This is a genomic window from Serratia sp. YWN4 (assembly GCF_055790845.1).
In genome coordinates this window covers 4,829,860-5,060,545 of sequence record NZ_CM147696.1, presented here as the reverse complement: position 1 = coordinate 5,060,545, position 230,686 = coordinate 4,829,860, and the positions used below count along the sequence as shown (strand labels likewise).

Genomic DNA, 230,686 nt, shown 5'->3' with positions numbered 1-230,686 from the left:
ATGCTTATCAGCCCCCCGAGATTACGTAATCAGAACAGCGGTGAAAGCGATGCTGACTGGGTTGAACGGATGATCCCGATCGATGTCCAGCGTAACTTTCCGATTAATGCCAGCCAAGCCTGGCATGGTGGTGTTCACCTGATGCACAGCGATATTGGCAGTAATGTGGAGTATATCCGCGCCATTGCGGACGGTACGGTCATTTCCCTGCGTCAACCCGACCAAAAGAAACGGGATATAGCGCCCCTGAACTACAACGGGAGCACCGATTGTGGCTACGTGTTGCTAAAACACGAAACTGAAATTGGCAGTGGTGAGCGGGGTAAAGTCCAATATTATTCACTGTATATGCACATGGGAAGCATCAAAAGTGAGGTGAAACAGGGGAGCGCTGTTGCTCGTAAAGATCCTCTGGGCCAGGTAGGGCATATTGATGGTCAGAACGGCATCCATTTCCAAATATTCTGTGATGATGACAATCTGGAGAAGCTAGTAGGGCGTAAAACGACAGAACTGGATACCGGCAAGGATGGTCGCACCGATATTGTCTATGGTGATATGCATTTTTATCTGCCCACAGGCACCAAGTTTTACCCGACGATACCGGCGAATGACGGGGTAACGCCGACAGAAAGTACCGAACCGCTGTATGTCACCATGCGCTTTGAGAGAGGCAGCTGTAGCATGATTACCCGGCGCAAAGTGGCTCAGAACGCCACCTATGTGACAGTGGGTGAGGCATTAGTCGATGTGGAAGGGGAGGAGTATGAACATAACCTTTGTAGCCATGCAGAAAAACTATACCCGGATAGCCCCAGTGCTGGTTACGACCTGTTGCGTTTTGGGCGGGTAATTAATACCGAATATGAAACTCTGGTACCTGCCAATGCCCCTCTGTGGCGCACGGTAAACTATCCAGGTGGGAGAGGTGTCGTCAATCTGGCCGACAGTAAGATCACCAAATTCAGCGACGGCGATTTTCCCCACTGGACCGGTTGGATACTGATTGACGATGATGCGGATGACAACAGCCAGTGGAACTCACCCACACTCTTTGCCCTCAATGGGCAAGACTTAAGTCGGACGATTTGCAATTTTCCGCTGGAATGGGATGAAGCAACGGCGGAGGATCGTTATAGCTGGTTAAAATCACCGACAGAGGCGATTTCACTGTCTAACCATCAGACGGACCTTTTGGGGAAAGACCGTGTAGGTAACAAACAAGAAACTTCATACACACAAACCGAATTGCAAACGTTTGATCAGCCAGCACCATCAGCCTATGAACTAGCCGGTGAAACGATCTCATTGGCAGACAAAGATTGGGATGAGTTGATGGCGCATATCAAGGCGCTATGTTTTGACACTACAGCACTCGGTCTGCCTTCCGGGCGCGTATGGCACTTTGAGCCTCGGCAGTTTATTACTCACTTTAGGAAATGTTTATGGCAGGATGCTGCAGTGATAGCTCGAGTGATTAAAGGGGATGCGCTGAATATTCCGCAAGAGCTGATGGGATTGGCAACAAAATATCAACCCGCACTGAACAAAGTCATGTTGAAATATATCATCAATACGTATGTTCGACAGGCCCACTTTTTTGGGCAGGGTGCGGTTGAATCAGGTTATTTAAGAACAATGCAGGAAACTAGTACAAGGCAGATAATTTTACCGGATGGTAGACAGAGGGGGAATGGTCCTCAACCACTATCAAAAATGAATGAGGCAGACCTGGGACATTGGTATGGAGAGTTACCTGCAGAACAGGATAACTATTTTTCTGGTGATAAATACACCAATGCAGGCGGATTTATAGCTCATTCTTATAGTTGGATCCTTGGTAACTGTGGCGACATTGATGCACAGAAATTTAGAGGCCGTGGTTTTAAAATGTTAACAGGGCGATCTAACTATGCACCTTATTGGGTTTATCGTGGTTGGTTGGCAAAAAGTAGTTTTGATCAGAACTGGTGGGATGATCGTATGTATAGAGAAAGGCGTGTCGCACAAATGAGAAAAAGGCCAGCAGTAATTGAGCAGCCACAAAAAGTAACGGAAAATGAGTATAATTGTGTTGATACGGGAGGATATTTTATTCGTAGTATAAAACCGGGGACTGTGAAAGCTATGGATAAAGATAGAGGGTATATTTCTCCAACACCGCAGAATAGAGTTGATGAAGCAGAAGTGGTGAGGCTAGTTACGAAGGAAATTAATGGTGGGAATATTGGATTGGATAAAAGGAAATTAAGTACAGCTTTTGCTAAGAAGGTTATTTTATGATTAAAAATATTATTTCTTTACTGTCTATGTTTTGTTTTTTTATTGGCTATGCTCATGCGGATGATCTGAGTGAGTATAAAAAAGTAACGCTTGATGGGGAAACTATCTATCTTGACCAAACAGACTTGTCAGTTGTGAAAATAGAAAATAATAAAAAAGAACCTGCTGCGAATTGTAAAATAGCCAACTTTATACCAGATGATGCTAGGCAAGGTGTAGGAATGTTAATTTTAACGAGCGATAAGAAAGCTATTATTTTTTATTCATCATCACGTTATATGATGCTTGATGAACTGAGAAAGTGTAAAGGTGGGAGCGTGGAGTTATATAAAAGTCCAGATCCAAACAGATACACATTAGTAGATATTAATTTCAAACGTAAACTCTATCTATCACTTTTAGATAGTGATGTTAATATTTATCAGGCTATTATTGCTCACTTTGATAGTGATAAGAATCTGATCAAGGCTCCTGGTTTTGCAGGTTTTGATGATAACCTGGATGCACGAGGTTTTCCTCTTCCATTTCATGGGCAATCTGTTATATCCCTTGATGGGAAATATGTTGCACCCGTTGGTACGGATGGACAATGCTTTAAAGTTAATATGCCAGATTATGGGGAGGACTTCCCTGGTGTATGGGATATTGATAAGAGAAAGAAAGTTACGTTTAAACCAGTGATGAGTGATTCCGGGCGACTGGTAAATCAAGACGAAATGGATAAAAAATGCGATGACTTATTTAAAGGTAAAGCCACCCTTAAAGAGTTGGGAGGCGAGTTGAAGTAGATATTAATGTCGTTTGCTGATTTTTCGTGTAGGCGGAGTTAATGCAAACTTTTCATATGAGGAAAATTGTTGACCTTAACAGTATTGTTGGTAAGTGTGCGGAGGGGAGTGATTAAATGAGGTGTTTTTTAGTATTACTTTCCGTTTTTTTTATTGATTACACTTATGCAAGTCAAAGCTATAAGGATGTACTTTTCAAAAGTGCTACATTAAGTATTCCTACGAAATGGAAGGCTAAGGTAGAGAGTAATTGTTTGAATATTAATGATCCGAGTACGCATGGCGCAGGGGATTTTACAGTATGTAAGTACACATCAAGGACAGACAGTTATTACTTCTTCAAAAATGAAGAGGATAAATGGGAAGCTATGACTGAAGGTGTTCCTGTTTTAGCAGATGTAAATATTATTTCAAAATTTACTGGCTTGAGTGCAATAGTCGCATGTAGATATAAAGATGAAGCAGGATATCATGTGGATCAATGTTTTCAAGCAGAAATTATTTTACCAAAAAAATCAGGATTTGCTTTTATGGGTAAAGGTGATCCACATGCATTTGATGTTTACAAGAAAATATATTCATCATTCAAATTGAAAAGTATTGATTAAAATTATTCTTTTGGCATTGTGATAATACTCGTGAAAGTTAGGTGCTATTCCATTGTGGCGACTTGGGGGGGAGATGAAAAGGATAAAAATGGAGGTTGTAGTCAAGGAAATGACAGTGTTATTAGCTGGTTTGGTTTTTATCTTCTCAATAATTAACCCATGTTATTCATATCAACCCAAGCTGGATATTTCTATTTTAGAATTAAATAAGTTAAAGATAAAAGAAAATAAGACAGAAGGTATTTATAAATTCAATGTGTCAATCAATGGTTATGAAGTCAATTGTTCTGGAGAAAAAATGGTGCTGTGGGGGTATCCATTAAAATTCAATGATCAGAGTCCTGCTGATAATGGTTATGTTATATTTGATCTGAAAGATAAGAAAACAATAAAAAAAGGTCTAATGAGCCATGGGATCTTTGGTGCTGTATTTTTGTCTGATAATTCCAGAGTATTACTTGAAACAGGTTTTGGATATATTGTAAACATCAAGTCTGGGCGTGAAGAGGGATTTGATAATAATACACTAGAGAAATTAGCTAGCATTTCAGAAAACTGTCAAAAGCCAAAAAGTTGGAAGTATAATAAATTTCCTGAATAATTTTGTGTGTTTTTAATGAAAAGGCTTCTATATGCGTGTTTTTGTACTCTTTGCTCTGGGATTACTCGCCACAGGATCGTCATATGCCGCACCATTAAAAGGTTTTTTCTTTAGTCATAAAGACTGGGAAGTAGCCTGCGACAATACGGGTACCTGTCGGGCAGCGGGTTATGGTGAAGGAAATGAAGAAAAGGTCAGTGTTTTACTGACGCGTCATGCGGGATCCAATGACAATGTGGAAGTAGAAGTTGCTTTTAATCAGCAAGCTGTGGGAGACCCTCCTAGAAAAAACGTGAAATTATTTATTAATGACAAGTCGGAAGGGATATTAAAGGAAAAGCCAGGAGGGTATTTTTTACTCAATTATGAGCAGAGAAAGTCTATCATTACTGCATTGCGTCAGAGTGATAAAATTGAATTCTTAGCCAATGAAGAACGCGTAGAGCTCTCAACGGCAGGTTCGGATGCCGTTTTTTTGAAAATGGATGAGTTTCAAAAACGTATCGGAACACTCAGCGCATTGCTGCACCCTGGAAAGAATAACAATGATCATGTTTTACCCTCCATTCCAAAACCTGTAATCATTACCCGGCCAGTTATTGCCTCTCCAGAAATTAATCCATTATCTCCAGCGCAATTACAAAAAATAGGGCGTTGGATACAACCAACACCAGAAATGTACTGTGGGGAGCTTGATGAGGGGTATGAAAGGGTTTACGACATCATCCCGGTAGATAAAAACTATTCATTAATAAGAACAGAGTGCTTTGACGTCTCCCGTTTCGCAATGTGGTTGATTGATAATGATTTCAAATCACGCCCACAGTTTATCACCCGTGATGTTGGAGAGTATAAGGAAGGTAAGCTCTGGGAGTTCAGTGGGCCGATACAAACCTGGGTCTGGGATGGCAGGCACTTTGTTCTGAGTGACCAATACTATGATACCGTTGGGCTTGGGTCTGGCCTGTCCATCGGTGGAGTTTGGCACCTCCCAACTTTTGTCAGCAAGGTCCGCACTCAAGAAGAAGTCGAGCGTGACAACGCCGCGCTGAAAAAATTTTATAACGCCGTTATGAAAGAGAAAATGGCAAACCCAGAACTACCGGCTTTAGGCAAGATTACTGAACAGTTCCCGTTAAAAAAGCCAATGGCGAGTTTTGAGATTTCGGATGAGGAAAACGCTCAGTTACCAGCAACCAAACCCTCTGCCGATATGACAGACGACGAGTGGCAGGCGTTTTTGCACTCAAATATTTCCACTTATACGGAAACTGGCACGGTAAACTTTCAGCTGGTTGATCTCGATAATGACGGTAAACGTGATTTAATTGTTGACGCCTATGTGGGGGGGACCGGCTTATTCAGTTTTACAGGTGTTCTCAAACGCGGTGATACCGAGTTTTACTCCACCAATAACGATCTTGATGACAATGAATCCAGTCTATCAGGAGAGCTATTTTCAGAAAATGGACGTGGTGCCAATCAGTGGAGTCAGTGGATTGAAATCAACGGTCAGGTCTACGCACTTTGGTTTAACGGCATGTTCGGTGAAGATAATCTTTATCTGATACGCCCGTTTAACAACGCTGACAAAACGGCTGTGGTTACCCTTCGCTACCATTATCAATTAGATTCAATTGGCTCTCAGGAAGAAGGGCAGCCGCTCACACCTGCGCTGAGTAATAAAGACCGAAAGGATCTGTTGAAATCGCTTGAAAAAATGCAAAGAAACTTGTTTAAAGAGCAACCCATGGGGCAGATTAATCCCCCCATCTGTCCAGTCCCACCAGGAACATCGCCTGAAGAGGCCAAACGCTATAGCATGGGTTATTATCTTCATTATTCTTATGAATTTGTTGCGAAAATTCCCGTCTGGCTCGATGGTCACTGTTATATAGGAACTGTTGCCAGCAATTTTGGACATTACAATCATGGTGTTTATGGGGAGATTATTCTTTTGTCCCCAGAAAAGGATGAAGAGTCTATCGGCGGCTATACAGTTACTGGGTTAAGGAAGGTGACGTCGGTGACTAGTGGCTATAAAGAACGTGAAGGTGATAACGGGGTACCCTAATTTGATACTGTGGGGCAGCCGCGAACGTTAACATTACTCTTTGATAACTAACGTGATCTGAAAAAATAAGATAGTATCAGTAAGTGCTGTTTTTTCATGTTAATCCTCAACGTGATAGGGAAGTAAGGCGATGAAAGTAATTTAGCGCGTTCGCCATTCTCTTGATTAAGGTGTAGAACAATGATTATCAGTCCTCCGAGATTACGTAACCAGAACAGCGGTGAAAGCGATGCTGACTGGGTTGAACGAATGATCCCGATCGATCCCCAGCGCGATTTTCCGATTAACGCCCATCAGGCCTGGCACGGAGGTGTTCACCTGATGCACAGCGATATCGGCAGCAATGTGGAATATATCCGCGCGATTGCGGACGGCACGGTCATTTCCCTGCGCCAACCAGACCAGAAAAAACGGGATATACCGCCCCTGAATTACAACGGAGGTACCGACTTTGGCTATGTATTGATAAAGCACGAAACCGAAATCGGTAGTGGTGAACGGGGTAAAGTCCAATATTATTCATTGTATATGCATATGGGTAGCATCAAAAGTGAGGTGAAACAGGGTGCCAAGGTTTATCGCAAAGACCCTCTTGGCCAGGTAGGACAGATTGATGGCAAAAACGGCATTCACTTTCAGATATTTTGTGACGATGCCAATCGGGAAAAACTGGTAGGGCGTGAAACGGCAGAACTGGATATAAGCAAGAATGGCCGTACCGATATTGTCTATGGCGATATGCATTTTTACCTGCCAGCCGATACCAAGTTTTACCCGACGAGACCAGCGAATAACGGGGTAACGCCGAGTGAAAGAGAGATTTATACAAGCACTGAACCCTTGTACGTCACCATGCATTTTGAGAAAGGCAGTTGCAGAATGGCCACGCGTCAGAAAGCGAAGGCACCGAAAAGCGGCTATACGGAAGTGGGGGGAGGTACTAGTTGATGTGGATTATGAAGAGTATGAGTACAACATTTACGCACAGGCCAAAATATTGTATCCACAAAGCCCTGGAGCCGGTTACGCATTACTGCGTTTTGGGCGGGTGATTAATACCGAACATGAAACTCTGGTACCCGCTAACGCGCCTTTATGGCGCACGGTAAACTATCCGGGTGGGAGAGGTGTTGTCAATCTGGCCGATAGTAAGATCACCAAATTCAGTGATGGTGATTTTCCTCATTGGATGGGGTGGCGCGTGGTTGACGATGATGTTGATAACAACAGCCAATGTAATTCCCTGAGTATTCTGTGCCGGACGGATAATGAATTGAGCCGGACGATTTGCCATTTCCCCTTGGAATGGAACGTCGCGACGGCAGAAGCACGTTATTACTGGTTAAAACCAATGAGTAGCTCTGCCCTCCAAAAATCCTATGATATCTTGTGTACAAGGTCAGAAGGGGTGCCTGCACTCCTCGCTGATGCCTATTTCAAGATGACCGCCGAGCAGGTTAATGAAGCGGAAATGATAGCGCATATCAAGGCACTATGCTTTGACACCGAGGGGCTGGGTTTACCTGCCGGGCGAGTCTGGCATTTTGAGCCACGAGAGTTTATCGCACATTTCAGGAAATGCTTATGGTTGAGCAAGGCTGAATTTAAACAGACTATCCCTAATTATGCCATGAGAAAGCACAATGGAAGTATTCTTTGGGAGGATGTGAGAATTAACGAAAGTGCTAATTCCGTTTTTTCTCGTCACTATCCACAACTGAATATTACTATGCGGAAGTATTGTATTAATACGCCGCTGCGAATGGCGTGTTTTTTAGGGAATGCACTTCAGGAAACTCAGTGGATGGGGAAAACAGAGGAGGGCTATGTATATCAACGAAGAAATGAACGAACCAGACAATTGGAATATTATAATATCTGGTATTATCCTTGGTATGGGCGTGGTTTTTTACAATTGACCAACCCGATAAACTATTTCTCCTATTTTACTTTCCGTGGGCGTCAGTATTCACAAATTGTACGCAATGCACTTGTTGCTGCTTATAATCGCTTAGCAGCGGGAAATGAAGCGCTTAGACGAGATGATACAACATTATACGATGTAAATCACCGCGATTTAACTGCAGAAGTCATTGGTTGGCGTGATGAATTGCAATCTGGTGTGTTTGAGCCCGCTGACAGTGCCGGGTTTTATTGGTGTCAATCTGGAATGGCAAAATATGCGGATAAAAATCACGTTCTGGAGCGACAGGTTATTGCAACAGATCGTGGGAATAATATTTATTACCGAAGCCCAGCCTTCTGGCAAGCGAGTGCTACGGTTAATCTACCTAGTCGAGTCGATAGGGAAGACTATAGTGGTTTGAATGGATTTGATGCCCGTTGTTGTGCCTATGGTAACGCTATTGCGATATTGACCGAGATGAAATTCCCGGATGCGGATAACCATTTTACCTCCGAAAAACCGGAGTCCAATCAGTTAAGGAGAAGTTAATGAGAATGATCTTTTTTTCTTTGATTATATCCGCTTTTTCAGTCAATGCTACTATCACTCCTGAAGTAGTATTACCATCTACATTTGATGCATCCAAATTTACAGTGAAAATTATTGGAGAGAATTCGCCTTTTTTTTACAGGCAAGAAACTGATCAATGCAATAATGTAAAGTTTAATGATTATTATTTTGTTAACCCAGGCAAGGTAAATCTCCCAGGTTATAAAGGGGATGAACCAGTAAGCATTCCTGTTAGTGAGTGGTTTTGCTTGTTTGACAATAATGTTTATGATGAAGGGTATGATACAGGGGTTCTTCCTGAAAAGGTTGCTTTTAACAAAAGTGAAGGGTTGTGGGAAATAGTGAAAAGCAAAGGTGTTACTGATAAAAGAAAATTTGCCAACTATAAACCATTAAAGCTTTATAATGTAGTATCAAATAACTCAAAGGGTTTCTTTGTAATTAATGAAAATGTAAGCGAGTATGATAAGTCAAGATTTGATGATGTTAATATAAAAGGGAAGTTTAGATTCTGCATGATTCATGATGGTTCTGCTTTGTGTGGCGATGGTAGTCTAATCAGAAATATTGATGGTAAAGAGGTGGATTTCACTCCTTACCTACTAAAATCGCTGGAAAGCATGGAGATTGCAGTAAAAGAATAAAGATGTCTGTTACTCGAAAAAAACTATCGGCCAGCAGAATATCCCAACGAATGAAAGGGTTCATTTTATTACTCGTGTTCGTGTGTTGGTTGGCCAGTAAAATTGTCAATCAATGCAAGAGAAAGTGATAAAGAATATAATCTGGTCTTTTTAAATTATATGTCTATAAATGTTGTTTTTACAGTCAGATATTAAATGGTTCTCTTGCATGATTAAATTTTTCAGTTTGATACTTCTTTTAATTACTTTCTTCGCAAATGCTCAGGAGTCATACTCATCAATTGACTCTATGATTAGTCATTTTTATCAAAAAAGCGATATGACAGAGTATCCGTGGGACAGGAAAAAAAGTAATGGTGATGTTATAAATTATACACTGTGTCATAATGAGCTTTTTAACTCAAAGCGCCAGCAGTTTATTATTGTTATGTGCCCAAATATGTGGCAGGCAGAAACTGAAAATAGACCAGCCCCTACAGATATTTATATAGTTGAAAATACAGGGAAAGAGTATATTTTAATCGTGGCGGAACAGAATGTTGAGGCTGATTTCTCGGAGTTGATTGATATCGGGAATGGTAAAAGAGCAATTCATTTATCCAGCGATGAAAGGAATCCGAATGAGGAGTATTCGCAGAGTTACAGTAACCTTTCTATTATTTCTGGCAACAAATTAAGACGAATAATTGAGTGGAAATCATTTTTGGATAATACAGAGTTTGTAGATCCCAATAATCCTACCACGCGTGCTGACTCCGTAATGGTTGAGAACAAAATAACAAGAGTGGACAATAGTAATAAATATGTAGACTACTATCCGTTAACGATAACTTCCGTTGGATGGAAAGGTGAGAAAAAAATCAATAAAAAGTATCGTATAAATTATTCATCTAAAGAAAAGAGGTATCTAGTTCCTGCTGAGTTAAATAAAGGGTTTTAAGAAAAGCCTCAATAACCCTACTTTTTTAACTTATCACATGAATAATCTGCATGGTTAGGTTTTATCCTTGTGTCAAGGTGGCAATTACTTTAACATTTTGTGTTTTTTAATGAAAATGCTAATGCGGAAACTTTTTGTGTCAAAAGTAAAAGAGCTCTGATGATCCAAGGAAATAATACACTGACTCAGTATGGTATGCCTTTAACCATTAATGGTTGCAGTGTGAACTGGGTAGTGGCTATTTGATTGATGTTAATACAGGTGGGATTGATAGTGGATATCAAAATATTGACTTGGATAATGAGGCACTTTTTGAAAAGTCTAAAAAGGATGAGAGTTGGTCATTTAATCGATACCCTTAATTTATACCCACTATCACATGCCAAGAGTAGTTAATTTTTTGCTTTTATCGGTAGCACCGATTATGCCATCCATGCAAAATAGTTTCATTTGGAAGATAAAGCTGTCTTTGCAACTAAATCTCCATCGAGAGTCACTGACAGCCTTCTGATTCAAAAGTAAATATAGATAAAGTTAACCAAAGCTAGGCTGTGTCCCTCAATTACATATTCGTCGTAAAAACAGCCGAATACAGCCCAGTTGAACCATCGACAGGTAGTTCCTCGCCGTCTTTTCATAACGTGTCGCTATGCGGCGGTTTTCTTTCAGCAAACCAAAGCTTCTTTCTACAACATTGCGCCTACGATAAATCTCTTTATCAAATCGGGTTCGTCCATCTGTACTGGCCTTCTCATTCGACTTATGCGGAATAACGACCTTGATACCACTCCGCTTTAAGTCACTACGTAATGCCTTGTTTGAATAGGCTTTATCAGCGAGAACGGCCTTGCCTCGACGCTTCATAAAACCATTTTTTCTTAGAACGCCGATGCCATCTAATAACCGTAGCGCAAACTGACTTTCATGAGCTTGACCCGCACTCAGCACGATATTTAAAGGGAGCCCGTTTCCGTCTGTTGCCAGATGGATTTTGGTGCCATAACCGCCTCGTGAGCGACCCAGGCCATGATCACTGGCGATATCGGGATGTTTTTTTGGGCACCGGCAGCACAACGCATTGCACGAATATTGCTACCATCCAGAGAGATAGCCGACCAGTCGAGCAGCTTATGCTCATCAAGAATGGACAGTAACTTATTGAATATAGAGTTAATGATGCCTTTTTTTGCCCACCGGTTGAAACGGTTGTAGACGGTTTTCCATGACCCATAGCGTTCGGGTAAATCACGCCAGGGAGCCCCAGAGCACAGCACCCAAAACATGCCATTGATGACTTTACGGTGTTCACTATAGGGATGCCCAGGGCGCTGAGAGCGTTCTGGAGGTAATAATGGCAGGATGAGTGCCCATGCAGCATCAGGAAGATCGTAGCGAGCCATAGCGATAACTGTTTGAAAATTAGGTGATCAGTATACCATTTTTAATTGAGGGACACAGCCTAGGATAGTATCTGACAGGGCTATTTTTCATGTTAATTCTCAACGTGATAGGGAAGTAAGACGATGAAAGGAATTATTCGTATCGGTGATAAAACCACCCACGGCGGTGCCGTCAAAGCGGGATCGTCCACCATGACGTTCGGCGGCATCGGCGTTGCCCGTCTGGGGGATCCGGTCTCGTGCCCCGCTCACGGGAAGACCGTGATCAGCGAGGGGCATGCCACGTTCTGCGATAACGGGATCCCGGTGGCCTTTCATGGCCATCGCTGTGCCTGCGGATGTACGTTGATCTCTTCCCTGACCCAGGCCACAGCGAGTTAATCATTATGCCCGTCAGATTGGATCGTCTGCCCGGATTGGCCCCGCGTCCGGTGTCTCCCCGTTGGTGGCGCTGGCTGGGTGTGTTCCCCTGTTTCCTGCTGGTCGGGGTGGTGGTAACGGTGTTATGGGGCGGAGAGTCACTCGCCCGTCAACCGCTGCTGTTCTGGTCACTGGCGTTGGGGATCCCCGCTCTGGGCTGGGGCCTGTTGGCGGCGGGGCGCTGGCTGGTGTATATCGGCCAGCATCTGTTGGCCGATGGCTGGGATGCGCAGCGTTGGCAGGTGTTGCTACAGCAGACCCGACAGGGCCGCCGCTCGTTGCAGGTGTTGGGGGCGGTATTGCACACGGCACACCGCAATGAACAAGATTCGGATATGCAGCTTTCGTCCCTGATGCACAATGAAAGCGCCTTGCTATCACAACCCTCCTGGCAAGGTCAGGCGGCAGTGCGGCATAGCCAGTTGTCGCAGTTTGAGGGTGAGTCATCGGAAGCGCTAACACAACGTCTGCTATTTTCCGTATTCATGAAGCTTGCTGAAACGTTAGCCCCTCTGGACGAAACCGTTCCTCTAAAGCTGATTGTCGAATCGAGTACCGCGTTATCTGACGAGGCATTGCAGCAGGTATGGCAAACCGCCTGGGACGATGCGGGTATTACCCACCCAATGAGCCGGATTGATGGTGTGGGATTGTCAGGGGTGGATGACTGGCTGGACAACCATATTCATGAAGCAGCGCTGTTGGTTGTGGTGGCGCTGCAGATCCATCCCCAGCAACCTGAGATGACTGCCGAATCGACCGTCGGGCTGATTTTCGGCAACCGCTTGACCCAGACCGCACTCTCCCCGCTGGCGTATCTGCACCGCCCGGAGTTCGCCTCCGAGGCCCGGCTGGAATACGCCACCCGTCAGGCGTTGGACTGGGTGCCGATGTCTCCCGAATCAATCAGCCATGTGTGGCTTTCTGGCCTGCGCGATGAGAATACGGCCTTGCTCAGCACGGTGATGGAAACGGTGGCGTTTTCGGTGACGCGTGAGCAGGGAATTTACGATCTGGGGGCCTCGTTGGGGCAGCCCGGCTGTGTAACCCCCTGGCTGGCCATTGCTGCGGCCACACAGGCTGCTCAGTTGACACAGAAACCCCAGTTTATCTTCAGTGGAGTATCAGCGCCTGAGACTGGCGTATGGAGTACCGTGATTTCCCCCCCTTTATCCCCGCAGGAGATAACGCAGTGACGCGTACCTGGACCCGTTCTTACTTCTGGCCACTGGCCGTGGTTGTACTACTGATTACCGCCGTCCTGAGCTGGTTGCTCCGGCGCGAGCCGGGCCTGCTGGGCCTTACCCCTGGCGGTGATGCCCACCGTTACTGGCAATGGGGCGTGCCTGGCGTCGCGTGTCTCGTCCTGATGCTGATGGGCGTCTATTACGCAGTGGTTCGCCGCGCCGGTCGCCAGGCCTATGAAGTACAGCGACACGCCCTGAAAGGGGACGACCATAAGGATATCCCTGACGCGGTGCCGGTGTCTGAAGCGTCCACGGCGTTTGACGGGATGCGCCGGCACCTGCGCCAACGCCAGGGCTTTTTCTGGCGGCGCAAGACCCGCATTCTGCTGGTCGTAGGGGAACTCGAACAGGTTGAGGCACTGGTGCCGGGCCTGACCACGCAACATTGGCTGGAAGGGCGTCATACCCTGTTGCTGTGGGGAGGACGCCCACAGGACGAACTGGCGGAGCCATTGCACCGAATATTGCGCACGTTGCGTCGCCGTCGTCCGCTGGACGGGATTGTCTGGGCACTGACTGAAGCACAAAGCCAGAAGTCTACCGCCCTGGACAACGCCTGGCGTCAGTTCCAGCAACAGGGCCAGCGCTGGCACTGGCAGGCTCCGCTGTACCTGTGGCAGGTGGTTGACAGTGACTGGCCACAGTGGGAACGGCCGACCCAGTCGGTGGGCTGTCTGTTGCCCTCACGCTGCACGCCAGAGCAGATGGCCGGGCATCTGCAGACCCTGGTGACCCCGTTGCGCCGTGAGGGGATCGCACAGATGCGGGAAAACATCACACATGATTATCTGTTGCGCCTGTCCCAGACCCTGGTGCAACGGGGAATTGACCACTGGTCACGGGCTTTGACCCCGTTATTGCGTGACTTCTCCCCGGCGTTGGCGTTGCGTGGCCTGATGTTCAGCCTGCCGGTGGCTAAAACCGAAGACGGCTCGCCACATGGCTGGTTACCCGACCCGGTCTGGCAGGGCGTTCTTGAGGATAACCGCGCCCGGGGCCGTCGTGTCGGGTTCTCCTGGGAACAGAGTGCGTATGCTGGTCTGCTGGGGCTGATGTTGTTGTGGGGGGCGGGCAGTCTGCTGTCGTTCTTGACCAACCGTCAGCAAATGGTGACCGCGCAGGCGCAACTGGCGGCCATTCAACAGCAGGCGGCCCCGGATGAGCAATTACTGGCGTTGCGGCAGGTACAGACGGAACTGGAGCGTCTGCAATTTCGTGTTGAATACGGCACCCCCTGGTATCAGCGTTTTGGGTTGAGCCAGAACGAGGCATTGCTGAATGCCCTGTGGCCGCATTTTACGCAGGCCAACAACCGGTTGATCCGTGATGGGGCGGCGGCCAAATTGCACCAACAACTCAGCAAGCTGGCCGCGCTGCCGCCTGAAACCCAGGAGCGTATCGCGCTGGGGCCTAAGGGGTATGATCAACTCAAGGCCTACCTGATGATGGCGCGGCCGGAGAAAGTCGAGACCGAGTTCCTGCTCCGCGTGCTGGCCGAGAACGACACCGCCCGCACGGGCGTGTCGCCGGGCGTCTGGCAGGCCGTGGCCCCGGATTTATGGGGCTTTTATGCCCGCAATCTGGCTACCCATCCCGAGTGGCATATCAAGCCGGATGCGGCCCTGGTGGCCCAGGTGCGGCAATTGTTGCTCCGGCAGATGGGGCGGCGTAATGCCGATGGCGCGTTATATCAGAAAATGTTGCAGTCGGTGGCCAACAACTATGCCGATCTGACGTTGGCTCAGATGGTCGGGGATACCGATGCCCAGGCGCTGTTTACCACTCAGGAAGTGGTGCCGGGGATGTTTACCCGTCAGGCCTGGGAAGGACAGGTGCAAAAAGCCATTGAGACGGCCGCGACCGCACGGCGCGAAGAGATTGACTGGGTGCTGAGTGACAGCCAGCATCCGGTGTCTGACGATGTGTCGCCAGAAGCCCTGAAGGCCCGGTTGACCGAGCGCTATTTCAGTGATTTCAGCAATGCCTGGCTCAACTTCCTCAACAGTCTGCGGCTGAACAAGGCCGCCAACCTGTCTGACGTGACCGACCAACTCACCCTGATGGGCGATGTACGGCAGTCCCCATTGATTGCGCTGATGAATACCCTGGCTTACCAGGGGCAGACCGGCGCGCGCAGCGAGGCGCTGTCGGATTCGCTGGTGAAGTCCGCACAGAACCTGCTGCATAAGGACAAACGACCGGCGATTGACCAGGGCAGTGAGGGGCCGACCGGCCCACTGGATGGCACCTTCGGTCCACTACTGACCCTGATGGGCAAAGGCAATACCACCGGGGTGATGACCGCCGACAGCTCACTCAGTCTGCAAACCTTCCTGACCCGCCTGACTCGGGTACGTCTCAAGCTGCAGCAGGTGGCGAACGCCAACGATCCGCAGGAAATGACCCAGATACTGGCGCAGACGGTGTTTGAGGGTAAGAGCGTCGATCTGACTGATACCCAGGAGTACGGCAGCCTGATCGCCGCCAGTCTGGGATCGGAATGGCGCAACTTTGGCCAGACCCTGTTTGTGCAACCGTTGAACCAGGCCTGGCAGACCGTCCTGCAACCGTCTGCTGCCAGCCTGAACAGCCAGTGGCAGGCCTCGATCGTCACCAGTTGGCGTGCGGCCTTTGACGGGCGCTACCCGTTTGCCGCGACGCGCAGCGATGCCTCGTTGCCGATGCTGGGGCAGTTTATCCGGGCGGATTCGGGGCGGATCGACCAGTTCCTGACCCGCCAGTTGGGGGGCGTGCTGCACAAGGAAGGTAACCTGTGGGTGCCGGACAAGGTGAACAGCCAAGGATTGCGTTTCAATCCGGCGTTCCTGCAAGCGGTCAATCAGCTGAGTCAGTTGGCCGATATTCTGTATACCGATGGCGGCATGGGGATCCGTTTTGAACTGATGGGCAAGCCGGTGCGTGACGTGGTGGAAACCACCTTCAATCTGGATGGACAGAAGTTGCGTTACTTCAACCAGATGGAAAGCTGGCAGAGTTTTAACTGGCCGGGGGCCACAGATAAGCCGGGGGTGATGTTGACCTGGACCAGCGTCAACGGCGGGGCCAATTTGTTTGCCGATGAACAGGGTAACTGGGGGCTGATCCGTCTGCTGGAAAAGGCCGCCATCACGCCGCTGGATGACGGTGACACCCGTTATCGTCTGATCCTGAACACCCCGGACGGGACGCCACTGACCTGGAATATGCGCACCGAACTGGGGCGCGGCCCGCTGGCGTTGCTGAAACTGCGTGGCTTTACCCTGCCAACGCAGATTTTTGATGTCCAGGCCGAAGCCGCGCCGCAGTCTGGGGCTGACACAGTGGATAACCCGATCGAGGAGTAACCCGGAATGAAGACCCTGCATCTGGCTCAACGGGCATTTTATTCCATTGCCGACCCGAATCCGGCGGTGTTCAAAACGCTGGACAGTTGGCGTAAGCCCGACCCGTCACAACCCTGGTGTTTTATGAGTTTTGCACAGTGCAATGGCTGGTTGAACGACTACCTGCAGCGGCATCCGATCCCCGACACCGGTATGCTGTCGAAAGCCTCCCTGAAGCGTGATCAGCCACATGTGGCGTTTATGACGATTGCTGCCTGGCGCACCGGGAAATCCATTGTGCGTTGTGATGGCGATCTGTGGGATGCGCTGCAGAAGACCGGGTTGAGCGAGGATCTGCCCGGTTCGCTGCTGTGCCGTTTGCCGTTCTGGGGGTTGTATCTGGAACTCCCGGCGGAAAGCGTGCCGTTACCGCTGTTTGAAGGGGATGGGCTGTTTGCTGACGGGGTGTTTATTACCCTGACAGACCCTGCCAGTGAAGATTGGACGGCGGAACTGCTGGCCATGGTGGTCTCGGCCACCCCGTCGCCCCGAACTGGCGAGATCCCGATGGCCACAGTGGTGCTGCCTCTGTCTGATCCGCTGGGGCCATTATTGGCCGAGGTACCAGAAGGAACGACCCGCGCCTTTTGGCAGGCTATTCTGCCGCTGCTGTTTTATCTCTGTTCGGAGGGGGCTGACTGGGGGGACCGCCAAGCTCCGCTGCGGCCTGAACCCAAGCAGGTCCGGCGGCAGGGTCCGCGTTTTTTTGCCCCACCCAATCCCGAAATCCTGGCCGTAGGCCCACGGGTCGGGGCGGCTCTGCGTCAGTTGGGGGTCTGGTCGACGTCGTCGACGGCGGCGTCTGCCGGTCACACCGGACGCAAGGTGCGGCCACATATTCGTCGGGCGCACTGGCATGGTTTTTGGCGGGGGCCGAAACAGGCCGACGCCGAGCGTCAGTACAGTGTCAAATGGGTGGCTCCGGTGGTGGTGAACGCCCAGGATGACGAGGCCTTGCAGGCCGTGGTGCGCTACCTTAAATAGCCGCTGCGTCTGCTGAGTGGACGGGTGACGCTGGATCCGCTACGGGCAGCGGTGTTGTGTGGAGAAATGGACCCTAATCAGGGATGGAGTGCGATACGGTGATGACTGAAATTGTCGATACAATCATAACTGCTGTTGTCAGTGGCTTGCTTACCACCGGGCTCAAGTGGTTTAGGGAAAAACGTAAAAGTCGTTTTGACCGCACTGACAGTGACACACGTCTTCGGGTGTTCAACGAGATGGCGTTGCTACAAAAAAAGAAGCCCATGACGGATTTTGACCGGCTCAAATTTAAAGCCCTGTGCGAGCAGATTGGGCTCTGTTATCCGCTTTCAGTCTGCCAGGCCTTGTTATCGTTTATTTCGCGAGAGGATTTGGCGATCTCGGATCCCCGGCTTAAGGCTTTCTTGGGTTATACCCATATCCTGAAGATCACCTCACAAGAGGTGTTGCTCAGTCAAACCACCTTTATACGGCAGTGGGTGACATGGGTAGTCTGTTTTATCATTCTCGCCGGAGCAACCTGGTTGGGAGGGACGTTGACATGGTCAGAAATCACGGTGCCGACAGGGGATAAAAAACAGCAGGTTATCGCGTTGGCTTTCTTTGCATTCTATCTTTGGATGGGAGGTTGGGGTGCCTATCTTTGTGCGAAAAATATCAGTGACCTCCATCATGTCCGCGCATTTTTGGCTGATTTCTCGCCTTATCTGCAGGAAAGCTGTCGAACACGTTCCCTTGAAAGTCCCTTACCGGACGCCCTGTCTGTCAACATCACTCTGCGAGCGCGTGACATCATGCCAACATTGGCCATCGCCACCGGCGTATTATTATTGAGGCGTTTATGGAAGATTTAACCCTGCGCTATTTCGAGGCCGAAATGCGCTACCTGCGTGAAGCCGGTAAAGAGTTCGCCCAGGCCCACCCGGATCGGGCGGCGATGCTGAACCTGGACAAGGTGGGGGCCAGTGACCCCTATGTCGAACGCCTGTTTGAGGGTTTTGCTTTCCTGATGGGGCGGCTGCGGGAAAAGCTGGATGATGATTTGCCCGAGCTGACCGAAGGGCTGGTCAGCCTGCTGTGGCCGCATTACCTGCGCACCATTCCCTCGTTGTCGATTATAGAACTGACGCCCGATCGGCAACAGATGAAACACAGTGAAAACCTCGGGCGCGGGTTTGAGGTGATGTCACAACCGGTGGGCGCGCACCAGACCCGCTGCCGCTATACCACTACCCAGGAGATGACGCTGACACCGCTCAGCGTGGCCTCGGCAGGCATGGCTACCGAGCCTGACGGGCGATCGGTCATTCGGCTGCGGTTTGCCTGCGGGGCGTTGACTGACTGGAGCCAGACGGATTTAAGCCGTCTGCCGCTGTACCTGAATGCTGATGCGCCGGTGGCCTGCGCACTGCACCGGGCGTTCACGCTGCAGGCGCAGACGCTGTACCTGCGGCTCCCCGGGCAAACCGATCGCCAGCGCCTGGACGGGCACTTCTCTCCATTGGGGTTTGGCGAGCAGGACGGGCTGTGGCCAAAAGGAGAGAGCGCGTTCAGTGGTTATCAACTGCTACTGGAGTATTTTACCTTCCGCGAGAAGTTCATGTTTGTGGCCCTCAACGGGCTGGCGTCATCGGCATTCCCTCAGGGCATGCCCTGGTTTGAAGTGGATGTGGTGCTGGACACCCTGTGGCCCCATGATTTGCCGTTCAATACCGACAATATCCGTCTGCACTGTGTGCCGGTGATCAATCTGTTCCAGTTGGAGGCCGACCCGTTGACGCTTTCGCCGCTGGAGAGCGATTACCTGCTGCGCCCAATGCGCCTGCAGGACGGGCATACCGAAATCTATTCGGTCAACAGCGTGACCTCGTCCAAACATACCGGGCATCAGCATTACGTCCCGTTCAGCAGTTTCCGCCATAAGGGCGGCATGTTGCGTTCCGAGGCCCCGGAGCGTTATTTCCATACCCGCGTCAAACGCGGTGTGAACGGATTGCACGATACCTGGCTGATCCTCGGGGGCGAGGCGTTTGACAGCGACAAACTCGGTACCGATGAAAGCCTGTCGCTGACGCTGACGGGCACCAACGGCCAACTGCCGCGCACCGCGTTGCAGAGTACCCTGCTCGATACGGTGGTGCCGTTCGCCCAGAGCGGCCTGAAGGTACGCAATCTGTGCCAGCCGACTATGCCCTGTTATCCCCCGAATCGTGACCGTTTCCACTGGCGGATATTGAGTCATCTGGGGTCGAACTTCCTGCCGATGATGGACAATGCCGAGGTGTTGCGCGGCACGCTGGCGCTGTACGACTGGACGGAGAATGAGATGAACCGTCGCCGTCTGGCGGCGATTGTCGATGTCAAACACCATCTGATACAGCGCTTTGAAAGAGGCTTCCTGCTGCGGGGTGTGGACATTGAAGTTACCCTCGACAGCAACGGCTTTGCCGGCGAAGGGGACATCAGCTTGTTTGGCGAGATGCTCAGCCGCTTCTTTGCGCTGTACGCCGATATTCATTTGTTTAACCAGCTTACGCTGATACTGCAACCGTCAGGGACCTGTCTGCGATGGAAAGAGAACCACAGTCAGCGCATACCCGGCTGAAAAACAGCGGGTTTGTTGAAGCCCTGGCCGGGCGGATGTCGTATGCCAATGTCTACCGATTCTGCCAGTTACTGGAGCAGGCGCTGCCGGACAACCCGCCGCTGGGCAGTACCGCCCACCCGGCGGATGATCCGGTGCGCTTTCGGCCGCACCCCGGCATGGGGTTCCCGGTCAGTGAACTGAAGGCACTGGAAACCGATCCGGATCATCCCGAACGGCCGGCCACCGTGCGTACCACCTTTCTCGGCTTGTACGGGGTGGATTCCCCGTTACCGACGTCGTATCTGGATGACATTGCCCAGCGTCGGGAAGGACATGAAGCGATTGAGGCGTTCCTCGATATCTTCAACCACCGGATTTTCACCCAGTTCTATCGTATCTGGCGTAAATACTCCTACCCGGCCACCTTTGTGTCGGGCGGGACTGACGCCACCTCACAATGCCTGCTGGGGCTGATTGGTCTGGGTATTCCCGGTACCGCCAACCATATTGCCACCCCGGTGTCCCGTTTCCTGGCGCTGCTTGGGGTGATGCGTCTGCCGACCCGCACGGCGGAAGGGGTGGTGGCGCTGGTCAAGCTGCTTGCCCCGAACACCGTGGCGACGGTGACACCGCACTGCCCGCAAAAAATCCGACTGGCCCAGCCGGCCAGCCTGTCGAAAATCCCCTCGGTGAGTCTGTCTCAGGGGGCGGTATTGGGCGACACCGGGATTGATGTCAACAGCCAGTTATTACTGTTGCTGAGTACCGAGGACACGGCAGAAGCCCAAGGTTGGTTGCCGGGCGGGCAGTTACACCAGGATTTGCTGGTGCTGCTGCGGGTGTATCTGGGGTGGCGTTGCAATGCCCGATTGCAGCTGCGACTGCCGACCCACAGTTTACCGGCTCCGGTGCTGGGTGAACCTCGGGTACTGCTGGGGTTGACCGGTATACTGGGCGTCGGGATGTCGCCGCCCCCGGCTGCACTGCCGGACAGCATCACGGTCAGTCTGGGCCGTTATCAGGGATTACACCTCAATACCAAAAACAGGGAGAGTCAGTATGTCAATTACCGCTTTTAAGTCACCTCTTGCCCTTGTCGTGGCCGTTGCGCTGCTGAGTGGCTGTGGTCTGACACAAAGCGTGGTGGAGGGGACCAAGTCGGCCACCAAATCAGTTTTCTACAAGCAGATCACCACCCTGAGACTGGATTTTACCGGGCGTGCGGCGTTGAACCGGGACGACGAGGATATGACGGCGTTATCGGTGCCGACAATGGTACGGGTCTACCAGTTGCGTGACAGCAAAGCGCTGGAGAAGGCCACCTATCAGGGCGTGCTGAACGAGGGCGATGCCCTGCTGCAGGCTGACCTGCTGGCCTGGCGTGAGGTGGTGGTAAAACCGGGGGACGGAGCGACGCTGGACATGACGCTGGATAAAGACGCGAAATTTGTGGCGGTGGTCGGGATGTTCAGGATGCCGGACACGGCAAAGAACACCTGGCGGCTGGTGATCCCCCGTGAACAACTGGAGCCCGATCGTGCCCGGGTGATAGAGCTGGGTGATAACACCCTCAAACTGCAACCGCTGAAGGAGTAAGGGATGCGCAGTCGGACATTGTCGCTGTATGAGACGTTGATGCAACACGTTAGCGGTGAACTGCACCTGCAGCAGGTCAGTGAACCTGACCAGGTTATTTTATCGGTGCTGGACAATGTGCGACGCATTCTGAACAGCCGGGCGGGCACGCTCAGCCACTTGCCGGATTATGGCCTGCCAGACATGAGTGACATTTTGCAAGGGATGCCCGGCTCGGCCCACAGTCTGATGGTCACGCTTTCCCAGACGTTGCTGACGTATGAACCGCGTCTGACCGGTGTAGCGGTCACCCTGTTGCCCGAAATCCTGCCTGGGCAGTTGGAGTATCATCTGGACGTGGAGTTGGAAGGTGTGGGTGTGGTGACGTTCGGCACCACGCTGACACAGGAAGGCAAAGTACTGATCCGTCATCTTAAACACCCACAGGCGCTTGCACGCTTATCGGATTAACGCCGGGTCAAGGAGCAACAGAAGGCCAACGGATGAATGAACCGCGAAAGAAAGGCAGGAATCACCGCACCGGATGGACGTTGACTGACCTGCAGTTTGTTGAAACCCATTATGGCTCCATGCCCACGGCTGAGATTGCCCGGCAACTTGGCCGTACCGCCGTGGCCATCCGTTTGGCCGCCCATTCGCTTGGCTGTACTCAACGTCATTCAGTTCTTTGGACTGAAAAGGAGAAGATGATCATCCGAACGCAGTATGCGACCGGAGCAGGGATAACCCATGTCAGCCAGTTGTTGCCGGGGAGAACGCGAGACACCATCTATACCATGGCCAAGAGCTTGGGAGTCAAGGTCACCAGCAGCCGAAGCTGGCAGGCAGAGGAGTTCGACATTTTGAAACGGTTTTATCCCCATCTAGGGGTTAAGGTTGCCGAAAAACTGCCGGGTAGAACCCCAGGTGCTGTTAAGCTGAAAGCAAAGAAGTTGGGGGTGAAGTTCTGTGGGGGAAGCGATGAGGGAATAGCGCCGATGATCTGGAGTGAGAAGGAAAAAAAACGGCTGGAGAAACATCTGGATTTGCCCTCTTCCGCGTTGGTGAAATTATTTCCTGGCCGTAGCCTGGGTTCGGTCAAGCGAGCCAAAGAGAAGGCTAAGAAACGCCGAGAGTGATTTAAATGCTTTGCGATAGAGCGAGATCTGGTGCCCCAGAAGAAAAATCCGTTTAACGGCAAACTGGTGCGGGAAGGGAAAAAGAGGAAAAAGACCATTGAGAATACGCAAATCAATCGAACCTTGTCACATTTGATGGTGTTATGCGAGGAGGAGGCTGCCGGCAAAATGCCCTTGCTGGGGCGGCCGAATACTTTGCTGCCTTGCTGGTTCTGGATGGCCGTCGTGCAATTGCTGGATACCACGGGGATACGGCAAAACCAGTTGCTGCATATCCGTCTTATGGATGTGGATCTGGACAGGGGGATGTAAAAACCACAATGAACATCGGGTTCCCATCATTGAAGAACTGCGGCCATGGATGGTACGAGTGATAGAAGAGAGCCTGCAGCGTCATGCGTTGCCGGATGCGCAGTTGTTCAATGTTGGGCGGTTTGTTCCCCGGTTACGTAAAAAATACCCGGAGAGGATGACGGAGGTGCCGTTACGATCATTTTTCCGTCGTTTGTCAAAGCTGATGAATTTTACCGCGTCCCCACACTGTTTTCGGCACACGGTGGCGACGAACCTGATGAAGTCTCCGGATCGCAATATCAAGCATGTGCAGAATTTGCTGGGGCATTCGAGCCTGCAATCGACGATGGAATACATTGAGGATGACACGGCGTTTCTGGGGGATGTAATGCAGGAGGAGATACAGCGACGAAGAAGCAAGAAGCCAAGATGATGATCAGTAAAGAATTGACATCATAAATAAATTTGGTAACACTCGGACGCAAAAAAGCCGAGCTCTGCGCTAACAGACTCAGCCTTTGACTAAAACCTTATGTTCAACTGCAAAAAAATTAGACTCAGGAAAAACAGTGAACGGTTCAGTTCTGTCTTTTTACACAGTCCCTAATTGCTTCTTAAGCGCAAAACCAGAAACTTTGCAAAGTGAAAAAGTGGTGCCCGGACTCGGAATCGAACCAAGGACACGGGGATTTTCAATCCCCTGCTCTACCGACTGAGCTATCCGGGCAACGGGGCGCATTAAACCGTATTGGCCGTGCGGCGTCAACGGCTTTGTGGCAAAAAATATGAAAACAGCGTCAACTGCTGGCTTTTCAGTCAAAGCGCGCAGAACTCGGCCTTTGTGACCAAGATCGGAGCGCGCTATTTTCTCAACTCAGCGCCCCGAACTTGCGGCACTGGGCGATTTTCAAGATATCCTCGGCCAACCGCTTGGCAACGGAAACATCCTGTAATTGCCGTTTTATCAGCAGTTTGCTCAAGCAGCCTTCTTGCACCAGTTCCATTTGCTGCGCCACTGCATCCGCATCGTCGGCTTCCATTTCGCGCAATAGGTTACGGGTGAAATCCAGCGAGGCTTGTTTCTGCTGTTCCGCCAGTTGATGGATCGGATGGTCGGCAGCCGGGAAGAAACTGCAGGCAGCAATAAACAGGCAGCCAGGGTAGCGATCATTGCTTACATGTTCGGCCAGCACATCATAACGTGCCACCAGCTTTTGCTGTGGGCTCAGGGTTTCATCAAGCAGCAACTGGCGGCGCCAGGTATCAATCTGTTGGCCGTGATAGCGCAGGCAGTCATACAGCAACGCTTCACGATCCGGCCAGAACGGTTTCATGGCGCTAAGCTGCGCACCTAACTTTTCTGCCAGCATTTCCAAGGTGGTGGTCGCCAGGCCCTGCTTTTCCAACAGCTCCAGGGCGGTATCTAGAACCTGCTCACGTTGCATTTGTGCTCCCTCCAAAAATGGTTCTCAACTCACTCTATCCGTCGTCTTTACGACAGCGTGAAAGCGATTACGGTTAGCGCACTGTTTGCTGCAAGTGTGCGCTGAACGCCGATGCATCCATAAACCCGGTCACGCGGGCGGCCGGTAGTTCCTCACCGGCCTGGTTAAAAAACAGGATGGTGGGCAGGCCAAGCACCTGCAAATGTTTGAGTAATGCCACCTGCTCGGCATTATTGGCGGTCACGTCGGCCTGCAATAACAAAGTATTAGCCAATTGCGCCTGCACTGCCGGATCGCTGAAGGTATATTTTTCAAACTCTTTGCAGGCAACGCACCAGTCTGCATACAGATCCAGCATAACCGGTTTTCCCTGTGCCTGCCGTAGCGCCAGGTTAAGCTGCTCAATATTATTAATACGGGTAAAGTTCAGGTGTGGCTGATTGGCCTGCTGTGATGATGCAGATGTGCCAAAGGCCCAATCCTGCAACGGACGGGCGGCGATCACCAGTGCGACCAATAGCACTAACTGCATGATGCGCGCCCAACCGCGGGATGATTTCAGGCTCAGCACGAACGCCCAGCCAAAGAATGCTACGCCGAGCAGGCTCCACAGCCGCAAGCCCCAAACATCACCGATCACCCGTTCCAGCAGGAACACCGGCAGTGCCAGGATCACAAAGCCAAAGGCTTCTTTAACGTATTGCATCCATGGGCCGTTGCGTGGCAACAGGCGGTTACCAAACAGCGTCACGAGCACCAGCGGAATGCCCATTCCCACGGCATAAAGATACAGGGTGCCGCCACCGGCCCACATATTACCGCTCTGGGCGATATACAGCAGGATGGCGCTGAGTGGTGCGGTGGTGCAGGGAGAGCAGATCAGCCCTGCCAATGCGCCCATCGCGAACACGCCCGCCAGCGATCCGCCTTGTTGGGTATTACTCCAGTTTGCCAACCGCGTTTGCAGAGAAGAGGGCAGTTGCAGCGAATAGCAGCCAAACATGGAGAAAGCCAGGGCGACAAACAGCAGCGATAGTCCGATCAGCACATAAGGGTGTTGCAGCGCGGCTTGAAACTGCAACCCGGCGGCGGCAACCACCAGGCCGAGCAAGGTGTAGGTCAGCGCCATCCCTTGCACATACACCACCGCCAACACCAAAATGCGCCCGCTGCTGTGCGGCCGTTCACGGCCGAGAATAATGGCGGAAATCAGCGGGTACATCGGTAATACGCAAGGGGTGAAAGCAATGCCGATACCCAGCAGCAAAGCCCACAGCGGTGAGAACGGTCGGCTGGCCTGTTCGATCTCGGTCGGTGTGGGTGCCTGAGTAGCCGCCACCACCGCATCCAGCGGAATAACGCGGGTTTCCGGTGGATAACAGAAACCGGCCTCGGCACAGCCCTGATAAGTCACGCTCAGGCTGCCGTTGGCGTCTGCCTGCAACAGCGGAATGTTCAGCGTCAGTTGCTGTTTGAAAATCGCCGTCTCGCCAAAGAACTCGTCTTTGTGGCCCAGCCCGGCGGGCAGTTCAAACTTGCCGAGCGTTGCCTGCTGCGCAACCAGTTTGATTTGCTGACGATACAGGTAATAACCCGGCCGGATCTGCCAGTTCAGGGTCAACTGGTTACCTTGCTGTTTAAAATCGAAGGTGAATGCCTGATCGACAGGCACGAACGGCTTACCGCCGCTTTGGCCAAACAGCGAGGCCTGCACCGTTTGCGGCAGGAAAAACAGGCTGCAAAGCAGCAATATCAGTTTAATGAGGCGTTGATCCATGACAGGTAATCTTTATCTCCAGCCATCACCGGCAGCACCAACAACTCGGGGGTTTGATACGGGTGATGTTGTTTCAGGTAGGCGAGCAGGGCTTGCTGATGTTGGCGATCGCTTTTGAACAGCATCTGTACTTCATATTCCTGCTCCAGTTTCCCTTCCCAGTAATATAGCGAGGATGCGCCGGGCAGCATGGTGGCGCAGGCCGCCAGTTTTTCTCCCAGTACGCGTGCCGCCAGGTCTTGCGCGGTCGCTTCATCGGGTGTGGTACAGAGTATGACGATAGCTTCGCAATCGGACATTTTCAGCCCCTCTCAACCAGATTATCAACAGGGCACTATACCCTGAAGCCAGGTTGGCTAGAAGGCGAGTTTATCACCGATGGGGAAATGAGACGGGAAAAGCGGGGCCGTAGCCCCGCCTGAGGATTACAGAATAACGCTGCCAATCAGGAAGCCGAACACCACCGCGAACACCACGCCCATGGTGCCGGGAATGAAGAACGGGTGGTTAAACACAAAGCGCCCGATGCGCGTGGTGCCGGTATCGTCCATCTGTACTGCCGCCACCAGCGTTGGGTAGGTTGGCAGAATGAACAGGCCGGAAACGGCGGCAAAGGAAGCGATGGCGGTCAGCGGGGTGACGTTCAGCGCCAGCGCCATCGGCATCAGCGCCTTGGCGGTAGCAGCCTGAGAGTACAGCAGCGCAGAACAGAAGAAGAAGATCACCGCCAGCAGCCAAGGGTGCGATTGGATTACGGTGCCCGCAGTCTCTTTGATCCAGTCAAGGTTGGCCTGCACGAAGGTATCACCCAACCAGGCAACGCCCAGAATACAGATACAGGCGCTCATCCCGGCTTTAAACGTGCTGGAGTTCAACACCAGATCGGTGTCGACGCGGCACAGAATGGTGGTCAGGGTAGCCACGCTCAGCATGATGATCAGAATGGCGTTGGTGGTGTTCATCAGCGGTGTGGCTACCAGGCCCATGCTTGGGCTGTTGATGATGGCGTAAGCCACCACGCACAGTACGCCAGCCAGGAACAGCAGTACCGACATTTTTGCCCGCGGTTTGATCTCCAGAACCTGATCACCACGCAGGGTCACCAAGCCTTCTTCAAAGCGTTTTTGATAGATCGGGTCGTCAGACAGTTTGGAGTCAAACAGCAAGGTGACCAGCAGCGACATCAGCAATACGGCAAGGAAGGTGGAGGGGATCACCACCATCAGCATGTGCAGATAGCTCACGCCGTGGCCTTCCATCACTGAAGACATATACACCACGGCCGCAGAGATAGGCGAGGCGGTAATGGCAATCTGCGCAGAAACCACGGCGGTAGACAGCGGGCGGCAAGGCTTGATGCCCTGTTCTTTGGCCACTTCGGCAATCACCGGCAGCGCAGAGAGGGAGATATTACCGGTACCGGCGAAGATGGTCAGAAAATAGGTGACGATCGGTGCCAGAATGGTGATGTATTTTGGGTTCTTGCGCAGCAGCTTTTCGGTTTGCTGCACCAGATAATCCATCCCACCGGCAACCTGCATCGCGGCGATCGCGGCAATCACCGCCATAATGATAGAAATAACGTCGAAAGGAATACTGCCGGGTTTGACGCCAATCATCGCCAGCACCAGCACCCCAAGACCCCCGGCAAAGCCAATCCCGATGCCGCCTAACCTGGCACCCAGGAAGATGGCAAGCAGAACGATCACTAACTCCACTGCTAACATAGTGTTTACCCCTTAAAATGAAGATTTATGAAGACTAAAAGTTAATAAGTTGTGGAAGCCAGAAAGAAAAAAGGCACGCTATCCAAAGGATGAGCGTGCCTTTCAGGCTACCGGATGTGTCTATTATTGTTCGTTTTCATCTGTATAACGTTTCGCTTTATAGGCCGGGTGCATCAGGTTCTCCACAGAGAAAATGTCATCCAGCTCAGCTTCGGTCAGCAACCCGCGCTCCAGCACCACTTCACGCACGCTCTTACCGGTTTCGGCACAAATCTTACCGACAATGTCACCATTATGGTGGCCAATGAATGGGTTCAGATAGGTCACGATACCGATAGAGTTGAACACGTAGTGCTCACACACTTCTTTATTCGCGGTAATACCGTTAATGCATTTTTCCAGCAGGTTGTAGCAGGCGTTGGTCAGAATGTGGATTGACTCAAACATTGCCTGACCAATCACCGGTTCCATCACGTTCAACTGCAACTGACCCGCTTCGGCTGCCATGGTAACGCAGATATCGTTGCCAATCACCTTAAAGCAAACCTGGTTCACCACTTCCGGGATCACCGGATTCACTTTGGCTGGCATGATGGAAGAGCCAGCCTGCAGTTCCGGCAGGTTGATTTCATTCAGGCCAGAGCGCGGGCCGGAAGAGAGCAGGCGCAGGTCGTTACAGATCTTGGAAAGTTTTACCGCCAGGCGCTTCAGCGCACTGTGTACCATCACGTAAGCACCGCAGTCAGAGGTGGCTTCGATCAGATCTTCGGCCGGAACCACCGCCAGGCTACTGACTTCCGCCAGCTTCTGCACGGCCAATTGCTGGTAACCTTCCGGGGTGTTGAGCGCAGTACCGATCGCCGTAGCACCTAAGTTGACTTCCAGCAGCAGTTCCGCCGTGCGGTGCAGGTTGCGGGTTTCTTCATTCAACAGCACGCTGAACGCGCGGAATTCCTGGCCCAAGGTCATCGGAACCGCATCTTGCAACTGGGTACGACCCATTTTCAGGATGGTTTCGAACTCTTTGGATTTGCGGTCAAAGCCTTCGCGCAGTTGGTTGATGGCGTCGATCAGTTTCTGGTTGGATGCATAGACCGCGATACGGAAGCCAGTCGGGTAGGCATCGTTGGTCGACTGGCATTTGTTGAGATGATCGTTCGGGTTGAGGTATTGATATTCACCCTTCTGGTGGCCCATCAGCTCCAAGCCGATATTCGCCAACACTTCGTTGGTGTTCATGTTCAGCGAGGTGCCCGCACCGCCCTGAAACACATCCACCGGGAATTGGTCCATGCATTTGCCTTTGTCCAACACTTCATCACAGGCCTGGATGATGGTATCGGCAATCTTGCGCGGAATGGTTTTTAGCTCTTTATTGGCCAGTGCCGCGGCTTTTTTTACCATGACCATGCCGCGAACAAACTCAGGAACGTCACTGATTTTACTGTTGCTGATATAGAAGTTTTCAATCGCACGCAGAGTATGAATACCATAGTAGGCTTCTGCGGGTACTTCACGTGTTCCTAACAGGTCTTCTTCGATACGAATGTTGTTTGACATGAGAACCTTCTCTATGTTGCTGCCGAATTAATTATTTGCTTAATAACGGAGTTATGTTGCCGAGAGCTTCAAGTGCGGAAGTATTGACCGCATCGATTGTTACTACCCAGATCATATGCTGTTTCGTAATAAATGAATGAACGCAGATCACTATCTGGTGTTTCAGAAAACTAGAGCTTTTGAGTTCTGTGATCTGTTTCACGCTTAATGAGTTTAGTAATAAAAAATTTGTCAGGTTGAAATAACCGCAGGAAGCCCCCATTCTAAAAGGGTTAGCCTGCTACGGGCTCCATTTTTCGCGTATGCACCACCGGGTGGGTATGCTGACTCTACTGATAGGAGAATACGGTGCGCTGGTTACCGTTACTGTTGATATTTCTGCTGGCTTACATCGAAATATCGTTATTTATCAAAGTTTCCGCCGTGCTTGGCGTGGCGACGACCCTGTTGCTGGTGGTATTTACCTCCTGCGTAGGGGTTTCTCTGGTACGCAATCAGGGCATGAAAACCTTTATGCAGTTGCAGCAAAAGCTGGCGGCGGGTGAAAGCCCGGCGGCAGAGATGGTGAAAAGTGTTTCTCTGGTGCTGGCGGGGTTCTTGCTGCTGGTGCCGGGGTTTTTCACCGATTTCCTCGGCTTGCTGCTGTTGCTGCCGCCAGTGCAGAAATCCCTGACGCTGAAACTGATGCCGCATCTTTCCGTTTATCGCCCGGCAGGCTGGGGCCAGAGCGGCGGTGCTGCCAATGGCAATACCTTCGACGGCGAGTTCCAGCGCAAGGACGACGAGCGCTACACGCTGGATCACCAGCCGGACGAGCGTGACAAACCCAACGATCGCTGATGGATCCCCCAAACGCGGCCACCTTGGCCGCGTTTTTGCTAGCAGTGCCAGCAATTTCCTCCCTCAAAAAGAAAATTTTTTTGATCTTGCCCCTTGAAGAGGGATGGAACGCCCCCATTTCAAATCCCACGGAGCCGGTATCAATAATCCGGTGAACAACCCTAAATCTGATAGAGACCTTCTTACAGGAGAGCGTTCAATGAGTATTCGTCCATTGCATGACCGCGTTATCGTCAAGCGCAAAGAAGTTGAATCAAAATCTGCTGGCGGCATCGTTCTGACTGGCTCTGCAGCGGGTAAATCCACTCGTGGTGAAGTGGTAGCCGTCGGTAAAGGACGTGTTCTGGAAAGCGGCAGCATTCAGCCGCTGGATGTGAAAGTAGGCGACATCGTAATTTTCAACGACGGTTACGGCGTGAAAGCAGAGAAGATCGACAATGAAGAAGTGTTGATCATGTCCGAAAGCGACATTCTGGCAATTGTGGAAGCGAAATAACGCTTTATATCTTTCTGAACTGAACGAGTTGAAGGGAAATACCAATGGCAGCTAAAGACGTAAAATTTGGCAATGATGCTCGCGTGAAGATGCTCCGCGGTGTGAATGTTCTTGCTGATGCAGTAAAAGTGACCCTGGGCCCGAAAGGCCGCAACGTAGTGCTGGATAAATCCTTCGGCGCTCCTTCCATCACCAAAGATGGCGTATCTGTTGCTCGTGAAATCGAACTGGAAGACAAGTTCGAAAACATGGGTGCACAAATGGTGAAAGAAGTTGCCTCTAAAGCGAACGACGCTGCGGGCGACGGTACCACCACTGCCACCGTACTGGCACAATCCATCATCACCGAAGGCCTGAAAGCTGTGGCTGCCGGTATGAACCCAATGGATCTGAAGCGCGGTATCGATAAAGCGGTTATCGCCGCAGTGGAAGAACTGAAAAAACTGTCTGTGCCTTGCTCTGATTCTAAAGCGATCGCTCAGGTAGGCACCATCTCTGCAAACTCCGACGAAACCGTGGGTAAACTGATTGCAGAAGCCATGGAAAAAGTGGGTAAAGAAGGCGTTATCACCGTTGAAGAAGGCACCGGTCTGCAAGACGAGCTGGACGTAGTGGAAGGTATGCAGTTCGATCGCGGCTACCTGTCTCCTTACTTCATCAACAAGCCAGAAACCGGTTCTATCGAACTGGAAAGCCCGTTCATCCTGCTGGCTGATAAAAAAATCTCCAACATTCGCGAAATGCTGCCCGTGCTGGAAGCGGTTGCTAAAGCCGGTAAACCATTGCTGATCATCGCTGAAGATGTTGAAGGCGAAGCGCTGGCGACTCTGGTGGTTAACACCATGCGTGGCATCGTGAAAGTGGCTGCGGTTAAAGCACCGGGCTTCGGCGATCGCCGTAAAGCCATGCTGCAAGACATCGCCACTCTGACTGCCGGTACCGTGATCTCTGAAGAGATCGGTCTGGAGCTGGAAAAAGCCACCCTGGAAGATCTGGGCCAGGCAAAACGCATCGTGATCAACAAAGACACCACCATCATCATCGATGGCGTGGGCGACGAGAAAACCATTCAGGGCCGCGTGACTCAGATCCGTCAGCAGATCGAAGAAGCGACCTCTGATTACGATCGTGAAAAACTGCAAGAGCGTGTTGCTAAACTGGCTGGCGGCGTTGCCGTTATCAAAGTTGGCGCAGCTACTGAAGTTGAAATGAAAGAGAAGAAAGCCCGCGTTGAAGATGCCCTGCACGCGACCCGTGCTGCGGTTGAAGAAGGTGTGGTTGCCGGTGGTGGCGTCGCGCTGATCCGCGTAGCGGGTAAAATCGCTAACCTGAAAGGCGACAACGAAGATCAGAACGTGGGTATCAAAGTTGCCCTGCGTGCGATGGAATCTCCACTGCGTCAGATCGTGATCAACGCCGGTGAAGAAGCCTCTGTGATCGCCAACAACGTGAAAGCGGGCGAAGGCAGCTACGGCTACAACGCTTACACCGAAGAATACGGCGACATGATCGCGATGGGTATCCTGGATCCAACCAAAGTGACCCGTTCTGCTTTGCAGTACGCGGCCTCTGTGGCTGGCCTGATGATCACCACCGAGTGCATGATTACCGATCTGCCGAAAGATGATAAAGGCGACATGGGCGCTGCCGGTATGGGCGGCATGGGTGGCATGGGCGGCATGATGTAATCCTCCCCCACACTTCCGTGTGCTAGAAAACCCCGGCCAGTAATATGGCTGGGGTTTTTTTATCCTTCAAATCGCCAGTAACCCTAATAATGTCAGTGACTATCAGTTTATTTTCTCTTCGGCATAAACACTTTCTCCAGCAGACCGATATTAACCATATCGATGAAAGGGCGGTCGCTTGTTGCGCTTGATGTTAATGGAGAGGATGCATGCTGAAAAATATGAAAATAGCCACCTGGCTGATACTGATCCTGGCGTTATTGGGGCTGATGCCGATGGGAACCAGTACCATCGCTTTCTACTTTATCAACCAGAATGGCCAGAATATCCGTACCATGGGAACGCTGTCAGAAGAAGAGGCCGCTCTTAACCGCAGCTGGAAGGCGTTGTTGCAGACGCAGACGCTGATCGACAACCTGGCGTTCGAACTGATGATGAACGCCGATCGGGCTGATATCCAACAGGGGCTGGCAGATGCGCGTAATGAGTTAGGTACTGCCGATCGCGCCTTCGATTTGTACTGGACCATTCCGGGGCTGACCTTGACCAACCCAGAGCTGGGTGAGGCGATGAAAAAAGCCTATCTGGGGCAGCAAACCATGTTAAAGCGTGAAATCGCGCTGGTGGAAACCACGCCGGTGGCTGCACTACTCGGTGAGTTACACCAGTTAGCCGCAGAGAAACGCCAGGCGCGGCAAAATCTGGACAGCCAGTTCGCCGACTACATGGCTGCTACCCAGGCCAATCATCGCGCTGCACTCAGCAGTGCGCAGCAAAACCAGCAGTTGTTCATCCGTTTACTGGCAGGCACGCTGGTGGCGATTACCGGGTTATTCCTGTGGGTTCATCGCGGTTTTCGTCACCGCTTGGTGCTGCCGCTCCAGCAGATATCTGAACATCTGCAAAAGATCGGCAGTGGCGATCTGCGTGAGGTGATCGAAGTAAAAAACAGCAATGAAATCGGGCAACTGTTTGCCAGCCTGCAAAGAATGCAGCGCGAGTTGACGGAAACCGTTCAACAGGTACGTGATGGTGTCGAATCCATCAATCTGGGAACGCAGGAGATCGCAGCGGGTAATACCGATCTTTCCAGCCGTACCGAACAGCAGGCCAGTGCGTTGACCGAAACCGCCGCCAGCATGGAGCAGATCACGGCGACGGTGCAGCAGAACGCGGATAACGCCAATCAGGCCTCTGGCATGATTAACCAGACCGCCAATATTGCCCGCGAAGGGGGCGAAATCATGGGCAGCGTGGTCAGCAAAATGCAGGTGATCAGCAACAGCGCGCAGAAAGTGGGCGACATCATCAATGTGATTGATAGCATCGCTTTCCAGACCAATATTCTGGCGTTGAATGCTGCGGTGGAAGCGGCACGCGCTGGTGAACAGGGGCGTGGTTTTGCCGTGGTAGCGGGTGAAGTGCGCAATCTGGCACAGCGCTGTGCCTTATCGGCGAAGGAGATCAGCACTCTGGTGATGGGGGTCGCCAATGATGTCGCCGAGGGCGTGCAACTGGTTGAAAAAGCGGGTAATACCATGGCAGATATTGTCAGTTCGGTGGATAAGGCCACGGTCATCATGGAAAATATCACCTGCGCTTCTGAAGAGCAAAGTAAAGGGGTGGTGCAGGTTGGCGTGGCTATCACCCAGATGGATCAGGTGACTCAGCAGAATGCGGCGCTGGTGGAGCAAGTGGCGACGACGGCGGCCAATGTGGAAGAGCAGGCGGTAGCGGTATTCCAACTGCTGGAGACTCGGTTGCAGGCCACGCCAACGCGTATAGCCGGAAAAGAGGCGCTGGAAGCCGATTGGGTCTGATTTTTAATGTAAAGCGGGTTTTGATTTTGCGAGCGCTGCCGCACTGTATTGGATGATATTTTTGCAGACCGAGCTGATTTAGCGTGTAAACTGGATCCTCATCGGCTGTCGCTTAAAGCGTTGACCAGGCATGAGTGGCAACGATGTTTAAGAGATATACCCAGCGTTGGGTATAGAGCCACCCTTCTGATAAGCTTTTGCTCATTATCAACATCATATGGGGAACAAGATGCGGATTAAAGCCTTACTGGGTCTATCAGCGGCGTTGCTGCTGGCAGGTTGCAGCAGCTCCAATGAACTGACCGCCGCAGGTCAGCAAATCAAATTCACCGACACCAAACCGCCAGCAGAATGCCAGTTGATGGGCGAAGTGACTGGCTCGCAGAGCAACTGGCTCTCGGGTACCGGTGGTGAAGGCAGTTCTCTGCGTGGCGCAGCCAACGATCTGCGTAACAAGGCAGCGGAAATGGGCGGCAACGTGATTTACGGTGCGAACAGCCCAAGCCAGAACCTGCTTTCGAGTTTTGCACCGCTCGACAGCAAAATGATTGGCCAAGTGTATAAGTGCCCATAATGCGGGTGGGGTGCCGTGCATAAGATTGAGAGGAGTGCCTAGGCATTCCTCTTTTTGATCAGCTTTGCACCAGGCGCAGGTCCAACGGCGTTTTGCTTGGCTCCCCGCCAACTTCACGCGCCAGGCGTGGCACCAGATAGCCAGAAACTTGGCTCAGCAGACCTTTCATAATCACGCGCGCTTCGTCGTCGCTGACCATAAAATGGGCGGCTCCCTGAACCCTGTCCAGTACGTGAAGATAGTAGGGCAAGATCCCGGCATCAAACAGCGCATTACTCAGGGTGGCCAGCGTGTCGGCATGGTCGTTGATGCCGCGCAGCAGCACGCTCTGGTTCAGCAGGGTAACGCCCGCGCTGCGGAGTTGTGCCATGCTGGCGCGCAGCTCCTGGTCGATCTCGTTGGCATGGTTGATATGCGTCACCATCAGCACCTGTAGGCGCGACGCCGACAGCCGTTGGCACAGCTCGGCAGTAATGCGCGCAGGGATCACCACGGGCAAGCGGGTATGAATGCGCAGGCGTTTCAGGTGTGGAATGGCTTCCAGCTCAGCGATCAGCCAGCTCAGTTCGTGATCTTTAGCCATCAGCGGATCGCCACCGGAGAAAATGATTTCATCCAGTTCCGGATGCAGGCGAATATACTCCAGCGCCTGGCGCCAGTTCGCTTTGTTCCCCTGATTATCCTGGTACGGGAAATGGCGGCGAAAGCAGTAGCGGCAATTGACCGCACAGCCGCCTTTTACCAGCAGCAGGGCGCGGTTGCGATACTTGTGCAGCAGGCCCGGCACCACGCTGCGCTGTTCATCCAGCGGATCGGTGGTGAAGCCAGGGGCCGTGATAAACTCTTCGCGAGCGGTCAACACTTGCAGCAGTAGCGGGTCATTGGCATCGCCGGGCCGCATGCGTGCGGCAAAGGCGCGCGGCACCCGCAGGGCAAACAGGCGGCGGGCATCGCGCCCCTGCGGCAGTTCCGGGTGCGTATTCAGTGATAAAAGATGCAGCAATTCATCGGGATCGGTAATAACATCGGCGAGTTGATGCAACCAATCTTCTCTATCCGCCGTGTTTTGGGTTACAATGTGTGCCATTTTTTGGCTAAGCTACCAGTTAAATAAATATTCAGAGGGCCGTTATGGCGACTTATTCTAGCAACGATTTCCGTCCGGGTCTTAAAATCATGTTCGAGGGCGAGCCTTACGCTATCGAATCCAGCGAGTTTGTAAAACCCGGTAAAGGCCAGGCTTTTGCTCGCGTAAAAATGCGCCGTCTGCTGACCGGCAGCCGCGTTGAGAAGACCTTTAAATCTACTGACTCCTGTGAAGGCGCAGACGTTGTAGATACTAACATGAACTATCTGTACAACGACGGTGAGTTCTTCCACTTCATGCACCCTGAGACTTTCGAGCAGCATCAGGTTGAAGAAAAAACCGTATCCGATGTGGCGAAATGGCTGCAGGATAATGCGGAATGTATCGTTACCCTGTGGGATGGTCGCCCGATCGCCGTGCAGCCGCCAAACTTCATCGAAGCAGAAGTGACTGATACCGATCCAGGCCTGAAAGGCGATACCGCAGGTACCGGCGGCAAGCCAGCGACCCTGAGCACCGGCGCGGTCGTTAAAGTGCCATTGTTCGTGCAGATTGGCGAAGTGATCAAAGTTGACACCCGCTCTGGCGAATACGTTTCACGCGTAAAATAATTCGTTGTTTAGAGAAGCCACAGGCTGTGGCTTCTCTGCCTTTCCCCTGTTACCTGTTTGCACCTTTTTCGATAAACCCATCATCGCCTTCAGGTGTGATGTCGGTTATTATTTATGCCTTCACTCGGCCAGGCGGGACGACCCACCTGCGCATCTGTTGCCTGGGGACGACCCCATCTGTTCTGGAGCCTGTTCATGGCGTGGATCATTTTGCTTTTTGCTGGCCTGCTTGAGGTCGTCTGGGCGATTGGCCTGAAATATACTCACGGTTTTACCCGTCTTACCCCTAGCCTGATTACTATCGCGGCCATGGTGGTCAGCATGGTACTGCTGGCTCATGCGATGAAAACGCTGCCCGCCGGCACCGCTTATGCGGTGTGGACCGGCATTGGGGCGGTTGGGGCAGCGGTAATGGGCATGGTGTTGCTCGGCGAATCGACCAATATCATGCGCATTCTCAGCCTATGTTTGATCGTCGCCGGTATTTTAGGGCTGAAATTCAGCAGTCATTGAGCGGTTTGTTGCTTTACCCAAACCAGGGCCGAGGTATCAAAACCGTAGCCTTTGGCGACCTGCACTAACCTGTCGCGCGTGGCGGCGTCCAGCGTTGGCGTGCGTGACAGGATCCACAGATAGTCGCGGTTCGGGCCAGCAACCAGCGCATAGCGGTATTCAGGATCCAGATCGACCACGTTATAGCCGCCATAGAACGGGCCGAAAAATGATACTTTCAGCGAGGCAACCTGTGGCGAGCCGATAAAATAGGCTTTCCCTTCGCTCTCCTGCCATTGCTGCTTTTGCGCATTAAATCCCCGGTTAACCACTTTCAGGCCGCCGCCTTCGCGCGGGCTGTAATTGGCCGTCACCTGTTCCAGGCCGCGTTCAAAGCGGTGATCCAGCCGGGCGATTTCATACCAGGTACCGAGGTAGCGTTGGCTGTCGAAGTTGTCCACTATCTTGATGTCTTTCGGTGGGGCCACGCTGCAAGCAACGGAAATTACGGCAGATAACATCACGCCAAGTTTTGACCAAAAACGCATGGGTAACACCTGTTTATCAATAGAAGATAAACGAGGTATACCATAGGCAGGGGATGGCGGCCAACGGAGGCTGGCCGCCAGGAGTTTTACAGGGTGACAACGCCGATAAGCGTGACGACGCTCAGGATCGCCGCCAGGCCATAGAACACCCATTTACCAGCCGGTACATGGATTTTCAGATCGTGCATGGCATGGTGGATACGGTGCAGCCCGCACCACAGCGGCAGAATAATCATCAGCAGCAGGAACAGGCGGCCGATCCAGCTTTGGCAAAACGCCAGCACGCGCTCATAGCCCAGCGCTTCACCGGGGAACAGGCCAAGGGGCAGCATAATGCCGACCAGCAGCACGATAGCGGGTGCGACGATCGCCCCCCACATGCCGCCTGCGCCAAATAATCCCCAGAAAACCGGCTCATCAGAGCGTTTAGGTGCAAGATTAGTCATGTTTCCTCCGGGTTAGATTAAGGCTACGGCGAGAATGATCAGGGTAACGACAATCGTCACGCCCCACAGTGCCTTAACGATCGGCTCTGGCCCCATTTTTTCGCTGTTTACCACGATATTGGCGGCTTTCGGCGCCAGATCGAACCAGGTTTTGGTATGCAGCGCGGCAGCCAGCAGGGTGATGATGTTAATCAGCAGCACCAGCGGGTTTTGCAGGAAGCCGACAAAACCGGCCCAGCTCTCAGGGCCGCCTTTCAGTGCAAAAACGCCATAGATCAGCACGATGCTGAACCAGGTGGCGGGCACCGATGTGCCTTCACGCAGCATGTAGAAACGGTAAAAACCGAGCTTTTGCCACCAGGTTGATGTCATGGTACGCACATAAGGCTTACGTTGTGTGGTCATTGCTGTCTCCTCTCCCTTATTGCGGTTTCAGCATTGCGATCATGAAGTCTTTGGCACTTTCCACCTTGCCCTGCTGGATCGCAGCGGCCGGGTCGACGTGTTTCGGGCAGACTTCAGAGCAGTAGCCAACAAACGTACAGGTCCAGACACCGTTCTGGCCGTTGAGCTGCGGCATACGCTGTTTCTTGCCGTGATCGCGGGTATCCAGGTTGTAACGGTGTGCCAGCGTGATCGCCGCCGGGCCGATAAATTCCGGGTTGAGGCCGAACTGTGGGCAAGCGGCATAGCACAGGCCACAGTTGATGCAGCCGGAGAACTGATGGTATTTCGCCATCTGTGCCGGGGTTTGCAGGCTCGGGCCATCTTCCAGTTTACGTTCGTTACCGATGATGTAAGGCTTAATCGCTTCCAGGCTTTCGATAAAGTGGGTCATGTCGACCACCAGATCGCGCTCGATCGGGAAGTTGCCCAGCGCTTCAACCTTCATGCCTGCGGTGTATTCACGCAGGAAGGTTTTACAGGCCAGCTTCGGCACGCTGTTGACCATCATGCCGCATGAACCGCAGATGGCCATACGGCACGACCAGCGGTAGGACAGATCGGGTGCCAGGTTATCTTTGATATAACCCAAGGCATCCAGCAGCGAAGTCTGCTCATCGTAAGGCACGCTGTAGGTCTCGAAATGCGGCTCAGCGTCGCGTTCCGGGTTGTAGCGCATCACTTCGATTTTCAGGGTTTTCATCTCAGCCATTCGCCTGCTCCTTATCCTTTTTCTCCTGTGCATCGGCTTCTGCGCCGTAAACACGTTTGGCCGGTGGCAGCTTGGTGATTTTCACGTCGCTATACTCCAGGCGAGGCGCACCCTGCGGGTTGTGGAACGCCAGCGTATGTTTCAGGAAGTTCACGTCGTCACGCTCGGTGCAACCTTCGTCTAAGCGTTGGTGCGCGCCGCGCGATTCTTTGCGGTTGAAAGCGGAGTGCGCCATACATTCGGCAACGTCCAGTCCGTGACCCAGTTCAATGGTGTACAGCAGATCGGTGTTGAACACGTTGGTGGTGTCGGTGATTTTGACGCGCTTGAAGCGCTCTTTCAGCTCAGCCAGCTTATCGATGGTTTTCTGCATCAGCTCTGGCGTACGGTAGATACCGCAGCCTTCTTCCATCGACAGGCCCATCTCGTCGCGGATCTTCGCCCAATTCTCGTTGCCTTCCTGCTTCATCAGGTTGCTGAGGCGGGTTTCCACGTCACGGCCCTGTGCATCCAGTGCGCTGCCGTTAGTCGGGCCACTTTCCAGCGCGCGGCGCGCGGCGTGTTCACCAGCCACACGGCCGAAGACCACCAGTTCTGCCAGCGAGTTGGAACCCAAACGGTTCGCGCCGTGCAGGCCGACGGACGAACATTCACCCACCGCAAACAGCCCTTTAATGCGGGTTTCGCAGTTCTGATCGGTTTCGATACCGCCCATGGTGTAGTGCGCGGTTGGGCGTACCGGGATGGGATCTTTGACCGGGTCGACGCCCACGTAGGCTTTGGACAGTTCGCAGATAAACGGCAGGCGTTCCAGCAGCTTCTTCTCGCCCAAGTGGCGCAGATCCAGATACACCACGTCACCGCGCGGCGTAGGAACCGTACGGCCAGCACGCCATTCATGCCAGAAAGCCTGTGACACTTTGTCACGCGGGCCCAGTTCCATATATTTGTTTCTCGGCTCGCCCAGCGGGGTTTCCGGGCCCATGCCGTAATCTTGCAGATAACGGTAACCGTCTTTGTTGACCAGAATACCGCCTTCGCCGCGGCAGCCTTCGGTCATCAGGATGCCAGAGCCCGGCAGGCCGGTGGGGTGATACTGCACAAACTCCATGTCGCGCAACGGTACGCCGTGGTGGAATGCCATCCCCATCCCATCGCCGGTCACAATGCCGCCGTTGGTGTTATAACGGTAAACGCGGCCTGCACCGCCGGTTGCCATAATCACCGCGTTGGCGCGGATCTGCACGCGGGTGCCTTCCATCATGTTCATCGCGATCAGGCCACGTGCCTGACCATCGTCCACCAGAACGTCCAGCACAAAGTGCTCGTCGAAACGCTGGATCTGCGGATATTTCAGCGAGGTCTGGAACAGGGTGTGCAGCATATGGAAGCCGGTTTTATCGGCAGCAAACCAGGTGCGTTCGATCTTCATGCCGCCAAAGCGGCGCACGTTAACGGAACCGTCCGGTTTGCGGCTCCACGGGCAGCCCCATAGCTCGAGCTGGGCCATTTCACGCGGGCAACTGTGGACGAAGTGATCGACCACGTCCTGCTCGCACAGCCAGTCGCCACCGGCAACGGTGTCTTGGAAGTGATAGTCGTAGCTGTCGTGAGCCTGAGTGACGGCGGCGGAGCCCCCTTCGGCGGCCACCGTATGGCTGCGCATCGGGTAAACTTTAGATATCAGCGCGATTTTGAGTTGGGGATTGGCTTCCGCGGCGGCGATTGCTGCCCGTAAACCGGCTCCCCCTGCGCCAATAATGGCTAGGTCGGCGTTAAAGGTTTGCACTGCATTCCTCCAGTAGTCTTGTTAAAACGACAAAATGAAAATATCTATACTTAATATTTATAAAGCTCTCGGGTGAGCCGGTTATTTGACTGAACACTAAGGATAGATAACTCCTAGCGAATATAGGGGTATTACTATACCTAAAGTTAAGTAGTAGAAATTTGATGTGATCGATTGTTTTGCCTTTTAACTGCTGGGCGAGAGGCATTCCTGTAAAAATAAGGGGTTGGCAGCCCTTTGACTCTTATTTACCTCATTAGCGGTGGTTTATATGGCGACTCTATTTTTTATGATTTTAAAAGACGAAGCACGGCGGTGAAGAATTTGTTTGCATAGCGGTCTGCGAGTAGACTGCATCCCCTGTTTGATTTCGGAGTAATGATCATGAGCGAAACGGCAAGCTGGCAACCAAGTGCTCCCATCGGCAATTTGTTGAAACGCGCCGCGATCCTGGCTGAGATCCGGCGTTTCTTTGCCGATCGTGGCGTGTTGGAGGTGGAAACACCGGCGATGAGTCAGGCGACGGTCACCGACATTCACCTGTTCCCGTTCCAGACGCGTTTCGTCGGCCCAGGGGCAGCAGATGGCTTGACGCTGTACATGATGACCAGCCCGGAATACCACATGAAGCGCCTGCTGGCGGCCGGTAGCGGCCCGATTTACCAATTAGGGCGCAGCTTCCGCAATGAAGAGGCCGGGCGGCATCACAATCCTGAATTTACCATGCTGGAATGGTATCGGCTGCATTACGACATGTACCGCCTGATGAATGAGGTGGACGATCTGTTGCAGCAGGTGCTGGATTGCGACAGCGCCGAAACCCTGTCCTACCAGCAGGCGTTTTTACGCCATTTGGATCTCGATCCGCTGTCTGCGGAAAAACCGCAGCTACGTGAAGCGGCAGCCAAGCTCGATCTGAGCAATATTGCTGATACCGAAGAAGATCGCGATACCCTTTTGCAACTGCTGTTTAGCGTGGGCGTCGAGCCGCATATCGGCCGTGACAAGCCTGCGTTTGTTTACCATTTCCCGGCTTCTCAGGCTTCACTGGCGGAAATCAGCACGGAAGATCACCGGGTGGCGGAGCGTTTTGAGGTCTATTACAAAGGCATTGAGCTGGCGAACGGCTTCCGTGAACTGACCGACGGCAACGAGCAGCGCCAGCGTTTTGAACAGGATAACCGTAAACGCGCAGCGCGTGGTTTGCCGCAGCAGCCGATTGATAACAACCTGCTGGATGCGTTGCAGCATGGGATGCCGGAGTGTGCCGGGGTCGCGCTGGGGGTTGATCGTCTGGTGATGCTGGCGCTGGGGGCTGAAAGCCTGAGTGACGTGATCGCATTCCCGGTTGATCGGGCTTAAGCGTTTTGTAAGACAAAAAGGGTTTGGCACTGGCCAAACCCTTTTGCATTTATAACCCGCCCGACTCGCGGCGATTGTTTGGCGTAGCGGTGGAAGGGGCTGTGCGGCTGTTATTGGTCAGACGCGACAGCGTTTCGCTGCGTACCTGGAACGGTGGATACGGCAGAGTAATGCCATGTTCGCGGTAACCGGCCAGAATCAACTGGTGGATCTCATGGCGCAGTGGCATACGGTGGCCCATTTCGGCGGCGTAAATGCGCAGTTCGAAGATCTGAATCCCTTGCTGTAGATCGACCAGATACACTTCCGGCGTCGGAGTATCCAGCACTAGCGCGCAGCGCTCGGCCGCGTTGGTCAGGATCCGGGTCACTTCTTCACTGTTGGCTTCTGCCGGTGCCGGTACGGTGAGCACCACGCGGGTCAGCGTATCCGACAACGACCAGTTGATAAACTGCTCGGTGATAAATGCCTTGTTAGGCACGATGATCTCTTTGCGATCCCAATCCGAAATAGTGGTGGCGCGGGTATTGATCTTGGTGACGCTACCGGTGAGGTTGCGGATCGTCACCGTATCGCCGATGCGGATCGGCTTCTCAAACAGAATGATCAGGCCAGAGATAAAGTTGGAGAAGATCTCCTGCATCCCGAAGCCCAACCCCACGCTGAGTGCGGTCACTACCCATTGCAGCTTCGACCATTCAATGCCGATCCAGGAAAAACTGAGGATCGCGCCAAACAGCAGCAACAGATATTTGGTAATGGTAGTAATGGCATAGCCGGTGCCCGGCGTCAGATCCAGATGCTGTAACACTGCCAATTCCAGCAGCGCGGGCAGGTTACGCACCAACTGCATGGTGACGATCAACACCAGAATGGCGATCAGCAGCGCACCCATGGTGATCGGCTGGGCGGTATCAACCCCGTTCACCGTTGAGGTGACATCCCACAGCGTAATGTTTTCCAGGAAACCGAAGGCGGAATGGATCTCGGACCACAGGAAGATCACCGAAACCAGCGCGATCATCGTCAGGATCGAACGAACCAGCCGCAGAGACTGCGCGCTGATCACATCAAGATCGATCTCGGTATCATCCACCTCCATCGATCCTTCAGTGCTATTGGGGGTATGCGAGGTTTCTTCTTCGCCCTTGGCGCGCTGGGCCAGAATATCCGCGCGGCGCTGTTTGGCACGGTCAAAGGCAATGCGGCGGCGCTGAATTAGCATCCAGCGGCGGATAATGTGGTACACCACCAACAGCAGGAACCAGATGGCGACCGAAGTTTCCAGCCGGGCCAGCAGTTTCTGCGAGGTGGTCAGGTAACCGACGGTGGACGCCAGTGCGGCAACCAGCGGGGCGGACAGCAGTAGGCCCCACAGCGCGGTATTGACCAGATTCTCGCCGGAGCCGTTTTTATCGAGATACAGCGGGATACCGGCGCGTTTCAGGCTGTTGGTAACCAGGCTCAGTGCCAGGCACAGCAGGATGAAACACAGGCGGCCAAGGGTATTGGAAAACTCGCGATCGTCGAGATTATCGAAGGTGATCAGCGCCATAATCAGCGGCACGATCAGCCAGATCGACATTGTGTAATAGCGCATGGCGCGCGAAACCTGCTGCGCAGGCCAGCGGAAATGTACAATGAACAGCCCCTGCGGGTGGGCAAAGGCGGCGCTGATCATGCAGATCCACAGCACCGGCAGCGTGGCGGTGACGCCATCACCGATCGCTACGGCTACCGGATACGGCCAGGCGTTTTGCAAACCAAAACCTAATGCGGCCCACAAAACCGGCAGGGGTAATGCCACCAGGATCGACCAGAAGACGGTGCGCAACGTCAGGTAGAATTCATCCTGTGTCACCTTGCCAACCCGGCTACTGGCCCGCGCCAGAAAGGCATGGTAATGCTTGCGCGAACTGATGCTGAAGATCACCAGCAGCAGCGCGCCGAAGATTGGCACCAGTGTTTCGCGGCTGGTGACCATCATCATGAAGGCACCGCTGAGCTGCGTCAGGGTATCCAGTGACAGCATGCGCGTCAGGTCATGCGCAACGGTCAGCGGATAAGACAGGGTGACCGGGTTAACGTCTGGCACCCAGAATAAATAGCGGTGAGCGGCCTCGCGGATTTCGTTCAGTGCGTCGACCAACTGGGTATTGGCGACTTTCAGCTTGGTCAACTCGAGGATTTGGGTATCACAGCCGGAAAGCAACGAGTTGAGCAGTTCACGCTGGGTACGTATTTGCGCATCGACAATGCGCTGCTGGGCGCTGGTCAGCGCGGAGCCGTCATCCTGTTTAAGCTCTTTGGCCTGCTGCGGCAGCTTTTCCAACTGGCTTTCGAAACGCAGACGCTGCACGCGTAGCTCGGCCATCACGTTGTCCAACTGCTGCGGCTTTGGCATTTCTGGCAGCGTAGCGACCTGTGCCCGCAGGGTTTCCCCCAGAGCGGAAGAGGTTCCCAACCATTGTGCCTGCTCGATAATGGTGCTCAGCGCTTGACGCACCTGTAGAGTTTGCGCGGCAGCCAGGCGTTGCTGAGAGGAGATCAGATCCATCTGCTGCGCCTGTTGGTTCAGTGCAGTAGAAAGCTCGCGGTTGATCTGCAATTGCTGGTTGATGCTTTTTGGCAGATCGCCGTTCTGTTCCGCCAACTGTTCGGTTTTTTCCAACGCTCGTTCGGCTTCGCGCTGGCGTTGGCTGTTCAGGTTGTTACGCAGTATCTGTAACTGGGCATCGGTCTTATCATGGCGCGTTTTGTACACTTCAGCGCGCATCCGCGCCAGTTCTTGCCGATTGTTGGCCGAAAGCTGTGCCAGTTCCAACTCATCCACTTTGGCTTTGCGTGCCGCCGATTCGGCCTGGAGCTGCGCCAACTGTGCCAGCATCAAGGGCGAAGTCTGGTTATTACTTTGTGCTTGCAGACGACGCTGCACTTCCGTCAGCGCACGCCGGGCTTCGGTCTGCTGCTGCGGTAACTGGCTGAGGGAATCACTGATTTCGCGTGAACGATCCTGCTCCTGTTGCAGCAGGCGCGCCTGTTCCAGCAGTTGACTACTGGTTTGCAGGATCAGTTGTTCTAACTCGCTGGTTGGCAGATTGTCGCCATTTGGCAGAACCTTGCTTTCCTCAAGAGCCAACTGACGGCGCAAGTCCTGGGTCATTTTCGGGAAACCGTCTATGACCTTCTGATATTGTTCGGAATTATTCTTCGACTGTTTGCGTTCAGCGAGCCAGTTAAGAGCGCTTTGCAGCGCCTCAACCGTTTCCGCCTGATTGGGGGCGTTTTTGTTGCTCTCAGCCTGTTTCAGATCCTGTAGGAGCTGTGATTCATTGGGAATGGTGGCGGCCAGGGCCGGTTGAATCAGTAATAAACTGAGCAATAACGAGATAATCAGGCGCACAGCGTCAATTCCTTCAAATTTACGGTGCGGCAGCGTCTGGCGCGGCGGCGATTTCAGCAAAGGCCGTACCCATACGGGTCACGACGCCATTGTTCAACTGCGGGGCGAATTGTACGCTGCCCGGCGTGAACAGGTTGATCACCGTAGAACCGAGTTTGAAGCGGCCCATTTCTTCGCCTTTTACCAGCGAAATGGTGCCCTCCTGGCCTGCGGCCGGGTAGGTCCAGCGTTTGATAATGCCTTCGCGCGGCGGCGTGACGGTGCCTGCCCAAACGGTTTCGATGCTGCCAACGATAGTGGCTCCGACCAGGATCTGCACCATTGGGCCGACGGCGGTATCAAACAGGCAAATAACGCGCTCATTACGGGCAAACAGGTTCGGCACATTAGCGGCGGTCAGCGGGTTAACTGAGAACAGATCGCCCGGTACATAGATCATTTCGCGCAGTACGCCGTCGCACGGCATATGCACACGATGGTAGTCGCTCGGGGCCAGATAGGTGGTGGCAAACAGGCCGTTGCGGAACTGCTCTGCCAGCAGATAGTTGCCTGCCAGCAGCGCTTCCAGGCTGTAATGATGGCCTTTGGCCTGGAAAATCAGATCGTCCTGGATGGGGCCGAGCTGGCTGATGGCACCATCGGCGGGTAAAGCCAGCACATGAGGTTCAGCGACGATTGGGCGTGCGCCTTCGCGCAACGGGCGCACGAAAAATTCGTTGAACGTTGTATAGGAGGCCAGATCCGGATTCTGCGCTTCCTGCATATTCACGCGGTAATAGCGGGCAAAAGCTTTGATCACCCATTGGGTCAACCAACCGGCCTGTTTTTCGGCACCCCAGCCAGCGAGACGGGTCAGCGCCAGTTTCGGCAGCCAATACTGTAGTTTAATTTTTATGCTATTCAGCACATTAACCTCTTGAATGAGTATCCCCTTGGTTTTCAAGCAGCAGCGCCGCTGGCTGCAACGTGAAATCCATTGGGTAAAAGGGCGCGCATTTTAACGGCGGTGAGGCCGCTGTAACGCCTGTTTTAGTTGGCTCAGATCTCCGCTTCTGGGAAGTTTTTACGGGTTTTCACCTGCGCCATGCTTTCCAGAATGCGATGGTAGTTAGCGAAACGTTCTTTCGCTATAGCACCGCTTTCCACCGCTGCGCGAATCGCACAGCCGGGATCGGTATCGTGGCGGCAGTCGCGGAACTTGCAACCGCCCAGGTAGTCACGAAATTCGACATACGCACGAGTAATTTGTTCCGGCTCCAAGTGCCACAGGCCGAATTCACGCACGCCTGGGGAGTCGATCACGTCGCCGCCATGCTGGAAGTGATACAGCCGCGCTGCCGTGGTGGTATGTTGCCCGAGGCCGGAGACGCCGGAAACATCATTTACCAGAATTTGCTTTTCTGTTGCAGGCAACAGGGCGTTCAACAGGCTGGATTTCCCGACGCCGGACTGCCCGGCAAAGATGCTGATGCGGTCTACCAGTGCCTGTTCAAAGGCTTCCATCCCTTCACGAGTCTGGCTGGAGACTTCCAGAACGCGGTAACCAACGCGGCGGTAGATTTCCATCATGCCATCGACCCGTTTGCGAGCTTCGGCGTCCAGCAGATCGATCTTGTTGAGCACGATCAACGGCTCGACTTCCAGCGTTTCACAGGCCACCAGATAGCGATCGATCATGTTGAGTGAAAGTTCAGGCAAGATCGCCGATACGATCACGATCTGATCGATATTGGCAGCGATCGGCTTCACGCCATCGTAGAAATCAGGGCGGTTCAGCACCGAAGTCCGCTCATGTACCGCTTCGACGATACCTTTGACGCCTTCATGGGCACCTACGCCAGGGCGCCAGACCACACGATCGCCGGTCACCAGCGAACGCAGGGTGCGGCGAATGTTGCAACGATGCTGGCTGCCATCTACGGCTTCAACGTCGGCATGCATGCCGAAGCGGCTGATGACGATCCCATCTTGCGGTTCGCCCAGTTGGGAATCATCCAGCTCCGGCTTATTGTCAGTGCGCTTAAGGCGGCGCTGATGGTTCGCCTGCACGCGGCGTTGTTGACCTTTGGACAGTTTGTTCTTAGTCACTGCGCCTCACTTGAATCGAATCGGCTTTTATCGCTCGGGACGAGCAAAAAGGCTATGATACACGCTATTTTATATTAAATAACCGTTGTTAGCCGCCACTGGCCGCGGGTTTGCCCGCGCTTGGTTTATCTTTCGGCTTTTACGCAGGAAATATCATGACAGGAAACGAAAATAACCTGATTTGGATCGATCTGGAGATGACCGGGCTGGATCCTGAACGCGATCGGATTATTGAGATCGCAACGCTGGTGACTGACGCCAATCTGAATATCCTCGCCGAAGGGCCGGTGATCGCCGTGCACCAGTCTGATGAACAGCTTGCGCTGATGGACGATTGGAACGTGCGTACCCACACCGGCAGCGGGTTGGTGGCGCGGGTCAAAGCCAGTAAGTTTGATGCTCGTGCTGCCGAACTGGCCACCATTGCGTTCTTGCAGGAGTGGGTGCCAGCAGGCAAATCGCCTATCTGCGGCAACAGCGTTGGCCAGGATCGCCGTTTTCTGTTCCGCTATATGCCGCTGCTGGAAGCTTACTTCCATTATCGTTATCTTGATGTCAGCACGTTAAAAGAGCTGGCGCGCCGCTGGAAGCCGGAAATTCTGCCGGGTTTCAAGAAGCAGGGTACCCATCAGGCGCTGGACGATATCCGTGAATCGGTCGCGGAGTTGGCCTATTACCGTGAGCATTTTATTCAGCTTTAAATCGTTGGTATGGCCTCTGAGCGCCGTTCTGGCGCTTAATTCGCCACTTTGGCGTTTAAAACAGCAATCAAATAAAATTCCCGTTTTTTTGCTTTCAGGGGCTTGCGGCAGAAAGGATTTCTCGTATAATGCGCACCCCGTACCGATGAAGAATTTCGTTCAGTTCAGCCATCGATACGCCGGGCGGGAATAGCTCAGTTGGTAGAGCACGACCTTGCCAAGGTCGGGGTCGCGAGTTCGAGTCTCGTTTCCCGCTCCAAATTCAACAATGCTGCTGATGCGGCATGATGAATAAAAAACGGTAAAAGTAGTACCCATGCGACGCGGGAATAGCTCAGTTGGTAGAGCACGACCTTGCCAAGGTCGGGGTCGCGAGTTCGAGTCTCGTTTCCCGCTCCAAAAATTTCAAAGGCCATGCTGTTATTGGTTGGCCGGATGCCAAAAGCATCTCAATGCGGGAATAGCTCAGTTGGTAGAGCACGACCTTGCCAAGGTCGGGGTCGCGAGTTCGAGTCTCGTTTCCCGCTCCAATTTTCTCTCCAGATAAAATCCAGTTCCACGCCGCTCCCGGCGCGGTTTCTCAACAGTTATTCATCTTCTGACGCAATGTTGTGAACAGAGTTATCCACAATTTGTGTACATAATATCTGCGGTGCAAAAAATCAACGTCACACAAACGAAATATTTATCTTATTGATAAATTTAACTATTTATTTCTTATAAAACGTTATCCCGATCACTTGCTCTTTTTGTTGCGGTTGAAAGACAACGTGTTTTTATTTTTATGCACAAATCCACAGGGTGACTCTGGGTGGCGGAATGATAGATTTTACGCATCCCTCGGTAATCCTTTTTCTACTGCACGAATCAAACGTTTTTTCTGCGGGCTTTGCACTTCCACCCCCAACGCTTCACGCCGTGCAAGCTGCTGTGCCAACGCCCAGACGATATGTTCATCCAGCATCGCGTCTTCACCTTGGCGGGCACGCAGTGCGATAACGATCTGATCCTGATAAGGGGCGTTGCCAAGGGCGACGGCGATATTGCGCAGCCAGCGCAAGTGGCCAATGCGCCGAATAGCGGAACCTTCGGTGATACGCAGAAACCTCTCTTCGCTCCAGCCGAACAGATCGAGCAGTTGCGGCGCGTGTAGCACAGCGCGCGGGCTGAAATCGTCTTCATCGGTTAACTGTGAAAAACGATTCCATGGGCAGATCAACTGGCAATCATCGCAGCCATAGATACGGTTGCCCATCAGAGAGCGGAACTCTTCTGGAATAGCCCCTTCCAGTTCGATAGTCAGGTAAGAAATACAGCGCCGGGCATCGACGGTATAGGGCGCAACAATAGCGCCAGTCGGGCAGGTAGTGATGCAGGCTACGCAGCGGCCGCACTGCTCTTCTTGCGGTTGATCGACCGGCAACGGTAAATCGATCAGCAATTCACCCAGGAAGAACCAGGAACCGGCTTCGCGATTAAGAATAAGTGAGTGTTTACCAACCCAGCCGATCCCGGCTTTAGATGCCAACGCACGTTCCATCACCGGTGCCGAATCAACAAATGGCCGGAAATTCAGTTCACCACAATAAGCCTGAATCTGTTCGCCGAGCTTTTTTAACCGTTGGCGCAATAGCTTGTGATAATCACGGCCCAGCGCGTAACGGCTGACATAACCGAGCTGGGTATTTTGCAGCGTGCTGGCAAAGGCGGCCTTGGCGGGCAGATAGTTCATTCGTACGCTGATCACGCGTAACGTGCCGGGCAACAGCTCATGCGGCCGCGCGCGCAGCATGCCGTGGCGCGCCATCCAGGCCATTTCACCGTGATACTGTTTGTCCAGCCACGCCTGCAACTTCGGTTCTTCCGCACTCAGATCGGTATCACAGATGCCAACCTGCTGGAATCCTAGCGATTGCCCCCATTGCTTGATATGTTGGGCGAGTTGATGGAGATCGAGAGGGTGTGTCATGACGAGCCATAGTGAGAAACCATACAGCGATAGTTTACCACACTCGGTCTGGTCTGCGGATTGGATCCGCCAGGCGGAATCCGTTGCTGCGGCTGCGCTCGGTATTTCTCTCTACCAGTTGATGCTGCGTGCTGGTTCTGCCGCCTATGCGCTGGCGCGTGACCATTATCCCACCAGCAGCCACTGGCTGGTGCTGTGTGGCCATGGCAACAACGGCGGTGATGGTTATGTGGTTGCCCGTCTGGCGGTGGCCGATGGTGTTAAAGTGACGCTCATTGCCTGCGAAGGCTCGCGCCCATTGCCGCCGGAGGCTGCTAGCGCACGGCAAGCCTGGCTGGAAAGCGGCGGTGAAATCCTGCCTGCCAACAGCCGTTGGCCGGAAGAGTGCGATCTGATTATCGATGGCCTGCTTGGCACCGGGCTAGGTGCTGCGCCTCGCGCCCCGTATGATGCGCTGATTGAAGCCGCTAACCGTGCCAATGCGCCGGTTATTGCGTTGGATATCCCTTCTGGCCTGCTGGCCGAAAGCGGTGCCACACCGGGGGCCGTCATTCGTGCCGCCCATACCTTGACTTTCATCGCCCTTAAACCGGGTTTGCTCACCGGGCAAGCGCGTGATTGGGTTGGGCAACTTCATCACAGTACGCTAGGGTTGAGCGACTGGCTGGCAAAGCAACCGCCACAGATTCAGCGGATTACCGCTAAAGATCTCGGGCAGTGGCTGAAGCCGCGTCGGCCATGTTCCCACAAAGGCGATCATGGCCGTTTGTTGCTGATTGGCGGCGATCACGGTTTTGGTGGTGCCATACGTATGGCGGCAGAAGCGGCGCTGCGTAGCGGTGCCGGTTTGGTGCGAGTGCTTACTCACATTGAGCATGTCGGGCCGCTGTTGACCGCGTGCCCGGAACTGATGGTGCAACGCCTGAGTGACGATGTACTGCAACAGGCGCTCGAATGGGCCGATGTGGTGGTGATCGGCCCAGGGCTTGGCCAGAGTGATTGGGGCAAGAATGCGTTGAAACTGCTGCAAACCAGTGATAAACCGGCGCTATGGGATGCGGATGCGCTTAACTTACTGGCATTACATCCTGAGAAGCGTCAGAATCGTGTGATTACCCCCCATCCTGGCGAAGCGGCACGCTTATTGAATTGCCATACCGCAGATATTGAGAGTGACCGCTTACTTGCGGTGCGCAAGCTGGTGGCGCAATACGGTGGGGTGGCGGTGTTGAAAGGAGCCGGTACGCTGATTGCCGGGCAGCAGGGTGAAATGGCGATCGCCGACGTCGGTAACGCCGGCATGGCGTCTGGCGGCATGGGAGATGTGCTGTCGGGCATTATCGGTGGTTTGCTGGCACAAAAACTCCCGTTGTATGATGCTGCCTGCGCGGGCTGTGTGGTACACGGTGCCGCCGCAGATGGCGTGGCAGAAAAGCAAGGAACAAGAGGATTGTTGGCAACCGATCTGCTGCCGATAATCCCCCATTACGTTAATCCTGAGTTGGCAAAATAGATATTATCGAATGAAAGAACTCGTTTTACCTCTGCCGGATGAGGCAGCGACTGTCGCATTGGGCACCGCTTTGGCTAAGGCCTGCGATCGTGCCAGCGTTATTTATCTTTATGGTGATTTGGGTGCCGGTAAAACCACCTTCAGCCGCGGTTTTCTACAGGCGCTGGGCCATCAGGGCAACGTGAAAAGCCCGACTTACACGCTGGTCGAGCCTTATGCGTTGCAGCCACTGGCGGTATATCACTTTGATCTGTATCGGTTAGCCGATCCAGAAGAACTCGAATTTATGGGCATCCGCGACTATTTTGCGCAGGATGCCATTTGCCTGGTGGAATGGCCGCAGCAGGGGACCGGTGTGTTGCCCGATCCCGATCTGGAACTGCATCTCAGTTACCATGATGAAGGCCGACAGGCACAGATTCAGGCGGTTTCCGCCTATGGCGCCGAACTTTTAGACCGTATTGACGGGCAACAGGGATGACGCTTTCATGATGTATGTGTTGAAAAGATTCACCGTTATCGCCCTGCTCGCGCTGCTGGGGCCGTTTGGCGCACAGGCAGCCTCGTCGTTATCCGATATCAACGTCACTAACGCCCAGCGTGAAGCTACGGTATCGGTGAGCTTCACCGGCCCACCGGACTATGCGTTTTCCACGGTACGTGGGCCGGATCGCGTCGTTCTGGACGTGAAGCAAAGCGGCAAAGTGGGCGGCCTGCCGCTGAACTTCAGCGGTCATAATCTGGTGAAGAGCATTCGTTCCAGTACACCGAAAGATGCCCAAAGCGTGCGGTTGGTGTTTGATTTGACCCAACGAGCAAAAACCCGTGCGGTGACGCGCCAGAACGGCAGCACCTATACCGTGGTATTCACCATTACCGCCGAAGGCAATCCGAACGTCAGTAGCGTGCGTAAAGCACCGGTAGCCAGCGAGCCAGTGCGTAAAACGCCGGTGGCACCGATCGGTTCCAGCCCGTTTAACAATCAATCAGCCGCAGTATCCGGTACCGCGACGGAAATTACGCCGCGCAGCAGCCGGGTTTCTACCGGTTCCGGCGATCGGGTCGTGGTGGCAATTGATGCCGGGCACGGTGGGCAGGATCCTGGGGCCATCGGGCCAAACGGCCTGAAAGAGAAGAACGTGACCATTGCGATTGCGCATCGTCTGCGAGCCTTGCTGGATGCCGATCCAATGTTCAAACCGGTGCTGACGCGCAGCGGCGATTATTTTATTTCGGTGATGGGTCGCTCCGATGTGGCGCGTAAACAGGGCGCTAACGTGCTGGTTTCGATTCATGCGGATGCTGCGCCTAACCGCAGTGCCAATGGCGCTTCGGTGTGGGTGCTGTCTAACCGCCGCGCTAACAGCGAGATGGCCGGTTGGCTGGAACAACACGAGAAACAGTCCGAATTGCTGGGTGGCGCGGGCGATCTGCTGGCCAACAGCCAGGCCGATCCTTATCTGAGCCAGGCGGTGCTGGATCTGCAGTTTGGTCATTCGCAACGCGTTGGCTACGACGTGGCGGTGAAGGTATTGCAGCAGTTACAGCGCGTCGGTTCACTGCACAAACGCCGTCCGGAACACGCCAGCCTGGGAGTGCTGCGTTCACCGGATATTCCATCGCTGCTGGTGGAAACCGGGTTTATCAGTAATAGCACGGAGGAGCGACTGCTGGGCAGTAGCGCGTATCAGGATAAAATTGCACAGGCGATCCACAATGGCTTGCGCAGTTATTTCCTGGCGCATCCGCTACAAGCCGACCCAAAGGTCGAAAACCGTCCTCTGCAGGTCGCAGCGGCGGTTAACTCCACGGTAAAAGATTTGCGGCAACCGGAGCCGGTTGTCGGTAACCAACGCAGCGCCAGTCGCGGTAAAACGCAGGTCCACGTGGTGAAACCGGCGGAAACGCTTTCCGGCATTGCCGACAGTTACGGCACCAGCATGGCAGCGCTGCGCACGCTCAACAACCTGAAGAAAGACGGGGTCTGGGTGGGGCAGCGCTTGAAGGTGCCAGCGGGGGCCAATGCAGCGGCTCCGGCCAAAGCTAAAGCGAACAAACCGACCAGGCACAAAGTGACGCGCGGTGATACCTTGTCATCCATTGCTGCGCGTTATGGTGTCAGCGTCAGCGAACTGAAAAGTGTGAATAAATTAAAGTCGGACGTCGCGCCGCTCGATCGGAACTTGATCATTCCGTAGGCTTGATACCATAAAACAGAGGGATTCGCATGCCTATCCAGGTGTTACCGCCACAGCTTGCCAACCAGATTGCCGCCGGAGAAGTGGTCGAGCGGCCTGCGTCGGTAGTGAAGGAGCTGGTAGAAAACAGCCTGGATGCGGGCGCGACGCGGATTGATATTGATATCGAGCGCGGTGGTGCCAAGCTGATCCGCATTCGCGATAACGGCTGTGGGATTGGCAAAGCCGATCTCGCCCTGGCGCTGGCCCGTCATGCCACCAGTAAAATCAGCACTCTCGACGATTTGGAAGCGATTGTCAGCCTGGGCTTTCGCGGCGAAGCGCTGGCCAGTATCAGCTCGGTTTCACGTCTGACGCTCACCTCCCGTACTGAAGAACAGAATGAGGCTTGGCAGGCCTATGCTGAAGGGCGCGAGCAGGCCGTGACGGTCAAACCCGCCGCCCATCCGGTAGGCAGCACGGTGGAAGTGCTCGATCTGTTTTACAACACTCCGGCGCGGCGCAAATTCATGCGCACGGAAAAAACCGAATTCGGCCATATTGATGAAGTGGTGCGGCGCATTGCGCTGGCGCGTTTCGATGTGGCAATCAACCTGAATCACAACGGCAAGCTGATGCGCCAGTATCGCGCAGCCAAAGAGGAGAGCCAGCATGAGCGCCGCTTGGCCAGTATCTGCGGCCCGGCCTTTTTGCAGCATGCGCTGACAATCTCCTGGCAGCATGGCGATCTCACCATTCGCGGTTGGGTGGCCGATCCTGAAGGCGCACGCCAACTGGGCGAAATGCAATATTGCTACGTCAACAGCCGGATGATGCGCGATCGCCTGATCAATCACGCCATCCGCCAGGCGTATCAGGATCAGTTGAAAGACGATCAGCAACCGGCCTATGTGCTTTATCTGGAAGTGGATCCGCATCAGGTGGATGTGAACGTCCATCCGGCAAAACACGAGGTGCGTTTCCATCAGGCGCGGCTGGTGCATGATTTTATCTATCAGGCGGTTACCACCGTGTTGCAGCAGGCCGGTAACGTGCCATTGCCGCTGGCAGAACAGCAAAGTGCGCAGGAGGTTCCCGCGTGGCAGCCGGAAAACCGCGTCTCGGCCGGTGGTAACCATTTTTCACAACCCGCTCCGCAGCGTGAACAGCAGTCTGCCACCCCTTCCGTTGCCCGCGAGCGTGCGCCCGTACAGCCTTATCAAGCCGGGCCCGGTTACCAGAGGCGTGAAGGTGAGCTGTACGGCAAGCTGTTGCAGGCCGCAACGGCCACGGAAACAGCGCCGGAGGTGGCCAAGCAGCCTCTGTTCCCACCCGTTAAAGCCGAACAGGAAGCACCACTAGCCGGTAGCCAGTACGGTTTTGGCCGCGTGTTGATGATTTACCCTCCAAGCTATGCACTGGTTGAACAACGCCAGCAATTGGCGTTACTCAATCTGACCATTGCCGAACGTTGGTTGCGTCAGGCACAGCTTTGCCCGCCGGAAGAGGGGTTACGGCCACAGCCGCTGCTGATCCCAATCAAACTGACGCTGAATAAAGATGAAGCAGCGGCCTGTGTGCAGCATCAGGCTTTGTTGGTGAAAATGGGGTTGGAACTGCAATCCGATCATGGGCGTGTGACCTTGCGCGCAGTTCCTTTACCGTTACGGCAACAAAATTTACAAAAACTGATCCCTGAGCTGTTAGGCTATCTGGCCGAACATCAAGAGATGTCGCCAACCGTGCTGGCCACCTGGATTGCCCGCCATTTAGGCAGTGAGCATGAACAGTGGAACAGCTCGCAAGCGATACAATTGTTGACCGACGTTGAACGACTTTGCCCGCAGTTGGTCAAATCCCCACCTGCCGGTTTTTTACAACCTGTTGATTTACAGGCTGCACTGGCAGCCCTTAAGCATGACTGAAACTGAAATGACACATCGCCCTCCGGCCATTTTTATCATGGGGCCGACGGCCTCGGGCAAGACCGCGCTGGCTATGGCGCTGCGCGAGCGCTTGCCGGTGGAACTGATCAGCGTGGACTCTGCGCTGGTTTACCGTGGTATGGATATCGGCACCGCCAAGCCGACGGCGGAAGAGCTGGCGCAGGCACCGCATCGGTTGATCGATATTCGTGACCCTGCCGAAGCCTACTCTGCTGCGGATTTTCGCGCTGATGCGCTGAAAGAGATGACTGAAATCACCGCTGCCGGGCGTATCCCGTTGCTGGTGGGCGGCACCATGCTCTATTTCAAGGCGCTGTTGGAAGGATTATCGCCGCTGCCGTCTGCCGATCCGGCGGTGCGTGAGCGTATTGAACAGCAGGCTTTGGAACAGGGCTGGGAAGCATTGCACCGCCAGTTGCAGCAGATTGATCCGGTTGCCGCTTTGCGAATTCATCCTAATGATCCGCAGAGACTTTCCAGAGCACTGGAAGTTTTTTTTATTTCGGGTAAAACTTTAACGGAACTGACAAAAATTTCGGGTGAATCGTTGCCTTATCATGTTCACCAATTTGCGATAGCGCCAGTCAGCCGTGAGTTGTTACATCAACGCATTGCGCTGCGTTTCGAGCAAATGTTGGCGGCAGGTTTTGAGACGGAAGCGCGTGCACTTTTTGCACGGGGTGATTTGCATACGGATTTGCCTTCCATTCGCTGTGTCGGTTATCGCCAGATGTGGTCATATTTATCTGGTGAAATTAGTTACGATGAAATGGTTTTTCGAGGTGTTTGCGCAACACGTCAGTTGGCCAAGCGCCAAATGACCTGGTTACGGGGTTGGGAGTCGGTTCATTGGTTGGACAGTGAAAAGCCGGGAGAGGCTTTGGACTCGGTAATTCAGGTTGTTAGTGCATAGGTTGAGTGATTGTGTACAATTGATGAGTTTTCAGCGCGCAAATTTTTTACGTCGTTTATTTTAGAGCCGATAGGTTCTTAGTTACAAACAACAAGCAAATAAGGAAAAGATAGAATGGCTAAGGGGCAATCTTTGCAAGATCCGTTCCTGAACGCATTGCGTCGTGAACGTGTTCCGGTTTCTATTTATTTGGTGAATGGTATTAAGCTGCAAGGCCAGATTGAGTCTTTTGACCAGTTTGTCATCCTGTTGAAGAACACGGTGAGCCAGATGGTTTATAAGCACGCTATCTCTACCGTTGTCCCGTCACGCCCGGTATCGCACCATAGCAACACTCCGAGCAGCGGCACCAGTAATTATCACCATGGTAACAACCCGTCTGCGCCGCAACCGCCGCAGCAGGAAAGCGATGACGCTGAATAAGGCGCGTTGCGAGTCAACCATGACGGGGTGCATAGGCAGCAAAGTGCTGTTTATGTCCCCCAAACTCGCGGTTTTCATCCGTTTGAGAGGTTGCACGCTTGTTTGACCGTTATGAAGCCGGTGAGCAGGCCGTACTGGTTCATATCTATTTCTCGCAAGACAAAGATACAGAAGATCTCAGTGAATTCGAATCGCTGGTCTCTTCTGCGGGCGTCGAGGCTTTGCAAGTGGTGACTGGTAGCCGCAAAGCACCTCATCCCAAATACTTTGTCGGTGAAGGAAAGGCCGAAGAAATTGCAGATGCGGTGAAAGCCAGTGGCGCGTCTGTTGTCCTGTTTGATCATTCCCTTTCCCCAGCGCAGGAGAGAAATCTCGAACGCCTGTGTGAATGTCGCGTGATCGATCGCACCGGGTTGATTTTAGATATCTTTGCCCAGCGTGCCCGTACCCATGAAGGTAAGCTGCAGGTTGAGCTGGCGCAGTTGCGTCATATCGCCACTCGTCTGGTTCGTGGTTGGACGCACCTTGAACGCCAGAAAGGCGGGATTGGCCTGCGCGGCCCGGGGGAAACCCAGCTAGAAACCGACCGTCGTTTGCTGCGCGATCGCATCAGCCTGATTCTCAAGCGCCTTGAGCGGGTTGCGAAGCAGCGCGATCAGGGGCGGCGAGCGCGTACCCGTGCCGATGTGCCAACCGTATCGCTGGTGGGTTACACCAACGCCGGTAAATCTACCCTGTTTAACCGAATAACATCTGCCGACGTTTATGTGGCAGATCAGCTATTTGCCACCTTGGATCCTACCCTGCGGCGTATTGACGTAGCGGACGTGGGCGATACCGTGTTGGCGGATACCGTAGGCTTTATCCGGCACTTGCCGCACGATCTTGTTGCCGCTTTTAAAGCGACGTTGCAGGAGACGCGCCAGGCTTCTCTGTTGTTACATGTGATCGACGCTGCGGATACCCGGGTGGACGAAAACATTGAAGCGGTGAATACCGTACTGGCAGAGATTGAGTCGGATGAAATACCTACACTGTTAGTGATGAACAAAATAGATATGCTGGATGATTTCGTCCCGCGTATCGATCGCAACGATGAAAACTTACCGATCCGCGTGTGGCTGTCCGCCGCCAGCGGTGAAGGGATCCCGTTGCTATTTCAGGCGTTGACGGAGCGCCTCTCGGGGGAAATCGCACATTACGAACTGCGTTTACCGCCAGAGGCAGGCCGTCTTCGTAGCCGTTTTTATCAGCTTCAGGCAATCGAGAAAGAGTGGAACGAAGAGGACGGCAGTATCGGTGTGGTGGTACGTATGCCGATCGTGGAGTGGCGTCGCCTCTGTAAGCAGGAACAGGACCTGATTAACTTTATCGTATGATCATATACTGTTACATTTGAGTGCTCATTCAATAACAGAGTGGGTTAAGTGTTAGCCTGAAGTACCCAATCACAGAATAATGGAGCTAAAACATGGCGTGGAATCAGCCCGGTAATAACGGACAGGACCGCGACCCGTGGGGGAGCAGCAATAATAATGGCGGCAACTCTGGCGGTAACAACAAAGGCGGTCGCGAGCAAGGGCCACCTGATTTGGATGACATCTTCCGCAAACTGAGCAAGAAATTGAGCAGCTTGGGCGGGGGCAAAGGCTCCAACAGCAATAACAGCGGTGGCACCGGTTCAACCGGGCCGAACTTCAGTGGCCGTATTATCGGTATTGCTGCGGTTGCGGTGGTGGTGATCTGGGCCGCAAGCGGTTTCTATACCATCAAAGAAGCTGAGCGCGGCGTGGTGACACGTTTCGGGAAATTCAGCCATCTGGTGCAGCCGGGCCTGAACTGGAAACCGACCTTCATTGACGAAGTGCGTCCGGTTAACGTGGAGTCGGTGCGTGAACTGGCAGCATCCGGCGTGATGCTGACTTCCGATGAGAACGTGGTGCGCGTAGAGATGAACGTGCAGTACCGCGTCACCGATCCGGCGGCCTATCTGTTCAGCGTGACCGATGCCAACGACAGCCTGAGACAGGCGACCGACAGTGCGCTGCGCGGCGTTATCGGTAAATACACCATGGATAAAATCCTGACCGAAGGCCGTACTATCGTGCGTAGCGATACCCAGCGTGTACTGGAAGAAACCATTCGTCCGTACAAAATGGGTATCACCCTGCTGGACGTCAACTTCCAGGCAGCACGTCCGCCGGAAGAGGTGAAGGCCGCGTTTGATGATGCGATTGCCGCACGTGAGAACGAGCAGCAATACATTCGTGAAGCAGAAGCTTATGCCAACGAAGTTCAGCCGCGTGCCAACGGTCAGGCACAACGTCTGTTAGAAGACGCCAGAGCTTATGAAGCCCGTACGGTTCTTGAAGCTCAGGGTGAAGTGGCGCGCTTTGCCAAACTGTTGCCGGAATACAAATCTGCCCCGGAACTGACCCGTGAGCGTCTGTATATCGAAACCATGGAGAAAGTCCTGAGCCATACCCGCAAGGTGCTGGTGAATGACAAAGGCAATAACAATCTGATGGTGTTACCACTGGATCAGATGTTGCGTGGCCAAACCGGTAAAGCGGCGACCGAAGGCAGTAAAGATACCAGCCTGATTCGTCTCAACCCTGCTCCTTCTACCAGCACAACGGCAGATGCGGGCACCAATAGCACCAGCGGTAGTTCGATGATGGACCAGCGCCGGGCAAATACGCAGCGTAGCGACAACACTCGCGTAGGGAGAGAATAATCAATGCGTAAGTCTTTCATAGTTATCGTCGCTGTAGTGTTGGTAGCCCTCTATACCTCACTGTTTGTAGTACAGGAAGGCGAGCGCGGTATCGTGCTGCGTTTCGGCAAAGTACTGCGCGACAACGAAAACAAACCGCGGGTTTATGCGCCGGGTCTGCACTTTAAGATCCCGTTTGTTGAAACCGTGAAAAGGCTGGATGCGCGCATCCAGACCATGGATAACCAGGCCGATCGCTTTGTCACCAGCGAGAAGAAAGACCTGATCGTCGACTCTTACCTGAAATGGCGTATCAGTGATTTCAGCCGCTACTACCTGGCAACCGGTGGTGGTGATGTTTCTCAGGCCGAAGTGCTGCTGAAACGTAAGTTCAGTGACCGTTTGCGTTCTGAGATTGGTCGTTTGGACGTGCGTGATATCGTTACCGATTCACGTGGTCGCCTGATGGCCGACGTGCGTGACGCGCTGAACACCGGTACCGTTGGTGACGGTGAAGAAGCCGTCACCACGGAAGCGGATGACGCTATTGCTTCTGCCGCAGCGCGTGTTGAGCGGGAAACCACCGGCAAGCAGCCAGCGGTTAACCCGAACAGCATGGCGGCTCTGGGGATCGAAGTGGTTGACGTGCGGATCAAGCAGATCAACCTGCCAGCCGAAGTCTCTGATGCGATCTTCCAGCGTATGCGTGCAGAGCGTGAAGCGGTAGCCCGTCGTCACCGTTCACAAGGTCAGGAAGAAGCTGAGAAGCTGCGTGCCACCGCCGACTACGAAGTGACCCGTACGATCGCGGAGGCCGAGCGTCAGGCGCGTATCACTCGCGGTGCCGGTGATGCAGAAGCGGCCAGACTGTTTGCCAATGCGTTCAGTCAGGATCCGGATTTCTATGCGTTCATCCGTAGCCTGCGTGCTTATGAAACCAGCTTTGGCCCTGGCAACCAGGACGTCTTGGTGCTGAGCCCAGACAGCGATTTCTTCCGCTACATGAAGTCGCCAGAAGCTACGCGCAACAGATAATGCCAGCATAGTGATATCAGGGGCCCGTCAATCGCGGGCCCTTCTTATTGGGGGAGATATGAACTCGACGATCTGGCTGGCGCTTGGGCTGGTTTTGGTATTGGAAGGGCTGGGGCCGATGCTGTTTCCACAGGCTTGGCGCAGGATGATCTTGGCGATGACGCAATTACCGGATTCAACATTACGGCGTTTTGGCGGTGGAATAGTGGTTGCGGGCTGCGTGATCTACTACATGTTGCGTAGCCGCATGGGGGTTTAAAGTTTAGCCGAAAAAGTATGCAATCGTATGCTAAAAGTGCTGAAACTCAGGAATTACGATGGTAGAATCCATTTTTAAGCAACCGGTGATTTTGAAAATGGGTAAGAACGTCGTCGTACTGGGCACCCAATGGGGTGACGAAGGTAAGGGCAAGGTCGTAGACCTGCTGACTGAACGGGCTCAATATGTTGTGCGCTACCAAGGTGGCCATAACGCTGGCCACACTCTGGTTATTAACGGTGAAAAAACCGTTCTTCATTTAATTCCCTCAGGTATCTTGCGTGAAAACGTCACCAGCATCATCGGCAACGGTGTGGTTCTGGCCCCAGATGCGTTGATGAAGGAAATGGGTGAACTCGAAGCGCGCGGCATCCCGGTACGCGAACGTCTGTTACTGTCTGAAGCCTGCCCGCTGATCCTGCCTTATCACGTTGCGTTGGATAACGCGCGTGAGAAAGCGCGTGGCGCGAAGGCGATCGGCACCACCGGCCGCGGTATCGGCCCGGCTTATGAAGATAAAGTGGCTCGCCGCGGCCTGCGCGTGGGTGACCTGTTCGACAAAGAAACTTTCGCTGTGAAGCTGAAAGACATCATCGATTACCACAACTTCCAACTGGTTAACTACTACAAAGTAGACGCTGTCGATTACCAGAAAACGCTGGACGATGTGCTGGCGGTTGCCGACATCCTGACCGCGATGGTGGTTGATGTTTCCGAACTGCTGGACGGTGCGCGCAAGCGTGGCGACCTGATCATGTTCGAAGGCGCGCAGGGCACCTTGCTGGATATCGATCACGGTACCTATCCGTATGTGACTTCTTCCAACACCACCGCTGGCGGCGTAGCGACCGGTTCTGGCATTGGCCCGCGTTATGTGGACTATGTGCTGGGCATCGTGAAAGCCTACTCCACTCGCGTGGGCGCAGGTCCATTCCCAACCGAACTGTTTGATGACATCGGTGAGTTCCTGTGCAAGCAGGGCAACGAGTTTGGTGCTACTACGGGCCGTCGTCGTCGTACTGGCTGGCTGGATGCGGTAGCGGTGCGTCGTGCTGTGCAGATCAACTCCTTGTCCGGCTTCTGCCTGACCAAGCTGGACGTGCTGGACGGCCTGAAAGAAGTGAAAATCTGTGTAGGTTATCGTATGCCGGATGGCCGCGAAATGACCACCACGCCGTTGGCAGCAGAAGGTTGGGAAGGTATTGAGCCAATCTACGAAACCCTGCCGGGCTGGAGCGAAACCACCTTTGGTGTGAAAGAGCACAGCAAACTGCCACAGGCGGCGCTGAGCTACATCAAGCGTATCGAAGAACTAACCGGTGTACCGGTAGATATTATCTCGACCGGCCCGGACCGTAGCGAAACCATGATTCTGCGCGATCCATTCGACGCGTAAATCTGTACAAGCAAACCGGGCCTAGTCTCGGTTTGTTTTTCTCATTTGTTCTCCCCGATTACGGTTTCACATCAAAAAATCCTTTCATTATGCTAGTTGAGAGCCTTCTCAGCGCTAAATAATTAGCTGCGAACTCTCTGGCTGGTTTATTATCCAAGAGAGTCATCCAAAATCAGTCAAGTAACCTGATACCCAGAGGTAGACGTGCAGTTAACAAGTTTTACTGATTATGGCCTGCGGGCATTGATCTACCTGGCGTCATTGCCAGCGGACAAAATGACCAGCATCTCGGAAGTGACGGAGGTGTACGGCGTCTCACGCAACCATATGGTAAAAATCATCAACCAGCTGAGCCGCGAAGGCTTTGTCATGGCTGTGCGTGGCAAAAATGGCGGGATCAGGTTGGGCAAACCGGCTGAAACCATCCGCCTTGGCGATGTGGTGCGCGCCTTGGAGCCGATTTCGCTGGTTAACTGTAGCCGCGAATTTTGCCATATCACCTCAGCCTGCCGCCTGAAGCAGGTGCTCCACCAGAGCGTACAAAATTTCCTTGAAGAGTTGGATAAACATACTTTGGCCGATATGGTCGAGGACAACCCGCCGCTCTACAAGCTTTTGCTTGTTGAATAAAGCGTCGCTGAGAACACAAGGTTCAGCGACATCCTGCTGATGACAACGGAGGAACCTCAATGTCACAAGATCCATTCCTGGAACGAGAAGCAGAAAAATACGAATCCCCGATCCCTAGCCGTGAATTTATCCTGGCCCATTTGGCGAAACGTGAAACGCCGGCCAGCCGCGAAGAGTTGGGTAACGAACTGAATTTATCCGGTGAAGAACAATTGGAAGCGTTGCGTCGTCGCCTGCGTGCGATGGAGCGTGACGGGCAGTTAGTGTTTACTCGCCGCCAGTGCTATGCGCTGCCGGAGCGCCTGGATCTGCTGCGCGGCACCGTGATTGGGCACCGCGACGGCTACGGCTTCCTGCGTATTGATGGCCGTAAAGACGATCTCTATCTTTCCGCCGAACAGATGAAAATGGCCATTCACGGCGACGTGGTGCTGGCGCAACCTTTGGGTGAAGATCGCAAAGGTCGCCGCGAAGCGCGTATTGTGCGCGTGCTGGTGCCAAAAACCAGCCAGATTGTTGGCCGCTACTTTACCGATGCCGGTACCGGCTTTGTGGTGCCGGACGATAGCCGCCTGAGCTTTGATATTCTGATCCCGGCCGATTCGGTCAGCGGCGCGCGCATGGGCTATATGGTGGTGGTCGAACTGACCCAACGCCCGACGCGCCGTACCAAAGCGGTCGGCAAGATTGTCGAGATCCTCGGTGACAAGATGGGCACCAGCATGGCGGTGGATATCGCATTGCGTACCCATGAGATCCCGCATACCTGGCCACCACAGGTGGAAAAACAGGTGGCCGATCTTAGCGAGCAAGTGCCAGAGGCGGCCAAAAAAGGGCGTGTCGACCTGCGCCATCTGCCGCTGGTGACCATCGACGGCGAAGATGCCCGTGACTTCGATGATGCCGTGTTCTGTGAGAAAAAACGCGGCGGTGGCTGGCGCCTGTGGGTGGCGATTGCCGACGTCAGCTATTACGTGCGTCCGCGCACCGCATTGGATGATGAAGCCCGCAGCCGTGGCACCTCGGTCTATTTCCCGTCTGAAGTGGTCCCGATGCTGCCGGAAGTGCTGTCCAACGGCCTGTGCTCGCTCAACCCGCAGGTCGATCGCCTGTGTATGGTGTGTGAGATGACCATTTCCGCTCAAGGTAAACTGTCCTCGCACAAATTCTACGAAGCGGTGATGAGTTCCCATGCGCGTTTAACCTACACCAAAGTCTGGCATATTTTGCAGGGCGATCAGGATCTGCGTGAGCAGTATCATCCGCTGGTTAAACACCTACAGGAACTGCATGCCCTGTATAAAGTGCTGGATCAGGCGCGCGCCGAGCGTGGCGGTATTGCCTTCGAAACCGAAGAAGCCAAGTTTATCTTCAACGCCGAGCGGCGCATTGAGCGCGTGGAGCCTACGGTACGTAACGACGCACACAAGCTGATCGAAGAATGCATGATCATGGCGAACATCGCCGCCGCGCGGTTTGTGGAGAAGAACGGCGAACCGGCGCTGTTCCGTGTACACGATCGCCCAAGTGACGATCATATCTCTGCGCTACGCAGCGTATTGAGTGAGCTGGGCCTGACGCTGGGCGGTGGTTTGAAGCCGCAGCCGAAAGACTATGCCACCCTGATGGATGAAGTGGCGGATCGTCCGGATCGCGAAATGCTGCAAACCATGTTGCTGCGCTCGATGAAACAGGCGATCTACGATCCAGAAAACCGCGGCCACTTTGGCCTGGCGCTGGCGTCTTATGGCCACTTTACGTCGCCGATCCGCCGTTATCCGGATCTGTCCTTGCACCGTGCCATCAAGTACCTGCTGGCTAAAGAGCATGGTGAGCAGAAAGAGCGCTGGACGCCGACCGGCGGCTGGCACAGCGATTTTGAAGAGATGCTGCAACTGGGTGCTCACTGTTCGATGACCGAGCGCCGTGCGGATGAAGCCACCCGCAACGTGGCCGATTGGCTGAAGTGTGACTTCATGCAGGATCACGTCGGTGAAGTGTTCAGCGGGATTATTGCCAGCGTCACCGGCTTCGGCTTCTTTGTTCGCTTGAACGATCTGTTTATCGATGGCTTGGTGCACGTATCGACGCTGGATAACGATTACTATCGCTACGATAATATCGGCCAGCGCCTGATTGGTGAATCCTCGGGCATGGTTTATCGCCTGGGTGACACGGTAGAGATCCGCGTTGATGCGGTGCATATGGACGAGCGCAAGATCGACTTCGCGCTGGTTTCCAGCACTCGTAAACCGCGCGGTGAAGGCAAAACCGAGCGCGAGCGCGCCAAGAGCGGTGGGCAGCGTACCTTGCGTGATGGCGCCGGTGCAGGTCGTGCCCAGGCGAAGCCAAAGCGCCGTGGTGGCAAGTCACCGGCCAACTTTGAGCCGGACAGCGCCTTCCGCAAAGAAGGGGCCAAACCTGCCGACAAGGTGAAGAAAGACCAAAAGGCGAAAGCCAAAAAACCGTCTGACAAAACCAAAAAGATAGCGGCAGCGACCAAAGCCAAACGCGCCAGCAAAAGCAAAGGTGCTGCACAGGGTTAACCGGCAGCACGTTATTATCCTCGGCCGGTTTTCCCCCGGCCGCACAGTTAAAAGAGCATTATGAGCGAAATTATTTACGGCATTCACGCCGTCCAAGCCCTGTTAGAGCGTGATCCGCAACGCTTCCTGGAAGTGTTTATCCTCAAAGGGCGTGACGATCGCCGTTTGCAACCGCTGATTGCTGAATTGGAAGCCACCGGCATTGTGATCCAGGTGGCTAACCGCCAATGGCTGGATGAAAAGGCGGAAGGCGCGGTCCATCAGGGGATTATCGCCCGGGTGCGTGAAGGGCGCAAGTATCAGGAGAATGACTTGCCGGGCCTGCTGGACAGCATCGAAACGCCATTCCTGTTGGTGCTGGACGGCGTGACCGATCCGCACAACCTCGGTGCCTGCCTGCGCAGCGCCGATGCGGCCGGGGTGCATGCGGTGATCGTACCGCGCGATCGTTCCGCACAACTGAATGCCACGGCGAAGAAAGTGGCCTGCGGTGCGGCTGAAAACGTGCCGTTGATCAGCGTCACTAATCTGGCGCGTACCCTGCGTCTGCTGCAAGAGATGAATATCTGGGTAGTAGGTACCGCAGGGGAAGCCGACCATACGCTGTATCAAAGTAAAATGACCGGCCCGATGGCGCTGGTGATGGGGGCCGAAGGCGAAGGTATGCGTCGCTTGACCCGTGAACACTGCGATGAACTGATCAGCATCCCGATGGCGGGCACGGTTTCCTCGCTCAACGTTTCGGTGGCTACTGGTATTTGCCTGTTTGAAGCGGTACGTCAGCGTAGCTGATAACGCTTTTCAGGGGCGGGGATTCTCCGCCTCTATCTCCAATCTTCCATCTTGTGATCCCGTCTCCGGCAGAAATCCCCTCAACGACCATAATGACCTTGATGTGTTAATCAGGGAGCCAAAACATGGTCTGGAATACGCATACGGTTTTTAACCAGCCCAAGCCCTTGGGCAACAGCAACCTTTTCCTTTCCGATACGCCATTGCGTGAAGCGGTGCAGCGTGAACAAGCCAACTGGGATCTTGAGGTGTTGGCCTCTCTTGGCCAGCAGCTAGGCACACAGGAGTCGCTGGAACTGGGGCGGCTGGCTAATGCCAATCCGCCGGAGCTGCTGCGCTATGATGCCAGCGGGCAACGTCTGGACGATGTGCGTTTTCACCCCGCTTGGCACATCCTGATGCAAGGGCTGGTGGCTAATCGGGTACATAATCTGCCGTGGCAAGAAGATGCTCGCCTGGGTTCTTTTGTTGCTCGTGCCGCGCGTTTTGTGCTGCATGCGCAGGTTGAAGCCGGAACGCTTTGCCCGATCACCATGACTTTTGGCGCTATTCCGCTGTTGCAACGTTCACTGCCGTCGGTCTTTCAACCTTGGCTAACCCCGCTGCTTTCCGATCGTTATGACGCCCACTTGCTGCCGGGGGCGCAAAAACGCGGTTTACTGATTGGCATGGGGATGACTGAAAAACAGGGAGGATCGGACGTTCTGAGCAACACCACTAGCGCAGTGCCGCTTGGCGGGCGTGGTAATGGCGAAGCCTATCGGTTGGTCGGCCACAAATGGTTCTTTTCGGTACCGCAAAGCGACGCGCATCTGGTGCTGGCACAAACGGAAGGAGGGCTGTCGTGCTTCTTCCTGCCACGCATTCTGCCGGATGGCACGCGCAATACGGTGCGGCTGGAAAGATTGAAAGACAAGCTGGGCAACCGTTCCAATGCCAGTAGCGAAGTAGAATTTCAGGACGCCACCGCCTGGCTGCTGGGGGATGAAGGCGACGGCGTGCGGCACATCCTTAAAATGGGCGGAATGACGCGTTTTGACTGTGCGCTCGGCAGCCACGGCCTGATGCGGCGTGGATTGTCGGTAGCGCTATATCATGCGCTACAGCGGCAGGTATTCGGCAAAACGCTGATTGAACAACCGTTAATGCGCCAGGTGTTGGCGCGCATGGCGTTACGCCTTGAGGGGCACACGGCGTTACTGTTCCGCTTGGCCCGAGCCTGGGAAAACCGGAACAACGAAGGCGAGGCGATTTACAGTCGCCTGCTGACGCCAGCCGCCAAATACAGCCTCTGTCGCCAAGGTGCGCCGTTTATCGCCGAGGCGATGGAGGTGCTGGGGGGTATCGGCTATTGCGAAGAAAACGAATTGCCACGGTTGTATCGTGAAATGCCGGTGAACAGCATTTGGGAGGGTTCTGGCAACATCATGTGCCTGGATGTGTTGCGCAGCCTGCATAAACTGCCGGGGGCACTGGAGGTGTTGCAGCACGAGCTTTCCACCGTGCGTGGGCAAAATTGCCTGTTCGATCGCGCCTGGCGGCAGTGGCAGCAGCGTATGCGCCAGCCGCGGGAAGAAATGGGGCGTTTACTGACCCAGCAACTGTTCGACTTATGCTGCGCCGCGCAGTTGTTGCAGCATGGCAGCCCACCGGTTGCTGCGGCCTGGTGCCATTTAACGCTGGGTCATCGTGGAGAAAGCCTGTTGCCGGATGCCGTGTGCGACACGTTGCTCAGCCGGGCAATGGGGGCATAAAGAGTTAATGATAAAGAATCGCCTGTGAGTACCATTGACCAGGCACGATGATATCGCTGCTCATGATGATCAGGTAATAACGTGCGCCGCTGGCATTGGCTTTGCGCTGGATCTCAGCTTCCACGTCCATTGGGCTGCCGCGCACCTGCGCGCTGATGGTTGCCATCTTTTCCAGCCCAGTGGCTTGCATCCGGGTAATTTGCTGCGCTTGCACGCTGGGCGTTGGCGGCGGTTTGGGCGTGGTTTGAGACAGGCTACAGCCTGAGAGCAGGCCGATCAGCAGCACGGCGATCGCAGTGTGGGGAAGATTCATGGCAGGCCTCGGAAAATCCTCTTCAGTTATTCAGTGTAACGCAATCATCTGTTATACCCTTTATTCTTCAAGCAATCATTGCTGGCTGTGAGCAAGGGGGAACGTATGGTAGAGATGCATGATGAACGCGCAGGGAATATTGCGGTGATCCACGCGGTGCCAGCGGGGCAGTATGAGAAACCGTTACCGACGGTTTTTTTCTATCACGGTTATACCTCCTCGAAAGAAGTGTATGCCTATTTTGCTTATGCGCTGGCAAAAGCCGGGTTCCGTGCGGTACTGCCGGACTGCGAAATGCACGGTGAGCGCTTTGACGGCAACGAAGCGCGGCGGTTGGCGCATTTTTGGGAGATCCTGAAAAGTAACGTTGACGAACTGCCCGCGCTAAAGACGCATTTTGAGCAACGTGGGTTGATCGCGGGGCAGCGCGTCGGCGTGGGTGGCGCTTCGATGGGCGGTATGACCACGCTGGGCGCGTTCACTCGTTATCCTTGGATCAAGGCTGCCGCCAGCCTGATGGGTTCCGGCTATTTCTCTTCACTGGCCCAGACGCTGTATCCCCCGTTGGATGATCAAGGCCAGCCGCTGGACGAAGCCACCTTCGCGGCCCGCATTGCGCCGCTGGCCGATTACGAAGTAGAGCATCATTGGGATAATATCGCCGAGCGGCCGCTGCTGCTCTGGCACGGCGAAGCGGATGATGTGGTGCCCGCAGCGGAAAGTGAACGCTTGGCCAGTGAACTGTGCCAGCGCGGGCTGAGCCAGCCGTTAACCTATCTCACCGAAGCGGGCGTTCGGCATCGTATTACGCCCGGCGCGCTGGCTGCCACGGTCGCCTTTTTCCAACGCTCGCTGTAAACCCGCCCCCGCAATTGGGGGCAATATGGCTTTTTCCAAGGGTATTTGCCAGAAGGCCACAATAAATCCCACTCTATCCTTGAGTTTCCCACCCTGCGCCAGTATGATTACGCGTCATTTTTCAGCCGCACACATACACACGTTCCTTGCTTCCATGGGCCGCGGTTGACCCTGACAGGAGGCTGAATAATCCGTAAGGAGCAATTCGATGCGTCATTACGAAATCGTTTTTATGGTCCATCCTGACCAAAGCGAACAGGTTCCGGGCATGATCGAGCGTTACAGTGCTACCATCACTAACGCGCAAGGTCAGATTCACCGTCTGGAAGACTGGGGCCGCCGTCAGCTGGCTTATCCGATCAACAAACTGCACAAAGCTCACTACGTTCTGCTGAACGTTGAAGCTCCGCAGGAAGCGATCGATGAGCTGGAAACTAACTTCCGCTTCAACGACGCCGTTATCCGCAGCATGGTTATGCGCGTTAAGCACGCGGTAACCGAAGCATCTCCAATGGTGAAAGCGAAAGACGAACGCCGTGGCGATCGCCGCGATGATTTCGCTAGCGAAACCGCTGATGATGATGCTGGGGATTCTGAAGAGTAATTGCCGCCGTGACGGCTAATCGTCTGGTGTTGTCTGGCACAGTGTGCAAGACGCCGGTGCGAAGAGTGAGTCCTTCCGGAATACCTCATTGCCAGTTTGTGCTTGAGCATCGCTCAGCGCAGGTAGAGGCCGGATTTAGCAGACAAGCCTGGTGCAGAATGCCCGTGGTTGTCAGCGGACAACAGTCACAAGCTTTAACTCAAAGATTAACGGTCGGCAGTCAGGTTACCGTGCAAGGCTTCGTTAGCTGCCATCAAGGGCGCAACGGGCTGAACAAATTGGTCCTGCATGCCGAGCAGATTGAATTGATAGATTCTGGAGACTAGCCAAATGGCACGTTATTTCCGTCGTCGCAAGTTCTGCCGTTTCACCGCGGAAGGCGTTCAAGAGATTGACTATAAAGACATCGCTACGCTGAAAAACTACATCACTGAAAGTGGTAAAATTGTCCCGAGCCGTATTACCGGTACTCGTGCAAAATATCAGCGCCAGCTGGCCCGTGCTATCAAGCGCGCGCGCTACCTGTCTTTGTTGCCGTACACTGATCGTCATCAGTAATCGGCCACTGTCCATTAACGACTTTGAGAGGATAAGGTAATGCAAGTTATTCTGCTTGATAAAGTAGCAAACCTGGGCAGCCTGGGTGATCAAGTTAGCGTTAAAGCGGGCTATGCCCGTAACTTCCTGGTACCACAGGGCAAAGCTGTTCCTGCTACCAAGAAAAACGTAGAGTTCTTCGAAGCACGCCGTGCTGAACTGGAAGCCAAACTGGCTGACGTTCTGGCTGCTGCCGAAGCTCGCGCAACCAAGATCAACGAACTGGGTTCAGTCACCATCGCGTCTAAATCAGGCGACGAAGGTAAACTGTTCGGCTCTATCGGCACCCGCGACATCGCTGACGCAGTCACTGCGGCAGGCGTTGAAGTTGCCAAGAGCGAAGTTCGTCTGCCGAACGGCGTTCTGCGTACCACTGGTGAGCACGAAGTGCACTTCCAGGTACACAGCGACGTGTTCGCACAGCTGAATGTAGTGGTGGTTGCAGAAGCTTAATCGCGACTGCCAGCCAAGTTAAAACGCCAGCCTTGTGCTGGCGTTTTGCTTTTCTGCGCCCGGTGAAACGCGCTACTCTGTGGCTATCTGTTGGTAGGGGAAGCGCGAAATGGCAGAAATCAACTTACAGCGAGTTTATGATTTTAGCGCTCCGGCACCGGAGCATTGTTACCTGATCGATCGGCTGTGGCCGCGCGGCGTCAGTAAGGAAAGGTTGCAGGGCGTGGAGTGGCTGAAACAGGTGGCACCGGATAATGCATTACGCCAGTGGTTTCACCAGCATACCGACCAGTGGGATGAGTTTGAGCAACGCTACCGTCAGCAACTGGCGGAAAACGACGCCTGGCAGCCGCTGGTGGCGTTATTGCGGCAAGGCGAATCGCTGACATTGCTGTATGGCAGCAAGGATACACAGCACAACCAGGGCGTTGTACTGCGTGATTTCCTGTTGGAGCAGATTAACGGTTAGCGAAGACGGCGGTAGCTGCCATCGGCCTGACGGCGGAACAGGGCTTCGCTGTTATCGGCCGCAGTGACGGACAGCGCGATAATCACGCCGTTGGCACCACGTTCGATACGCACTTCCTGCCCGGCTTTGAGAGTGCTGAGCGGCTTGTCGCTGCCTTCAACCTGCGCCATGGCAAACACGTCACTCACCGGCAGGCTGTTGTCGCGGAACAGCTGCGCCAGGGTTTGGCCTGCCTGGATCTGATAGCGCTGCCAGTTGTCATTTGCGGGCTGTGCCGTCGTGTGCTGCGGATTATTGCCCATCAGTTCCGCCTGCAACGGTATGCTGTTTTCCTGCTGAGTGACCGGGAACTGGCGCGAGCCGTTATCGTCGGAATAGGGCCATAGCAAGGAGAGCAGCAGAATGGTGCCAAAAACGATCACCCAGCGGCGGTGAAAATAGGGCAGTGGCTCCATCCAGTGAAAACTGTCCGGCAGATGCCATACCTTCAGCCACAAGGCTTTGATCTGCTGCCCCTTGCCGTTTGGCGCTGATGGCGGCAAATCCGCCTCTTCTGACGTTTCCGGAAGCTCTGTCTTTGGTGCCGTGCCGGGTTTCAGGCGCTGGCTCAGATTCAGCCAGGTGCGCAGCAGCGGCTGGTAGACTCGGGTGGTTTTCCTTCTCCTGGGCGCGATTCTGCCCATGATGACCTCTCTTCAACTGCGTAAAAATGCCACTGTAAAAAATGGTTTACTGACAACGCCAGTATACCCTTCAAAGCGATTGATATAATAGCCCGCTAATGGTTTGCAGTGGAGGGTTGCTAAGGGGTAGACAACCTTGAATGTTAATAGAAAGTGATTGTTTCTTTTTCTACGACAAAAGTCATCATTCTCTACACAAGATTTTACCCGGCTTGGCGGCGCTGTTATGCTGCGCTTTCGACTTTTTAGAGACTAAAGGAAAAATCCCAATGACAACCCCTTCTTTTGATAGCGTTGAAGCGCAAGCAAGTTACGGGATTGGTTTACAGGTCGGCCAGCAACTGCAAGAGTCCGGTCTGGAAGGTTTACAACCGGAAGCGTTGCTGGCGGGTTTGAGTGATGCGTTGGAAGGGAATGCCCCGGCGGTTCCGGTTGATGTGGTGCATCGTGCGCTGCGTGAGATCCACGAACGTGCGGATGCGGTACGCCGCGATCGCCAGCAGGCGATGGCCGTTGAAGGCCAACAGTTCCTGGAAGATAACGCTAAGCGTGATGATGTGACGTTAACCGAGTCTGGCCTGCAGTTCTCCGTGCTGGAACAGGGTAATGGCCCGATCCCATCCCGCCAGGACCGCGTGCGTGTGCATTACACCGGCCGCCTGATTAACGGCGACGTGTTTGACAGCTCCGTTGAGCGCGGCCAGCCAGCGGAATTCCCGGTTAGCGGCGTGATCCCAGGCTGGATCGAAGCGCTGACTCTGATGCCGGTCGGCTCCAAATGGCAGTTGTATATTCCACACGATCTGGCCTACGGCGAGCGTGGCGCGGGTGCTTCCATCCCGCCATTCAGCGCGTTGGTGTTTGAAGTCGAGTTGCTGGAAATCCTGTAACCGGTGACAGCGGTCGTGGTGAACGACCGCTGTGTTTTTCGATCAATGTTCTGGATCAGAAAGTGACATTCATTGAGAGCCAGTAATTGCGCCCGGCGATCACGTTCCCGGCGGTTGATTGGCTGCTGGTGAAGTAATCCCCGGCGGTCGTGCTACTCCCGTTGACTTCATAGGTGTGCGTGGCGGTAAAGTCTTTATCCAACAGGTTATTCACCGAGCCATTTAACGTGATGTCTTTTGATACCTTGTAAGAGCCGCCCAGGTTAAACACGGTGTAAGACTTGAAGTTAGATCCCAGATTGTCATAGACGACTCTATCCAGAGCGGAAAGATTATCGTAATTGGCGGTGAATCTGGCCATTTCTCCACGATACTCCGCCTTGATCCAGGAAGAGAACTGATCGTTGATCGCCCAGTTCAACTTGGCATTGGCCATATGCTCCGGCGTATTGGTTAATTTCGCTCCCCGATTATCCCCATCTCTTTGCTCACTGTCGGTGTAGGTGTAATTCATATTCAGTGACCAATTGTCCGACCACAGCGGGATTGTGGTGGCTAACTCCACCCCTTGAGTAATGGCTTTACCGATATTCTGATAGCTGGAGGTTAGGTCATTGATTTCGTAAGAGCTGATCTTGTTTTCATAAATGTTATGGAACAACGTGGCGTTCGCTTTGAAGCCGGTATAGTTATCGTAATAGGCTCCTAGCTCGTAGTTGGTGCTCTCTTCCGGTTTCAGGTTCGAGTTACCAAGAATAACAATGGTGCCCTGTCCACTGACCCCACTGACGCCGTCATGCAACTGAGCCAGGCTTGGGGTTTTATACCCGGTACTCACGCCCCCTTTGAAGGTCCAGTCGTCAAGAGCGTTCCATACCAGATAGGCTCTGGGGCTGACGTGGCTGCCAAAGGCATCGTGATATTCATAGCGTGCGCCGTAGGTCAGTGCCAGAGAGTCGATCAGCCGCCATTCGTCTTCACCGAATAATGCCCAGGAGTCCTGTTCGAATTTCTCGCCGGTGGTTGCCAGAACGACGCCATCTTTCATCGTGGCATTGATATATTGTGCGCCAGTGGTTAATAAGTGGCTCTCTCCCACCGGGGCAACCAGTTTGCTATCCAGAATGAGATTGGTATTTTCCAACAGACGTTTATCACCCACCAGATTGGAGCCTTTTTCGACCACTGATGAGTTAATCAACCGGCCTTTGGTTTCGGTCTGGTTATAGCTCAGGCTGGAGGTCCATTTGCCGAAATCCAGCTGATTGTCACTCCCGAGCGTTGCTTTGCGGCGCTCATAGCGGATGGTATCGTCATAACCCCCACGAGCACCGTCCCCCAAGGTGCCTAATTGGCCTTCGCTATTGTCGTATTTTTGGTTGGCCAACTCACCGTCTAACCAGAGGGCGTTTTTTTCATTAAGCTGCCAGGTGAACTTGCTGCCCAAACTATAGTTGTCTGATTTTACCGGGTTAGGGCCGCGGCTGCTCAACTCGGTTCCTGAGGTTGATGAGGTGACGTGTGACGCTTCTCGCCGGAAGATACTGCCGCGCAGCGCTAAGCCAAGCTGGTCTTCAATCAGTGCTCCGCTGGAATAGAAGGTAAATTTGCTGCTGTCACCATAATCGGTATCTTCTTGAAATGTGTGGTCAAGGCTGGCCGCACTGGACCACTCTTTCGCCGTTTTTTTGGTAATAATATTGACGACACCGCCCATGGCATCTGAACCATACAGGGTGGACATCGGGCCGCGTATTATTTCGATACGTTCAATCGAAGACAGCGGGGGCATAAAGCTGGTGTTCATCGTGCTGAAACCGTTGGGGGTGACATCGGCAGTGCCGTTCTGGCGGATACCATCGACCAGAATCAGCGTATAGCTACTGGGCATGCCACGGATACTGATATCAAGCCCGCCGGTTTTCCCGGTCCCGCTGCGTACGTCAACGCCTTCTACGTCGGATAAAGCCTCCGCCAAGTCATTGAATTTACGCTGACTGAGCGCTTGTTGGCTAATGACGGTGATACTGGCGGCGGCTTCAGTGATTTTCTGTTCATATCCTGATGCGGTGACGACGATCTCGTCTGTTTCGGCAGATAACACAGGGTGAGCAGCCGAAGCGGCTACAAACACGCCTAAAGAATAAAAAGCCCTTTTTTTATTTTTAAACATACTTGATTCCATGATTGTCGATGAGCGGATTTTCAGGGTGTGATGCTGGTTGATGGCCGCATTGTAACGAATCATTTTTTAATGTAAATAATTATCATTAAGATACTCATTCTTAATTATGCGTTTGTGATAGCAGTCTCTCCGGCGTGAATAGAGGGTTTACCGTGCTTTATTTGTGCCGTGGATGAGCGGTTTTTCATTGCTTGGGTAAGCGCAGTGCGAAGAGAATACGGGAACGTGGCAAAGAGGGGGCGCGGGTGGCACGCCCCACCAGAGGTTACTTCGCTTGGAGATCCAACTGATACAGAGCAAACCCATTGCTGTCTGTGCCAACGGCTTTCATGGGATATTGCGCATGCTGTTTAATAAAGACATTCGCCTTGTCACTGGGTGAAGTTTCAAAGCGGACATCCAGCGGTTGCGCGCTGCGCAATGTTGCCAAATGCCAGTTATTATCCGCCTGTGGCTGCACTGCGCCGTGTTTCTGGGTTTCTGCACTGATATAAGCCGCCAGTATTGAGCGGTTTTCATCCGGTGAAGCAAAGGCGATGTGCTGCTCGCCGGTCCCGGCAAACTTACCGCCGTAGGCGCGATAGTTGTTGGTCGCTACCAGGAAAGTCGCCTGCGGATCGATCGGCTTGCCGTTGAAGGTCAGTTGCTTGATGCGTTCCGCTTTATCATTAATCAGCACACATTCACCGTCGTAGCGCGCCGGTTGGCTGACGTCGATCTGATAATTCACACCGTCGATGACATCGAAATTATACGTGCGAAATCCATCCCAGTTGATCAGCGCCTGCGGCTTACTGCTATTAAGGTCGATCTGGTTGAACTGCCCGGCGGAACATTCCAGCCACTCTTTGACCTGTTTCCCGCTGGCTTTCACCACCGCTAAGGTATTCGGGTAGAGATAAAGATCGGCGGCGTTGCGGAAAGTCAGTTGGCCTTTTTCCACTTCGACAAAGCTGGCAGGATCGTTTTTGCGGCCACCGACTTTAAACGGCGCAGCAGCGGAGAGCACCGGCAGATCGGCCAGATCCGGATCGCCCTGAATGTAGTGTTCGACGTAGGCTTTTTGCGCATTATTGACGATCTGCACTGTCGGATCGTCCTGTACCAGTGCCAGATAGCTGTACATATTGCCATCGGATTTGCCGATCGGTTTGCTGACAAATTCGCGCGTTGCCTTATGATCCTGCTGCAAGACTTTCACTAAACTGGCATCTTCTGCCACCAGCGATTTTTTGTTTTCTTTATCGTAGATCGGCCGTGCTTCTGCTTGGGCGGCGGTCACTTTCCAACGGCCGCTGTCGTTGTTCAGTTGCAGATCCACCACGCCAAGGTGGTCGCCCCACTGGCCCGGCATCACCGCTGGCACGCCGTTCAGCAGACCTTTATCAAGGTCTGCGCCTTGAATCTTGGCGAAATCTTGGCTCGGGAATACCGCATGGGCATGGCCAAACATGATGGCGTCGATACCCGGTACCTGACTGAGGTAGTACACCGAGTTTTCTGCTAGCGCTTTGTACGGCTCGCTAGAAAGGCCGGAGTGGGGAATGGCGACCACCAGATCGGCCCCTTGCTGACGCATCTCAGGCACATAACGTTTGGCGGTTTCGGTGATGTCGTTGACGGTAACCTTACCGTGCAGATTCACTTTATCCCAGCTTAAGATTTGTGGCGGCACAAAGCCGATATAGCCGATACGCAAGGTATGGGCTTTGCCATCACGATCTTTGACTGGCGTATCGACAATGATGTAAGGGGTGAACAGTGGCTTTTGCGTGGTTGCATCAATGACGTTGGCGTTGACGTACGGGAATTTAGCGCCGGCGAGGGCATTTTTCAGGTAATCGAGGCCGTAATTGAATTCGTGGTTGCCGATATTGCCCACCACGTAATCCAGCGTGTTCATGGCTTTATAAACCGGATGAATATCGCCGGGTTTTAATCCATTGGCCGCCATGTAATCGGCTAGCGGACTGCCTTGAATCAGATCGCCGTTATCTACCAATACGCTGTTGGTAACCTGCTGACGTGCCTGTTGGATCAGACTGGCGGTGCGCACCAGGCCAAATTTATCGGTTGGTTTGTCCTTGTAATAGTCGAAGTCCATCATATTGCTGTGCAGGTCGCTGGTTTCCAGCACGCGCAGATCCACCGTTGCGGCCTGGGCTGAGGCGCACACCAGCAGAGCAAGGGCGGATAATCTCAGTGGACGTTTTATCATTGGTTGTCTCCATTCCATTAATATTCGAGAGGTATCGCAAAGGGATATGTAATTATCATTGGGCATATCACCAAACTGTGAAGTTTGGCAGAAAATTGCCGAATGTAACGCAGTGAAGTGCAAAGTTGTGATGAACAAGACTTGAGGAAATACCGCGAGTTAAGAGCCTATCCCATTAGGGCTATTTCACTTGCCATTTTGGCCCTGGGCAGTGCTCGAAATCCTCACGTACTGCGTGTACGCTCCGGTTTCTGCGCGCTGTCCGTGTCCAAACTGGCTGTGCCAATTACGCCTACTGGAATAGGCTCTAAGCGGTTGAGATGGCTATTCCACGGAAAAAAAACTAGGCTGCTAGCTGTAGCAAGGGGAAATTTCCCGAGAAACCGAGTTTCAGAGGTGAATGATGTTAGAGCAAATTTGCCAGTTGTCCCGCGAAGCGGGGGCGGCGATTATGGCGGTGTATAACGGTGAACAACCGCTTGATGTGGCACAAAAAAAAGATGACTCCCCGGTTACCGCTGCCGATCTGGCTGCGCATCATATTATCCAACGGGGCTTGGCCGCGCTAACGCCGGGCATACCGCTGCTGTCGGAAGAAGATCCACCCGCCTGGGAAGTGCGCCGTAACTGGACGCGCTACTGGCTGGTCGATCCCCTCGACGGCACCAAAGAGTTTTTACATCGTAACGGCGAATTCACGGTCAATATTGCCCTGATCGAAGAGGGTGAAGCGGTGATGGGCGTGGTTTATGCGCCAGCAATAGATGTTTTGTATCTGGCCGAACGCGGTAAAGCCTGGAAAGAAGAGGGGGGGCAACGCCGTGCGATCTGCGTCAGCAATGCTCATCCGCCTTTGGTGGTGGTCAGCCGTTCGCATAGCGACGATGAATTGAAGGATTACCTGAATCAGTTAGGTGAACATCAAACGGTGAGTGTGGGCTCTTCGCTGAAGTTTTGTCTGGTGGCGGAAGGGAAAGCGCAGCTTTATCCGCGCTTTGGGCCAACCAATATCTGGGATACTGCCGCAGGGCACGCGGTCGCGGTGGCCGCCGGGGCGAAAATCCACGACTGGCAGGGCAAACCACTGCGGTATGCACCGCGTGAATCTTTTCTTAATCCCGGTTTTCGGGTTTCGCTGTTCTAGCAGAGTCCCGCCAATGTTTATGGCGGGACGACACACCGACCCGCTATTTCAGCAACTGGTGCAGCATCGTCATCACCTGCTGTACCTCTTGCGGCGTTAATGCACCATCTTTGGCAAACTGGATCTTGCCTTCTTGGTCCAGTACCACAATCGCGGAACCTTTCGGTTGCAGATCCCAGGCTTTTTTGACGTTGCCATTGCTGTCGACGATAAACTGCGACCAAGGGAAGGTTTTCTTGCTGTCTTCAATGCTGTTGCGCACAAACATGGCGGTGCCGATGATGGCATCGTCAGTATTGACGATCGTCGTGGTCTGGTAACGATCGTGCGGTAGCTTGGCAGCCTTAATGGCCTCAATCAGCGGATCGTTCAGATCCTTGGCGGAGGTGCGGCCAGCAATATGCTGGACGACACGCACTTTTCCGCTCAGCTGCGCGCTATTCCAGCTTTTATAGCTAAACTTATCATTATCGTAATTCAACTCTCCTTTATCGCTGATGCCGATAGGGGCGACGCGCTGTTGGAGTTGGAAGTTGTGTGCCGAGGCCAGCATTGGGGCCAACAGCAGCGCTATCATCAGCAGGCTACTCTTTTTCATGCATTCTCCTGAAAGGGGAAATTATTATTAAATGATACGCAGGTGCCTAAAGCATAGGTGGTCATCAGAGGTCTGTCCTGTTAGCCGGATCGCAGTTTTCCCTTCTGGCTCCTTTCATGCGTTTTTTGAAGGGTTATACTGATAAATTCAAAAATAATTCTATACAATTCTGTCAAAAAGTGTAAATACAGTGCAGAAAACCAGGCGGAGTTGAACAAAATAGTCTTTACTCAATCTACTAGATAGTAAGACAAGTTGCGTTCCGAATTTCGAGGCTGCCGCTTTGGTGGCCCGCTGAGCGCATTGCTCCAATGGGAGGAGAGTAAAACAATGAGAATCTTCCAGCGTTATAATCCACTGAAGGTGGCGAAGTATGTCAAAACCCTGTTCCGAGGGCGGTTGTACATCAAAGATGTAGGGGCATTCGAATTCGACAAAGGCAAAATTCTGATACCGAAGGTGCGCGACAAACGCCATTTCAGCGTGATGTCAGAGGTCAACCGTCAGGTGTTGCTGTTGCAAGCCGAAATGGGTTGATTAAAAATCTCCAAACAATTGCGGCCCCAAACGGGGCCGCTGATGTTTCTGGATCCAGGCGTTTATGCCTGAGGGGATTCATCCGGGGTTTTTGGCAATAGGCTGGTCGGTTTGTCACTCAGGCGCGTAACCAGCAACTGGTCAATCTTGTAGCTATCAATATCCACTACTTCAAACTTGTAGCCAGCATACTTGACGAAATCGGTGCGTTTCGGGATTTTACGCAGCATATACATCATAAACCCGCCGATGGTTTCATAGTTACCGGCCTGCGGGAACTCATCAATGTGCAGCACGCGCATCACATCTTCGATCGGCGTACCGCCTTCAATCAGCCAGGAGCTTTCGTCACGCGCCACAATCTGCTCTTCCTGCCCTTGGCCCACCAGATCGCCCATCAGCGTGGTCATCACATCGTTCAGGGTGATGATCCCCACCACCAGCGCATATTCGTTGAGGATCACCGCAAAGTCTTCCCCCGCAGTTTTAAAGCTTTCCAGCGCTTCTGACAGGGTTAAGGTATCGGGCACGATCAACGCCGAGCGGATCTGCACGCCGCTGCTCAGCACCAGGCTCTGGTTGCCCAGCACGCGGTTCAACAGGTCTTTGGAGTCGACATAGCCGACCACCTGATCGATGTTGCCATCGCAGACCAGGAATTTGGAGTGTGGGTGGGTGGAAATCTTCTCTTTGATACTGTCTTCGCTTTCGCGCAGATCGAAGTAGATCACGCTTTCACGGGAGGTCATCGACGAAGGCACCGTGCGTGATTCCAGTTCGAACACGTTTTCAATCAGCTCATGTTCCTGCTTGCGCAACACCCCGGCCAGCGCACCGGCCTCCACCACCGCGTAAATGTCGTCGGAGGTGATGTCGTCCTTACGCACCATCGGCAGTTTGAACAGGCGGAAGATCAGGTTAGCCATACCGTTGAAGAACCACACAAGTGGCCGGCAGATCATGATCGAGAAACGCATCGGGTTGATGATCCGGACGGCAACCGTCTCTGGTGCAATCATACCGATGCGCTTCGGGGTCAAATCCGCGAACAGGATGAACATACTGGTCACCAGCACAAACGAACACATGAAGCTGATTTGCTCCGACAGTTCAGGCGACAGGAAACGATCGAATAACACTTTAAAAGAGGGGGAGAAAGCCGCATCACCGACGATACCGCCCAGAATGGCCACAGCGTTGAGGCCGATTTGTACCACGGTAAAGAACAGGCCCGGTGTTTCTTGCAGTTTAAGCACTCTGGCGGCATTGACGTTACCTTCGTCAGCCATCAGTTTCAGTTTGATCTTGCGTGACGCAGCCAGAGAAATTTCCGAAAGCGAGAAAAATGCACTCACCGCAATCAGAAAAAGAATCAGTAAAATACTGTTTAACATAGTCTATCCATTGGTGCCGACGGGATGGCGGCGCTCTTTCGGAGGGGGTATATATTGTGAAAAAACTAATGATAACAACCAGAAGGGAAGCTATCAGGCTGCAAACGCAGCCTGCATAGTATAGCAGTTGCCCTGTAAGGGCCGCCAGCGGTTAAAAATTTACCGCTGGTCAACGGGTTACCCCTGCGGCGGCAGGCAAACCCCGATCCCGCCCAGGCCGCAATAGCCACCAGGGTTTTTGTGCAGATACTGTTGGTGATCGTCCTCGGCGTAATAGAATGGCCGCGCGGCAGCGATTTCGGTGGTGATGGTGCGTTTATCATGCGCCTCATTCATCGCCTGCTGGAAGCGTTGCAGGCTGTGTTGCGCTTCTGCCTGCTGCTCGGGAGATAAAAAATAGATAGCAGAACGATACTGTGTGCCAATATCCCCGCCCTGACGCATCCCCTGTGCCGGATCGTGGTTTTCCCAGAATATCTGTAGCAGATGTTGATAGCGGGTGACTTGCGGATCAAACACCACGCGCACCACTTCGGCATGGCCGGTCTGGCCGCTGCACACTTCGCGATAGGTCGGGTTTGGCGTATATCCCCCGCTGTAACCGGCGGCGGTGCTGTAAACCCCCGGCTGTTGCCAGTACAGGCGCTCGACACCCCAGAAGCAGCCCATGCCGAAGATCGCCACTTCCATCCCTTCAGGTATCACCGTCATGGAATGGCCGGTCACCTCGTTGAGGGTTGCCACCGGCATGGGCGTGGTACGGCCAGGCAACGCGTTTGCCTGATCGATAGTTTGAGACTTATCAAAGAATTGCACCAGGGTTTACTCCTGTAGTTGCAGTAAGAATTGACCTAATAGAGGCGTGTGTCGGTTGTAACTGGCAACTTCTTTGCCCACAATAAGTCTTATGTTGTGTTTATGTATAAGCTTAACGCAGTATTTTGAGCGCAAAAAGCCAAGAATGCGTCTTGTTTTCGGTAACAGAAGATGCCGGGCTCCAGAGCAAAGGTATTGGCAGGAAATAAAATAAACTAAGGAGAACCAGTGCCACGATACCCGGTCCTTTGCGTTTTATGTGCGTTGCTTGTTGCGCCATCGGTGTTTGCGGCGAATCTGCGGCTACAGGTTCAAGGCCTGAGTGGGGATTTGGAAAGAAACGTCCGGGCGCGTCTTTCAGGGATCACGCCGGAAGAGGTGAGCGCCGAAGGGCGTTTTCGCGCACGAGTGGATGCTGCTATTCGTCAGGGCTTACGGCCGCTGGGATATTATGAGCCCACGATTGAGTTCACGCTGGACGATCGCCCAACGCTTTCGCGCCCGGTGCTGTATGCCAAGGTCAACCCCGGCGAGCCGGTGCGGATTGCCGGGGTGAATATCAATCTGGAAGGCGGTGCGCGAACCGATGAAGACTATCTCACGCTGGTCAAAAGCCGCCGCCCGACCCAGGGTGAAATCCTTAATCACGGCGAATATGACGGCTTTAAAAACGCACTGACCGGGCTGGCGCTGCGCAAAGGATACTTCGACGCCAACATGGCCAAGAGCCAGCTTGGGGTTGCGCAGGAGCTGCACAAGGCTTTCTGGGACATCGACTTCGACAGTGGCGATCGTTACCACTTTGGCAAGGTGAGGTTTCAGGGATCGCAAATCCGCGAAGACTATCTGCAAAATCTGGTGCCCTTTCATCAGGGAGACTATTACGACTCGAACGAGCTTGCCGAACTGAACCGTCGTTTATCCGCCACTAACTGGTTTAACTCCGTGGTGGTGTCTCCTGATTTTCACGATGCCAAAGAGAACAAGATTTTGCCGCTAGATGCGCTGGTTACGCCACGCAACAGCAATATCATGGAGTTGGGCGGCGGTTTTTCTACCGATATCGGCCCGCGAGTGAGAGGGACCTGGCGTAAACCCTGGCTGAACGATCGCGGCCAGAGCCTGACCACCAGTGCCAGTATTTCGGCACCGGAGCAACAGCTGGATTTAACCTATCGTATTCCCTTGATGAGAAGCCCGCTGGAACAGTATTACCTGTTGCAGGGCGGCTTTAAACGCACCGATCTGAATGATACCAAGTCTGACAGTACCAAAATGGTGGTTTCACGTAACTGGGATCTCTCCAGCGGCTGGCAGCGAGCGTTAACGATGAGCTGGCGTTTGGACCACTTTACCCAAGGTTTGGTCACCGACACCACCATGCTGCTTTACCCTGGCGCTACCGTTAACCGCACGCGTTCACGCGGTGGCCTGATGCCGGTCTGGGGGGACAGCCAACGTTATTCTATCGATGTTTCCGACACCACCTGGGGTTCTGACGCCGATTTTGCGCTGTTGCAGGCACAGAACGTCTGGATCCGCACCCTGGCGGAGAAACACCGGTTTGTGGCTCGTGGCCAGGTGGGGTGGATTGAAACTAACAACTTCGACAGAATACCGCCGGACCTGCGCTTTTTCGCCGGTGGCGATCGCAGCATTCGTGGCTATAAGTTCAGGGGCGTTTCCCCGCGTGACGACAGTGGCAAACTGACCGGTGCCTCTAAAATGCTGACCGGTTCGTTGGAATATCAATACAACATGACCGGCCGCTGGTGGGGAGCGATGTTTGTCGACTCGGGGGAGGCGGTGAACGATATCAGACAGCGGGATATCAAAACCGGCGCGGGCGTTGGCGTGCGCTGGCAGTCACCGGTGGGGCCGGTGAAGTTGGATATCGCCGCACCGATTGGGGATCAAGAAACCCACGGCGTACAGTTTTATATCGGCTTGGGGCCTGAACTATGAGCCTGGTGAAAAAGATTTGTCTGGGGTTCCTGATCCTGTTGCTTCTGTTGGTAGGGACGGTGGCGTTTCTGCTGGGTACCACCACCGGCTTGCATATGGTGATCAATGGCGCAGTACGCTGGGTTCCGGGGCTGGAAATTGCGGCCATCAGCGGTGGCTGGCGCGATTTGACGCTGAAAGGCGTGAAATACCAGATGCCAGGCGTTGCGGTTAACGCCGGGCAGTTCCATCTGTCGCTCGATCTCTCCTGCCTTAAACACAGCTCATTGTGTATCAATGCGTTGACTGCGCAAGATGTGGATGTGGTGGTGAAAACCGCCGAAATGCCGCCATCCGCTCCGGTAACGGAAACCCGCGAGCCGCTCACCAACCTCAGCACGCCGTACCCGATAGCATTACGTCTGTTGGCCTTGAATAACGTTAAGGTCAGCGTGGACGATACCGCTATTTCGCTCGGGGAGTTCCGCACTGGCGCTCAGTGGCAGCAGCGTGCATTAACGTTGCAACCTACCTCAATTCGCGCTTTGTTGATCGCGTTGCCAAAAACGCCGGTACTTGCTGCTGATGCGGTGGCGAAGAAGGCGGCGGAAGCAACAGCAGCAGAAAAACCGTTAGCGGAAACGTTGCAAGCCTTGTTCAGCAAACCGCTGTTGCCGGAATTGCCGGAAATCCACCTGCCGCTCGATCTCACCGTCCAACAAATCAGCGGTGAGCAGTTGCGTTTGACTGGCGATAACGACGTTTCGATCACCAGCCTGTTGCTGCAACTCAGCACTCAGGATCAGCATATTCAGCTCGACAGCTTTGTCGTGAAATCGCCACAGGGTTCGCTTTCAGCCAAAGGCCAGGCGACGCTGATCGGCAATTGGCCAGTAGAAATGACAGTCAACAGTGCGCTGAACCTCGATCCGCTGAAAGGCGAAAAGGTGAAGCTGAACATCGGCGGTGCGCTGCGCGAAGAACTGAAACTGGCGCTTAATCTTTCTGGCCCGGTGAGTGCGCAACTTGATGTGCAAACCCAACTGGCACAAGCCGGGTTGCCGCTGGCTTTGACGCTGCAAAGCAAGCGGTTGAAATGGCCGTTGACCGGCGAGGCACAGTATCAGGTCAACGATCTGCGTCTGCGCCTCAACGGCAAAGCCGCCGATTATGCGCTATCGACCCGCGCCAATTTCCAGGGCCAGGATCTGCCACCGGCGGCCATCACGCTGGACGGTAAAGGCAATCTGGCACAGTTCCGGCTCGAACGCCTGCGCGTGGCGGCGCTGCAAGGTAATACCGATCTCACCGCGCTGGTGGACTGGAGCAAGGCAATAAGCTGGACCTCTCAACTGACGCTCAGCGGTATCAACACCGCCAAACAATGGCCGGAGTGGCCAGCACGGCTGGACGGCAAAATCACCACCCGTGGCAGCCTGCACGGCGGCAGTTGGCAACTTCAGGTGCCGGTATTGCAGCTTGATGGCAATGTGAAGCAAAACAAAGTCTCGGCTCGTGGCACGCTCAGCGGTAATGCGGCCGGGCAGTGGCGCATCCCTGGTATCGAACTGGCGCTGGGGCGCAATACACTCAGCGCCAAAGGCCAACTCGATGAGAAAAACTGGAATCTGGATGCCAATATTGATGCACCGCGTCTGGATGGGGCCCTGCCAGGGCTGGGGGGAACCGTAAGAGGCCAGATCAGGCTACGTGGCAACCTACAGGCACCGCAGTTGCTGGCGGATCTGACGGCGCTTGGCCTGCAATGGCAGGCGTTGCACATCAACCGGGTGAAAGTGGATGGCGATGTGCGTTCTGCTGAGCAGATCCAGGGGCAGTTGACCGTGCGGGTGGAACAGCTTAAGCAGGATGCATTACAGGTTAATCTGCTGACGCTGGATGCGCGCGGCAGCGAGCGCCAACACCGGCTGCAACTGAATGTTGAGGGTAAGCCGGTTTCCGGGCAACTTCAGCTTACCGGTAGTTTTGATCGCCAACAGCAGCGCTGGCGCGGCGATCTCAACAATACCCGCTTCGATACGCCGGTAGGTGAATGGCGTTTGACCCGCTCCATCGCGCTGGATTACCTGAATACGCAGCAGAGAATCAGCGTTGGGCCGCACTGCTGGCAGAACCCCAATGCCGAACTGTGCGTGCCGAGAACCATCGAAGCCGGAGCCAGCGGCCAGGCCAGCGTGGTGCTCAACCGTTTTGATCTGGCGATGATTAAACCATTCCTGGGGCCGGACACCGCGATGAGCGGCGTATTCAGCGGCCGGGCGGATGTCAGTTGGCAACCGGGCGGTGTGTTACCACAGGCGCGAGTCTCGCTGGTGGGCAACAGCGTGAAAGTGGTGCAGCAGATGCAGGGTAGCGCGCTGCCGATTGCGTTTGAAACGCTCAATCTCAACGCGGGGATGAACAATGGCCGCATGCAGGCTGACTGGCTGATCAAGCTGGTCAACAATGGGCAGTTCAACGGCAACATTCAGATCGCCGATCCGCAGGTGCGCCGTAATATCAGCGGTAATGTGAATATCACCAATATCTCGATGGATTTGCTTAAGCCGATGTTGACGCAGGGCGAAAAAGCCTCGGGGATGCTGAATGCCAATTTGCAGTTGGGCGGCAGCGCGCAGAGACCGTTGGTATTTGGCCGTCTGGCACTGGATAAGGCGATGATCACCGGCCACTGGATGCCGTTTGATATGACCGAAGGCCGCCTGGCGGTGAATTTCAACGGGATGACCTCAACGCTGGAAGGGCTGCTCAGCACCACCCATGGGCAACTGAATCTGGCGGGTGATGCTGACTGGCATGATATCAATGCCTGGCGTGCGCGCATCGCGGCTAAAGGCAATCAGCTACGGGTCACAATACCGCCAATGGTGCGTATTGACGTTTCACCGGATCTGGTGTTTGAAGCCACGCCGCAGCTGTTCGCACTTAACGGTTCGGTTGATATTCCCTGGGCGCGCATTACGGTGCAGGAACTGCCGGAAAGTGCGGTAGGTGTCTCCCGTGATGAAGTGATGCTCAATAACCAGTTGGAACCGATTAAACCGGCTACGGCGGGGATCCCGATCAACAGTAATTTGATGGTGCGTATCGGTAACGACGTGCGGTTGGATGCGTTCGGCCTGAAGGCCGTGCTGCGTGGCAACCTGCGGGTGGTGCAGGATCAGAATGGCCTGGGGCTGAATGGGCATATTGATATCCCATCGGGGCGCTTCCACGCTTACGGGCAGGATCTGATCGTGCGTAAAGGCCAGTTGCTGTTCTCTGGCCCACCCGATCAGCCGTTGTTGAATATCGAAGCGGTGCGTAACCCAGATGCTACCCAAGATGGCGTCACCGCCGGGGTGCGAGTGACCGGGATGGCGGATGCGCCAAGACTTGAGGTGTTCTCGGATCCGACGTTATCGCAGCAAGAAGCGCTGTCTTACCTGTTGCGCGGCCAGGGTTTGGGGGCGACCGGTGCTGATGGCAATGCCATGACCTCAATGTTAATTGGCATGGGGGTTGCACAAAGTGGTCAACTTGTGGGTAAAATCGGCGAGGCGTTTGGCGTAAGTAATCTGGCCCTTGATACTGAGGGAGTTGGCGACAGCTCTCAGGTAGTGGTGAGCGGCTATGTCCTCCCTGGCTTACAAGTAAAATATGGGGTGGGAATATTCGACTCGCTGGCCACGCTGACGTTGCGATACCGCCTGATGCCTAGGCTGTATCTGGAAGCGGTGTCTGGCATTGACCAAGCACTGGATGTGCTCTATCAGTTTGAGTTTTAAGCTATGCGAATCATTGTTTACGGCAGTTTACGACGCAAGCAGGGGAACAGCCATTGGATGACTAACGCCCAATGGTTGGGCGATCATGAGCTTGATGGTTATCAGATTTATAATCTGGGCCATTACCCGGCTGCAATCCCTGGAGAGGGCACGGTACATTGCGAAGTGTATCGTATTAACTCATCGATTCTGGCAGAGCTGGACGAATTGAAAAGTAATACCAGGGACTATAAGCGCGAACTGATTCAGACACCTTATGGAAGTGCGTGGATCTACCTGTATAAGCACAGCGTAGAGGGTTTTCCGCGGATCGAGTGTGGTGACTGGCTGAAGCGCCTAGACTAAAAAGCAATAAAAAACGCCGCTCAATGAGCGGCGTTCTTCATCTGAACGGGCGAGAATTACTTCTTGGCGCGTTCGAAAGAGGCAACGATTTCAGCTTTAGCGGCGGCAGCATCTGCCCAGCCGTCTACTTTCACCCATTTGCCTTTTTCCAGATCTTTGTAGTGCTCAAAGAAGTGGGTGATCTGTGCTTTCAGCAGTTCTGGCAGATCGTTCACGTCTTTCACGTGATCGTATTCTTTGGTCAGTTTGCTGTGCGGTACGGCAACCAGCTTCGCATCTTCACCGGCTTCGTCAGTCATCTTCAGCACGCCAACCGGACGGCAGCGGATCACTGAGCCAGGTTGCAGCGGATACGGCGTTGGCACCAGCACGTCAACCGGGTCGCCGTCCAGGGACAGGGTATGGTTGATGTAACCGTAGTTGCACGGATAGAACATCGCAGTGGACATGAAGCGGTCAACGAACAGCGCGCCGGTCTCTTTGTCGATTTCATATTTGATTGGATCGGCGTTAGCCGGGATTTCGATAACTACGTAGATGTCTTCCGGCAGGTCTTTGCCAGCAGGGACCAGATTCAAGCTCATGTCGGTTTCCTTTAATCAAACCAGAAATGGAGTGGCAGTATTATAGCGGACTCTTTTACGATTTCCTGCCCTTTTCATCATGTACTCAAGCGCTAACGACAAAGGGCGCGGATGCGCCCTTTGTTATGTAGATATCGTTGCTGGCTTATTCGTCTGGGAACTCGGCGATAAAGCACTCGGCTTGTTCTACCATCGATTTAGTCCCGACGAAGAACGGGGCACGCTGGTGCAGCTTTTCTGGCACGATATCCAGAATGCGTCTTTTACCGTCGCTGGCTTTGCCACCGGCCTGTTCGGCCAGGAGCGCCATCGGGTTGCATTCATACAACAGGCGCAGCTTGCCTTGCGGGTGGCTGGCGGTGCTTGGATAAATGTAGATACCGCCTTTCAGCAGGTTGCGGTGGAAGTCGGCAACCAGTGAACCGATATAACGTGAGGTGTAGGGGCGCTGCGTCGCTTCATCCTGCTCTTGGCAGTATTTGATGTATTTCTTCACCCCGAGCGGGAACTTGATGTAGTTACCTTCGTTGATGGAATACATGCAGGCTTTTTCCGGGTAGCGCACTTTCTCGTGAGAGAGGCAGAACACCCCCAGAGACGGATCGTAAGTGAAAGCATGCACGCCATAACCGGTGGTGTACACCAGCATGGTGGATGAGCCGTACACCACGTAACCGGCAGCAACCTGAGCGTTGCCAGGTTGCAGGAAATCTTCTTCGGTAACAGGAGTACCGATCGGGGTGATACGGCGATAGATCGAGAAAATCGTCCCGACTGAGACGTTGACATCAATGTTGGACGATCCGTCCAACGGATCCATCAGCACCACATACTTGCCATTTTCAGCCCGCTCGCCGTCGAATATGACGATCTCGTCTTCTTCTTCAGAAGCGATACCCGCGACTTCACCGCGTGCTTTCAGTGCTGCTTTCAGTTTTTCGTTGGCGAACAGGTCCAGTTTCATCTGAACTTCGCCTTGGACGTTGGAAATGCCGCTGGTCCCCAGAATATCAACCAAACCGGCCTTGTTGATATCACGGTGGATGATTTTGGCGCCCAGTTTAATTGCAGAAAGTAGTGCAGTCAGCTCGCCGGTGGCGTGAGAGAAGTCGTGCTGTTTCTCGACGATAAATTCGCCTAACGTTTTCATGACACAATCCCTGAATCTACGGATGGATAGCGGTTTGTTAACAAGCCGCCAACGTTTATCGTCAGCCAGTGTAGCCCAAAGCATTACGCCATTCATAGGCAAATCCATTTCTTCCAGGCGATTCTGAGCGTTAGAATAAGCACTAAATCGATGCACTCAAATGAGAAACCTAATGCGCATACATATTCTTGGGATCTGCGGCACCTTTATGGGTGGGTTGGCAATGCTGGCGCGTTCGCTTGGACATGAGGTTAGTGGCTCCGATGCCAACGTTTACCCTCCAATGAGCACGCTGCTGGAAAATCAGGGGATCGGTCTGATCCAGGGTTACGATCCGGCACAGCTGGATCCCGTTCCGGATCTGGTAATTATCGGCAATGCGATGACTCGCGGAAATCCTTGTGTGGAAACGGTGTTGGAACGCGGTATTCCTTACGTTTCTGGCCCGCAGTGGCTGCATGACCAGGTGCTGCGCGATCGTTGGGTGTTAGCGGTGGCCGGTACGCACGGTAAAACCACCACCGCCGGGATGGCGACCTGGATCCTGGAGGCCTGTGGCTATCAGCCGGGTTTTGTGATTGGCGGCGTGCCGGGTAACTTCGAGGTTTCTGCCCGTCTCGGCGGCAGCCCGTTCTTCGTCATCGAAGCTGATGAATACGATTGTGCCTTCTTCGACAAGCGCTCCAAGTTTGTGCATTACAGCCCGCGTACGCTGATCATGAACAACCTGGAGTTCGATCATGCAGACATTTTTGACGATCTGAAAGCGATCCAGAAGCAGTTCCACCATCTGGTGCGCCTGGTGCCAGGGAAGGGCAAAATCATCTTGCCGGACAATGACGCGCATCTGAAACAGGTGATGGCGATGGGATGCTGGAGTGAGCAGGAGTTGGTCGGCGATGAAGGGGCTTGGCGTGCGCACAAGCTGACCCCGGATGCCAGCCATTACGAGGTTTTCCTCAATGGCGATAAGGTTGGCGAGGTTAACTGGGCGCTGGTGGGTGAACATAATATGCACAATGGTCTGATGGCGATTGCGGCAACCCGTCACGTTGGCGTGCAACCCGCCGATGCCTGCCGCGCGTTGGGTGATTTCATCAATGCTCGCCGTCGCCTGGAACTGCGTGGCGAAGCCAACGGCGTGACGGTCTATGATGATTTTGCGCATCATCCTACCGCTATTCTTGCCACGCTGGCCGCGCTGCGTGGCAAAGTGGGGGGCACCGCGCGTATTCTGGCGGTATTGGAGCCCCGTTCCAACACCATGAAGATGGGGATCAGCAAAAACGATCTGGCCCCTTCGCTGGGCCGCGCTGATGAAGTGTTCCTATTCCAGCCGCATCACATTCCCTGGCAGGTCGCCGAAGTGGCTGACGCCTGTGTGCAAACGGCGCATTGGAGTGCCGATCTCGAGACATTAGTGGAGATGATCGTCAAAACGGCGCAGCCGGGTGACCATATTCTGGTGATGAGCAACGGCGGATTTGGCGGTATTCATGACAAACTGCTGGCGGCGTTGGCTACAAAGGCCGAACCGAAAGAAGCCTACTGAAGCGTTTTCCCCTCATTTATCAAGTCATGGCCGCGAAAGCGGCCTTTTTTACACAGATAAAAAAGCCCTCGCGAGCGAGGGCAATAGGGTTCGTCGAATAGGACGACGAGGTTTTCTAGGAAATGGGCATTTATCTCAGAACTCGGCAGTGGCAGTGACGAGGGGTGTTCAGCAAATGCGCTCTCTTAGTGATTACTTGTAAATTTCAGCAGTGGCGTGGAAGTTGCCTTCGTTGCGAGCTTCGATCACACGATACGCTGTTGCCCCTTTGGCATCGGCTTTGGCAGACAGTGCCTGACGGATATCTGAAGGGGCTGCACCGACGCCGCTGACGGTGATGGTACCTGTGGATTGCAGTTTTTCAGCTTGCGATGCATCGATGGATTGTGCTGCAAAAGAGCCAAAAGAAAGCATAGAGAGAAGGCTGATTGCTGCAACGGTAGTTTTAATTTTCATGATTTATCCTCTTAGTGTTCTTTTATCAGTTCCAATGAACTGTGATTTACGTCACGAAAATGAGTATACATCTAGTAACTACAAAAATTAATAGTCAGCTAACAATTTCTAGTGAAACTTTATTCGGTCATCATTCTTTTTAAGAACCTAATGGAATAAAAAGCGATGATTAAATGAGCTGTTGATGTTAAATTTATGTAATTTCAACAGGCTAAGTGCTTTTGACTAAAAGTGCGAAATATCACAGATACTACTGATTGCTCACACAGGAATGTCATTGAAATGTGCTGCAAGTCGGTAAATAAGCAGCTTTAAACTTGGTGAGGGATGTTGGGGTGAGAGTGCTATGGCAAGAAAGCGTTAACAAAATAGGGCTGATTGCCCTATTTTGTTAACGGAATGCATCACAGTTCCTGTTCGAACAGCGTGAGAATGGCTTCAAACAGTTGGCGCGCGGTAAATGTGCTGGCTGGGGTGACGAAGATCGTATCATCACCGGCGATAGTGCCGAGGATCCCTTCGGATTTACCCAGGGAATCCAGCAAGCGCGCAATTAACTGTGCGGCGCCTGGGCTGGTATGGATCACCACGATGGCATCATTGTGATCGACATCCAGCACCAGATTCTTCAGCGGGCTGGTGGTGGTGGGTACACCGAGTTCCGCCGGAAGGCAATACACCATCTCCATTTTGGCATTGCGTGTGCGCACCGCGCCGAACTTGGTCAGCATGCGAGACACTTTGGATTGGTTAATGTTTTCGAAGCCTTCTTCTTGCAGCGCCAAAACGATCTCGCCTTGAGAACTGAATTTTTCTTCTTTCAATAACGCCTTGAACGCTTTGATCAGATCTTCCTGCTTTGCGGGATTACGCATTTTGCACCGTGGAATGTTGATAATGGATGCCATTATTATGCATATAAATGAATTTTTATGCAATCTTGGCGTGCCAAGAGCAAATAGTAACGTGCGGAAAATAAGGAAGGGCCGGGATTTTAACAAAATCCGTATCTCATGAATATGCCCTTTTGGCGTGGGAAACGAGTCAGCTCCCCGGTAAAGAAAATGTTATTAAAATGATGTTGTTCTGATGTTATGTAAGGGTGTAATGTAACGGCCGGTTAACTCGCCCGTGAAGAACCTCGCACTATTTTCGATTAGTGTGCGCTATGCCCTTAATGCGTAAGCTATTTAATCTAAAATGATCGCGACATCGGCCATTTTATTGCGCCAGCTCTAAAACCGACTGTTAATAGGTTGTTTTTAAAGGTGTAATAAATTAAGGGCCGAGGCCAAAGAATTCACGGCGCTTTTATATTTAAGATAATAAAGGAGTATAGGATGAAAGTTGCAGTTCTCGGTGCTGCTGGCGGTATCGGCCAGGCCCTCGCCCTTCTACTCAAAACCCAGCTTCCTTCAGGTTCTGAACTCACCCTCTACGACATTGCCCCTGTTACCCCAGGCGTTGCCGTTGACTTAAGCCACATCCCAACCGCAGTTAAAATCAAAGGCTTCAGTGGTGAAGATGCGACTCCTGCGCTGCACGGTGCCGATGTGGTGCTGATTTCTGCCGGTGTTGCTCGTAAGCCTGGTATGGATCGTTCAGATTTGTTTAATGTGAACGCCGGTATCGTGCGTAACCTGATCGAGCAAGTGGCTAAAACCTGCCCGAAAGCCTGCATCGGTATCATCACCAACCCGGTGAATACCACGGTGGCGATTGCCGCAGAAGTGCTGAAGAAAGCCGGTGTTTACGACAAAAATAAACTGTTTGGCGTTACCTCGCTGGATATTATCCGCTCCAACACCTTTGTGGCTGAGCTGAAAGGTAAAAAGCCGGAAGAGCTGGAAGTGCCGGTCATCGGTGGTCACTCTGGCGTTACCATTCTGCCACTGCTGTCGCAGATCCCAGGCGTGAACTTTACCGCGCAGGAAGTGGCTGATCTGACCAAGCGTATCCAGAATGCGGGTACCGAAGTGGTTGAGGCTAAAGCCGGTGGCGGTTCAGCGACCCTGTCTATGGGCCAGGCGGCGGCACGTTTCGGCCTGTCTCTGGTGCGTGCGCTGAGCGGTGAGAAAGGCGTGGTGGAATGTGCCTATGTTGAAGGTGACGGCAAATATGCTCGCTTCTTCGCACAACCCCTGCTGCTGGGCAAAAACGGTGTTGAAGAACGTAAAGACGTCGGCGCTCTGAGCGCGTTCGAGCAACAAGCGCTGAACGAAATGCTGGACGTGCTGCACAAAGATATCGAACTGGGCGAAAAATTTATCAATAACTGATAGCGCCAGTTCGATTAGCTTTACAAAAGCCGCCGGAACAACAGTCCGGCGGCTTTTTTTATTTGTCTCATGATTTGATACGGCTTTTTCGATCCAGCAAACGTTGTGTGTGCGGATCAAAATACCGGCTTGGCCAAATTTCCGCAGGATGAACATTCAATGCGTCGGCAATCAGCCATTCTCCTTTCGGCCAGGGGCGTGACAGCGCATTGGCAAGGGTAGATGAGCTTAGCCCTGCCTCGCGTGAAACCGCTGCCAATGTCGTCCCTCTCTTCTTTAATGCCGCTATTACGTCTGCTGGATGCCAGTCTGGGTTCCGTGAATTCATGTTTACATTCCTTTTTTGATTAGAGAAAGTTCTGTTAGTGGTATAACTAACAGGTCAGAATTAATCGTTTGAACAACATGAAGCGCTTATTCAGAAACCAGAATACCACTAAGTTTCTAAAAAACATCTTATGGTTTCTGAAAAATTTGTTTTGCCACACTATTGTCCAGAGATAATGGCTATGAAAAACGAGTGGTTTGCTGCCAAGGAGCTTACAGGCATCGCAGGATTACCTTCTTCTACACAGGGAATCAATCTGATGGCGCGGCGCGAAGGCTGGGTCAGCCGCCGTCGTAAAGGCGTACAGGGAAAGGCGTTGGAATATCATGTCGACAGCTTGCCCAGCGGCGTGAGGAAACTGTTGATACTGCGGGAGGAACCGGCGGCCTATGAGGTGGAGCGGCAGGATCCTTTGGCGGTCTGGATTGAATATTATTACCATCTGTCAGACAGCGAACGGGCGCAGGTGATGGCGTTTCTGATGCGCGAAGGTGTCGGCAGTTTGCTGGTGTGGATCGCCGAGCAGAACAAGTAGCGCACGGCGCTGTATATAACATTCATCCCTGCTGCAAGCTGTGTTCAGTGCGGCTTTCGTTTTACCTTCTCTATGAGTCAATAAGCCTGGCTTGAGTTATCGCCGGGTAATTTTCTTACGCGGCAACTCTATAATGAATGGTGTGACTAACGGAGGGGCATTAATCGTTTGTTCCACTGGAACTCATTAATGCAGAGAATTAATAGGCCTGTAATCCAGGCCTATTTGAATATTAGGAAAGAGGTATTTCTTAAAAATCGCGTTGAACGGCCAGATGGGCTAATCCTTCCAGCGCCGCACGATGTGGCGATTTCGGCAGCACCTGCAAGGCGGCAATCGCTTTGTCCGCTTCTTCTTCCGCGCGTTGGCGGGTGTAGATCAGAGAACCGCACGCCTCCATGGCGGCCAGCACCGGTTCCAGCAGATGGCGGCCATTCCCCTGCTCAATGGCTGTGCGGATCATCGCTGACTGTTCCGCATTGCCATTGTGCATAGCGTGCAATAAAGGCAGCGTGGGTTTGCCCTCATTGAGATCGTCACCGGTATTTTTGCCCAGCGTGACCCCGTCGGCACTGTAATCGAGCAGATCGTCGATCAACTGGAACGCAGTACCCAGGTAGCGGCCATAGTCCTGCAATGCTTTTTCTTCTGCCTCACTGGCACCGGCAAGAATGCCCGATGACTGGGCCGCTGCTTCAAACAGGCGGGCGGTTTTGCTGTAGATCACCCGCATGTAGCTTTCTTCAGTAATGTCAGGGTCGTGCACGTTCATCAACTGTAGCACTTCGCCTTCGGCAATCACGTTGACGGCCTCAGACATCAGCGCCAGCACGCGCAGCGATTCCAGGCTGGTCATCATCTGAAAAGCACGGGTATAGATGAAGTCTCCAACCAACACGCTGGCCGCATTGCCGAACGCTGCGTTGGCGGTAGCCTTGCCACGGCGCATATCGGATTCATCCACCACGTCATCATGCAGCAGCGTGGCGGTGTGAATGAACTCGATCAGGGCTGCCACGGTAATATGTTTATCACCTTGATAGTGCAGCGCCCGCGCCGCCAGCACGGCGATCATCGGACGAATGCGCTTACCGCCACCGCTGATAATGTAATAGCCAAGTTGATTGATGAGCGTGACATCGGAATTCAACTGTTCGAGAATTGTTGCGTTCACGGCCGCCATATCTTGCGCGGTTAACTCAGTAATTTGTTCTAGGTTCATTGTATTTTTTCAGCTGTGTTTCTGTTCACCGCGATGAGATCGCTGCTCACATCGGTATAGGGCGGTCACTGTCGCCTTTGATTGTACTTGAAAAACGACATAGATAAACGCCATGAAAGAAACTGTGTTTTTTTTCTTCTTTTTTCACCTTCTGGCCCTATTCTGCACTTGTCATGCGCGGGATTATTGCGTAGAATTCGCGCCCTATTGTGAATATTTATAGCGCGCTCTGTACTGAACAGTTGGGCACGCGGAAAGCGGAGTTTTATATGTACGCGGTTTTCCAAAGTGGTGGTAAACAACACCGAGTAAGCGAAGGTCAAACCGTTCGCTTGGAAAAGCTGGACATCGCAACTGGTGAAGCGGTTGAGTTTGACCAGATTCTGATGATCGCTAATGGCGAAGATATCAAAATCGGCGTTCCTTACGTCGATGGCGGTAAGATCAAAGCTGAAGTCATTGCTCACGGTCGTGGCGAAAAAATCAAGATTGTTAAGTTTCGTCGTCGTAAGCACTACCGTAAGCAGCAGGGTCACCGTCAGTGGTTCACTGATGTTAAAATCACCGGCATCAGCGCTTAAGTTAGGAGAGCGGATTAATGGCACACAAAAAGGCTGGCGGCTCGACTCGTAACGGTCGCGATTCAGAAGCTAAACGTCTGGGCGTAAAACGCTTTGGCGGCGAAGCAGTACTGGCAGGCAGCATCATCGTTCGTCAGCGCGGCACCAAATTCCACGCGGGTACCAACGTGGGTTGCGGCAAAGACCACACTCTGTTTGCTTTGAAAGACGGTAAAGTCAAATTCGAAGTTAAAGGCCCGAGCAATCGTAAATTTATCAGCATCGAAGCTGAATAATTTTTCGAGCCTTACGAAATAGATGTAAGCCCCGCAATTCGTTGCGGGGCTTTTTACATTTATGGGTTGCTTGTATTCAGGCCCATAGGCATTAGGAAAAATGGAAACAAAACAGCAGGCTGGTATGGGAATTCTCCTGGCGCTTACCACCGCAATTTGCTGGGGGGCGTTGCCGATAGCGATGAAAGAAGTGCTGAAGGTGATGGAGCCCTTTACCGTCGTCTGGTATCGCTTTGCTTTCGCCGCTGTCGGTCTGGGCATGATTCTGGCGGTGCGTGGGCGTTTGCCATCGGTGAAAATATTTCGTCAGCCGCGCTGGTTGCTATTGCTGATTGTTGCCACGGCAGGATTGCTGGGCAATTTTGTGTTTTTCAGTTCTTCACTGCAATACCTGAGCCCGACGGCATCGCAGGTGATTGGCCAGTTGTCACCGGTTGGCATGATGTTCGCCAGCGTATTGATCCTGAAAGAAAGGATGCGAATCACCCAGGTGATTGGAGCATTGATGCTGATTTGCGGGCTGATGTTGTTTTTCAACGTCAGCCTGATTGAGATTTTTACCCGACTGACGGATTACACCCTCGGTGTTCTGCTGGGCGTGTGTGCCGCCATGGTTTGGGTGACCTACGGGGTGGCTCAGAAAGTGCTGCTGCGCCGATTGGCTTCGCCGCAAATCCTGGTCATGCTGTACACTTTATGTGCAATCGCGTTGTTCCCGCTAGCCAAGCCTGCGATGATTTTCCAACTCAGCCACTGGCAGTTGGCCTGCTTATTGTTTTGCGGGGCTAATACGCTGATTGGCTACGGTGCACTGGCAGAGGCGATGGCGCGTTGGCAGGCGGCGCAGGTGAGTGCGATAGTGACGCTCACCCCGTTGTTTACCCTGATGTTTTCAGATTTATTGGCGCTGGCCTGGCCGCAAGTATTCGCCGCCCCGACATTGAATGCTGTCGGTTATGTCGGTGCTTTTGTGGTGGTAGCAGGCGCCATGTTTTCCGCAATTGGTCACCGCTGGTGGCCGCGACGGGCAGAACCCAACCTGATTGTTTCTTTGAAGCAGTCCGGTGAATGATTTACGGAGACGGTAAATGAAGTTTGTAGATGAAGCGACGATCCTGGTGGTTGCAGGTGATGGTGGTAATGGCTGCGTCAGCTTCCGCCGCGAGAAATACATCCCGAACGGTGGGCCGGACGGCGGTGACGGCGGTGACGGCGGTGACGTCTACCTGCTGGCTGACGAAAATCTGAATACCCTGATCGATTACCGCTTTGAAAAATCTTTCCGTGCCGAACGTGGCCAGAACGGCCAGAGCCGTGACTGTACCGGTAAGCGCGGTCAAGACATTGTGATTAAGGTGCCGGTGGGCACGCGTGTGCAAGATCAGGGCACCGGTGAGATCCTCGGTGATATGACCCGCCATCAGCAGCGTTTGATGGTAGCAAAAGGCGGTTGGCACGGCTTGGGTAATAGCCGTTTCAAGTCCTCGGTAAACCGTGCTCCGCGCCAGAAAACCTTGGGTACCAAGGGTGAAATGCGCGACATTCTGCTGGAACTGTTGCTGTTGGCCGATGTTGGCATGCTGGGGCTGCCGAATGCCGGTAAATCGACGTTCATTCGTGCGGTGTCTGCTGCCAAGCCAAAAGTGGCGGACTATCCGTTCACCACGCTGGTGCCGAGCCTGGGCGTGGTGCGTATGGACAGCGAGCAGAGCTTCGTGGTTGCCGATATCCCTGGGTTGATTGAAGGTGCTTCCGACGGTGCTGGCCTGGGTATTCGCTTCCTGAAGCATCTGGAACGCTGCCGTGTGCTGCTGCATCTGGTGGATATTGCTCCGATCGATGAGTCCGATCCGGTAGAGAATGCCAAGATCATCATCAATGAACTGAATCAGTACAGCGAGAATCTGGCGCAGAAGCCACGCTGGCTGGTGTTCAATAAGCTTGACCTGCTGGATGCAGAAGAGGCCGCCGAACGCGCCAAGGCGATCGTAGAGGGCATGGGTTGGGAAGGTAAGTACTACATGATCTCCGCCGCTAACCGCGAAGGCGTTAATGCGCTGTGCTGGGACGTGATGAACTTTATCAACACCCAACCAAAAGCGATGGCGATTGAAGAAAGTGCGCCAGAGAAAGTCGAATTCATGTGGGATGACTACCACCGTGAGCAAATCGCTGAAGTGGAAGCCGAAGCGGAAGACGACTGGGATGATGACTGGGATGAAGATGACGACGAAGGTGTCGAAATCGTCTATCAGAAATAATTCTGTTCTGGTGTGATCAGGATGAATAAAGGGCCCAGCGATGCTGGGCTCTTTCATGGGTTTAGCACGTTATCGGGTATCCAGCACTGTGCGCTCAAACCACTGGCATCGGTACGGTTTTCAAGCCGCAGCCAACCGCGATGCAACTGTGCGATACGGATCACAATATTCAGCCCAAGCCCGCTGCCGCCGTAACGTTGATCCATCCGGCGAAATGCCTGCGTCAGCTCTCCGGCCTGTTCTGGCTTAATTCCAGGCCCTTCATCCAGCACCTGTAAGCGCTGCCCGCGATCTTGCGGGGTGAGTTGCACATGAATGGTGCTATTTTCCGGACTATAGCGGTGGGCATTCTCTACCAGATTACGCAACATCAGGCGCAGCAGGACCGGATCGCCATGGGTAGCGGCCTGAGCAGGCAACTGCCAGAGCAATTTCTGGCCGCGTTGGGCTGCCAACTCTTCCAGTTCTTCTTGCAGCGGTTGGATAACGTGGGTTACCCAGTCAAACTGCTGATAATGGCCACTGGCAAAATTCTGACCAGCGCGCGACAGCATCAGCAATTGCTCAACGACGTGCATCAACTGATCAATGCGGGCAATCAGTATCTTGCTTTCTTTAATCCCTTGTTGCTCCATCAGTTCCAGATGCAGGCGGATACCGGCCAGCGGCGTACGCAACTCATGGGCGGCATCGGCGGTAAATAGGCGTTCCTGCTGGATGGTGTGATCGAGGCGTGAAAACAGTTGGTTCAGCGCGCTGGTCACTGCAACCATTTCCAGACTGCTGTTACTCACGGGTAACGGCGTCAGGTTATCTGCGGAGCGTTTTTCTAACCGCTCCTGAAGTTGATTAAGCGGACGGGTAATCCAGCTGATGGCCCAGAAAGAGGCCAGCAGAGTCACGATCATCATGATCAGCGACGGGGCAAGCAATGAGGCGATGGCCTCGGTAATTTCGGTATTAACCCGTTCATTGCGCATTTTGGCGGACAGGGTTTCATCCACCAGAAAGCTGATTTGCTCCTGGCTTTCATGCCATAGCCAGAATGCACTGATAAGTTGGGTGACCAGAAGGATCAGCGCCAGCATCAGCAACAGACGGCGGCGCATACTGATCATGATGCGGGTTCCAGGCGGTAACCAATGCCGCGCACGGTGCGAATACGATCTTTGCCCAGCTTACGGCGCAGGTTATGGATGTGAACTTCGAGGGTGTTCGATCCCAGATCGTCATTCCAGGTATAGAGATCCTGTTGCAGCAACTCGCGATTGACGGTCTGACCGGCGCGCATCATCAGGCGTGACAGGATGGCGAACTCTTTTGGCGTGATATCGATCGACTGTTGTTGCAGATAGACCTGCTGGTTGGAGAGATTCAGCGTCAGATCGTCCTGTTGCAGCAGGTTATCGCTGTGGCCCTGATAACGGCGGAGCAGCGCTCGTACCCGGGCTTGCAGCTCAACCAAGGCAAAGGGTTTGATCAGATAATCATCGGCACCGGCATCCAGGCCGTCAACGCGATCTTCCAGAGCATCGCGCGCGGTCAGGATCAGCACCGGTAGGTCTATCTGCATACGTCGCCACTGGCGCAGCAGGCTGGCACCGTCGAGATCCGGCAGGCCAAGATCCAGAATCACCATGCTGTACTGACTGGTGACGATCAGGCTGTTGGCTTCGGCCGCCGTGGCGGCACAGTCACAGGCATAGCCTTCGTTTGATAAGGCCAATGCCAAGCCTTGCTGCAACAATTCATCGTCTTCAACAATCAGTAGTTTCATGCTGATTGATCCTCAATTGTTCTGATAAATATCGCGATACAATCTGCTTTCAAAACGGACTAACGGGGCGCGACGCTGCTTCTGATCTTCTGGTGGCACCGCGTAACCCGATAAGAATTGCACAAAGGCATAACGTTGGCCGCTGGCGGTGGTGATAAAACCTGCCAGATTATACACCCCTTGCAGAGCACCGGTTTTGGCAGAAACTTTGCCATCGACGCCCGCTTCATGCAGGCCACCGCGATAGCGCAGGGTACCGTCGTAGCCGGACAGCGGCAGCATGGAGATGAAATTCAACTCATTGTCGTGTTGGGCGATGTATTGCAGTGCCTGCATCATGGTAGCCGGTGTCAGCAGGTTGTGGCGCGACAGGCCCGAGCCGTCGACCACGATATTATTGCCTAAATCTACCCCGGCTTTTTGGCGCAACACTTGGCGCACGGCGTCAGCACCGGCACGCCAGGTGCCGGGAACGCCGAAACGCTCGTGCCCAATGGTGCGGAATACGCTGTCGGCGATCATGTTGTCGGATTTTTTCAGCATGATTTTCAGTAATTCGTGCAGTGGCGCAGACTGTGTCTGGGCAATCACCGTACCGGTCATGCCGGGCAAGGTCTGGCGCTTGAGATGACCACTTATCTGGATCCCTGCCTGCGTCAGTTCATCTTTCAGGATTGCACCGGCATAACTGGCACCGTCCTGAATGGCAAAGGCCAGCGGGAGCGGTTCGCTGCGCTGCGTCAGGCATCCGGTCAGCGTAAAGCGGTTCAACTCGCCTGGAACCACGTCCAGCTCACAATATTGTGCATCCGCAGAACCTTTCGCCAGCGTGCGTACCTGGCTGAACATATTGACCGGATAGAAAGAAGCAACGCGGATAAAGGCCATTTCACCGGGATTCGGCGCGCTGTAAAGCGATACCGAGAAGCAGTTGCGATCAACAATTGCCGCCGCTGGCGGGGCGCTGAAGCATTGGGTCATATCGTTCCACGGCCAGCCTGGAGCCTTATCGTGGCTGGCAAATACCGACGTATCGACCAGAACATCGCCGCGAATTTCACGCACGCCCTGCTTTTTCAGCACCGCCACCATATTGCGCAGGCTCTGACGCTTGAAGGTCGGATCGCCACTGAAACGGGCGATAAGATTACCGCGCAACACGCCATCCGTGATGTTGCCCTGGCTTTCCAACGTGGTAGTAAAACGGTAGTCAGGTCCGAGCTGTAACAACGCCGCCAGCGCTGTCAGCACTTTCTGAGTACTGGCCGGTAATGCCATTTGCTGTGAGTGATAATCGATCGTTGGCGCAGTGGCACCAATCTTCTGAACTATCAGGGCAAGGTTGGCCCCATCAGGCAAATATTGTGTGTAATCTTCGACCGGGGCCGCATTTGTATTAAGAACAAATGCACAGGCCAATGCACTGACAATTCGTGAAAAACGCATAATCTCGGGGTAACAGCTGGATAACGTGTTGCCATACTACGGTGCATTAAGGGAGAAAGTAAACGATGACCCTTAAGGAACTCTAGGCTAAAATGCATCTCAAAATGCAAAATCGATCCCGACTTGGGAGAAAATTCCGAGTCAGGTTTCTTTTGTTTATCGCCTGGAGACGGAAGGCGCAACGCCTGCCGTATTTTCATACGAACACGTCAGGATGACGGCTATTTGAACAGGAAAGATTTAGAGGTATTGAAACGATGAAACAGATTCCGATGACTTTATTTGGCGCAGAGCAACTGCGTGAAGAACTTGAATATCTGAAAGGCGTGCGCCGTCCGAAAATCATTTCAGATATCGCAGATGCGCGCGAGCATGGCGATTTGAAAGAAAACGCTGAATACCATGCAGCCCGTGAACAACAAGGGTTCTGCGAAGGGCGCATTCAGGAAATTGAAGCCAAACTGTCTAACGCGCAGGTGATCGATATCACCAAAATGCCTAATACTGGCCGCGTGATTTTTGGTTCTACCGTATCGATAATGAACCTGGAAAGTGAAGACGAAGTCACGTACCGTATCGTGGGTGATGATGAGGCTGATTTTAAAAAGAATCTTATTTCAGTCAATTCACCGATGGCGCGCGGTCTGATCGGCAAAGAGCAGGATGACGTAGTCGTCATCAAAACGCCGGGCGGCGACGTCGAATATGAAATCCTGAAAGTTGAATATCTTTAATTCTGGCACAATTGGTTAGATATTCAGCGGTGTTTTGTAAAGAAAAGAAAAAGGCCGCAAGCGGCCTTTTATCTGAGCTCGGTGCATGGCACCTTTTCCGTCAAACGGGCAGTGGATTAGCGCGGCAAAGTGATTTTGCGCTCTTTTGATGGGCGGTAAAGAATCAGCGTACTGCCGATCACTTGCACATTACAGGCACCCGTTTCACGCACAATAGCGTCGGCGATCAAGGTTTTAGTCTCGCGATCCTCGGCAGCAATTTTTACCTTGATCAGCTCATGATGCTCTAGAGCCTGTTCAATTTCAGCCAGCACCCCTTCGGTGAGACCGTTATTACCCAGCATGACAACCGGTTTTAACGGATGCGCTAGGCCTTTCAGGTGCTGTTTTTGTTTATTATTCAGATTCATTGTCTTTTTTGCTTAAGTTGGGATTGAAAACGGGTCATTCTACCGCCATCTCATGTATATCACCAAATCGGTCTGCACCGAATGGCGTCTACGTGAGCAGCGAACCTGACATAAGACTCTCTTTTAGGATAGTTGGAAAACGAGATGGCTAATAAAAAGCGTTCGGCTAGCTCCAGTCGCTGGTTACAAGAACACTTTAGCGATAAATATGTGCAACAGGCGCAGAAAAAAGGGCTGCGTTCTCGCGCCTGGTTTAAACTTGATGAAATACAGCAAAGTGACAAACTGTTTAAGCCGGGCATGACGGTAGTCGATTTGGGTGCGGCACCGGGTGGGTGGTCGCAATATGTCGTCACTCAGATTGGTGGTAACGGGCGTGTCATTGCCTGTGATATTTTGCCAATGGATCCTATTGTTGGTGTCGATTTCCTTCAGGGCGATTTTCGTGATGAACTGGTGCTCAAAGCGCTGTTGGAACGTGTAGGTGAAAGTAAGGTTCAGGTGGTCATGTCTGACATGGCGCCGAATATGAGTGGCACCCCGGCGGTCGATATCCCGAAATCGATGTATCTGGTGGAGTTAGCACTGGAAATGTGTCGTGATGTCCTCGCTCCAGGCGGTAGTTTCCTGGTGAAGGTGTTCCAGGGAGATGGTTTTGACGAGTACCTACGGGAAATTCGCTCCCTGTTTACGAAGGTTAAGATTCGTAAGCCAGACGCTTCCCGCGCACGTTCGCGTGAAGTGTACATTGTAGCGACAGGGCGGAAACTGTAGTACCCTAACGCTGTTTGTTAACACAGTTGTAATATGAGGTTAATCCCTTGAGTGACATGGCGAAAAACCTAATTCTCTGGTTAGTCATCGCGGTAGTATTGATGTCTGTATTCCAGAGCTTTGGGCCCAGCGAGTCTAATGGCCGTAGGGTGGATTACACTACCTTCATGTCCGAACTGACCCAAGATCAGATTCGTGAAGCACGAATTAATGGTCGTGAAATCAATGTTATTCGTAAAGACAGTAACAAATACACGACCTACATCCCTGTCAACGATCCGAAACTGCTGGATACGTTGTTAACCAAGAATGTCAAAGTTGTCGGTGAACCACCGGAAGAACCGAGTTTGCTGGCTTCGATCTTTATCTCCTGGTTCCCGATGCTGTTGCTGATTGGGGTCTGGATCTTCTTTATGCGGCAAATGCAGGGCGGCGGCGGCAAGGGCGCGATGTCCTTCGGCAAGAGCAAGGCCCGTATGCTGACGGAAGACCAGATTAAAACTACTTTTGCAGATGTCGCGGGTTGTGACGAAGCAAAAGAAGAGGTGAGCGAACTGGTGGATTACCTGCGTGAACCGAGCCGTTTCCAGAAGCTGGGCGGTAAGATCCCGAAAGGCGTGCTGATGGTTGGCCCTCCAGGTACCGGTAAAACCCTGCTGGCGAAAGCGATTGCCGGTGAGGCCAAAGTGCCGTTCTTCACCATTTCCGGTTCTGATTTCGTCGAAATGTTTGTCGGCGTGGGGGCTTCCCGCGTACGTGACATGTTCGAACAGGCTAAAAAAGCAGCGCCGTGCATCATCTTTATCGATGAAATCGACGCCGTAGGTCGCCAGCGTGGCGCGGGTCTGGGCGGTGGTCACGATGAACGTGAACAAACGCTGAACCAGATGCTGGTCGAAATGGACGGCTTTGAAGGTAACGAAGGCATTATCGTGATTGCGGCAACCAACCGCCCTGACGTGCTTGACCCTGCGTTACTGCGCCCAGGTCGTTTTGACCGTCAGGTGGTGGTGGGTTTACCAGACGTACGTGGCCGCGAGCAGATCCTGAAGGTGCATATGCGCCGTGTGCCGTTGGCTGCGGATATTGATGCCTCTGTGATTGCGCGTGGTACTCCGGGCTTTTCCGGTGCTGATTTGGCCAACCTGGTCAACGAAGCGGCACTGTTTGCAGCGCGTGGCAGCAAGCGCGTGGTGTCGATGGTTGAGTTCGAAAAAGCTAAAGACAAAATCATGATGGGTGCGGAACGTCGCTCCATGGTGATGACCGAAGCGCAGAAAGAATCTACCGCGTATCACGAAGCGGGCCACGCAATCATTGGTCGTTTGGTTCCTGAGCACGATCCGGTGCATAAAGTTACGATTATTCCTCGTGGCCGTGCGCTCGGCGTGACCTTCTTCCTGCCGGAAGGGGATAGCATCAGTTACAGCCGTCAGAAACTGGAAAGTATGATTTCCGTGGCCTACGGTGGCCGTTTGGCTGAAGAGTTGATTTATGGTGTGGATAACGTCTCCACCGGTGCTTCTCAGGACATCAAACAGGCAACAACCATTGCCCGTAATATGGTGACCCAATGGGGGTTCTCGGAAAAACTGGGGCCGTTGCTTTACGCAGAGGAAGAAGGCGAAGTCTTCTTGGGGCGTTCAGTTGCCAAAACCAAACACATGTCAGACGAAACTGCGCGGATTATTGACCAGGAAGTTAAGGCATTAATTGAACGTAACTATCAACGCTCCCGGCAGTTGCTGGCCGAAAACATGGACATCATGCATGCCATGAAAGACGCCTTGATGAAGTACGAAACGATTGATGCGCCTCAGGTTGATGATCTGATGAATCGCCGTGAAGTGCGCCCGCCAGCCGGTTGGGACGATGCTGCGAAGAATAACAGCTCCGACAATGGTGGTGCGCCAAAAGCACCGACGCCGGTTGATGAGCCGCAGACGCCAAACCCAGACAATCCAATGTCTGAACAGCAACAGCTCGACAAATAACGTCGGCTGTGTAATAAAATCGACCCCGGCTAAGTCCCTGTCTTTCATACACAAATCCCTCGATTCTCATCGAGGGATTTTTTTTTGAATCTTTGTCTGCATTGCCGATCTTAATATCAAATAAACAATTGAGATAAAGTATGGTGTTTTTAACGGATGCAGAGCTATGGGCAAAAGACACTTTTTCACGCGCGGAACTGGGGGATAGTCGGAGAACTAAGCGACTGATTAGTATCACCTCTTCCCTTGCTAATCACATAGGGCAATCACTTGTGCAATCACTGAAAACGCCAGCGGATATTGAAGCGGCTTATCGTTTCACCCGTAACCCGTCTATTGAGGCTAAAGCGATTTCTGCTGCCGGTTTTGCGGCGACGGCAGAGCAAGCTAAATCTTATGATTGTTTGCTTGCATTAGAAGATACAACCTCACTGGACTTTACTCACCGGACAGTCAGAGATGAAATGGGTTACACCACCTCAAGAAAAAGTGCCAAAGGCATGCATGCCCATTCCGTGTTGCTTTTTGCACCCAGAGAAGAACATGTCGTTGGTCTAATTGAACAAGAGCGTTGGACGAGGGACATCAATCTTTATGGAAAAAAAGCTCAACGAGCTTGCCGGGCTTATGAAGATAAGGAAAGTTATAAGTGGGAAAGCGCCTCCCAAGCGATGGAACAACGATTAGGCTCTGCTGAGATGGAAAAGGTTATCTCAGTCTGTGATCGTGAAGCCGATATTATCGAGTACCTGACGTATAAAACAGTTAACCATCAGCGCTTTATCGTTCGTTCTATGCAAAGCCGTTGTATAGAAGAAAGTTCGGACAAGCTTTATCAATTTAGCAGCGGCTTACAGTCAGCAGAGCAAAGGAAGGTTCAAGTAAAACAAAGAGGGGGGCGTAAAGCACGTGAGGCTATTTGCGATGTGCGCTATGCGAAGGTGACCGTCAAAATACCCGCCAATAAACAGGGTCAATCGGTACCGTTGCATTATGTTGGTTGCCAGGAAAGTGGGGATGACAGAGGGCTGAACTGGCATATTTTGACGTCAGAACCGATAAACAGTCCGGGAGATGCACAACGTGTTCTGGATTATTATGAAAAGCGCTGGCTGATTGAGGAGTTCCATAAGGCCTGGAAAAGTGGAGGGACACAGGTAGAAGCCTTGCGAATGCAAAGTAAGGACAACTTGGAGAAGATGGTCGTTATCTTGGCGTTTATTGCCGTACGGGTTCACCAATTACGCTATCTGGGCCTCAACAGAGAAGAAGCGGAAAAGCAAAGTTGTGAGACGCTCCTCAGTCCGTTGGCGTGGAAGTTACTGTGGTCAAAACAAGAGAAGAAACCCCTGCCAAGAAATGTACCAAGTGTTTACTGGGCTTACATAAATCTGGGAAAGCTAGCGGGCTGGTATGACTCGAAACGCAATGGTCGTGTTGGGTGGGAAAGATTATGGGAAGGATGGTTCATGTTGCAAACCATCCTTGAAGGTTACCTGTTAGCCAAGTCTTTTGACCTGTGAAAAGTGATCAAGAGACAGGGCTAAGTCCGGGGTTTTTTGTACCCGTCATATTTGAAATTGCCGCGTTGTTGCCCGCTGACACAGTAGGGTTGGGCCGTTGCCTGCAACGTTCAACGTAAACTCCCGGCAGGCAATACTAAGGTGGATTAATCATGCAGTTAACCGTGCGCGACCAGATTTTTGATCTCAATCATCCGCAGGTGATGGGGATCCTTAACGTCACTCCAGATTCCTTTTCCGATGGCGGCCGACATAATTCGCTGCATGATGCCTTGTTGCATGCTCATGCGCTGATCTCTGCCGGTGCGACGATGATTGACGTGGGCGGTGAATCGACCCGTCCTGGTGCTGCCGAAGTTAGCGAAGAAGAAGAGCTTGCCCGGGTGGTGCCGGTGGTGGAAGCGCTGGCCCAGCGGTTTGAAGTTTTTATTTCGGTCGATACCTCGAAAGCTGCGGTGATCCGCGAGTCTGCCCGCGCCGGAGCGCACCTGATTAACGATGTTCGTTCGTTACAAGAGCCAGGAGCGCTGGAAGCCGCGGCCGAAAGCGGCTTACCGGTCTGCCTGATGCATATGCAGGGTGAGCCGCGCACCATGCAGCAGGCACCGCATTACGACGATCTGATTGGCGATGTAAAGGCATTTTTCCAGCATCATATTGACCGCTGCACGGCAGGCGGAATAGCAAAACAGAAATTGTTGCTCGACCCGGGCTTCGGTTTCGGTAAGAATTTGGCGCATAATTATCAGCTTCTGGCCCGGCTGTCGGAATTTCATCATTTTGGTTTGCCTTTGTTGGTGGGAATGTCGCGCAAATCGATGATTGGACAACTGTTGAATGTGCCACCCGATCAACGGGTTATTGGCAGCGTTGCCTGTGCGGTGATTGCCGCAATGCAAGGGGCGCAGATTATCAGAGTGCATGATGTTAAAGAAACCGTCGAGGCGATGCGTGTCGTCGAGGCAACACTTTCAGCTAAGGGATAGTAGAGACATGAGCGAGCGCAAATATTTTGGTACCGATGGTATTCGTGGCAAAGTCGGCGACAGCCCGATCACCCCGGAGTTTGTTCTTAAACTCGGTTGGGCCGCCGGTAAGGTACTGGCACGTCATGGCTCGCGTAAAATCATCATCGGCAAAGACACCCGCATTTCTGGTTATATGCTGGAATCGGCGTTGGAAGCCGGGCTGGCCGCTGCGGGGCTTTCTGCATCCTTTACTGGCCCGATGCCAACGCCAGCAGTAGCCTATTTGACCCGAACCTTCCGTGCGGAAGCCGGGATCGTGATCTCTGCCTCACACAACCCGTTCTACGATAACGGTATCAAATTCTTCTCTATCGACGGTGCCAAGTTGCCAGATGAGGTGGAAGAAGCCATCGAAGCCGAAATGGAAAAGCCGCTGACCTGTGTTGAGTCAGCTGAACTGGGCAAAGCCAGCCGCATTGTTGATGCTGCCGGGCGCTATATCGAGTTCTGTAAAGGTACCTTCCCAAGCGAATTGAGCCTGAATGGCCTGAAAATTGTCGTGGATTGTGCGAACGGCGCAACTTATCACATTGCACCAAGCGTATTGCGTGAACTCGGTGCTACGGTGATTGCCATCGGCTGTGAGCCGGATGGGATGAACATCAACGAAGAGTGCGGTGCGACCGATGTGCGCCAATTGCAGGCGCGGGTGCTGGAAGAACAGGCGCATGTTGGCCTGGCTTTCGATGGTGATGGCGATCGTCTGATGATGGTGGATCACCTGGGCAACAAAGTGGATGGTGACCAGATCCTCTACATCATTGCCCGTGAAGGTTTGCGTCAAGGCCAGTTGCGCGGTGGTGCCGTGGGTACGTTGATGAGCAACATGGGCCTGGAACTGGCACTGAAGCAGCTTGGTATTCCGTTTGCCCGGGCGAAAGTGGGTGACCGCTATGTGTTGGAAAAACTACAAGAGCTGGGTTGGCGCATCGGGGCGGAAAACTCCGGCCATGTGATCCTGCTGGATAAAACCACCACCGGTGACGGCATTGTGGCCGGTTTGCAGGTATTGACGGCTATGGTGCGTAATAACATGAGCCTGCACGATCTGTGTAGCGGCATGAAGTTGCTGCCGCAGATCCTGGTCAATGTGCGTTTTGTCGGTGAGCATAACCCGCTGGAATCCGAAGCCGTACGCGCAGTGACGGCGCAGGTAGAGGCCGAACTGGCTGGCCATGGCCGCGTCCTGTTGCGTAAATCGGGTACCGAACCGTTAATCCGCGTGATGGTGGAAGGTGAGGACGAAAAACAGGTTGAGATGCTGGCGCATCGTATCGCCGATGCGGTGAAACTGGCAGGCTAACACGTTGTTTTCACGCAGGCTCCGTTTCAGGGAGCCTGCGTAGATCACAGATTACGCCGTTTTTTGATGTTTTTTTCTGCAAACGCATCGGTGGCTGCAAATTGCCCTTGCGTGGCCTGACGGCTTTGGTTAGTATTCACACCCGCTTCAGTGGGCTGTTTAATGACACGCCGCGACTTCGTTACAGAAGCATCTGGGGTGAGAAGCATTTGGCACGCGGTGAACCCGCAAGGATACAGGTACAACTATGTACGAAGCTCTTCTGGTAATTTTCTTGCTGATTTCGATCGGGCTAGTGGCTCTGATTATGTTGCAGCAAGGCAAAGGCGCTGATATGGGAGCCTCATTCGGAGCTGGTGCTTCTGGCACATTGTTCGGATCGACTGGTTCAGGCAACTTTATGACCCGTATGACGGCTGTTTTGGCGACGCTGTTTTTCGTCATCAGTCTGATCCTGGGCAACCTGAGCAGCAATAAGAACCAGAAAGGCAGCGAGTGGGAAAACCTGGGTCAGCCAGTGAAAACTGAGCAGACTACCGCACCGGCAGAACCAGCCAAGCCGAGCAGTGATATCCCGCGCTAAGCAGTAAAAAGTTTGAAAACGGTTGTTGGTACTTAAGAGTAAAAACAGCCGTTAGCAGTAAGAATCTGTACCGAGGTGGTGGAATTGGTAGACACGCTACCTTGAGGTGGTAGTGCCCTAACGGGCTTGTGGGTTCGAGTCCCATCCTCGGTACCAAATCCCAGAGATAACTTGCTTTTTTGCGATTATCGGCGTAATATTTGCCACGTTTTCGGACGCGGGGTGGAGCAGCCTGGTAGCTCGTCGGGCTCATAACCCGAAGGTCGTCGGTTCAAATCCGGCACCCGCAACCACTTTCCTTTAAGTGTTTATTTTCAAATACACTTTTCGATTGAAATCCGCTTTTCTCGAACAACATTTGAAAATGACACTTGTTAGAAAGTTGCACCGAAGCCGCTTTGCGGCAAACAGGGTCCAGTTGCATAAAGCCCCGAATTTTCGGGGTTTTTTGTTATTTGGCAACAGAATCACTGGGCTATTAAGCCCTTTTTTTATGTCTTGGGGGTGGGCTTGTCCACATTAGAGCAAAAGTTAACAGAGATGATTTCCGCACCGGTAGAGGCGTTGGGCTTTGAGCTCGTAGGTATCGAATTTATTCGGGCGCGCCAATCGACGCTACGCATCTATATTGACAGTGAGAACGGAATCAATGTTGATGATTGCGCTGATGTCAGCCACCAGGTCAGCGCTGTATTGGACGTCGAAGATCCGATCACGGTCGCTTACAACTTGGAAGTCTCCTCTCCTGGCCTTGAACGCCCTATGTTCACCGCAGAACACTATCAGCGTTTTATCGGTGAAGAAGTCAGCGTTGTTCTGCGTATGGCGATACAAAACCGCCGCAAATGGCAGGGCGTCATCAAATCCGTCGAAGGCGAGATGATCACGGTTACTGTGGAAGGGAAAGATGAAGTGTTCGCGCTGAGCAACATTCAGAAAGCGAACCTGGTACCCCACTTTTAAAGTTTGGATGAGGCAACTAGGATGAACAAAGAGATTCTGGCTGTTGTTGAAGCTGTTTCCAATGAAAAATCCCTTCCGCGTGAGAAGATTTTTGAAGCGCTGGAAACCGCATTAGCCACCGCAACCAAGAAAAAGTACGAGCAGGAAATCGACGTGCGTGTCAGCATTGACCGCAAAACCGGCGATTTTGACACCTTCCGCCGTTGGGTTGCCGTTGATGAAGTGACTCAGCCAACGCGTGAAATCACGCTGGAAGCAGCTCAGTATGAAGATCCATCCATGGAATTGGGTGGTTATATCGAAGATCAGATCGAATCCGTCACCTTTGACCGTATCACTACCCAGACTGCGAAGCAGGTTATCGTACAGAAAGTGCGTGAAGCCGAACGTGCGATGGTGGTTGATGCTTTCCGCCAACACGAAGGTGAAATTGTCACCGGCGTGGTGAAAAAAGTTAACCGTGACAGCATTGCGCTGGATCTGGGCAGTAATGCCGAGGCCGTGATTGGCCGTGAAGACATGCTGCCGCGCGAAAACTTCCGCCCAGGTGACCGTATCCGCGGTGTGCTGTACGCTGTTCGCCCGGAGGCGCGTGGTGCACAACTGTTCGTCAGCCGTTCCAGCCCGGATATGCTGAAAGAGCTGTTCCGCATCGAAGTGCCGGAAATCGGTGAAGAAGTGATTGAGATTAAAGCGGCAGCCCGCGATCCTGGCTCCCGTGCAAAAATTGCCGTAAAAACCAATGACAAGCGTATCGACCCGGTCGGTGCTTGTGTCGGTATGCGCGGTGCCCGCGTCCAGGCCGTTTCGAGCGAGCTTGGCGGGGAACGTATTGATATCATCCTGTGGGATGATAACCCTGCACAGTTCGTCATTAATGCCATGGCCCCGGCAGATGTTGCCTCGATCGTGGTGGATGAAGACCGGTGCACGATGGATATCGCCGTTGAAGCCAGCAATCTGGCACAGGCGATCGGCCGTAATGGCCAAAACGTGCGTTTAGCCTCCCAGTTGTTGAAACAGCATCGTGATGATGATCGCTGGGAACTGAACGTGATGACGGCGGACGATCTGCAGGCCAAGCATCAGGCCGAGGCTCATGCCGCCATTGATACCTTCACCAAGTATCTTGATATTGACGAAGATTTCGCCACTATTCTGGTCGAAGAGGGCTTCTCAACGTTAGAAGAGTTGGCCTATGTACCGATCAAAGAGCTGCTGGAAATCGACGGCCTGGATGAAGATACCGTTGAAGCGTTGCGCGATCGCGCCAAAGCTGCATTGACCACGCTGGCTCTGGCTCAGGAAGAAAGCCTGGGCGACCAAAAACCTGCTGATGATTTACTCAACCTTTCAGGGCTTGAGCGCAGCATGGCCTTTAAACTGGCCGCGCGTGGGGTTTGTACGCTGGAAGATCTTGCCGAGCAGGGTGTTGACGATCTGGCTGATATTGAAGGGCTTAGCGATGAGCAGGCCGGCGAGCTGATTATGGCCGCTCGTAATATCTGTTGGTTTGGCGACAACGCGTAATAAACTGTAGCAGGAAGGAACAGCATGACGACAGATGTAACCGTAAAATCGCTGGCAGCAGAGATTCAGACTCCAGTTGATCGCCTGGTACAGCAGTTTGCTGATGCTGGGATCAACAAGTCAGAGACTGACTCTGTAACCCAGCATGAGAAAGAAACCTTGCTGGCGCACTTGAACCGTGAACACGGTAGTGCACCAGGTAAACTCACGTTGCAGCGCAAAACGCGCAGCACCTTGAATATTCCGAGCACCGGCGGTAAAAGTAAATCGGTGCAAATTGAGGTCCGCAAGAAACGCACTTATGTAAATCGCGATACGCCAGAAGCTCAACAGGCTGAAGCGGCAGAGCAGGCACAGCGTGAAGCGGAAGAGCAGGCAATGCGCGAAGCAGAAGAGTTAGCGAAACGTGAAGCTGAAGCGAAGCGCACAGCCGAAGAGCAAGCCAAACGTGAGGCCGCGGAGATTGCTAAGCGTAATTCAGCGGAAAAAGAAAAAGTGACCAATCAACGTACCGACGAAATGACCAAGCCAGCTCAGGCAGAAAAAGCACGCCGTGAAGCCGAAGCCGCTGAACTGAAACGTAAAGCGGAAGAAGAAGTGCGCCGTAAGGTTGAGGAAGACGCCAAACGCGTAGCGGAAGAAGCACGTCGTATGGCTGAAGAGAACGGTGAGAAGTGGGCCGAGGCTGAAGCAGCAAGCGCTGCGGTTGAAACAGCCGATTACCACGTGACCACCTCTCAGCACGCTCGTGCAGCCGAAGACGAAAACGACGCTAAAGTTGAAGGTGAGCGCCGCAGCCGCACTCGCGGTGGTAAAGCGACCAAGCAGAAGAAAGGCAACAAGCTCTCCGAGTCTAAAGCAGACCGCGAAGAAGCTCGCGCCGTTACCCGCGGTGGTAAAGGCAAGCGCAAGCCAAGCACTCTACAGCAGGGTTTTAACAAGCCATCTCAGGTGGTGAACCGTGACGTTATCATCGGCGAAACCCTTACCGTTGCCGAACTGGCTAACAAGATGGCGGTAAAAGGCTCTCAGGTCATCAAAGCGATGATGAAGCTGGGCGCAATGGCAACCATCAACCAGGTCCTCGATCAGGAAACCGCACAGCTGGTTGCCGAAGAGATGGGCCACAAAGTTATCCTGCGTCGTGAGAACGAGCTGGAAGAAGCGCTGATGAGCGATCGTGACACCGGTGCGGCAGCCGAGTCTCGTGCGCCGGTTGTGACCATCATGGGCCACGTTGACCACGGTAAAACCTCTCTGCTTGACTACATCCGCTCCACCAAGGTGGCAGTGGGCGAAGCGGGCGGTATTACCCAGCACATCGGTGCTTACCACGTAGAAACCGAAAACGGTATGATCACCTTCCTAGATACCCCAGGCCACGCAGCCTTTACTTCTATGCGTGCCCGTGGTGCTCAGGCGACCGATATCGTGGTTCTGGTGGTTGCAGCCGACGACGGCGTGATGCCACAAACCATCGAGGCGATTCAGCATGCTCAGGCAGCGAAAGTGCCATTGGTGGTTGCGGTTAACAAAATCGACAAGCCAGAAGCCGATCCGGATCGCGTCAAGCAAGAGCTGTCCCAGTATGGCGTTATGCCAGAAGAGTGGGGCGGTGAAGCACAGTTCGTTCACGTATCGGCAAAAGCCGGTACCGGTATCGACGAACTGCTGAACGCTATCCTGCTGCAAGCTGAAGTTCTCGAACTGAAAGCGGTGCGCAGCGGTATGGCGAGCGGCGTGGTGATCGAATCCTTCCTGGATAAAGGCCGTGGCCCAGTGGCGACCGTGCTGGTTCAGGAAGGTACGCTGAACAAAGGCGATATCGTGCTGTGTGGCTTCGAATATGGCCGTGTGCGTGCGATGCGTGACGAATTAGGTCGCGAAGTGGCCTCTGCGGGTCCTTCTATCCCGGTTGAGATCCTGGGGCTGTCCAGCGTTCCTGCCGCGGGTGATGAAGCGACCGTCGTCCGTGACGAGAAGAAAGCGCGTGAAGTGGCGCTGTACCGTCAAGGCAAGTTCCGTGAAGTCAAACTGGCGCGTCAGCAGAAATCTAAACTGGAAAACATGTTTGCCAACATGACCGAAGGCGAAGTTTCTGAGCTGAACATTGTCCTGAAAACCGACGTTCAGGGGACTTGTGAAGCGATTTCTGATTCGTTGCAGAAACTCTCTACCGACGAAGTGAAGGTGAAGATTGTCGGCTCCGGCGTAGGTGGCATCACCGAAACCGACGCGACTCTGGCCGCCGCTTCCAATGCCATCATCCTGGGCTTCAACGTTCGTGCCGACGCCTCTGCGCGCCGTGTGATCGAATCTGAAAGCCTGGATCTGCGTTACTACTCCGTGATCTATAACCTGATCGACGAAGTGAAGCAGGCGATGAGCGGTATGCTGGCGCCTGAGTACAAACAGCAGATTATCGGTCTGGCTGAAGTGCGTGACGTGTTCAAATCACCTAAGTTCGGCGCTGTTGCAGGCTGTATGGTTACCGAAGGCACGATTAAACGTCACAACCCAATCCGCGTTCTGCGTGACAACGTGGTTATCTACGAAGGCGAGCTGGAATCTCTGCGCCGCTTTAAAGATGACGTTAACGAAGTCCGTAACGGCATGGAATGTGGTATCGGCGTTAAGAACTACAACGACGTGCGCGTTGGCGATATGATCGAAGTGTTCGAAATTATCGAGATCCAGCGCACCATCGCTTAAGCTTGGTATAACGCTTAACTTTGTTCTGGGGGGCCACGTGGCCCCCCGATTTGTCTGGAGGATACTCAAATGGCAAAAGAATTCAGCCGCGGTCAACGCGTGGCGCAAGAGATGCAAAAAGAGATTGCGATCATTTTGCAGCGTGAAGTCAAAGATCCGCGTATCGGTATGGCGACCGTTTCAGGGGTGGAAGTGTCTCGCGATCTGGCGTACGCCAAAGTTTACGTCACCTTTCTGAACGTATTGACCGAAAATCACGATCCGAATCTGGTGACCAACGGCATTAAAGCGTTGCAGGACGCATCCGGCTATATCCGCACGCTGCTGGGCAAAGCCATGCGCCTGCGTGTGGTGCCTGAACTGACTTTCGCCTACGACAACTCACTGGTTGAAGGTATGCGTATGTCCAACCTGGTGACCAACGTGGTGAAAAATGATGCTGAACGCCGTTCTGCATCAGGCGATGATGAGGAGGCTTAATGAGTCGCCCGCGTCGCCGTGGCCGTGATATCCACGGTGTACTGTTGCTGGATAAACCGCAGGGCCTGTCGTCCAACGATGCCCTGCAGAAAGTGAAACGCATCTACAACGCCAACCGAGCGGGCCATACCGGCGCGCTCGATCCGCTGGCAACTGGCATGCTGCCGATTTGCCTGGGTGAGGCGACCAAGTTCTCACAGTATCTGCTCGATTCTGACAAACGTTACCGCGTTATTGCCCGTTTGGGCCAGCGTACCGACACGTCGGATGCCGATGGGCAGGTGGTGCAGGAACGGCCGGTTAACTTCACGCAGGCCCAGCTAGATGCCGCACTGGACATCTTCCGGGGTGATATCCAGCAGGTGCCATCGATGTATTCGGCGCTGAAATATCAAGGCAAAAAGCTGTATGAATATGCGCGCCAGGGTATCGAAGTGCCGCGTGAAGCGCGCAGCATCACCGTCTACGAACTGCAATTTATCCGCTGGCAAGGGGATGAGCTGGAGCTGGAAATCCACTGTTCGAAAGGTACCTACATTCGCACCATCACCGACGATCTCGGTGAGTTGCTGGGTTGTGGTGCGCATGTGATTTATCTGCGTCGCTTGCAGGTGGCTAAGTACCCGATCGCTCGAATGGTCACATTGGAGCAGTTACATGCCTTGGTGACACAGGCCGAGGAACAGGGGATCGCTTCAAGTGAACTGCTCGATCCGCTGCTGATGCCGATGGATAGCCCGGCAGAAGACTTCCCTGAAGTGAATCTGCTACCTGCGGTGGCCGGTTACGTCAAGCAGGGGCAACCGGTACAGGCTGCGGGCGCGCCAGCCTCAGGATTGGTGCGTATCACTGAAGGTGCAGAGCGTAAATTCATCGGTATTGGCGAGATTGCTGACGATGGGCGGGTCGCACCGCGGCGCCTGGTGGTTGAATATTTTGACTGATCGCCTTGCCCTGCGCACCTCCCCGATCGCTTGAAGGATGACGGGGATAAGAGTAGAATGGCGCAGCTTATGCATTGGGTTGCTGAATTAGAGATCGGCGCCTGTATTTATTATCTATAATCTGGAGTATGACAATGTCTCTAAGTGTTGAAGCTAAAGCTAAAATCGTAGCTGATTTTGGTCGTGGTACTAATGACAGCGGTTCTAGCGAAGTTCAGGTTGCCCTGTTGACTGCGCAAATCAACCATCTGCAAGGCCACTTCTCAGAGCACAAAAAAGATCACCACAGCCGTCGTGGTCTGCTGCGTATGGTTTCTCAGCGTCGTAAGCTGCTGGACTACCTGAAGCGTAAAGATGTAGCACGTTATACCAGCCTGATCGAGCGTCTGGGTCTGCGTCGCTAATCGAGCAAGTTTCAGTGGAAAGGGGCCTAATTTGGCCCCTTTCTTCTAGGAAGCATAAGTAAATCAGGTTAATGTATTACTAGGACCTTCCGTTACAGAGGTTCGCGCGGCTAATGAGAGGCTTTATCTCAGGCTGAGATAAGGGTTGTCATTAGTCGCGAGGATGTAATGTGAAGGCAAGTTGAGTCACTGGCGTGTCGAGTCGTCATTACGATTGCGCGCCGTCAATTAAGGATTAAATTTTGCTGACACCGATCATTCGCAAATTCCAGTATGGCCAACATACCGTCACTATTGAAACCGGTATGATGGCGCGTCAGGCCACTGCCGCCGTTATGGTGAGCATGGATGACACTGCCGTATTCGTGACTGTTGTAGGCCAGAAAAAAGCCAAACCCGGCCAGAGCTTCTTCCCGCTGACCGTTAACTATCAGGAGCGTACTTACGCTGCTGGCCGTATCCCAGGCAGTTTCTTCCGCCGTGAAGGCCGCCCGAGCGAAGGCGAAACCCTGACCTCCCGTCTGATTGACCGCCCGATCCGCCCACTGTTCCCAGACAGCTTCCTGAACGAAGTGCAAGTGATCGCCACCGTAGTGTCCGTTAACCCGCAGGTTAACCCAGACATCGTTGCGATGATCGGCGCTTCCGCTGCCCTGAGCCTGTCCGGTATTCCGTTCAATGGCCCAATTGGTTCCGCGCGCGTGGGTTACATCAACGATCAGTATGTGCTGAACCCAACCACTGACGAGCTGAAAGAAAGCCGTCTGGATCTGGTGGTTGCCGGTACTGCGGGTGCCGTGCTGATGGTGGAATCCGAAGCTGACGTGCTGAGCGAAGATCAGATGCTGGGTGCAGTGGTGTTCGGCCATGACCAACAGCAAGTGGTTATCGAAAACATCAACGCTCTGGTGGCTGAAGCGGGCAAACCGAAGTGGGATTGGCAGGCACCTCCGGTCAACGAAGCGCTGCACGCGCGCGTGGCTGAACTGGCAGAAAGCCGTTTGGGCGATGCTTACCACATCACCGAGAAACAAGAGCGTTATGCTCAGGTTGATGCGATCAAAGACAGCGTAGTGGAAACTCTGCTGGCACAAGACGAAACGCTGGATGCTTCAGAAATTCAAGACATTCTGGGCAACGTTGAGAAGAACGTGGTACGTAGCCGCGTGCTGCGTGGCGAGCCGCGTATCGATGGCCGTGAAAAAGACATGATTCGTGGTCTGGACGTGCGCACCGGCGTGCTGCCGCGTACTCACGGTTCAGCCCTGTTCACCCGTGGTGAAACTCAGGCGCTGGTTACCGCCACTCTGGGTACTGCGCGTGACGCACAGAACATCGATGAACTGATGGGCGAGAAGACCGATAACTTCTTGTTCCACTACAACTTCCCTCCGTACTCCGTGGGTGAAACCGGTATGGTAGGTTCACCTAAGCGTCGCGAAATCGGTCACGGCCGCCTGGCGAAACGCGGTGTATTGGCGATGATGCCTAAACCGGAAGATTTCCCGTACACCGTGCGTGTGGTGTCTGAAATCACTGAATCCAATGGTTCTTCTTCCATGGCTTCGGTTTGTGGCGCTTCTCTGGCGCTGATGGATGCCGGTGTGCCAATCAAGGCTGCGGTTGCGGGTATCGCGATGGGCCTGGTGAAAGAACAAGACAACTTTGTGGTGCTGTCTGACATTCTGGGTGACGAAGATCACCTGGGCGACATGGACTTCAAAGTGGCCGGTAGCCGTGCAGGTATCACCGCGCTACAGATGGATATTAAAATCGAAGGCATCACCCGCGAAATCATGCAGGTGGCTCTGAATCAGGCTAAGGGTGCGCGCTTGCACATTCTGGGCGTGATGGAACAGGCGATCAGCACGCCGCGTGGCGATATCTCTGAGTTTGCACCGCGTATCCATACTATCCGTATCAATCCAGACAAGATCAAAGATGTGATTGGTAAAGGCGGTTCTGTCATTCGTGCGTTGACCGAAGAGACCGGCACTACCATTGAAATTGAAGATGATGGTACAGTGAAAATTGCTGCTACCGACAACGAGAAAGCGAAATTTGCTATTCGTCGCATCGAAGAGATCACCGCTGAGATCGAAGTTGGCCGTGTGTACCAGGGCAAAGTGACCCGTATCGTTGATTTCGGTGCCTTCGTGGCCATCGGCGGCGGTAAAGAAGGTCTGGTACACATTTCTCAAATCGCTGACAAGCGCGTTGAGAAAGTGACCGACTATCTGCAGATGGGCCAGGAAGTGCCGGTTAAGGTACTGGAAGTTGATCGCCAGGGCCGTGTGCGCCTGAGCATCAAAGAAGCGACAGCGCCAGAAACGGCTGCCGCACCGGTTCCTGAAGCAGAGTAACTGTATCATAAGTTTTACAGCTCCTCGCCGTGGGGTTGGGAGCTGTTCTTATCACGTGGGTAGGATATCCGCGTATTAGCAAGCGGAGGACAGGACGTTCATCCAATGTTTGTCTTCGGGAGTGGGAAATGAAGCCTTTCTTGCGCTGGTGTTATGTTGCGACAGCACTCATGCTGGCAGGATGCAGCAACCATGATTGGCGTAAAGACGAAGTTCTGGCTATCCCGTTGCAGCCAACACTGCAGCAGGAAGTGATCCTGGCGCGCATGGAACAAATACTTGCCAGCCGGGCACTGACGGACGATGAGCGTGCGCAGCTTTTATATGAGCGCGGTGTGCTGTATGATAGCCTCGGGCTACGTGCACTGGCGCGCAATGATTTCTCGCAAGCGCTGGCGATACGTCCTGATATGCCGGAAGTTTTCAACTACCTGGGCATTTACTTTACGCAGGCAGGCAATTTTGATGCTGCCTATGAAGCGTTTGATTCTGTACTAGAGCTTGATCCAACTTACAATTACGCGCGTTTAAACCGGGGCATCGCACTGTATTATGGTGGTCGCTTCCCGTTAGCGCAGGATGATCTGCAGGCGTTTTATCAAGACGATCCAAATGATCCCTTCCGTTCGTTGTGGCTTTATCTGGTGGAAAGAGAAATCGATCCCAAGACAGCTACCGTAGCGCTCCAGCAGCGTTATGACAAAGCGAACCGAGGGCAATGGGGATGGAATATTGTCGAATTCTACCTGGGCAAAATCAGCGAAAAAACGCTGATGGAACGCCTCAAGGCAGATGCAACGGATAACACTTCGCTCGCTGAGCATCTCAGTGAAACTGACTTCTATTTAGGTAAGCATTACCTGAGTCTGGGGGACAAGGACACCGCTTCGGCGCTGTTCAAACTGACGGTAGCTAACAACGTTCATAACTTTGTTGAGCACCGCTATGCATTGTTGGAATTGGCGATGTTGAGCCAAGAACAAGACGACCTATCGGAATCGGACCAGCAATAGCTGACGGACATTTATCAGCCTGAATTACATTGGTTTTTTAACCAGAGTAATCGCCTTAACGGGCGAGGGCTTTTTTGTCTGTTTTACAATCTAATTTGAGCCGGTTCACACTTTTCAATGAAAATGACTGAAAATTTTCTCGACGAGTTATGTAGACTGGCTGCCATTATTAATGAGGCACGTGTACATGACTACTGAGTTTGAAACCTCTTTTGCTGACCTGGGGCTGTCTGCTCCAATCATCGCCGCCCTGACCGATCTGGGCTACGAAAAACCATCACCGATCCAGGCTGAGTGTATTCCTCACCTGTTGAACGGCCGCGACGTGCTGGGCATGGCGCAGACCGGGAGTGGTAAAACGGCAGCGTTCTCGTTGCCACTGCTGCACAACCTTGATGCAGCGCTGAAGGCACCGCAAATCCTGGTGCTGGCACCGACCCGCGAACTGGCGGTTCAGGTTGCTGAAGCCATGACCGATTTTTCCAAGCACATGCATGGCGTGAACGTGGTGGCCCTGTACGGCGGCCAGCGTTATGACGTGCAACTGCGCGCTCTGCGCCAGGGTCCACAAATTGTGGTAGGGACTCCGGGCCGCTTGCTGGATCACCTGAAGCGCGGCACCCTGAACCTCTCCAGCCTGAAAGGCCTGGTGCTGGACGAAGCCGACGAAATGCTGCGCATGGGCTTTATCGAAGACGTAGAAACCATCATGGCGGAGATCCCGGCTGAGCATCAGACCGCGTTGTTCTCTGCCACCATGCCGGAAGCGATTCGTCGTATTACCCGTCGCTTTATGAAAGATCCGCAGGAAGTGCGCATTCAGTCAAGTGTGACTACCCGCCCGGACATCAGCCAGAGCTACTGGACTGTGCACGGCATGCGTAAAAACGAAGCGCTGGTGCGTTTCTTGGAATCAGAAGATTTTGACGCTGCGATCATCTTCGTGCGTACTAAAAACGCGACTCTGGAAGTGGCCGAAGCGCTCGAGCGTAGCGGTTACAACAGTGCTGCACTGAACGGTGACATGAACCAGGCTCTGCGTGAGCAGACTCTGGAACGCCTGAAAGATGGCCGCCTGGATATCCTGATCGCCACCGATGTGGCAGCCCGTGGTCTGGACGTTGAGCGTATCAGCCTGGTCGTGAACTATGACATCCCCATGGATTCAGAGTCTTACGTTCACCGTATCGGCCGTACCGGCCGTGCTGGCCGTGCTGGCCGCGCGCTGCTGTTCGTGGAAAATCGCGAACGCCGTCTGCTGCGCAACATCGAACGCATCATGAAGTTGACCATTCCAGAAGTAGAGCTGCCGAACGCAGAACTGCTGGGTGAGCGCCGTCTGGCCAAGTTTGCCGCTAAAGTGCAGCAGCAGTTGGAAAGCAGCGATCTGGATATGTACCGTGCACTGCTGGCTAAACTGCAACCGGCAGAAGATCTGGATATGGAAACCTTGGCCGCAGCACTGCTGAAAATGGCTCAGGGCGAACGTCCTCTGATCCTGCCACCGGATCCGGTGTTCAAACCACGTCAGCGTCGTGAGTTCAACGATCGTGACGAACGTGGCGGCGAGCGTCGCCGTGACGCACGTCCAGACGGTGCACGCCCAGATAGCCGTGATGGCGCTGAGCGTCCACGTCGCGAACGTCGTGACGTTGGTGAGATGCAGTTGTACCGCATTGAAGTGGGCCGTGATGATGGGGTAGAAGTTCGTCATATCGTTGGCGCTATCGCTAACGAAGGCGATATCAGCAGCCGTTACATCGGTAACATCAAGCTGTTTGCTTCCCACTCCACCATTGAACTGCCGAAAGGTATGCCGGGCGAGATCCTGAATCACTTCACTCGTACCCGCATTCTGAACAAGCCGATGAACATGCAATTGCTGGGCGATGCACAGCCACATGAACGCCGTGAGCGTCCTGCTGGCGGTAACGGCGGTGAGCGTCGTGGCGGTGCTGCTCGTCCATTTAATGGCGAGCGCCGTGAAGGGTCTGCTGCTCCGCGTCGTTCTTTCGGTGAGCGTCGTGAAGGTGGTAATGCTGCCGGTGGTGAACGCCGTGGCGGCAAGCCAGCACCACGCCGTGACGATGCGGCACCTGCTGCACCACGTCGCCGTTTCGGTGATGCATAATTGCTGATTTAACCGCTCGCGGTTAATCGCATCAGAGACCAGCCTTCGGGCTGGTTTTTTTATGTTCGAAATCCTAATTTATGCCGTTAAATGGCGTATGATTCGCAAGGTTTATTTTACGGATGTCATGCACGGGAGATGCCATGAGCTGGCAGCAATTCAAATCTCAGTATCTGGTGCGTTTTTGGGCGCCTTTACCGGCGGTGATGGCCGCCGGGATCCTTTCTACCTATTACTTTGGCATGACGGGCACTTTCTGGGCGGTGACCGGTGAGTTCACCCGCTGGGGTGGCCACGTGTTGCAATGGTTGGGTTTTCAGCCGGAGCAGTGGGGTTATTTCAAAGTGATTGGCCTGCAAGGTTCACCGCTCGAGCGTATCGATGGCCGGATGATTATCGGCATGTTTGCCGGTTGTATCGCCGCCGCGCTGTGGGCGAATAACGTCAAGCTGCGCATGCCACAGCACCGTATCCGTATTGCACAGGCGCTGTTGGGCGGCATTATTGCCGGTTTCGGCGCACGCCTGGCGATGGGGTGTAACCTGGCGGCTTTCTTCACCGGGATCCCACAGTTTTCATTGCACGCCTGGTTCTTTGCGCTGGCGACGGCCGCAGGTTCTTACTTCGGGGCGAAATTCACCCTGTTGCCGATGTTCCGCATCCCGGTCAAGCTGCAAAAGGTCAGTGCTGCCGCACCGTTAACGCAGAAACCGGCGCAAGCGCGCCGCCGTTTCCGTTTGGGGATGGTGATTTTTTGCCTGACCGTGGCCTGGTCATTATGGACTCTGTTCGATGCGCCAAAGCTTGGCATCGCTATGCTGTTTGGCATCGGTTTTGGCCTGCTGATTGAGCGCGCACAGATCTGCTTTACTTCGGCGTTCCGCGATCTGTGGATCACCGGCCGCACCCATATGACTAAAGCGATTATTCTCGGCATGGCGGTGAGCGCCATTGGCATCTTCAGCTATGTGCAACTGGGCGTCGCGCCAAAAATCATGTGGGCGGGCCCGAATGCGGTCATCGGCGGATTGCTGTTTGGTTTTGGGATTGTGCTGGCAGGCGGCTGTGAAACTGGTTGGATGTACCGTGCGGTAGAAGGGCAGATCCACTACTGGTGGGTGGGTTTGGGTAATATCATCGGTGCAACGCTGTTGGCGTATTACTGGGATGATTTGTCCCCGGCATTAGCCACTAATTACGACAAGATTAACTTGCTGGATACCTTCGGGCCAATCGGTGGGCTGCTAGTGACCTATCTGCTGCTGGCAATCGCTTTTGCCGCCATGTTGTGGTGGGAAAAACGTTTTTTCCGCGCAAAAGCTGATGCGCAGGTGGCCGACTTAAGGAGTGCATCATGAAACAGGCAGAGATAGTGCCGGATTATCGCTTGGATATGGTGGGTGAACCTTGCCCTTATCCGGCAGTCGCCACGTTGGAGGCGATGCCGCAGCTTAAGCCGGGTGAAATACTGGAAGTGATCAGCGACTGCCCGCAGTCGATCAACAACATCCCGCTTGATGCGCGCAATCATGGCTATAAGGTGCTGGATATTCAGCAGGATGGCCCGACCATTCGTTATCTGATCCAACGCTGAGCCCCTCACCCCAACCCTCTCCCGAAGGGAGAGGGAGCTGATAGCCCCTGCTCGTTTGGCAGTAAAGAGATAATCCTAGCAAACTCGATCGCTTTCTCCTCCAAGGTGAATCACTATAATTTCAAACATACTCGATCGGTTCCCTTGTATGTTTAAAGGCACTTAAGTTAGTTAGCCGCCCAAAGGCGGATAGACTTTAACCGAGTTGTACCTGACGCTACAGCCCGATTTCCCTCTGGGACAACAAGCCCGTGGGAGAGCTTATGGCGTGGCGTCAGTTTTCCTGTTAACCCGAACAGCTGCCAGGGCGGCATCAGCCAGCCCGTATCTTACAAGGCCGGGAGACTTGAAATGACTGAACATGCAACCGTCGGTATCGACATTGCCAAAGACACTTTTGACGTATACATCGACCCAACTCGTCAGCTTCTGCATCTGGATAACACACCGGAAGGCCATCAACAGCTGCTGAGTTCGCTCTCTGCCATCACCGTCAAGCTTGTCGTGATGGAGGCGACAGGCCGATATCACTCATTACTGGCCGCCACGCTTGAGTTGGCTGGGTTACCTGTGGCCGTGGTCAATCCACGCCAGGTGAAGAACTTCGCTCGTGCGCTAGGGACCCTGTACAAAACCGACCCGAATGATGCGCGTATCATCTGCGAGTTTGGCCGGAGAATGGAGCCCGAAGCCCGCGCCACACCGGACGAACAGACGCAGCATCTGGCCGGGATGGTGACCCGCCGTCGCCAACTGGTCGATAACCGGACCATGGAGATAAACCGCTATAAAAGCTGCGATGACGTGGTGGTCTCAGCGGGCATCAAGCGGCATATCGACTGGCTGACCGCTGAAATCCGGGATGCCGATGACGACATCGACAGGCAAATAAAAGTAATGCCTCTGTGGCAGGAAAAGGCGACGTTGTTGGAGGAAGTCAAAGGTATCGGGCCGACAACGATGGCGGTGCTTCTTGCGATGTTGCCGGAGCTGGGGAAGCTGAATCGGCACAAGATAAGCGCGTTGGTTGGCGTGTGTCCCTATGCCCATGACAGTGGAAAAATGAAAGGGAAGCGAAGTATCTGGGGAGGGCGAAGCGCGGTGCGTTCAGCGCTATACATGGCGACCTTGTCAGCGGTGCGGTACAACCCGACAATCCGGGAGTTCTACGAGCGCCTGACAGGGCGTGGCAAACCGTTCAAGGTGGCGGTGACCGCCTGCGTGAGAAAGCTGCTAACCATCCTGAATGCGATGTTGCGGGATAATAAAAAATGGGTGACAAATTAATCATCACCCGTTGACTTTAAACACAGCTGCTCTCCCTGTGGGAGAGGGCTAGGGTGAGGGGCATCACAGATACGTAACCCCTATCCTTTCATTAAATCGCCTTTTACCCCGGCCACGATTTCAAACGATCGCAAACGCGCCTGATGATCAAAAATCTGGCCGTTAACCATGATCTCATCGGCGTCGGTTTCACGCAGCAACGTTTGCAGCCCTTGGCGCACCGTACTTTCGCTGCCGACGATCGACATGCGCAGCGCTTGATCCACACCATATTGCTCACCCGCAGTCCACAGGGCGTGGATATTGTCTACCGGTGGTGGCAGCGGCCCTGGTGAACCCCTGCGCAGATTGATGAACTGTTGCTGCATGGAGGTAAACAGGAAGCGTGCGTCGCGATCGCTGTCGGCAGCGATGACGTTCACACACACCATGGCATGCGGCTGTTGGCACTGTGCGGAAGGGGTAAAGTTGTCGCGGTACAGGTTAAACGCCTGGAACAGCATCTCTGGCGCAAAGTGAGAGGCAAAGGCAAACGGCAGGCCGAGTTGCGCTGCCAGTTGCGCGCTGTACAGGCTGGAGCCTAGCAGCCAGATTGGCACATACAGCCCCTGGCCCGGCACGGCCTGCACCGCTTGCCCCGGCTGTACGTCGCCGAAGTAGTGCTGCAATTCCTGCACGTCACGCGGGAAGTTATCCACATCGCCGGAGAGATGGCGGCGTAGTGCCATCATGGTGCGCTGATCGGTCCCTGGCGCACGGCCAAGCCCCAGATCGATACGCCCTGGATAGAGCGATTCCAGCGTACCGAACTGCTCGGCAATCACCAGTGGCGCATGGTTTGGCAGCATTACGCCACCTGAACCCAGGCGAATACGTTGGGTGCCCGCTGCCAGGTAGCCCAGCAGCACCGACGTTGCCGCACTGCCAATGCCGGTCATATTGTGGTGTTCTGCCAGCCAGTAACGCTGGTACCCCCATTTTTCGGCGTGTTGTGCCAAATCCAGTGAGGAATGGAACGCATCGCGCGCCTTTGCCCCCTGAGGGATCGGGGATAAATCCAGCACCGAAAGCGGCACCTGTGTGTTTTCAGTCATTGTCATCGTCCATTGTGCTTAAAGCCGTGTCTTGCCATTGCGGGGCACGGTCTGTAGGTTTATCGCTTAAAGGGCGAGTGCAGGGATCTGCAAGCTGTGAAAGCATAATCCAATTCACGATGAGAAAAGAGGATATCTGTGCTTGAGCCTCTCTAAATGTCCTCAAAGGTTTTAGGCTATAGCAGGGCTAGATGAGTAATTCATTATTAATATGTATTAATAAAAATAAAAGCATCACGGAAATTAATTAATATTCTATTTTATTTATTTAGAACAATTCACAGTCTTTACTAGCAGCACTATTAATAAATGAGTGTGGAGAATTAAGAAAGGGGTTCATGTAAAAACACTTGGGTGTCTAGGGGTATAAGAAATAATTGGCGACTTTTGATGTTAGTCAATGAGATTTAAGCCTAAAAATAGCGAAATACCTGTCCAAATAAATGATAAAAAAAGGATTTCATGCTTATGCATTAATTTATCTGTATGAATGGAATTTTAATCTAAAAATACATAATTTTTGGTCATATGGTCTGTTTATTTATTTAATTATCAAACAAAAAAGTTTTTAATTCTTTTTTGTGCGTGATTTTTTTTGCCTTTATGAATTGACATTATAATCCTAGTCCATAATATAGACCGGGCCGATAATATATTGATGTGCTGGGTTTTTAATCGATAAATAGAATATCTAGGTGGTTACAGCAGTGACGCTATGGAGTGATAATGGATACCACTAGCCAAAAAAGAGATGCAGAGAAATCAATTGTTAGAATTGACGCAAAAAAATTGCAGCTTTTTGGCTATATCGTTAACGATGAGTTCCAAGTCGATATAAAGTCAGGCTCAGTAATAAAACTATATAATACTATAGAATATAGCAACTATCTTGACTATCGCTTTAGCAATTATTTTAAATTGCGTGAGACGATGATGAGATTGTTACTTTATTTATTGGCGAATGCAAGTTTTGGCTATGTCTCTAACCAAGAGATTTTGGTCAATGTTTGGGAGAATTATAATTTGTCTTCCTCTTCCACCAGACTAACGCAAGTGATTACTGAACTTAAGGCGCGGTTGGCAACAATAGGTATAGATGACAGTTTTATTAAAGCCGCTCGCGGAAAGGGATATACATTGCAAGGAGCATTGATTGTACCTTTATATAGCTTTTCAGGTGCAACTAATAGGGAGACAGGATTTCACTATCAAGTGAAATAATGGCTCTGAACCTAAGGTTTACCCCAAAGATTCAGAGTATTTAAGGACAATTGACAGGATAATTATTTACATGAAAAGAAATACTCTTTTAATGACGCTCGCCTGTGTCATGGGTAGCCTGACTGCGACTTCTGCTCTTGCTATTGATGGTGACATCAATTTTATTGGTGAAGTTACTGATACCACTTGTTTGATCAACGGTCAGACTCCAAATGGTGACATTGATGTAAACGTCAATTTAAGACAGGTTCAGGCCAGTGCGCTGAGTAGCCCAGGAGCTACGGCGAACGCTACGCCTTTTAAAATCACTCTGGGTGGCACAGGTGACATCAACTGCACTAATGGGAAGATTGCTCAAGTGTATTTCGAGCCAACTAGCCCGGCGATCGACAGAACGACAGGCTGGTTGAAGAATACCATCATTGCAGCAGATAACCCGGCAGGCAATGTTCAGGTACAAATCCTGAATGGCGAGAATAACAATCCAATTAACCTGTGGACCGGTAGCGAGAACTATGTACCGAAAGTTATCGCCAATAATACGGCCGAGTACACGTACTTTGGTCAGTATATTGCAGTGGGTGGTGCAGCCACTCCGGGTAAAGTAGCCTCTACGGTTAAATATAGTATTGTTTATCAATAAACTATAGCAGTAGTGACAGGGGCCTGCTCAAACAGGGCCCTGTTTAATAGCAATACCCAGAGCCTTTTTAATTTGTGGGCAGCTAATAATTTCGCAGCTTAAAGGGTGATGGGTATATACTTACAGGGCGGTTATGTTTTTCATGGAAAGATATTGGTTGTCATCATTGGTGCTCGTCGCCGGATTATTCTCTTCATACCTGCATGCGGGTATTGTTATTTCTGGTACTCGCGTTATCTACCCGTCTAATGAAAGAGAAGTGACGCTAAAGCTGGAAAATAAAAGTCATGTTCCTTTATTGGTACAATCCTGGATTGACGGGGGAGATCCTAACTCGCTTCCTGAAGATAGTGATGTGCCTTTTACTATTATGCCACCTGTTTCACGCATTGAACCAACCAAGGCGCAAACGTTACGTATTACCGTGACACCTATCGCAAGCCAGGTAACCGATCGCGAAACGCTTTATTGGATCAACGTGCTTGAAGTGCCCCCGCAGTCGAAAGGCGATAAAAATTACCTCTCTATCGCTTATCGCAATCGCCTGAAGGTGTTTTACCGCCCCGTCGCGTTGAAAGGCTTGTCCCCTGAAATCATCGGGCAGGTCAGCTGGCGTTTGCAGGGGGAAAAACTCATCGGCAAAAACCCCACCCCTTATTACATCAGTTACGCCTCTTTACGGCTATCTGGCGCGGGGAAAGCAGCGATGGCGGGAAGTGACGGTGGCATGATTGCCCCTTTCTCTGAGCAGGCTTTTCAGGTCAAACGCAGTGGTAACACCGCTGTCGGGTTGCCAAATACGGTAATGGCCAATGCGATCAATGACTATGGGGCTTTTGTTGAAAAAACATACCCGTTAACTCGTTAGCATTCGTCGTTATTTCAGGATTATTGGCTTATCTGAGTCGTCAAGGATGCTATGACTACGCATAAACCAGCAAGAAAAACGGGACTGAAATGGATCCTGTCTTATGCCATGATTTCGGTCACGTCTGTCTATGCCGCAGAGTCACCGGAAGAGGTGAAATTTGATCCGAGCTTTTTTCCCGGCGGCAAAGCCGGGAAGTTCGATCCCGCCCAGTTTGGCCGCGGCAACATCGTGGTCCCTGGTGTTTACAATGCGGACATTGAACTCAACGGGCAACCGATCGGCAGCGAAGAAATTCATTTTAAACCACAGCCTGGCAGCCAATATGCCACAATCCCTTGCTACAGCGGCAACTTCTTTTCTCTGCTCAATCTGAGCGAAAAGAAACTTCTGGAGCAAACGCCGCCACAGCGGCTTAGCCAGTTGGAAGCCGAAGGCTATTGCGGCTCGCTCAGCGCGATCCTGCCCGGAGCCTCAGCCAGTTTTGACCCCGGTGAACAAAAGCTGACGCTGTCGATACCGCAGTTGCTGTTGAACAGAGCGCCACGTGGTTATGTTAACCCCAAGCTGTGGGAAGATGGCATGACCGCCCTGATGGTCAACTATAACGCCAACGTCTATCAGTCTCAGCAGCGGGAAAATAGCAACACCTATGGTTATCTCGGGCTGCGCAATGGCCTGAACGTTGGCCCTTGGCGCGTGCGTAACAATGGTGCGATGAATTGGGTTTCAGATGGTGATGGCGGCGGTTATAAGAGTGCATCCACCTATGTTGGCCGTGATATTCCGGCGCTGAAATCCCAATTGATCATCGGTGATGCTTTCACCAGCGGTGAGCTGTTTGACGGCATCCGTTTCCGTGGCGTCAGGATACATTCCGATGACCGCATGCTGCCAGACTCCCTGCGCGGCTATGCTCCTGTGGTGCGTGGCGTTGCCAATACCAATGCCAGAGTTACGATCGTACAGAACGGTTTTACCATTTATACCACCACCGTTTCTCCGGGGCCGTTTGAGATCAACGATCTCTACCCTACCAGCTATGGTGGTGAGTTGCTCGTTCGGATCGAAGAAGCCAATGGTCAGGTCAGATCTTTTGCGGTGCCTTATGCCTCGGTCACGCAGATGCTGCGGCCCGGTATCAGCCGCTACGAAGTGGCTGCGGGTAAGATCAATACCACAGGGTTGGTCGATAAGCCCGATTTTGGCAGCCTGACATACCAGCTTGGCCTGAGTAACTTGGTAACCGGCTATACCGGGGTCGTTGGCAGTGAAAGCTATTTCTCTGCCTTGTTGGGTGGTGCCCTTAATACGCCGATTGGCGCGCTTTCCCTGGACGTCACCCAGTCGATAGCCCGCTTGCCTGAGCAGGATCAACGTTCAGGGCAAAGCTATCGTATCGGGTTCAGCCAGGTCTATGCAGAAACACAGACCAGTTTCTCGGTGATGGCCTACCGCTATTCAACCGATAATTTCCTCAGCCTGAATGATGCCGTGCAGTTGCGCGATCTGGTGTTGCGTAATGAAAATATCGATATCTATGGGCGGCAGCGCAGCATGTTCACGCTTTCAGTGAGCCAGCCGTTGGGCGAGCGGTGGGGGAGCCTGTATGCCACCGGTAATCACATTACTTACTGGAACCAGAATGGTTCACAGCAGAGTATGCAGCTAGGTTATAGCAACTTCTGGCACAACCTTAGTTACACCCTCTCGGTCAGCCGGACATTGAGCGGCCAGTTCTCGGGGCTGCAAGACAGCACCACGCTGGATCGGCGCGAAACCCAATACACGCTGAGTCTTTCGCTACCGTTGGGGGGGAGTGCGCACGCTCCAACGCTGAATATGACCGGCACCACTGACAGCAAGGGCAGCAATGGCCTGGTTGGGCTGTCGGGGAATGCGGGTGAGCAGAACCAGTTTAACTATGCCGTCAGTGCCAGCCGTGATACCGCGTCAAATGGCAACTTCTTCAACAGCGGCGTGGGCTACCGCGCTTCACAGGCGAATATGGGTGCCAGCTATAGCTACGGCCAGGGCAACCGGCAACTGTCGGCCAACATTGACGGTGCCATTGTCGCTCACCGGGGCGGCATCACGTTGGGGCAATCACTGGGAGAAACCAGCGGCCTGGTACGCGCTCCGGGTGCCAAAGGGGCACTGGTCACCAGCGCTTCCGGCGTGGAGGTCGATCGCTTCGGCTATGCAATTGTGCCTTATCTGCGGCCTTACTACCTCAACCAGGTGGATATCGATCCTAAGGGCACGTCGCAGGATGTTGAGTTGCTGTCCAGCAGAAGTACTGCCGTTCCTCGCGCCGGAGCCTTGGTACTGCTTGATTATGAAACCAAGCGCAGCAAGGTAACCTATATCAAAGCGAAGCGTAAGGATGGCACGCCACTGCCTTTTGCGGCCAACGTTTATGATGCGCAGAACAACGCTATCGGCATCGTAGGGCAGGCGAGCCTGGTGATTGCGCATGACCTTGCCGAAGCGGGAGTCCTGCAGGTGAGATGGGGGGATGCGCAGGCAGAACACTGTAGTATCCATTATTCGCTGCCATCATCCTCGCCTGACGATAGCAGGCCAGTGATTCAAGGTGTTTGCCAATAACAGAGCGCCAAGGTTAATGAGAAAACAGATGAAAACAAGAATCGCATCAGGCGCGGTGGCATCGGTGATGCTCTGTGCAGGCTTATATGCGCAAAACGCCGTAGCGGGGGAGGCAGGTTGTGAGTGGGATAGCAGTTCCGCTATTTCTTTACCGCTCGATACCCGCTTGACTATCGGTGGCTCGGTCACCGTCGGGGAAGATTTACCGATCGGTAGCGTGATCTATTCCCAGCGGATCCAAACCAGTGGTAACGGTGCCACACTGCTGTGTAAGGCGGGTATCTATGCTCTGGTGAGTTCTTTTACCAGCACGCCTTATGGTCAGTCCAGCTACAGTGACTCCACGTTTCCGTACGTGTTCAATACCAATATCCCCGGCATTGGGGTGGCGCTGTGGCAGGGCACTCCCGATGGTGGCAGCGCACGTTTGCTGATCCCTGGCAGCCTTCCAGCCTATTTATCCAACAGCAGCACCAGCGTTTTCAACTTCACCAGCCAGAGTGATGCTTCGGTCGGCTTTAACATTGAATTTATCAAAACCGCCAGCAACGTTGGTAGCGGCACTATCGGTAGAAGCGACTTGCCCAGCTTTGAGACTGCACTGAATGGCAACGGCGATAATTTTGTTTATCAGAAAACGTCGATCAGCGGCAGTCTGACGGTGATCCCGGCCACCTGCAACGTGGGCAGTAACTATTACCTGCCGCTTGGTGAACACTACCCGGATGAGTTCAATGGCGTTGGCAGCACGGCGGGTAGCGCCGAAACCCAGATTGTGCTTTCGGGTTGTCCTGCTTTCTATGGCCGGACCTCCTACAGCGTATTCAAGCCGAACGTCATCAGCATCAAACTGACGCCACGCAATGGCTTCGAAAATGCCGAACAGGGGATCTCGAAGCTGAATGTTGAAGCGGGTGATGCCGCTGCGGGTGTTGGCGTGCAACTGAGCTTCAAACAGGAAAACGGTAACTATCAGTTAGCCAAATTCAATCAGGATATCGATCTGGCCAACTATATAACCTTCCTTGAAGATCGCGGCAGTGATTACAGCCTGGGGGTTAAGGCCACGTATATTCAGACCGCCGCCCCGATCCGGGCGGGCAAGGCTGATGCTCAAATCGAGTTTATGATCACCTATCAGTGATCGGGAGAGTGAAATGCATATAGCGAATACGTTGAGGCTCTTCTCTCTATTGGTGCTGTTCTGCTGCGCAGCGAGCGTGCAGGCGTCTTCCACCGGAGTGCTGAATGTGACGGGTTCGATTAAGCTCGCCACCTGTTATTTCGACAGCATTGAAGGGCAAGAGCACAAAACCTACGATTGGCTGTTGCCGAAGGTGTACATGGGGAACCTGAGTAGCCCAGGTATGACCCATGGCCGTACCCAAGGCAGTATCCATCTGGGCGGGGCGCGTTGTACTAACGGTTATACCCCGTATATCACGCTGAACAATGGCGGCACCGTCAGTGCGGAGACCGGTAATCTGGTCAATACCCTGACTGGCGAAGCCGAGAACGTTGAGATCAGGCTGTTGATGAATGACACGCCGCTGGATCTGCGCACCAGCCCGCGCGTTGGCTGCGCGGCCATCGTTAATAACCAGAGCCAGTGCGATATTGCCTATGAGTATTACGCCACCGGGCGAGCCACTCCCGGTAAAGTGAAAAGCACCATACAGTTCAATATCTCCTACGATTGAAGAATTGACGGGGAGAGCAACTTCTCCCCGCTACCGCAGGTTATTGCACCAACTCCAACCCGGCCACACGCCGCCAGTAGCCGTTGCACTCTGCGTGATCGGTTAGCGCCAGCGGCTGGGCTCCCTGCTGGTTGGCGCGGAAGCGATCGAGCATCGCCAATGTTTCTGCCCCCTGCGGCGACAGGCGCACAATATCCACCAACCCCTGCATCCCGGCCAACTCATTACCCAGGTTGTAGCAGTAACCGCTCATGGTCTGAATACCGTTCAGCACGAACACCTGTTGGTTCTCCTGTGAGTTAACGACTCGTCCCTGCGGATATTTGATACAGCAGGTTTCGCATTCGTCCTTGCCGCGGTTTTCTGAGCGAGCGGTAAAGCAACGCGCGGAATAGGCCAGCGGCAGATGGCCGTAACTCAGCACTTCCACTTCAAACTGCTGGCGGAACCCCAGCTCTTCGCACTGATTCAGCAAGTTCACCAACCAATCACGGGAAAGCTCCACCGGCATACACCAGCGCGTCATGCCCTGTTTATGCAACAGACGCAGCGTGTAGGCGTTGTAGCAATTAAGGGCATGCCCGGCGACAAACGGCAAACCGCGCTCGGCGGCCATATTCACCGTACCGAGATCGTTGGCTTCGATCAGGAACTCGCCGTTTTCCACATAGCGCTTCAGCTCGTTCAGTTCCGAAGGCGCTTGCAGCAGCGCCAGGGTAGAGATCACCACCTGCCTGCCGGATTTGGCGATCTCCTGCGCCAGCGCCAGCCAGTCGCCCACTTTCATCTCGCGCCGTTTGGTGCAGACGTTTTCACCAAGATAGATGATATCGGCGTTGCTGCTGGCGGCCTGCTGATAAAAGGTTTCTATATCGGTTTTTGGCCAATAGTAGAGTACCGGGCCTAATGCATATTTCATGGTTTCTCCTGCTACTGCCATTTGCGGTGATACGCGCCGAGCGTGGTTTGGGTGCCTTCGGACATCGACCCGAGGGTTTCCATCCAGGCGGCGTCGGCCTGATAGGTGGCTGGGTTGGCTTTACAGCGATCGATCGCCTGCCGCCACACGCGCGCCACCTGGCTGACATAGGCCGGGCTGCGCTGGCGGCCTTCGATCTTCACCGAGGCAATATTGGCGGCAAGCAACTCCGGTAAAAGCTCCAGCGTGTTCAGGCTGGTGGGTTCTTCCAGCGGGTGGTAGAGCAGGTTATCCACCCGATAGCGGCCTTTGCACAGCGTCGGATAACCGGCGTTTTCGCCATCCTGATAACGGTCGATCAGCACGTCATTCAGGCGCGATTCCATCCCCTGTGGCGTCTGTTGCCAGCGCACAAAGCGCGCGGGAGAGCAGGCCCCCACGGTATTGGGCGACTCACCGGTCAGGTAGGAAGAGAGATAACATCGCCCTTCGGCCATGATGCACAGGCTGCCGAACGCGAACACTTCCAGCGGCACCGGGCTGGTGCGCGAAAGCTGTTTGACCTGATGCATAGACAGCACTCGTGGCAGCACCACGCGCGCCACAGCGAAGTGGCGCTGATAAAAACGGATGGCTTCTTCATTGGTGGCGGAAGCCTGCACCGAAACGTGGCGCTCGACCTGCGGGTAGCGCTGTGCGGCGTATTCTAGCATTGCCAGGTCGGCCAGGATCAGCGCATCGGCCCCCAACTGCGCCGCCATATCCACAGCACGTTGCCAGCGGGCGTAGCCATCGGGGTGGGCAAAGGTGTTGATGGCAATATGCAGTTTGCGCCCATGCCGATGCACATAGTCGGCTGCTTCTTGCAGCTTCTTCTCGGTAAAATTCAGCCCGGCGAAGTGGCGTGCGTTGGTATCGTCTTTCAAGCCGATGTAAACGGCATCTGCGCCATTATCCACCGCAGCTTTCAAGGCTGGCAGATTACCGGCGGGGCAAAGCAGCTCCATAGATTTAATCCTGATTCAGCCGTATGCCTAGCGAGACATAGGCTGTGATAATGGTTGCCGGTTAAGGTTTGCGCCCGGCAATGAGGTCAACGGGGTGACAATTTTAGTCAACCCGCCGTTAACAGGTTTTGATTTGAGGCAGTTTCTGGCGTATTGATAGAAAGGTGACTGCGGGTGTTAATTGCACTATTTGTTGATATAGGCCGGTGACGTTGTGTGCCAATGTGGCAAAATAGCGGCAGACTGAGTGGAAAGGAGTGAATGACAGTGTTGGAAAAACTACGGGCACGCATTGTGCGTCAGGGGCCGTCGCTGTTGCGCGGGCCGCTAAAGTTGACGCCGTTTGCTCTACAGCGTCAGCTTCTGGAACAGGTGCTGGGCTGGCAGTTTCGTCAGGCGCTGGAGGACGGAGATTTAGCGTTTCTCGAGTCGCGCTGGCTGAAAATCGAGGTGCGCGATCTGGCGCTGCAATGGTTTATGACGGTTGAAAACGGCAGGCTGGTAGTAAGCCAACAGGCGGAAGCGGATGTCAGCTTCAGCGGCGATGCCAACGATCTGGTGTTGATTGCAGCGCGTAAGCAAGATCCCGATACGCTGTTTTTCCAGCGTCGACTGCGGATTGAAGGAGATACCGAATTGGGCCTGTATGTAAAAAATCTGATGGACGCCATCGATCTGGATGCTATGCCTGCGCCGCTGCGCGTTGGCTTGTTGCAACTGGCGGCCTTTATTGAAGCCGGTTTGCAGGAGGGCACGGTGCAATCCTCCCGTGTGCCACAGCCATGCTGATCCGCGTTGAGATCCCGGTGGATGCTGCGGGTATTGATGCCTTGCTGCGCAGGTCTTTCGGGCGTGATGACGAAGCAGATTTAGTGCAACAACTGCGTGAAGACGGCCTGTTGACGCTGGGCATTGTCGCCACCGACGATGAAGGCGGTGTGGTTGGCTATGCGGCCTTCAGCCCGGTTGATGTTGCGGGCGTTGATCGTCAGTGGGTAGGGCTTGCGCCGCTGGTGGTTGATGAAAGCCTGCGCCGCCAAGGCTTGGGCGAAAAGCTGGTCTACGAAGGGCTGGATGCGCTGAACGAGTTCAGCTATGCCGCCGTCGTGGTGCTGGGTGATCCGGCCTACTACGGGCGTTTCGGTTTTAAAACCGCCGCCCAGTATGATCTGCACTGCCGTTGGCCAGGTACAGAAGCGGCATTTCAGGTTTACCCGCTGGCAGAAGACGCCCTGAATGATGTTAATGGGCTGGTGGCGTATTCGGCACCTTTTGGGCAGTTTTAATAGTGTGTTATTACCACAGAGAGGGCTCCTCTCTGTGGGCAATTCTTGAATATTTCCTGGTTAATTTTCACATTGAAATAAACTTATATTTCAAGTTTGTTCTCGTGCCCGCGGGGATAAACCAGACTTCTCATGGCTTGGTCTGCATAGCAGAACCGGCTATACTGGTCAAAAGGTCAGCAGGATACAGAGTAAGACACTATGACAACAAAACTGTCCCCTATCGTGTCAGAGTTTGAAACGCAGGAACAGGCAGACAGCTATGATCGCTGGTTCCGTGCCAAAGTTTAAGCTGCGATGAACAGCACCAAACCCAGAATTCCTCATGATGAAGTGATGGCGGGTGCATGGAAAATTATAGAAGAGGCTAAAGTAGAAAGGGAATTATCGTTAAGTTAATTCCCCTTTTTATGCGAATACGTAGTTAATAACTAAGAAAAATCTAAAAATAAGTTTTTAAAAAATTATGTTCAGATAAAAATGGAAAATTATCTCTAATAGTACTTCGTTATAATTTATTGGTTTTCCCTGGTGCTTGGCGGTCTGTCAACCTTGGATTTTAAAAAATCCGGGTTCTTTACTATGAATGGCTCAGAACACACTTTCTTGGCACCCATAATAGTACATATATCTGGATAAAATAATCTGGCTGTAAGTACAGTCAGATACCTGTACCTCAACCTATATCCTAGCGGATAAAGGCTCTGATTCTGAAGACGAGGCTATACTGTACGGTATGTGTTATCTGGGCTACGTGACAGAATTTAGGCATCCATCAATCCCCATATCATCCATACCGTAGTGGTGTATTATGCAGAATAGTCATAACATCCCCAGAGTAGAGTTGAAATAATTGATTTTGGGTAACTTATTGATATAAATGAGTATTCGATGGTTTCGTCTTGGCGCACCAATCTGGTATATTTTGCTATGCGAATTATTTGAGTTGTAAGGAGTCGTTAATGGAGTACGAAGGGAATGTTAGTGAAATTATCAGAAAGCACCTGGAAATTGCATTAGGTGAATTTGGAGAGCTAATCTGGGCATATGTTGTCTTATCTAAAAAAGATATGTCGAGTATCTTTGGTGTAACAAATTACCCAGGTGAATGGGTGAAGCGGTATAAAGAAAATGGTTTGCAGTATGCCGACCCGGTAGTAATCACAGCGCTGAATCGGCTGACACCTTTTTCATGGGATGAAAATCTGATGCTTGGCTCAGGATTTCACTTTTCTGAGCTCTTCGATCAGGCTCGGGAATTTGGCGTAACTAACGGTTATACTTTTGTATTGCATGATTATAATAATAATCTCGTTACGTTATCTTTTATTATCACTTCTGAACGGAGAAAAGGATTGACACAAACTCTCATCCAGAATAAAGGGGACATATCCGTATTACTGGCGTCAGTACATGAGATGTATCTTGCGCTGACTGGGCTGTCAGAGAAGAATACTTCTTACTCAGAAAAGAATCCTCACTTTACTGATAGGGAAAACGAAATACTCTATTGGGCAAGCGTTGGAAAAACGTATCAGGAAACGGGAATGATCCTAGGGATAAAAACGCGGACCGTCAAATTTCATATGTCAAATATTGTAAAAAAACTGGGTGTGGCAAATGCCCGGCATGCAATACGTCTTGGTGTGGAACTTCAACTGATTAAACCGGCTAATTGATTATATCGAGGGTTTAGTCGATAGTGGCCAATCGTTCAGAATGTTTTTATCCTGAATATTGCACCTGCTATTTATTCTATTTTTCAATTTTCTTTGGCTTTCAATATCTGTATGCCCAAGTAATAGATAGACAGGTTCATTTTTTTCTGAAAGTCCGGTCTCTAGGACAGAGAAGTTCCAGCCTGAACTCCTGATTATATACATCATCGGATGACTGGCGACAGCAAGTATACCGTCATAACGATGCTGTCTTGCATAGTTAATCAGGGATAAAAACAAAGCCATAGTAACAGGAAATCTGTGCCCCAGAAGTGAGTGGGTTCTTTCCTTATCAACGAAAAATCGTGTGGACTCAATATAATTTCCTCTTGGAATAGTGACGTTATTAAAAAATGAGGAAAATGTGCTGTTCAGCATATTGCTATATTTCATATCAATCACCCTGGTTCCGCATATAATTATTCCATTCTCAATACCAAAAATATAGGTTGTTTTTTCATTATCAAACTGATCAAGCTCCTTGCCATCAGAACAACTTACGGCCCATTGTAGTCTGTCTTTAAATATGTTTTTTCTTAACATAAATAGTTCTTCAGATTTCTCATTACTCAGAGATGAGTAGTCAACACTGTAAATATTTAACATAATGCTACCTGTAAATGAATATATAGAAATAAGTTCATCCGGTAACATCAGTGAAGTTTCATTAAGAGCCTGCCGGGACACGAGTATGATAATTCTTTTGAACAGCTTTCTGCTAACTTTGTCATGCATTTCAACTGATTTTGGGAATGTAACAACGGCATTTCTCGCCTGTCCAGCCGCGTATAAACGTTAATATTTAGTACTCATCGCCGTACTGTAGTAGCGCAGATTTAACTCGTCAGTGTGAGTCATCTCTCACTTTTTCTGATTTTTATCAATATATTGATTATAAAAGGTAAAAAAATGAATAGTAGAAGGAGGTTTTTAGGCTTTCTGTGTTGTTATTCAATGATAATTAGCATGGTTAGCACTATTATTGAATGTTTAACTATTGTACAGGTGGCTTATGAAAACAACGGGTTACAAAATTTTGTTAAGAGCATATTCCTAGGCACAGGCTTCGCGTTATTACTGGGAAAGTAATAGTTACTCTTAACTATTATTCCCCCCAAACGGCCCATTGCCCACCGAATCCCTAACCAGCAACTCCGAGGTAAAAATATTGTCTTTGGACAAATATCCGCCATCGAGCATAGAAATCAGCCGGTCGATCACTCCATTCATCATAGCGCTGACCGGGTCTTTCACGCTGGAGAGTGCTGGGAGCAGGTACGGGGCGGTGGGGATATTATCGAAACCGATCACCGAGACTTGAGTGGGCACGGCAATACCTGCCTGGTTTAATTGCTTGATGGCACCAACGGCCATATCATCATTGCTGGCGAGCACTGCACTAAAGGTTAATTTATCATTCAGCAAAGACTCTACCGCGGCGGCACCGCTGGCGGGCGTCCATTTTCCTTTTACGATCAGGTTATCTTGCAGCGTAATGCCGTTTTGAGTTAACGCCTCTTTATAGCCGGAAAGCCGCTCAAGAGCCGTCGGCGAATCCAGCGAACCGGTAATAAAGGCAATATTACGGTGGCCCCGTTCAATCAGGTATCGAGTCGCGTTAAAGCTGGCACCTTTGTGGTCGCAGCAAATGCAGTGGCTTTGGTGTTTCCTCAATCTTCTGTTCACCACCATAATCGGCTGTTTATGCTGATCGATAATGTCGTCCATCACATTGATGGTTAAGAAGCGCGGGTAGATGATGATGGCATCGCAGCGTAAATCGAGCAGGAATTGAATCGCTGCCTGCTCTTCTTCGGCGCTGTGTTTGCCATCCACCAGAATAAGCTGGCGACCATTGTCTTCCAGTTTTTGCGCCGCCTGGGAAAGCAGCTCGCTGAAATAACTGCCGTTGTAGAGCGTATTGGTCACTACCAGGCCAATACACTGCGATTTATTGGTGGCCAGATTTCTCGCCAGCAGATTGGGGCGATACCCCGCCTCTTCGATGGCTTTGTATACCCGATCTTTCGTTGCTTCGCTGACGTATCCTTTGCCGGAAAGAACACGTGAAACAGTGGCTTTAGAGACGCCTGCTTTCTTGGCCACTTCCTGCATGGTAGACATGGGTATTTCCTAGCTTTTTGACAATGACGCACATTCTATACCCAAAATAAAGCAGGTACAGCCAAAGGCGATACCTGCCTGATTATCCACCGGCTTTATAACGCTAAATCGACTACGATACGCCCTTCTATTTTACCAGCGTGCATGCGGGCAAAAATATCGTTGATGTTGCTCAGGGGCTCAACGCTGATATTTGCCGCCACTTTATGCCGCCCGGCAAAATCGAGGGCTTCTTGCAGATCTTTGCGGGTGCCGACAATGGAGCCGCGCACGGTAATGCCGTCCAACACCATATTAAAGATCGACAGGTCAAAGGTGCCCGGTGGCAGCCCATTCAGCACCATGGTGCCGCCGCGGCGCATCGTCCCGATGGCCTGCTCGAAGGCTTTTGGCGAAACGGCGGTCACCAGCACGCCGTGTGCGCCGCCGAAGCTTTCATGGAACACCTTGGCCGGATCGACCTGCTTGGCATTCGCCACCACGCTGGCCCCTAAACGCTTGGCAAACGCCAACTTATCATCGTCGATATCCACCGCCGCCACGTTCAGCCCCATGGCAACCGCATACTGAATCGCCATATGGCCAAGCCCGCCAATACCGGAAACCACCACCCAGTCGCCCGGTTTGGTTTCGGTCATTTTCAGGCCTTTATAGACCGTGACGCCAGCGCAAAGGATCGGCGCGATTTCGTTGTACCCCACGTTATCCGGCAGGATGCCGACATAGTTCGCGTCCGCAAGGCAATATTCCGCGAAGCTGCCGTTAACCGAGTAGCCAGCGTTTTGCTGCGAGTGGCACAGGGTTTCCCAACTGTCCAGGCAGTGTTCGCAGTGGCCACAGGCGGAGTACAGCCAGGGTACTCCTACCCGATCCCCCTCCTTGATATGCTTTACGCCTTCACCTACCGCCACCACATAACCTACGCCTTCGTGGCCAGGAATGAACGGCGGCTGTGGCTTGACCGGCCAGTCGCCTTCGGCGGCGTGCAAGTCGGTGTGGCAGACGCCGGTGGCAACAATTTTCACTAACAGCTGGCCCGGCCCGGCTTTCGGGATCGGCACCTGTTCAATCACCAAGGGTTCTCCAAACGCTTTAACCACTGCGGCTTTCATCGTATTCATCTTTCAATCCTTAAAAGTAGAATGGGCTTAGAACAGGCCTAAGGGTGCTGTGCTATAGCTGACCAGCAGGTTTTTAGTTTGCTGGTACTGGTTTAACGCCATTTTGTGCGTTTCGCGCCCAACGCCCGATTGCTTATAACCACCAAATGCCGCATGGGCCGGATAGACGTGATAACAGTTGGTCCAGACGCGGCCCGCTTTGATGCTGCGCCCCATGCGATAAGCCAGGTTGGTATCACGCGTCCAGACGCCCGCACCCAGGCCGAACTGGGTTTCGTTGGCAATAGCCAGGGCTTCCGCTTCGTCCTTGAAGGTGGTGATGCCGATCACCGGGCCAAAAATCTCTTCTTGGAAACAACGCATCTGGTTGCTCCCTTTGATCAGCGTGGGTTGAATATAGAAGCCGTTATCCAGCGCAGGCGTGATGCTGGCTCTCCCACCGCCGGTCAGGATTTGCCCCCCTTCGTTGCGGGCGATGTCGATATAGGAAAGGATTTTGTCGAACTGCTGCTGAGAAGCCTGCGCGCCAATCATGGTGTCGGTATCCAGCGGATCGCCACGGCGGATGTTTTTGACTTTTGCCATCACGCGCTCCATGAAGGGGGCGTAAATGGATTCGTGGATCAGCGCACGCGAAGGGCAGGTACAGACTTCACCCTGGTTAAAGAAGCCGAGCACCAGGCCTTCAACCGCTTTCTCGATAAACTCCGGTTCGGCGTCCATCACATCGGCAAAATAGATGTTCGGTGATTTACCGCCCAGCTCAACGGTGCAGGGAATAATGTTCTCCGCCGCACAGGCCATAATATGGCGGCCAACCGGCGTCGAACCGGTGAAGGCGATTTTGGCGATACGTTTGCTGGTCGCCAACGCTTCACCCGCTTCGCGGCCGTAACCCTGCACCACATTGAGCACGCCTGCGGGGAACAGATCGCCGATCAGCTCCATCAGCAGCGTAATGGCCAGCGGCGTCTGCTCCGCCGGTTTCAACACCACGCAGTTGCCCGCCGCCAAAGCCGGGGCCAGCTTCCACGCTGCCATCAACAGAGGGAAGTTCCACGGGATAATCTGGCCGACCACGCCCAACGGCTCATGAAAGTGATAGGCAACGGTGTGTTCATCAATCTCTGCCGCGCTGCCTTCCTGTGCCCGCAGGCAACCGGCAAAGTAACGGAAGTGATCGATCGCCAGCGGCAGGTCGGCATTCAGGGTTTCACGAATCGGTTTCCCGTTATCCCAGCTTTCTGCAACCGCGAGGTATTCCAGGTTAGCTTCAATACGATCGGCCACCCGCAGCAGCAGCGTGGAACGATGCTGCACGCTGGTTTTCCCCCAGGCATCTGCGGCCAGGTGTGCGGCATCCAATGCAGCGTTAATATCCTGGGCATCGGAGCGCGGGAACTGCGCAATGTCACTGCCATTCACAGGCGAAGTGTTCATAAAATACTGGCCGCCGAGCGGTTCTACGAATTTGCCACCAATGTAGTTGCCGTAAGCCGCTTTGAAAGAAACCAATGAATCCGGCGTGCCGGGATGTGCGTAACGCATCGCAAACTCCTTATGTAGGGTATCGCTATCAGAGTGTGGCAACCGCTACGGGCATATTGCGGTTGCGCTATTGCCTTGCAGCCGCCGTGCCATTCTTTTTATGATGGGCGTTTAAGGTAAAAATTTATTTAAAATCATGTTATTAAAATATTCAGGTTTGCTGGGGCTACGTAGCAAGAGGGAAGAATCCGCCATTTGTGTTGCAAATCGCAACACCGATAAAACGCAATGGCTACAATATTGCAACACTTCTAGGCAGGGATGAGGTCACCAATGCGGGGAAATTCGTCAGCCGTCACCGTCAATACGCCGTTGCTTAATGACTCCTGGTTGCGCAGCGAACTCTATGGCTTAAGCCGCATCGCCGATGATTTCCCGCGTCTTCGTCAGGCAGAGCTGGCTGATGTGCTGGCGAGTAACGCCGCGTTGCAGCAAGTTGCCCATCCTACGGTTAAAGCGCTGGCGGAAAAAATCGCCGATAAGCAATCCGTGGTGGTTCTTTCCAACGCCAGCGGCCTGATCTTGAACACCTTCGGTGACATGCGGGCACTGCAAAAAGCCCAGCGTTTTGCGCTGGCACCCGGCAACCTGTGGAGCGAATGTGGCCGTGGCACCAATGCCATCGGCACGGCGCTGGCGATTGACGATGGCTGTGAAATCTTCGCTCATCAGCACTATCTCACCTGCAATCAGGGGCTGTACTGCGCCGCCATGACGCTGCAAACGCCCAACGGCCAGCTTGCTGGCGTGCTGGATATTTCTGGGCCAGCGCATTATCCCCACCCCTATACGCTGGCCTGGATCAAAGAAGCCGCGCAGCAGATCGAGTCTTTATGGGTGAAACAGAGCCTGCAACCGGATCAGTGGCTGATGAGCCTGCATTCACAGGTTCAGGGGATTGATAGCGTTGCGGAGATGCTGCTGGTTTTCTCAGGTAACGTGCTGATGGCGGCTAACCGCCTGGCCATGCGTGAACTGCAACTGAGCGCTGAACGTTTTGGCGCACTCACCTTCCAACAGCTTTTTCCCCATAGTGAGCAGCAGGCCAACAGCGTTCCGCAGCCGATCCTCGCTCACCACCAGCGGCGCTATTTTTTCCGCCTGCGCGCACCGGCTCGCACCCACTTTGCGGTAGCGTCGGTCACCGTGCCCGATGTTTCACTTTCCCTGCCTGATAACACCAATAAGCTGGTGAGGCTGTTGAACGCGGGGGTGTCTCTGTGTATTCACGGCGAAACGGGCAGCGGCAAAGAGTACGTCAGCCGGGCGCTGTACCAGCAAAGCCAGTGGCGAGAGGGGAAATTTGTGGCCATTAACTGTGCGGCGATCCCGGAACCGTTGATTGAGTCGGAGCTGTTTGGCTATCAGCCGGGGGCGTTTACCGGGGCTAACAAAAACGGCTATATCGGCAAGATCCGCGAGGCGGACGGCGGCGTGCTGTTTTTGGATGAAATTGGCGATATGCCATTAGCGCTGCAAACCCGCCTGCTGCGGGTGTTGCAGGAAAAAGAGGTGGCACCGCTGGGTTCCAGCCGTAGTTGGCCTGTCAACTTTGCGCTTATCTCTGCCACACACCGGGATCTCAATCAACGGGTGGTCGCAGGCGAATTCCGCGAGGATCTGCTTTACCGGCTACAAGAGTTTTCCCTGACGCTGCCCCCGCTACGTGAATGGCCCTCTTTACCGGCTTTTATTGCCCAACTGTGGCAGGAACTGGGCGGTGTGGAGCGCGGAATCCAACTCGCTCCTGCACTGCTGCAAACGCTGGCGAATTACGACTGGCCGGGCAACGTGCGCGAACTAAGAAGCGTGCTCAAAGTGCTGCTTGCCTTGGCGGATGACCATGAGGTGCTGAACTGCGAAGCGCTGCCGGAAAAATACCGGCCTAAACAGGTTACGCCTCAAGTTGCCCTGCATCAGCATGATGAACGGGTGATTGCAGCAACCCTTGAACGCTATAACGGTAACGTCAGCAAAGCGGCTCAGGCGTTAGGTATCGCCCGCAGCACGCTGTATCGACGCGCTGCCCGAGAAAAACGCTAACCTTCTTTGGCCCCGCTCACGCCGTTGAGCGGGATACTCACCTTGCATTACCTCTCCAGCTCGATCACCTTCACAAAACAGATAATAAAAAAAATTATAAATTGATATTTAACTTCAATGTTTACACTCTTGTGTGGAACCGGTTACCTATCTATGAGAGTTGTCCTCATGTCAAAGAATTATGCGGCGGTATCAAGATCGATAGTGGATGCAGTTGGGGGAGCGAATAACGTCGCGGCGGTGACGCATTGCATGACGCGCTTACGCTTTGTGCTCAACGACGATAGCGTGGTTGATAGCGCAAAACTCAAGGCCATCAGCGGCGTGCTGGGCGTGGTGAGAAGCGAAAACCAGTGCCAGGTGATCATTGGCAATACGGTTTCACAGGCCTACGCCGAAGTGTTGAAACTGTTGCCAGAAGGGGCGGTGGCCGAGCGGCCTGCGCCAGAAAAAAACAAAATCACCCTGAAACGCATTGGGGCAGGGATCCTGGATGCGCTGATCGGCACCATGTCGCCGCTGATCCCGGCGATTATCGGCGGATCGATGGTGAAATTGCTCGCTATGATCCTGAATATGACCGGCGTATTCGGCAAAGACTCCTCGACGCTGATTATTCTTAACGTGATCGGCGATGGCGCGTTCTTCTTCCTGCCGGTGATGGTAGCCGCTTCTGCCGCGATAAAGTTCAAAACCAACCTGTCGCTGGCGATCGCCATTGCCGGGGTGCTGGTGCATCCGACCTTTATCGATCTGATGGCCAAAGCGGCGCAGGGCCAGCAGGTTGAATTTATCGGCCTGCCGGTTACCGCAGTGAAGTATACCTACACGGTGATCCCGGCGCTGTTCATGACCTGGCTGCTCTCTTACATTGAAAAATGGGTCGATCGCATCACGCCAGCGGTGACCAAAAACTTCCTCAAGCCGATGCTGATTGTGCTGGTTTCGGCACCGATCGCCATCCTGCTGATTGGGCCGCTGGGCATCTGGATTGGTAGCGGGATTTCGGCGCTGGTCTACACCATTCATAGCTATCTGGGTTGGTTATCCGTCGCCATTATGGGCGGGCTGTGGCCGCTGCTGGTGATGACCGGGATGCACCGTGTGTTCACCCCAACCATCATTCAGACCATTGCGGAAACCGGCAAAGAGGGCATGGTCATGCCGTCAGAAATTGGTGCCAACCTTTCGTTGGGCGGTTCATCGCTGGCGGTGGCCTGGCGCACCAAAAACCCGGAACTGCGCCAGACGGCGCTGGCCGCAGCGGCATCTGCCATTGTTGCCGGTATTTCAGAACCGGCGCTTTACGGCGTGGCAATACGCCTGAAGCGCCCGCTGATCGCGGCGTTGATCAGCGGCTTTGTCTGCGGCGGCGTGGCCGGAGTAGCCGGGTTGGCAAGCCACTCGATGGCGTCACCGGGCCTGTTCACCAGCGTGCAGTTTTTCGATCCGGCCAACCCGATGACTATTGTCTGGGTGTTTGGCGTGATGATCCTGGCGGTGGTGCTTTCCTTTATCCTCACGCTGCTGATGGGCTTTGAAGATATTCCCGTCCCTGAAGAGGCGGCAAGCGAAAAAGCCAAACCTGCATCCGAGTTGTCTGTAACTAATTAACAAGAGGTCTCTTATGTCAGCATCTGTTTTCCCCGCAGATTTTTTATGGGGTGGTGCTCTTGCTGCCAACCAGGCCGAAGGCGCTTATCTTGCAGGCGGCAAAGGGCTGACCACGGTGGATATGATCCCTCACGGTAAAGATCGGCTGGCAGTCAAGCTGGGCCAGGAAAAACGCTTTGCCCTGCGCGAAGATGAGTTCTACCCGAGCCATCAGGGCATCGATTTTTATCATCGTTATAAAGACGATATCGCCCTAATGGCGGAAATGGGTTTCAGCGTATTTCGCACCTCGATCGCCTGGAGCCGTATTTTCCCCAACGGCGATGAAACCGTGCCCAATGCCGAGGGCATCGCTTTCTACCGCGATGTGTTTGCCGAATGCAAAAAGCACGGCATTGAGCCGCTGGTGACGCTGTGTCATTTCGATGTGCCAATGCATTTGGTGCGTGAATACGGCTCGTGGCGCAACCGGCAAATGGTGGGTTTTTTCACCCATTACGCCCGCACCTGTTTTGAAGCGTTCGATGGGCTGGTGAAATACTGGCTGACATTCAATGAAATCAACATTCTGCTGCACAGCCCGTTCTCCGGCGCGGGCCTGGTATTCGAACCGGGCGATAATCAAGAGCAGGTGAAATACCAGGCTGCACACCACGAACTGTTGGCAAGCGCGCTGGCGACGAAAATCGCCCATGAGGTTAACCCGCACAATCAGGTCGGTTGCATGCTGGCCGGTGGCAATTTCTACCCCTGGTCGTGTAAACCCGAAGACGTGTGGGCCGCGCTGGAAAAAGACCGCGAAAACCTGTTCTTTATCGACGTTCAGGCGCGCGGGGCTTACCCTTCGTACACTCAACGCCTGTTCAGGGAAAAAGGCATCGCCGTTGAGATGGAGCCGGGCGACGCTGAGATCCTCAAAAACAGCGTCGATTTTGTCTCGTTCAGCTATTACGCCTCGCGCTGTGCCTCGGCAGAGATGAACGAGCACAACAGCAGCGCCGCCAACGTGGTTAAATCGCTGAAAAACCCGCATATCCAGGCCAGCGATTGGGGATGGGGGATCGATCCTCTGGGTCTGCGTATCACCATGAACATGATGTATGACCGCTACCAGAAACCGCTATTCCTGGTGGAAAACGGCTTGGGTGCGAAAGACGAAATCAACGAACAAGGTGAAATTGACGACGACTACCGTATCAGCTATTTGCGTGAGCATATTAAAGCAATGGCGGATGCGATCAGCGACGGTATTCCGGTGATGGGTTATACCTCCTGGGGTTGCATCGATCTGGTTTCTGCCTCCACCGGGGAAATGAGCAAACGCTATGGCTTTGTCTATGTCGATCGCGACGATCAGGGGAATGGCAGCTTAGCCAGAACCAGAAAGAAATCGTTTTACTGGTATAAGAAGGTTATTGCCAGCAACGGTTCGGATTTAAGCTGATAAAAAAGGGAATATTGGCTCTAGGCGATATTCCCTTTTTCCGATTTAAATGAAAACTTAACTTTCATCACCTATGTTACGGGTGAGCTATGCTAAAACTTGCGGAGAATCATTGACATCTTGCGTGAAAAATCACGAATAGATGATGTTATAGCTGAAAATAGGGATGTTGCCCCTCCATGAATAATCAATTCTCTCCTTCCGATTTGAAAACTATTCTGCATTCAAAGCGTGCCAATCTTTATTATCTTCAACATTGCCGAATTCTGGTTAATGGCGGCAGAGTGGAATATGTCACAGATGAAGGTAAGCAATCTTTGTACTGGAACATTCCCATTGCCAACACCACGGCGGTGATGTTGGGAACAGGAACCTCTGTCACTCAGGCCGCTATGCGTGAGTTTGCTAAAGCGGGGGTTCTGGTTGGCTTCTGTGGCGGTGGGGGCACGCCTTTGTTTGCTGCTAATGAAGTTGAAGTGGATGTTTCCTGGTTAACCTCACAAAGCGAATACCGGCCAACGGAATATCTACAGCATTGGGTGAGTTTCTGGTTTGACGATGACAAACGCCTGGCGGCGGCCATTGCTTTTCAGCAACAGCGCATCGCTCAAATCCGTACTCATTGGCTCTCGGCACGTATGCAGCGCGAACAGGCATTCGAGGTTGATGCTGCCCAGCTTAATCCGGTGCTCGATAATTTTATCCAGCGTTTATCCGCTTGTCAGAATAGCAACGATGTTCTGGCACAGGAGGCGGTGATGACGAAAGCACTGTATAAACTGGCGGCCAATGGCGTGAAGTATGGCGAGTTCAGCCGTGCCAAACGTGGCAGCGGTATCGACATTGCTAACCGATTTTTAGATCACGGTAACTATCTGGCTTATGGCCTTGGCGCAACGGCGGCCTGGGTGATTGGCCTGCCGCATGGTTTGTCGATATTGCATGGCAAAACCCGCCGGGGTGGCTTGGTGTTTGATATTGCTGATTTGATTAAAGATGCCTTAATTCTGCCACAAGCCTTTATCGCCGCCATGGCCGGGGAGGATGAACAGCAGTTTCGTCAGCGTTGCCTCACTGGATTCCAACAGGCGGATGCGCTGGATGTGATGATTGATACCCTGAAGGACACCGCAGAAAGTCTGTCACAGGTGGGTAAATGAATATTTTGCTGGTTGCTCAGTGCAGTAAAAAGGCATTGATAGAAACGCGCCGTATTCTGGATCAGTTTGCCGAACGCAAAGGGGATCGGACCTGGCAAACACCGATTACCCAAGAGGGTTTGAATACGCTGAGGAAACTGCTGCGTAAAACCGCCAAGCGTAATACGGCAGTGGCTTGTCATTGGATCCGGGGCGCTAACAGCACAGAACTGCTGTGGATCGTGGGTAATCTGCGCCGTTTTAATGCACAGGGCACGGTACCGACGAACAGCACGCAGCGCGATATCTTGCGTAGTCAGGATGAGAATCAATGGCACAATGCCGAGGTTATCGCGCTGTTAGCGGGTATTGCTGGGCTGTTTCACGATTTCGGCAAAGCTAACCGTCTGTTTCAAAACAAGCTATCGAAGATCGGTGCTGCTTTTGAGCCTTGCCGACATGAATGGGTCTCACTGCGGTTATTTACTGCGTTTGTTGCCGAGAGGGAGGATGCGCAGTGGCTACAGGCGTTAGTGGAGGTTAGCGCGGCGGATGAGCCCGCGTTGCTGGCCAACTTGATTGCTGATGATGCCCGCACGCTACAGAATCCATTCACCACGTTGCCGCCGTTGGCGCGGGTTGTTGCCTGGTTGATTGTCTCTCATCATCGGTTGCCCGTTTACCCTGCTTCGCCCCGTTGGCCGGAATATAAAAATCCACCGAAACTTGAATTCCATGATCGCTGGCTCAGTGAATGCCTTTCACCTGGCTGGAATTCCCCACAGTTTATGAATGACTATGCGGGTTCGGTGCGTGAGCATAACTGGCAGTTTCCGCATGGGACCCCGTTCAAGAGCGCAACCTGGTGCAGGAAGGCACAGGAGATCGCCCGGCGTGCGCTGCAAAATAATGTGCTCTACAACGGGGAGGGCTGGTTTGAACAGCGCTTTACGTTGCATCTTTCTCGTCTGGTTCTGATGCTGGCAGATCACTTTTATTCAGCGCAGCCCGTGACGGAAAAGTGGCAGGATCGGCACTATATGGCATTTGCGAATACGGATCGCACCACGAAAGCGCTTAAACAGCGGCTGGATGAACACAACATTGGCGTTGCTCATAATGCTTTCCTGTTGGCCCGCAGCCTGCCTGCGCTGAGAGACTCTCTGCCTGCGATAACCCGGCATAAAGACTTTAAAAAACGTGCTACTGACAGCCGATTCCGTTGGCAGGATAAGGCGTACGATCTCGCCTGCTCGTTAAGAGAACAAACTCGGCAGCAAGGTTTTTTTGGCGTCAATATGGCTTCTACCGGCTGTGGTAAGACGTTTGCCAATGCCCGGATTATGTATGGCTTGGCGGATGAGAAGTTGGGTTGCCGTTTTAGCGTGGCGTTAGGTTTACGGACGTTGACGTTGCAGACCGGTGAAGCGCTGCGCGATAGGTTGCATCTACAGGATGATGATCTGGCCGTTATGATTGGCTCTGCTGCCGTCAAGGAGCTCAATGAGCAGGAGCAACAGCAGGCGCCAGGCAGTGAGTCGGCAGATGACCTGTTTGCCGAGCATATGTATGTAAAATATGACGGTAGCCTGGAAGATGGCCGCTTAAGCCGCTGGTTGGAGAACAGCCCAAAACTACAGCAATTGCTGAGTGCCCCGATCCTCGTCAGCACTATCGACCATCTGATGCCCGCGACTGAAGGTGTCCGAGGGGGTAAACAGATTGCACCAATGCTGCGGTTGTTAACGTCAGATCTGGTGTTGGACGAACCCGATGATTTTGATCTGGCGGACTTGCCTGCATTGTGTCGCTTGGTCAACTGGGCGGGGATGCTGGGTAGCCGTGTATTGCTCTCATCAGCCACATTACCACCGGCCCTGATTGTGGCGTTATTTGAAGCCTATCAACGCGGGTGGATGGATTATGCCAGCGTCAACGGTGAACCTAATCCCCAAGGCGAGATTTGTTGTGCCTGGGTGGATGAATATGATACCGGCAACGGCAGCATTGCCGACCGAGAGAGCTTCAAGCAAAAGCATCAGGCTTTTGTTCTGCAACGTGCGCAGAATCTGCTGAACCGGCAACAGGTGCTGCGTAAGGTCAGGCTAGTGGCAGTCAGTGGTAATCATGGTGGCAAGCTGGAAGCGGTGCGTTCGATAGTTAGCGTGGTCCAGCAGCAGATGTCGATTCTGCATCAAGCTCATCATCAGTGCCAGCCTGCGGGTAAAAAACGGGTTTCTATCGGTCTGGTGAGGATGGCCAATATCTCTCCGTTAGTGGCGCTCGCTTCAGCGCTGATGGCGACGGCACCAGAAGCAAATTATCGGATTCACTACTGTGTTTACCACAGCCAACACCCTTTGGCACAGCGCTCCCATATTGAAACCCGGCTTGATGCGGCACTGACACGTTACGATAAGGAAGCATTATGGCATCAGCCAGAAATTCAGGCGGCGATACAAAAGGCACCGGAGGAAAATCAGCTGTTTGTGGTGCTGGCAACCTCGGTCGCAGAGGTGGGGCGTGATCATGACTATGATTGGGCGATAGTCGAACCCAGCTCTATGCGCTCGCTGATCCAACTGGTGGGGCGGGTGCAACGGCATCGGCTGTGTCCACCTGAGACTGAGAACATCGTCCTTCTCACGCACAACATTAATGCGCTGGCCGGGCAGGAGATTGCCTACCGTCACCCTGGTTTTGAAAGCCAGGAACGCCGCTTTTCCAGCCACGATTTATCCGTATTGCTGCGTGACATCAAGTATCAGGAAATTAATGCGTTACCCCGTATTTTGTCACCTGAGTCACTTAAACTGAAAGCGCAATATGACAACTTTTCTGAGCTGGAACATGCTCAACTGCGGTATGCCCTATTCCAACAGAAAAGTGGTGAGAAGCCTCTGCTCAGTGCTTCTCGCTGGTGGTTGAACCAGCCAACCTGGCACGCTGAGTTCCAGCGTTGCACCCCGTTCCGCCAATCAGCAGCGGATGAGCAGTATTTTCTTTATCTGGAAGAGATCGGCGAGGTTGCCGATTTTCGCTTGTATGACATGAACGCCAGGCCACCTTGCTATGTACCGGTGAGTGTGATTGAACCGGTAGAGCTAACACTGGCTGCGGGTAATCAGCCTTGGTTCAATCTGGATGCCGACTATGTTTACCCACTCTTGGCCGAACGATTTGATCTGGAACTCAACGAAATCAGCGCTCGCTATGGTGAGATCCGCTTGCGGAAGACGGATCATTCCTCGGTGGCATGGCGCTATCATCCGGTGTTAGGCGTGTTCCGCGCCCTTGAGTAAGGGCGCGGGCTACCTGTGCGGTAGTGAATTACCTATTGAAACATAAGACTTATTTCTAAACTACCTATGCGGTAGTTGGATGATTCTATTGCTGTAGAGGGTACGTGTCTATTTTTATACATTATTTTAATTATTGAACCCTAATACTTAGGTGTTGTTTTTGGGCTTGGGTCAAAGTAGTATCTTGATTGTGGTTTATTTGTTCTATGTCGTACTCGCTACATTAATGTGAGGATCACTTTATGGAATATACCGGGCTCTCAGCAGCGATTGCTGGCTATATCGATGAGCGACGAAGAGTTAAAAAGGAACCTGTAGAGAAGAGCTGCGAAAAGGCGCTAAAGGAGGAGCCGGAGGCAGCGAGGCGTGTGGCAATCAGTACGGAATATCAGGCACAGCTTCAGGCACTGGATAATCAGTTTGCCTATATTCCCTGGTTAACCGATGCGGCTAAACGAGCCAAACAGATCAGCCTGGTGACTCATGCACTGAAGTTTACCCATGGCGATGCGAAGGGGAGCGGTGTACTCGATGCCAGAGAGTCAACCGTTGCCAAGGGTTATCTCTCCACACTGGCGTTGAACCAGTTGGAAACCGACGCAATTGGCAACGCAGCCGCTTTGGATGTGGCCAAGCTGTTACAGCTAACTGTGAATGGCACCAGCGTAGCGGACTCTATCGCGCAGGGTGATAATTCACCTTTTGCTCCCTTTACTGCCGATCCACAGCAGTTGGAAGAGTGGCTGGCTGGTTTTAAGTTGGCGCTGGTGGATAAAAATCTCAGCTCGCACACCCTTGCCAAACAGATCTTCTTTCCTATCACCGAACAAGACTATCATCTGCTAAGCCCGCTGTTTCCTTCTTCTCTGGCGCATGAGGTCTATGGCCGCATTGGGCAAAGCCGCTTTGGTGAGCAGGCCAAAGAGATCCGTGAAGCGAAAAAGGCCGGGAAATATCACGCTGAACTTCAGGTCAGTTACCCTGGTACGGCAATCCAGTCTTACGGTGGCTCTAAACCGCAGAACATATCCATCTTGAACAGTATGCGTGGGGGCAAAATGCTGCTGCTCTCTTGCGCACCGCCCAACTGGCGCGGCCGCTTAGCCCCTCCCAGTGGTAAAGATATTTTATTTAGCAGTGAATTTAACCGCCGTACCTGGCAACAGGTCAATCAACTGAAAAACTACCTGCTCAGTGTGGCGGAAAAAGAGAGTACGTTGGAGATCCGCCAGCAGCGTGGGCGTTATGTGTTAGCGCTGGTGGACACCTTATTGAGTTACGCCACAGAGATACAGTCCCTGACCGAATTGGCTGGGTGGAGTTCGCATCCTGACTGTAAATTACCTGATGCGCAGAGAATATGGCTCGATCCTCATAATCCTTCCGCAGAGTTTCAGCAACAACGCAGTAAAAATGCCTGGTCGGGCGAGATCGCCAAGCAGTTTGCTCATTGGTTGAATAAAAAACTGGAGCACAAACGGATGACGTTTGCTCAGGCTGAAAGCCAGGCTTGGCAGAAGGTCTTCAGTCAACGCCTCTGGGAGTTTGACCTTGGGCGGAGGGAGGAAGCATGAGTACATTAATTACCCTACGCCACCTTCAGGTCAGCAATGTCAACACCATTGCCGGGCTGACTTACGGTTTTCCTGCCATCACTCAACTGTTGGGCTATACCCATGCGCTATCGCGCAAGCTCCAGCAGAGCCACGGTCTCGAATTACAGGGCTGCGCGGTGGTGTGCCATCATCATCAGATCCAGGCGTATCAGCCGTCGGGATGGGGAGATTATGTGTTTGCATTAACGCGTAATCCGCTGACTAAAGAGGGAAATACGGCCCCTATTGTTGAAGAGGGGCGTATGCAGATGGATATTTCCCTGGTTCTGGAGTGCCAGGGGCTGATTTCTGGCGGTGAAGCAGGTATTGCGGCGCTGCGTGAGCATTTATTTCCGCTGTGCCAGAGCCAGAAATTAGCTGGGGGAACGATTAGCGGGCTACAGGATATCGACATTGTGGCTTTCCCCACCACGCCACAAGAGCGATCGCGCTTTACCCGGCGTCTGTTACCTGGTTTTGTCCTGCTCGATCGTTCTTCCCTGTTGCAGCAGCATCTATTACGCCTGCAGCAAAACCAACCTGAAGCCGATCTCTTGGATGCCTGGCTCGATTTTTCTGCGCTGAAATATCAGGCTGTGCCTTTGCAAGATGAGGACGGCGTGCTGGACGAGAGCAACAAAGCGCAGTGGGCTTATCAACCCAAGCCAGAAAGCGGCTGGTTGGTGCCGATCATGGCAGGATTCCGCGCTATTTCGCCTTGCTATGAGCCAGGCGTGGTGAGCAACAGCCGCGATTGGGCTACGCCTTTTCGTTTCGCAGAGGCGGTCTACGGTATTGGTGAATGGAAAAGCCCACACAATATTGACGACTTGCGGCAGATATTTTGGCAGTACCGTTGTGACCAAGATTGGTATCTCTGCCAGGCAGAACCCAGCGCGGTGACAGACAGCATTTCTCAACTCGAAGAAGATTTCGATTTTTTCTGATAAAAAAGGAATTGGATCATGGCAACTATTACATTAAAAACGGCATCAGTGCTGGCATTTGAAAGCAAGTTGGCTTGTTCCGACGCGATTATGGCGGCGGGAAATTGGGAAGAGAGAACGGATGTCACCTGCTGGCAGCCCATTCTGGTACAGGAAAAGGCGGTGCGCGGTACCATTTCCAACCGTTTAAAGGCCGCTATTAGTAGCGATTCTACGAAACTAGACGCAGAGATTCAGAAAGCCAACCTGCAAACCGTGGATGTAGCGGCATTACCTTTTGACTGTGACACACTGAAAGTGAGCTTTACTCTGCGCGTGCTCGGTGGGCTGGCTACGCCTTCTACCTGCAACGATCCTGATTATCAGGCCGCGTTGGCCGCCGTGATCCAGGACTATGTTGCCCGCCAAGGATTTGGTGAACTCGCCAGACGTTATGCTACCAATATTGCCAGTGGCCGCTTCCTGTGGCGTAACCGTGTTGGTGCTGAGCAGGTTGAGGTGCGGGTGAGTTGTGGTGGTCGCTCTTGGGTGTTTGATGGTTATGCACAAAGCCTGCATGAATTTCCTCCGGTGACCGGCGATCTGCTGGAGTTAAGTAAAGCGATAGAAGCGGGTCTGCATGGCCAGCAGTATACCTTTATTGAGGTTCAGGCTTTTGTCCGTCTGGGGCAAGGGCAGGCGGTCTATCCTTCGCAAGAATTAGTGATGGGGGGCGGTAAAGGAGATAAGAGCAAATTCTTGTTCCAACTGAACCAGGTGGCCGCCATGCACTCGCAAAAAATTGGTAATGCTCTGCGCACGATTGATACCTGGCACCCAGAGTCAGCGGAAGTGGGGGCGATTGCGGTAGAGCCTTATGGCTCAGTGACCAACCGTGGTAAGGCTTACCGGCAACCTAGGGAGAAGCTGGATTTTTATAACCTGCTGGATGCCTGGGTACTGAAAGGTAAAGAGCCTGATTTGGCACAGCAGCACTATGTCATTGCTATGTTGATTCGTGGTGGTGTCTTTGGTGATGCAAGCTAAACGAGGTGATTATGGATCACTATTTGGATATTAAGGTTCAACCCGATCTGGAAACCTCGGCACAGGATTTGCTCAATAATCTGTTTGCTAAATTACACCGCGCGTTAGGGCATTACGCAGCAGGGAAAATAGGCGTTAGTTTTCCTTGTAGTGATAAGACTCTGGGCAGCGTGTTGCGTTTACACGGTTCGGCACAGGATATCGAAAATCTGATGCAGCAAAGCTGGTTACAAGGCATGCGTGACTACGTGCGATGCAGTGCAGTATTGCCGGTGCCTGAGGCGGTACAATACCGAACGGTGAGGCGGGTTCAGGCAAAAAGCGCTCATAACAAGCGGCAGAGATCGATTGCTAAAGGGTGGTTAACTGAACAGCAGGCGTTTGAACAAATACCGGACACCCAACAGAAATCGCTCAGGTTACCTTTTATTCAACTGCGTAGCCTTTCGAACGGTAATACGATGCGAATTTATATTCAGCATGGTGAATTGCAGGAGCACGCTCAGTTGGGAAGTTTCTCTGCCTATGGTCTAAGTAGCAGTACCACGGTACCCTGGTTTTAACCCTTTTTTTTCCACTATTGCTAACTGATTGTTTTGTAATGGTGTAATTAAAGGGTTGGAAAAAAGGGTTTTTCAGCTCGTACCCTGATTTATGTTTAATAAACAGGGTACTGGTGTATTTTTATTACAGTTCGCTGCCGCGCAGGCAGCTTAGAAAGACAGTTGGCCGGTCAAGATGTGGCTGACGCAAGTTCGCTGCCGCGCAGGCAGCTTAGAAAAATTAAACCATATAGTAATTTATATTCCTATTGTTCGCTGCCGCGCAGGCAGCTTAGAAATGTCTCAGCAAGCGATGGATATCATGGTATCGGTTCGCTGCCGCGCAGGCAGCTTAGAAAGATAATGCCAGTGCGAGCTTTGAACTCTGAGAGTTCGCTGCCGCGCAGGCAGCTTAGAAAATGACGGCTTGCGCAGAGCCAAACCGAAATAAGTTCGCTGCCGCGCAGGCAGCTTAGAAACAAACGTCTCTTCCGGCCACATGGCTACACCCGTTCGCTGCCGCGCAGGCAGCTTAGAAAACCACCTGCACCGAAACTGATTTATGTTTACCGTTCGCTGCCGCGCAGGCAGCTTAGAAAACGACAAGAACATGACCACTCTCCGCTACGGTGTTCGCTGCCGCGCAGGCAGCTTAGAAATGGACAGCGGCAGCAATCTTGGTCATGTCGCCGTTCGCTGCCGCGCAGGCAGCTTAGAAAAGGTTTGCCGCCACCAGTGGATAGGGTGCCACGTTCGCTGCCGCGCAGGCAGCTTAGAAAAAATGCTTTCTTGATGACGTCAGAATCAGCGAGTTCGCTGCCGCGCAGGCAGCTTAGAAAATAATTATCGAAGGATTGGCTTAATATTTTTGGTTCGCTGCCGCGCAGGCAGCTTAGAAAAAAGGCCCCGACAAAAACGGGGAGGATCCACTGTTCGCTGCCGCGCAGGCAGCTTAGAAAAACAATCATATTCTTAACGTGTTTGGATATTCGTTCGCTGCCGCGCAGGCAGCTTAGAAATGAGCGATGATGAAGTTATCAAGCTAGTCGGAGTTCGCTGCCGCGCAGGCAGCTTAGAAAGGCAACCGCTCGGCGGCCAGCAACACCGGCTAGTTCGCTGCCGCGCAGGCAGCTTAGAAAGTTCCCTGCTGCCGGTGCCTGTACGCCGCACCGTTCGCTGCCGCGTAGGCAGCTTAGAAATTGCCAACGGCAATCGCACCATCTACCAGTGCGTTCGCTGCCGCGCAGGCAGCTTAGAAACATCGGCAAATGAGGTGATGTCAGTACGGCGTGTTCGCTGCCACGTAGGCAGCTTAGAAGCATCAGCCAGCGGGAATGTGCCGGGTTCAACTGTTCACTGCCCTACAGGCAGTTTAGGAGAGTAAGGTCGGCGAGAGCGATCTCAAGCCAGAGTCCACTGCCGCACAGGCAGCGTAAAAAGTCGAAACCACTCCCCAAATTGTTCATCAATTCGCCATCCCTACGTAACGCGATTGTCATCAGCGATCGGCACCATAACGCCAACTTTTGTTATGGAGTGCCGATCATGAACGCCATCGTTGCTTGCATATCCCGTCCCTTGGATAACGTGTCGGAGTTTTTGCTATGACACACTTATCTAGACATCAGACCAGTTGTTCCGCCCGTTATCAGCAGATCGCCGCTCAGTTGGAACAGGAACTGCGCAGTCAATACCGCAGCGGAGATTATCTGCCTTCTGAACAGCAGCTTGCAGAACGCTATCAGGTCAACCGCCATACGCTGCGCCGTGCCGTGGATCAACTGGTCGAGCAAGGCTGGTTACAACGCCGCCATGGCATTGGCATTCTGGTGCTGATGCGCCCGTACGACTACCCGCTACATGCCAATGCCCGTTTCAGTCAGAACCTGCTCGAACAGGGGAGTCACCCCACCAGTGAGCGCTTACTCGCGGTTTTACGTCCGTGTAATGGGCATATTGCTGCCGCACTGTCACGCGAAGAGGGGGAAACCGTCATTCATCTGCGCACCTTGCGCCGGGTGAACGGGATCCCGCTTAGCGTGATCGACCACTATCTGCCCGATCTGGACTGGTGGCCTGCGCTGCAAGGGTTCAACAGCGGTTCACTGCATCAGTTTATCCAGCAGCATATCCACCAGCCGCTGACCCGCCGCCAGACGCGCATCAGCGCCCGCCGCGCACAGGCCAAAGAGAGCCGCCTGCTGGAGGTTGCCACCCATGCGCCATTACTGTGCGTGCGCACCCTGAATACCTGTACCGGCAGCGATCGGGTGGCGGAATATTCCGTCAGCCTGGCGCGCGCCGACATGATCGAACTGACGATGGAGCACTGAATGCAAGCCTTACAGCAGAGACAACGCTGGATGTCGGTATTGGCACACAGCCAGCCAGCCCAGTTGCGCAGCCACTGGCAGGCGCTGAATCTCAGCCCGAGCTACCACAGCCTGCGTGCGCCGGAAATCGGTCTGGCCCAGTTGCAGGGGCGAATGGGGGCTACCGGTCGCCGTTTTGTGTTGGGGGATATGACCGTCACCCGCGCGGTGGTGCAACTGGAAAACGGCGGCCAGGGCTACAGCTATACCGCCGGGCGCGACAAGGCCCATGCCGAGCTGTGTGCGCTGATCGATGCCTTGTTGCAACAACCGAGCAACCATGAACTGTTACAGCAACGGTTGATTGAACCACTGGCGGCACTACAGCAGGAGCAGCGCCAGTTGCGCGCCCGTTCGGTAGCCGCCAGCCGGGTAGATTTCTTCACGCTGGTACGGGGGGATTAAACCATGACGCTACTGGCCGGTTTTGACCAACCGATTGAGCAATCTCAACAGGCTTTCCGTTTGATTTTAAAAGCGTTAAGTGAACCGGGGCAAATAGTGACTTTGCAAGGCGGCCCGGCGTGGGGCGCACTGAACTCCGCCAGCACCGCCGTGTTGCTGACCCTGGCCGATCGGGAAACCCCGCTTCAGATCTCGGCGGCTTTAAACAGTGAGCAAGTGCTAACCAACGTTCGCTTTCATACCGGCGCACCGCTGGCCACCAGCAACGCAGAGATCGGCCTGGCGCTGTTCGATGCGCAGTTACAGGCAGCCGATCTGCAGGCATTGCCGCACGGCAGCGAAATCTCACCGGAGCTTGGTGCCACCGTGGTGGTGCAAGTCGCCGCCTTAGAGGGCGGCCCCAGGCTACGCCTTTCCGGCCCCGGCATTGAAAAACAACGGGAAATCTCGCCCCAGTTGCCCAGTGCGCTGCGGGATTACCTGTTCGAACGGCCACAGCGTTTCCCGCTGGGCCTGGATATTGTACTGACCTGCGGTGAACGCCTGCTGGCGATCCCGCGTACCACCCGCGTGGAGGAGTGCTGATGTACGTTGCGGTAAAAGGGGGCGAAAAAGCCATTGCGGCGGCCCATCAGTTGCAAGAAAACCTGCGGCGTGGCGATGAAAGCGTGCCCGAACTCAGCACAGAACAAATCGGCCAACAGCTTGGGCTGGCGGTAGATCGGGTGATGACCGAAGGCGGCATCTTCGATCGCGAATTAGCGGCGTTGGCGATCAAACAGGCCAGCGGCGATCTGGTCGAAGCCATCTTTCTGCTGCGTGCCTACCGCACCACCTTGCCGCGTCTGGCGGTGAGTGAGCCATTGCTCACGGCCAATATGCAGCTGGAGCGGCGCATATCGGCGGTTTACAAGGATCTACCCGGCGGCCAGGTGCTTGGCCCGACTTACGATTACACCCATCGGCTGCTGGATTTTGCGCTGTTGGCGGAAGGGGTAACGCCAGCGGCACCGCAGGCCGATGAACCGCTGCCGGAACGCTGCGCCCATGTGTTTGATTTGCTGTGCCAGCAACAGCTGGCGCAGGTCGAACAGGATGATGGCAGCACGCCGGACGATATTACCCGCAACCCGCCGGTCTACCCCTGTTCACGCTCGGCGCGTTTGCAACAACTGGCGCGCGGTGATGAAGGTTTTCTGTTGGCGTTGAGCTATTCCACCCAGCGCGGTTATGGCCGCAACCACCCGTTTGCCGGGGAGATCCGCAGCGGTTCGGTTGCGGTAGAGATCGTGCCGGAGGAGCTTGGTTTCGCGATAGAGATTGGCGAGATCCTGCTGACCGAATGCGAAATGGTGAACGGTTTTGTCGATCCGCCCGATCGACCGCCGCATTTCACCCGTGGCTACGGGCTGGTATTTGGCCGCTCGGAGCGTAAAGCCATGGCGATGGCGATGGTGGATCGCGCCCTGCAAACCGCCGAATACGGCGAAAGCGTCGCTAGCCCGGCGCAGGATGAAGAGTTTGTGCTGGCCCATGCCGATAACGTAGAGGCAGCCGGTTTTGTTTCCCACCTCAAGCTGCCGCACTACGTCGATTTCCAGGCCGAACTGGAACTGCTTAAGCGCTTGCAACAGGGGGCCAGTGATGAATGACGTATTGACCGGCTACAACCTCGGGTATCTGGATGAGCAAACCAAACGCATGATCCGCCGGGCGATCCTGAAAGCGGTGGCGATCCCCGGCTATCAGGTGCCGTTCGGTGGCCGCGAAATGCCGATGCCTTACGGCTGGGGCACCGGCGGTATCCAGATCACCGCCAGCATTATTGGCCGCGCCGACGTGCTGAAAGTGATCGACCAAGGGGCTGACGATACCACTAACGCGGTGTCGATCCGCCGCTTCTTCCAACGCGTGGCAGGTGTGGCGACCACTGAACGCACGCCGGAGGCCACGCTGATCCAGACTCGCCACCGCATTCCGGAAACCGCGTTGCAGGCGGATCAGATCCTGATCTATCAGGTGCCGATCCCGGAACCTCTGCGCTTTATCGAACCGCGTGAAACCGAAACGCGCAAAATGCACGCGCTGGAGGAGTACGGCGTGATGCAGGTGAAGCTGTATGAGGATATCGCCCGCTACGGCCATATCGCCACCACCTACGCTTACCCGGTGAAGGTCAACGATCGCTACGTGATGGACCCTTCGCCGATCCCGAAATTCGACAACCCGAAAATGCACATGATGCCCGCGCTGCAACTGTTCGGTGCCGGGCGCGAAAAACGCATCTACGCCTTGCCGCCGTTTACCAAAGTGGAAAGCCTGGATTTTGACGATCACCCGTTCAGCGTACAGCAGTGGGATCAGCCCTGTGCGCTGTGCGGCTCGCGCCACAGCTATTTGGATGAAGTGGTGCTCGACGATCGGGGCAACCGCATGTTCGTCTGCTCAGACACCGATTTCTGCCAGCAACAATTAGACCAAAAGGTGCAGCACTGATGACTTCCGTTCCGTTGAGTTCCACGCCGTTGCTGATGGTCAACAACCTTACCCATCTGTATGCGCCGGGCAAGGGCTTCAGCAATGTGTCGTTCGATATCTATCCCGGCGAAGTGCTGGGCATCGTCGGCGAATCCGGCTCGGGTAAAACCACCCTGCTGAAATCGATTTCTGCCCGCCTGGCACCACAGCAGGGGCAGATCCTTTACCGCCCGCAAAACGGGCCGCAGCAGGATCTGTATGCCATGGCAGAGAGCGATCGCCGCCGCCTGCTGCGCACCGAGTGGGGCGTGGTGCACCAGCACCCGCTCGACGGCCTGCGCCCGCAGGTGTCTGCCGGTGGCAATATCGGCGAACGCCTGATGGCGATCGGCCAGCGCCATTACGGCGAGATCCGCCAGCAGGCCAGCCAATGGCTGGAAGACGTGGAGATCCCGGTGGCGCGCCTCGACGATCTGCCCACCACCTTTTCCGGTGGTATGCAGCAACGCTTGCAGATCGCCCGCAATCTGGTCACTCACCCCAAACTGGTATTTATGGATGAACCGACCGGTGGGCTGGACGTTTCCGTGCAGGCACGCCTGCTGGATCTGCTGCGTAATCTGGTGGTGGAAATGCAGTTGGCGGCGGTGATCGTCACTCACGATCTCGGCGTCGCGCGCCTGCTGGCTCACCGATTGTTAGTGATGAAACAGGGGGAGGTGGTGGAAAGCGGCCTCACCGATCGGGTGCTGGACGATCCACACCATCCTTATACCCAATTGCTGGTTTCTTCGGTGTTGTCGTAATTCAGGTGACCAAATGACGATTAAGATCCGGGTTGAACACCTCAGTAAAACGTTTGTTCTGCACCAGCAGCATGGCACCCGTTTGCCGGTGCTGCACGATGCCAATCTGATCGCCCGCAGCGGTGAATGTGTGGTGCTGCACGGCCATTCCGGCAGCGGTAAATCCACGCTGTTGCGCTCACTGTATGCCAACTATCAGCCGGACAGCGGCCAGATTTGGGTGCATCACCAAAATGAATGGCTGGAGCTGGTACAGGCCGAAGCCCGGCAAATCCTGGCGGTGCGCCGCCACACCATTGGCTGGGTCAGCCAGTTTCTGCGGGTGATCCCACGCATCAGCGCGCTGGAAGTGGTGATGCAGCCGCTGCTGGAATCGGGCGTCAGCCGCGCCGAATGCCGCGAACGGGCCGCAGCCTTGCTCAGCCAGCTCAACGTGCCGCAGCACCTGTGGCAACTGGCCCCGTCCACCTTCTCCGGCGGTGAACAGCAGCGGGTCAACATCGCTCGCGGTTTTATCAAAGATTACCCGATCCTGCTGCTGGATGAACCCACGGCCTCCCTCGACAGCCGCAACAGCGCGGCGGTAGTGAGGCTGATCGAACAGGCCAAGCAACGCGGTGCCGCCATCGTCGGGATTTTCCATGACGAGAACGTCCGCCTGCAGGTGGCCGACCGGTTACACGATATGCAAGCCCCACAATTGCTGGAGACACCATGATTATCAATAACGTCAAACTGGTGCTGGAAGATCAGATCGTTGCCGGTTCACTGGAGATGAGCGACGGCGTGATCCGCAACTTTGCCGATACGCCAAGCCAGTTGCCGCAGGCGCTGGACGGTGAGGGAGGCTGGCTGCTGCCGGGGCTGATTGAGCTGCACACCGACAACTTGGACAAATTTTTCACCCCGCGGCCGAACGTCGACTGGCCTGCGCATTCGGCCATGAGCAGCCACGACGCGCTGATGGTGGCTAACGGCATCACCACGGTGCTGGATGCGGTGGCGATCGGCGACGTGCGCGACGGCGGCCATCGGCTGGAAAACCTGCAAAAAATGATCGACGCAGTGATCCACAGCCAGCAAGCCGGGGTTAACCGCGCCGAGCACCGGTTGCACCTGCGCTGCGAACTGCCGAATGAAAGCACCCTGCCGCTGTTTGAACAGCTGATGGACAGGCCCGGCGTGTCTCTGGTTTCGCTGATGGATCACTCGCCGGGCCAGCGCCAGTTCGCCTCGCGCGAAAAATACCGTGAATATTATCAGGGTAAATATCATCTGAGTGAGCCGCAGATGAGCGAGTTTGAACAGGAGCAGATTCACCTTTCCGAACGCTGGTCCACGCCCAATCGGGAAGCGATCGCCGCCCACTGCCGGGCGCGCCATATCGCGCTTGCCAGCCACGACGACGCCACCGCCGAGCATGTGGCCGAATCCCTTGCGTTGGGCAGTGCGATCGCTGAGTTCCCCACTACCGAAGCTGCCGCCCGTGCTTCATACCAGCAGGGTTTGCAGGTGCTGATGGGCGCACCCAATATCGTGCGCGGTGGTTCCCATTCCGGCAACGTAGCGGCTCATCATCTGGCGGCGCTTGGTGTGCTGGATATTCTCTCTTCCGACTATTATCCGGCCAGCCTGCTGGATGCGGCGTTTCGCCTCAGTAAAGACGATCGCAACGCCTTCAGCCTGCCGCAGGCGGTGCAGCGGGTCACCCGCAACCCGGCGCGGGCGCTGGGGTTGCAGGATCGCGGCCTGATCGCCGAAGGGCTGCGGGCGGATCTGGTACTGGTGCGGCCGCACGACGAGCATGTCTACGTGCAAAACGTCTGGCGCCAGGGTAAGCAGGTGTTCTGATGGCCCGGCTTATTTATCTGATGGGCCCGTCCGGCTCTGGCAAAGACAGCCTGCTCGAACGGCTGCGCGCCGCTACCCGCGCCGGGCCGCTGGTGGCACATCGCTATATTACCCGCCCGGCAGCGATGGGTGGCGAGAACCATATTGCGCTAAGTGAAGCGGAGTTCCTGCGCCGCCGAGCCAAGAAGCTGTTCGCCCTTGATTGGCAGGCGCATCAATACCATTACGCTTTTGGGATTGAGATTGACCTGTGGTTGCAGCAGGGCAACGACGTGGTGGTTAATGGCTCGCGGGCGCATCTGCCGCAGGCGCTCAGCCGCTACGGCACCAGGTTGTTGCCGATCTGTTTGCAGGTTTCGCCCGCTGTGCTGCGCCAACGGCTGCAACAGCGCGGGCGCGAAAGCGCCGAGCAGATCGAGCAGCGGCTGGTGCGTGCGGCCGACTATCAGCAGAGCTTACCGGCGGGTTGCCGCCTGCTGGATAACAACGGCGATCTCGAGCAGACCCTGGATGCGCTGCTGGCGGAGTATTGGTGAGTTTTGCTCTATAGGAGGCATTAATGCAACTGACCTTTCTTGGCACTGGCGGTGCCCAACAGGTGCCGGTGTTTGGCTGTGAATGCCGGGCCTGCCAGCGGGCACGCAACGAACCGGTTTTCCGGCGGCGGCCATGCAGCGCCATGCTGCGTTATCGGGGGGAAACGACGTTGATTGACGCGGGATTAAGCTCGCTGGAGCGGCGCTTTGCGGCGGGGGAGATCCAGCGCTTTTTGCTGACGCACTACCATATGGATCACGTACAGGGGCTATTCCCCTTGCGCTGGGGGTGCGGTGAAACTATTCCGGTTTACGGCCCGGCCGATGAACAGGGCTGTGACGATCTGTTCAAGCATCCGGGGATTCTGGCGTTTCAGCCATCGCTACTGCCGTTTGAAACCGTTGAATTAGGCGGGCTGAGCATTACGCCACTGCCGTTGATCCATTCCAGGCTTACGCAGGGTTACCTGATTCAGGCCGCCGGGAAAACCCTGGCCTACCTGACCGACACCGTTGGCCTGCCGCCAGAAACCGCACGCTATTTACAGCAGGTCAAACTCGACTTGCTGGTGCTGGATTGCAGCCTGCCGCCCCAGGCGCAAACACCGCGCAACCATAACGACTTGACCCGCGCGCTGGAGATCCAGCAGCGTTTGCAGCCGTGCCGCACGCTGCTGACGCACATCAGCCATCAGTTGGATCTGTGGCTGATGAGCAACGCACTGCCGCCGGGTATGGAGCTGGCGTTTGATCATCTCGGCATCAGGCTCTGATTAACATCATTTTCTGTTCATAAAACCATCACCTCGATGTCATGAAAGTCACCGTTAATAGAGCCACCTACTGATTCGCCATTAAAATTAGAGATATCACATGGTTCAGGCACTGTTAAAACTGGCACAGACCGATTACCCAGAACAACAACTGTTTCCTTTACGCAAAGTGCTATCCGTCAAAGGATTGGCTAAGGCTTATTCCTCTCAGCAACGCGTACTGGATGACATCAATTTCGATCTGCATGCCGGGGAGTTTGTGGCGGTGATTGGCCGCTCGGGGGCGGGTAAATCCACCCTGTTGCATACGCTGAATGGCACCATTCCGGCCAGCGGCGGCGAGATGCTGCATTTTGACGACGACGGCGCAACGCAGGATATCGCACAGCTCAGCACCCGCCAGATGCGCCAGTGGCGCGCCCGCTGCGGGATGATCTTTCAGGATTTCTGTCTGGTGCCGCGCCTGGATGTGATCACCAACGTCCTGCTCGGCCGCCTCAGCCACACCTCGACCCTGAAATCCTTCTTTAAAGTGTTTGACGACGCTGACCGCGCGCGGGCGATCGAACTGTTGCAGTGGCTGAATATGCTGCCGCATGCCTTGCAACGCGCCGAGAATCTCTCCGGCGGCCAGATGCAGCGGGTGGCGATTTGCCGGGCGCTGATGCAGAACCCGAAAATCCTGCTGGCCGACGAGCCGGTAGCCTCTCTCGATCCGAAAAACACCCGCCGCATTATGGATGCGCTGCAAAAAATCAGTGAGGACGACATCGCGGTGATGGTTAACCTGCACTCGGTCGAGCTGGTGAAGGAATATTGCACGCGGGTGATCGGCATTGCTCAGGGGAAAATTATTTTTGACGGCCACCCATCGCAGCTGAATGAGCGGATTTTGCACCAACTGTATGGCGAAGAAGCCAATCAGATCCATTAATCGCCTGAATTTTTTCTTCACTTTTATCTTTATACACAGGGCTCACGCAATGAAAAACTTCTTCACTCTGACCAGCATTATGGCTGGCGTCATGATGGTCTTTAATGCAGGTGCAGCGGATGCACCCAAGGAATTGAATCTGGGGATTATGGGCGGGCAAAACGCCACCCAACAGATTGGTGACAACCAATGTGTGAAGCAATTTCTCGACCAAAAGCTGAATGTGGACACCAAACTGCGCAACTCTTCCGATTATGCCGGTGTGATCCAAGGGCTGCTGGGGGGCAAGATCGATCTGGTGTTCGGCATGTCGCCTTCTTCACTGGCCTCGGTGTATATCAAAGATCCGCAGGCGGTTGAACTGATCGGCATCGGCGTGGACGATGTGGATAAGTCCCGAGGTTATCACTCGGTGGTGGTGGTCAAAGCCGATAGCCCTTACCAAAAGCTGGAAGATCTGAAAGGGAAATCCTTCGGTTTTGCGGAACCTGATTCCACCTCCGGTTTCCTGGTCCCTAACCAGGTATTTAAAAAGCAGTTCGGCGGTTCGGCGGACGACAAATACAACAACTTCTTCTCCAGCGTGACCTTCTCCGGTGGCCATGAACAAGACATCCTCGGCGTGCTGAACGGCCAGTTTGAAGGGGCCGTGACCTGGACTTCGATGGTGGGGGATTACGCTAGCGGCTATAGCAGCGGGGCTTTTGGCCGTATGATCCGCATGGATCAGCCAGACCTGATGAAGAAGATCCGCATTATCTGGCAGTCGCCGTTAATCCCGAACGGCCCGGTGCTGGTGCGTCAGGCGCTGCCAGCTGATTTTAAAGGCCAACTGGTTGCGGCGATCAAACAGCTGGATAAAGAAGACCATGCCTGTTTTATCAAAGCTATGGGCGGTAAACAGCACCTTGAGGACGTCAAACTGGCTGAATATCAGACCATTATTGATATGAAACGCGATCTGACCAAAGGCGAGCGTTAACCTCTGCTCCTCTCCCTGACTCGGCCTGTGGGGAGAGGAGAAAGCTCTCTCTGTCACAACATGATGGAACGCTATTTTGAACACCGATTTCACACAGTATTACCAACGCATCCGCAGCAAGCAGAAGCGCGAAGCGTTGATCTGGTCACTCGGGCTGGCGGTGCTCTATCTCGGTGCGGGCAGCGTCGCCGAATTCAATCTGCATACCGTGTGGATTTCCCTTCCTCATTTCTTTGATTATCTGGCAGAAACCCTGCCGGTGTTGCACTGGCAGGCGTTATTTGCCGACGGCCGAACCGAAGGTTCCTTCGCCTACTGGGGTTATCGTCTGCCTATCCAGTTACCGTTGATTTGGGAAACCGTGCAACTGGCGCTCGCCGCTACCCTGTTTTCAGCGTTGGTGGCTGGGGTCCTGGCCTTTCTGGCGGCAAAAAATACCCACAACCTGGCGAGCCTGCGTTTGGCGATTCGCACGTTGGTGGCGTTTTTACGCACCATGCCAGAGCTGGCCTGGGCGGTGATGTTTGTGATGGCCTTCGGCATTGGGGCGATCCCCGGTTTTATGGCGCTGGCGTTGCACACCATTGGCAGCCTGACCAAACTGTTTTATGAGTCGATCGAAACCGCGTCTAACAAGCCGGTGCGTGGCCTGTCTGCCTGTGGGGCGACGCCGTTGCAGCGCATGCGTTTTGGCCTGTGGCCACAGGTTAAGCCGGTATTTTTGTCCTACAGCTTTATGCGCCTGGAAATCAACTTCCGCCAATCGACGATCCTCGGGCTGGTGGGCGCGGGCGGGATCGGCCAGGAACTGATGACCAATATCAAACTCGATCGTTACGATCAGGTCAGCATGACGCTGTTACTGATCATCGTGGTGGTATCGCTGCTGGATTATCTGTCTGGTGAACTGCGTAAACGCGTTGTAGAGGGGAAACACTGATGTCCGTTCAACCGCTATCCGCCGCCGCGCTGCAACTGATCAAGCAGCAGCATGCGGAAATTTTTGCTCGTCAGGGCCGCTATCTGCGCACGTTAGGCACGATCGCCGCGGCTATTGTGCTGTATTACGTGTTCTTTTTTCTGTTCTTCGGCATTGCCTGGCCACAGTTCACCAACGGTTGCCAACAGATTGGCCGTTACTTCGTGCGCATGTTTGTCTGGCACGATTTTGCCCATTGGCCGTTCATCTATTACTTCCAGCAGATCTTCATCACCATTGCCATCGTGTTCGCCGGTACGCTGACCGCCTCACTGATCGCCTTACCGCTCTCCTTTTTTGCGGCGCGCAATGTGATGTCCTCACCCTTACTGCGGCCGATAGCACTGCTGGTGCGCCGCTTGTTCGATATCCTGCGGGGCATTGATATGGCCATCTGGGGGCTGATTTTTGTGCGTGCGGTAGGCATGGGGCCGCTGGCCGGGGTCTTGGCGATCCTGATGCAGGACGTCGGTTTGCTGGGTAAGCTGTATGCCGAAGGGCACGAAGCGGTGGAGAAATCCCCCAGCCGTGGCCTGACGGCGGTCGGGGCCAACAGTTTACAAAAGCATCGCTATGGTATTTTCACCCAATCTTTCCCTACCTTTCTGGCGCTGAGCCTGTATCAGATTGAATCCAATACCCGTTCTGCTGCGGTACTGGGTTTTGTCGGGGCGGGTGGGATCGGCCTGGTCTATGCCGAAAACATGCGGCTGTGGAACTGGGATGTGGTGATGTTTATCACCCTGATCCTGGTGGCGGTGGTGATGATTATGGACAAGATATCTTCGATCCTGCGCAATAAATACATCTTGGGAGAGGCGGTTCCTCTTTATCAATAACAGTCAGTGCCTGCGGGTTTTTTACGCCGCTGCGGTAGTCATCATCTTTCTGACACAAGGGGCATCTACTATCGCTTGAAATTTCCTCTTAATTTAAATGGAGTTTCTGGTGAAAAAAATTTGGCCGATTGGCGTGCTCTTTATCTCTGCCTCTTTTCTGGTGGGCTGTAATGATACCGACGGCAACAGCGCGCGGGTGTTGCCGCCCAGCTCGACGGAAAACCCGGTAACGGAAACACCAACCACCGATCTCCCGCTAGATAAGAGCCCGGTCACCGTGGCTTTTATGCCCGATGTCCACTTTCATGACGTTTACGGCACCTTCGAAGGTAACGCTTTCAGTGGCCTGATGAACAGTAAAAGCGGACAGCCCGCTATGATCCGCACCATGTATGCGCAACTGACATCGACCCGGTTATTCAATGAGAACTATTTTGCTTTTCTGGCCGCGCTGGACGATGCCGCACAGCGTGGGATCAGGTTGATCGCCCTGCCGGGCGATTTCAGTGATGATGGTCAACCCATCCATATGCGTGGGTTGAAAAAAATTCTGGATGAATATTCCCAGCGTTATGGCATTGAGTTTTTCGCCGCTCCCGGCAATCACGATCCGAATGTGCCGTTTGCCCGCCCCGGTGGTAAAAGCGATTTTCTTGGTGAGGAGGGGAAAGAACAACGCATCTACAGCAAGGGCGCTGCTGAATGCAGCGGTTATAGCGAGGCCTGGGCAATCATTGATGCGGGGTATGAATTACCTACCGTCTGTACGGAGGATATCCGCGAACTGGGTTATGAAGGGGTGACCAGCGCCCTTGCCGATCACGGGTTTATGCCCAAAGCCTCTTATCTTTACTGGGAAACCCCTTACAGCAGCTATTCAACCGCCAGCTACCAGTTTGATACCGCACGCCAGCAGGCCGATTGGCAATATCGCCATTATGAGATTTGTGCCGAAGGGACCGGTGGCCGCTATAAGCAAAGTGATTACACCCACTGCTTGCAGGTGCCAGACGCCAGCTACTTGGTAGAGCCAGTCTCTGGGGTGTGGTTGCTGGCGATTGATGCCAATGTCTATATCCCCACTTCTTCCGCCAATGACGCGGACCCTGCCAACCCAAAAAACTTTAATGGCTCAGGCAATGCGGGGTATAACCGCATGCTGACGCACAAAACTCATGTGATTGAGTGGATCAAAACCGTGACACAGCGGGCTAAAGAGCAGAATAAGCAGTTGATCACCTTTAGCCATTTCCCGATGACCGAATTTTATAACGGGGCATCTGACGATATAGAAGCGCTGTTTGGCACAGGCAGTTTCCAGATGGCGCGTCGGCCCGCAGAAGATACCACTCATGCACTGGCCCAGGCCGGTATTCAGCTCCATGTCGGGGGGCATATGCATTTTAACGATACCGGCGTGCGAAAGTACGACGATGGTTTTCTGGTGAACATTCAGGCGCCGTCGATGGCGGCCTACGTCCCGGCCTATAAGCTGCTCACTCTCACCCGCGAAAGTGCGATAGAGGTGGAAACCGTGCGGCTGAATCAGGTTCCGCGTTTTGATGAACTGTTTGAACATTACGAGATGGAACATCAGCACTTGGCCGCTCAGGGTTCGGCGAAGTTATGGAATGCAGAGATCCTTGCCGCCAAGGATTACCATGAGTTCAATAGCATATATCTCTCGGAACTGACTCGCCTGCGGTTTTTACCCAGCGAATGGCCCTGTGAAATGCGTGAGATGCTGTTCAGTATGAGTGGCCGCGATATGCTGATCCTCTCGCAGCTGGATACCGCAGTGACGCTGGCCCAATTGCAGGCTAATCCGGCCTTGTCGCCGGTGACCACGCTAGCCAAGTGTACCGCGGCGTCGCCTCCAGCGTCTCTGAGCGTCACGGCCGAGGAGATCACCGCCGACTGGAACCGTGCCCAGATCAAGGCGGCATCGCTGGCTCAGGCCAACCGCCTCACTTTAGATGATTTTGCGGCATGGAGCGGATTTGATCTGGCTACCGATTTTTATCGGCTGACCAACGCCGGGGATCTGGCGCTGGATGACATCACGCCTGAGCGTATTGGTCAGTACAGCGTGCTGGCTGATGCCTTGGCGAATACCCAGGCGACCATTCATTTTTCTGATAAGAAAGTGCTGGATGAAAATAGCGTCAGCCAGGTATTTCAGAACCGCTTTGGTGCCCTGTTTGCCATTTTGCGTAAATTGGGGACTTCGCTGCCACCCAGTGACCACTTTATGGTTAATCTCGAGCAGCGCGAGGTGATTAATCTGAGTGATAAACCGGGCTTTGTGGAATAACCGCACTAACACCCAATGCTGGCTAATTGGTGTTGGGTGTCACACTTTCTCCTTGCACAAGAATTTAATCACTCAGTGTGGAAAGCGTATGCTGGCAAGATTGATGTTTAGAGCGGGTGTTTCATGAGAGGGAGAAGGGATAATGCACAAGCATTTCTAATGTAGATAATGGTTGGTAACCCAAAAATACATTGGCTGGTAAAGTCATTACTATTCTGCTTGATTATAAATAAGAGCTAAGAAAACTCTGTATTATTAGCATGGCGTTGTAAATTTGGTGACGATAAAAATAGTTTAACCCATGCGCTTTACACTATAAATAAATCTAAACTATAGATCTATTATATTAAAAATGCAGGTAACTAGTTGAATTTTATGCGTCACCAATAAAATAAGCGCTAGGGCTAGTGCTTACTTAGCAGTTGGGCCACAGCCGCCAATGATTTTAGAGATAGAAATGGCAGGGTGCAGCAGATAATCGTAGCTGCAATCTTTCGTTTTGTTCTCAATACGCCCGGTACAAGCAGTCAGAGTAGACAGTGCAGCAGCAATAATTACCAATTTAGCTAATTTGTTCATTTTTTACTTTCCTGTATTTAATAAAAATCCAGGCGGTATGTTACACACTGAATTTATTTGAAACAACATTTTTTATTTGTTTTATTCATGACTGTAAACTACCCGTCATGCTGATTAATCTTAAAAAAACATTCAAAAAAATCGAATGACATATTTTTTTATTATATCTTATGCAAATTATGAGGGGTTGATGAATAATTATTTCGTATGTTTTTTTTCAAAACAAACAACTGATTGAATAGTAATAGTCTTATAATTCGCTAAAAATAAAAAGGATGGTCTATATTTTTCTGTCTGATTGGTTTGTTTAACCTAAAAATCATATTTATTCAGACATTAAGTCTTTTACGGGTTTTTTGTCAGAATTCAGGAAGGTAAGAATAAGAACATTCAAAATAGTCGTTTATCTGATCACTCTTTGTGGTTACTTCAACGGTCACTATCTTGGTTTTTAAGCCTTGTTCACCGTGATCTCTGTTTGTAAATAGGGCACTCTTACATCGTCGAGTGGCCGTATCTGCGATCCCGATGAACCGTGGAGCTTGGTCGGCACTGTGTGGGTGAAGGTAAAATACGCGGGTGAAAAGGAGACATGACGTTGAATCAAACCGAAGATCAGCAGCCCATCAGCCGTTTTCTCAGCAAGCAGCATGTGCTCACGCTGTGCGCCGGTAATGGTGTGGAGATGTGGTGCGCCAACTGTTTTTACGTGTTCGACGCCGAGCGTATGGCGCTGTGGCTGATGACCGAACCGCATACCCAGCATGGCCGCCTGATGCAGCAGAACAGTAGGGTGGTGGGAACCATTGCCCCGCAACCAAAGAGCATCGCGCTGATCAAAGGCGTGCAGTATCGTGGTGACATCACCCTGTTGCAGGGGGATGAAGATCGGCCGGCCCGCGAGCGCTACTGCAAGCGCTTTCCGGTGGCGAAGGTGATGAAAGCCCCGATCTGGCAGCTCACTTTGCTGGAAGTGAAGATGACGGATAACACGCTAGGCTTTGGTAAAAAGCTGCATTGGCAACGCTAGGGCTTTCAGAGGCGGGCAGTTTGTCGCACAGGTTTCAAAACGCAAGCGGAGAGAACACATGACCAGGGTATTAATCACAGGGGCTTCCGGCCTGGTTGGGGGCGAGCTGTTACAACTGTTGCAGGCCGCTCCGCAGGTGACGGCGATCGTCGCACCCACGCGGGTGGCGCTGGAGCCGCACGGCAAGCTGCAAAATCCGATGGGGGGCGATCTGTCTGCACTGCTGGCGGGGTTGGCTCAGCCGGTGGATGTGGTGTTCTGTTGCCTGGGCACCACGCGCCGTCAGGCAGGCAGCGCCGAGGCGTTTCGCCATGTGGATTATCAACTGGCGATCGAAACGGCTCTCGCCGGGCAGCGGTTGGGCGCGCAGCATTGCCTGGTGGTCAGCGCCATTGGGGCCAATCCGCGTTCCCCATTTTTGTACAATCGCACCAAAGGGGAGCTAGAGCAGGCGCTGCGCGCGCAGAATTGGCCACGCCTGACGCTGGTGCGCCCTTCTATGCTGCTGGGCCGGGCGAAACCGCGCCTGCTGGAGTGGCTCAGCGTGCCGCTGTTTGCGTTGCTGCCCGGCAAATGGCGCTCCGTCGCTGGCAAAGACGTGGCGCAAACCCTGCTGACGCAGGCTCTCAGCGCTGGCAATGGGGTGAAAATTTTAGAATCCGACCAACTGCATTGCGCACGTTGATCACAAGGGGGAAGCAGATCGTTATCGCCTGACCATTAATCTGCCCCCCTAGCGTAAAGGAATAACCCCGGAACCTGATCTCTGTGATACTGTGTCAGTCAAAAACGCTAAATTTCCCAAGCCACCGGAAAACCGGTTGCGTCACAACTGGCCTTTATCCATCCAAATCATAATAGCGGCGGTTGAAGTACATCAGCCCACATGGGGATTCACTGATACGTACCGCCTGCACCTGGCAGTAAAACACCGTGTGGCTGCCGATTTCGTGGAATTGATGGATGGTACAATCAAAATTGGCGACGGCCGAATTCAATACCGGTGCGCCGCTGGTGAGTACTCGCCAACTGTCATGGAGAAAACGCTGCTCCGAGCGCAACGTGGCACTGGCAAATATCCCCGATAGATCGCGATGGTTGCTGGATAACACGTTGACACACAGCGCACCGTTTTGCTTGAAATGGGGGTTGGCAAACGAGTTACGGTTCATGCACACCAGCAGGGTGGGAGGTTGATCGGTCACACTGCACACCGCCGAAGCGGTAAAACCGTATTTTCCCGCCGGGCCGTCGGTGGTAATCACCGAGACTGCACTGCCCAACTGCGCCATCGCATTACGAAATTCAGTTTGAAGAGTCATCATGTCTTCCTTATAGATCGAGCACTAACTGCGCACTTTTCGCTCGCGAGCAACACAATAGAATCAGATTGTTAGCCGCCTTTTCCTCGTCGGTGAGATAGCTATCGCGATGATCCGGTTCTCCTTCCAGCACGTCGGTCAAGCAACTGCCGCAGATCCCCTGTTTACAGGAAACACACACTTTCACCCCCGCCTGCGCCAAGGCTTCGACAATGCTCTGATTCTCTGCCACTCGCACCTTGGTGCCGCTGCTGGCCAGGGTGACGTCAAAGGCCGCACCCTGCATTTCTACTTCAGCCGCAAAACACTCCTGATGAAGGCGATCCTGGCCATAACCCAAGGCGATCGCCTGCTCGGTGACCGCCGTCATCAGGCGTGGCGGGCCGCAGACATAGACATGGGTATTCTCTGGCACATCCGTCAGGGTTGGGGTTAATGCCAAGCGTTGTTCGTCGCTGAAATACAGCCGTACATGGCGGGCATAGGGGGCATGCTCCAACATATCCACAAAGGCGGCCTGTTGGCGGCTGCGGGCGCAGTAATGGAGGGTAAATGAACGGCCAGCGGCATAGAGCGTTGCCGCCATCGCCAGCATGGGCGTAATACCAATCCCCCCGCCGATCAACAGGCTGTGGGCCGCATTGGGCTCCAGCGCGAACAGATTGCGTGGCGTGCTCACGCGCACGTCATCTCCTGGCTGTAAAGCATGCGCCGCCAGCGAACCGCCCTGAGATTGAGCGGCTTTCAGTATGCCCAACTGATAGTGATAACGATCGGCAGGATCGTTACACAGTGAATAAGGCCGAACCAGATCGTTCCCCAAGTGGAGATCAAGATGTGCCCCGGCCGCAAAACCGGGCAACTCCTTGCCTGCTGGATCACCCAGGGTGAGCAGGACGACATCGCCCTGCAATTCTCGGGCAATAATCTTTAATATCAACATATTGACTCCCATATGCCTTAGCGCATAAACAACCCGCCGTTGATATCCCAGGTGGCACCGGTGACAAAGGCCGCCTGCGGTGAGGCTAATAGCGCTACCGCCTGCGCCACAAATTCGGCATCACCCAGCTTGCCGACCGGGATCATCTGCAATAGCCCCGCCAGCTTTTCTGCCGGGACTAACGCATACACCGACGGTAAATCCAGCGGGCCCGGTGCGATCGCATTCACGGTGACGCCGGATTGACTCAGCTCACGGGCAAAGACCTTGGTCAGCGTCAGAATGCCGCCCTTCGAGGCCGCATAGTGCGCGCCTGATGCGGTTCCCCCATTTTGCCCCGCCAACGAGGCCAAGTTGATAATCCTGCCGTAGCCCCGTTTGGCAAAATAACGCCCCACGGTCTGGCAACTGACAAAGGTGCCGCGCAGGTTGGTGGTGAGTACCTGATCAAACTCATCGGGCTGGATATCCATCACCGGGGTTGCCAAGGTCAGCGCAGCGTTATTAACCAGCACTTCCAGGCTGCCAAAACGCTCTACAGTGGCTGCCAGTGCCTGTTCAACGTCTTGCGCCTGGCGGATATCCAACCCCAGTGCCAGTACGCGATCCCCATGGCTATCCAGCTCACGAGCGGCTTGCTGTGCCCGCTGAAGGCTTACATCGGTTAATACCAGTTGAAAACCCTGCTGTAACAGCTGGGTGGCGATAACATTGCCTAGGCCCGAAGCGGCACCGGTCACTAATGCGGTTTGTGTCATGCATTGCTCCTTAGAGGATGTAGCCGATGCTGTGCAGCACGTCATCGCTGTTAATCAGGCGGATGGTTTTCTGCTGAATCAGCCATTGGTTGCCCTGTGGCAACAGGTGGTAAGTGACGTCGGCGGCATAGTGCCTGCTGTTGCCCTTGCGGTGTTCCCACAGGGATTGAGCACAGCGCACCACCACCTTGTGCTCGTCTGCCTCCAGCAGGCGAAAACGCGACAGCGTGCGTAGCGTGCGGGCGCGCGGCGTGGTAGAGATGGATTCGCCGCTGTCGAGGCGGTGTACCCGTTTCATCCGCATCTGGTGATCGTCATAGGCGTAATTAAGGCTATTTTTAAAATCGGTTGCCTGCGGATCGATGGGGATCACATACAGCCCTTCAGGTTGCCAGAGCGCCAGCCAGGCATTGAAGTCGCCTTGATCGAGCAAGTCACCCTCCAGATTAATCAGCGTGATGGCACTGAACAGCACGGCGTTAGAGGTTTCCATCATGAGTTCTCCGTCATCAGTTTTTTCCACATCTGGTAGGCCGCCCGCATCCCGGTTTCGGCGCTGACGTCGCTGCGCAGGCCGTCGGCGGTTGGCTGCTCACCGGCGAGCCCGCGGTTCAGCATGATCCACAACTTGTCCCCGGCGGTCGCACCGCGCTGTACCCGCTCCCAGGCTTCGGAGTCATCCGGCGTGCCAAACCCCATCGGCCCCTGAAAGTGTTCATGCATCCGTAGGCGCGCCTGATTGGCAATGTCCGGCCCGCCGTCCATGGTGATCACCGCGTGATGAATTTCGGTTTCATTCACCGACAGCGGTTGCAGCACCCGGAAAAACGCCATCGAACAGGCGATATTAGGGAAGATATTCAGGTTGAACCCGGAACCGCCGACGGCACGCACAATGCGGCGCACCTGCTGTTCGTCATGATCCTGACGCAGCGCCTGTGCCAGTTCGAGAAAACGTTCAGGGATAGGCGCATCCAGGTTGGCTTCCAGATCGACCAACTCAGGGATCATCACCATCACGCTGTGGCCATTGCCCAGATCTTCGACATAGCCACTGCCGCCGACAAAGTTGAGCATCTCTTCGGTCTGCTTATTGACGGAGCTTAAAAAGGAGCGATGCACCACGGGGAAATGATAGCCATCGGTGGTGTTCTCCAACTGGATTTTCCAGTTGCCGGGAAAGCGGAAGCGATGGGCCGGGCCGGTTTTAACCGGATAACCCGCCCCCTGCTTCATAAACAGATCGATCCACTTTTTGGCCGCGCCCAGATAGTCGCTCAGCGGTTCGATATCCGCATTGAAGGTGGCAAAAATCATGCCTGCGTACTGTTCAGTCCGCAGTTGCACCAGCCCCAGCTCGGCTTTATCCAACTGGTCAGCATAGCTTTCAGGATGCGGTACGCCGCGCAGGCTGCCATCCAGCGCATAGCCCCAGCCGTGGTACGGGCAGACAAAGCTGTTGGTTTTACCCTTGCGCTGCTCACATACCGTTGCCGCCCGGTGACGGCAGCGGTTGAGTAGGGTGCGGACTTCTCCTTTGCGGTCACGCACCACGATCACCGGCTGAGTGGCGATTTCCGTGGTTTTAAAACTGCCGCTTTCCGGCAGTTCGCTGGCGTGAGCCACCCAGACCCAGGTTTTGCTGAAAATCCGCTCCAGCTCAAGTTCAAACAGTTCCGCGGAGGTATACAACGAGGTGTGTACCCGATCGGCTTTAACCAACGCGGCAATCTCGGCGTGGCTGGGCGGTGTCGTCGCTTCGAGGTTTTTTACTGCAATAGCGTGCTGACAAGACATGGTCATTCCCCTGTATCTATTCAATTAGCGGCTTTCATCCGGTACCGGCAGTTCATCCGCACTGTTCCAGTGGTTCACCGGGCGGCTAAACAGATTGCGGGTAGTAAAATGCGCTATCCGCATGCCGCCTTCAGCGCGGGCAAACCAGGCAATAATTTCGGCCGCATTCAGGTGCGCACTCCCGGTACTGAACGTGGAGGTTTGCAACATCAGCCAACGGCCACGCAAGCGCCCTGGTTGCTCACAGCCGATCGCTTCCGAGCAGAGAAAATGGGCATTCATGGCGAAGTGGTTGGGCTGACGGACATAGCGCAGCAGCATCGCCACAATGGCTTCACGCCCTTGATGCACGCCAAGACGGGTGGCATAAGGTTCGCCAACTCCTTCCCAGCGGGCATCTGGGGTAAACAGCTCCCCGGCTGCGCGGGCGTTTTCCGGGCTGTTGAGATCGTCACACAGGCGCATGTAGTCACTGATACACAGCCGGACCGCCTGCTGATCCTCCAACTGCTGTAAACGCTGAGCCTCCTGTAAGTTCATGACGGCTCCGTTAGTGCTGTATGATCAGTTCACGGCCGACGCGGGCTTCGATCTTGCAGTACTTCCATAACTTGTAAGCCCCGTCGCCGACGGGCGTGGTGCGGAACAAATTACACACCGCGCTGACGTGTTCCAGCGCATCAGCATCGGCCAGTACGTAAGTCGTCCACGGCCAGCCTGGCGATGGGCCGACCATAATCTGGTCGTCGTCCATGTTGCCAATCACCCGAATGCCTGGCGTTTCCTCCATCCCTTTCATCATCACGCCGAAGGCGGCCCACACCTGTTTGGCCTCAGGCGCGGTGGCATCAAAAAAATTCTGGTTTACGCCGATGCAAAACAGCACCCGCAGTTTGTTTGACTGGCTCATCTGTTGCTCCTGTTGAGTGAAAATCACAAATAACCCGGCAGCGGCTTACCGCCGAAAAACACCGTACCGGCATTGATATAAGAAAGGTCGCCCATAAAAGCGTGTTGAGTAATCACCAGGGTGTCGCGCACATAGCGCTGTAGCGGGCTGGTCAGGGCGATCCCGCCCATGCCATTGAGCGCCAAAGCCTGGCGGGCCACCTCTGCGGCCACCCGGGTGGCGTGAGTCGAAGAGAGGCGTAACGCATTGATCTGCTGGCAAGAAGCGTCGTTACCCGTCAGCAGCCTTTGCCAAACGTCATCAATCGCCTGATAAAACCAAGAGCGGGCAGAGCACAGTTCGGCCTCGCAGCGGGCAATCTGGATCTGAGCCTGTGGCCGTTCGGCCAACTGTGGCGCACTGGTGACCGACTGTTGGCGATGAGCAATGGCGTAGATTTCATTCAGCGCAGCACGCGCCACGCCGAGCGCCACCACGGACAGCACCTGTGTCGCCAGGGAGAGCACCGGATAGCGGTACAGCGGCCCATCCAGATTGAGAGCCGCACCGCGGGTAAAGGTCCACTCCTGCGGCACAAACACATCATTCACCACCAGATCGTGGCTGCCGGTGCCCGCCAGCCCAACGGTGTTCCAGGTGGGATCAATCTGCACGCTGCTTGGCGGTAACACCGCCATACGCGGCAGCGGTTGCCCGCCTTCCGGCATGATCCCCACGCCAAAGATCGAGGCTCCCATACAGCCACTGGCAAAGCTCCAGCGCCCGCTGACGCGGTAGCCGCCATCCGTCTGCGCTGCGCGCTGCGGAGGAAATATGCCCCCGGCAAAGACCACGTCCGGGCCGTCGCGATACAGGGCCTGTAGCGTATCGGTGGGCAGCGCCCCAAGGTAAAACGGGCTCATACCAAAGCTGGCGACCCACCCGGCAGAACCATCGGCGGTCGCAATCTGTTCAACCAGTTCACAAAATTGTGCCGGGGAACATTCATCACCGCCGTAAACCTTAGGCACCAGCGCACGGTAAACCCCGATCTGTTTAAAACGGGCAATGATGTCGGCGGAAATATGGCGCTGATGTTCAAAATCCACGCTGTGGGCCGCAATATCATTCAGTAATGGAGCAATATCTTCACGATGATGTAGAGCTGACATGGCTTCCTCCTGGGTGATTCTGTGGTTGGCGGGCAGCCGAATGCTGCCGCAGTAAGCGGTGCTTACTGAGTTGATTAATCAAATAAGGGCCGAGCGAGTGCTGCTAGCGGAGCCTGGCGAGCAGGTATTCCGCAGCCTCAACCAGCAGAGGGTCGTGGCCTTTGTTGGCGACTAACTGGAGCGCTACCGGGCGGCCAGCAATCTCACCGATCGGGATTGAGATCGCCGGGTGCCCGCTGAGATTGAAGGGACGAACCAGCTTTGTCAGGCTGACCATGCTGAGCGGATCGCGGGCTTCGCCCAGCGTCGGCGGCAGCTCCGGCAGGGTAGCCAAGGCCAGCAGCGGCGTGCGTTCCAGCAGCGTATCCAGCCGATCGCTGAAGCTCTGCCGCACGCGTTCAGCCTGAGCCAGCGCGGCGGCGTTCACCGTTTCCCCAGCGCGCAGGCGGGTGGCGACATCGTCGGAGATGCCATCCAGCGCCAGCAGAGGGTGAAACGCTTGCCAGTTTTCGTGGCTGATGATGGCCATTCCAGCCTGATAAGCCTGGTCAAGCTCGGGTAGCAAGATGGGGTGCAGCGCGGCTCCCGCCTGTTCCAACACCCGGTGAATTAACGCATCGATAGACGGCGCGGCGGCGCTGATCGTCCCGACCGCTGGCAGGGTTAGCATCCTGTTACCCGGTTGAATGGCTAAGCGGCTCAACACCTGGCGCAGCACGCCTGCCTTGCGGGCAAACAGGCCCACGCAGTCTAACGAACTCTGTGCTGGCGTGACCCCCTGGCGGCTGAGCAGGCCATAGGTCGGTTTTAGCCCCAGAATGCCGCAGCAGGCCGCAGGCAGACGAACCGAACCCCCGGTATCGGTGCCGATGGCGAAATCCACTTCGCCAGCGGCCACCGCCGCCGCCGAACCGCTGGAGGAACCACCGGGGATCAACGCGGGATACTGAGGGTTCAGCGGGGTTCCGCTCCATGAGTTAATCCCGGTAACGCCAAACGCCAGCTCATGCAGCGTGGTTTTTCCTTCCAGAACACAGCGCTGATTGAGCAAGGTGTTCACCACCTGCGCATGGTGCTGCGCTGGCGGTGCCGATGCGAGAGCTTTGCACCCTGCCTGCGTGGCATAGCCTGCGACATCAAGGGTATCTTTCACCGCAAAGTGCAGATCGCCTTGCCCCAGGCTAAATTTCTCAACGTAGGCATTGCTGTTGCTTAAATGGTTCATCATTGCCGCCTTAGCTTTAAAAAACGTATCTGTTTTGGGAATAACCCTCGGTACGTTTTCTATTCAGATTGACGATGAACCCATCATGGATGATTTAGATGAAAATTCAAGTAATATTTCACATAAAAATTACATTCCAATAACAATATATACAACATTAAAAATGGCAGGGTTAATAAGCTATCACAATGAATAATCTGAAAAATCAGGTTATTTTTCGACAAAAAAACCGCCGAAGGAAAATCCCAGGCGGTGGTGATAACGTCTTTATTTACAGGATGTTAATTGTTGTTTTAATAACTCGATCACAGTTTTGCGATCGGGGTAGCGCGGGGGCGGTTACAGCTCATTGAGATTATCCAAGACTCGCCCTAGAGACTGGTTCATTTTTTCTCGCTGTGCCGCTGTCATGCCCTTAAATGCTTTTTCAAATACCTTTTGCGTCAGGCGGTGCGCCTCTTCCACTTTGGCCTTGCCAGCCGCGGTGAGCGTCACCTCCGTCACGCGGGCGTCCCGTTCGCTGCTGACGGTCGTCACTAATCCATCGTCACGCAGCCGCCCGACAATTTTGGTGACCGTCGGCATTTTAGCCATCGCATGTTCGGAAATCTGCGAGATGCTGGCACTGCCATACAGGCGGGTGATCACCAGCACCCGAAAACGCGACACGTCCAGCTGAACCTTCTTGAGCGTGACTTCCATGATTTGGGTATAACGCGCGTAGACATTGACGATCCAGTAAAACGGGAATTCCTCACGGTGAAAAACCGGATCTTCCGGAGACGGACTATCTGGTATTTGGCTCATGATTTTCCTTACTGAGGGAGGTATTTTCGCGCTGATTATAGCTGCTAATGGTGGGGGTCTATAGCATTACCACATACCTCATGATGCTCTCCTTGCCGATCGCCAGCGTGTTATGGCCGAATATCGCACATAAATGATACAAAAATGCAACATGGTTAACATTTTTGTATCATTTATGCAGAAACCTGTTGCTACCCGAATCTGTTCCTTCCTATAAGTGAGCCCATGTTTTGGTGTCGAATTGAGCAATAACGAAAAAGAGATGGCTCATGAGAACCTCTGGGAACGGCCATTTTTAATATAAATATCAAAACATTATATATTCCCTGCGAGCCGATAACGCTAGGGATCGCCTATCCGCGTGCCTGCACCGGATTTTCAACACCCATGAACATTATTGCGGAGATATCATGAACGGTAGCCCCTCTTCTGAGCAGATACAGTGTGACCCGCCGATGCTCCCTGCGGCCGATGGTGCGCGGCTCAATGCCCGCCAACAGGCCGTTATTAACAAGCTGTTTCGTCGGCTGCTGGTGTTTTTATTCATTCTGTTTGTTTTCTCCTATCTGGACCGCATCAACATTGGGTTTGCCGGTCTGACCATGGGGAAAGATCTCGGCCTGACCAGCACCATGTTTGGCCTGGCAACCACCCTGTTTTACGTGATGTATGTGGTGTGCGGTATTCCCAGTAACATCATGCTGGGGATCGTCGGCGCACGGCGCTGGATTGCGATTATTATGGTGATCTGGGGCGTGGCTTCTACCGCCACGATGTTCGCCACTGGCCCTAACAGCCTGTACGTGTTGAGAATGCTGGTCGGGATTGCCGAAGCTGGCTTTTTACCCGGTTTATTGCTGTATCTCACCTACTGGTTCCCTGCCTACTATCGCGCGCGGGCCAATGCCCTGTTCATGATCGCGATGCCGGTCACCATGGCGCTGGGTTCGCTGGCATCCGGCTACATATTAAGCATGGATGGCCTGTTGGATCTCCGTGGCTGGCAGTGGTTGTTCCTGCTGGAAGGTTTTCCTTCGGTGCTGCTGGGAGCGGTGGTCTGGTTTTATCTGGATGACAGCCCGGCCAAGGCCAAATGGTTAACCGATGACGACAAAGCCTGCTTGCAGGAAATGATGGAGGCAGACAAGCTGAGCCTGGTGCAAGCCCAGGGGAGCACCAGCTATAGCGCGTTGCAGAGCGGCAGCATGTGGCGTGAGCTGTTTACCCCGGTGATTATGCTCTACACCTTGGCATATTTTTGCCTGACCAACACGCTAAGCGCCTTAAGCGTTTGGACCCCGCTGATTTTGCAGAGCTTTAATCAAAGCAGCAGCAATATCACCATTGGTTTCCTCAGCGCTATTCCGCAGGTCTGTACCATTATCGGGATGATTTGGTGGAGTAAACGTTCAGACCGTTTGCAGGAGCGCAAAATGCATACGTTACTGCCCTATCTTTTTGCCGCGGCAGGCTGGATGTTTACCGCATTGGGTACCACCAGTCTGGTGCAATTACTGGGGATTATTATGGCGTCTACCGGGGCGTTTGCCGCGATGGTGATCTTCTGGACCACGCCGGATCAATCCATCAGCCTGCGGGCGCGCGCTATCGGTATCGCGGTGATCAATGCCACAGGGATGACTGGCGCAGCGCTGGGCCCACTCTTGATGGGTTGGTTGAAGGATGTGACGGGCAGTTTCAATGCGGGAATTTATCTGGTCGCCGGTTTTCTGGTGTTGGGGGCGGTGGTGGTCTCGCTGATCCCCATGAAGGGCAGCCGCCCCAGAGCGGCTCCCTGAAAAGCCCGTTTACTATGAACGAAAATCAATCACCTGAGTTTATTGTGTTGTCACAAATGTGCTAACGTTAGTTGTTCATGAGTGATGAATTATTTGAGTAGGCTCAGGGGATTTAAGAATGGAAAGCCGTATCCAGTTTCGTATTGAAAATGAAACAAAGCGATTGGCACAGAAAGCGGCGGAGGCTAAAGGCACCACCTTAAGTGAAGCCTGCCGTCGCTTGGCAGAACAACTGGCTGATGAACAACGCGCAACCGAAGAGCATGAAAATTGGCTCAAGGAGAAGGTTGACGCCGCTTTTGCCCGTTTGCATGAAGGGAATGCGGTTTACGTCAGTGAACCGCAGGCTGAGCAGCGAATGGATGATTTTAAAGCTAAGGTCAGGGCCAGATACGCCGCTAAATAAGGAAGATCATGCGCATCGAATGGGATGACGTTGCGTTGCAGGATCGGGAACGCATTTTTGAATTTCTCTATCCGTTTAACTCGTTGGCAGCGGAGCAGGCCGATGCTGAGATTGAGCGGGCTGCTAAACGATTATTGGATAATCCGAATTTGGGTAAGCCTTGGTATGGAGAGGCACGCAACCTATTGATCAGCAAGGCCTCTCTGGTGCTGATATCTCTGACTGTGGGCGACAGCATAAAAATCCTGGCCGTTGCCCATCAGCGTGAAAAATTCCCCAGCTAACGTAGCTTATGCACCACCTGATTGCTGCTGCCGCGCCAGATCAGCGCCGGATCTTTTAACGCCTGCACAAATTTGCCGTCGATCAGCACGTTGATCTGGTCGACGATCTGCCGCTGTTCGCTATCCAGTTCATCCAGCTTATAACCGGTCCACAGCCAGATATCCTTGCCGGGGCATTCGGCGCGTACCCGTTTTACCAACTGCCACACGGCGGCGACGTTGGCAGGGTGCAGCGGATCGCCACCGGAGAGCGACAGCCCTTGGCGCGGAATGCGAACGTCGTTGAGATCGGCCACGATCTGGTCTTCCATCTGCGGGGTAAACGGCAGGCCGGAATCCAGCCGCCAAGTGCTTTGGTTGTAGCAGCCTTTGCATTGGTGCACGCAACCGGCCACAAACAGCGTGCAGCGGGTGCCGGGGCCGTTGACCACGTCGATGGGGTAATACTGGTGGTAATTCATGGTATTAGCTTCTTTTTTGTTCCCCTCACCCCGACCCTCTCCCCTAGGGAGAGGGAGAAAAGCCTGGTTCGGGCGGGAGCTGGACTAAAATTTGGCACCGTCCATTCCCTTTCCCTGTGGGAGAGGGTTAGGGTGAGGGGGCTGTTAACCAAGGTTAACCAATCTGCCCATTCCCCAGGTGTTTCACCCGGCGTTTCACCTCCCCTAGGTAGAGGGAGAAAAGCATGGTTCGGGCGGGAGCTGGACTAAAATCTGGCACCGTCCATCCCCTCTCACTGTGGGAGAGGGTTAGGGTGAGGGGGCTGTTAACCAATCTGCCCATTCCCCAAATGTTTCACCCGGCGTTTCACCTCTTCCTGCTTACCGGCGTTAAACGGCCGTGCGTCCGGGCTGCCCAAATAACCGCAAACGCGGCGGGTAACCGATACTTTGGCCGAATCGTGATTGCCGCATTTCGGGCAGGTGAAGCCTTTGCTGGTGCAGGAAAACTCGCCGGTAAAGCCGCAGGTATAGCACTCGTCAATCGGCGTGTTGGTGCCGTAATAAGGCACGCGGGTGTAGCTGTAATCCCACACGTCTTCCAGCGCTTTCAGGTTGTGCTGCAAATTCGGGTATTCGCCGTAACAGATGAACCCACCGTTGGTGAGCGGCGGATAAGGCGCTTCGAAATCCAGCTTGTCGTAAGGGTTAACCTTTTTCTCCACGTCGAGGTGGAAACTGTTGGTGTAGTAGCCTTTGTCGGTCACGCCCGGTACCACGCCGAACTCGCTGGTATCCAGGCGGCAGAAGCGATCGCACAGGTTTTCGCTCGGCGTGCTGTACAGGCTAAAGCCGTAGCCGGTTTCGGCTTTCCAGCTTTCGGTCGCCGCCTTCAGGCGTTCGACGATGGCGATGGCTTTAGCACGCAATTGCTCATCGTCATATACGTGCTTCTCTGCGCCAAACAGCGCGTTGATGGTTTCATGTACGCCGATATAGCCCAGCGAGATCGACGCTCGGCCATGTTTGAAGATCTCCGCGATATTGTCATCGGCTTTCAGCCGCACGCCGCAGGCACCTTCCATATACAGAATCGGCGCCACGCGCGCCTTGATGCCTTCCAGCCGCGCAATGCGGGTCATTAACGCCTTTTTCGCCAGCAGCAGGCGCTCATCCAGCAGCGCCCAGAAACGGCTTTCATCGCCGTTGGCTTCCAGCGCGATACGCGGCAGGTTGAGGCTGATCACGCCGATATTGTTGCGGCCATCGTGGACTTGCTCGCCGTTCTCTTCGTAAGTCCCCAAGAAACTGCGGCAGCCCATCGGGGTTTTGAACGAACCGGTGACCTGCACCACCTGATCGTAATTGAGGATGTCCGGGTACATGCGCTTGCTGGCACATTCCAGCGCCAACTGCTTGATATCGTAATTGGCGTCGCCAAATTTGTGGTTCAGGCCGTCGCGGATGGCGAACACCAGCTTCGGGAACACCGCCGTTTTACGGTTTTTGCCCAGCCCGGCGATGCGGTTTTTCAGGATCGACTGCTGGATCATGCGCGATTCCCAGATCGTTCCCAAGCCAAAGCCGAAGGTGACAAACGGCGTCTGGCCGTTGGCGGTGTGCAGGGTATTCACTTCGTATTCCAGCGATTGGAAGGCGTCGTAACACTCTTTCTCGGTGCGTGCCATCGCATAGCCTGCCACATCCGGGATCTGCCACTGCTGCGCTATCTGCTGGTGTTTGTGGAAGCTGGCGGTAACAAAGGGCGCCAGGATCTCATCAATGCGATTGATGGTGGTGCCGCCATAAATATGGCTGGCCACCTGAGCGATGATCTGCGCGGTGACGGCGGTGGCGGTGGAGATCGACTTCGGCGGTTCGATCTCGGCATTGCCCATTTTGAAGCCGTTGGTCAGCATGCCTTTTAGATCGATCAGCATACAGTTGAACATCGGGAAGAACGGCGAGTAGTCGAGATCGTGATAGTGGATCTCACCGCGTTCGTGCGCCAGCACCACGTCGCGCGGCAGGATATGCTGTTTGGCGTAGTGCTTGGCGACAATCCCGGCCAGCAGATCGCGCTGAGTGGGGATCACCTTGCTGTCTTTGTTGGCGTTCTCGTTCAGCAGCGCCACGTTGCTTTGCTCCACCAGGCCGCGGATCTCCTGGTTCAGCCGCCCGCGCAGCTCGCGCGACACATCGCGATCGTGGCGATATTCAATATAAGTACGTGCCAGTTGCTTGTAGTGGCCAGCCATCAGCTGGTTTTCGACCGCCTGCTGGATCTCATGGATATCGACACGCGGCTGCTGTTCCATCTGTTGAGCGACCACACGGGCGACGGTAGCGCAGTAGTCGGCATCGACAACGCCAGCGGCCAGCGCGGCCCGCTCAACGGCCTGCTTGATGCGCTCTTCGTCAAAAGAGACCTGGCAACCGTCCCGTTTAATCACTACTGGTTTCACGTTGTTACTCCTGTTCCCGTTGGGGAGCGTTATACCCGCGTGCTGGGGTATTGGCACAGTTTCGGCTTATCCACAGGGCAATGCCGCAGAACACAAGGGCTGCGGGGGCGTGTGGATGACTTTGTGGATAACTACTATATATAGATGATTAATTTACTGCGAGCACTATATATGGGCGTTACGTCGGTTTTTTTGACCTGGGACAAAGAATTCGGGAGAGCGTTTGAACGCTGTACAACGGTCAATATCCGGAAGAATGGCAGCCCTTGCTATCAGCGGGCTGAACGCCAAATGACCATGAGGCAACAAGATCGCTAAAGCGTGATGACGATCGCATCACGCCGGGGAGTGGCGAAAGTGGTTCAATAAAAAATCGACCCAGGCGCGCACCCGTGGCGGCAGATCGGCCGAGGTATTTTGTGTTGGCCGTGGCCAATATTTCTGCAACAGCGGTTGCAGCGTGCCCTGTGCGAAATGTTTTTCCGCGTACCAGCGTGACAGGTAGACAATTCCCAGCCCGGCCAGGGCGGCATCCAGCAGCATTTCTGGCTGGCATGGATTATCTGCCGCCGCATTTGGTGCAAGGGGTATTTGATATGAGCGATGAACGTTTGGCGCAAGCAGCGGCGGGCGTGGTGCAGTTGGTACAGCGGTTTTAGGCTTTTTGGCGCGTATCTGTGAGTAAATCGTTCAGGCAATTGGGCTGATGTATCACCAGGCTTTCTTTCTGTTTTTTGCTCAGTTGCTTAACCCGATATTCCAGCTTCAGTGCCGTTGAGCGATCACCCGCCTGACAGTGAAAAACCAGCATCAACTCACCTTTTCCCCGCAGCGCTTTCGCCCCTTTACCGGCCTGATGCTGCGTTATACGCCGCGCCACATCGGTGGTGATGCCGGTATACAGCATGCCGCCCGGCATGCGCAGCATATAAAGGTGCCAGATCACTTCATTCATAAATGCTTATACCGTTTTTCATCAAGCAAAATACAACCTGCCGCTATTCTTTAGCGTTGTCGAAAAGAGTTCAACGGATAAATAGCCAAGGTGCCGTGGACCCTCTTTTTTAGCGCATAGCTAATAGATTGATTTTAAAGGGTAGAAGAGAAGGCGATAGAGAAAGGGTTTTTTAGCCTTTTACGTTGTTACTCAATGATAAGTAAAGCGGTTAGCGCTATTCTTGAACGGTTCACTGCCGTACAGGCAGCTTAGAAACCAAATCGTCTGATAGCGAAGACGCATACCAGCGTTCACTGCCGTACAGGCAGCTTAGAAATGAGCCCGCCGAACGCGGTTAACTACCTGGTCGTTCACTGCCGTACAGGCAGCTTAGAAAGCGAATCCGGACAGTGGGTTGCGCACATAACAGTTCACTGCCGTACAGGCAGCTTAGAAAAGTTGCGAGAACGCTGTTGCCAAAACTGGATAGTTCACTGCCGTACAGGCAGCTTAGAAAGTTCCAGTCAAACACCCCGCTCGCCGTTGGGCGTTCACTGCCGTACAGGCAGCTTAGAAATCACGCTCACCAAAGGGCCGTTTGGCTTTCGGGTTCACTGCCGTACAGGCAGCTTAGAAATTGGTCAGCAACATTCTCACCCCGGAAGGTGCGTTCACTGCCGTACAGGCAGCTTAGAAAGTAACATTGCCGTTGGCGCGCTATGGTAATTCGTTCACTGCCGTACAGGCAGCTTAGAAATGGAAGCAGAGCAAAGCGTGATCGGCGGCCTGGTTCACTGCCGTACAGGCAGCTTAGAAAAATTGCTTCCATCAGATCATCGTTGTTGTATTGTTCACTGCCGTACAGGCAGCTTAGAAAAGTGCCCTTGCGGGGCCGGTGCCATCTCCGGCGTTCACTGCCGTACAGGCAGCTTAGAAAAAAGAACGGCGTATGCGGCTGCGTGTGGCTGGGTTCACTGCCGTACAGGCAGCTTAGAAAAAACCAACTGCAACTATTAACGTGCACGAAAAGTTCACTGCCGTACAGGCAGCTTAGAAAGTTAAAGGTCGCGAGGTCTGGGAATGGTTGCCGTTCACTGCCGTACAGGCAGCTTAGAAATAAGCTAGCACCATCCACAACAACAGGATGGTGTTCACTGCCGTACAGGCAGCTTAGAAATCGATCCATCCCGATGGCGGCACCGCCCCAGGGTTCACTGCCGTACAGGCAGCTTAGAAACTCTGTGAAGCACCCTTCGTGATCGGCCATCCGGTTCACTGCCGTGCAGGCAGCTTAGAAACATATCATCCCCCCGCGCCAGGGCGTTTCACAGTTCACTGCCGTGCAGGCAGCTTAGAAAATGACGGAGTCAACCCCTTTAATGGTGCAGCTCGTTCACTGCCGTGCAGGCAGCTTAGAAATACACCGGTTGATTCATACCAATATTCATCCAGTTCACTGCCGTGCAGGCAGCTTAGAAATTGACAATATTAAGTGGGAGGTAGCACGATGAGTTCACTGCCGTGCAGGCAGCTTAGAAAGGTGAGCGGGCTGCGGCCTTCCAAGTAGATTCGTTCACTGCCGTGCAGGCAGCTTAGAAATGTACAGATACACAGTAGTCGCACAGACTGCGGTTCACTGCCGTGCAGGCAGCTTAGAAACTGCTCAAGGCTCAGGCCGACAAGCGCAACATGTTCACTGCCGTGCAGGCAGCTTAGAAAAGGTAAAGTGGATATTACACCGTAACTAGCCCGTTCACTGCCGTGCAGGCAGCTTAGAAAAACAGGCAACCACCGACGATAGCCTCCATGAGGTTCACTGCCGCGCAGGCAGCTTAGAAACAAATGTTTGGGTGATTTCGCTGGCTAACTTAGTTCACTGCCGTGCAGGCAGCTTAGAAACAGATCTGAGTAAGTGGCAATCCGAAGATCCTGGTTCACTGCCGTGCAGGCAGCTTAGAAAACCAGCCCCACAGCTGATTTACGTGTACCCGCGTTCACTGCCGTGCAGGCAGCTTAGAAAAGGCGGCACAGGTAACGCATGAGATCGACAGGGTTCACTGCCGTACAGGCAGCTTAGAAACGGCATACGACCCGCGCCGCCTGATTCAGATTGCTCACTGCCGCACAGGCAGCAACTGTTTACGGGTTAGGGCAGCGTGGTTTAAATCGATCACAGACCAATTTATCGCTATGTCGCCCGCAAATCCTTTAAGGCATAACCTGCAAAGTCACAGGCTATTTCCGCTCGTGAAAAACGCCTAAAAAAGTGCTCGGCACTCTGGTAAAAATGGCGGCTTATAACACTTATGAGGTATAAATCAAATGACCTACTAATTAACATGGTTAGGGTTTTTTTTTCTTTTTATTAACTCCCGCACGTTTTCATTTTTGTAGATTAACATCCAATCACAGTGCCGTTTTCTAGTGTTTTATATTGCATCATGATTTTTTATTATTCATTTTAGATGATTATATTATTTTATTGATTCTGATGCATGGCTGAGCCATTTTCTATAACATCGTATAGACAGTTAAAGAGTGCTAAACATTATCAATGCTTCTTCTGTAGGCTGGTAATTGATATGCGCAAGATAGAAGTAGTCTGTCTTGTAAAGAAAACGGTGAAGTATGTTCAAAGTTGAAAAACCTTACGTCGCGTTCAATCGTCTACTTAATGACCTGATTCCTCATGCGGAGAAAATAGCCCCTAAGCAACCTGGAGACACGACAAAAGGTATTATAATAAAAAACGACCCTGAGTTTTTTAAGCTTTTTTTGCTGGAAGAAGGGAGTGCTAACCTTTGCCGGTTAGAGGATGATCTTATCATTTCTACTGTTTTTTCCCCTTATGTCATCGGGTTGTCATTTTATCCAGGGGCTGGAGTCTATTACTCGATAGAGTTAGGATCCCATAGCTGTTTATATCAGATATCTCGGACCCGAGCGCAGTATCTTATCAATAAGCTTGACTTGCAAAAAGAGTATATCAGCGCGGTATCTTACAAGATGTCATTGCTTTATTTACGGGATAGCTGCGTCTTGAAATATAAGTCTGAAGATATTGTAAAAAATATGTTGGTACATTTGATGGAATTTCCTGAGGATTTTCGATCGAATACCTCAGTGCTGAAGTTTATTGAGCAGCGTACAACGTTATCGCGTAGCTGTATTCAGCGTATTTTACTGAATTTAAAGGATGAAAACAGGGTGGACATCATCAATGCCCGGCTTGTGGACATCAGAAATCTCTTCGTTCCGAACTAAGGTATAGAGAGCATAAAACAAGACAAAAGCCATTTCAAAATGGTCATGGCTTGTTTTATGTATTATTTGCTATAAATCGAACAAATTTTGAAATTTAAACCTATTGGATATTCTTTTTGTCAGTGAGGGATTTGACGTGCATACGGCATTAGCAACACCTTATACAAGACTGTTTTGGACGGAATGGCAACTTGAACCTTTATCTACCAAGTACAATATGGTGATGGATCAGAGTATCTCCGGATCATTAGATATCCATAGGCTTGAGAGAGCGATAAAAAGCGTTATTGCCAAGTATCCGGTATTACATAGCCATTTGGTTGAAGAGGGCGATGAGCTTTTATGGCGTAAAAATGAAGGCAGTGCGGCAACGGGGTTAGAAAGGTGCGATAACCTGCAAGCATTAGCGGAGTTGGCTGCACGGCCTTTTGATTTAAATAATGGGCCACTGTTGCGCTATGGATTATGTCAGAACGGTGAACATGGCGTGTATGAGTTTGTTCTGGTTTTACACCATGTCACTGTTGATGGATTTTCGACGGCTGAGCTGTATGCTGAAATATCGCATGCTTATAATAATGAAACCTCGCCGGGTAATGAGGCTAATGATGCAGGAGATATCACCGAAAAGTACCAAGAGTATCGGCTGAAATTAAATGAGCTTGCGGCGGCTAATTCTGCTGAATTTTGGAAAAAATCCTTGATTGGTTTGCCAAAAATTAATGAGCTTCCCTATCTGCCTTGCCCTGATAATCAATTATCAGGTCAGCATGTACAATTCTCAATATCTCTCGGAAAATGGCACGCGCTGAAGTCATCTATCAGGCATGCTAATGCATTTCTGATCTTCAAAACGCTTTGGGCATTATTGATAGCACGCTACTGCCAAAGCGATGCCGTACATATTGCTTACCCGGTCTCGATGGAGAGTGGCAGCCACCTGAAATTAGGCGCGCAGGTGAACACGGCGATCTTCCCCTTTTTTGTCCGCCCAGAGGATGGCTTTGCGGATATCTACCAGCGAACTCTTGCTCACAGCCGTGCGTTGAAAGCCAAACCGGGTTTACGTTTCACCCGTTGGCCGATCTACGAGGTGTTGCAAAACAGCGGGTTGCGCTTGAATGTCAGCTTTGCGCAGGCCCATTTCAACGACCTGACATTGGATCTGGCGGGGTGCCAGGCACTCTGTAACCACCGGTTTGACCATAGTCTGGCTAACGCTGAGTTGGTGCTGGAGTATCAGGAACAGGGTGAAAACATGGCATTCCGCATCCGCTATGCGCCGGATCGGTTTGCCCCACAGCAAATCAGCGCGATGGCCGAACAGTACCAGCAGTTACTGAATCAGGCGTTGCTGCACCCAGAACAGCCATTATGCCGTTTCCCGCTGCTTACCCCGGCCCAACAGCGCGAACAACTGATCGATTGGAACGCCCAACCATCGGCGGTGGCGATGGCGGCGGGCACTTTGCCGCAGGCGATCGCCCGTCAGGCGCAGCAATACCCACAGCGTATTGCCCTGATTGATGATCGGCAGCAGTTGACCTATTGCCAGCTCGAACAGAAAAGTAACCGGCTGGCTCGCCGGATCGCCGAACAGTATCAGCGCATCACGCAAAAAAGTATTGGCGCAGATACCCTGATACCGCTGTGCCTGAACCGAGGCGTAGAGATGATCGTCACCATGCTGGCGATTATGAAAACCGGGGCGGCTTATATCCCGCTGGAGCCCCAGCTCCCCAAGCAGCGCATCAGCTATATTCTGGCCGATAGCGCCGCCCCGCTTTTGATCACCGAGCAAGGGCTACAGGCAAAATTGCAGGATATGGCCCTGCCCGCCGAGCTGTGGGTGTTGGACGATCTGGTTGAGGGTGACGATGCGCCTTTGGCGGTTGAGCTTACTCCCCAGCAACTGGCCTATGTAATTTATACCTCAGGGACCACCGGCCAGCCCAAGGGAACCCTGCTGGAGCACCAAGGGGTGCTCAATATGATTTGCGGGTTCCAGGCCGCCATCAGCCAGCCTGACGAAACGCTGTGCTGCCTGCAATTTGCTTCTGTGGTGTTTGATGCCCATGTGGCAGAAACCTACATCGCCTTGTGCGGTGGGCATACGCTGGTGGTGGCGTCTGAAGAACAGCGCCACGATCTGCCCGCGCTGTTGGCTCTGATTGAACACCATCAGGTTGAGTTTGCCATTCTGCCGCCCGCGTTATTAAAGCTACAGCCGAAAATACCGGGCTGTTTATCACGGATTGTCGTGGCGGGGGAAGCAACCTCGCAGGTGTGCCTCGATCACTACACCCGCTTGGGGCACCGGTTGTTTAACGGTTATGGGCCTTCTGAGGCCAGCGTTTGCACCTCGATCAATCTTTACCGCTACAACGGGGCCAATAATATCGGGCGGCCGCTGCCCGGCGTGCGTCTGTATGTGCTGGATCACCAGCAGCAACCGCTGCCGCTTGGCGTTGCCGGTGAGCTGTATATTGCCGGGCTTGGGCTGGCGCGCGGCTATCTGAATCAGCCCCAGCTGACGCAGGAAAAGTTTATTGCCAACCCGTTTGCGGCGGCAGGCGAAGCCGAATATCAGCGGCTGTACCGCAGCGGCGATATTGTGCGCTGGCTGCCCAGTGGTGAGTTGGAATACGTCGGCCGTAACGATTTTCAGGTCAAGATCCGTGGCCATCGGATCGAGCTCAGCGAGATCGAGCAGGCCTTTGTGGCGGTGTCCTCGGTGGCGCACTGCGCTGTGGTGATCCAGGGGCGCGAGACGCCGCGCATTGTGGCTTATTACGTGGCGGAGATAACGCTGAATGATGAGCAGGTAAAACGCCAGTTGGCCGAACTGCTGCCGGACTATATGGTGCCCGCAGCGCTGGTTCAACTGCTGGCGCTGCCGCTGACCATCAGTGGCAAACTGGATACGCGCGCGCTGCCAGAGCCGGATTACAGCCAGGTCAGCCACGGCTATCGCCCAGCCAGCACCTATCAGGAAAAGCAGTTGCAGGCCGTGTGGCAGCAGGTCATGGGGTTGGAGGATATCGGCATCAACGATGATTTTCTGCGCCTTGGCGGGGATTCGATCACCGCGATCCGCTTAGTGTCGGAAATGCGCCGTATTGGTATGGCATTCCGCACCCAGGATCTGTATCAGTATCGCTCGATTGCCGCGTTGCTGGAGAACCTCGCCACCGCAGCCTTGCCCGACGCGCAACTGGCGGAGCAGGGGAACCTCAGTCAAGACATTGCTCTGGCACCGACCCAGCAATGGTTCTTTGCGCAGGCGTTTGAGCAAGACAATTACTGGAACCAATCATTCCTGATCCGGGTGCCTGCATTGGATCTGGGCCGCCTGCAACAGGCGATCGATAAACTGGCGAATCACCACGACATGCTGCGGGCCGGTTTTACGCCAGAGGAACAGAGTTATCGCCAGTATTATCGGGCGGAACTCGCTTCTCAGCCCATCAAGCGTTGCAACCGCTCTGAACTGGCCGATGGCGAATTAGCCGCGCTATTTGGCAGTTGGCAAAGCGGTTTTGATTACCAGCACGGCCCGCTGTGGCAGTTTGGCTATGTTGATGGTTATCAGGATGGTTCTGCGCGCATTTTCTTTGCCTGCCATCACCTGATTATCGATGCGGTATCCTGGCGCATTCTGGTGGAGGATCTGCGCCGCCTGTATCTTGGCGAAGCATTGGGGCCCAAATCTGCCAGCTATCGGCAATGGGTGAATGCCTTGTTGGATTATGTTCCTCTCGATAAAACCGAAGGGGATTACTGGCGGCAGCAATGTGAGCAGCAACGGGATTATCGCGCGGCGTTCACCTTGAGCGACAGGTTGAACCTGCATTACGGCCAGCTTGGGCCCGAAGCTACCGATCGGCTGATGCAGGCGAACGGGCCGGTGAATGAGGTGCTGTTGGCCGCCCTGCTGCGCACCCTGCGGCATTACAGCCGGGCGAATAGCCATACGCTGATGCTAGAAAACCATGGGCGCGATCTGCCTGGTGGCCAAACGGACGTTGGCCGCACCCTCGGCTGGTTTACCGCGTTGTATCCGGTGAACTTTACCTTGGCGGATAACCCGCAGGCGGATATCGAGCAAGTTCACACCGCGCTGGCGGCGGTGCCAAACCACGGCGTCGGTTATGGTGTGCTCCGTAGCCGAGCAACCGAACTGCGTTATCCGGGTGTGATTTTCAACTATCTGGGGCAATTTGCCGATCACGGTGCGGACTGGCAACTGTTGACCGAATTCGCCGGGCAAAACAGCCACCCGGCCAATACCAGCCGCGATCTGCTGATCCTCAATAGCTGGATCGCCGATGAGCAGCTCTGTTTCCGTTTGGATGGCATGCTGACAGCGGCTGGCTTGGCGGAGGTTGCCCGGCAATTTAGCCATGAAGTACATCTGCTGATTGAGCAGGGTGCCCGTTTGCCGCAGGCAATGGGCGATGAACTGCCCGCAACCGTGCGGCAGGCGCTGCAACAGCGCTATGCGCCGCAGGCGATCTTCCCCTGCAATAGCCTGCAACAGGGGTTTATTTACCATCACGTCAGCCAACCGGATGACGCCAGCTATCGCGTGCAAATGGTGCTGGATTACCTTACCGACCTCAATCCTGAGCGTTATCGGCAGGCGTGGGAGCTGGCCGCGGTGCGCTACCCAATCCTGCGCACCGCCTTTAACTGGCAGTGGCAGCCGCTACAGGTGATTTGCAGCGAAATCGCCATCGACTGGCAATACGCGGACTACCGGCAGCAGGAAGATTGGCAAACGGCCCTTAACCAGTTGTGCGAGCAGCAGCGCACTCAGGCGTTTGATTTGCAGCAGCCGGGTCTGTTCCGCCTGCGGCTGGTGCGGGTTAGCGAACAGCATTATTGCCTGGTGTATACCGTACACCACAGCATTACGGACGGTTGGAGCGGCCAGCTACTGCTGGAGTACGTGCATCAAACCTACCGGCAATTACAGGCGGGGCAGCGGCCAGATGCCCGGCAGGAAACCACCTACCTGCAAGCGCAGCGCTATTATGTGGAACAGGCAGAAAATAGCCGGGCCTATTGGCAACGGCGGCAGATCGGCCAATGCCAAGCCAATGACATCTCATACCTGCTCAGCGTGCCTTATGAGGCAAAAAGCGTAAAAAATGCCGAGCAAACCACGCTTAAGCGCCTGTTGCCCGCCGCTGTGCTCTCATCATTGCAGCAGCTTTCCCTGAACCAGGGGGTGACGCTGAACGTTATGTTGCAGTTTGCCTGGCATAAGTTATTGCACTTATACAGCCAGCAGGAAGTGACGCTGGTGGGCACCACGCTGTCTGGTCGTAACCTGCCGATCGAGGGGATTGCGGAAAGCGTTGGCTTGTATATCAATACTCTGCCGCTGGTGGTGGAATGGGATAACGACCACAGTTGCTTGCAGCAGTTGCAGGCGATTCAGCGCTCCCTGAACGAACTGGATGAATACAGCTATCAGCCTTTGGCTGAATTGAGCCGTGGCGGCGAAGCGCTGTTCCACACCTTGCTGGTGTTTGAAAACTATCCGAGCGTGGATATGCACGACATGCAGGTGCGCATCCGTTCTACCGCCGAGAAAACGGATTATCCGCTGAATCTGCTGGCCTATAACCAAGATGATGGGTTGATGCTGGCGCTGGCGTATACCAACCAGTATCTGACCGAGCAAAAGGCCGACACGCTGTTATCCCTGCTGGTGACTATGCTAGCGCATCTGCCCGCCCATCTGTACGTGCCGCATCAGCAACTGCCGCTGTTGGCGGCAACTGTGCCAGTTCAACAGCCTGTGAACCCGGATGTTGACTATCGTTTTGCTCTGCACCGGAACTTTATGGATTGGGCGCGCAGGCACCCTGATGATATCGCTATCGTTGATGCCCTGGGGAGTTGCAGCTACGGCGAACTGTATCAGGCGGCGCTGGTGCTCTCGAACCAGATACGCCAGTGCGCAGGCGGTGATTCGGCGTTGGTGGCAATTCTGCTGGACAAGGGGCGCGCGCAGATCGCAGCCGTGCTGGCCACCTTGATGGCAGGCAAAGCCTATCTGCCGATGGATAAATCGTGGCCGGAAAAACGCCGTTTGGCGATTATTGAGCAGGCTGGCGTGGGCATTGTTCTGTGTGATGAACCTTGGCAAAACGAAGCGTTCACCTCGCTGCTGCTGAATGGGGCAGGCAAAGCGGCAGGCTTAGCCGTGCCGCAATCGTTACTCGCGCCGCAGCCGGTGGAACCGGATGCCTTGGCGTATGTGATCTTCACCTCCGGTTCTACCGGGGTGCCGAAAGGCGTGGCGATCGCCCATGCGGCGATCGGTAACACCATTATTGCTATCAATACCCGGCTGAACGTCGGCCCGCAAGATGCCGTTTTTGCCATCAGCGCCCTGAGTTTTGACGTGTCGGTCTATGACATTTTTGGCGCGCTGTCGGCGGGCGGGCGGGTGGTGATCCCAACGGAAGCACAGCGTTATCAACCTCAGGCTTGCTATCAACTGGTCGCGCAGCATCAGGTGACGATCTGGCAGTCAACCCCGGCCCTGTTTGATCTGTTGCTTCAGCATGTTGAGCAATACGCCAGCGAATCGGCTTTCCCGTTGCGTGTGGTGATGCTGGGGGGCGATTGGGTGGCACCGGCCTTGGTGCAGCGCGGTTACGCCTGGGCCGCGCAGTGCCGTATCTTCAACTGTTGGGGGGTGACCGAATCCGCTATCTGTTCAACCATGTATGAAGTTGGGCCAGCAGAAAACTTTAGCCAAAGCATTCCGCTCGGGGTGACGCTGGAGAACCAGTCACTTTATGTGCTGGATAGCGAACTGAAACCGCTGCCGCAGGGCGTACCCGGTGAGTTGTACATCGCTGGCGTGGGCTTGGCGCAGGGCTATTTCAAGGATTCGGAACGCACGACCGAACGCTTTATCTTTCATCCGATCACCGGCGAGCGCCTGTATCGTACCGGGGATTTAGGGCGCGTGCTGGAAAATGAGGATATCGAGTTCCTGGGCCGCATCGATTATCAGGTGAAACTCCATGGTTACCGCATTGAACTGGGCGAGATCGAGCGTACGTTGTCTAGCGTTGCGGAGATCGGCCAGTGCGTGGCGTTGGTCACGGTCAGATCCCCCAGGATCCTGCTGTATTACACCGCCAGCCAACCGATGGACCACGCTTATCTGCATAACCTGTTGGCGCAGACGCTGCCGGAATATATGCGCCCCGCCGATTTGATTGCCTTAGAGAGCTTCCCGCTAAGCGTCAGCGGTAAAATCGATCGCCGCGCGCTGCCGGAGCCAGAACCGACGGTTAATCATAAGGAATATCAGGCTCCGGTCAGTGAGCAGGAAAGACTCTGCTGCGATTTGTGGGCCGAGGTGCTGCGCTGTGAACGCGTTGGGGTTAACGATAATTTTTACAGCAGCGGTGGCAATTCGATCCAGGCGATCACCCTGTGTAACCGCTTGAGCCAAGCGCTGGCACGAGAAGTGACGTTTGCCATGTTCAGCGCTAACCCGACTATCCGGCAGCTTTGCCAGCAGTTGGAGCAGCAGGCAGAAGCGCATTCGCCTTGGCCGATTGCCGCACAAGCGCAGACCCGGTATCCACTGTCTTCATCGCAGATGCGTTTGTGGTTTATCGAAGAACTGATGCAGGGCAGCAATCTCTATCACGTCCCGATGCTGTTTGAGCTGGGGGCGGAGATTGATGTCAGTGCTTACCAACTGGCGTTGCAGGCGGTGGTCAAGCGCCACCATTTGCTGCGCAGCACGGTGGTGCAGCAGGCCGAAGCGGGCTACACGCAGTTTGCTTTGCAGCAGAAACCGCTGCCGGTTGAACGCCTGCGGGTTGAGGCAGATCAATGGGAACAGGCGCTGGCCGCCGCCATTAACCGGCCATTCAACCTGCGCAAAGAGTACCCGGTTCGCCATCTGCTGATCGAACGCCGGGAAGCCAGCGGCCGGTTAACCTGTTTCTCTTTGCTCAACTTCCATCACATTGTTTTTGATGGCTGGTCGGCTAACGTCTTGCTGGCTGAGCTTGAGGCGTATTATGCGTTCTTTGCCAAAGATACTGCGCTGGCGCTGCCTGAGCTGACTATTCAATATGCGGATTATGCCGCTTGGCTGGATTGCCAGCCGGAGAGTGCTCGTCACCAAACCCGGCAGCAGTTCTGGCTGGATAAAATGCAAGGGTATCAGCAGTTGGAGCTGCCCACGGATTATCCGCGGCCAAAACAGTTTGATCACCGTGGCTCAACGGTGCCTTTCCGGTTAGATGCCGAACTGAGTGACCAGTTGCGTAATCTGGCCAGAGCAACCGGCGTGTCGCTGCATGCCGTGCTGTTGACCGGTTTCACCCTGTTGCTCGGCAAATACAGCAATCAGCAGGACATTATTATTGGCGCACCGGTGGCCAACCGCCCACATGCGCAGGTTGAACCGCTGATTGGTCTGTTTGTGAACACGCTGGCGTTGCGCAATGTGATTGAGCCGGAAATGCGCGTTGATGAGATGATTCGGCAGGTGTTTGCCAATACCGTGGCCTGCCAGGAATATCAGGACATGCCGCTGGAAACCCTGGTTGAAAGCCTGAATGTGGAGCGCGATCTCTCCAGACAGCCGCTGTTCCAGGTGGTATTCAGCGTCGAGCAGGCCATCGGCGGGCAGCAGAAACAACCGTTGTTTACGCCGCTCGATCTGAGCGATTGCTATCAGGTGGCGAAGTTCGATCTGGGCCTGATGGTGGAAGACGGGCAGCCGCAGCTTACCGCCAACCTCAACTACGCCTGCGCGCTGTTTGCGCCAGAGACGATCAACGGCCTGATTCAGCATTTCCAGCAGTTATTGCGCGCCATGGTGCAGGCACCGGCGTTAAAAGTCGCCAGCTTGAGCCTGTTGAGCGCCGATCAGCAGCGGAAATACCTGCAACCAGCGGTTGAAACCCGGCCATCTGCCGAGTATGCCGGTGCGATCCATGATGGGTTTATGCAGTGGGCAAAGGCTCACCCGCAGGATATTGCGCTGATCGACTCATTGGGGCGCTGTACCTACGGCGAGTTGTACCAGCGGGCGCTGGTGCTTTCTAACCAGATCCGGCAGGGCGATTTTGGTTATTCGGCATTAGTTGCGGTGGTGATGGATAAAGGGCGGGCGCAGATTGTGGCAGTGCTGGCGGCGTTAATGGCTGGCCGCGCTTATCTGCCGATGGATACCTCCTGGCCGGAAAACCGTCGGCTGAGCATCATGCAGCAAGCGGGTTGCAGCTTGGTGCTAACCGATCGCCCTTGGCTGCGGGATGAGTTTGGGACGATTTGCCTGGATGAGAACGGGCGAGCCCGCGCTCTGCTGCAACCGCTCAAACTCCTGCCTCCTGAGCCGGTGATACCCGAGAAGCTGGCTTACGTGATCTTCACCTCGGGTTCTACCGGCGTGCCGAAAGGCGTGGCTATTCAGCATGTGGCGGCCAATAACACCCTGGTTGATGTTAACCAGCGCCTGAAGGTTGGCCCTGGCGATGCCGCGTTGGCCATCAGTGCGCTGAGTTTTGACCTCTCCGTCTATGATATTTTTGGCCTGCTGTCGGTGGGGGGGCGTTTGGTCATCCCCAGTGAAAAACAGCGCTATCAGCCGGACGCCTGGTGCGCGTTGATGCTGGAGCATCAGGTGACGCTGTGGCTGTCTGCACCGGCGTTATTTGAGTTGCTGATGCAGCAGGTCGAATATCAAGAGCTTGAGCAGAACCTTTGGTTAACCAAGGTGATGCTCGGTGGCGATTGGATCCCGGTTACCCTGCCGCAACGCTGCCATCGCTGGGCGCCCGACAGCCGCTTTATCAGCATCGGTGGTGCCACGGAAGCGTCAATTTTGTCCTGCGTCTACGAAGTGGAACCAGGGGCGGTATTCCAGCACAGCATCCCTTACGGTAAAGCGCTCACCAATCAGTGTTTTTATATTCTGGATGAGCAGTTGAACCCGGTGCCGCCGGGCATTGTCGGCGAGCTGTACATTGGTGGCGTTGGGCTGTCGCCGGGGTATTTCAACGATCCGGAACGCACCGCTGAGCGATTTATTTGGCACCCGGTGACCGGGGAACGGCTCTATCGCCCAGGCGATCTCGGCCGCTGGCTGGCCGATGGCAATATGGAGTTCCGTGGCCGCATTGATAATCAGGTCAAAATCAACGGATACCGGGTTGAGTTGGGCGAGATCGAGAGCACCGTGATGGATTTTGGCGCGATCAAACAGTGTTTGGCGCTCAAATCCACCGGTGAACAAGAGCGGTTAATCGCTTACTACGTGAGTGACGCGCCGTTGGATCACCCACGCTTGCTCGCCCATGTGCAAGAGCGCTTACCGGTGTATATGGTGCCCGCCGCGTTTATCTTCCTAGAAGCATTCCCGCTTAACGCCAGCGGGAAAATTGACCGCCAACGGCTGCCGGAACCGGAATACGCCAGCTCTGAGCGTGAATATGTGGCGCCCGAGAGCGAGCAGGAGCGGCAACTGTGCGCCTTATGGCAGCAGGCACTGAAGCAGGAGAATATCGGGGTGACCGATGATTTCTTTGCCTGCGGAGGGAGTTCCATTCTGGCTATTTCCCTGTGCCAGAAAATGTCCGGCCTGCTGGCAGAAACCGTGCCGGTGGTGAAGCTGTTTAAGCACCGGACGATCCGCGGCATGCTGACGGTGGAAAGCTATCAGCCGATTCAGCGCCTTAACCGTTATCAGCCAGAAGCGGAAAACCTGTGGCTGATCCACCCGGCGATCGTGGGGTGTGAAACCTACCTCAATTTTGCCCAGGCTCTGGAGGGGGAGATCAACTGCTTTGGGGTGGATAACTACAACCTTTATCACCCGCAGCAACTGAGCGATTTGCCTGCGGTGGCGAGCTATTATCTGGCCCAGATGGAGCAGCAAGGGTTATTGGAACAACCGACGATCCAACTGTTGGGCTGGTCTTTGGGCGGAGTGATCGCGCTGGAGATCGCCGCCCGGCTGGAGGCGCGTGGCGTTAAGCATATCCAGCTTTACCTGTTGGACAGTTTCTATCAGGCCAAGGTGAATTATCAGGAGATGCCGGACCTACGCCAAAACATGCTGGCGGAAATGGGGATTGATGGGGATGGCGCTGTGCGTGCCTTGGCGGTGGAACAGGCGGAGCAGGCGATCAGCCAGGGGCAGATTTCTGGCCGACTGCGGCATACGGAAGTCACGCTGTTTAAGGCCACGCAGGTGTCTTCTTATCATCAGTCTTTGGTTGACGACAAAGTAACCTGGCTTAGCGAGGATAATGGAGTCGGGGCCGCGTGTGATCGGCTGAAGATTATTCCGTTAGCGTGTAATCACCATAATATTATCGATTGTGTTAGCGAGATTCGGTCGGTGATAAAACCGCTACGGTGATGATAACGCAATCCGCCTCTCTCTTTTGCAGAGGGGCGGAGTGCGGGGGTTAGCGAGATGATACTCCCCGGAAAGCGTTCGGTGGAGACATAACCGAGATGTCGTTGAGCCTATTTTTTAGTTTGTGATTAATATATTGATTTTAAAGAGGATAAAAATACGCGATGGAAAAGGGTTTTTTAGCCTTCGGTGGCGTTAACCAATGATAATTAAAGTGATTAGCGCTATGCTCGAACAGTTCACTGCCGTGTAGGCAGCTTAGAAAAAACTCTGGCGCGGTGCTGCTTGGCGATAAAAGTTCACTGCCGTGTAGGCAGCTTAGAAAAAGCTCTCCCCGCAAGAGCTGATCAAACTGATGTTCACTGCCGTGTAGGCAGCTTAGAAACACTGAATTTATGATCGGTCTGGGTCAAATCCGTTCACTGCCGTGTAGGCAGCTTAGAAATATAGCTACCCCCATGTCAGTGTTTTATACAGGTTCACTGCCGTGTAGGCAGCTTAGAAACTAAGCTGAATGACCCAGCATACGGATGGGCAGTTCACTGCCGTGTAGGCAGCTTAGAAATGGATGTATCTCCGTGGGGTTTCAGTCGCGATGTTCACTGCCGTGCAGGCAGCTTAGAAACAGAACTGAATATTGATGAAGGTGCGATCTTCAGTTCACTGCCGTGCAGGCAGCTTAGAAAGCTGATTCAGCGCCGGGTTGAGAGCGCCAGCAGTTCACTGCCGTACAGGTAGCTTAGAAAATTTGCGGGGTGCCTTCTTCCGCCTGCGGAAAGTTCACTGCCGTGCAGGTAGCTTAGAGACAAATCTGTTTGACGGTACGGGTAGGAATAAAGTTCACTGCTGTACAGGTAGTTTAGAAAAATCATGCTTTGCCATGTGATGTGTTTACTGTGTTTACTGTGTTCACTGCTGTGCAGGCAGCTTAGAAACGCGCACAGTTAAAGTAGGCCCGCGCAAAATCGTTCACTGCCGCGCAGGCAGCTTAAATAATGCGATAAATAGCCAATCACCATTCTGTGGTATTCCCCGCGTTAGGGGGAATACCACAGAGAAAACATTACCCCTTCACCAGCCAATACACCGCCTCAAACGGCCGCAGCGTCATGGCCTGCGGTTGTTCCGCCGCATCCGCGTAGTTGCTCATCAGCGGTTGCCACAGATCGGCAAGCTCAACGCCTGCGGCGTTCCACACCAAAGGCTCGCGGCTCAGGTTTGCCACCACCAGCAGCCGCTGCCCGTTCCAACGGCGCTGATAGCACCATAATGCCGGGTGTTCCGGGGCCAGATCCTGATAATCACCGTGCGTCAGCAGCGGATACTGCTTGCGCAGCGCGATCAGATGGCGATAGGCATAAAATACCGAATCCTGATCCGCCAGCGCCGCTTCGGCGTTAATCTGCGGGTAATTCTCTGCGCAGGCGATCCACGGCGTACCGTTGGTAAACCCGGCGTGGGCGCTGGCGTTCCACTGCATTGGCGTGCGGCTGTTGTCGCGCGATTTGCTGGCCAGGATCGCCAGCAGCTCGGCGTCGCTTCTGCCCTGCGCGCTCAGTTCGGCGTACATATTCAGGCTTTCCACATCACGATACTGCCCGATATGGTTAAAACCAGGGTTGGTCATGCCGATCTCTTCGCCCTGATAAATATACGGCGTGCCCTGCATACCGTGCAGCAGCATCGCCAGCATCTTGGCGGCGGTCACACGCAGCTCGCCTTCGTCGCCAAAGCGGGAAACGATGCGCGGCTGATCGTGGTTACACCAGAACAGCGCATTCCAGGCACGGTTGTGCATACCTTGCTGCCAGTGGCGGAAAATCTGCTTCAGCTCGACGTAATCTGGCGCTGCCAACGTCCATTTTTGCCCGTTAGCGTAGTCCACCTTCAGGTGATGGAAATTGAAGGTCATCGACAGCTCTGCGCCGCTGTGTGCCGCGTACTGCTGGCAGTGCTCCAGCGAGGTGGAGGACATCTCGCCCACGGTCATCAGGCCGCGTGGCTGGAAAACCTCGCGGCTCATTTCCTGCAAGAACTCATGGATGCGCGGGCCATCGGTGTAAAACCGGCGGCCATCGCCTTGGGTATCGTTGGGGAAATCCTGCTGTTTGGACACCAGATTGATCACGTCGAGGCGCAACCCGTCGACGCCCTTATCCGCCCAGAACTGGCACACTTTCTTTAACTCTTCGCGCACCGGCGGGTGTTCCCAATTGAGATCGGCCTGCTCGGTGGCGAACAGGTGCAGGTAATACTGGCCGCTTGCCGCATGCCATTGCCAGGCGTTGCCGCCGAACTTGGAACGCCAGTTGTTGGGTGGAGTATCCGCTTCGCCGCTGCGCCAGATATAGAACTGGCGCAGCGGGCTGTTACGATCCTGGGCTGCCTTAAACCACGGGTGCTCGGTGGAGGTATGGTTGAACACCATATCCATCACGATGCGGATACCGCGCTGGTGGGCCTGCGCCACCAACTGCTCAAAATCGGCCAGGGTGCCATAGGCCGGATCGATGGCGCAGTAGTCGGCCACGTCGTAGCCGTTATCCACCTGCGGTGAAACATAAACCGGCGTCAGCCAGATGGCGTCGACCCCTAGCTCCTGTAAATAGTCCAGCCGCTGGATGACGCCTGCCAGATCGCCATAGCCGTTACCGGTGCTGTCTTGGAAGCTCTTCGGGTAGATTTGATAGATGACACCGTTTTGCCACCAGGGGATAGGATTGCTCATCGGAACCGTAGCCTCTTTGCTTGTTACATTAGGCCCACCGCGAGTGGGCCTCTCATTGATTCAGACCGGCAACTCGCCGCGGCTGGCCTTGCGTTTGTACACCATGATGGTCAGCAGCAGTGGGACCACCACGGCAACCAGGATCGCCAAGGAATAGATCAGCCAGAATTGCGGTTTGATGGAGAGAATGCCCGGCAAACCGCCGACGCCGATGCCGTTGGCCATCACGCCGCTCAGCCCGCAGATCAGGCCAGCCATGGCTGAACCGATCATCGCGCACAGCATCGGGAAGCGGTATTTGAGGTTGATACCGTACATCGCCGGTTCGGTGACGCCGAGGTAGGCAGAAATCGCCGCCGGTACGGAAATTTCACGCTCGTTGGCCTTGCGGCTGATAATGATAATGCCGAGCACCGCCGAAGCCTGCGCGATGTTGGAAAGCGCAATCAGCGGCCAGACCGGCGTGCCGCCCATGCTCTGGATCATCTGCATGTCGATCGCCAGCGTGGTCTGATGCACACCGGTGATCACCAGCGGCGCATACAGGAAGCCAAACAGCGCGGCACCGATCGGCGCAAAGCTGCCGGTCATCACCGCTTTCACCGCCCAGGCCACGCCGTCGCCGATCATGCGGCCAAACGGGCCGATGATTGTGTGTGCCAGGAACACCGCCAGCAGCAGAGAAACCACCGGCACCACCACCAGATACAGATAATCCGGCACGATCTTTTTCAAGCGGGTTTCGATCCAGCCCAGCGTCAGGCCCGCAAGGATCGACGGGATCACCTGCGCCTGATAGCCCACTTTCTGAATGGTGAACCAGCCGAAGTTCCACATTTCCGGCACCTGCTGGCCGAGCAGATAGGAGTTCATCAACTGTGGCGAAACTAAGGTAATGCCCATCACGATGCCGAGCACCGGTGTGCCGCCCATCTTTTTCACCGTTGACCAGCAGATGGCGACCGGCAGGAACATAAAGATGGCTTCACCGAGCAGCCACAGGAAATCGTAAATGGTTTTCCACGCCGGATGCATCTGGGCCAGCGTTTGGCCGCCAGACATCGGGATATCGCCGATCACGTTGCGGAAACCGAGGATCAAACCACCGCTGATCAACGCAGGCAGCAGCGGGAAGAAGATTTCGGCGAAGTGCGAGATGGCGCGCTCGGACCAGGTCATGTTCTGGCGTGCGGCCAGTTTGGCCTGCTCTTTGTTGGCTTCGTTGCCGCCGGTGGTGGCGATCAACGCCTGATAGTAATCGCCCACTTCCGGGCCAATCACCACCTGGAACTGCCCGGCGTTGGTAAAGCAGCCTTTGACCATCCGCAGCTCTTCAATCGCTTTGGGGTCGGCCTTGGCGGGATCGTTAAGCACGAAACGCAAGCGGGTAATACAGTGGCTGACGGTGGCGATATTCTCGCGGCCGCCCACCAGCACAATCAGGCGGTCGATATCCTGCTGCTGAACTTTGCTCATGATGAAACCCTTTTTAGGCGCAGAGGTGAGGATAAATAAAGCTTAGCCATTCGCTGGTTTTTTTGAAATGGGAACGTTCCCAATATGGGTTGAGGATCACAGAATGGTTAATAAAGGTTCAAAATGGCTCTGGTATTGGGCAGAGGAGGCGTTGCTGGTTTTATGGTAAAACACATCCTTTTGCGATAAAAGATGGCAAATTGATTTGCGCGATGCGATCTTTTATCGCAAGCTGTGAGTGTCCAAAGCCGTATTGGATATTTTTATCCTAGGTATCGCAAAGGATAAACTGTAGAGAAATTTTAAGAGAATTAAGAGGTTATTCCATGACGACTGCAATTAGTGTTCGTCTCGATGGGGGCTTTGTTGAGGATGTGAAAGTGTATGCCGACGCTTCGAGCCGCAGCGTACCTAAGCAGATCGAGTATTGGGCCAAGATAGGCCGTATGGCCGAGGACAATCCCGACCTGCCATTCTCCTTCATCAAAGAAGCGTTATTGGCAAAAAGCGAAGTTGATAATGGCAGAATGAAAAAGTATGAACGAAGAACAGCAAAAAGTGCCACCAAGGACACAAAACAAGCCTGATGTTTACGAAACCCGGCGTTTTGCTAAGGCTTTGGACAGGTTGCACACGGACGTGCAGCAGCAGGTTGAAGACGAAATTGATAAAATAATCGCCGAGCCAACCATCGGTGAGCAAAAGAAGGGCGACTTAAAGCATTTGCGGGTGCATAAGTTTGTTATCAATGAGCAGCTGTACCTGCTGGGTTACAGCTGGGTTGAGGATAAGCTGGTACTGTATCTTATGACGCTTGGGTCACATGAGAACTTCTATGACGAGCAAAAAAAGCACCGCAAGAAAGATCTAAAAGACATCGAGAAGCTTCTTAAATAGAACCGCCGCTTGGCGGTTTTTTATCGCAGAAAATTTTAATCAGGCCAGCTGGCTGGGGATAATGATTTGGCGAATACCTAACTCACCCCTAAGCTGGCCCAGCAACTGTTGAGCAGCCTGCTGCCCGGCGGAACCATAGCCTAGTTCGACGGAAAACACCTCTGGGAACAGGAAGTTAAGCAACGGAGTATTGCCGATAGCGCACACCTGTATCGGTGAAGTGGGCTGCTGTTGCAGGTATTTCATCGCGCCGAGGGCGATGGTATCAGACGCGCACACCAGCGCGGTGGTGTGGGGTTCAATCACGCTAGCGGCCAGTTGGAAACCGCTCTGATAGTTCAGTTCACCGAGTGAGGCAACCGGCGGGATCTTCAACTCACGGCAGGTATCAAGGTAGGCCTGGTGGCGGCGCATCCCGGTGGTGGCGTCCGCTTCCTGCACGCCGAGGTAGCTTATATGGCGATGGCCCTGCTTGCGCAACCGCTGCATCAGCAGTTTTACCGCGCCGTCATCGTCGTAACAGACGGAAGAAATACCGGGGTAGTCACGCGCCATCACCACCATTTTTTCCTGCCAAGGGGCCAGCATCGCGGCGGTCAGGCCGGTAAAGCCGAACAGGATCACCCCGTCGACATGGCGCTGTTGCAGCACATGCAGATGTTCCTGCACCAGCCGGGTTTCAAACTGGCTTTCCATCACGATCGGGTCAAAACCCTGCTGATACAGCAGCGGCAGCATGGTGCGCACCGCCTGGTTTTCCGATGGCGAATCCAGCCGGGAAACGATGATCGCCACCACTTTATCGCTCTGGCCGCGCATGGCCCGCGCCGACTTGGATGGCGTAAACCCATGGCTGCGGATCACCGCTTCCACCCGTTCACGGGTTTGTGGGCTTACGCTGCCTTCGTTATTGAGCACGCGCGAGACGGTGGACTTGCCTACTCCGCTCAGGCGGGCGATATCCTTGATTGTCAGCCGGTTTTGCATGGTCTGGTTGTCGTTTCGGTTGATTGATGGAAACTGATAGCATATACCGTTATCACTTGAAGTTGCAGACCTGTGTTGCTCGCCCTTGCGGGGGCCGCTACCTTTATTCAGGGTTAGCGGGTGATGAAAAGTGGCGCAACATTCTGCCGCAGTGCCTTATGGCGGCAGACGCGGTTATCTCAACATGTTGGTGCGGCAAACGTTAGTCGCGGTAGAGCAAATCAGCATAAATCCCGGTCAGCGCTCCGCCCGGCGCGAACTGCTTTTTGATCCACTGGGTGACCTGCCCGGTTGCCGCATGCTGGGTGGCCAGCAACATGCGGGAATCCTGCCGTGGGTTATGAATGCTGCGGGTGACCAGTAACCCTTCGGCCACCGCTTCACGCACCATATACTCCGGCAGAAAACCAATCCCTTCACCCAAAATCTGGCACTGGCACTTGGTGTTGAAATCCGGCACCAGAATGGCTTCTTGGCCGTGCAGTAACCAACCCACTTTCTTATTAATGGTATGCGCGGTGTCTTCCACCATGATGTTCGGATACAGCCGCAGCTGGCTCTCGGATATCGGTTCCGGCATAAACGCCAGCGGGTGATCGGGCGCAATGGCGAATACCCAACGGATGGCACCAATTTCGGTGTAATCAATCCCACCGCCATCCAGCAGGGTATCCGGCGCGCCAATCGCGACATTGGCATGATGAGTAATAATGGAATCCCAAACGCCGTTGTACACCTCGGTGGTCACCGTGATATGGCAGGTCGGGAATTGCTTCTTCAACACCTGCAACAGCCGAGCGGTATGGCGTGGGGTATAGAGCAACTGATTAATGCAGATGCGCACCCGCGCCTCAATGCCCTGCGAGATGGTATCAATACCGCGCTTGATGGCGTGAAAATCGTTCAGCAGATCGGTGGCTTTACGGTAGAAGTAGAAGCCGGATTCGGTCAGCTCAATGCTGCGGGTGTTGCGGTTAAACAGCACCACATCCAGCCCGGTTTCCATGCGCTTAATGGTGTAGCTGATGGCCGACGTCGTCAGGCCCAGCTCTTCGGCCGCTTTGCTGAAGCTGCCGAAGCGCGCCGTGGTGGTAAAAGCCAACAGGTTCTCTTCGGTAAAAATGGAATTCATAGGTCATTCTCCTGATGGGCAACCAGTATTGAACAGAATTTAACACTGCTGTTACAACTGATTTGAGGAGGGTCACACTTCTGATGATTGGTTTAAGGCCTGATGTAGCAAGCGATAAAAGCCGATTCATCATAGAGGCGTTTCCCCTGAATAAACAGTGGAAACGCCAGAGAAAGCCTGCGCTGCCGCACATTCTGCCCTGATTGTTGAAAACCATTCAATAATGCTTCCCTTTGCGATGAATGATTTTTAAGCGGATGTTTTTCTTCTGCGTCTGTTGCTATTCTCAGTAGCAATGAAAAGTATCAGAAGCCCACAAGAAAAGAGGGAGCCAGAATATGCCAGAGCAAGAATTGATAAGCGCATTTCTTTCTGCTGCGGAACAGGGCGATAGTAATGCGGTGAAAGAGTGTTTGGCTAGCAGTGTGGATATTAATGCCACCAATCGCCAAGGCAGAACCGCCATTACGCTGGCCAGCCTGAATAAACATTACGACTGTGTGGCATTATTAATCTCTGCCGGTGCAGATATTAATAAGCAGGATCAAACCTGTTTTAACCCGTTCCTGATTAGCTGTTTAAATAATGATTTAACGCTGCTGCGTTTGGTATTGCCCGCCAAGCCAGATTTGGATCGTTTAACCCGTTTTGGTGGCGTAGGTATTACCCCCGCCAGTGAAAAAGGCCACGTTGAAATTGTGCGCGAATTATTAACGCGCACCGATATCAACGTTAATCACACCAATTTTGTCGGCTGGACGCCGTTGCTGGAAGCCATAGTGCTTAATGACGGCGGGGCTAAGCAGCAGGAAATTGTCAAATTATTGCTCGATCACGGTGCCAATCCCCATATGACCGATAAATATGGTAAGTCGCCGCTGACGCTGGCGCGTGAAAAAGGCTATCAGCAGATTACTGAACTGCTGGTTGCCGCTGGCGCATAATAGAGGAGAAACGCTATCGCACCGCCACTCAGGCAGTGCATTACGGCGCTCTCGGCGGAGGGGGCATTCCCCCGCCAGCGGCTAAATGGGCAGGTTGAACAGGTGTTTTCCCGCGCGGTAAACCTGTTCGTCCCAGAGCAGCACATGCTCTATACGTTATTAAGCGATGAGTACGATAACGCCCCCAATAGCTGCCGCATAGCGCTCAGGCACTGCGATAAGGTATTTAGCCCCGGTGAACGGGTACAGTTTTCTCCAGGCGGTATTGAAATTGGTCAGGATAAGTGGATTGATTTTTCCCACTGCCAGTTATGGCAACAGCCTGAGCACTGTTTAACGGCTGAAAGCATTAAATATATTGATTGGCAGCGATGGGGGGAATGGATTAATCAGCACGCAATATCCGGTAATTCACTTTTTCATTATCGTGGTGACAATATATTTCATCAGGAAATAGCCAGGTTATTACAGCATCATCGTGAAGCATTATTAATGGCAATGCGGCAGAATAAAAGCCCTGACGAAGCAATATATTCCCTTATTGGTTTAGGGATTGGCCTAACGCCTTCTGGTGATGATTATCTGGTTGGGCTGTGCGTGATATTACTTATTCCTGGCCATCCGGCACAAAAGTATTGCGAGAATTTTCTCGCCGCGCTGGCAAATGCGCAGGAGAAAACCACGCTGCTGAGCGCTATTACGTTAGCGGCAGCAATTAATCAGCGCTATCGGCAGGTGATTAGCAACCTGGTAGCCAAAATAGTGCATGACGATCGCCACCTTATTATTCACACCATTAACGAGATTAAACAGATCGGCTCAAGTTCAGGTTACGACATGCTGCATGGCATGGCGGATGCCTGCCTCTTGACCCCCTATTTTGGAGAAAAATATGCCCATCAGGATCATGGTTAAAAAGAACACCTGGTTTGATTCTGTTTCACTGATGTCGATTTCAACCAAAGCCAACCAATTGGACGGGGTTGAACAAGCGTTCGTGGCGATGGCCACCGAAATGAACAAAGGCGTGTTACAGAACCTGGGGTTGTTAACCCCGGAGCTGGAAGCGGCCAAAAACGGCGATCTGATGATCGTCATCAAAGGGGCCAGCGAAGAGGCGAACCAAGCCACGCTGCAAGCGATTGAAGCGTTATTCACTCATAAAGATAAAGGTACCCGGCACGAGGCGCGCTATGCCACGCTGGCCAGCGCCAAAGCCAATATCCCAGAGAGCAATCTGGCGGTGATTGCGGTAAACGGCCTGTACGCGGCGCGCGAAGCCCACCAGGCGCTGGAGAACCATCTCAACGTGATGCTGTTTTCCGATAACGTTTCTATTGACGATGAGCTGGCGCTGAAACAGCTGGCGCATGAAAAAGGGTTGCTGATGATGGGCCCAGACTGCGGCACCGCGATCATCAACGGCGCGGCGCTCTGCTTTGGCAACGCAGTGCGCCGGGGCAACATCGGCATCATCGGCGCGTCCGGCACCGGCAGCCAAGAACTGAGCGTGCGTATCCATGAGTTTGGCGGCGGTATTTCACAGCTGATTGGCACCGGCGGGCGCGATCTGAGTGAAAAGATCGGCGGCCTGATGATGCTCGACGCTCTGCAAATGCTGGAAGAAGACAGCGAAACCGCGGTGATTGTGCTGATCTCCAAGCCGCCAGCGCCTGCGGTGGCGCGCAAAGTGCTGGAACGTGCCCGCGTCTGCCGCAAGCCGGTGGTGGTCTGCTTCCTTGGCCGCAACGCGCCGCCTGCCGACGAAGCCGGGTTGCAGTTTGCCCGCGGCACCAAAGAGGCGGCGCTAAAAGCGGTGCTGCTCACCGGCATCAAGCAAGAATCGCTCGATCTCCATCCGCTCAACTGGCCGCTGATTGAAGAAGTGCGCGCCAAGCTGACGCCGCAGCAAAAATACATTCGCGGCCTGTTCTGCGGCGGCACTCTGTGCGATGAGGCGATGTTTGCCGCACTGGAAAAATACAGCGACGTTTACAGCAATATCCAGCCCGACCCGGCGATGCGCCTGAAAGACTTGAACCAGAGCGTGGCGCACACCTTCCTCGACTTTGGCGACGACGGTTTCACCAACGGCAAACCGCACCCGATGATCGACCCGACCAACCGTATCCGCCGCCTGCTGCAAGAGGCGCGCGATCCTGAAGTCGGCGTGATCGTGATGGACTTTGTGCTCGGTTTTGGTGCTCACCAGGATCCGGTGGGCGTGATGATCGGGGCGATCAAAGAGGCCAAGGCGATTGCCGCCCGAGAGCAACGGCCGCTGGAGATCCTCGGCTATGTGCTGGGCACCGATCTCGATACACCATCGCTGCAACAGCAATGCCAGATGCTCACGGACGCGGGGGTGATCTGGGCCAGCAGCAGCACCAATACCGGGTTACTGGCGCGTGAATTTGTCTGCAAAGGGGAGAAAGCCTGATGAGCCATACATTATTTAACCAGCCGTTGAACGTGATCAACGTCGGCCTGGCGATGTTCAGTGACGATCTCAAAAAACAGCATGTTGCGGTGACCCATCTCGACTGGACGCCGCCGGGGCAGGGCAACCTGGCGGTGATCGAAGCGCTGGACCAGATCGCCTCGCCAGATCTTGCCGACAAAATTGCGGCGGCGAATCAATTGGCGCTGGAACGCATTATTCAGTCGCACCCGGTGCTGGTGGGTTACGACCAGGCGATTAACGTGGTGCCGGGTATGACGCGCCACACCATTTTGCACGCAGGCCCGCCGATTAGCTGGGAAAAGATGTGCGGCGGCATGAAAGGAGCGGTGACCGGCGCGCTGGTGTTTGAAGGGCTGGCCGCCAATCTGGATGACGCGGCCAAGCTGGCGGCTTCCGGCGAGATCGTCTTCTCGCCGTGCCACGAGCATGACTGCGTGGGTTCGATGGCGGGCGTCACTTCTGCGTCAATGTTTATGCACATCGTCGAGAACAAAACCTACGGCAACCGTGCTTATACCAATATGAGCGAGCAGATGGCGAAGATCCTGCGCATGGGGGCCAACGATCAGAGCGTGATTGACCGCCTGAACTGGATGCGTGATGTGCAAGGCCCGATGCTGCGGGATGCCATGAAGCTGGCGGGGGAGATCGACCTGCGGCTGATGCTGGCCCAGGCGCTGCATATGGGTGACGAGTGCCATAACCGCAACAACGCGGGCACTGCGCTGCTGATCCAGGCGCTGACGCCGTGGATTATTCAGACCGGTTACCCGGTAGAGCAGCAGCGTGAAGTGTTCGACTTTGTCGCCAGCAGCGATTACTTCTCCGGCCCGACCTGGATGGCGATGTGCAAAGCGGCGATGGATGCGGCGCACGGCATTGAGTACAGCACCGTGGTTACCACCATGGCGCGCAACGGCGTGGAGTTTGGCCTGCGCATCAGCGGATTACCCGGCCAGTGGTTTACCGGCCCGGCGCAGCAGGTGATCGGCCCGATGTTTGCCGGTTATAAAGCGGAAGACTCGGGGCTGGATATCGGCGACAGCGCGATTACCGAAACCTACGGCATCGGCGGCTTTGCCATGGCAACCGCGCCAGCGATTGTCGCGCTGGTGGGCGGCACGGTGGATGAGGCGATCGATTTCTCCCGCCAGATGCGCGAAATCACCCTCGGCGAAAACCCCAACGTCACCATTCCGCTGCTGTCGTTTATGGGGATCCCGACGGCGATCGATATCACCAAGGTTGGCAGCAGCGGCATTCTGCCGGTGATTAACACCGCCATTGCGCATAAAGATGCGGGGATCGGCATGATCGGCGCCGGGATTGTTCATCCGCCGTTTGCCTGTTTTGAGCAGGCGTTACTGAGTTATCGCGATCGCTACTGTTAATCACGAGAACGGGGCTGGCTAAGAACCAGCCCCAAAGTAGCAAGCCAACACCAGAACCAGAATGTTGTTTACCAGCAGGATCGATAGCGATCCCGTGGATTTTAACGACCTGTGAAGGACAGTCCATGAACAGAATAAAATTAGAGTGGAAACGCGGCGACTGGGCAGCCTACTTCGGGCTGATGACCAATAACCTGACCAACCTGCTTACCATGATGGGGCTGCTCATCTTTGTGGTGGGCATTCCGAAAGAGATTGTTTACGGGCGCATCGCCCCGGCCTTTGGGCTGGCGGTGCTGATGGCCAGCATCTGCTACACCTGGTTTGGCTTGCAGATGGCGCGCCAGACCGGGCGCACTGACGTCACCGCGCTGCCGTCCGGCCCCAGCGCGCCGTCGATATTTACCGTCACCTTTCTGGTGCTGATGCCGGTTTATCAGCAAACCGGCGATGCCAACTTCGCTATTCAGATCGGCCTGGTGTGGTGCTTTGTGGAAGCGCTGATCCTGGTGGGCGGCTCGTTCCTCGGCGAAACCATCCGCAAGATGATCCCGCGCACCGTGCTGCTCTCCTGCCTGTCTGGCCTGGGGCTGTTGCTGCTGGCGATGAACCCGATGCTACAGGCGTTCGAAGCGCCCACCGTTTCGTTTATCGTGCTGCTGCTGATCTTTATCAACTGGTTTGGCAAAAAGCCGATCTTCGCGCGTATTCCCACCGGTTTACTGCTGCTGGTGGCCGGTACCGCGCTGGCTTGGATCTCGGGCCTGCAAAGCCCGGAAGCGATTAAGGCGTCGATGTCTTCTTTTGGTTTTAACCCGCCAAGTGTGCATGTCGACAGCTTTATGCAAGGTTTGCCGCACGCGCTGCCGTACCTGGCTTCCGCCGTGCCTTTGGGGTTAGCGAACTACATCTTTGACCTGGAGAACATCGAAAGTGCGCACGCGGCGGGGGATAACTACAACACCCGCAAAGTGATGATGGCCAACGGCCTCTCTTCAATGCTCGGCTGCCTGATGGGCAACCCGTTCCCGGTGACCGTTTACGTCGGCCACGCCGGTTGGAAAGCAATGGGGGCCAGCATTGGCTACACGCTGGCTTCTGGCGTCACCATGTTTATCGTGCCGTTATTCGGGCTGGGAGCCTTTATGCTGGCGGTGATTCCGATGACCGCGATTGTGCCGATCCTGGTGTTTATCGGCGTGGTGACCGCCAACCAAGTGGTGAGGGAAACGCCGAAAGCGGAGGTGCCGGTGATCTTCATCTGCCTGTTCCCTTGGATCGCCAACTGGGCGCTGACCATGGTCAACAGCGTGATGGGGGCAGCGGGCACCTCGGCAGCTAAGCTGGGGGCCGAAGTGCTGCACAGCAAAGGCGTGTATTACCAGGGGCTGGTGCATCTGGGCAACGGTGCGCCGCTTGCCAGCATGCTGTGGGGCTGTATCGCCATTTTTGCCATCATTAACAAACCATTGCGCGGTGCGATAGCCGCGGCAACCGGCGCGCTGCTGGCGTTATTCGGCGTGATCCACTCGCCGATGGTCGGCTTTGCTGGGGGGAACTCGTTACTGTTCGTCGTGGCTTATCTGATGATGGCGGGCATGTTCGTGGTGAAGCATTTTCTCGATAGCCGTGAAGAGGTGCCTGTTGTAGCGCCGGAGCCCAGTAAAACTGTGTAACTTCAGTGATTTCCCCTCACCCCAGCCCTTGTATGTTTGTAGTTGATGTAAAAAGATAGGTTGTACCGTGTTCTTACCCGGCGTGGCAGCACGTACGCCCTCTGGGACACCAAGCCCGTGGGAGAGCTTATTGCGCCACGTCGGTTTCATGATGAGCCCGAACAGCTGCCTGGACGACGATGCTGTCAGTCCGTATCACGCAAGGCTGGGAGACATGAGATGAAGCAAAAGACTTACGTCGGTATTGATATCGCCAAAGAGAAGTTCGACGTGTTTATCAACACAGACCATCGTATTGCTCAATTTGACAATACGCCCTCTGGGCATCAGGCGTTAATCACCTTGCTTGAGACCTATGAGGTGGAGCTGATCGCCATGGAGGCTACAGGTAAATATCATGGGCCACTTTGCGCAGCGCTCACGTTGAAGACATTGCCCGTAGCGGTCGTTAATCCTCGGCAGGTCAAGAATTTTGCCCGTGCGTTGGGAAAACGGGCGAAAACAGACACGATAGATGCTGCAGTGTTATGCCGCTTTGCCCAGGCGATAGAGCCGCCAGTGAGGGAACAAAACGATGTTCAAACTCAACGTCTGGCGGGAGTGGTAACGCGGCGGCGTCAGTTGATAGAGATCCGCACAGCGGAGCTTAACAGGCTTGAGGGTGCGTTATACGAGGCCAGCCAATCGATACATGCCCATGTTAATTGGCTGAATCAGCAGATTAGCGATATTGACGATGATATACACCGACAACTGAAGGTGATGCCAGTCTGGCAGGAGAAAGCCAGGTTGCTCGAAGAGGTGAAAGGGTTAGGTAAAGTGACGGTGTCGACGTTACTGGCGTTGTTACCGGAGCTAGGTAAGCTGACACGGCGAGAAATCAGTGCCTTGGTTGGCGTGTGCCCGTACGCCCATGAGAGTGGGAAAATGAAAGGGCAGCGAACGATCTGGGGCGGGCGTTCAGCGGTGAGAGCGGCGCTTTACATGGCAACGTTGTCGGCAACGCGTAGCAATAAGACGATAAAAGAGTTCTATGACAGGCTGGTTGCACGGGGTAAAGCGAAGAAAGTGGCGTTAACAGCGTGCATCAGAAAGCTGTTAACGATATTAAACGCGATGCTGCGAGATAATAGGCAATGGGTGACAAATTAATCATCACCCATTGACTTTAAACACAGCTGCTCTCCCCGTGGGAGAGGGAGCCGTTAGGGGCTGTGGTCAGGAACGGTAGCTTCCCTAGGGGAGCCGTTAGGGGCTGTGGTTGGTACAGGCGTCAATTTGTGGCACGTTCAATCCCCTCTCCCTGGGGGAGAGGGTTAGGGTGAGGGGAAGATCACCCGGCCCTACCTTGAACGGATAGGCAGCATTTCTTACCGGATAACGCAGATGAAAGAACTTGTGGTGGTTGCCATCGGTGGCAACAGTATTATCAAAGACAACGCCAGCCAGTCGGTTGTACATCAGGCCGAAGCGGTGAAAGCGGTGGCAGAATCGGTGCTGGAGATGCTGGCCGCGGATTATGACATTGTGCTCACCCACGGCAACGGCCCGCAGGTGGGGCTGGATTTACGCCGTGCGGAGATTGCTCATGAGTACGAAGGATTGCCGCTGACCCCGCTGGCCAACTGTGTGGCAGATACCCAAGGCGGTATCGGTTATCTTATTCAACAGGCACTCAGCAACCGCCTGGCGCAGCGTGGTGAGCAGAAAGCGATAACGGTTATCACGCAGGTGGAAGTGGATAAGAACGACCCCGGTTTTGCGCACCCCACCAAGCCGATCGGGGCTTTCTTTAGTGCTGAGCAGCGCGATGTTTTACAGCAGCAACAGCCGAACTGGCGTTTTGTGGAAGATGCCGGGCGCGGTTATCGCCGGGTGGTGGCTTCGCCGGAGCCCAAACGGATTGTTGAAGCCTATGCCATTAAGGCGCTGGCACAGCAGGGGTTTGTGGTGATTGGCGTGGGCGGCGGTGGTATCCCGGTGATCCGCAATCCGCAGGGGGATTATCAGAGCGTGGACGCGGTGATCGATAAAGATCTCTCGACCGCGCTGCTGGCCCGGGAGATCCGTGCGGATGTTTTGGTGATCACCACCGGCGTAGAAAAAGTGTGCATTCACTTCGGCAAACCGAACCAGCGTGCGCTCGAGCGGGTGAATGTGGCAGAGTTGACCCGCTATATGGCGGAAGGGCATTTTCTTCCCGGCAGTATGCTGCCGAAGATTGTCGCCAGTCTGGCGTTTTTACGCGAGGGTGGAAAGCGGGTGGTGATCACCACGCCGGATTGTCTGCCCGCCGCCCTGCGCGGTGAAACGGGTACCCATATTGTCAACCTCTGAGGGAAGAAGAGATGAATGAGAATAAAAGCCGTCGTGAGTTTTTAAGCCAAGGCGGCAAAGTGGCTGCTGCCTGTGCGCTCTTGGGGGCAACGACTTCTGTCGGTTATGCAGCTACCACCAAAACGGCAGATGCGGGGGCACCGATGAAAATTACCGATCCGCACTATTATCTGGATAACGTGCGGCTGGAGGCGGGTTTTGAGTTTGAAGGGGCGACCCCGGTCAGCACCCGCACCGAACTGAAAACCCTGGAGATCAACCAAGGCAAGATTGTTGCCCTGCGCGATAACCGCCAGCACCCGGATGGCACCGTACCGGTGTATGACGCTGGCGGTAAGCTGATGCTGCCCGCCATGCGCGATATGCATATCCATCTGGACAAAACCTTTTACGGCGGCCCATGGCGTGCGCTCAATCGCCCGGCGGGCACCACCATCAAGGATATGATCGCGCTGGAGCAGAAATTGCTGCCCGAGCTGCAACCTTTTACCCAAGAGCGGGCAGAAAAGCTGATCGACCTCATTCAGTCCTTCGGTTCCACCACTGCCCGCAGCCATTGCAACGTTGAACCCACCTCGGGGCTGAAAAACCTGGAAAACCTGCAAGCGGCGTTGGCGCGCCGTCAGTCTGGTTTCAGCTGTGAGATTGTGGCTTTTCCGCAGCATGGCCTGCTGTTTTCCAAGTCAGAACCGTTGATGCGCGAAGCGATGCAGGCGGGGGCGCACTATGTGGGCGGGTTGGATCCGACCAACGTCGACGGTGCGATGGAAAAATCCTTGGATACTATGTTCCAGATCGCGCTGGACTATAACAAAGGGGTGGATATCCACCTGCATGAAACCAGCCCGGCGGGGATGGCGGCGGTGAATTACATGTTGAGCACCGTGGAGAAAACCCCGCAGCTAAAAGGCAAGCTGACCATCAGCCACGCCTTTGCGCTGGCGACGCTCAATGAACAGCAGGTCGATGAGGTGGCAAACCGCATGGCGGCACAGCAGGTTACGATCGCGACTACGGTGCCGATCGGTACGCTGCATATGCCGCTCAGCCAGTTGCGCGACAAGGGCGTGTTTGTCATGACCGGCACCGACAGCGTGATCGATCACTGGTCGCCGTATGGTTTGGGGGACATGCTGGAAAAGGCCAACCTTTATGCGCAACTGTACATTCGCCCGAACGAGAAAACCCTGTCGCGCGCGCTGGCGGTGGCTACCGGTGATGTGTTGCCGCTGAACGATAAAGGCGAGCGGGTGTGGCCAAAAGCCCAGGACGACGCCAGCTTTGTGCTGGTGGACGCCTCCTGTTCCGCCGAAGCGGTGGCGCGGGTTTCACCGAGAACCGCCACCTTCCACAAGGGGGAGATGGTGTGGGGCAGCGTCGGGCAAGGCAACCAGAGAGGCTAATGCCGATCGGTTAAACAACATGCTCGGTTGAACGTTCCCGCAGGAATATGGCAATAAGCCTCATCGATTTTCTGATGGGGTTTTTTTATGCTCTCTGCACTGGCATCTGACCGTTGGTGATAACGGTTTTTTGGGCTTCTCTCTTGACTTTGACGTCGCGTCAACCTGTATGCTGATAGTCAACTTCAATGAGGGGAAATCAATGGAAAAATCAGATAAAGCAAATGAAAAGTTAAATAAACTGGCGGATAAAGATGTACGGATTATCTATTTGCCGCCGATGACGGTGGCTGCTGCTTATGCAACAGGGGAAGGCTGCGAAGGTAAAGCGATTGACATGATAACGCAATTTGTAAAAGAAAGCGGATTGCTAACAATCAAACCCGACGCCCGGAGTTTTGGCTTTGACTGCTCTAAAGGGGCCGTAGGAGTTGGAGAACATTCGCATGTCTATGAGGTGTGGGTATCCGTTCCTGACGACATAGCGATCCCCTCACCTTTAGTAACACGAACTTTTGACGGCGGATTATATGCCGCACATGTGTTGAGAGCGTGGGACTTTGAGGACTGGCGTTTATTAAAGGAATGGGTTAACGCAAGCGATAAATATGATAATGACTGGGATGCCCCGCGCTGGACATCGTTGGAAACAGTTGCAGGGCAAGGATTTGAAGAAACGTTGAATTTTTATAATTTCATAAAAAAAGGCGGTAAAATGAAAGATCTACAGCTTGATTTATTATTTCCAATTAAAGAAAAGAGTTAATAATAAGTTAGAAGGTATTGAGTGATAATCGAAGATATTATAGTTCGACGCGTTAACCAGGGGGGTTATAAAGATATACCTTTCACCAAACGTTCATGGTTGTATAAACACCACTTTAGCTACAAAAAACGGTGGGTTATACTTCCATGAATTCAGTGCAGAAACCTTTAGCACACGGAAATCATGGCTATCTCAATATGTGAACAAGAGGCAGCTTCCAGAGCGATTATCTGTTTGAGCAATTTGTGATCCACCCCCCCTTTTTTGCCCTCGCAGTTGGACATCCCCACGCCGCTCGGTCTTTATCTACCTCTTTGGTTATTTTGATTTTTTTCCTTTGAGGAACTTCTGATGCATAGACCTTTCCGTTATACGCTACTGGCTGCTTCGCTGTTATTTTCCCTCAATGCCGCTGCGCTGCCTGCGGGTGATTTGCCGCTGATGCCCTGGCCGCAGCAGGTTGAGCTGGCGCAGCCGCAAGGCAAACTGCCGCTGGATTATCGTTTAACCCTCAGCATACAGGGGGACGATCTGGCGGAAGCGCTGCCGCGCTGGCGCGAGCGTATCGAACGCCAAACCGGCTGGACGCTGGCACCGCAAGGGGAGCAAAACGGGGCGGCAACCATTGCTATCATCATCAAACAGCAGGTGGCACCACAGCCTATGCCGGATAGCGATGAGAGCTATCAACTGCAAGTGACGCCACAGGGCGCAACGCTGACCGCCAACACGCGTTTTGGTGCGCTGCGCGGTATGGAAACGCTGCTGCAACTGGTGCAGACCGACGGTGAAAACACCTTTATGCCGTTGGTGAATATCACCGACGTGCCGCGTTTCCCGTGGCGCGGTGTGCTGTTGGATTCGGCGCGTCACTTCCTGCCGATTGCGGATATCCTGCGCCAGATCGATGGCATGGCGGCGGCCAAGCTCAACGTCTTCCATTGGCACCTGACCGACGACCAAGGCTGGCGTTTTGCCTCTGAGCATTACCCCAAACTGCAACAACTGGCCAGCGACGGCCATTTCTACACCCGCGAGCAGATGCAGCAGGTGGTGGCCTATGCCACCGCGCGCGGGATCCGCGTGGTGCCGGAGATCGATCTGCCCGGCCATGCCTCCACCATTGCCGTGGCTTACCCGGAACTGATGAGCGCACCGGGGCCGTACCAGATGGAACGTGCCTGGGGCGTGCATAAGCCGACGCTCGATCCTGCCAACAGCCAGGTCTATCAGTTTGTCGACAACATTATCGGCGAACTGGTGGCGATCTTCCCCGATCCTTACCTGCATATCGGCGGCGATGAAGTGGATGCCAGCCAATGGAACGAATCAAAGAGTATCCAGGCATTTATGCAGCAAAACCAACTGGCGGATGCCCATGCGCTGCAAGCCTTCTTTAACCAGAAGCTGGAAAAGATCCTCGAAAAACATCAACGCCGTATGGTGGGTTGGGATGAGATTTATCACCCGGCCTTGCCGCACACTATTGTGATCCAATCCTGGCAAGGGCCGGATTCTTTAGGAGCCAGTGCGCAGGACGGTTATCAGGGCATTCTCTCCACCGGTTTCTACCTCGATCAGCCGCAAAGCACCGCTTACCACTACCGCAATGAGATTCTGCCGCAGCCGCTGGGCGTGGTGACGGAGGTGCGGGAAGGGGAAAATGCCCAAAGCTGGCAGTTCAGTATGCCACGCTTTAAGGGCAGCGCGGTTGAAGGCACCTTCACGCTGATTGAAAGTAAAGAGGGTTGGCGCGGATTTATTGATTTCAAAGGTAAATCGCGCCGGGCGGTGCAGGATATTCAGTGGCGCACGCCGGAACAGGTGACTTTCTGCATCGACAGTTGGATGGGGGAAACCTGCCCGGTATTGACGTTGCAGCAGGAGCAACTGAGCGGCTATACGCGGGTGGGCAACGTGCGCTATCCGACCACCGGCAGCAAATTGGCGGCGATCCCGGCAGGTAAAATGCCGGTGGTGCCGGATAAACAGCACCAGGCCAATATTCTGGGTGGCGAAGCCGCTTTCTGGGCGGAAAACATTCGTGCGCCGATCCTCGACATCAAGATGTGGCCCCGCACCTTTGCGGTGGCGGAGCGCCTGTGGTCGGCGAAAGAGGTTACCGATGAAAGCAATATGTATCAGCGGTTGGCAGCGGTGGATGCCTGGTCGGTGGTGTCCGTTGGGTTGCAGCAGCATGTGGCAACCGCGCGCGAGTTCACCCGCTTGGCTAACAGCGTGGATATCACGCCGTTGCAGATCCTGGCCGAAGCCGTGGAGCCGGGGCAGTATTACACCCGCAATCATCTGAAGTTCAAAGCCGGTAACTATCACCAGTTCGAACCGCTAAACCGTTTTGCCGATGCGTTGCCGCCGGAAAGCGCGGCGGTGCGTGATTTGCAGGCTCAGGTGGCATTGCTGCTGCAAGACAAGAATCATCAGGCGGCGGCACAGGCGATTCGTGCGCGTTTGCAACATTGGCAGCGTAACGGTGCGCCGGTACAGCAAGCGATTGCGGGCAACGTGGTAATGAAGGATTTGGCCCCGGTGGCGCAGGACGTCAGCGCGCTGGCGGATCTGGGGCTGATGCTGTTGGAGCGTTATCAGCAAGGCAAACCATTGAGTAAAGCCGAAGCCGAACAGGCGCAACAGCAACTGGATGCCGCTGCGCAGATCCGTGATGAAGTGGTGATTGCGGCAGTGTATCCGCTGGAAGAGTTATTGCGCGGTATTGCGGTACGGTAACTCTATCATGGTAGGGCTCTGTCTTGGCCCTGCAATGAGCGTTCGGTACCCTCATTATCATCAAGAAATGCTGAAGCAGTCAGGTTGATATTCAATATTTATTCCTGGCTGCTATAAAACTGGGCATAAAATAGTCGAAGGGTAGATGAATGGTGTACAGGTATCGAGGGGCTAACGAGCACAGTATAAGGTCACAAATTTGTCACTCATAAAAAGGTAGTTACTATTTCCTACGGAATACATATTAAATCTATAATCTTCGCCATTAAGCAACATAAAAGAAGGGAACATGCTCCTTAATACGTCTGCCGAGGCGGTATTGCCTGGGAGTTCGGAGACGATAGATTGATTTATCATATAACCATTTTCGTAGCGGGCCAGAAAGAATGAGGATGCTCTGCGGATAATGGTTGTCTGATGGTTGTCACTCTCTACGATGCCATCGAAGTTAACTCGCCCGCTCTTCCCGTTCAAGAACAAAGAAACCCGCATCCTACTTGCCGTATGCTGATTGCCGCTAACCAAGGTGCCATGACAAGAGATATTTATATCATCTGGCGGCTTATTGATAAAGGCATAGTAAAGCAAAGCAAACAAGGCCAGAGTAGCAATAATGTTGGCAGTGATATATATTTTTTTCATCTTAATCCATTCCCAATAAAATTATAAGTGATGCAGGAAGGGGGCGGATTACTGTCTATTGGGGTATTACAGGCAATGGCGGAAGTGCGAGTGCTATAACTAAATACGGTGATGTACAGATAAGGTTTTTTTTGGCAATTGACACCTAACTCTTTAATCATTTGTATCCTTCTTGATACCTCGGGAGTGAGGGTATTGGTATAAGTGGTACACTCAGTCTCATTAGGATAGAGCGAATAACGGCTTAACGGTGAGGATTCTCTTCTTTCCAAAGGGAGGTAGAGTATCATTGCGGTCAGCATCAATATGAAAATGAGGCAGGCCAGGAGCCATTTTAGTGCTGTATTCTCTTGGCTCCACCAGGATGACGGTGCGTTGGCCTGTACGGGTACGCTCTCTTTATTCTCTTTATGTGGAGCTTCATCAGTAGTCAGGATCTCTGATGGTATATTGGTGATCGTATCGATCACCTCTTCACCAAGTTTTTCCTGCACGGTAAAAATAGGATTGAGTTTAAATCCCTGTCTAGTCACCGTTAGCACCATAACTTCATATTTCTTGGAAATACTTTTTAGTGCTTTGCGAAGCAGGGCTATATTCTGATAGAGCGTGTTAACCGAAACGCTATGACCTTCCTCTCCCCAAACGTATTCGTAAAACTCATTCTGGGTAACAAGGCTGAAACGCTGCTCGATAAGCAGTTCCAAGCAGCGACTGGCTGGCATATTAAGGGAAATGGTAACAGTTTCAGCCCCAAAAACGACTAACTGATAGCTCTCTGGCCAAAATTCAAAACTTGAGTCAATGATGTATCGTTTGAGCATGTTCCACCAGGCTAGTGAATTTATTTTTACATTTCATTATGTTAAGCATTGAGTGCTGTATCAGGCTATTGCTAGCAGCCTGAACAACACAGACATTAGCCCTGTTTCTTATCATATGACGACCATTTTATTGATATCACAGCAATATCATGGTGCTTCGACTACAAAACAATGTGTTACCTAAGTGTAATTCAAAATGGCAGCCTCCGGTTATATCAAATGATTTTATTTTAAGATTTTCATATTTCATTGTTATTTAATGATTTTAACCAAGAGAGATGCCCTGTTCTCCCATGGGTATAACGATCGTTATGGGGCTGGCACAGCGTGTTGATGGGTGCAGAAAGGGAGTATTTCAGGCCTAACGATGAAACGAAGGTGATGGAATGGAAGCGTATTTTTTTAGGAACATTTGAGATTACTGGCTTAAATAGCCTGATAAACGGGTTTCTGCATCTAATTGTTTTTATGAACATGTTTTTACCCTTTATCTTGCTTTGGCGAAATTTCACCATGAAAAATAAAATAAAAAATCATATCGCACTGATTTTTATGTTTTTTTATTTTAATTTTTAGATTTTTTAGAAAGTTAAAATTTATGTTAAGCGTGGTTTAGATACTTTTAGTCTGAATTAGATATCTAAATACAACGCTTTTTCTTTCATCAGGGAAATTTCAACGATACGATATGCTTTATGAAAACATCATTCTTAGTACGTTAAGGTTATCAACAAGAGATATGTTGTAAAAATATTAAAATGATATGATTATAGTATATGAATACAGGTAAATAAATGAAGAGTTATACCTGAAATAGAAAAAAGGTGATCGTTCTATAAAGTAGAGTAAAAAAGAAGAAAACGTTTAATCTATAACGTAATGAATAATTAGATTTTAATTCTGAATGTTTCTCCTTTTTTTGCACCATAGCCACTATATTACTGTTTTTTTGCTAAAAAATAGTAAGTCATATGATAATTTGACAAATCATTACATTAAACTATTGGGATTGTGACACTCAATCTTATAATAGAGAATAGTCTTAGCCAGGAGGTTGTTATGGGAGTTTATAACTTTACCGTGATTATATTAATGAGCAGTGCCGCGAAGTTGAGTTTTTCAGCAAGGAGTCTGCATGCTAGATAAAAATAACCATTATGGATATTTGATAAAGTTTGATAATGGATGTTGTCTGCAAGTTGACTTATTACATAAAAACTTATTCAAAGTGACAACCACAAAAAAAGATGAGCCCAGGGCTCTTTCAGTCAGGGAGACCAAAATGAAGTTGCTTTGTTATCTCTTGGAGAAAGCAAACAACATGATTGTCAGCAGAGAGGAGTTACTGAGCAACGTGTGGGAAGCCAGTAGCTTAAGTTCTTCTTATCCACGATTACTACAAGTGGTGAAAAAATTAGAAGAAGACCTCCAGTATTTAGGTGTGCCTAATGACTTTATCAATTACTCCCGAGGTGAAGGTTATAGCATAACCTGTAAGTATATATTAAAGCTTTATTTCAATGCAGAAAGCGATTGTAACGTTGTCAGTTAAGCAATAGAGCTTTCAACGTGCCATAAATGATAAGGAAACAACATGAAAGTCGTAAAATCACTAAACGTTGCATTACTTGACGAGGATAAATTCGCAAGTTTAGGCGTGAAGGAGTTACTTCAAGACGTCTATTCTCCTGTGGCAAAGGTCGATGTTTTTCATTCATTTAATGAGTTAGCAGAGATGTCATCCTCTGATTGGGATATTATTATCATCGATATGAATGGTATTGAGTTCACTCTATTAGCCGTTTTTACTTGGCTGGATGAGATCTACGAGTCTCATAAGAAGCGGCCCAAAGTGCTCTTTACACATAGGTACCCCGAAGGGCAGTTTCCGATAGCTATTCTGAAGTTTTACTCTTGCAGTATTTACAATAAAGCAGAGACGGTTTTGGCTTTGCTGCGGGAAATTAATAATATACTTCATATCGCGGATTCAAGACGAGTAAAAAGACCCTATATCACCAGAACGGAGAAAGCCGTCTTGGTGGAGTTAGCCAAGAGAAAGAGTATAAATTATTTGAGCCAAAGCAGTGGCAGAGAGCAAAAGACACTGTATAGCCATAAAAACTCAGCCTTGGCGAAGCTAGGCGTCACGTCTTCAGATCATTTTTTTGCTAATTATAACGGTGAGCAATTTTCTGCGTTAATGAAGCTTTCCTGTTTCGCTTAATGATAATCACGAGGCTTGTAAATTATTCTGTATAATTGCCAACGCATCAACGGTGATCGCTCGGACGATCACCGAACCCAAGAGTAAAACGACGCATTACCCCCATCGCCAGTTCTGTTGCTGCATTCTCCACTTTTCGACGTTGGCCAGGTTGCCAGATAACCCCTTCTTAACGCACCTATGTTCGTGAATCACCGCACCTCCTGTATGCCTCTTTTCAGAGCAGTGAATCTGAGTTACTGCTAACGCCTATCCAATAGAACTTTCAGATATTCGGGGTGGCTACCCAGAGCAACGCGCAAGGCGTAGTTCATCATGCCGCCACAGTGGCGAACCTTAACAACAATCCAGTCAAGATAAACACTGGGATCGATGAGCCCGGCAACCGGTTCGGTCATTCCGTTTAATCTGTCGTGCTGCAAGGGCTTTTGCAATGACGCGGCGCATTCAGCTCGATTTTGCCATCGTTACAGAACCGCGTTTGGGATGGGGGCTGGTTTTAGCGGCCTTTTCTCATGCCCCAGAGGGGGGATTTAGCGTTGAGCGGTGCTCAA

Annotated in this window: 196 protein-coding genes, 6 tRNA genes, 4 pseudogenes and 2 CRISPR repeat arrays; of the genes and pseudogenes, 144 read left to right on the top strand and 62 right to left on the bottom strand. The window is 53.4% G+C overall.

Going from position 1 to position 230,686, the window contains the following annotated elements; all coding sequences use genetic code 11:
• The 8 genes and pseudogenes from ACX9GT_RS23300 to ACX9GT_RS23265 all read left to right on the top strand — a co-directional run bounded on the left by ACX9GT_RS23300 (position 1) and on the right by ACX9GT_RS23265 (position 10,414).
• A complete protein-coding gene (locus ACX9GT_RS23300; protein ID WP_473188927.1) occupies positions 1–2,283 on the top strand; it encodes a M23 family metallopeptidase in 2,283 nt (760 codons plus the stop codon).
• A complete protein-coding gene (locus tag ACX9GT_RS23295; RefSeq protein WP_473188926.1) occupies positions 2,280–3,071 on the top strand; it encodes a hypothetical protein in 792 nt (263 codons plus the stop codon). The genes ACX9GT_RS23300 and ACX9GT_RS23295 overlap by 4 nt, the downstream gene beginning before the upstream one ends.
• 116 nt (positions 3,072–3,187) lie before the next feature.
• Positions 3,188–3,679 (top strand): hypothetical protein, encoded by a 492-nt coding sequence (locus tag ACX9GT_RS23290; RefSeq protein ID WP_473188925.1) that lies wholly within the window; start codon positions 3,188–3,190, stop codon positions 3,677–3,679.
• Between the two features lie 88 nt (positions 3,680–3,767).
• Positions 3,768–4,280 (top strand): hypothetical protein, encoded by a 513-nt coding sequence (locus ACX9GT_RS23285; RefSeq protein ID WP_473188924.1) that lies wholly within the window; start codon positions 3,768–3,770, stop codon positions 4,278–4,280.
• 31 nt (positions 4,281–4,311) lie between these two features.
• Positions 4,312–6,354, top strand: a complete 2,043-nt coding sequence (locus ACX9GT_RS23280) for a DUF1176 domain-containing protein (protein WP_473188923.1) — start codon at positions 4,312–4,314, stop codon at positions 6,352–6,354.
• A 180-nt stretch (positions 6,355–6,534) separates the two neighbouring features.
• Positions 6,535–8,809: pseudogene (locus tag ACX9GT_RS23275) on the top strand (M23 family metallopeptidase).
• On the top strand, positions 8,809–9,474 hold the full coding sequence (locus ACX9GT_RS23270) for a hypothetical protein (protein WP_473188922.1): 666 nt from the start codon (positions 8,809–8,811) through the stop codon (positions 9,472–9,474). The pseudogene ACX9GT_RS23275 and the gene ACX9GT_RS23270 overlap by 1 nt, the downstream one beginning before the upstream one ends.
• 208 nt (positions 9,475–9,682) lie before the next feature.
• On the top strand, positions 9,683–10,414 hold the full coding sequence (locus tag ACX9GT_RS23265; RefSeq protein WP_473188921.1) for a hypothetical protein: 732 nt from the start codon (positions 9,683–9,685) through the stop codon (positions 10,412–10,414).
• 558 nt (positions 10,415–10,972) lie between these two features.
• Here the strand turns inward: ACX9GT_RS23265 and ACX9GT_RS23260 are convergent.
• Positions 10,973–11,814 (bottom strand): IS5 family transposase gene (locus ACX9GT_RS23260; RefSeq protein ID WP_473188083.1). Its coding sequence is split into 2 segments (ribosomal slippage): positions 10,973–11,472 and positions 11,472–11,814, totalling 843 coding nucleotides; the frame shifts between segments, so codons are not numbered across the junction.
• Between the two features lie 123 nt (positions 11,815–11,937).
• Between ACX9GT_RS23260 and ACX9GT_RS23255 the strand changes: the two genes are divergently transcribed.
• From ACX9GT_RS23255 to ACX9GT_RS23200, 12 genes are all read left to right on the top strand, one after another.
• Positions 11,938–12,195 (top strand): PAAR domain-containing protein, encoded by a 258-nt coding sequence (locus tag ACX9GT_RS23255; protein WP_473188920.1) that lies wholly within the window; start codon positions 11,938–11,940, stop codon positions 12,193–12,195.
• A 5-nt stretch (positions 12,196–12,200) separates the two neighbouring features.
• Complete coding sequence (locus ACX9GT_RS23250) at positions 12,201–13,430, top strand: hypothetical protein (RefSeq protein WP_473188919.1); 1,230 nt, start codon at positions 12,201–12,203, stop codon at positions 13,428–13,430.
• The gene (locus ACX9GT_RS23245; protein WP_473188918.1) at positions 13,427–16,825 is read left to right on the top strand and encodes an ImcF-related family protein; all 3,399 of its coding nucleotides are present in this window, start codon (positions 13,427–13,429) and stop codon (positions 16,823–16,825) included. The genes ACX9GT_RS23250 and ACX9GT_RS23245 overlap by 4 nt, the downstream gene beginning before the upstream one ends.
• A 6-nt stretch (positions 16,826–16,831) precedes the next feature.
• Positions 16,832–17,848, top strand: coding sequence for an AcrVA2 family anti-CRISPR protein (locus ACX9GT_RS23240; protein WP_473188917.1), 1,017 nt, complete (start codon positions 16,832–16,834; stop codon positions 17,846–17,848).
• Positions 17,849–17,949: 101 nt separating this feature from the next.
• Positions 17,950–18,705 carry a hypothetical protein gene (locus tag ACX9GT_RS23235; RefSeq protein ID WP_473188916.1) on the top strand — a complete coding sequence of 252 codons (756 nt, stop codon included), beginning with the start codon at positions 17,950–17,952 and terminating at the stop codon, positions 18,703–18,705.
• Complete coding sequence (tssF, locus tag ACX9GT_RS23230; protein WP_473188915.1) at positions 18,693–20,456, top strand: type VI secretion system baseplate subunit TssF; 1,764 nt, start codon at positions 18,693–18,695, stop codon at positions 20,454–20,456. The genes ACX9GT_RS23235 and tssF overlap by 13 nt, the downstream gene beginning before the upstream one ends.
• Positions 20,420–21,517 (top strand): type VI secretion system baseplate subunit TssG, encoded by a 1,098-nt coding sequence (gene tssG, locus ACX9GT_RS23225; RefSeq protein WP_473188914.1) that lies wholly within the window; start codon positions 20,420–20,422, stop codon positions 21,515–21,517. Before tssF ends, tssG begins: the two co-directional genes overlap by 37 nt.
• Positions 21,498–22,034: a type VI secretion system lipoprotein TssJ gene (gene tssJ, locus ACX9GT_RS23220; protein ID WP_473188913.1), complete on the top strand. Its 537-nt coding sequence runs from the start codon at positions 21,498–21,500 to the stop codon at positions 22,032–22,034. The genes tssG and tssJ overlap by 20 nt, the downstream gene beginning before the upstream one ends.
• A gap of 3 nt (positions 22,035–22,037) precedes the next feature.
• Positions 22,038–22,484 (top strand): type VI secretion system baseplate subunit TssE, encoded by a 447-nt coding sequence (tssE, locus tag ACX9GT_RS23215; RefSeq protein WP_473188912.1) that lies wholly within the window; start codon positions 22,038–22,040, stop codon positions 22,482–22,484.
• A gap of 32 nt (positions 22,485–22,516) precedes the next feature.
• Positions 22,517–23,152 (top strand): SANT/Myb-like DNA-binding domain-containing protein, encoded by a 636-nt coding sequence (locus ACX9GT_RS23210; RefSeq protein WP_473188911.1) that lies wholly within the window; start codon positions 22,517–22,519, stop codon positions 23,150–23,152.
• A gap of 30 nt (positions 23,153–23,182) precedes the next feature.
• Positions 23,183–23,464, top strand: coding sequence for a hypothetical protein (locus ACX9GT_RS23205; RefSeq protein WP_473188910.1), 282 nt, complete (start codon positions 23,183–23,185; stop codon positions 23,462–23,464).
• Positions 23,439–23,879, top strand: coding sequence for a site-specific integrase (locus tag ACX9GT_RS23200; protein WP_473188909.1), 441 nt, complete (start codon positions 23,439–23,441; stop codon positions 23,877–23,879). Before ACX9GT_RS23205 ends, ACX9GT_RS23200 begins: the two co-directional genes overlap by 26 nt.
• Before the next feature lie 218 nt (positions 23,880–24,097).
• On the opposite strand, the gene ACX9GT_RS23195 is transcribed toward ACX9GT_RS23200, so the two are convergent.
• The 6 genes from ACX9GT_RS23195 to aspA form a co-directional block, all read right to left on the bottom strand.
• Positions 24,098–24,173: transfer RNA gene (locus ACX9GT_RS23195), tRNA-Phe, on the bottom strand.
• A 142-nt stretch (positions 24,174–24,315) separates the two neighbouring features.
• Positions 24,316–24,891, bottom strand: coding sequence for a transcriptional regulator (locus tag ACX9GT_RS23190; RefSeq protein ID WP_473188908.1), 576 nt, complete (start codon positions 24,889–24,891; stop codon positions 24,316–24,318).
• Positions 24,892–24,964: 73 nt separating this feature from the next.
• A complete protein-coding gene (locus ACX9GT_RS23185; RefSeq protein WP_473188907.1) occupies positions 24,965–26,668 on the bottom strand; it encodes a protein-disulfide reductase DsbD in 1,704 nt (567 codons plus the stop codon).
• Entirely contained in the window at positions 26,644–26,967 is a 324-nt protein-coding gene (gene cutA, locus ACX9GT_RS23180; protein WP_459400958.1) for a divalent cation tolerance protein CutA, read from the bottom strand. Before cutA ends, ACX9GT_RS23185 begins: the two co-directional genes overlap by 25 nt.
• Positions 26,968–27,093: 126 nt before the next feature.
• Positions 27,094–28,395 carry an anaerobic C4-dicarboxylate transporter gene (locus tag ACX9GT_RS23175; RefSeq protein ID WP_473188906.1) on the bottom strand — a complete coding sequence of 434 codons (1,302 nt, stop codon included), beginning with the start codon at positions 28,393–28,395 and terminating at the stop codon, positions 27,094–27,096.
• Between the two features lie 123 nt (positions 28,396–28,518).
• The gene (gene aspA, locus ACX9GT_RS23170; RefSeq protein WP_473188905.1) at positions 28,519–29,955 is read right to left on the bottom strand and encodes an aspartate ammonia-lyase; all 1,437 of its coding nucleotides are present in this window, start codon (positions 29,953–29,955) and stop codon (positions 28,519–28,521) included.
• Between the two features lie 348 nt (positions 29,956–30,303).
• Between aspA and ACX9GT_RS23165 the strand changes: the two genes are divergently transcribed.
• The 5 genes from ACX9GT_RS23165 (at position 30,304) to ACX9GT_RS23145 (ending at position 35,373) form a co-directional block, all read left to right on the top strand.
• On the top strand, positions 30,304–30,795 hold the full coding sequence (locus ACX9GT_RS23165; protein ID WP_473188904.1) for an FxsA family protein: 492 nt from the start codon (positions 30,304–30,306) through the stop codon (positions 30,793–30,795).
• 199 nt (positions 30,796–30,994) lie between these two features.
• Complete coding sequence (locus ACX9GT_RS23160; RefSeq protein ID WP_076943083.1) at positions 30,995–31,291, top strand: co-chaperone GroES; 297 nt, start codon at positions 30,995–30,997, stop codon at positions 31,289–31,291.
• Between the two features lie 44 nt (positions 31,292–31,335).
• On the top strand, positions 31,336–32,979 hold the full coding sequence (groL, locus tag ACX9GT_RS23155) for a chaperonin GroEL (protein ID WP_459400962.1): 1,644 nt from the start codon (positions 31,336–31,338) through the stop codon (positions 32,977–32,979).
• A gap of 209 nt (positions 32,980–33,188) precedes the next feature.
• The gene (locus ACX9GT_RS23150; protein WP_473188903.1) at positions 33,189–34,799 is read left to right on the top strand and encodes a methyl-accepting chemotaxis protein; all 1,611 of its coding nucleotides are present in this window, start codon (positions 33,189–33,191) and stop codon (positions 34,797–34,799) included.
• Between the two features lie 229 nt (positions 34,800–35,028).
• Positions 35,029–35,373 (top strand): DUF4156 domain-containing protein, encoded by a 345-nt coding sequence (locus ACX9GT_RS23145; RefSeq protein WP_473188902.1) that lies wholly within the window; start codon positions 35,029–35,031, stop codon positions 35,371–35,373.
• Between the two features lie 58 nt (positions 35,374–35,431).
• Here ACX9GT_RS23145 and epmB read toward each other — a convergent pair whose 3' ends face one another.
• Complete coding sequence (epmB, locus tag ACX9GT_RS23140) at positions 35,432–36,460, bottom strand: EF-P beta-lysylation protein EpmB (protein WP_473188901.1); 1,029 nt, start codon at positions 36,458–36,460, stop codon at positions 35,432–35,434.
• 44 nt (positions 36,461–36,504) lie between these two features.
• Here epmB and efp point away from each other — a divergent pair, with 44 nt between their 5' ends.
• Both efp and sugE read left to right on the top strand, forming a co-directional pair.
• A complete protein-coding gene (gene efp / locus ACX9GT_RS23135; protein ID WP_473188900.1) occupies positions 36,505–37,071 on the top strand; it encodes an elongation factor P in 567 nt (188 codons plus the stop codon).
• A gap of 195 nt (positions 37,072–37,266) precedes the next feature.
• A complete protein-coding gene (gene sugE / locus ACX9GT_RS23130; RefSeq protein WP_459400967.1) occupies positions 37,267–37,584 on the top strand; it encodes a quaternary ammonium compound efflux SMR transporter SugE in 318 nt (105 codons plus the stop codon).
• Here the strand turns inward: sugE and blc are convergent.
• From blc to frdA, 5 genes are all read right to left on the bottom strand, one after another.
• Positions 37,578–38,111, bottom strand: a complete 534-nt coding sequence (gene blc / locus ACX9GT_RS23125; RefSeq protein WP_473188899.1) for an outer membrane lipoprotein Blc — start codon at positions 38,109–38,111, stop codon at positions 37,578–37,580. The two genes, sugE and blc, sit on opposite strands and share 7 nt — an antisense overlap.
• Before the next feature lie 86 nt (positions 38,112–38,197).
• Positions 38,198–38,557, bottom strand: coding sequence for a fumarate reductase subunit FrdD (gene frdD, locus ACX9GT_RS23120; protein WP_473188898.1), 360 nt, complete (start codon positions 38,555–38,557; stop codon positions 38,198–38,200).
• 12 nt (positions 38,558–38,569) lie between these two features.
• Positions 38,570–38,962, bottom strand: coding sequence for a fumarate reductase subunit FrdC (gene frdC, locus ACX9GT_RS23115; RefSeq protein ID WP_473188897.1), 393 nt, complete (start codon positions 38,960–38,962; stop codon positions 38,570–38,572).
• 16 nt (positions 38,963–38,978) lie between these two features.
• Positions 38,979–39,713 (bottom strand): succinate dehydrogenase/fumarate reductase iron-sulfur subunit, encoded by a 735-nt coding sequence (locus ACX9GT_RS23110; RefSeq protein ID WP_473188896.1) that lies wholly within the window; start codon positions 39,711–39,713, stop codon positions 38,979–38,981.
• Positions 39,706–41,502, bottom strand: coding sequence for a fumarate reductase (quinol) flavoprotein subunit (frdA, locus tag ACX9GT_RS23105; protein ID WP_473188895.1), 1,797 nt, complete (start codon positions 41,500–41,502; stop codon positions 39,706–39,708). The genes ACX9GT_RS23110 and frdA overlap by 8 nt, the downstream gene beginning before the upstream one ends.
• A 384-nt stretch (positions 41,503–41,886) precedes the next feature.
• Between frdA and epmA the strand changes: the two genes are divergently transcribed.
• Positions 41,887–42,864, top strand: a complete 978-nt coding sequence (gene epmA, locus ACX9GT_RS23100) for an elongation factor P--(R)-beta-lysine ligase (RefSeq protein WP_473188894.1) — start codon at positions 41,887–41,889, stop codon at positions 42,862–42,864.
• Between the two features lie 49 nt (positions 42,865–42,913).
• On the opposite strand, the gene mscM is transcribed toward epmA, so the two are convergent.
• The 3 genes from mscM to rsgA all read right to left on the bottom strand — a co-directional run bounded on the left by mscM (position 42,914) and on the right by rsgA (position 48,355).
• Positions 42,914–46,267, bottom strand: a complete 3,354-nt coding sequence (gene mscM, locus ACX9GT_RS23095; protein ID WP_473191676.1) for a miniconductance mechanosensitive channel MscM — start codon at positions 46,265–46,267, stop codon at positions 42,914–42,916.
• Between the two features lie 19 nt (positions 46,268–46,286).
• Positions 46,287–47,174, bottom strand: coding sequence for an archaetidylserine decarboxylase (asd, locus tag ACX9GT_RS23090; protein WP_473188893.1), 888 nt, complete (start codon positions 47,172–47,174; stop codon positions 46,287–46,289).
• Between the two features lie 131 nt (positions 47,175–47,305).
• Positions 47,306–48,355: a small ribosomal subunit biogenesis GTPase RsgA gene (rsgA, locus tag ACX9GT_RS23085; RefSeq protein WP_473188892.1), complete on the bottom strand. Its 1,050-nt coding sequence runs from the start codon at positions 48,353–48,355 to the stop codon at positions 47,306–47,308.
• Between the two features lie 155 nt (positions 48,356–48,510).
• Here rsgA and orn point away from each other — a divergent pair, with 155 nt between their 5' ends.
• From orn to ACX9GT_RS23065, 4 genes are all read left to right on the top strand, one after another.
• Positions 48,511–49,056, top strand: coding sequence for an oligoribonuclease (orn, locus tag ACX9GT_RS23080; protein ID WP_473188891.1), 546 nt, complete (start codon positions 48,511–48,513; stop codon positions 49,054–49,056).
• 183 nt (positions 49,057–49,239) lie between these two features.
• Positions 49,240–49,315 (top strand) — tRNA-Gly (locus tag ACX9GT_RS23075).
• Positions 49,316–49,379: 64 nt separating this feature from the next.
• Positions 49,380–49,455, top strand: a tRNA-Gly gene (locus ACX9GT_RS23070).
• 55 nt (positions 49,456–49,510) lie between these two features.
• Positions 49,511–49,586, top strand: a tRNA-Gly gene (locus ACX9GT_RS23065).
• A gap of 299 nt (positions 49,587–49,885) precedes the next feature.
• Here the strand turns inward: ACX9GT_RS23065 and queG are convergent.
• A complete protein-coding gene (gene queG / locus ACX9GT_RS23060; protein ID WP_473188890.1) occupies positions 49,886–51,025 on the bottom strand; it encodes a tRNA epoxyqueuosine(34) reductase QueG in 1,140 nt (379 codons plus the stop codon).
• Here queG and nnr point away from each other — a divergent pair.
• The 15 genes from nnr (at position 51,024) to ACX9GT_RS22985 (ending at position 69,125) form a co-directional block, all read left to right on the top strand.
• Positions 51,024–52,538 carry a bifunctional ADP-dependent NAD(P)H-hydrate dehydratase/NAD(P)H-hydrate epimerase gene (gene nnr / locus ACX9GT_RS23055; protein ID WP_473188889.1) on the top strand — a complete coding sequence of 505 codons (1,515 nt, stop codon included), beginning with the start codon at positions 51,024–51,026 and terminating at the stop codon, positions 52,536–52,538. The two genes, queG and nnr, sit on opposite strands and share 2 nt — an antisense overlap.
• A gap of 10 nt (positions 52,539–52,548) precedes the next feature.
• Entirely contained in the window at positions 52,549–53,019 is a 471-nt protein-coding gene (gene tsaE, locus ACX9GT_RS23050; protein ID WP_473188888.1) for a tRNA (adenosine(37)-N6)-threonylcarbamoyltransferase complex ATPase subunit type 1 TsaE, read from the top strand.
• A gap of 7 nt (positions 53,020–53,026) precedes the next feature.
• Positions 53,027–54,736 carry an N-acetylmuramoyl-L-alanine amidase AmiB gene (gene amiB / locus ACX9GT_RS23045; protein ID WP_473188887.1) on the top strand — a complete coding sequence of 570 codons (1,710 nt, stop codon included), beginning with the start codon at positions 53,027–53,029 and terminating at the stop codon, positions 54,734–54,736.
• Between the two features lie 29 nt (positions 54,737–54,765).
• A complete protein-coding gene (gene mutL, locus ACX9GT_RS23040; protein WP_473188886.1) occupies positions 54,766–56,640 on the top strand; it encodes a DNA mismatch repair endonuclease MutL in 1,875 nt (624 codons plus the stop codon).
• Complete coding sequence (gene miaA, locus ACX9GT_RS23035; RefSeq protein WP_473188885.1) at positions 56,633–57,574, top strand: tRNA (adenosine(37)-N6)-dimethylallyltransferase MiaA; 942 nt, start codon at positions 56,633–56,635, stop codon at positions 57,572–57,574. Before mutL ends, miaA begins: the two co-directional genes overlap by 8 nt.
• Positions 57,575–57,688: 114 nt before the next feature.
• Positions 57,689–57,997: an RNA chaperone Hfq gene (gene hfq, locus ACX9GT_RS23030; protein ID WP_459400983.1), complete on the top strand. Its 309-nt coding sequence runs from the start codon at positions 57,689–57,691 to the stop codon at positions 57,995–57,997.
• 98 nt (positions 57,998–58,095) lie between these two features.
• Entirely contained in the window at positions 58,096–59,376 is a 1,281-nt protein-coding gene (hflX, locus tag ACX9GT_RS23025; protein WP_473188884.1) for a ribosome rescue GTPase HflX, read from the top strand.
• Between the two features lie 92 nt (positions 59,377–59,468).
• Entirely contained in the window at positions 59,469–60,734 is a 1,266-nt protein-coding gene (gene hflK / locus ACX9GT_RS23020; protein ID WP_473188883.1) for an FtsH protease activity modulator HflK, read from the top strand.
• Positions 60,735–60,737: 3 nt separating this feature from the next.
• Positions 60,738–61,748 carry a protease modulator HflC gene (gene hflC / locus ACX9GT_RS23015; protein ID WP_473188882.1) on the top strand — a complete coding sequence of 337 codons (1,011 nt, stop codon included), beginning with the start codon at positions 60,738–60,740 and terminating at the stop codon, positions 61,746–61,748.
• A gap of 58 nt (positions 61,749–61,806) precedes the next feature.
• Positions 61,807–62,007, top strand: coding sequence for a DUF2065 domain-containing protein (locus tag ACX9GT_RS23010; protein ID WP_473188881.1), 201 nt, complete (start codon positions 61,807–61,809; stop codon positions 62,005–62,007).
• A 97-nt stretch (positions 62,008–62,104) separates the two neighbouring features.
• On the top strand, positions 62,105–63,403 hold the full coding sequence (locus ACX9GT_RS23005; protein WP_473191675.1) for an adenylosuccinate synthase: 1,299 nt from the start codon (positions 62,105–62,107) through the stop codon (positions 63,401–63,403).
• Positions 63,404–63,607: 204 nt separating this feature from the next.
• Positions 63,608–64,033 (top strand): nitric oxide-sensing transcriptional repressor NsrR, encoded by a 426-nt coding sequence (gene nsrR, locus ACX9GT_RS23000; RefSeq protein WP_473188880.1) that lies wholly within the window; start codon positions 63,608–63,610, stop codon positions 64,031–64,033.
• Between the two features lie 59 nt (positions 64,034–64,092).
• A complete protein-coding gene (gene rnr, locus ACX9GT_RS22995) occupies positions 64,093–66,579 on the top strand; it encodes a ribonuclease R (protein ID WP_473188879.1) in 2,487 nt (828 codons plus the stop codon).
• A gap of 60 nt (positions 66,580–66,639) precedes the next feature.
• On the top strand, positions 66,640–67,371 hold the full coding sequence (rlmB, locus tag ACX9GT_RS22990) for a 23S rRNA (guanosine(2251)-2'-O)-methyltransferase RlmB (protein WP_473188878.1): 732 nt from the start codon (positions 66,640–66,642) through the stop codon (positions 67,369–67,371).
• A gap of 125 nt (positions 67,372–67,496) precedes the next feature.
• Complete coding sequence (locus ACX9GT_RS22985; RefSeq protein ID WP_473188877.1) at positions 67,497–69,125, top strand: isovaleryl-CoA dehydrogenase; 1,629 nt, start codon at positions 67,497–67,499, stop codon at positions 69,123–69,125.
• Positions 69,126–69,129: 4 nt separating this feature from the next.
• Here the strand turns inward: ACX9GT_RS22985 and bsmA are convergent, their stop codons facing one another.
• Positions 69,130–69,438 (bottom strand): biofilm peroxide resistance protein BsmA, encoded by a 309-nt coding sequence (gene bsmA, locus ACX9GT_RS22980; RefSeq protein ID WP_473188876.1) that lies wholly within the window; start codon positions 69,436–69,438, stop codon positions 69,130–69,132.
• 105 nt (positions 69,439–69,543) lie between these two features.
• Here bsmA and yjfP point away from each other — a divergent pair, with 105 nt between their 5' ends.
• The 6 genes from yjfP to ACX9GT_RS22950 all read left to right on the top strand — a co-directional run bounded on the left by yjfP (position 69,544) and on the right by ACX9GT_RS22950 (position 72,419).
• Positions 69,544–70,296, top strand: a complete 753-nt coding sequence (gene yjfP, locus ACX9GT_RS22975) for an esterase (RefSeq protein WP_473188875.1) — start codon at positions 69,544–69,546, stop codon at positions 70,294–70,296.
• A gap of 208 nt (positions 70,297–70,504) precedes the next feature.
• Positions 70,505–70,900: a 30S ribosomal protein S6 gene (gene rpsF / locus ACX9GT_RS22970; RefSeq protein ID WP_037404458.1), complete on the top strand. Its 396-nt coding sequence runs from the start codon at positions 70,505–70,507 to the stop codon at positions 70,898–70,900.
• An 8-nt stretch (positions 70,901–70,908) separates the two neighbouring features.
• A complete protein-coding gene (priB, locus tag ACX9GT_RS22965; protein WP_473188874.1) occupies positions 70,909–71,226 on the top strand; it encodes a primosomal replication protein N in 318 nt (105 codons plus the stop codon).
• A 4-nt stretch (positions 71,227–71,230) separates the two neighbouring features.
• The gene (gene rpsR, locus ACX9GT_RS22960; RefSeq protein WP_000135199.1) at positions 71,231–71,458 is read left to right on the top strand and encodes a 30S ribosomal protein S18; all 228 of its coding nucleotides are present in this window, start codon (positions 71,231–71,233) and stop codon (positions 71,456–71,458) included.
• Between the two features lie 39 nt (positions 71,459–71,497).
• Positions 71,498–71,950 (top strand): 50S ribosomal protein L9, encoded by a 453-nt coding sequence (gene rplI, locus ACX9GT_RS22955; protein WP_076943051.1) that lies wholly within the window; start codon positions 71,498–71,500, stop codon positions 71,948–71,950.
• A gap of 109 nt (positions 71,951–72,059) precedes the next feature.
• Entirely contained in the window at positions 72,060–72,419 is a 360-nt protein-coding gene (locus ACX9GT_RS22950) for a DUF488 domain-containing protein (RefSeq protein WP_473188873.1), read from the top strand.
• On the opposite strand, the gene ACX9GT_RS22945 is transcribed toward ACX9GT_RS22950, so the two are convergent.
• Complete coding sequence (locus tag ACX9GT_RS22945) at positions 72,416–73,102, bottom strand: OapA family protein (RefSeq protein WP_473188872.1); 687 nt, start codon at positions 73,100–73,102, stop codon at positions 72,416–72,418. The two genes, ACX9GT_RS22950 and ACX9GT_RS22945, sit on opposite strands and share 4 nt — an antisense overlap.
• A 269-nt stretch (positions 73,103–73,371) precedes the next feature.
• Between ACX9GT_RS22945 and fklB the strand changes: the two genes are divergently transcribed.
• Positions 73,372–73,992 (top strand): FKBP-type peptidyl-prolyl cis-trans isomerase, encoded by a 621-nt coding sequence (gene fklB / locus ACX9GT_RS22940; protein ID WP_473188871.1) that lies wholly within the window; start codon positions 73,372–73,374, stop codon positions 73,990–73,992.
• Between the two features lie 55 nt (positions 73,993–74,047).
• Here fklB and ACX9GT_RS22935 read toward each other — a convergent pair whose 3' ends face one another.
• Both ACX9GT_RS22935 and ACX9GT_RS22930 read right to left on the bottom strand, forming a co-directional pair.
• Positions 74,048–76,165 carry a TonB-dependent receptor gene (locus ACX9GT_RS22935; RefSeq protein ID WP_473188870.1) on the bottom strand — a complete coding sequence of 706 codons (2,118 nt, stop codon included), beginning with the start codon at positions 76,163–76,165 and terminating at the stop codon, positions 74,048–74,050.
• Between the two features lie 277 nt (positions 76,166–76,442).
• Entirely contained in the window at positions 76,443–78,395 is a 1,953-nt protein-coding gene (locus ACX9GT_RS22930) for a bifunctional 2',3'-cyclic-nucleotide 2'-phosphodiesterase/3'-nucleotidase (protein ID WP_473188869.1), read from the bottom strand.
• 403 nt (positions 78,396–78,798) lie between these two features.
• Here ACX9GT_RS22930 and cysQ point away from each other — a divergent pair, with 403 nt between their 5' ends.
• Positions 78,799–79,539, top strand: a complete 741-nt coding sequence (gene cysQ / locus ACX9GT_RS22925; protein WP_473188868.1) for a 3'(2'),5'-bisphosphate nucleotidase CysQ — start codon at positions 78,799–78,801, stop codon at positions 79,537–79,539.
• 43 nt (positions 79,540–79,582) lie between these two features.
• On the opposite strand, the gene ACX9GT_RS22920 is transcribed toward cysQ, so the two are convergent.
• On the bottom strand, positions 79,583–80,137 hold the full coding sequence (locus ACX9GT_RS22920) for a YtfJ family protein (protein WP_473188867.1): 555 nt from the start codon (positions 80,135–80,137) through the stop codon (positions 79,583–79,585).
• A 330-nt stretch (positions 80,138–80,467) separates the two neighbouring features.
• On the opposite strand from ACX9GT_RS22920, the gene ACX9GT_RS22915 reads away from it, so the two are divergent.
• On the top strand, positions 80,468–80,674 hold the full coding sequence (locus ACX9GT_RS22915) for a DUF1107 domain-containing protein (RefSeq protein WP_076943045.1): 207 nt from the start codon (positions 80,468–80,470) through the stop codon (positions 80,672–80,674).
• 62 nt (positions 80,675–80,736) lie between these two features.
• Here ACX9GT_RS22915 and paeA read toward each other — a convergent pair whose 3' ends face one another.
• On the bottom strand, positions 80,737–82,068 hold the full coding sequence (gene paeA / locus ACX9GT_RS22910; protein WP_473188866.1) for a polyamine export protein PaeA: 1,332 nt from the start codon (positions 82,066–82,068) through the stop codon (positions 80,737–80,739).
• A gap of 177 nt (positions 82,069–82,245) precedes the next feature.
• On the bottom strand, positions 82,246–82,884 hold the full coding sequence (msrA, locus tag ACX9GT_RS22905; protein WP_473188865.1) for a peptide-methionine (S)-S-oxide reductase MsrA: 639 nt from the start codon (positions 82,882–82,884) through the stop codon (positions 82,246–82,248).
• A 228-nt stretch (positions 82,885–83,112) separates the two neighbouring features.
• Between msrA and tamA the strand changes: the two genes are divergently transcribed.
• From tamA to ACX9GT_RS22890, 3 genes are read left to right on the top strand one after another with little or no spacing between them, the layout of a single operon-like run.
• On the top strand, positions 83,113–84,849 hold the full coding sequence (tamA, locus tag ACX9GT_RS22900; RefSeq protein ID WP_473188864.1) for an autotransporter assembly complex protein TamA: 1,737 nt from the start codon (positions 83,113–83,115) through the stop codon (positions 84,847–84,849).
• Positions 84,846–88,616 (top strand): autotransporter assembly complex protein TamB, encoded by a 3,771-nt coding sequence (gene tamB, locus ACX9GT_RS22895; protein WP_473188863.1) that lies wholly within the window; start codon positions 84,846–84,848, stop codon positions 88,614–88,616. The genes tamA and tamB overlap by 4 nt, the downstream gene beginning before the upstream one ends.
• 3 nt (positions 88,617–88,619) lie before the next feature.
• Entirely contained in the window at positions 88,620–88,961 is a 342-nt protein-coding gene (locus ACX9GT_RS22890) for a gamma-glutamylcyclotransferase family protein (RefSeq protein ID WP_459401002.1), read from the top strand.
• A 56-nt stretch (positions 88,962–89,017) separates the two neighbouring features.
• On the opposite strand, the gene ppa is transcribed toward ACX9GT_RS22890, so the two are convergent.
• Positions 89,018–89,545: an inorganic diphosphatase gene (gene ppa / locus ACX9GT_RS22885; RefSeq protein ID WP_473188862.1), complete on the bottom strand. Its 528-nt coding sequence runs from the start codon at positions 89,543–89,545 to the stop codon at positions 89,018–89,020.
• Positions 89,546–89,690: 145 nt separating this feature from the next.
• Positions 89,691–90,695 (bottom strand): class 1 fructose-bisphosphatase, encoded by a 1,005-nt coding sequence (gene fbp / locus ACX9GT_RS22880; protein ID WP_473188861.1) that lies wholly within the window; start codon positions 90,693–90,695, stop codon positions 89,691–89,693.
• 172 nt (positions 90,696–90,867) lie between these two features.
• On the opposite strand from fbp, the gene mpl reads away from it, so the two are divergent.
• Positions 90,868–92,247 carry a UDP-N-acetylmuramate:L-alanyl-gamma-D-glutamyl-meso-diaminopimelate ligase gene (gene mpl, locus ACX9GT_RS22875; RefSeq protein WP_473188860.1) on the top strand — a complete coding sequence of 460 codons (1,380 nt, stop codon included), beginning with the start codon at positions 90,868–90,870 and terminating at the stop codon, positions 92,245–92,247.
• 192 nt (positions 92,248–92,439) lie between these two features.
• Here mpl and yhcN read toward each other — a convergent pair whose 3' ends face one another.
• Positions 92,440–92,703: a peroxide/acid stress response protein YhcN gene (gene yhcN, locus ACX9GT_RS22870; protein WP_473188859.1), complete on the bottom strand. Its 264-nt coding sequence runs from the start codon at positions 92,701–92,703 to the stop codon at positions 92,440–92,442.
• A gap of 404 nt (positions 92,704–93,107) precedes the next feature.
• On the bottom strand, positions 93,108–93,578 hold the full coding sequence (argR, locus tag ACX9GT_RS22865) for a transcriptional regulator ArgR (RefSeq protein WP_459401008.1): 471 nt from the start codon (positions 93,576–93,578) through the stop codon (positions 93,108–93,110).
• 465 nt (positions 93,579–94,043) lie between these two features.
• Between argR and mdh the strand changes: the two genes are divergently transcribed.
• Positions 94,044–94,982 carry a malate dehydrogenase gene (mdh, locus tag ACX9GT_RS22860; RefSeq protein ID WP_473188858.1) on the top strand — a complete coding sequence of 313 codons (939 nt, stop codon included), beginning with the start codon at positions 94,044–94,046 and terminating at the stop codon, positions 94,980–94,982.
• Between the two features lie 67 nt (positions 94,983–95,049).
• Here the strand turns inward: mdh and ACX9GT_RS22855 are convergent, their stop codons facing one another.
• Positions 95,050–95,310, bottom strand: coding sequence for a helix-turn-helix domain-containing protein (locus tag ACX9GT_RS22855; protein WP_459401010.1), 261 nt, complete (start codon positions 95,308–95,310; stop codon positions 95,050–95,052).
• A 181-nt stretch (positions 95,311–95,491) separates the two neighbouring features.
• On the opposite strand from ACX9GT_RS22855, the gene ACX9GT_RS22850 reads away from it, so the two are divergent.
• Positions 95,492–95,845 carry a DNA-binding protein gene (locus ACX9GT_RS22850; RefSeq protein WP_473188857.1) on the top strand — a complete coding sequence of 118 codons (354 nt, stop codon included), beginning with the start codon at positions 95,492–95,494 and terminating at the stop codon, positions 95,843–95,845.
• A gap of 250 nt (positions 95,846–96,095) precedes the next feature.
• On the opposite strand, the gene ispB is transcribed toward ACX9GT_RS22850, so the two are convergent.
• Complete coding sequence (gene ispB, locus ACX9GT_RS22845; protein WP_473188856.1) at positions 96,096–97,067, bottom strand: octaprenyl diphosphate synthase; 972 nt, start codon at positions 97,065–97,067, stop codon at positions 96,096–96,098.
• A gap of 269 nt (positions 97,068–97,336) precedes the next feature.
• Here ispB and rplU point away from each other — a divergent pair, with 269 nt between their 5' ends.
• The 4 genes from rplU to cgtA all read left to right on the top strand — a co-directional run bounded on the left by rplU (position 97,337) and on the right by cgtA (position 100,184).
• Positions 97,337–97,648, top strand: coding sequence for a 50S ribosomal protein L21 (gene rplU, locus ACX9GT_RS22840; protein ID WP_459401012.1), 312 nt, complete (start codon positions 97,337–97,339; stop codon positions 97,646–97,648).
• A 17-nt stretch (positions 97,649–97,665) separates the two neighbouring features.
• Positions 97,666–97,923 carry a 50S ribosomal protein L27 gene (gene rpmA, locus ACX9GT_RS22835; protein WP_004933559.1) on the top strand — a complete coding sequence of 86 codons (258 nt, stop codon included), beginning with the start codon at positions 97,666–97,668 and terminating at the stop codon, positions 97,921–97,923.
• A gap of 100 nt (positions 97,924–98,023) precedes the next feature.
• Positions 98,024–98,995, top strand: a complete 972-nt coding sequence (locus ACX9GT_RS22830) for a DMT family transporter (RefSeq protein WP_473188855.1) — start codon at positions 98,024–98,026, stop codon at positions 98,993–98,995.
• A gap of 16 nt (positions 98,996–99,011) precedes the next feature.
• A complete protein-coding gene (cgtA, locus tag ACX9GT_RS22825) occupies positions 99,012–100,184 on the top strand; it encodes an Obg family GTPase CgtA (protein WP_473188854.1) in 1,173 nt (390 codons plus the stop codon).
• A gap of 53 nt (positions 100,185–100,237) precedes the next feature.
• Here the strand turns inward: cgtA and pmrB are convergent, their stop codons facing one another.
• Genes pmrB through dacB form a run of 3 tightly spaced genes read right to left on the bottom strand, consistent with a single transcriptional unit; the run spans position 100,238 to position 103,407 of the window.
• Positions 100,238–101,302, bottom strand: coding sequence for a two-component system sensor histidine kinase PmrB (gene pmrB / locus ACX9GT_RS22820; RefSeq protein WP_473188853.1), 1,065 nt, complete (start codon positions 101,300–101,302; stop codon positions 100,238–100,240).
• A complete protein-coding gene (gene pmrA, locus ACX9GT_RS22815; protein ID WP_473188852.1) occupies positions 101,299–101,961 on the bottom strand; it encodes a two-component system response regulator PmrA in 663 nt (220 codons plus the stop codon). The genes pmrB and pmrA overlap by 4 nt, the downstream gene beginning before the upstream one ends.
• Before the next feature lie 12 nt (positions 101,962–101,973).
• Entirely contained in the window at positions 101,974–103,407 is a 1,434-nt protein-coding gene (dacB, locus tag ACX9GT_RS22810; RefSeq protein ID WP_473188851.1) for a serine-type D-Ala-D-Ala carboxypeptidase, read from the bottom strand.
• A gap of 257 nt (positions 103,408–103,664) precedes the next feature.
• On the opposite strand from dacB, the gene greA reads away from it, so the two are divergent.
• On the top strand, positions 103,665–104,141 hold the full coding sequence (gene greA, locus ACX9GT_RS22805) for a transcription elongation factor GreA (RefSeq protein WP_473188850.1): 477 nt from the start codon (positions 103,665–103,667) through the stop codon (positions 104,139–104,141).
• 116 nt (positions 104,142–104,257) lie between these two features.
• Here greA and yhbY read toward each other — a convergent pair whose 3' ends face one another.
• Positions 104,258–104,551 (bottom strand): ribosome assembly RNA-binding protein YhbY, encoded by a 294-nt coding sequence (gene yhbY / locus ACX9GT_RS22800; RefSeq protein ID WP_411753768.1) that lies wholly within the window; start codon positions 104,549–104,551, stop codon positions 104,258–104,260.
• 144 nt (positions 104,552–104,695) lie between these two features.
• Here yhbY and rlmE point away from each other — a divergent pair, with 144 nt between their 5' ends.
• From rlmE to ACX9GT_RS22695, 21 genes are all read left to right on the top strand, one after another.
• On the top strand, positions 104,696–105,325 hold the full coding sequence (rlmE, locus tag ACX9GT_RS22795; RefSeq protein ID WP_473188849.1) for a 23S rRNA (uridine(2552)-2'-O)-methyltransferase RlmE: 630 nt from the start codon (positions 104,696–104,698) through the stop codon (positions 105,323–105,325).
• A 56-nt stretch (positions 105,326–105,381) separates the two neighbouring features.
• The gene (ftsH, locus tag ACX9GT_RS22790; protein WP_473188848.1) at positions 105,382–107,319 is read left to right on the top strand and encodes an ATP-dependent zinc metalloprotease FtsH; all 1,938 of its coding nucleotides are present in this window, start codon (positions 105,382–105,384) and stop codon (positions 107,317–107,319) included.
• A 140-nt stretch (positions 107,320–107,459) separates the two neighbouring features.
• Positions 107,460–108,842, top strand: a complete 1,383-nt coding sequence (locus ACX9GT_RS22785) for an IS4 family transposase (protein WP_473188847.1) — start codon at positions 107,460–107,462, stop codon at positions 108,840–108,842.
• Positions 108,843–108,994: 152 nt separating this feature from the next.
• Positions 108,995–109,828: a dihydropteroate synthase gene (folP, locus tag ACX9GT_RS22780; protein WP_473188846.1), complete on the top strand. Its 834-nt coding sequence runs from the start codon at positions 108,995–108,997 to the stop codon at positions 109,826–109,828.
• A gap of 7 nt (positions 109,829–109,835) precedes the next feature.
• Complete coding sequence (gene glmM / locus ACX9GT_RS22775; RefSeq protein ID WP_473188845.1) at positions 109,836–111,173, top strand: phosphoglucosamine mutase; 1,338 nt, start codon at positions 109,836–109,838, stop codon at positions 111,171–111,173.
• Between the two features lie 247 nt (positions 111,174–111,420).
• Positions 111,421–111,756, top strand: a complete 336-nt coding sequence (secG, locus tag ACX9GT_RS22770; protein WP_473188844.1) for a preprotein translocase subunit SecG — start codon at positions 111,421–111,423, stop codon at positions 111,754–111,756.
• 69 nt (positions 111,757–111,825) lie between these two features.
• Positions 111,826–111,912 (top strand) — tRNA-Leu (locus tag ACX9GT_RS22765).
• Between the two features lie 60 nt (positions 111,913–111,972).
• Positions 111,973–112,049 (top strand) — tRNA-Met (locus ACX9GT_RS22760).
• Between the two features lie 217 nt (positions 112,050–112,266).
• Positions 112,267–112,719, top strand: a complete 453-nt coding sequence (gene rimP, locus ACX9GT_RS22755; protein ID WP_473188843.1) for a ribosome maturation factor RimP — start codon at positions 112,267–112,269, stop codon at positions 112,717–112,719.
• A gap of 21 nt (positions 112,720–112,740) precedes the next feature.
• Positions 112,741–114,249: a transcription termination factor NusA gene (gene nusA, locus ACX9GT_RS22750; protein ID WP_473188842.1), complete on the top strand. Its 1,509-nt coding sequence runs from the start codon at positions 112,741–112,743 to the stop codon at positions 114,247–114,249.
• 24 nt (positions 114,250–114,273) lie between these two features.
• Complete coding sequence (gene infB / locus ACX9GT_RS22745) at positions 114,274–116,961, top strand: translation initiation factor IF-2 (RefSeq protein ID WP_473188841.1); 2,688 nt, start codon at positions 114,274–114,276, stop codon at positions 116,959–116,961.
• 69 nt (positions 116,962–117,030) lie between these two features.
• Positions 117,031–117,441 carry a 30S ribosome-binding factor RbfA gene (rbfA, locus tag ACX9GT_RS22740; RefSeq protein ID WP_473188840.1) on the top strand — a complete coding sequence of 137 codons (411 nt, stop codon included), beginning with the start codon at positions 117,031–117,033 and terminating at the stop codon, positions 117,439–117,441.
• Positions 117,441–118,385, top strand: a complete 945-nt coding sequence (gene truB / locus ACX9GT_RS22735; protein ID WP_473188839.1) for a tRNA pseudouridine(55) synthase TruB — start codon at positions 117,441–117,443, stop codon at positions 118,383–118,385. Before rbfA ends, truB begins: the two co-directional genes overlap by 1 nt.
• A gap of 134 nt (positions 118,386–118,519) precedes the next feature.
• Positions 118,520–118,789 (top strand): 30S ribosomal protein S15, encoded by a 270-nt coding sequence (gene rpsO, locus ACX9GT_RS22730; protein ID WP_012004950.1) that lies wholly within the window; start codon positions 118,520–118,522, stop codon positions 118,787–118,789.
• A 242-nt stretch (positions 118,790–119,031) separates the two neighbouring features.
• Positions 119,032–121,152: a polyribonucleotide nucleotidyltransferase gene (gene pnp / locus ACX9GT_RS22725; protein ID WP_473188838.1), complete on the top strand. Its 2,121-nt coding sequence runs from the start codon at positions 119,032–119,034 to the stop codon at positions 121,150–121,152.
• Between the two features lie 128 nt (positions 121,153–121,280).
• The gene (gene nlpI / locus ACX9GT_RS22720; protein WP_473188837.1) at positions 121,281–122,165 is read left to right on the top strand and encodes a lipoprotein NlpI; all 885 of its coding nucleotides are present in this window, start codon (positions 121,281–121,283) and stop codon (positions 122,163–122,165) included.
• Between the two features lie 117 nt (positions 122,166–122,282).
• A complete protein-coding gene (gene yrbN / locus ACX9GT_RS22715) occupies positions 122,283–122,363 on the top strand; it encodes a protein YrbN (protein ID WP_096335046.1) in 81 nt (26 codons plus the stop codon).
• Positions 122,353–124,296 (top strand): DEAD/DEAH family ATP-dependent RNA helicase, encoded by a 1,944-nt coding sequence (locus ACX9GT_RS22710; RefSeq protein ID WP_473188836.1) that lies wholly within the window; start codon positions 122,353–122,355, stop codon positions 124,294–124,296. The genes yrbN and ACX9GT_RS22710 overlap by 11 nt, the downstream gene beginning before the upstream one ends.
• A 143-nt stretch (positions 124,297–124,439) precedes the next feature.
• On the top strand, positions 124,440–125,654 hold the full coding sequence (gene yedE / locus ACX9GT_RS22705; RefSeq protein ID WP_473188835.1) for a selenium metabolism membrane protein YedE/FdhT: 1,215 nt from the start codon (positions 124,440–124,442) through the stop codon (positions 125,652–125,654).
• Positions 125,651–125,890, top strand: a complete 240-nt coding sequence (gene yedF, locus ACX9GT_RS22700; protein WP_025122890.1) for a sulfurtransferase-like selenium metabolism protein YedF — start codon at positions 125,651–125,653, stop codon at positions 125,888–125,890. The genes yedE and yedF overlap by 4 nt, the downstream gene beginning before the upstream one ends.
• A 351-nt stretch (positions 125,891–126,241) precedes the next feature.
• Positions 126,242–127,177, top strand: coding sequence for an IS110 family RNA-guided transposase (locus tag ACX9GT_RS22695; protein WP_473188834.1), 936 nt, complete (start codon positions 126,242–126,244; stop codon positions 127,175–127,177).
• An 80-nt stretch (positions 127,178–127,257) separates the two neighbouring features.
• Here ACX9GT_RS22695 and ACX9GT_RS22690 read toward each other — a convergent pair whose 3' ends face one another.
• Complete coding sequence (locus ACX9GT_RS22690; protein ID WP_473188833.1) at positions 127,258–128,271, bottom strand: luciferase-like monooxygenase; 1,014 nt, start codon at positions 128,269–128,271, stop codon at positions 127,258–127,260.
• Between the two features lie 726 nt (positions 128,272–128,997).
• Between ACX9GT_RS22690 and ACX9GT_RS22685 the strand changes: the two genes are divergently transcribed.
• The 6 genes from ACX9GT_RS22685 (at position 128,998) to ACX9GT_RS22660 (ending at position 135,313) form a co-directional block, all read left to right on the top strand.
• Positions 128,998–129,492: a winged helix-turn-helix domain-containing protein gene (locus ACX9GT_RS22685; protein WP_473188832.1), complete on the top strand. Its 495-nt coding sequence runs from the start codon at positions 128,998–129,000 to the stop codon at positions 129,490–129,492.
• A gap of 70 nt (positions 129,493–129,562) precedes the next feature.
• Entirely contained in the window at positions 129,563–130,135 is a 573-nt protein-coding gene (locus ACX9GT_RS22680; RefSeq protein ID WP_473188831.1) for a fimbrial protein, read from the top strand.
• Positions 130,136–130,268: 133 nt separating this feature from the next.
• Positions 130,269–131,003, top strand: coding sequence for a fimbrial biogenesis chaperone (locus tag ACX9GT_RS22675; protein WP_473188830.1), 735 nt, complete (start codon positions 130,269–130,271; stop codon positions 131,001–131,003).
• 51 nt (positions 131,004–131,054) lie between these two features.
• Entirely contained in the window at positions 131,055–133,613 is a 2,559-nt protein-coding gene (locus ACX9GT_RS22670) for a fimbria/pilus outer membrane usher protein (RefSeq protein ID WP_473188829.1), read from the top strand.
• 28 nt (positions 133,614–133,641) lie between these two features.
• Entirely contained in the window at positions 133,642–134,757 is a 1,116-nt protein-coding gene (locus ACX9GT_RS22665) for a fimbrial protein (RefSeq protein ID WP_473188828.1), read from the top strand.
• A gap of 13 nt (positions 134,758–134,770) precedes the next feature.
• Positions 134,771–135,313: a fimbrial protein gene (locus tag ACX9GT_RS22660; protein WP_473188827.1), complete on the top strand. Its 543-nt coding sequence runs from the start codon at positions 134,771–134,773 to the stop codon at positions 135,311–135,313.
• Positions 135,314–135,353: 40 nt separating this feature from the next.
• Here the strand turns inward: ACX9GT_RS22660 and ACX9GT_RS22655 are convergent, their stop codons facing one another.
• Positions 135,354–136,232 (bottom strand): U32 family peptidase, encoded by an 879-nt coding sequence (locus tag ACX9GT_RS22655; protein ID WP_473188826.1) that lies wholly within the window; start codon positions 136,230–136,232, stop codon positions 135,354–135,356.
• 11 nt (positions 136,233–136,243) lie between these two features.
• The gene (gene ubiU, locus ACX9GT_RS22650; RefSeq protein WP_473188825.1) at positions 136,244–137,239 is read right to left on the bottom strand and encodes a ubiquinone anaerobic biosynthesis protein UbiU; all 996 of its coding nucleotides are present in this window, start codon (positions 137,237–137,239) and stop codon (positions 136,244–136,246) included.
• A gap of 267 nt (positions 137,240–137,506) precedes the next feature.
• Between ubiU and ubiT the strand changes: the two genes are divergently transcribed.
• From ubiT to ACX9GT_RS22630, 4 genes and pseudogenes are all read left to right on the top strand, one after another.
• Entirely contained in the window at positions 137,507–138,028 is a 522-nt protein-coding gene (gene ubiT / locus ACX9GT_RS22645) for a ubiquinone anaerobic biosynthesis accessory factor UbiT (protein ID WP_473191674.1), read from the top strand.
• The gene (locus tag ACX9GT_RS22640) at positions 138,022–138,525 is read left to right on the top strand and encodes a GNAT family N-acetyltransferase (protein ID WP_473188824.1); all 504 of its coding nucleotides are present in this window, start codon (positions 138,022–138,024) and stop codon (positions 138,523–138,525) included. Before ubiT ends, ACX9GT_RS22640 begins: the two co-directional genes overlap by 7 nt.
• A gap of 201 nt (positions 138,526–138,726) precedes the next feature.
• A pseudogene (gene relB, locus ACX9GT_RS22635) lies at positions 138,727–138,924 on the top strand (type II toxin-antitoxin system RelB family antitoxin).
• Between the two features lie 563 nt (positions 138,925–139,487).
• Positions 139,488–140,204, top strand: a complete 717-nt coding sequence (locus ACX9GT_RS22630) for a helix-turn-helix transcriptional regulator (RefSeq protein WP_473188823.1) — start codon at positions 139,488–139,490, stop codon at positions 140,202–140,204.
• Here the strand turns inward: ACX9GT_RS22630 and ACX9GT_RS22625 are convergent, their stop codons facing one another.
• The 4 genes from ACX9GT_RS22625 to exaC form a co-directional block, all read right to left on the bottom strand.
• Positions 140,205–140,849, bottom strand: a complete 645-nt coding sequence (locus ACX9GT_RS22625; RefSeq protein WP_473188822.1) for an acyl-homoserine-lactone synthase — start codon at positions 140,847–140,849, stop codon at positions 140,205–140,207.
• Between the two features lie 492 nt (positions 140,850–141,341).
• Positions 141,342–142,367, bottom strand: coding sequence for a LacI family DNA-binding transcriptional regulator (locus tag ACX9GT_RS22620; protein WP_473188821.1), 1,026 nt, complete (start codon positions 142,365–142,367; stop codon positions 141,342–141,344).
• A gap of 95 nt (positions 142,368–142,462) precedes the next feature.
• Positions 142,463–143,488, bottom strand: a complete 1,026-nt coding sequence (gene adhP / locus ACX9GT_RS22615; RefSeq protein WP_473188820.1) for an alcohol dehydrogenase AdhP — start codon at positions 143,486–143,488, stop codon at positions 142,463–142,465.
• A 27-nt stretch (positions 143,489–143,515) separates the two neighbouring features.
• Positions 143,516–145,036, bottom strand: coding sequence for an acetaldehyde dehydrogenase ExaC (gene exaC / locus ACX9GT_RS22610; RefSeq protein ID WP_473188819.1), 1,521 nt, complete (start codon positions 145,034–145,036; stop codon positions 143,516–143,518).
• Positions 145,037–145,309: 273 nt separating this feature from the next.
• Here exaC and ACX9GT_RS22605 point away from each other — a divergent pair, with 273 nt between their 5' ends.
• From ACX9GT_RS22605 to ACX9GT_RS22490, 24 genes are all read left to right on the top strand, one after another.
• The gene (locus ACX9GT_RS22605; protein ID WP_473188818.1) at positions 145,310–147,079 is read left to right on the top strand and encodes a sigma-54-dependent Fis family transcriptional regulator; all 1,770 of its coding nucleotides are present in this window, start codon (positions 145,310–145,312) and stop codon (positions 147,077–147,079) included.
• Between the two features lie 168 nt (positions 147,080–147,247).
• Complete coding sequence (ascF, locus tag ACX9GT_RS22600; RefSeq protein WP_473188817.1) at positions 147,248–148,693, top strand: PTS cellobiose/arbutin/salicin transporter subunit IIBC; 1,446 nt, start codon at positions 147,248–147,250, stop codon at positions 148,691–148,693.
• Positions 148,694–148,706: 13 nt separating this feature from the next.
• On the top strand, positions 148,707–150,137 hold the full coding sequence (locus ACX9GT_RS22595; RefSeq protein WP_473188816.1) for a 6-phospho-beta-glucosidase: 1,431 nt from the start codon (positions 148,707–148,709) through the stop codon (positions 150,135–150,137).
• Between the two features lie 179 nt (positions 150,138–150,316).
• Positions 150,317–151,297, top strand: coding sequence for a type I-F CRISPR-associated endonuclease Cas1f (cas1f, locus tag ACX9GT_RS22590; RefSeq protein ID WP_473188815.1), 981 nt, complete (start codon positions 150,317–150,319; stop codon positions 151,295–151,297).
• A complete protein-coding gene (gene cas3f / locus ACX9GT_RS22585; protein WP_473188814.1) occupies positions 151,294–154,578 on the top strand; it encodes a type I-F CRISPR-associated helicase Cas3f in 3,285 nt (1,094 codons plus the stop codon). Before cas1f ends, cas3f begins: the two co-directional genes overlap by 4 nt.
• A gap of 368 nt (positions 154,579–154,946) precedes the next feature.
• Positions 154,947–156,152, top strand: a complete 1,206-nt coding sequence (gene csy1 / locus ACX9GT_RS22580) for a type I-F CRISPR-associated protein Csy1 (protein ID WP_473188813.1) — start codon at positions 154,947–154,949, stop codon at positions 156,150–156,152.
• Entirely contained in the window at positions 156,149–157,120 is a 972-nt protein-coding gene (gene csy2 / locus ACX9GT_RS22575) for a type I-F CRISPR-associated protein Csy2 (protein WP_473188812.1), read from the top strand. The genes csy1 and csy2 overlap by 4 nt, the downstream gene beginning before the upstream one ends.
• 18 nt (positions 157,121–157,138) lie before the next feature.
• Positions 157,139–158,146, top strand: a complete 1,008-nt coding sequence (csy3, locus tag ACX9GT_RS22570) for a type I-F CRISPR-associated protein Csy3 (protein ID WP_473188811.1) — start codon at positions 157,139–157,141, stop codon at positions 158,144–158,146.
• An 11-nt stretch (positions 158,147–158,157) separates the two neighbouring features.
• Positions 158,158–158,709 (top strand): type I-F CRISPR-associated endoribonuclease Cas6/Csy4, encoded by a 552-nt coding sequence (gene cas6f / locus ACX9GT_RS22565; protein ID WP_473188810.1) that lies wholly within the window; start codon positions 158,158–158,160, stop codon positions 158,707–158,709.
• A 129-nt stretch (positions 158,710–158,838) separates the two neighbouring features.
• Positions 158,839–160,007: a CRISPR direct-repeat array (repeat unit 28 nt; unit sequence GTTCGCTGCCGCGCAGGCAGCTTAGAAA).
• 285 nt (positions 160,008–160,292) lie between these two features.
• Positions 160,293–161,021, top strand: a complete 729-nt coding sequence (gene phnF, locus ACX9GT_RS22560; RefSeq protein ID WP_473188809.1) for a phosphonate metabolism transcriptional regulator PhnF — start codon at positions 160,293–160,295, stop codon at positions 161,019–161,021.
• Positions 161,022–161,465 (top strand): phosphonate C-P lyase system protein PhnG, encoded by a 444-nt coding sequence (gene phnG, locus ACX9GT_RS22555; protein ID WP_473188808.1) that lies wholly within the window; start codon positions 161,022–161,024, stop codon positions 161,463–161,465. It abuts the gene before it with no gap.
• A gap of 3 nt (positions 161,466–161,468) precedes the next feature.
• Positions 161,469–162,050: a phosphonate C-P lyase system protein PhnH gene (phnH, locus tag ACX9GT_RS22550; RefSeq protein ID WP_473188807.1), complete on the top strand. Its 582-nt coding sequence runs from the start codon at positions 161,469–161,471 to the stop codon at positions 162,048–162,050.
• Positions 162,050–163,117 (top strand): carbon-phosphorus lyase complex subunit, encoded by a 1,068-nt coding sequence (locus ACX9GT_RS22545; protein WP_473188806.1) that lies wholly within the window; start codon positions 162,050–162,052, stop codon positions 163,115–163,117. The genes phnH and ACX9GT_RS22545 overlap by 1 nt, the downstream gene beginning before the upstream one ends.
• Positions 163,110–163,961: an alpha-D-ribose 1-methylphosphonate 5-phosphate C-P-lyase PhnJ gene (locus ACX9GT_RS22540; protein ID WP_473188805.1), complete on the top strand. Its 852-nt coding sequence runs from the start codon at positions 163,110–163,112 to the stop codon at positions 163,959–163,961. Before ACX9GT_RS22545 ends, ACX9GT_RS22540 begins: the two co-directional genes overlap by 8 nt.
• Entirely contained in the window at positions 163,961–164,749 is a 789-nt protein-coding gene (gene phnK / locus ACX9GT_RS22535; protein WP_473188804.1) for a phosphonate C-P lyase system protein PhnK, read from the top strand. Before ACX9GT_RS22540 ends, phnK begins: the two co-directional genes overlap by 1 nt.
• Before the next feature lie 13 nt (positions 164,750–164,762).
• Positions 164,763–165,467, top strand: coding sequence for a phosphonate C-P lyase system protein PhnL (phnL, locus tag ACX9GT_RS22530; protein ID WP_473188803.1), 705 nt, complete (start codon positions 164,763–164,765; stop codon positions 165,465–165,467).
• Positions 165,464–166,600: an alpha-D-ribose 1-methylphosphonate 5-triphosphate diphosphatase gene (phnM, locus tag ACX9GT_RS22525; protein WP_473188802.1), complete on the top strand. Its 1,137-nt coding sequence runs from the start codon at positions 165,464–165,466 to the stop codon at positions 166,598–166,600. Before phnL ends, phnM begins: the two co-directional genes overlap by 4 nt.
• A complete protein-coding gene (phnN, locus tag ACX9GT_RS22520; RefSeq protein WP_473188801.1) occupies positions 166,600–167,136 on the top strand; it encodes a ribose 1,5-bisphosphokinase in 537 nt (178 codons plus the stop codon). Before phnM ends, phnN begins: the two co-directional genes overlap by 1 nt.
• A 23-nt stretch (positions 167,137–167,159) precedes the next feature.
• Positions 167,160–167,909, top strand: coding sequence for a phosphonate metabolism protein PhnP (phnP, locus tag ACX9GT_RS22515; protein WP_473188800.1), 750 nt, complete (start codon positions 167,160–167,162; stop codon positions 167,907–167,909).
• Positions 167,910–168,009: 100 nt separating this feature from the next.
• Positions 168,010–168,843, top strand: coding sequence for a phosphonate ABC transporter ATP-binding protein (gene phnC, locus ACX9GT_RS22510; protein WP_473188799.1), 834 nt, complete (start codon positions 168,010–168,012; stop codon positions 168,841–168,843).
• A 49-nt stretch (positions 168,844–168,892) separates the two neighbouring features.
• Positions 168,893–169,825: a phosphonate ABC transporter substrate-binding protein gene (gene phnD, locus ACX9GT_RS22505; RefSeq protein ID WP_473188798.1), complete on the top strand. Its 933-nt coding sequence runs from the start codon at positions 168,893–168,895 to the stop codon at positions 169,823–169,825.
• Between the two features lie 76 nt (positions 169,826–169,901).
• On the top strand, positions 169,902–170,765 hold the full coding sequence (gene phnE / locus ACX9GT_RS22500; RefSeq protein WP_473188797.1) for a phosphonate ABC transporter, permease protein PhnE: 864 nt from the start codon (positions 169,902–169,904) through the stop codon (positions 170,763–170,765).
• Positions 170,765–171,643: a phosphonate ABC transporter, permease protein PhnE gene (gene phnE / locus ACX9GT_RS22495; protein WP_473188796.1), complete on the top strand. Its 879-nt coding sequence runs from the start codon at positions 170,765–170,767 to the stop codon at positions 171,641–171,643. The genes phnE (ACX9GT_RS22500) and phnE (ACX9GT_RS22495) overlap by 1 nt, the downstream gene beginning before the upstream one ends.
• A gap of 109 nt (positions 171,644–171,752) precedes the next feature.
• Positions 171,753–173,957 (top strand): metallophosphoesterase, encoded by a 2,205-nt coding sequence (locus ACX9GT_RS22490; RefSeq protein WP_473188795.1) that lies wholly within the window; start codon positions 171,753–171,755, stop codon positions 173,955–173,957.
• A 411-nt stretch (positions 173,958–174,368) separates the two neighbouring features.
• On the opposite strand, the gene ACX9GT_RS22485 is transcribed toward ACX9GT_RS22490, so the two are convergent.
• Complete coding sequence (locus ACX9GT_RS22485) at positions 174,369–174,536, bottom strand: YhfL family protein (protein ID WP_473188794.1); 168 nt, start codon at positions 174,534–174,536, stop codon at positions 174,369–174,371.
• Positions 174,537–175,134: 598 nt separating this feature from the next.
• Between ACX9GT_RS22485 and ACX9GT_RS22480 the strand changes: the two genes are divergently transcribed.
• The gene (locus ACX9GT_RS22480) at positions 175,135–175,566 is read left to right on the top strand and encodes a YhbP family protein (RefSeq protein WP_473191673.1); all 432 of its coding nucleotides are present in this window, start codon (positions 175,135–175,137) and stop codon (positions 175,564–175,566) included.
• Between the two features lie 58 nt (positions 175,567–175,624).
• The gene (locus tag ACX9GT_RS22475) at positions 175,625–176,251 is read left to right on the top strand and encodes an NAD(P)H-binding protein (protein ID WP_473188793.1); all 627 of its coding nucleotides are present in this window, start codon (positions 175,625–175,627) and stop codon (positions 176,249–176,251) included.
• Between the two features lie 154 nt (positions 176,252–176,405).
• On the opposite strand, the gene ACX9GT_RS22470 is transcribed toward ACX9GT_RS22475, so the two are convergent.
• The 10 genes from ACX9GT_RS22470 to ACX9GT_RS22425 all read right to left on the bottom strand — a co-directional run bounded on the left by ACX9GT_RS22470 (position 176,406) and on the right by ACX9GT_RS22425 (position 184,479).
• The gene (locus tag ACX9GT_RS22470) at positions 176,406–176,888 is read right to left on the bottom strand and encodes a flavin reductase (RefSeq protein ID WP_473191672.1); all 483 of its coding nucleotides are present in this window, start codon (positions 176,886–176,888) and stop codon (positions 176,406–176,408) included.
• A gap of 10 nt (positions 176,889–176,898) precedes the next feature.
• Positions 176,899–177,831, bottom strand: coding sequence for a PDR/VanB family oxidoreductase (locus ACX9GT_RS22465; protein WP_473188792.1), 933 nt, complete (start codon positions 177,829–177,831; stop codon positions 176,899–176,901).
• Between the two features lie 17 nt (positions 177,832–177,848).
• Complete coding sequence (locus ACX9GT_RS22460) at positions 177,849–178,589, bottom strand: SDR family NAD(P)-dependent oxidoreductase (RefSeq protein WP_473188791.1); 741 nt, start codon at positions 178,587–178,589, stop codon at positions 177,849–177,851.
• A gap of 10 nt (positions 178,590–178,599) precedes the next feature.
• Entirely contained in the window at positions 178,600–179,082 is a 483-nt protein-coding gene (locus tag ACX9GT_RS22455; RefSeq protein ID WP_473191671.1) for an aromatic-ring-hydroxylating dioxygenase subunit beta, read from the bottom strand.
• Complete coding sequence (locus ACX9GT_RS22450) at positions 179,082–180,386, bottom strand: aromatic ring-hydroxylating oxygenase subunit alpha (protein WP_473188790.1); 1,305 nt, start codon at positions 180,384–180,386, stop codon at positions 179,082–179,084. Before ACX9GT_RS22450 ends, ACX9GT_RS22455 begins: the two co-directional genes overlap by 1 nt.
• 24 nt (positions 180,387–180,410) lie before the next feature.
• Complete coding sequence (locus ACX9GT_RS22445; RefSeq protein ID WP_473188789.1) at positions 180,411–180,926, bottom strand: nuclear transport factor 2 family protein; 516 nt, start codon at positions 180,924–180,926, stop codon at positions 180,411–180,413.
• A 10-nt stretch (positions 180,927–180,936) separates the two neighbouring features.
• Positions 180,937–181,296, bottom strand: coding sequence for an IacB protein (locus tag ACX9GT_RS22440; RefSeq protein ID WP_473188788.1), 360 nt, complete (start codon positions 181,294–181,296; stop codon positions 180,937–180,939).
• Positions 181,297–181,319: 23 nt separating this feature from the next.
• Entirely contained in the window at positions 181,320–182,447 is a 1,128-nt protein-coding gene (locus ACX9GT_RS22435; RefSeq protein ID WP_473188787.1) for an acyl-CoA dehydrogenase family protein, read from the bottom strand.
• 103 nt (positions 182,448–182,550) lie between these two features.
• A complete protein-coding gene (locus ACX9GT_RS22430; protein WP_473191670.1) occupies positions 182,551–183,672 on the bottom strand; it encodes an amidase in 1,122 nt (373 codons plus the stop codon).
• A gap of 339 nt (positions 183,673–184,011) precedes the next feature.
• Positions 184,012–184,479: a MarR family winged helix-turn-helix transcriptional regulator gene (locus ACX9GT_RS22425; RefSeq protein ID WP_473188786.1), complete on the bottom strand. Its 468-nt coding sequence runs from the start codon at positions 184,477–184,479 to the stop codon at positions 184,012–184,014.
• A gap of 455 nt (positions 184,480–184,934) precedes the next feature.
• Here ACX9GT_RS22425 and hpaX point away from each other — a divergent pair, with 455 nt between their 5' ends.
• The 3 genes from hpaX to ACX9GT_RS22410 all read left to right on the top strand — a co-directional run bounded on the left by hpaX (position 184,935) and on the right by ACX9GT_RS22410 (position 186,968).
• Positions 184,935–186,278 (top strand): 4-hydroxyphenylacetate permease, encoded by a 1,344-nt coding sequence (gene hpaX / locus ACX9GT_RS22420; protein WP_473191669.1) that lies wholly within the window; start codon positions 184,935–184,937, stop codon positions 186,276–186,278.
• 118 nt (positions 186,279–186,396) lie between these two features.
• Positions 186,397–186,684 (top strand): type II toxin-antitoxin system RelB/DinJ family antitoxin, encoded by a 288-nt coding sequence (locus tag ACX9GT_RS22415; protein ID WP_473188785.1) that lies wholly within the window; start codon positions 186,397–186,399, stop codon positions 186,682–186,684.
• Between the two features lie 8 nt (positions 186,685–186,692).
• Positions 186,693–186,968, top strand: coding sequence for a type II toxin-antitoxin system RelE/ParE family toxin (locus ACX9GT_RS22410; RefSeq protein WP_473188784.1), 276 nt, complete (start codon positions 186,693–186,695; stop codon positions 186,966–186,968).
• Here ACX9GT_RS22410 and nrdG read toward each other — a convergent pair.
• The 3 genes and pseudogenes from nrdG to ACX9GT_RS22395 form a co-directional block, all read right to left on the bottom strand.
• Positions 186,965–187,429, bottom strand: coding sequence for an anaerobic ribonucleoside-triphosphate reductase-activating protein (gene nrdG, locus ACX9GT_RS22405; RefSeq protein WP_473188783.1), 465 nt, complete (start codon positions 187,427–187,429; stop codon positions 186,965–186,967). The two genes, ACX9GT_RS22410 and nrdG, sit on opposite strands and share 4 nt — an antisense overlap.
• A gap of 305 nt (positions 187,430–187,734) precedes the next feature.
• Entirely contained in the window at positions 187,735–189,873 is a 2,139-nt protein-coding gene (gene nrdD, locus ACX9GT_RS22400; RefSeq protein ID WP_473188782.1) for an anaerobic ribonucleoside-triphosphate reductase, read from the bottom strand.
• 336 nt (positions 189,874–190,209) lie between these two features.
• Positions 190,210–190,425, bottom strand: a pseudogene (locus tag ACX9GT_RS22395) (LysR substrate-binding domain-containing protein); the annotation flags it as partial.
• On the opposite strand from ACX9GT_RS22395, the pseudogene ACX9GT_RS22390 reads away from it, so the two are divergent.
• Positions 190,413–190,532: pseudogene (locus ACX9GT_RS22390) on the top strand (NAD(P)H-dependent oxidoreductase); the annotation flags it as partial. The pseudogenes ACX9GT_RS22395 and ACX9GT_RS22390 overlap by 13 nt on opposite strands.
• Here ACX9GT_RS22390 and ACX9GT_RS22385 read toward each other — a convergent pair.
• Complete coding sequence (locus tag ACX9GT_RS22385) at positions 190,529–190,828, bottom strand: GIY-YIG nuclease family protein (RefSeq protein ID WP_473188781.1); 300 nt, start codon at positions 190,826–190,828, stop codon at positions 190,529–190,531. The pseudogene ACX9GT_RS22390 and the gene ACX9GT_RS22385 sit on opposite strands and share 4 nt — an antisense overlap.
• Before the next feature lie 230 nt (positions 190,829–191,058).
• Positions 191,059–192,890: a CRISPR direct-repeat array (repeat unit 28 nt; unit sequence GTTCACTGCCGTACAGGCAGCTTAGAAA).
• 548 nt (positions 192,891–193,438) lie between these two features.
• On the opposite strand from ACX9GT_RS22385, the gene ACX9GT_RS22380 reads away from it, so the two are divergent.
• Positions 193,439–194,074 (top strand): helix-turn-helix domain-containing protein, encoded by a 636-nt coding sequence (locus tag ACX9GT_RS22380; RefSeq protein WP_473188780.1) that lies wholly within the window; start codon positions 193,439–193,441, stop codon positions 194,072–194,074.
• Between the two features lie 217 nt (positions 194,075–194,291).
• Positions 194,292–205,493, top strand: a complete 11,202-nt coding sequence (locus ACX9GT_RS22375) for an amino acid adenylation domain-containing protein (protein WP_473191668.1) — start codon at positions 194,292–194,294, stop codon at positions 205,491–205,493.
• Between the two features lie 1,063 nt (positions 205,494–206,556).
• On the opposite strand, the gene treC is transcribed toward ACX9GT_RS22375, so the two are convergent.
• Positions 206,557–208,221, bottom strand: a complete 1,665-nt coding sequence (gene treC / locus ACX9GT_RS22370; RefSeq protein WP_473188779.1) for an alpha,alpha-phosphotrehalase — start codon at positions 208,219–208,221, stop codon at positions 206,557–206,559.
• A gap of 60 nt (positions 208,222–208,281) precedes the next feature.
• On the bottom strand, positions 208,282–209,697 hold the full coding sequence (gene treB, locus ACX9GT_RS22365) for a PTS trehalose transporter subunit IIBC (RefSeq protein ID WP_473188778.1): 1,416 nt from the start codon (positions 209,695–209,697) through the stop codon (positions 208,282–208,284).
• A 326-nt stretch (positions 209,698–210,023) separates the two neighbouring features.
• Between treB and ACX9GT_RS22360 the strand changes: the two genes are divergently transcribed.
• Together ACX9GT_RS22360 and ACX9GT_RS22355 are read left to right on the top strand one after the other, a co-directional pair.
• Entirely contained in the window at positions 210,024–210,284 is a 261-nt protein-coding gene (locus ACX9GT_RS22360) for a TA system antitoxin ParD family protein (RefSeq protein WP_473188777.1), read from the top strand.
• A complete protein-coding gene (locus tag ACX9GT_RS22355) occupies positions 210,235–210,594 on the top strand; it encodes a type II toxin-antitoxin system RelE/ParE family toxin (protein ID WP_473188776.1) in 360 nt (119 codons plus the stop codon). The genes ACX9GT_RS22360 and ACX9GT_RS22355 overlap by 50 nt, the downstream gene beginning before the upstream one ends.
• Before the next feature lie 39 nt (positions 210,595–210,633).
• Here ACX9GT_RS22355 and treR read toward each other — a convergent pair whose 3' ends face one another.
• Positions 210,634–211,581, bottom strand: a complete 948-nt coding sequence (gene treR, locus ACX9GT_RS22350; RefSeq protein ID WP_473188775.1) for a trehalose operon repressor TreR — start codon at positions 211,579–211,581, stop codon at positions 210,634–210,636.
• A gap of 202 nt (positions 211,582–211,783) precedes the next feature.
• Entirely contained in the window at positions 211,784–212,713 is a 930-nt protein-coding gene (locus ACX9GT_RS22345; protein ID WP_473188774.1) for a LysR substrate-binding domain-containing protein, read from the bottom strand.
• Between the two features lie 338 nt (positions 212,714–213,051).
• Here ACX9GT_RS22345 and ACX9GT_RS22340 point away from each other — a divergent pair, with 338 nt between their 5' ends.
• The 10 genes from ACX9GT_RS22340 to ACX9GT_RS22295 all read left to right on the top strand — a co-directional run bounded on the left by ACX9GT_RS22340 (position 213,052) and on the right by ACX9GT_RS22295 (position 226,439).
• The gene (locus ACX9GT_RS22340; RefSeq protein ID WP_473188773.1) at positions 213,052–213,657 is read left to right on the top strand and encodes an ankyrin repeat domain-containing protein; all 606 of its coding nucleotides are present in this window, start codon (positions 213,052–213,054) and stop codon (positions 213,655–213,657) included.
• Between the two features lie 102 nt (positions 213,658–213,759).
• The gene (locus tag ACX9GT_RS22335; protein ID WP_473188772.1) at positions 213,760–214,572 is read left to right on the top strand and encodes an oxamate carbamoyltransferase subunit AllH family protein; all 813 of its coding nucleotides are present in this window, start codon (positions 213,760–213,762) and stop codon (positions 214,570–214,572) included.
• Positions 214,550–216,097, top strand: coding sequence for an acyl-CoA synthetase FdrA (fdrA, locus tag ACX9GT_RS22330; protein ID WP_473188771.1), 1,548 nt, complete (start codon positions 214,550–214,552; stop codon positions 216,095–216,097). Before ACX9GT_RS22335 ends, fdrA begins: the two co-directional genes overlap by 23 nt.
• A complete protein-coding gene (locus ACX9GT_RS22325) occupies positions 216,097–217,512 on the top strand; it encodes a YlbE family protein (protein ID WP_473188770.1) in 1,416 nt (471 codons plus the stop codon). Before fdrA ends, ACX9GT_RS22325 begins: the two co-directional genes overlap by 1 nt.
• A 125-nt stretch (positions 217,513–217,637) precedes the next feature.
• Entirely contained in the window at positions 217,638–219,188 is a 1,551-nt protein-coding gene (locus ACX9GT_RS22320; RefSeq protein ID WP_473188769.1) for a xanthine permease, read from the top strand.
• Positions 219,189–219,407: 219 nt separating this feature from the next.
• A complete protein-coding gene (locus ACX9GT_RS22315; RefSeq protein ID WP_473187475.1) occupies positions 219,408–220,340 on the top strand; it encodes an IS110 family RNA-guided transposase in 933 nt (310 codons plus the stop codon).
• Positions 220,341–220,574: 234 nt separating this feature from the next.
• Positions 220,575–221,525: a carbamate kinase family protein gene (locus tag ACX9GT_RS22310; RefSeq protein ID WP_473188768.1), complete on the top strand. Its 951-nt coding sequence runs from the start codon at positions 220,575–220,577 to the stop codon at positions 221,523–221,525.
• 11 nt (positions 221,526–221,536) lie between these two features.
• The gene (locus ACX9GT_RS22305) at positions 221,537–222,928 is read left to right on the top strand and encodes an amidohydrolase family protein (protein ID WP_473188767.1); all 1,392 of its coding nucleotides are present in this window, start codon (positions 221,537–221,539) and stop codon (positions 222,926–222,928) included.
• Between the two features lie 202 nt (positions 222,929–223,130).
• Positions 223,131–223,694: an effector binding domain-containing protein gene (locus ACX9GT_RS22300; RefSeq protein ID WP_473188766.1), complete on the top strand. Its 564-nt coding sequence runs from the start codon at positions 223,131–223,133 to the stop codon at positions 223,692–223,694.
• A gap of 351 nt (positions 223,695–224,045) precedes the next feature.
• The gene (locus tag ACX9GT_RS22295; protein WP_473188765.1) at positions 224,046–226,439 is read left to right on the top strand and encodes a family 20 glycosylhydrolase; all 2,394 of its coding nucleotides are present in this window, start codon (positions 224,046–224,048) and stop codon (positions 226,437–226,439) included.
• Positions 226,440–226,610: 171 nt separating this feature from the next.
• Here ACX9GT_RS22295 and ACX9GT_RS22290 read toward each other — a convergent pair whose 3' ends face one another.
• On the bottom strand, positions 226,611–227,081 hold the full coding sequence (locus ACX9GT_RS22290; RefSeq protein ID WP_473188764.1) for a hypothetical protein: 471 nt from the start codon (positions 227,079–227,081) through the stop codon (positions 226,611–226,613).
• A complete protein-coding gene (locus ACX9GT_RS22285) occupies positions 227,078–227,905 on the bottom strand; it encodes a winged helix-turn-helix domain-containing protein (RefSeq protein ID WP_473188763.1) in 828 nt (275 codons plus the stop codon). The genes ACX9GT_RS22290 and ACX9GT_RS22285 overlap by 4 nt, the downstream gene beginning before the upstream one ends.
• Before the next feature lie 1,135 nt (positions 227,906–229,040).
• On the opposite strand from ACX9GT_RS22285, the gene ACX9GT_RS22280 reads away from it, so the two are divergent.
• Together ACX9GT_RS22280 and ACX9GT_RS22275 are read left to right on the top strand one after the other, a co-directional pair.
• Positions 229,041–229,457, top strand: coding sequence for a winged helix-turn-helix domain-containing protein (locus tag ACX9GT_RS22280; protein WP_473188762.1), 417 nt, complete (start codon positions 229,041–229,043; stop codon positions 229,455–229,457).
• 42 nt (positions 229,458–229,499) lie between these two features.
• Positions 229,500–230,132: a hypothetical protein gene (locus ACX9GT_RS22275; protein WP_473188761.1), complete on the top strand. Its 633-nt coding sequence runs from the start codon at positions 229,500–229,502 to the stop codon at positions 230,130–230,132.
• Positions 230,133–230,686: the final 554 nt, after the last annotated feature.

Coding starts and splice junctions, on each gene's coding strand:
- orn (WP_473188891.1), top strand. CDS start 48,511: ATGACAGGAAACGAAAATAACCTGATTTGGATCGATCTGGAGATGACC.
- ACX9GT_RS22375 (WP_473191668.1), top strand. CDS start 194,292: ATGGTGATGGATCAGAGTATCTCCGGATCATTAGATATCCATAGGCTT.
- ACX9GT_RS22710 (WP_473188836.1), top strand. CDS start 122,353: ATGACTACTGAGTTTGAAACCTCTTTTGCTGACCTGGGGCTGTCTGCT.
- bsmA (WP_473188876.1), bottom strand. CDS start 69,438: ATGAATCTTCCCCACACTGCGATCGCCGTGCTGCTGATCGGCCTGCTC.
- ppa (WP_473188862.1), bottom strand. CDS start 89,545: ATGAGCTTGAATCTGGTCCCTGCTGGCAAAGACCTGCCGGAAGACATC.
- ACX9GT_RS23190 (WP_473188908.1), bottom strand. CDS start 24,891: ATGCAACGTGAGCAGGTTCTAGATACCGCCCTGGAGCTGTTGGAAAAG.
- yedE (WP_473188835.1), top strand. CDS start 124,440: ATGAGCTGGCAGCAATTCAAATCTCAGTATCTGGTGCGTTTTTGGGCG.
- rlmB (WP_473188878.1), top strand. CDS start 66,640: ATGAGCGAAATTATTTACGGCATTCACGCCGTCCAAGCCCTGTTAGAG.
- tssF (WP_473188915.1), top strand. CDS start 18,693: ATGGAAGATTTAACCCTGCGCTATTTCGAGGCCGAAATGCGCTACCTG.
- fdrA (WP_473188771.1), top strand. CDS start 214,550: ATGCCCATCAGGATCATGGTTAAAAAGAACACCTGGTTTGATTCTGTT.
- phnP (WP_473188800.1), top strand. CDS start 167,160: ATGCAACTGACCTTTCTTGGCACTGGCGGTGCCCAACAGGTGCCGGTG.
- tssG (WP_473188914.1), top strand. CDS start 20,420: ATGGAAAGAGAACCACAGTCAGCGCATACCCGGCTGAAAAACAGCGGG.
- yedF (WP_025122890.1), top strand. CDS start 125,651: ATGAAACAGGCAGAGATAGTGCCGGATTATCGCTTGGATATGGTGGGT.
- ACX9GT_RS22325 (WP_473188770.1), top strand. CDS start 216,097: ATGAGCCATACATTATTTAACCAGCCGTTGAACGTGATCAACGTCGGC.
- ACX9GT_RS22945 (WP_473188872.1), bottom strand. CDS start 73,102: ATGGGCAGAATCGCGCCCAGGAGAAGGAAAACCACCCGAGTCTACCAG.
- ACX9GT_RS23010 (WP_473188881.1), top strand. CDS start 61,807: ATGAACTCGACGATCTGGCTGGCGCTTGGGCTGGTTTTGGTATTGGAA.
- paeA (WP_473188866.1), bottom strand. CDS start 82,068: ATGTTAAACAGTATTTTACTGATTCTTTTTCTGATTGCGGTGAGTGCA.
- cas3f (WP_473188814.1), top strand. CDS start 151,294: ATGAATATTTTGCTGGTTGCTCAGTGCAGTAAAAAGGCATTGATAGAA.
- mutL (WP_473188886.1), top strand. CDS start 54,766: ATGCCTATCCAGGTGTTACCGCCACAGCTTGCCAACCAGATTGCCGCC.
- ACX9GT_RS22465 (WP_473188792.1), bottom strand. CDS start 177,831: ATGTTGATATTAAAGATTATTGCCCGAGAATTGCAGGGCGATGTCGTC.
- argR (WP_459401008.1), bottom strand. CDS start 93,578: ATGCGTAATCCCGCAAAGCAGGAAGATCTGATCAAAGCGTTCAAGGCG.
- rnr (WP_473188879.1), top strand. CDS start 64,093: ATGTCACAAGATCCATTCCTGGAACGAGAAGCAGAAAAATACGAATCC.
- ACX9GT_RS23290 (WP_473188925.1), top strand. CDS start 3,188: ATGAGGTGTTTTTTAGTATTACTTTCCGTTTTTTTTATTGATTACACT.
- pmrA (WP_473188852.1), bottom strand. CDS start 101,961: ATGAAACTACTGATTGTTGAAGACGATGAATTGTTGCAGCAAGGCTTG.
- ACX9GT_RS22855 (WP_459401010.1), bottom strand. CDS start 95,310: ATGAATTCACGGAACCCAGACTGGCATCCAGCAGACGTAATAGCGGCA.
- pmrB (WP_473188853.1), bottom strand. CDS start 101,302: ATGATCAGTATGCGCCGCCGTCTGTTGCTGATGCTGGCGCTGATCCTT.
- fbp (WP_473188861.1), bottom strand. CDS start 90,695: ATGAAAACGTTAGGCGAATTTATCGTCGAGAAACAGCACGACTTCTCT.
- ACX9GT_RS22665 (WP_473188828.1), top strand. CDS start 133,642: ATGAAAACAAGAATCGCATCAGGCGCGGTGGCATCGGTGATGCTCTGT.
- ascF (WP_473188817.1), top strand. CDS start 147,248: ATGTCAAAGAATTATGCGGCGGTATCAAGATCGATAGTGGATGCAGTT.
- phnD (WP_473188798.1), top strand. CDS start 168,893: ATGAAAAACTTCTTCACTCTGACCAGCATTATGGCTGGCGTCATGATG.
- ACX9GT_RS22675 (WP_473188830.1), top strand. CDS start 130,269: ATGTTTTTCATGGAAAGATATTGGTTGTCATCATTGGTGCTCGTCGCC.
- treB (WP_473188778.1), bottom strand. CDS start 209,697: ATGAGCAAAGTTCAGCAGCAGGATATCGACCGCCTGATTGTGCTGGTG.
- cysQ (WP_473188868.1), top strand. CDS start 78,799: ATGTTAGAGCAAATTTGCCAGTTGTCCCGCGAAGCGGGGGCGGCGATT.
- ACX9GT_RS22670 (WP_473188829.1), top strand. CDS start 131,055: ATGACTACGCATAAACCAGCAAGAAAAACGGGACTGAAATGGATCCTG.
- ACX9GT_RS22785 (WP_473188847.1), top strand. CDS start 107,460: ATGGTGTTTTTAACGGATGCAGAGCTATGGGCAAAAGACACTTTTTCA.
- ACX9GT_RS22380 (WP_473188780.1), top strand. CDS start 193,439: ATGTTCAAAGTTGAAAAACCTTACGTCGCGTTCAATCGTCTACTTAAT.
- ACX9GT_RS22425 (WP_473188786.1), bottom strand. CDS start 184,479: ATGAGCCAAATACCAGATAGTCCGTCTCCGGAAGATCCGGTTTTTCAC.
- phnM (WP_473188802.1), top strand. CDS start 165,464: ATGATTATCAATAACGTCAAACTGGTGCTGGAAGATCAGATCGTTGCC.
- truB (WP_473188839.1), top strand. CDS start 117,441: ATGAGTCGCCCGCGTCGCCGTGGCCGTGATATCCACGGTGTACTGTTG.
- frdC (WP_473188897.1), bottom strand. CDS start 38,962: ATGACCACACAACGTAAGCCTTATGTGCGTACCATGACATCAACCTGG.
- ACX9GT_RS22950 (WP_473188873.1), top strand. CDS start 72,060: ATGGCAGAAATCAACTTACAGCGAGTTTATGATTTTAGCGCTCCGGCA.
- efp (WP_473188900.1), top strand. CDS start 36,505: ATGGCGACTTATTCTAGCAACGATTTCCGTCCGGGTCTTAAAATCATG.
- ACX9GT_RS22445 (WP_473188789.1), bottom strand. CDS start 180,926: ATGAACTTACAGGAGGCTCAGCGTTTACAGCAGTTGGAGGATCAGCAG.
- yjfP (WP_473188875.1), top strand. CDS start 69,544: ATGGTAGAGATGCATGATGAACGCGCAGGGAATATTGCGGTGATCCAC.
- yhcN (WP_473188859.1), bottom strand. CDS start 92,703: ATGAAAATTAAAACTACCGTTGCAGCAATCAGCCTTCTCTCTATGCTT.
- tssE (WP_473188912.1), top strand. CDS start 22,038: ATGCGCAGTCGGACATTGTCGCTGTATGAGACGTTGATGCAACACGTT.
- ACX9GT_RS22460 (WP_473188791.1), bottom strand. CDS start 178,589: ATGACACAAACCGCATTAGTGACCGGTGCCGCTTCGGGCCTAGGCAAT.
- adhP (WP_473188820.1), bottom strand. CDS start 143,488: ATGAATACGATGAAAGCCGCAGTGGTTAAAGCGTTTGGAGAACCCTTG.
- rplU (WP_459401012.1), top strand. CDS start 97,337: ATGTACGCGGTTTTCCAAAGTGGTGGTAAACAACACCGAGTAAGCGAA.
- ACX9GT_RS22450 (WP_473188790.1), bottom strand. CDS start 180,386: ATGTCTTGTCAGCACGCTATTGCAGTAAAAAACCTCGAAGCGACGACA.
- ACX9GT_RS23265 (WP_473188921.1), top strand. CDS start 9,683: ATGATTAAATTTTTCAGTTTGATACTTCTTTTAATTACTTTCTTCGCA.
- mdh (WP_473188858.1), top strand. CDS start 94,044: ATGAAAGTTGCAGTTCTCGGTGCTGCTGGCGGTATCGGCCAGGCCCTC.
- ACX9GT_RS22690 (WP_473188833.1), bottom strand. CDS start 128,271: ATGACTGAAAACACACAGGTGCCGCTTTCGGTGCTGGATTTATCCCCG.
- ftsH (WP_473188848.1), top strand. CDS start 105,382: ATGGCGAAAAACCTAATTCTCTGGTTAGTCATCGCGGTAGTATTGATG.
- phnG (WP_473188808.1), top strand. CDS start 161,022: ATGCAAGCCTTACAGCAGAGACAACGCTGGATGTCGGTATTGGCACAC.
- yhbY (WP_411753768.1), bottom strand. CDS start 104,551: ATGAATCTGAATAATAAACAAAAACAGCACCTGAAAGGCCTAGCGCAT.
- epmB (WP_473188901.1), bottom strand. CDS start 36,460: ATGGCACACATTGTAACCCAAAACACGGCGGATAGAGAAGATTGGTTG.
- ACX9GT_RS23210 (WP_473188911.1), top strand. CDS start 22,517: ATGAATGAACCGCGAAAGAAAGGCAGGAATCACCGCACCGGATGGACG.
- tssJ (WP_473188913.1), top strand. CDS start 21,498: ATGTCAATTACCGCTTTTAAGTCACCTCTTGCCCTTGTCGTGGCCGTT.
- ACX9GT_RS23110 (WP_473188896.1), bottom strand. CDS start 39,713: ATGGCTGAGATGAAAACCCTGAAAATCGAAGTGATGCGCTACAACCCG.
- ubiU (WP_473188825.1), bottom strand. CDS start 137,239: ATGGAGCTGCTTTGCCCCGCCGGTAATCTGCCAGCCTTGAAAGCTGCG.
- ACX9GT_RS22695 (WP_473188834.1), top strand. CDS start 126,242: ATGACTGAACATGCAACCGTCGGTATCGACATTGCCAAAGACACTTTT.
- ACX9GT_RS22455 (WP_473191671.1), bottom strand. CDS start 179,082: ATGGAAACCTCTAACGCCGTGCTGTTCAGTGCCATCACGCTGATTAAT.
- ACX9GT_RS22275 (WP_473188761.1), top strand. CDS start 229,500: ATGAAAGTCGTAAAATCACTAAACGTTGCATTACTTGACGAGGATAAA.
- ACX9GT_RS22470 (WP_473191672.1), bottom strand. CDS start 176,888: ATGACTCTTCAAACTGAATTTCGTAATGCGATGGCGCAGTTGGGCAGT.
- rlmE (WP_473188849.1), top strand. CDS start 104,696: ATGGCTAATAAAAAGCGTTCGGCTAGCTCCAGTCGCTGGTTACAAGAA.
- folP (WP_473188846.1), top strand. CDS start 108,995: ATGCAGTTAACCGTGCGCGACCAGATTTTTGATCTCAATCATCCGCAG.
- ACX9GT_RS22410 (WP_473188784.1), top strand. CDS start 186,693: ATGCGCATCGAATGGGATGACGTTGCGTTGCAGGATCGGGAACGCATT.
- fklB (WP_473188871.1), top strand. CDS start 73,372: ATGACAACCCCTTCTTTTGATAGCGTTGAAGCGCAAGCAAGTTACGGG.
- ACX9GT_RS22305 (WP_473188767.1), top strand. CDS start 221,537: ATGAATGAGAATAAAAGCCGTCGTGAGTTTTTAAGCCAAGGCGGCAAA.
- ACX9GT_RS23185 (WP_473188907.1), bottom strand. CDS start 26,668: ATGGATCAACGCCTCATTAAACTGATATTGCTGCTTTGCAGCCTGTTT.
- ACX9GT_RS23270 (WP_473188922.1), top strand. CDS start 8,809: ATGAGAATGATCTTTTTTTCTTTGATTATATCCGCTTTTTCAGTCAAT.
- rpsR (WP_000135199.1), top strand. CDS start 71,231: ATGGCACGTTATTTCCGTCGTCGCAAGTTCTGCCGTTTCACCGCGGAA.
- phnC (WP_473188799.1), top strand. CDS start 168,010: ATGGTTCAGGCACTGTTAAAACTGGCACAGACCGATTACCCAGAACAA.
- ACX9GT_RS23300 (WP_473188927.1), top strand. CDS start 1: ATGCTTATCAGCCCCCCGAGATTACGTAATCAGAACAGCGGTGAAAGC.
- ACX9GT_RS22655 (WP_473188826.1), bottom strand. CDS start 136,232: ATGAAATATGCATTAGGCCCGGTACTCTACTATTGGCCAAAAACCGAT.
- epmA (WP_473188894.1), top strand. CDS start 41,887: ATGAGCGAAACGGCAAGCTGGCAACCAAGTGCTCCCATCGGCAATTTG.
- ACX9GT_RS22310 (WP_473188768.1), top strand. CDS start 220,575: ATGAAAGAACTTGTGGTGGTTGCCATCGGTGGCAACAGTATTATCAAA.
- ACX9GT_RS22430 (WP_473191670.1), bottom strand. CDS start 183,672: ATGAACCATTTAAGCAACAGCAATGCCTACGTTGAGAAATTTAGCCTG.
- ACX9GT_RS22355 (WP_473188776.1), top strand. CDS start 210,235: ATGAACGAAGAACAGCAAAAAGTGCCACCAAGGACACAAAACAAGCCT.
- nnr (WP_473188889.1), top strand. CDS start 51,024: ATGACGAGCCATAGTGAGAAACCATACAGCGATAGTTTACCACACTCG.
- treC (WP_473188779.1), bottom strand. CDS start 208,221: ATGAGCAATCCTATCCCCTGGTGGCAAAACGGTGTCATCTATCAAATC.
- csy2 (WP_473188812.1), top strand. CDS start 156,149: ATGAGTACATTAATTACCCTACGCCACCTTCAGGTCAGCAATGTCAAC.
- ACX9GT_RS22595 (WP_473188816.1), top strand. CDS start 148,707: ATGTCAGCATCTGTTTTCCCCGCAGATTTTTTATGGGGTGGTGCTCTT.
- miaA (WP_473188885.1), top strand. CDS start 56,633: ATGACTGAAACTGAAATGACACATCGCCCTCCGGCCATTTTTATCATG.
- ACX9GT_RS22485 (WP_473188794.1), bottom strand. CDS start 174,536: ATGAACAAATTAGCTAAATTGGTAATTATTGCTGCTGCACTGTCTACT.
- nusA (WP_473188842.1), top strand. CDS start 112,741: ATGAACAAAGAGATTCTGGCTGTTGTTGAAGCTGTTTCCAATGAAAAA.
- ACX9GT_RS23295 (WP_473188926.1), top strand. CDS start 2,280: ATGATTAAAAATATTATTTCTTTACTGTCTATGTTTTGTTTTTTTATT.
- cas6f (WP_473188810.1), top strand. CDS start 158,158: ATGGATCACTATTTGGATATTAAGGTTCAACCCGATCTGGAAACCTCG.
- ACX9GT_RS23200 (WP_473188909.1), top strand. CDS start 23,439: ATGTGGATCTGGACAGGGGGATGTAAAAACCACAATGAACATCGGGTT.
- ACX9GT_RS23150 (WP_473188903.1), top strand. CDS start 33,189: ATGCTGAAAAATATGAAAATAGCCACCTGGCTGATACTGATCCTGGCG.
- phnE (WP_473188796.1), top strand. CDS start 170,765: ATGTCCGTTCAACCGCTATCCGCCGCCGCGCTGCAACTGATCAAGCAG.
- nrdG (WP_473188783.1), bottom strand. CDS start 187,429: ATGAATTACCACCAGTATTACCCCATCGACGTGGTCAACGGCCCCGGC.
- secG (WP_473188844.1), top strand. CDS start 111,421: ATGTACGAAGCTCTTCTGGTAATTTTCTTGCTGATTTCGATCGGGCTA.
- ACX9GT_RS22290 (WP_473188764.1), bottom strand. CDS start 227,081: ATGAAAAAAATATATATCACTGCCAACATTATTGCTACTCTGGCCTTG.
- infB (WP_473188841.1), top strand. CDS start 114,274: ATGACGACAGATGTAACCGTAAAATCGCTGGCAGCAGAGATTCAGACT.
- hpaX (WP_473191669.1), top strand. CDS start 184,935: ATGCTCCCTGCGGCCGATGGTGCGCGGCTCAATGCCCGCCAACAGGCC.
- ACX9GT_RS23005 (WP_473191675.1), top strand. CDS start 62,105: ATGGGTAAGAACGTCGTCGTACTGGGCACCCAATGGGGTGACGAAGGT.
- ACX9GT_RS22545 (WP_473188806.1), top strand. CDS start 162,050: ATGTACGTTGCGGTAAAAGGGGGCGAAAAAGCCATTGCGGCGGCCCAT.
- ACX9GT_RS22890 (WP_459401002.1), top strand. CDS start 88,620: ATGCGAATCATTGTTTACGGCAGTTTACGACGCAAGCAGGGGAACAGC.
- ACX9GT_RS22850 (WP_473188857.1), top strand. CDS start 95,492: ATGAAAAACGAGTGGTTTGCTGCCAAGGAGCTTACAGGCATCGCAGGA.
- ACX9GT_RS22340 (WP_473188773.1), top strand. CDS start 213,052: ATGCCAGAGCAAGAATTGATAAGCGCATTTCTTTCTGCTGCGGAACAG.
- ACX9GT_RS22300 (WP_473188766.1), top strand. CDS start 223,131: ATGGAAAAATCAGATAAAGCAAATGAAAAGTTAAATAAACTGGCGGAT.
- queG (WP_473188890.1), bottom strand. CDS start 51,025: ATGACACACCCTCTCGATCTCCATCAACTCGCCCAACATATCAAGCAA.
- ACX9GT_RS22320 (WP_473188769.1), top strand. CDS start 217,638: ATGAACAGAATAAAATTAGAGTGGAAACGCGGCGACTGGGCAGCCTAC.
- hflK (WP_473188883.1), top strand. CDS start 59,469: ATGGCGTGGAATCAGCCCGGTAATAACGGACAGGACCGCGACCCGTGG.
- rplI (WP_076943051.1), top strand. CDS start 71,498: ATGCAAGTTATTCTGCTTGATAAAGTAGCAAACCTGGGCAGCCTGGGT.
- ACX9GT_RS23255 (WP_473188920.1), top strand. CDS start 11,938: ATGAAAGGAATTATTCGTATCGGTGATAAAACCACCCACGGCGGTGCC.
- phnF (WP_473188809.1), top strand. CDS start 160,293: ATGACACACTTATCTAGACATCAGACCAGTTGTTCCGCCCGTTATCAG.
- ACX9GT_RS23285 (WP_473188924.1), top strand. CDS start 3,768: ATGGAGGTTGTAGTCAAGGAAATGACAGTGTTATTAGCTGGTTTGGTT.
- cgtA (WP_473188854.1), top strand. CDS start 99,012: ATGAAGTTTGTAGATGAAGCGACGATCCTGGTGGTTGCAGGTGATGGT.
- ACX9GT_RS23160 (WP_076943083.1), top strand. CDS start 30,995: ATGAGTATTCGTCCATTGCATGACCGCGTTATCGTCAAGCGCAAAGAA.
- dacB (WP_473188851.1), bottom strand. CDS start 103,407: ATGCGTTTTTCACGAATTGTCAGTGCATTGGCCTGTGCATTTGTTCTT.
- nlpI (WP_473188837.1), top strand. CDS start 121,281: ATGAAGCCTTTCTTGCGCTGGTGTTATGTTGCGACAGCACTCATGCTG.
- phnH (WP_473188807.1), top strand. CDS start 161,469: ATGACGCTACTGGCCGGTTTTGACCAACCGATTGAGCAATCTCAACAG.
- rbfA (WP_473188840.1), top strand. CDS start 117,031: ATGGCAAAAGAATTCAGCCGCGGTCAACGCGTGGCGCAAGAGATGCAA.
- ACX9GT_RS23250 (WP_473188919.1), top strand. CDS start 12,201: ATGCCCGTCAGATTGGATCGTCTGCCCGGATTGGCCCCGCGTCCGGTG.
- ACX9GT_RS23145 (WP_473188902.1), top strand. CDS start 35,029: ATGCGGATTAAAGCCTTACTGGGTCTATCAGCGGCGTTGCTGCTGGCA.
- ACX9GT_RS22360 (WP_473188777.1), top strand. CDS start 210,024: ATGACGACTGCAATTAGTGTTCGTCTCGATGGGGGCTTTGTTGAGGAT.
- ACX9GT_RS22345 (WP_473188774.1), bottom strand. CDS start 212,713: ATGAATTCCATTTTTACCGAAGAGAACCTGTTGGCTTTTACCACCACG.
- ACX9GT_RS22915 (WP_076943045.1), top strand. CDS start 80,468: ATGAGAATCTTCCAGCGTTATAATCCACTGAAGGTGGCGAAGTATGTC.
- ACX9GT_RS22475 (WP_473188793.1), top strand. CDS start 175,625: ATGACCAGGGTATTAATCACAGGGGCTTCCGGCCTGGTTGGGGGCGAG.
- hfq (WP_459400983.1), top strand. CDS start 57,689: ATGGCTAAGGGGCAATCTTTGCAAGATCCGTTCCTGAACGCATTGCGT.
- frdD (WP_473188898.1), bottom strand. CDS start 38,557: ATGACTAATCTTGCACCTAAACGCTCTGATGAGCCGGTTTTCTGGGGA.
- csy3 (WP_473188811.1), top strand. CDS start 157,139: ATGGCAACTATTACATTAAAAACGGCATCAGTGCTGGCATTTGAAAGC.
- ACX9GT_RS22930 (WP_473188869.1), bottom strand. CDS start 78,395: ATGATAAAACGTCCACTGAGATTATCCGCCCTTGCTCTGCTGGTGTGC.
- phnL (WP_473188803.1), top strand. CDS start 164,763: ATGACGATTAAGATCCGGGTTGAACACCTCAGTAAAACGTTTGTTCTG.
- ACX9GT_RS23175 (WP_473188906.1), bottom strand. CDS start 28,395: ATGTTAGCAGTGGAGTTAGTGATCGTTCTGCTTGCCATCTTCCTGGGT.
- ACX9GT_RS22660 (WP_473188827.1), top strand. CDS start 134,771: ATGCATATAGCGAATACGTTGAGGCTCTTCTCTCTATTGGTGCTGTTC.
- ACX9GT_RS22830 (WP_473188855.1), top strand. CDS start 98,024: ATGGAAACAAAACAGCAGGCTGGTATGGGAATTCTCCTGGCGCTTACC.
- cas1f (WP_473188815.1), top strand. CDS start 150,317: ATGAATAATCAATTCTCTCCTTCCGATTTGAAAACTATTCTGCATTCA.
- yrbN (WP_096335046.1), top strand. CDS start 122,283: ATGAAAATGACTGAAAATTTTCTCGACGAGTTATGTAGACTGGCTGCC.
- ACX9GT_RS22315 (WP_473187475.1), top strand. CDS start 219,408: ATGAAGCAAAAGACTTACGTCGGTATTGATATCGCCAAAGAGAAGTTC.
- ACX9GT_RS22415 (WP_473188785.1), top strand. CDS start 186,397: ATGGAAAGCCGTATCCAGTTTCGTATTGAAAATGAAACAAAGCGATTG.
- hflC (WP_473188882.1), top strand. CDS start 60,738: ATGCGTAAGTCTTTCATAGTTATCGTCGCTGTAGTGTTGGTAGCCCTC.
- ACX9GT_RS23235 (WP_473188916.1), top strand. CDS start 17,950: ATGACTGAAATTGTCGATACAATCATAACTGCTGTTGTCAGTGGCTTG.
- exaC (WP_473188819.1), bottom strand. CDS start 145,036: ATGCGTTACGCACATCCCGGCACGCCGGATTCATTGGTTTCTTTCAAA.
- ACX9GT_RS22435 (WP_473188787.1), bottom strand. CDS start 182,447: ATGTCAGCTCTACATCATCGTGAAGATATTGCTCCATTACTGAATGAT.
- phnK (WP_473188804.1), top strand. CDS start 163,961: ATGACTTCCGTTCCGTTGAGTTCCACGCCGTTGCTGATGGTCAACAAC.
- tamB (WP_473188863.1), top strand. CDS start 84,846: ATGAGCCTGGTGAAAAAGATTTGTCTGGGGTTCCTGATCCTGTTGCTT.
- mpl (WP_473188860.1), top strand. CDS start 90,868: ATGCGCATACATATTCTTGGGATCTGCGGCACCTTTATGGGTGGGTTG.
- ACX9GT_RS22935 (WP_473188870.1), bottom strand. CDS start 76,165: ATGTTTAAAAATAAAAAAAGGGCTTTTTATTCTTTAGGCGTGTTTGTA.
- ACX9GT_RS22920 (WP_473188867.1), bottom strand. CDS start 80,137: ATGAAAAAGAGTAGCCTGCTGATGATAGCGCTGCTGTTGGCCCCAATG.
- ACX9GT_RS22605 (WP_473188818.1), top strand. CDS start 145,310: ATGCGGGGAAATTCGTCAGCCGTCACCGTCAATACGCCGTTGCTTAAT.
- ACX9GT_RS22625 (WP_473188822.1), bottom strand. CDS start 140,849: ATGTTAAATATTTACAGTGTTGACTACTCATCTCTGAGTAATGAGAAA.
- ACX9GT_RS22685 (WP_473188832.1), top strand. CDS start 128,998: ATGGATACCACTAGCCAAAAAAGAGATGCAGAGAAATCAATTGTTAGA.
- rpmA (WP_004933559.1), top strand. CDS start 97,666: ATGGCACACAAAAAGGCTGGCGGCTCGACTCGTAACGGTCGCGATTCA.
- greA (WP_473188850.1), top strand. CDS start 103,665: ATGAAACAGATTCCGATGACTTTATTTGGCGCAGAGCAACTGCGTGAA.
- ACX9GT_RS22620 (WP_473188821.1), bottom strand. CDS start 142,367: ATGTCTACCATGCAGGAAGTGGCCAAGAAAGCAGGCGTCTCTAAAGCC.
- ACX9GT_RS22640 (WP_473188824.1), top strand. CDS start 138,022: ATGCTGATCCGCGTTGAGATCCCGGTGGATGCTGCGGGTATTGATGCC.
- amiB (WP_473188887.1), top strand. CDS start 53,027: ATGATGTATGTGTTGAAAAGATTCACCGTTATCGCCCTGCTCGCGCTG.
- ACX9GT_RS22630 (WP_473188823.1), top strand. CDS start 139,488: ATGGAGTACGAAGGGAATGTTAGTGAAATTATCAGAAAGCACCTGGAA.
- tsaE (WP_473188888.1), top strand. CDS start 52,549: ATGAAAGAACTCGTTTTACCTCTGCCGGATGAGGCAGCGACTGTCGCA.
- treR (WP_473188775.1), bottom strand. CDS start 211,581: ATGCAAAACCGGCTGACAATCAAGGATATCGCCCGCCTGAGCGGAGTA.
- aspA (WP_473188905.1), bottom strand. CDS start 29,955: ATGTCAAACAACATTCGTATCGAAGAAGACCTGTTAGGAACACGTGAA.
- ACX9GT_RS22540 (WP_473188805.1), top strand. CDS start 163,110: ATGAATGACGTATTGACCGGCTACAACCTCGGGTATCTGGATGAGCAA.
- ispB (WP_473188856.1), bottom strand. CDS start 97,067: ATGAACCTAGAACAAATTACTGAGTTAACCGCGCAAGATATGGCGGCC.
- ACX9GT_RS22985 (WP_473188877.1), top strand. CDS start 67,497: ATGGTCTGGAATACGCATACGGTTTTTAACCAGCCCAAGCCCTTGGGC.
- ACX9GT_RS23240 (WP_473188917.1), top strand. CDS start 16,832: ATGAAGACCCTGCATCTGGCTCAACGGGCATTTTATTCCATTGCCGAC.
- ACX9GT_RS22280 (WP_473188762.1), top strand. CDS start 229,041: ATGCTAGATAAAAATAACCATTATGGATATTTGATAAAGTTTGATAAT.
- rpsF (WP_037404458.1), top strand. CDS start 70,505: ATGCGTCATTACGAAATCGTTTTTATGGTCCATCCTGACCAAAGCGAA.
- glmM (WP_473188845.1), top strand. CDS start 109,836: ATGAGCGAGCGCAAATATTTTGGTACCGATGGTATTCGTGGCAAAGTC.
- ACX9GT_RS22285 (WP_473188763.1), bottom strand. CDS start 227,905: ATGCTCAAACGATACATCATTGACTCAAGTTTTGAATTTTGGCCAGAG.
- groL (WP_459400962.1), top strand. CDS start 31,336: ATGGCAGCTAAAGACGTAAAATTTGGCAATGATGCTCGCGTGAAGATG.
- sugE (WP_459400967.1), top strand. CDS start 37,267: ATGGCGTGGATCATTTTGCTTTTTGCTGGCCTGCTTGAGGTCGTCTGG.
- ACX9GT_RS22385 (WP_473188781.1), bottom strand. CDS start 190,828: ATGAATGAAGTGATCTGGCACCTTTATATGCTGCGCATGCCGGGCGGC.
- ACX9GT_RS23280 (WP_473188923.1), top strand. CDS start 4,312: ATGCGTGTTTTTGTACTCTTTGCTCTGGGATTACTCGCCACAGGATCG.
- ACX9GT_RS22295 (WP_473188765.1), top strand. CDS start 224,046: ATGCATAGACCTTTCCGTTATACGCTACTGGCTGCTTCGCTGTTATTT.
- ACX9GT_RS22440 (WP_473188788.1), bottom strand. CDS start 181,296: ATGAGCCAGTCAAACAAACTGCGGGTGCTGTTTTGCATCGGCGTAAAC.
- cutA (WP_459400958.1), bottom strand. CDS start 26,967: ATGTCCGATTGCGAAGCTATCGTCATACTCTGTACCACACCCGATGAA.
- rpsO (WP_012004950.1), top strand. CDS start 118,520: ATGTCTCTAAGTGTTGAAGCTAAAGCTAAAATCGTAGCTGATTTTGGT.
- blc (WP_473188899.1), bottom strand. CDS start 38,111: ATGCGTTTTTGGTCAAAACTTGGCGTGATGTTATCTGCCGTAATTTCC.
- phnN (WP_473188801.1), top strand. CDS start 166,600: ATGGCCCGGCTTATTTATCTGATGGGCCCGTCCGGCTCTGGCAAAGAC.
- ACX9GT_RS22680 (WP_473188831.1), top strand. CDS start 129,563: ATGAAAAGAAATACTCTTTTAATGACGCTCGCCTGTGTCATGGGTAGC.